General features: G+C 42.9%; 188 protein-coding genes, 1 tRNA gene, 1 other RNA gene and 2 pseudogenes (2 of these 192 only partly in view). 103 read left to right on the top strand and 89 right to left on the bottom strand.

The annotated features are described in order from the left end of the window. The 3 genes from AC0J5Y_RS07555 to AC0J5Y_RS07545 all read right to left on the bottom strand — a co-directional run. A protein-coding gene (locus AC0J5Y_RS07555; protein WP_475130144.1) for a tyrosine-type recombinase/integrase crosses the window boundary here: on the bottom strand, positions 1-202 show its beginning. It extends 1,160 nt beyond the left edge of the window; only the first 202 of its 1,362 coding nucleotides appear in the window; it begins with the start codon at positions 200-202; its stop codon lies off the left edge, out of view. Positions 203-364: 162 nt separating this feature from the next. Next, positions 365-451, bottom strand: a tRNA-Leu gene (locus tag AC0J5Y_RS07550). A gap of 139 nt (positions 452-590) precedes the next feature. Further along, entirely contained in the window at positions 591-1,364 is a 774-nt protein-coding gene (locus AC0J5Y_RS07545) for a ferredoxin--NADP reductase (RefSeq protein WP_475130143.1), read from the bottom strand. A gap of 398 nt (positions 1,365-1,762) precedes the next feature. On the opposite strand from AC0J5Y_RS07545, the gene tsaA reads away from it, so the two are divergent. From tsaA to gspK, 8 genes are all read left to right on the top strand, one after another. After that, positions 1,763-2,605 (top strand): tRNA (N6-threonylcarbamoyladenosine(37)-N6)-methyltransferase TrmO, encoded by an 843-nt coding sequence (gene tsaA, locus AC0J5Y_RS07540; RefSeq protein ID WP_475130142.1) that lies wholly within the window; start codon positions 1,763-1,765, stop codon positions 2,603-2,605. A gap of 56 nt (positions 2,606-2,661) precedes the next feature. Next, a complete protein-coding gene (gene tfpB, locus AC0J5Y_RS07535) occupies positions 2,662-4,449 on the top strand; it encodes a type IV pilus assembly ATPase TfpB (protein ID WP_475130141.1) in 1,788 nt (595 codons plus the stop codon). A 147-nt stretch (positions 4,450-4,596) separates the two neighbouring features. Next, a complete protein-coding gene (locus AC0J5Y_RS07530) occupies positions 4,597-5,385 on the top strand; it encodes a TatD family hydrolase (RefSeq protein ID WP_475130140.1) in 789 nt (262 codons plus the stop codon). Between the two features lie 234 nt (positions 5,386-5,619). Further along, positions 5,620-6,303 carry a TetR/AcrR family transcriptional regulator gene (locus tag AC0J5Y_RS07525; RefSeq protein WP_475130139.1) on the top strand — a complete coding sequence of 228 codons (684 nt, stop codon included), beginning with the start codon at positions 5,620-5,622 and terminating at the stop codon, positions 6,301-6,303. 177 nt (positions 6,304-6,480) lie between these two features. Further along, entirely contained in the window at positions 6,481-7,170 is a 690-nt protein-coding gene (locus tag AC0J5Y_RS07520; protein WP_475130138.1) for a prepilin-type N-terminal cleavage/methylation domain-containing protein, read from the top strand. A gap of 6 nt (positions 7,171-7,176) precedes the next feature. Further along, entirely contained in the window at positions 7,177-7,656 is a 480-nt protein-coding gene (gspI, locus tag AC0J5Y_RS07515; protein WP_475130137.1) for a type II secretion system minor pseudopilin GspI, read from the top strand. Then, a complete protein-coding gene (gene gspJ, locus AC0J5Y_RS07510; RefSeq protein WP_475130136.1) occupies positions 7,653-8,516 on the top strand; it encodes a type II secretion system minor pseudopilin GspJ in 864 nt (287 codons plus the stop codon). Before gspI ends, gspJ begins: the two co-directional genes overlap by 4 nt. Positions 8,517-8,519: 3 nt before the next feature. Beyond that, positions 8,520-9,593, top strand: a complete 1,074-nt coding sequence (gspK, locus tag AC0J5Y_RS07505) for a type II secretion system minor pseudopilin GspK (RefSeq protein WP_475130135.1) — start codon at positions 8,520-8,522, stop codon at positions 9,591-9,593. Positions 9,594-9,642: 49 nt separating this feature from the next. Here the strand turns inward: gspK and AC0J5Y_RS07500 are convergent, their stop codons facing one another. The 4 genes from AC0J5Y_RS07500 to ychF form a co-directional block, all read right to left on the bottom strand. Beyond that, the gene (locus AC0J5Y_RS07500) at positions 9,643-10,323 is read right to left on the bottom strand and encodes a TetR family transcriptional regulator (protein ID WP_475130133.1); all 681 of its coding nucleotides are present in this window, start codon (positions 10,321-10,323) and stop codon (positions 9,643-9,645) included. 82 nt (positions 10,324-10,405) lie between these two features. Next, complete coding sequence (locus AC0J5Y_RS07495) at positions 10,406-11,812, bottom strand: deoxyguanosinetriphosphate triphosphohydrolase (protein WP_475130132.1); 1,407 nt, start codon at positions 11,810-11,812, stop codon at positions 10,406-10,408. Positions 11,813-12,078: 266 nt separating this feature from the next. Further along, positions 12,079-12,645, bottom strand: a complete 567-nt coding sequence (locus AC0J5Y_RS07490) for a hypothetical protein (RefSeq protein WP_475130131.1) — start codon at positions 12,643-12,645, stop codon at positions 12,079-12,081. Positions 12,646-12,780: 135 nt separating this feature from the next. Continuing rightward, the gene (ychF, locus tag AC0J5Y_RS07485; RefSeq protein WP_475130130.1) at positions 12,781-13,872 is read right to left on the bottom strand and encodes a redox-regulated ATPase YchF; all 1,092 of its coding nucleotides are present in this window, start codon (positions 13,870-13,872) and stop codon (positions 12,781-12,783) included. A 330-nt stretch (positions 13,873-14,202) separates the two neighbouring features. Here ychF and AC0J5Y_RS07480 point away from each other — a divergent pair, with 330 nt between their 5' ends. Continuing rightward, the gene (locus AC0J5Y_RS07480) at positions 14,203-14,751 is read left to right on the top strand and encodes an Rrf2 family transcriptional regulator (protein WP_475130128.1); all 549 of its coding nucleotides are present in this window, start codon (positions 14,203-14,205) and stop codon (positions 14,749-14,751) included. Between the two features lie 171 nt (positions 14,752-14,922). Further along, positions 14,923-15,072 (top strand): hypothetical protein, encoded by a 150-nt coding sequence (locus AC0J5Y_RS07475; protein WP_475130127.1) that lies wholly within the window; start codon positions 14,923-14,925, stop codon positions 15,070-15,072. A 28-nt stretch (positions 15,073-15,100) separates the two neighbouring features. Here the strand turns inward: AC0J5Y_RS07475 and AC0J5Y_RS07470 are convergent, their stop codons facing one another. Then, positions 15,101-15,847, bottom strand: coding sequence for a hypothetical protein (locus tag AC0J5Y_RS07470; RefSeq protein ID WP_475130126.1), 747 nt, complete (start codon positions 15,845-15,847; stop codon positions 15,101-15,103). A gap of 199 nt (positions 15,848-16,046) precedes the next feature. Beyond that, positions 16,047-16,469 carry a tetratricopeptide repeat protein gene (locus AC0J5Y_RS07465; RefSeq protein WP_475130125.1) on the bottom strand — a complete coding sequence of 141 codons (423 nt, stop codon included), beginning with the start codon at positions 16,467-16,469 and terminating at the stop codon, positions 16,047-16,049. Between the two features lie 793 nt (positions 16,470-17,262). Here AC0J5Y_RS07465 and AC0J5Y_RS07460 point away from each other — a divergent pair. The 8 genes from AC0J5Y_RS07460 to mmsB all read left to right on the top strand — a co-directional run bounded on the left by AC0J5Y_RS07460 (position 17,263) and on the right by mmsB (position 28,781). After that, a complete protein-coding gene (locus AC0J5Y_RS07460) occupies positions 17,263-18,387 on the top strand; it encodes an MFS transporter (RefSeq protein WP_475132123.1) in 1,125 nt (374 codons plus the stop codon). A gap of 244 nt (positions 18,388-18,631) precedes the next feature. Beyond that, positions 18,632-20,302, top strand: coding sequence for a fatty acid--CoA ligase (locus AC0J5Y_RS07455; RefSeq protein WP_475130124.1), 1,671 nt, complete (start codon positions 18,632-18,634; stop codon positions 20,300-20,302). A 214-nt stretch (positions 20,303-20,516) separates the two neighbouring features. After that, positions 20,517-22,562, top strand: coding sequence for a propionate--CoA ligase (locus AC0J5Y_RS07450; RefSeq protein ID WP_475130123.1), 2,046 nt, complete (start codon positions 20,517-20,519; stop codon positions 22,560-22,562). Between the two features lie 299 nt (positions 22,563-22,861). Next, the gene (locus AC0J5Y_RS07445; protein ID WP_475130122.1) at positions 22,862-24,346 is read left to right on the top strand and encodes a CoA-acylating methylmalonate-semialdehyde dehydrogenase; all 1,485 of its coding nucleotides are present in this window, start codon (positions 22,862-22,864) and stop codon (positions 24,344-24,346) included. Positions 24,347-24,409: 63 nt separating this feature from the next. Then, positions 24,410-25,570 (top strand): acyl-CoA dehydrogenase family protein, encoded by a 1,161-nt coding sequence (locus tag AC0J5Y_RS07440; RefSeq protein ID WP_475130121.1) that lies wholly within the window; start codon positions 24,410-24,412, stop codon positions 25,568-25,570. Positions 25,571-25,615: 45 nt separating this feature from the next. Then, on the top strand, positions 25,616-26,398 hold the full coding sequence (locus tag AC0J5Y_RS07435) for an enoyl-CoA hydratase (RefSeq protein WP_475130119.1): 783 nt from the start codon (positions 25,616-25,618) through the stop codon (positions 26,396-26,398). An 81-nt stretch (positions 26,399-26,479) separates the two neighbouring features. Next, positions 26,480-27,724, top strand: a complete 1,245-nt coding sequence (locus tag AC0J5Y_RS07430; protein ID WP_475130118.1) for an enoyl-CoA hydratase/isomerase family protein — start codon at positions 26,480-26,482, stop codon at positions 27,722-27,724. A gap of 187 nt (positions 27,725-27,911) precedes the next feature. Further along, entirely contained in the window at positions 27,912-28,781 is an 870-nt protein-coding gene (gene mmsB / locus AC0J5Y_RS07425; RefSeq protein WP_475132122.1) for a 3-hydroxyisobutyrate dehydrogenase, read from the top strand. Between the two features lie 85 nt (positions 28,782-28,866). Here mmsB and AC0J5Y_RS07420 read toward each other — a convergent pair whose 3' ends face one another. Continuing rightward, on the bottom strand, positions 28,867-29,625 hold the full coding sequence (locus AC0J5Y_RS07420) for an IclR family transcriptional regulator (protein ID WP_475130117.1): 759 nt from the start codon (positions 29,623-29,625) through the stop codon (positions 28,867-28,869). A 644-nt stretch (positions 29,626-30,269) separates the two neighbouring features. On the opposite strand from AC0J5Y_RS07420, the gene AC0J5Y_RS07415 reads away from it, so the two are divergent. Beyond that, positions 30,270-31,127, top strand: a complete 858-nt coding sequence (locus AC0J5Y_RS07415; RefSeq protein WP_475130115.1) for a hypothetical protein — start codon at positions 30,270-30,272, stop codon at positions 31,125-31,127. A gap of 126 nt (positions 31,128-31,253) precedes the next feature. On the opposite strand, the gene AC0J5Y_RS07410 is transcribed toward AC0J5Y_RS07415, so the two are convergent. Both AC0J5Y_RS07410 and pal read right to left on the bottom strand, forming a co-directional pair. After that, on the bottom strand, positions 31,254-31,961 hold the full coding sequence (locus AC0J5Y_RS07410; protein WP_475130114.1) for a 4'-phosphopantetheinyl transferase superfamily protein: 708 nt from the start codon (positions 31,959-31,961) through the stop codon (positions 31,254-31,256). A 114-nt stretch (positions 31,962-32,075) separates the two neighbouring features. Further along, complete coding sequence (gene pal, locus AC0J5Y_RS07405; RefSeq protein WP_475130112.1) at positions 32,076-32,594, bottom strand: peptidoglycan-associated lipoprotein Pal; 519 nt, start codon at positions 32,592-32,594, stop codon at positions 32,076-32,078. 404 nt (positions 32,595-32,998) lie between these two features. Between pal and pepN the strand changes: the two genes are divergently transcribed. Next, entirely contained in the window at positions 32,999-35,599 is a 2,601-nt protein-coding gene (gene pepN, locus AC0J5Y_RS07400) for an aminopeptidase N (protein WP_475132121.1), read from the top strand. A gap of 109 nt (positions 35,600-35,708) precedes the next feature. Here the strand turns inward: pepN and AC0J5Y_RS07395 are convergent, their stop codons facing one another. After that, the gene (locus AC0J5Y_RS07395; RefSeq protein ID WP_475130111.1) at positions 35,709-36,791 is read right to left on the bottom strand and encodes a 3-deoxy-7-phosphoheptulonate synthase; all 1,083 of its coding nucleotides are present in this window, start codon (positions 36,789-36,791) and stop codon (positions 35,709-35,711) included. 364 nt (positions 36,792-37,155) lie between these two features. Here AC0J5Y_RS07395 and lpxB point away from each other — a divergent pair, with 364 nt between their 5' ends. The 3 genes from lpxB to AC0J5Y_RS07380 all read left to right on the top strand — a co-directional run bounded on the left by lpxB (position 37,156) and on the right by AC0J5Y_RS07380 (position 40,878). Further along, positions 37,156-38,460, top strand: a complete 1,305-nt coding sequence (gene lpxB / locus AC0J5Y_RS07390; protein WP_475130110.1) for a lipid-A-disaccharide synthase — start codon at positions 37,156-37,158, stop codon at positions 38,458-38,460. A gap of 207 nt (positions 38,461-38,667) precedes the next feature. Beyond that, complete coding sequence (locus AC0J5Y_RS07385) at positions 38,668-39,519, top strand: ribonuclease HII (RefSeq protein WP_475130108.1); 852 nt, start codon at positions 38,668-38,670, stop codon at positions 39,517-39,519. 168 nt (positions 39,520-39,687) lie between these two features. Further along, entirely contained in the window at positions 39,688-40,878 is a 1,191-nt protein-coding gene (locus AC0J5Y_RS07380; protein WP_475130107.1) for a CAP domain-containing protein, read from the top strand. Between the two features lie 115 nt (positions 40,879-40,993). Here the strand turns inward: AC0J5Y_RS07380 and AC0J5Y_RS07375 are convergent, their stop codons facing one another. Further along, entirely contained in the window at positions 40,994-41,659 is a 666-nt protein-coding gene (locus AC0J5Y_RS07375; protein ID WP_475130106.1) for a DUF924 family protein, read from the bottom strand. Positions 41,660-41,749: 90 nt separating this feature from the next. Here AC0J5Y_RS07375 and AC0J5Y_RS07370 point away from each other — a divergent pair, with 90 nt between their 5' ends. Together AC0J5Y_RS07370 and AC0J5Y_RS07365 are read left to right on the top strand one after the other, a co-directional pair. Then, positions 41,750-42,994 (top strand): carboxynorspermidine decarboxylase, encoded by a 1,245-nt coding sequence (locus AC0J5Y_RS07370; RefSeq protein WP_475130105.1) that lies wholly within the window; start codon positions 41,750-41,752, stop codon positions 42,992-42,994. Positions 42,995-43,270: 276 nt separating this feature from the next. Beyond that, positions 43,271-44,545: a saccharopine dehydrogenase family protein gene (locus tag AC0J5Y_RS07365; RefSeq protein WP_475130103.1), complete on the top strand. Its 1,275-nt coding sequence runs from the start codon at positions 43,271-43,273 to the stop codon at positions 44,543-44,545. 98 nt (positions 44,546-44,643) lie between these two features. Here the strand turns inward: AC0J5Y_RS07365 and htpX are convergent, their stop codons facing one another. After that, the gene (htpX, locus tag AC0J5Y_RS07360) at positions 44,644-45,558 is read right to left on the bottom strand and encodes a protease HtpX (RefSeq protein WP_475130102.1); all 915 of its coding nucleotides are present in this window, start codon (positions 45,556-45,558) and stop codon (positions 44,644-44,646) included. A gap of 282 nt (positions 45,559-45,840) precedes the next feature. Here htpX and AC0J5Y_RS07355 point away from each other — a divergent pair, with 282 nt between their 5' ends. Both AC0J5Y_RS07355 and AC0J5Y_RS07350 read left to right on the top strand, forming a co-directional pair. Beyond that, the gene (locus tag AC0J5Y_RS07355; RefSeq protein ID WP_475130101.1) at positions 45,841-46,653 is read left to right on the top strand and encodes a PhzF family phenazine biosynthesis protein; all 813 of its coding nucleotides are present in this window, start codon (positions 45,841-45,843) and stop codon (positions 46,651-46,653) included. Between the two features lie 5 nt (positions 46,654-46,658). Beyond that, on the top strand, positions 46,659-46,991 hold the full coding sequence (locus AC0J5Y_RS07350; protein ID WP_475130099.1) for a YnfA family protein: 333 nt from the start codon (positions 46,659-46,661) through the stop codon (positions 46,989-46,991). A gap of 69 nt (positions 46,992-47,060) precedes the next feature. On the opposite strand, the gene AC0J5Y_RS07345 is transcribed toward AC0J5Y_RS07350, so the two are convergent. Beyond that, positions 47,061-47,183 carry a hypothetical protein gene (locus AC0J5Y_RS07345; RefSeq protein ID WP_021815223.1) on the bottom strand — a complete coding sequence of 41 codons (123 nt, stop codon included), beginning with the start codon at positions 47,181-47,183 and terminating at the stop codon, positions 47,061-47,063. A 330-nt stretch (positions 47,184-47,513) separates the two neighbouring features. On the opposite strand from AC0J5Y_RS07345, the gene AC0J5Y_RS07340 reads away from it, so the two are divergent. The 11 genes from AC0J5Y_RS07340 (at position 47,514) to radA (ending at position 58,512) form a co-directional block, all read left to right on the top strand. Further along, positions 47,514-48,113, top strand: a complete 600-nt coding sequence (locus tag AC0J5Y_RS07340; protein ID WP_475130098.1) for a 6-pyruvoyl trahydropterin synthase family protein — start codon at positions 47,514-47,516, stop codon at positions 48,111-48,113. 5 nt (positions 48,114-48,118) lie between these two features. Further along, complete coding sequence (gene tsaE / locus AC0J5Y_RS07335; RefSeq protein ID WP_475130097.1) at positions 48,119-48,661, top strand: tRNA (adenosine(37)-N6)-threonylcarbamoyltransferase complex ATPase subunit type 1 TsaE; 543 nt, start codon at positions 48,119-48,121, stop codon at positions 48,659-48,661. Between the two features lie 71 nt (positions 48,662-48,732). After that, positions 48,733-50,472: a DNA mismatch repair endonuclease MutL gene (mutL, locus tag AC0J5Y_RS07330; protein WP_475130096.1), complete on the top strand. Its 1,740-nt coding sequence runs from the start codon at positions 48,733-48,735 to the stop codon at positions 50,470-50,472. Positions 50,473-50,560: 88 nt separating this feature from the next. Further along, positions 50,561-51,787, top strand: coding sequence for a tRNA (adenosine(37)-N6)-dimethylallyltransferase MiaA (miaA, locus tag AC0J5Y_RS07325; RefSeq protein WP_475130095.1), 1,227 nt, complete (start codon positions 50,561-50,563; stop codon positions 51,785-51,787). Positions 51,788-52,239: 452 nt separating this feature from the next. Next, a complete protein-coding gene (gene hfq / locus AC0J5Y_RS07320; protein WP_475130094.1) occupies positions 52,240-52,791 on the top strand; it encodes an RNA chaperone Hfq in 552 nt (183 codons plus the stop codon). A gap of 271 nt (positions 52,792-53,062) precedes the next feature. Next, on the top strand, positions 53,063-54,055 hold the full coding sequence (locus AC0J5Y_RS07315) for a KpsF/GutQ family sugar-phosphate isomerase (RefSeq protein WP_475130093.1): 993 nt from the start codon (positions 53,063-53,065) through the stop codon (positions 54,053-54,055). Positions 54,056-54,094: 39 nt separating this feature from the next. Then, positions 54,095-54,661 carry a KdsC family phosphatase gene (locus AC0J5Y_RS07310; RefSeq protein WP_475130092.1) on the top strand — a complete coding sequence of 189 codons (567 nt, stop codon included), beginning with the start codon at positions 54,095-54,097 and terminating at the stop codon, positions 54,659-54,661. Further along, entirely contained in the window at positions 54,658-55,242 is a 585-nt protein-coding gene (lptC, locus tag AC0J5Y_RS07305) for an LPS export ABC transporter periplasmic protein LptC (protein ID WP_475130091.1), read from the top strand. The genes AC0J5Y_RS07310 and lptC overlap by 4 nt, the downstream gene beginning before the upstream one ends. Before the next feature lie 75 nt (positions 55,243-55,317). Beyond that, the gene (gene lptA, locus AC0J5Y_RS07300; protein WP_475130090.1) at positions 55,318-55,887 is read left to right on the top strand and encodes a lipopolysaccharide transport periplasmic protein LptA; all 570 of its coding nucleotides are present in this window, start codon (positions 55,318-55,320) and stop codon (positions 55,885-55,887) included. A gap of 105 nt (positions 55,888-55,992) precedes the next feature. Next, entirely contained in the window at positions 55,993-56,790 is a 798-nt protein-coding gene (lptB, locus tag AC0J5Y_RS07295; protein WP_475130089.1) for an LPS export ABC transporter ATP-binding protein, read from the top strand. Between the two features lie 276 nt (positions 56,791-57,066). Next, positions 57,067-58,512: a DNA repair protein RadA gene (gene radA, locus AC0J5Y_RS07290; RefSeq protein ID WP_475130088.1), complete on the top strand. Its 1,446-nt coding sequence runs from the start codon at positions 57,067-57,069 to the stop codon at positions 58,510-58,512. 166 nt (positions 58,513-58,678) lie between these two features. On the opposite strand, the pseudogene AC0J5Y_RS07285 reads toward radA, so the two are convergent. Both AC0J5Y_RS07285 and rodA read right to left on the bottom strand, forming a co-directional pair. Beyond that, positions 58,679-59,026, bottom strand: a pseudogene (locus AC0J5Y_RS07285) (septal ring lytic transglycosylase RlpA family protein); the annotation flags it as partial. Between the two features lie 1,290 nt (positions 59,027-60,316). Next, positions 60,317-61,459 (bottom strand): rod shape-determining protein RodA, encoded by a 1,143-nt coding sequence (gene rodA, locus AC0J5Y_RS07280; protein ID WP_475130087.1) that lies wholly within the window; start codon positions 61,457-61,459, stop codon positions 60,317-60,319. Positions 61,460-61,717: 258 nt separating this feature from the next. On the opposite strand from rodA, the gene AC0J5Y_RS07275 reads away from it, so the two are divergent. Further along, positions 61,718-62,656 carry a D-Ala-D-Ala carboxypeptidase family metallohydrolase gene (locus AC0J5Y_RS07275; RefSeq protein WP_475130086.1) on the top strand — a complete coding sequence of 313 codons (939 nt, stop codon included), beginning with the start codon at positions 61,718-61,720 and terminating at the stop codon, positions 62,654-62,656. Positions 62,657-62,738: 82 nt separating this feature from the next. On the opposite strand, the gene AC0J5Y_RS07270 is transcribed toward AC0J5Y_RS07275, so the two are convergent. The 3 genes from AC0J5Y_RS07270 to AC0J5Y_RS07260 all read right to left on the bottom strand — a co-directional run bounded on the left by AC0J5Y_RS07270 (position 62,739) and on the right by AC0J5Y_RS07260 (position 66,105). Next, on the bottom strand, positions 62,739-64,286 hold the full coding sequence (locus AC0J5Y_RS07270; RefSeq protein ID WP_475130085.1) for a M16 family metallopeptidase: 1,548 nt from the start codon (positions 64,284-64,286) through the stop codon (positions 62,739-62,741). Between the two features lie 84 nt (positions 64,287-64,370). Continuing rightward, the gene (locus AC0J5Y_RS07265; RefSeq protein WP_475130084.1) at positions 64,371-65,852 is read right to left on the bottom strand and encodes a M16 family metallopeptidase; all 1,482 of its coding nucleotides are present in this window, start codon (positions 65,850-65,852) and stop codon (positions 64,371-64,373) included. 100 nt (positions 65,853-65,952) lie between these two features. Continuing rightward, positions 65,953-66,105 (bottom strand): hypothetical protein, encoded by a 153-nt coding sequence (locus AC0J5Y_RS07260; RefSeq protein WP_475130083.1) that lies wholly within the window; start codon positions 66,103-66,105, stop codon positions 65,953-65,955. 900 nt (positions 66,106-67,005) lie between these two features. Here AC0J5Y_RS07260 and ftsY point away from each other — a divergent pair. Continuing rightward, a complete protein-coding gene (ftsY, locus tag AC0J5Y_RS07255; protein WP_223145334.1) occupies positions 67,006-67,917 on the top strand; it encodes a signal recognition particle-docking protein FtsY in 912 nt (303 codons plus the stop codon). Positions 67,918-67,982: 65 nt separating this feature from the next. Then, a complete protein-coding gene (locus AC0J5Y_RS07250) occupies positions 67,983-68,555 on the top strand; it encodes a methylated-DNA--[protein]-cysteine S-methyltransferase (protein WP_475130082.1) in 573 nt (190 codons plus the stop codon). 86 nt (positions 68,556-68,641) lie between these two features. Here the strand turns inward: AC0J5Y_RS07250 and AC0J5Y_RS07245 are convergent, their stop codons facing one another. Beyond that, complete coding sequence (locus tag AC0J5Y_RS07245) at positions 68,642-69,391, bottom strand: YebC/PmpR family DNA-binding transcriptional regulator (RefSeq protein WP_475130081.1); 750 nt, start codon at positions 69,389-69,391, stop codon at positions 68,642-68,644. 354 nt (positions 69,392-69,745) lie between these two features. On the opposite strand from AC0J5Y_RS07245, the gene AC0J5Y_RS07240 reads away from it, so the two are divergent. Beyond that, entirely contained in the window at positions 69,746-70,576 is an 831-nt protein-coding gene (locus AC0J5Y_RS07240) for an ion transporter (protein ID WP_475130080.1), read from the top strand. A gap of 44 nt (positions 70,577-70,620) precedes the next feature. Here AC0J5Y_RS07240 and AC0J5Y_RS07235 read toward each other — a convergent pair whose 3' ends face one another. After that, the gene (locus AC0J5Y_RS07235; RefSeq protein ID WP_475130079.1) at positions 70,621-71,922 is read right to left on the bottom strand and encodes an ABC1 kinase family protein; all 1,302 of its coding nucleotides are present in this window, start codon (positions 71,920-71,922) and stop codon (positions 70,621-70,623) included. A 190-nt stretch (positions 71,923-72,112) separates the two neighbouring features. Next, positions 72,113-72,649, bottom strand: coding sequence for a type II 3-dehydroquinate dehydratase (gene aroQ, locus AC0J5Y_RS07230; RefSeq protein ID WP_475130078.1), 537 nt, complete (start codon positions 72,647-72,649; stop codon positions 72,113-72,115). Positions 72,650-73,137: 488 nt separating this feature from the next. On the opposite strand from aroQ, the gene AC0J5Y_RS07225 reads away from it, so the two are divergent. Both AC0J5Y_RS07225 and AC0J5Y_RS07220 read left to right on the top strand, forming a co-directional pair. After that, positions 73,138-73,353, top strand: a complete 216-nt coding sequence (locus tag AC0J5Y_RS07225) for a cold-shock protein (protein WP_011513806.1) — start codon at positions 73,138-73,140, stop codon at positions 73,351-73,353. A gap of 278 nt (positions 73,354-73,631) precedes the next feature. Continuing rightward, entirely contained in the window at positions 73,632-74,789 is a 1,158-nt protein-coding gene (locus AC0J5Y_RS07220; RefSeq protein WP_475130077.1) for a DEAD/DEAH box helicase, read from the top strand. Between the two features lie 122 nt (positions 74,790-74,911). Here AC0J5Y_RS07220 and AC0J5Y_RS07215 read toward each other — a convergent pair whose 3' ends face one another. The 10 genes and pseudogenes from AC0J5Y_RS07215 to AC0J5Y_RS07170 form a co-directional block, all read right to left on the bottom strand. Next, the gene (locus AC0J5Y_RS07215) at positions 74,912-75,745 is read right to left on the bottom strand and encodes a sulfite exporter TauE/SafE family protein (protein WP_475130076.1); all 834 of its coding nucleotides are present in this window, start codon (positions 75,743-75,745) and stop codon (positions 74,912-74,914) included. Positions 75,746-75,842: 97 nt separating this feature from the next. Further along, positions 75,843-76,145 (bottom strand): cbb3-type cytochrome oxidase assembly protein CcoS, encoded by a 303-nt coding sequence (gene ccoS / locus AC0J5Y_RS07210; RefSeq protein ID WP_475130075.1) that lies wholly within the window; start codon positions 76,143-76,145, stop codon positions 75,843-75,845. Positions 76,146-76,275: 130 nt separating this feature from the next. Next, the gene (locus tag AC0J5Y_RS07205; RefSeq protein WP_475130074.1) at positions 76,276-77,073 is read right to left on the bottom strand and encodes a YdcF family protein; all 798 of its coding nucleotides are present in this window, start codon (positions 77,071-77,073) and stop codon (positions 76,276-76,278) included. Continuing rightward, the gene (murB, locus tag AC0J5Y_RS07200) at positions 77,039-78,160 is read right to left on the bottom strand and encodes a UDP-N-acetylmuramate dehydrogenase (RefSeq protein ID WP_475130073.1); all 1,122 of its coding nucleotides are present in this window, start codon (positions 78,158-78,160) and stop codon (positions 77,039-77,041) included. The genes AC0J5Y_RS07205 and murB overlap by 35 nt, the downstream gene beginning before the upstream one ends. A gap of 97 nt (positions 78,161-78,257) precedes the next feature. Next, a complete protein-coding gene (locus AC0J5Y_RS07195; protein ID WP_475130072.1) occupies positions 78,258-78,752 on the bottom strand; it encodes a low molecular weight protein-tyrosine-phosphatase in 495 nt (164 codons plus the stop codon). A 221-nt stretch (positions 78,753-78,973) separates the two neighbouring features. Beyond that, on the bottom strand, positions 78,974-79,414 hold the full coding sequence (locus AC0J5Y_RS07190; RefSeq protein WP_475130071.1) for an RNA-binding S4 domain-containing protein: 441 nt from the start codon (positions 79,412-79,414) through the stop codon (positions 78,974-78,976). 97 nt (positions 79,415-79,511) lie between these two features. After that, the gene (locus AC0J5Y_RS07185) at positions 79,512-79,586 is read right to left on the bottom strand and encodes an excalibur calcium-binding domain-containing protein (RefSeq protein WP_475132120.1); all 75 of its coding nucleotides are present in this window, start codon (positions 79,584-79,586) and stop codon (positions 79,512-79,514) included. An 80-nt stretch (positions 79,587-79,666) separates the two neighbouring features. Beyond that, positions 79,667-81,220: a threonine ammonia-lyase, biosynthetic gene (gene ilvA, locus AC0J5Y_RS07180; RefSeq protein WP_475130070.1), complete on the bottom strand. Its 1,554-nt coding sequence runs from the start codon at positions 81,218-81,220 to the stop codon at positions 79,667-79,669. Between the two features lie 152 nt (positions 81,221-81,372). Next, positions 81,373-81,756 (bottom strand): annotated as a pseudogene (locus AC0J5Y_RS07175) (transposase family protein); the annotation flags it as partial. Between the two features lie 8 nt (positions 81,757-81,764). Further along, positions 81,765-82,205 carry a transposase family protein gene (locus tag AC0J5Y_RS07170; RefSeq protein ID WP_475130068.1) on the bottom strand — a complete coding sequence of 147 codons (441 nt, stop codon included), beginning with the start codon at positions 82,203-82,205 and terminating at the stop codon, positions 81,765-81,767. 131 nt (positions 82,206-82,336) lie between these two features. Between AC0J5Y_RS07170 and AC0J5Y_RS07165 the strand changes: the two genes are divergently transcribed. From AC0J5Y_RS07165 to rpiA, 5 genes are all read left to right on the top strand, one after another. Next, the gene (locus tag AC0J5Y_RS07165; RefSeq protein ID WP_475130067.1) at positions 82,337-82,705 is read left to right on the top strand and encodes an ArsR/SmtB family transcription factor; all 369 of its coding nucleotides are present in this window, start codon (positions 82,337-82,339) and stop codon (positions 82,703-82,705) included. 193 nt (positions 82,706-82,898) lie between these two features. Then, complete coding sequence (gene arsC / locus AC0J5Y_RS07160) at positions 82,899-83,306, top strand: arsenate reductase (glutaredoxin) (RefSeq protein ID WP_475130065.1); 408 nt, start codon at positions 82,899-82,901, stop codon at positions 83,304-83,306. A gap of 61 nt (positions 83,307-83,367) precedes the next feature. Further along, entirely contained in the window at positions 83,368-84,084 is a 717-nt protein-coding gene (arsH, locus tag AC0J5Y_RS07155; RefSeq protein ID WP_475132118.1) for an arsenical resistance protein ArsH, read from the top strand. Positions 84,085-84,201: 117 nt separating this feature from the next. Next, positions 84,202-85,512: an arsenic transporter gene (locus AC0J5Y_RS07150; RefSeq protein ID WP_475130064.1), complete on the top strand. Its 1,311-nt coding sequence runs from the start codon at positions 84,202-84,204 to the stop codon at positions 85,510-85,512. A 133-nt stretch (positions 85,513-85,645) separates the two neighbouring features. After that, a complete protein-coding gene (rpiA, locus tag AC0J5Y_RS07145; RefSeq protein WP_475130062.1) occupies positions 85,646-86,305 on the top strand; it encodes a ribose-5-phosphate isomerase RpiA in 660 nt (219 codons plus the stop codon). A gap of 77 nt (positions 86,306-86,382) precedes the next feature. On the opposite strand, the gene AC0J5Y_RS07140 is transcribed toward rpiA, so the two are convergent. The 5 genes from AC0J5Y_RS07140 to dnaB all read right to left on the bottom strand — a co-directional run bounded on the left by AC0J5Y_RS07140 (position 86,383) and on the right by dnaB (position 91,043). Further along, complete coding sequence (locus tag AC0J5Y_RS07140; protein ID WP_475130061.1) at positions 86,383-86,919, bottom strand: IS630 family transposase; 537 nt, start codon at positions 86,917-86,919, stop codon at positions 86,383-86,385. Then, positions 86,900-87,220, bottom strand: coding sequence for an IS630 transposase-related protein (locus tag AC0J5Y_RS07135; protein ID WP_475130059.1), 321 nt, complete (start codon positions 87,218-87,220; stop codon positions 86,900-86,902). Before AC0J5Y_RS07135 ends, AC0J5Y_RS07140 begins: the two co-directional genes overlap by 20 nt. Before the next feature lie 74 nt (positions 87,221-87,294). Beyond that, entirely contained in the window at positions 87,295-88,212 is a 918-nt protein-coding gene (argF, locus tag AC0J5Y_RS07130; RefSeq protein WP_475130058.1) for an ornithine carbamoyltransferase, read from the bottom strand. Between the two features lie 200 nt (positions 88,213-88,412). Continuing rightward, positions 88,413-89,513: an alanine racemase gene (alr, locus tag AC0J5Y_RS07125; protein ID WP_475130057.1), complete on the bottom strand. Its 1,101-nt coding sequence runs from the start codon at positions 89,511-89,513 to the stop codon at positions 88,413-88,415. Between the two features lie 126 nt (positions 89,514-89,639). Next, positions 89,640-91,043, bottom strand: a complete 1,404-nt coding sequence (dnaB, locus tag AC0J5Y_RS07120; RefSeq protein WP_475130055.1) for a replicative DNA helicase — start codon at positions 91,041-91,043, stop codon at positions 89,640-89,642. Positions 91,044-91,366: 323 nt separating this feature from the next. Here dnaB and pdxA point away from each other — a divergent pair, with 323 nt between their 5' ends. Both pdxA and AC0J5Y_RS07110 read left to right on the top strand, forming a co-directional pair. Further along, the gene (gene pdxA / locus AC0J5Y_RS07115; RefSeq protein ID WP_475130054.1) at positions 91,367-92,476 is read left to right on the top strand and encodes a 4-hydroxythreonine-4-phosphate dehydrogenase PdxA; all 1,110 of its coding nucleotides are present in this window, start codon (positions 91,367-91,369) and stop codon (positions 92,474-92,476) included. A 163-nt stretch (positions 92,477-92,639) separates the two neighbouring features. Beyond that, a protein-coding gene (locus AC0J5Y_RS07110) for an IS3 family transposase (RefSeq protein WP_475130053.1) occupies positions 92,640-93,805 on the top strand; the annotation gives its coding sequence in 2 pieces (ribosomal slippage) (positions 92,640-92,895 and positions 92,895-93,805; 1,167 coding nt in all). A 235-nt stretch (positions 93,806-94,040) separates the two neighbouring features. Here AC0J5Y_RS07110 and AC0J5Y_RS07105 read toward each other — a convergent pair. Then, positions 94,041-94,322 (bottom strand): addiction module antidote protein, encoded by a 282-nt coding sequence (locus AC0J5Y_RS07105; protein ID WP_475130052.1) that lies wholly within the window; start codon positions 94,320-94,322, stop codon positions 94,041-94,043. Then, positions 94,323-94,625, bottom strand: coding sequence for a type II toxin-antitoxin system RelE/ParE family toxin (locus AC0J5Y_RS07100; RefSeq protein WP_475130050.1), 303 nt, complete (start codon positions 94,623-94,625; stop codon positions 94,323-94,325). Between the two features lie 173 nt (positions 94,626-94,798). Between AC0J5Y_RS07100 and AC0J5Y_RS07095 the strand changes: the two genes are divergently transcribed. The 3 genes from AC0J5Y_RS07095 (at position 94,799) to AC0J5Y_RS07085 (ending at position 97,384) form a co-directional block, all read left to right on the top strand. Then, the gene (locus AC0J5Y_RS07095) at positions 94,799-95,179 is read left to right on the top strand and encodes a hypothetical protein (RefSeq protein WP_475130049.1); all 381 of its coding nucleotides are present in this window, start codon (positions 94,799-94,801) and stop codon (positions 95,177-95,179) included. Between the two features lie 418 nt (positions 95,180-95,597). Beyond that, a complete protein-coding gene (rsmA, locus tag AC0J5Y_RS07090; RefSeq protein ID WP_475130048.1) occupies positions 95,598-96,461 on the top strand; it encodes a 16S rRNA (adenine(1518)-N(6)/adenine(1519)-N(6))-dimethyltransferase RsmA in 864 nt (287 codons plus the stop codon). A gap of 80 nt (positions 96,462-96,541) precedes the next feature. Further along, positions 96,542-97,384, top strand: coding sequence for a symmetrical bis(5'-nucleosyl)-tetraphosphatase (locus AC0J5Y_RS07085; RefSeq protein ID WP_475130047.1), 843 nt, complete (start codon positions 96,542-96,544; stop codon positions 97,382-97,384). Between the two features lie 45 nt (positions 97,385-97,429). Here the strand turns inward: AC0J5Y_RS07085 and AC0J5Y_RS07080 are convergent, their stop codons facing one another. The 8 genes from AC0J5Y_RS07080 to AC0J5Y_RS07045 form a co-directional block, all read right to left on the bottom strand. Then, complete coding sequence (locus AC0J5Y_RS07080; RefSeq protein ID WP_475130046.1) at positions 97,430-99,910, bottom strand: site-specific recombinase; 2,481 nt, start codon at positions 99,908-99,910, stop codon at positions 97,430-97,432. A gap of 266 nt (positions 99,911-100,176) precedes the next feature. Continuing rightward, positions 100,177-101,961, bottom strand: coding sequence for an acyl-CoA dehydrogenase C-terminal domain-containing protein (locus tag AC0J5Y_RS07075; RefSeq protein WP_475130045.1), 1,785 nt, complete (start codon positions 101,959-101,961; stop codon positions 100,177-100,179). 293 nt (positions 101,962-102,254) lie between these two features. Continuing rightward, positions 102,255-104,048, bottom strand: coding sequence for an acyl-CoA dehydrogenase C-terminal domain-containing protein (locus tag AC0J5Y_RS07070; protein WP_475130044.1), 1,794 nt, complete (start codon positions 104,046-104,048; stop codon positions 102,255-102,257). Positions 104,049-104,378: 330 nt separating this feature from the next. Beyond that, positions 104,379-106,103 carry a putative bifunctional diguanylate cyclase/phosphodiesterase gene (locus AC0J5Y_RS07065; RefSeq protein ID WP_475130043.1) on the bottom strand — a complete coding sequence of 575 codons (1,725 nt, stop codon included), beginning with the start codon at positions 106,101-106,103 and terminating at the stop codon, positions 104,379-104,381. 233 nt (positions 106,104-106,336) lie between these two features. Next, entirely contained in the window at positions 106,337-107,236 is a 900-nt protein-coding gene (locus tag AC0J5Y_RS07060; RefSeq protein ID WP_475130042.1) for a 16S rRNA (uracil(1498)-N(3))-methyltransferase, read from the bottom strand. 174 nt (positions 107,237-107,410) lie between these two features. Continuing rightward, positions 107,411-108,259: a methylenetetrahydrofolate reductase gene (locus tag AC0J5Y_RS07055; RefSeq protein ID WP_475130041.1), complete on the bottom strand. Its 849-nt coding sequence runs from the start codon at positions 108,257-108,259 to the stop codon at positions 107,411-107,413. A gap of 13 nt (positions 108,260-108,272) precedes the next feature. Further along, positions 108,273-109,697, bottom strand: a complete 1,425-nt coding sequence (gene ahcY, locus AC0J5Y_RS07050) for an adenosylhomocysteinase (protein ID WP_475130040.1) — start codon at positions 109,695-109,697, stop codon at positions 108,273-108,275. 317 nt (positions 109,698-110,014) lie between these two features. Next, a complete protein-coding gene (locus tag AC0J5Y_RS07045) occupies positions 110,015-111,874 on the bottom strand; it encodes a TonB-dependent receptor domain-containing protein (RefSeq protein WP_475130038.1) in 1,860 nt (619 codons plus the stop codon). 311 nt (positions 111,875-112,185) lie between these two features. Here AC0J5Y_RS07045 and AC0J5Y_RS07040 point away from each other — a divergent pair, with 311 nt between their 5' ends. Then, entirely contained in the window at positions 112,186-114,204 is a 2,019-nt protein-coding gene (locus tag AC0J5Y_RS07040) for a mechanosensitive ion channel family protein (RefSeq protein WP_475130037.1), read from the top strand. 197 nt (positions 114,205-114,401) lie between these two features. On the opposite strand, the gene AC0J5Y_RS07035 is transcribed toward AC0J5Y_RS07040, so the two are convergent. The 4 genes from AC0J5Y_RS07035 to AC0J5Y_RS07020 all read right to left on the bottom strand — a co-directional run bounded on the left by AC0J5Y_RS07035 (position 114,402) and on the right by AC0J5Y_RS07020 (position 118,061). Further along, positions 114,402-115,133, bottom strand: a complete 732-nt coding sequence (locus tag AC0J5Y_RS07035; RefSeq protein ID WP_475130036.1) for a Smr/MutS family protein — start codon at positions 115,131-115,133, stop codon at positions 114,402-114,404. A gap of 103 nt (positions 115,134-115,236) precedes the next feature. After that, the gene (trpC, locus tag AC0J5Y_RS07030) at positions 115,237-116,124 is read right to left on the bottom strand and encodes an indole-3-glycerol phosphate synthase TrpC (RefSeq protein WP_475130035.1); all 888 of its coding nucleotides are present in this window, start codon (positions 116,122-116,124) and stop codon (positions 115,237-115,239) included. 128 nt (positions 116,125-116,252) lie between these two features. Continuing rightward, complete coding sequence (gene trpD, locus AC0J5Y_RS07025; RefSeq protein ID WP_475130034.1) at positions 116,253-117,392, bottom strand: anthranilate phosphoribosyltransferase; 1,140 nt, start codon at positions 117,390-117,392, stop codon at positions 116,253-116,255. A gap of 45 nt (positions 117,393-117,437) precedes the next feature. Beyond that, positions 117,438-118,061 (bottom strand): anthranilate synthase component II, encoded by a 624-nt coding sequence (locus AC0J5Y_RS07020; protein WP_475130033.1) that lies wholly within the window; start codon positions 118,059-118,061, stop codon positions 117,438-117,440. A 749-nt stretch (positions 118,062-118,810) separates the two neighbouring features. Between AC0J5Y_RS07020 and glnA the strand changes: the two genes are divergently transcribed. Then, positions 118,811-120,220, top strand: coding sequence for a type I glutamate--ammonia ligase (gene glnA, locus AC0J5Y_RS07015; protein WP_475130032.1), 1,410 nt, complete (start codon positions 118,811-118,813; stop codon positions 120,218-120,220). Between the two features lie 195 nt (positions 120,221-120,415). Next, positions 120,416-121,234 (top strand): DUF4124 domain-containing protein, encoded by an 819-nt coding sequence (locus tag AC0J5Y_RS07010; protein WP_475130031.1) that lies wholly within the window; start codon positions 120,416-120,418, stop codon positions 121,232-121,234. A 99-nt stretch (positions 121,235-121,333) separates the two neighbouring features. On the opposite strand, the gene AC0J5Y_RS07005 is transcribed toward AC0J5Y_RS07010, so the two are convergent. Beyond that, positions 121,334-122,050 (bottom strand): SIMPL domain-containing protein, encoded by a 717-nt coding sequence (locus tag AC0J5Y_RS07005; RefSeq protein WP_475130030.1) that lies wholly within the window; start codon positions 122,048-122,050, stop codon positions 121,334-121,336. A 244-nt stretch (positions 122,051-122,294) separates the two neighbouring features. On the opposite strand from AC0J5Y_RS07005, the gene ffs reads away from it, so the two are divergent. The 12 genes from ffs (at position 122,295) to msrA (ending at position 138,452) form a co-directional block, all read left to right on the top strand. Beyond that, positions 122,295-122,391, top strand: an RNA gene (ffs, locus tag AC0J5Y_RS07000) — signal recognition particle sRNA small type. A gap of 181 nt (positions 122,392-122,572) precedes the next feature. Next, positions 122,573-123,169, top strand: coding sequence for a LemA family protein (locus AC0J5Y_RS06995; protein ID WP_475130029.1), 597 nt, complete (start codon positions 122,573-122,575; stop codon positions 123,167-123,169). Between the two features lie 58 nt (positions 123,170-123,227). After that, positions 123,228-126,200, top strand: coding sequence for a M48 family metalloprotease (locus AC0J5Y_RS06990; RefSeq protein ID WP_475130028.1), 2,973 nt, complete (start codon positions 123,228-123,230; stop codon positions 126,198-126,200). Between the two features lie 105 nt (positions 126,201-126,305). Then, positions 126,306-127,166 (top strand): hypothetical protein, encoded by an 861-nt coding sequence (locus tag AC0J5Y_RS06985; protein ID WP_475130026.1) that lies wholly within the window; start codon positions 126,306-126,308, stop codon positions 127,164-127,166. 151 nt (positions 127,167-127,317) lie between these two features. Then, positions 127,318-128,427 carry a 3-phosphoserine/phosphohydroxythreonine transaminase gene (gene serC, locus AC0J5Y_RS06980; RefSeq protein ID WP_475130025.1) on the top strand — a complete coding sequence of 370 codons (1,110 nt, stop codon included), beginning with the start codon at positions 127,318-127,320 and terminating at the stop codon, positions 128,425-128,427. Between the two features lie 247 nt (positions 128,428-128,674). Then, positions 128,675-130,507, top strand: a complete 1,833-nt coding sequence (locus tag AC0J5Y_RS06975; RefSeq protein WP_475130024.1) for an extracellular solute-binding protein — start codon at positions 128,675-128,677, stop codon at positions 130,505-130,507. A gap of 132 nt (positions 130,508-130,639) precedes the next feature. Beyond that, positions 130,640-131,419, top strand: a complete 780-nt coding sequence (gloB, locus tag AC0J5Y_RS06970; protein ID WP_475130022.1) for a hydroxyacylglutathione hydrolase — start codon at positions 130,640-130,642, stop codon at positions 131,417-131,419. Positions 131,420-131,510: 91 nt separating this feature from the next. Further along, positions 131,511-132,578, top strand: coding sequence for a microcin C ABC transporter permease YejB (gene yejB / locus AC0J5Y_RS06965; protein ID WP_475130021.1), 1,068 nt, complete (start codon positions 131,511-131,513; stop codon positions 132,576-132,578). Positions 132,579-132,601: 23 nt separating this feature from the next. Continuing rightward, the gene (locus AC0J5Y_RS06960) at positions 132,602-133,660 is read left to right on the top strand and encodes an ABC transporter permease (protein ID WP_475132117.1); all 1,059 of its coding nucleotides are present in this window, start codon (positions 132,602-132,604) and stop codon (positions 133,658-133,660) included. A 1-nt stretch (position 133,661) separates the two neighbouring features. Further along, positions 133,662-135,329: an ABC transporter ATP-binding protein gene (locus AC0J5Y_RS06955; RefSeq protein ID WP_475130020.1), complete on the top strand. Its 1,668-nt coding sequence runs from the start codon at positions 133,662-133,664 to the stop codon at positions 135,327-135,329. A gap of 209 nt (positions 135,330-135,538) precedes the next feature. Further along, complete coding sequence (locus AC0J5Y_RS06950; RefSeq protein WP_475130019.1) at positions 135,539-136,879, top strand: iron-containing alcohol dehydrogenase; 1,341 nt, start codon at positions 135,539-135,541, stop codon at positions 136,877-136,879. A gap of 322 nt (positions 136,880-137,201) precedes the next feature. Further along, entirely contained in the window at positions 137,202-138,452 is a 1,251-nt protein-coding gene (msrA, locus tag AC0J5Y_RS06945) for a peptide-methionine (S)-S-oxide reductase MsrA (protein ID WP_475130018.1), read from the top strand. Positions 138,453-138,575: 123 nt separating this feature from the next. Here msrA and folE read toward each other — a convergent pair whose 3' ends face one another. Then, positions 138,576-139,172, bottom strand: coding sequence for a GTP cyclohydrolase I FolE (gene folE, locus AC0J5Y_RS06940; protein ID WP_227673164.1), 597 nt, complete (start codon positions 139,170-139,172; stop codon positions 138,576-138,578). A gap of 362 nt (positions 139,173-139,534) precedes the next feature. Between folE and AC0J5Y_RS06935 the strand changes: the two genes are divergently transcribed. Then, positions 139,535-140,341 carry an enoyl-ACP reductase FabI gene (locus tag AC0J5Y_RS06935; protein WP_475130017.1) on the top strand — a complete coding sequence of 269 codons (807 nt, stop codon included), beginning with the start codon at positions 139,535-139,537 and terminating at the stop codon, positions 140,339-140,341. A gap of 111 nt (positions 140,342-140,452) precedes the next feature. Next, entirely contained in the window at positions 140,453-141,148 is a 696-nt protein-coding gene (locus tag AC0J5Y_RS06930; RefSeq protein ID WP_475130016.1) for a YoaK family protein, read from the top strand. 48 nt (positions 141,149-141,196) lie between these two features. Here the strand turns inward: AC0J5Y_RS06930 and AC0J5Y_RS06925 are convergent, their stop codons facing one another. Beyond that, complete coding sequence (locus AC0J5Y_RS06925) at positions 141,197-141,358, bottom strand: hypothetical protein (protein WP_475130014.1); 162 nt, start codon at positions 141,356-141,358, stop codon at positions 141,197-141,199. Between the two features lie 360 nt (positions 141,359-141,718). Between AC0J5Y_RS06925 and AC0J5Y_RS06920 the strand changes: the two genes are divergently transcribed. From AC0J5Y_RS06920 to AC0J5Y_RS06905, 4 genes are all read left to right on the top strand, one after another. Then, the gene (locus tag AC0J5Y_RS06920) at positions 141,719-143,140 is read left to right on the top strand and encodes an SLC13 family permease (protein WP_475130013.1); all 1,422 of its coding nucleotides are present in this window, start codon (positions 141,719-141,721) and stop codon (positions 143,138-143,140) included. A 138-nt stretch (positions 143,141-143,278) separates the two neighbouring features. Continuing rightward, a complete protein-coding gene (locus tag AC0J5Y_RS06915) occupies positions 143,279-143,476 on the top strand; it encodes a DUF1543 domain-containing protein (protein ID WP_475130012.1) in 198 nt (65 codons plus the stop codon). 277 nt (positions 143,477-143,753) lie between these two features. After that, a complete protein-coding gene (gene hrpA, locus AC0J5Y_RS06910; RefSeq protein ID WP_475130011.1) occupies positions 143,754-148,019 on the top strand; it encodes an ATP-dependent RNA helicase HrpA in 4,266 nt (1,421 codons plus the stop codon). Positions 148,020-148,554: 535 nt separating this feature from the next. Continuing rightward, on the top strand, positions 148,555-149,010 hold the full coding sequence (locus tag AC0J5Y_RS06905) for a GlcG/HbpS family heme-binding protein (protein ID WP_475130009.1): 456 nt from the start codon (positions 148,555-148,557) through the stop codon (positions 149,008-149,010). A gap of 675 nt (positions 149,011-149,685) precedes the next feature. Here the strand turns inward: AC0J5Y_RS06905 and AC0J5Y_RS06900 are convergent. Continuing rightward, entirely contained in the window at positions 149,686-150,600 is a 915-nt protein-coding gene (locus tag AC0J5Y_RS06900; RefSeq protein WP_475130008.1) for a DMT family transporter, read from the bottom strand. Positions 150,601-150,703: 103 nt separating this feature from the next. Here AC0J5Y_RS06900 and AC0J5Y_RS06895 point away from each other — a divergent pair, with 103 nt between their 5' ends. Beyond that, complete coding sequence (locus AC0J5Y_RS06895) at positions 150,704-151,387, top strand: DUF421 domain-containing protein (protein WP_475130007.1); 684 nt, start codon at positions 150,704-150,706, stop codon at positions 151,385-151,387. A gap of 110 nt (positions 151,388-151,497) precedes the next feature. Here AC0J5Y_RS06895 and AC0J5Y_RS06890 read toward each other — a convergent pair whose 3' ends face one another. Genes AC0J5Y_RS06890 through pnuC form a run of 3 tightly spaced genes read right to left on the bottom strand, consistent with a single transcriptional unit; the run spans position 151,498 to position 153,378 of the window. Further along, the gene (locus tag AC0J5Y_RS06890) at positions 151,498-152,022 is read right to left on the bottom strand and encodes a TIGR00645 family protein (protein ID WP_475130006.1); all 525 of its coding nucleotides are present in this window, start codon (positions 152,020-152,022) and stop codon (positions 151,498-151,500) included. A 41-nt stretch (positions 152,023-152,063) separates the two neighbouring features. Further along, on the bottom strand, positions 152,064-152,675 hold the full coding sequence (locus AC0J5Y_RS06885) for an AAA family ATPase (RefSeq protein WP_475130005.1): 612 nt from the start codon (positions 152,673-152,675) through the stop codon (positions 152,064-152,066). Next, positions 152,626-153,378, bottom strand: a complete 753-nt coding sequence (pnuC, locus tag AC0J5Y_RS06880) for a nicotinamide riboside transporter PnuC (RefSeq protein ID WP_475130004.1) — start codon at positions 153,376-153,378, stop codon at positions 152,626-152,628. The genes AC0J5Y_RS06885 and pnuC overlap by 50 nt, the downstream gene beginning before the upstream one ends. Before the next feature lie 320 nt (positions 153,379-153,698). Here pnuC and AC0J5Y_RS06875 point away from each other — a divergent pair, with 320 nt between their 5' ends. The 5 genes from AC0J5Y_RS06875 (at position 153,699) to AC0J5Y_RS06855 (ending at position 161,265) form a co-directional block, all read left to right on the top strand. Next, positions 153,699-154,844: a beta-ketoacyl-ACP synthase III gene (locus tag AC0J5Y_RS06875; RefSeq protein WP_475130003.1), complete on the top strand. Its 1,146-nt coding sequence runs from the start codon at positions 153,699-153,701 to the stop codon at positions 154,842-154,844. A gap of 258 nt (positions 154,845-155,102) precedes the next feature. Continuing rightward, positions 155,103-156,191 (top strand): peptide chain release factor 1, encoded by a 1,089-nt coding sequence (gene prfA / locus AC0J5Y_RS06870; RefSeq protein ID WP_475130002.1) that lies wholly within the window; start codon positions 155,103-155,105, stop codon positions 156,189-156,191. A 298-nt stretch (positions 156,192-156,489) separates the two neighbouring features. Continuing rightward, positions 156,490-158,031 (top strand): lysine--tRNA ligase, encoded by a 1,542-nt coding sequence (gene lysS / locus AC0J5Y_RS06865; RefSeq protein WP_475130001.1) that lies wholly within the window; start codon positions 156,490-156,492, stop codon positions 158,029-158,031. 159 nt (positions 158,032-158,190) lie between these two features. Then, the gene (gene dnaX / locus AC0J5Y_RS06860) at positions 158,191-160,131 is read left to right on the top strand and encodes a DNA polymerase III subunit gamma/tau (protein WP_475130000.1); all 1,941 of its coding nucleotides are present in this window, start codon (positions 158,191-158,193) and stop codon (positions 160,129-160,131) included. Between the two features lie 234 nt (positions 160,132-160,365). Beyond that, positions 160,366-161,265, top strand: a complete 900-nt coding sequence (locus tag AC0J5Y_RS06855) for a LysR family transcriptional regulator (protein ID WP_011513737.1) — start codon at positions 160,366-160,368, stop codon at positions 161,263-161,265. 98 nt (positions 161,266-161,363) lie between these two features. Here AC0J5Y_RS06855 and AC0J5Y_RS06850 read toward each other — a convergent pair whose 3' ends face one another. Both AC0J5Y_RS06850 and AC0J5Y_RS06845 read right to left on the bottom strand, forming a co-directional pair. Beyond that, complete coding sequence (locus AC0J5Y_RS06850) at positions 161,364-162,545, bottom strand: acetylornithine transaminase (protein WP_475129999.1); 1,182 nt, start codon at positions 162,543-162,545, stop codon at positions 161,364-161,366. Positions 162,546-162,601: 56 nt separating this feature from the next. Further along, complete coding sequence (locus tag AC0J5Y_RS06845; RefSeq protein ID WP_475129998.1) at positions 162,602-162,799, bottom strand: DNA gyrase inhibitor YacG; 198 nt, start codon at positions 162,797-162,799, stop codon at positions 162,602-162,604. A gap of 203 nt (positions 162,800-163,002) precedes the next feature. Between AC0J5Y_RS06845 and AC0J5Y_RS06840 the strand changes: the two genes are divergently transcribed. Then, on the top strand, positions 163,003-163,668 hold the full coding sequence (locus AC0J5Y_RS06840) for a methyltransferase domain-containing protein (protein WP_475129997.1): 666 nt from the start codon (positions 163,003-163,005) through the stop codon (positions 163,666-163,668). A 160-nt stretch (positions 163,669-163,828) separates the two neighbouring features. On the opposite strand, the gene AC0J5Y_RS06835 is transcribed toward AC0J5Y_RS06840, so the two are convergent. Together AC0J5Y_RS06835 and purD are read right to left on the bottom strand one after the other, a co-directional pair. Then, on the bottom strand, positions 163,829-165,223 hold the full coding sequence (locus AC0J5Y_RS06835; protein WP_475129996.1) for an ABC1 kinase family protein: 1,395 nt from the start codon (positions 165,221-165,223) through the stop codon (positions 163,829-163,831). A gap of 320 nt (positions 165,224-165,543) precedes the next feature. Further along, positions 165,544-166,869 (bottom strand): phosphoribosylamine--glycine ligase, encoded by a 1,326-nt coding sequence (purD, locus tag AC0J5Y_RS06830; protein WP_475132116.1) that lies wholly within the window; start codon positions 166,867-166,869, stop codon positions 165,544-165,546. A gap of 446 nt (positions 166,870-167,315) precedes the next feature. Between purD and AC0J5Y_RS06825 the strand changes: the two genes are divergently transcribed. Further along, positions 167,316-172,175 (top strand): NAD-glutamate dehydrogenase, encoded by a 4,860-nt coding sequence (locus AC0J5Y_RS06825; RefSeq protein WP_475129995.1) that lies wholly within the window; start codon positions 167,316-167,318, stop codon positions 172,173-172,175. Between the two features lie 72 nt (positions 172,176-172,247). Here the strand turns inward: AC0J5Y_RS06825 and AC0J5Y_RS06820 are convergent, their stop codons facing one another. From AC0J5Y_RS06820 to AC0J5Y_RS06790, 7 genes are all read right to left on the bottom strand, one after another. Next, positions 172,248-173,357, bottom strand: coding sequence for a WG repeat-containing protein (locus AC0J5Y_RS06820; protein ID WP_475129994.1), 1,110 nt, complete (start codon positions 173,355-173,357; stop codon positions 172,248-172,250). Positions 173,358-173,411: 54 nt separating this feature from the next. Beyond that, on the bottom strand, positions 173,412-177,323 hold the full coding sequence (locus tag AC0J5Y_RS06815) for an AAA family ATPase (RefSeq protein ID WP_475129993.1): 3,912 nt from the start codon (positions 177,321-177,323) through the stop codon (positions 173,412-173,414). Between the two features lie 71 nt (positions 177,324-177,394). Further along, positions 177,395-178,948 (bottom strand): exonuclease SbcCD subunit D C-terminal domain-containing protein, encoded by a 1,554-nt coding sequence (locus AC0J5Y_RS06810; protein ID WP_475129992.1) that lies wholly within the window; start codon positions 178,946-178,948, stop codon positions 177,395-177,397. 137 nt (positions 178,949-179,085) lie between these two features. Further along, the gene (gene cysG, locus AC0J5Y_RS06805; RefSeq protein ID WP_475129991.1) at positions 179,086-180,675 is read right to left on the bottom strand and encodes a siroheme synthase CysG; all 1,590 of its coding nucleotides are present in this window, start codon (positions 180,673-180,675) and stop codon (positions 179,086-179,088) included. Between the two features lie 240 nt (positions 180,676-180,915). Then, positions 180,916-181,554, bottom strand: coding sequence for a phosphoadenosine phosphosulfate reductase domain-containing protein (locus AC0J5Y_RS06800; protein WP_475129990.1), 639 nt, complete (start codon positions 181,552-181,554; stop codon positions 180,916-180,918). An 82-nt stretch (positions 181,555-181,636) separates the two neighbouring features. Next, a complete protein-coding gene (locus AC0J5Y_RS06795; protein ID WP_475129989.1) occupies positions 181,637-182,233 on the bottom strand; it encodes a DUF934 domain-containing protein in 597 nt (198 codons plus the stop codon). Next, the gene (locus tag AC0J5Y_RS06790; RefSeq protein ID WP_475129988.1) at positions 182,226-183,911 is read right to left on the bottom strand and encodes a nitrite/sulfite reductase; all 1,686 of its coding nucleotides are present in this window, start codon (positions 183,909-183,911) and stop codon (positions 182,226-182,228) included. Before AC0J5Y_RS06790 ends, AC0J5Y_RS06795 begins: the two co-directional genes overlap by 8 nt. Before the next feature lie 364 nt (positions 183,912-184,275). On the opposite strand from AC0J5Y_RS06790, the gene sat reads away from it, so the two are divergent. Further along, positions 184,276-185,529 (top strand): sulfate adenylyltransferase, encoded by a 1,254-nt coding sequence (gene sat, locus AC0J5Y_RS06785; protein ID WP_475129987.1) that lies wholly within the window; start codon positions 184,276-184,278, stop codon positions 185,527-185,529. Between the two features lie 96 nt (positions 185,530-185,625). Here sat and AC0J5Y_RS06780 read toward each other — a convergent pair whose 3' ends face one another. Continuing rightward, complete coding sequence (locus AC0J5Y_RS06780; protein ID WP_475129986.1) at positions 185,626-186,144, bottom strand: hypothetical protein; 519 nt, start codon at positions 186,142-186,144, stop codon at positions 185,626-185,628. Between the two features lie 410 nt (positions 186,145-186,554). Between AC0J5Y_RS06780 and AC0J5Y_RS06775 the strand changes: the two genes are divergently transcribed. The 5 genes from AC0J5Y_RS06775 to AC0J5Y_RS06755 all read left to right on the top strand — a co-directional run bounded on the left by AC0J5Y_RS06775 (position 186,555) and on the right by AC0J5Y_RS06755 (position 192,003). Beyond that, positions 186,555-187,733, top strand: a complete 1,179-nt coding sequence (locus AC0J5Y_RS06775; protein WP_475129985.1) for a sulfate ABC transporter substrate-binding protein — start codon at positions 186,555-186,557, stop codon at positions 187,731-187,733. A 287-nt stretch (positions 187,734-188,020) separates the two neighbouring features. After that, positions 188,021-189,118 carry a sulfate ABC transporter substrate-binding protein gene (locus tag AC0J5Y_RS06770; RefSeq protein ID WP_475129984.1) on the top strand — a complete coding sequence of 366 codons (1,098 nt, stop codon included), beginning with the start codon at positions 188,021-188,023 and terminating at the stop codon, positions 189,116-189,118. 253 nt (positions 189,119-189,371) lie between these two features. Then, on the top strand, positions 189,372-190,256 hold the full coding sequence (cysT, locus tag AC0J5Y_RS06765; RefSeq protein WP_475129983.1) for a sulfate ABC transporter permease subunit CysT: 885 nt from the start codon (positions 189,372-189,374) through the stop codon (positions 190,254-190,256). After that, positions 190,256-191,188, top strand: a complete 933-nt coding sequence (gene cysW / locus AC0J5Y_RS06760) for a sulfate ABC transporter permease subunit CysW (RefSeq protein ID WP_475129982.1) — start codon at positions 190,256-190,258, stop codon at positions 191,186-191,188. Before cysT ends, cysW begins: the two co-directional genes overlap by 1 nt. Before the next feature lie 92 nt (positions 191,189-191,280). Continuing rightward, the gene (locus tag AC0J5Y_RS06755; protein WP_475129981.1) at positions 191,281-192,003 is read left to right on the top strand and encodes a sulfate/molybdate ABC transporter ATP-binding protein; all 723 of its coding nucleotides are present in this window, start codon (positions 191,281-191,283) and stop codon (positions 192,001-192,003) included. 115 nt (positions 192,004-192,118) lie between these two features. Here AC0J5Y_RS06755 and AC0J5Y_RS06750 read toward each other — a convergent pair whose 3' ends face one another. After that, complete coding sequence (locus AC0J5Y_RS06750) at positions 192,119-192,442, bottom strand: ArsR/SmtB family transcription factor (RefSeq protein ID WP_475129980.1); 324 nt, start codon at positions 192,440-192,442, stop codon at positions 192,119-192,121. A 288-nt stretch (positions 192,443-192,730) separates the two neighbouring features. Between AC0J5Y_RS06750 and AC0J5Y_RS06745 the strand changes: the two genes are divergently transcribed. The 3 genes from AC0J5Y_RS06745 to bfr (AC0J5Y_RS06735) all read left to right on the top strand — a co-directional run bounded on the left by AC0J5Y_RS06745 (position 192,731) and on the right by bfr (AC0J5Y_RS06735) (position 194,369). Further along, entirely contained in the window at positions 192,731-192,922 is a 192-nt protein-coding gene (locus tag AC0J5Y_RS06745; protein ID WP_475129979.1) for a (2Fe-2S)-binding protein, read from the top strand. A 422-nt stretch (positions 192,923-193,344) separates the two neighbouring features. Next, on the top strand, positions 193,345-193,833 hold the full coding sequence (gene bfr / locus AC0J5Y_RS06740) for a bacterioferritin (protein ID WP_475129978.1): 489 nt from the start codon (positions 193,345-193,347) through the stop codon (positions 193,831-193,833). 62 nt (positions 193,834-193,895) lie between these two features. Continuing rightward, positions 193,896-194,369, top strand: a complete 474-nt coding sequence (gene bfr / locus AC0J5Y_RS06735) for a bacterioferritin (RefSeq protein ID WP_475129977.1) — start codon at positions 193,896-193,898, stop codon at positions 194,367-194,369. A 275-nt stretch (positions 194,370-194,644) separates the two neighbouring features. On the opposite strand, the gene AC0J5Y_RS06730 is transcribed toward bfr (AC0J5Y_RS06735), so the two are convergent. Beyond that, positions 194,645-196,021, bottom strand: coding sequence for a DHA2 family efflux MFS transporter permease subunit (locus AC0J5Y_RS06730; RefSeq protein ID WP_475129976.1), 1,377 nt, complete (start codon positions 196,019-196,021; stop codon positions 194,645-194,647). Positions 196,022-196,405: 384 nt separating this feature from the next. Between AC0J5Y_RS06730 and yghU the strand changes: the two genes are divergently transcribed. The 4 genes from yghU to AC0J5Y_RS06710 all read left to right on the top strand — a co-directional run bounded on the left by yghU (position 196,406) and on the right by AC0J5Y_RS06710 (position 202,638). Beyond that, positions 196,406-197,248: a glutathione-dependent disulfide-bond oxidoreductase gene (gene yghU / locus AC0J5Y_RS06725; RefSeq protein WP_475129975.1), complete on the top strand. Its 843-nt coding sequence runs from the start codon at positions 196,406-196,408 to the stop codon at positions 197,246-197,248. A gap of 463 nt (positions 197,249-197,711) precedes the next feature. After that, on the top strand, positions 197,712-198,791 hold the full coding sequence (locus AC0J5Y_RS06720; protein ID WP_475129974.1) for a DUF1176 domain-containing protein: 1,080 nt from the start codon (positions 197,712-197,714) through the stop codon (positions 198,789-198,791). A gap of 656 nt (positions 198,792-199,447) precedes the next feature. Further along, positions 199,448-201,112, top strand: coding sequence for a DEAD/DEAH box helicase CsdA (gene csdA, locus AC0J5Y_RS06715; protein ID WP_475129973.1), 1,665 nt, complete (start codon positions 199,448-199,450; stop codon positions 201,110-201,112). 281 nt (positions 201,113-201,393) lie between these two features. Then, the gene (locus AC0J5Y_RS06710; protein ID WP_475129972.1) at positions 201,394-202,638 is read left to right on the top strand and encodes a DUF819 family protein; all 1,245 of its coding nucleotides are present in this window, start codon (positions 201,394-201,396) and stop codon (positions 202,636-202,638) included. Positions 202,639-202,649: 11 nt separating this feature from the next. Here the strand turns inward: AC0J5Y_RS06710 and AC0J5Y_RS06705 are convergent, their stop codons facing one another. Then, a complete protein-coding gene (locus tag AC0J5Y_RS06705; protein WP_475129971.1) occupies positions 202,650-203,246 on the bottom strand; it encodes an aminotransferase class I/II-fold pyridoxal phosphate-dependent enzyme in 597 nt (198 codons plus the stop codon). Next, entirely contained in the window at positions 203,227-204,060 is an 834-nt protein-coding gene (locus AC0J5Y_RS06700) for an aminotransferase-like domain-containing protein (protein ID WP_475129970.1), read from the bottom strand. The genes AC0J5Y_RS06705 and AC0J5Y_RS06700 overlap by 20 nt, the downstream gene beginning before the upstream one ends. Positions 204,061-204,242: 182 nt before the next feature. On the opposite strand from AC0J5Y_RS06700, the gene AC0J5Y_RS06695 reads away from it, so the two are divergent. Together AC0J5Y_RS06695 and AC0J5Y_RS06690 are read left to right on the top strand one after the other, a co-directional pair. Next, positions 204,243-205,193: an EamA family transporter gene (locus AC0J5Y_RS06695; RefSeq protein WP_475129969.1), complete on the top strand. Its 951-nt coding sequence runs from the start codon at positions 204,243-204,245 to the stop codon at positions 205,191-205,193. Between the two features lie 226 nt (positions 205,194-205,419). Further along, a complete protein-coding gene (locus AC0J5Y_RS06690) occupies positions 205,420-206,163 on the top strand; it encodes a M90 family metallopeptidase (protein WP_475129968.1) in 744 nt (247 codons plus the stop codon). A gap of 146 nt (positions 206,164-206,309) precedes the next feature. On the opposite strand, the gene AC0J5Y_RS06685 is transcribed toward AC0J5Y_RS06690, so the two are convergent. Then, positions 206,310-206,984 (bottom strand): hypothetical protein, encoded by a 675-nt coding sequence (locus AC0J5Y_RS06685; RefSeq protein ID WP_475129967.1) that lies wholly within the window; start codon positions 206,982-206,984, stop codon positions 206,310-206,312. 224 nt (positions 206,985-207,208) lie between these two features. Between AC0J5Y_RS06685 and AC0J5Y_RS06680 the strand changes: the two genes are divergently transcribed. After that, complete coding sequence (locus AC0J5Y_RS06680) at positions 207,209-207,682, top strand: hypothetical protein (protein WP_475129966.1); 474 nt, start codon at positions 207,209-207,211, stop codon at positions 207,680-207,682. Positions 207,683-208,092: 410 nt separating this feature from the next. On the opposite strand, the gene AC0J5Y_RS06675 is transcribed toward AC0J5Y_RS06680, so the two are convergent. Further along, complete coding sequence (locus AC0J5Y_RS06675; RefSeq protein ID WP_475129965.1) at positions 208,093-209,232, bottom strand: alkene reductase; 1,140 nt, start codon at positions 209,230-209,232, stop codon at positions 208,093-208,095. Between the two features lie 161 nt (positions 209,233-209,393). On the opposite strand from AC0J5Y_RS06675, the gene AC0J5Y_RS06670 reads away from it, so the two are divergent. Continuing rightward, a complete protein-coding gene (locus tag AC0J5Y_RS06670) occupies positions 209,394-210,278 on the top strand; it encodes a LysR family transcriptional regulator (protein ID WP_475129964.1) in 885 nt (294 codons plus the stop codon). Positions 210,279-210,382: 104 nt separating this feature from the next. On the opposite strand, the gene AC0J5Y_RS06665 is transcribed toward AC0J5Y_RS06670, so the two are convergent. The 3 genes from AC0J5Y_RS06665 to AC0J5Y_RS06655 form a co-directional block, all read right to left on the bottom strand. Next, complete coding sequence (locus AC0J5Y_RS06665; RefSeq protein ID WP_475129963.1) at positions 210,383-211,807, bottom strand: aspartate ammonia-lyase; 1,425 nt, start codon at positions 211,805-211,807, stop codon at positions 210,383-210,385. 283 nt (positions 211,808-212,090) lie between these two features. Then, entirely contained in the window at positions 212,091-212,954 is an 864-nt protein-coding gene (locus AC0J5Y_RS06660; protein ID WP_475129962.1) for a LysR substrate-binding domain-containing protein, read from the bottom strand. A gap of 326 nt (positions 212,955-213,280) precedes the next feature. Beyond that, positions 213,281-214,345, bottom strand: coding sequence for a 2,3-butanediol dehydrogenase (locus AC0J5Y_RS06655; protein WP_475129961.1), 1,065 nt, complete (start codon positions 214,343-214,345; stop codon positions 213,281-213,283). A 500-nt stretch (positions 214,346-214,845) separates the two neighbouring features. Between AC0J5Y_RS06655 and AC0J5Y_RS06650 the strand changes: the two genes are divergently transcribed. Together AC0J5Y_RS06650 and AC0J5Y_RS06645 are read left to right on the top strand one after the other, a co-directional pair. Further along, positions 214,846-215,772 carry a homocysteine S-methyltransferase family protein gene (locus AC0J5Y_RS06650; protein ID WP_475132115.1) on the top strand — a complete coding sequence of 309 codons (927 nt, stop codon included), beginning with the start codon at positions 214,846-214,848 and terminating at the stop codon, positions 215,770-215,772. A 10-nt stretch (positions 215,773-215,782) separates the two neighbouring features. Then, positions 215,783-217,120: a basic amino acid/polyamine antiporter gene (locus AC0J5Y_RS06645; protein ID WP_475129960.1), complete on the top strand. Its 1,338-nt coding sequence runs from the start codon at positions 215,783-215,785 to the stop codon at positions 217,118-217,120. Between the two features lie 193 nt (positions 217,121-217,313). On the opposite strand, the gene AC0J5Y_RS06640 is transcribed toward AC0J5Y_RS06645, so the two are convergent. The 5 genes from AC0J5Y_RS06640 to AC0J5Y_RS06620 form a co-directional block, all read right to left on the bottom strand. Further along, positions 217,314-218,777 (bottom strand): ABC transporter ATP-binding protein, encoded by a 1,464-nt coding sequence (locus AC0J5Y_RS06640; RefSeq protein WP_475129959.1) that lies wholly within the window; start codon positions 218,775-218,777, stop codon positions 217,314-217,316. Continuing rightward, positions 218,774-219,577, bottom strand: a complete 804-nt coding sequence (locus AC0J5Y_RS06635; protein ID WP_475129958.1) for an ABC transporter permease — start codon at positions 219,575-219,577, stop codon at positions 218,774-218,776. Before AC0J5Y_RS06635 ends, AC0J5Y_RS06640 begins: the two co-directional genes overlap by 4 nt. Positions 219,578-219,624: 47 nt before the next feature. Further along, complete coding sequence (locus tag AC0J5Y_RS06630) at positions 219,625-220,563, bottom strand: ABC transporter permease (RefSeq protein WP_475129957.1); 939 nt, start codon at positions 220,561-220,563, stop codon at positions 219,625-219,627. A 226-nt stretch (positions 220,564-220,789) separates the two neighbouring features. Next, positions 220,790-222,358: an ABC transporter substrate-binding protein gene (locus AC0J5Y_RS06625; protein WP_475129956.1), complete on the bottom strand. Its 1,569-nt coding sequence runs from the start codon at positions 222,356-222,358 to the stop codon at positions 220,790-220,792. Between the two features lie 196 nt (positions 222,359-222,554). Continuing rightward, positions 222,555-223,448: a LysR family transcriptional regulator gene (locus tag AC0J5Y_RS06620; protein WP_475129955.1), complete on the bottom strand. Its 894-nt coding sequence runs from the start codon at positions 223,446-223,448 to the stop codon at positions 222,555-222,557. A 146-nt stretch (positions 223,449-223,594) separates the two neighbouring features. On the opposite strand from AC0J5Y_RS06620, the gene AC0J5Y_RS06615 reads away from it, so the two are divergent. After that, complete coding sequence (locus tag AC0J5Y_RS06615; protein ID WP_475129954.1) at positions 223,595-224,470, top strand: MBL fold metallo-hydrolase; 876 nt, start codon at positions 223,595-223,597, stop codon at positions 224,468-224,470. 121 nt (positions 224,471-224,591) lie between these two features. Here AC0J5Y_RS06615 and AC0J5Y_RS06610 read toward each other — a convergent pair whose 3' ends face one another. The 3 genes from AC0J5Y_RS06610 to AC0J5Y_RS06600 form a co-directional block, all read right to left on the bottom strand. Continuing rightward, positions 224,592-226,946, bottom strand: a complete 2,355-nt coding sequence (locus AC0J5Y_RS06610; RefSeq protein ID WP_475129953.1) for a FepA family TonB-dependent siderophore receptor — start codon at positions 226,944-226,946, stop codon at positions 224,592-224,594. A gap of 110 nt (positions 226,947-227,056) precedes the next feature. Next, positions 227,057-229,420, bottom strand: a complete 2,364-nt coding sequence (locus AC0J5Y_RS06605) for a TonB-dependent receptor (RefSeq protein ID WP_475129952.1) — start codon at positions 229,418-229,420, stop codon at positions 227,057-227,059. A gap of 313 nt (positions 229,421-229,733) precedes the next feature. Next, a protein-coding gene (locus AC0J5Y_RS06600) for an MFS transporter (RefSeq protein WP_475129951.1) crosses the window boundary here: on the bottom strand, positions 229,734-230,686 show its 3' portion. It continues 466 nt past the right edge of the window; only the last 953 of its 1,419 coding nucleotides appear in the window; its start codon lies off the right edge, out of view — the gene reads right to left on this strand; it ends in the stop codon at positions 229,734-229,736.

Below are 230,686 nucleotides of genomic sequence, written 5' to 3'. Positions count from 1 at the left end.
CGTTTGGATATACACCAAGCGATATACGTTTGTTTTTTGAATGAGTAGGGGACAGGTAGCGATAAACCCAAGACTTAGTACCATTAGGTCTGACCATGAGATAAAGCATCGGATGGTTTTTGACAGAGACCAGATATTCTTTCTCATCAGCTTTGTGACTACTGATGCTGCGATCAGAACTGATTGGCTTGCGTGCTTCCATGACTGACACCCCAATGTACATTTAAAAACCAGTGTACATAGTAGTGTACATCAGATGCATGGATTAGGATAGATTCATAAGACAGTATGGAACACTAGATACAACAAAGCCCCTGATATCAGGGGCTTTGTCGGCTCTATAAGTAACTATAGAACTATATATTGGTACCAGTGGTCGGACTCGAACCGACACGCTTTTAAAGGCAACGGATTTTGAATCCGTCATGTCTACCAATTCCATCACACTGGCATGTTAGGTGATAAAGTTTAGATACTTCAAACATTATCGAATTGGGCTACAGGGTTATCTCTGTATAGGCTGCGTATTATAGCAGCCTAAATTTACCCGTCAAGAATTATTTATTATATTTTGAATAAAAATTCAGGTTTTAACCAACGAAGGCGCGTTCAACCGCATAATCCGCTTGCACACCCATGCGCGGAGAGACCGTTAGACCAAAATCATTCAAAATAGCTGAGACTTCAGCATTAAATGGCATACTACCACAGATTAGGACGCGATCATCTTCCTTGTTCATTGGAGGTAAGCCGATATCTTCAAAAAATTTGCCAGATTTCATCAAGTCGGTAATACGACCAGTGTTTCTAAATTCTTCGCGAGTAACCGTTGGATAGTAGATGAATTTTTTACGGAAGTCTTCACCAAAAATTTCATCATTCGGCAGCTCGTTTTCGAACATGTCACGATAAGCCAAGTCACTAATACCGCGCACACCATGCACTAATATGACCTTTTCGAAACGCTCGTAGACTTCGGGGTCACGTGCTAATGCTAAAAATGGCGCCACACCTGTACCGGTTGACAGCATATAAAGGTTCTTGCCCGGCAATAGATCATCTAGTACGAGAGTGCCCGTTGGTTTTTTACTGACCAATAGCTCATCACCAACTTTGATATGTTGCAAGCGTGAGGTTAATGGGCCATCTGGAACTTTAATAGAGAAAAACTCCAAATGTTCTTCATAGTTAGGACTGGCAATCGAGTAAGCGCGCAGCAACGGCTTGCCATCAACGACCAAACCAATCATTGCAAACTCGCCATTGCGAAAGCGCAAGCCGTCGTCGCGTGTGGTTTTGATGCTAAATAGTGCATCATTCCAATGATGAACCTCTGTAACCGTTTCGGTGCGGAGTTTTGACATAAATTCCTCGTTAGTAAGTGGTAATCTGTATCAATCTAAATAAATGCTGAATACCCATTTTTCATGATAAAGTCAAAATGGTGCAAGATTTTAATAGAAGACGAATGCTATCAATGCTAATTAAGCCATCACTCTGTTATTTTAACATTATTATTCGGCGTTATAGAGTAACGCGGCGCGCATGACCGTGGTTTTTAAGCCGTTAATGATGAATGCAAGCTATTCTCAATAAATTTCTCGCTCATCATAACAAACTTTAAAATAAAAATCCGTCAAGCGGCTTTGGTCTGACATGATAAAATGGAATATCGTTAGTGAGTTATTATCTATAATTAGTCGCAGATGGCTTGTATAGCGTTTATGTGGAACTACAAAACCCTGTTTTTTGGATTTAATTTATGTCTTTTCAGACTGCTTCTTCATTGAGTAATCATACAGCACCGATTATCGGCTACCATCGTGCGCCGCTTTCACAGAAATTTGGCGTACCAAGACAGCCAAATCTGGTTGCATTGACCAGTATTATTGAGATGATTGCGCCTTATGATACGCCAGCTGCGTTTGTTGGTTTGGAAGATTTTAGCCATATTTGGGTCAGCTGGCAGTTTCATCACAATTATCTGTATAAAGATAAACAGGCTAGTAAAGCGGTTAGCAGCTTTCGCGCACAAGTGCGACCGCCACGTTTGGGCGGCAATCAGAAGATAGGCGTGTTTGCCAGTCGTAGTATGTACCGTCCATCAGCGCTTGGGTTGTCTGTGGTTAAGCTTGAACGTCTTGAGGTTGTAGAGGGTCGCGTGTTACTTATCATTAGCGGTGCTGATATGATAGATGGTACACCAATCATCGATATCAAGCCTTATGTAGCTTATAGTGATTCGCTACCTGAGGCACAAAGCGGTTTTGCCCCCTTTGCGCCGCATTTGTTGGATGTGACTATCACTGAATTTGCCTATGAGCAGTTTGTGCAAATTATAGACAATCAATATGTTCAAAATGAAGTAGAAGAAATCTCTAAGAATGAAAAAGCAAGGGTAAAAGCGGTCATTGATAAAATACAGAAACAGTTACTTATATCTGATCTCGATAATATAAAAGCCTTGATAGCACAAGACCCGCGCCCAGCTTATCGTCGTAAAGAGACGCATGCACCATTTATCATGCGTTATAAATCTGTTGATGTGAGTTTTCATTTGATAGATTCAGGTGAGCTACAGATAATGAATATCGATATAATATAGTTAAGATAAATATCGCCGCTGAACAAATGGTCTAAACCATATAAAGAAGAAGAAATATGCCTGCTCAACAGTATTCGATAGTGATTGATTTGCGTTGGTGCCTTGATGAGTTGCTGGCAGATCGAGTGATAGACCAACGGGGTTATAATCTCGTCATTACCAGTCGCCGCAGTAAGGGTCAGCATCCGCTATTGACTATAAGTGAGTTTGGTCTGCCTAATAGTCATGCACTTGATAATAATACTGAAAATAAATTAACTTTGGCATGGCTCAATCAATGGTTGGCTGCCAAAGCAGATATGCCGCTTGTCCGTATTGACCCATTAAAAGTCGATGTACCGGCAGTGACGCAGTTGATGTCGTTTGAGTATGCACGCTCGCAGCATATTTTGCCGATTGAAGTAACGCTTAATGAAGTGGTTATAGGGACCGATCAGCCGTTTTATACCGATTGGCATGGCAATATTCAAAAGCTTATTAAGTCAAAAAGCTATCGCACAGTATTTATTAATCCTGAACAAATCAATCGCTATCGGCAAGAATTTTACCAGGTCACGCAAGCGATTGCAGGGGCGAACTCACTACATAAGCGTGCAGCGGCGGACGTCACCAATGTCGAAGCTTTATTGCAGCTGGGCGATAACACCAATCCCGATGCCAATGACCAACATATTGTCAAAGTGGTCGATTGGCTGTTGCAATATGCCTTTGAGCAGCGCGCCAGTGATATTCATTTAGAGCCACGTCGTGAGACGGGCAAGGTGCGTTTTCGCATTGATGGGGTGCTGCATAGTGTTTATGAGATGCCACTCGCTATTATAGTGGCAGTAACGGCACGTATTAAAATTTTGGGACGACTCAATGTTGCAGAAAAACGCAAGCCGCAAGATGGACGGTTGAAAACGCGCACACCAAAAGGCTTAGAGACTGAGCTGCGTTTATCCACGATGCCGACTGCCTTTGGTGAAAAGCTCGTCATGCGGGTATTTGACCCTGAAGTTCTGGTACGCTCCTTTGCCCAGCTTGGCTTATCGGGCAAACAGTTAGAGACTTGGCATGAGCTGACTGCGCATCCAAATGGTATTATTCTGGTGACAGGTCCAACAGGTTCGGGTAAAACCACCACTTTATATAGTACGCTCAAGCAATTAGCTACTGAACAGGTCAATGTCTGTACCATTGAAGATCCGATTGAGATGATTGAGCCCGCCTTTAATCAAATGCAGGTTAATCCAGGAGTTGATTTATATTTCGCTGATGGTATTCGCTCTTTGATGCGCCAAGACCCTGATATTATTATGGTTGGTGAGATTCGTGATGCTGAAACGGCCAATATGGCAGTACAAGCGTCTTTGACGGGACATTTGGTGCTCTCAACCTTGCATACCAATGATGCGCCAAGCTCAATTACTCGGCTGCACGATTTGGGAATTCAGCCTTTTTTGACGTCAGCGACTATCTTGGGCATCATGGCACAGCGTCTGTTACGGACATTATGTCCACATTGTAAACAAGCTGTGGATGTGATCTTAGATAGTGAGATTGCCATTCAATGGCAAGAATTAGTACAGCCATGGCGTGCGTCCGTGCCAGCGCAGATTTATAAGGCACAGGGTTGCGAGCACTGCCGCCATACTGGTTATCAAGGTCGTATTGGTCTTTATGAGATTATGCCATTATCAAATGAGTTGAAAAAACTGGTCGCTGCTGATGCCAATCTGGATGCGCTCAAACAACAAGCATACCGTGAAGGTGTGCAGCCATTACGCCTATCGGGTGCGAAGCGTATTAGTGAAGGGGTAACGACCATGGAAGAGGTGATGCGTGTGGTGCCTTTGCATTAGGGGTTCTGCTATATTAAAAAATGCTATTGCATTAAAAGTAAGTTTGCTAAGCAGTGCTTGAAAAGTGCATGCTTCAAAACAATAAATACAACACAAATTGAATTTTTATCCTAATAATTTTTAAAAATGACTATAACGAGATTGTTTATGTTTACCGATAGCCACTGCCATCTCAACCGTTTAGATTTGACCAAATACGATGGCCAATTGTCTGGCGCTATTGCCGCGATGAAAGAAGCCAATGTCAGCCGTGCCATGGCGATTATGTGTGATTTTTCTGAATATGATGAGATTGCCAATATTGTCAGCACCTACGGCGATGAAACGCTTCATCTTGGCATGAGCGTTGGTATTCACCCTTGTGAAGATATCAGCGTTTTACAATCTGCAACCGTTGAACGTTTGATAGAAACGGCTAGCGCTGACCATGTGTGGGCAATAGGGGAGACGGGATTAGATTATTACTGGTCAACGGAAAACAAAAAAGCGCAACAAGCCAGCCTTGCCCGTCATATTCATGCCAGCCGAAGTCTAAAAAAACCGCTTGTCATCCATATGCGGGATGCCAAAGAAGATACGATTGATATTCTAAAAGCAGAAGGTGCTGAGCACGGCATTATTCATTGTTTCACCGAAGATTGGGAAACCGCAAAACGTGCCTTAGACTTAGGGTTTTACATCTCATTTTCAGGCATTGTCAGCTTTAAAAGCGCCCAAAATATCAAAGATGCGGCAAAAAATATGCCAAGAGATAGAGTGTTGATTGAAACGGATAGCCCTTATCTAGCGCCTGTTCCCAAACGTGGTCGCCCTAATGAACCTGCCTATGTACCTTATGTCGCCAGTTGTATTGCAGAGATGTATGGCTGCAGTAGCGAAGAGGTTGGTACACTGACTGCAAAAAACTTTGAGAATTTACTAGCACAGTATCATTAAAATGGTTATGCTATGACCAATCAGTCATTTCTTGCACGTAGCAGATATTTTCTGCGCATTTTCTTGTAGCGTTAAATATAAGTGCATGATTACAAATGATTATTTAGCAAGCATACGCATATTTCTTTATTGTGTTCGTCAGGCAGTCTCTGTAGTATCCAATACATATAGATGTCGATATACAAATGCAAACTTTGGTCATATGCATGATATTGTCAAGTTTTAGGAGAGGTTATGAGTCGTCAGCATCAATTCAAGATACGAGAAGAGAATATCTTAGCAATGGCAGAGCAATTGCTACTTGAGTCAGGCGATGGCGACATCACTTTAGACAGCTTGGCAGACCAGCTTGATTTAGCTAAAGGCACATTGTATAAGCATTTCTCTAGTAAAGATGAGCTATATCTGCGTATTATCATTCGTTATGAAGAGCAATTGTTTGAAATTAATCGCATTGATGACTGCCCATCGGCAGGCGTGGCTCGTATGATTTTCCAGCAATTATTTAATCCACAAAAAGCCATGCTACTCAATCAAATCGAAGAGCGATTGGCGGCGTCAGTGACGGGTCTTAATCGCCTATTTGGTGAACTGTATGATATTCGCCGTCAGCGTATGAAGCGTTTGATTGATATTATCAGTGCTTATCTGAAGGATGAACACAGTAGCTTGAGTACGCGTGATTATCTATCGTCTATTTGGGCGATGGGTCAGGGCGGTGCAGGGCTGTTGAACTCAAGCTTTTATCAGCGTTATTTGGGACGCCGCGATACCTTACGCTATGCCTTTGTCCAGCAAATGCTAGAGCTGCCAAGTCATTACCCGGCGGCTGAGGATGAAGTAATGGATGAGGATATGCAGGAATTGGTCGAACAAATTGATACTGAGTCAGAAGAACATCGCAATACCAATTATTAGATTTTTACTGTAACTTGAAAACCATGATTGGTTATTTTATAAAATAATCTGTGTTGTTATATGCTATATAACAACACATTAATCTTTATCTGATACAGTCAATCCTTTCTCTGTCTTATATCTGACTCAATATAAAGTCATTTTTAACAGAATGACGCCATTCAAGATGACTTTTGTATGTCAAAACTCTCATCACCAATGAAACATCATCATACCCAAGCTGGCTTTACACTGGTTGAAATCATCGTCGTCGTGGTTATTTTGTCTATATTCGCTGGCATGATGAGCTTATCAGTAGGTAGTAGTGAATCGCGTAAAAATCGTGCTTTTTATGAGCATCTGCTGGATTCATTGAGTTATGTTCGACTGTTATCAGCTGAACGTATGCAGCCGATGGGTTTGAGACTACAAGCGGATAAGCAGGGTCAAATCACTCCTGTGATTGTTACTCTATCTAATCCTTATGTGGCTTATCAAACTGAAACCTCGGTGTCTTCTAGAGGAGACAGTACGCCTAAAAATTCAATGGAGCTATCTGCCGATTTATCCAATATGTCTAGTGGGATTGAAGACAAGTTACCAACACCGAGCTGGGATATGGAGTCCGAAGTTACTTTGCCTGAGTTGCCTACTGGGGTGAGTTTAGCCATACAAAGTCTAGATGCTGGTAATATGTCAAATAGAGGACAATCACAAGCACTGCAACCTTGGTTTACAGATCAAACAGTGCCGCAAGTATTATGGTTTGGCACAGGGCAAGCAGCACCGGTGACCATTGAAGTGCGCCATAATTCGCGTCTGGTAGGTGAGGTCATTACGATTATGCCAGATGGCAACATATCGATAGGGTCGATAGGTCAAGGGTAATAACCGATGATAAATAATGACAGAGCCAAACCTAATAATATGAACCGAAAGCCAATCCTGTCAGAGCATGAGAACGGATTTACCTTGATTGAGGTGATGGTTGCCTTAGCGATTTTGGCGGTCGTGGCTGTTGCTGCAAGCCGTGCTAGTAGCGCTTATTTGAGCTCGGTAGATGTATTACGGACACGTACGCTTGCGCATTTTGTTGCCCAGAATGCTGCTGCTGATTTGCGTATTCAAGGCACATGGCTGACGGCTAATAGTACCCAGACAATCACTGCTCAAGGTCGCGACTGGCAGATTACGATGACTGTGAGTGAGGGTATAACGCCGGTATTAAAAGAGGTGAATATCGCCGTTGCACCTATCATAGATGGACAAACGCGTACCGCAGTCAATGATATCGATGTGATACTGAGCAACTCAAAGCAAGATATAAGTAATTTGGACTTGACCGGCTCAAACCCAAATGGAGGTAGTCTGTGAAATCGCAGCATGGGTTTACCTTACTTGAGCTGATGGTCGCCATGGCAATATTTGCGATGCTAGCAGTGGCAGGCTGGCAGGTGTTTGATAGCGTCAATCGTGCTCGAGAACGTGCCCAATTTCATGCAGATAATTTAGCCGTTTTGCAATATGCTTATCTACAGCTACAACAAGATATGGGGCAAATTATTCCTTATCAAGCAGTAAATACTCAAAGTGCCAGTGCTTCAAATATTGATAATGCAAATAATAGCAATCAAGAAAATGCCCTACAGCCGATGCCTGAACCTTTTATGAGTTTGGATAGTGCGCGTATTAGCTTTGTCCGCTTTGCTGATCCTGATCCTCGATATCAAATCAGTCCTAGTAGGCAGCATGTCGAATATATTTTTGTCGATGAGCGTTTGATTCGTCGTCAATATGCCAGTATAGGTGGAGGTAGTGATAGCATCAGTTTGGATAGTGTCTTGCTTGAAGGCGTGACAGCAGGGCAATGGCAAGCATATTTGCCAGAAATGAGTACAAAGTTTCCCAGTGAAGGTAGTAATAGTAACGATGTCAGCTTGAACAGCCAATTTGGACAAGGGACGGTGTCAACTACTGCTCAGTCTGAGAGTGTGTTGCTACCAAAAGGAGTTGCCATCACTTTCACTTATCAAGATATGCCGATCACTTGGCAATGGGCACTTGCTCTGCAGCCGATACCAAATAATAGTGCCAATAAAAATAATAATTCTGATAATTCTAACGGCAACGGCAACGGCAACGGCAACGGCAACGGCAACGGCAACGGCAACGGCGCAAGTAACAATGATGCAGCTAATGGCAATGTAGATAATAATTCAGGGAATGGAATTTAATATATGCCAAGCATGCCAATTATGCCCATGAAATCCGACTCTCAGCGTGGTGTCGCGCTGCTTACTATTTTGTTATTAGTGGTTAGTATTACAGTGGTTGCAGGGGCGATGCTTGCCAGCCAAAAAATTGCGATTAGACGCAGCGGTTTGTTGTTTGATCAAAACCAGCTCTTACAAGATATCGATGCCGGTCAGCAACTAGCGGTTACGATGATTCGTGCCGATGCCAATCTCAATGACACTGATAGTACGCAAGATATCTGGGCAAAGCCTGTACCCCCTTATACCTTGGGCACACATAGTATTGGCATTGAAATACGTGAAGAAGCCAGTCGCTTTAATATCAATAATTTATATCAAAATGGTGCAGTCGATAGTAATGCTTTGGCAGTATTGCAACGGCTATTAACTCAATTAAATTTGGCGCCAGATATTGCTATTGCTATTCTTGACTATCAAGATGCAGACAGTGAGGTTTATCAAGATGGCGGCGATGAAAGTACGGTTTATAACCAGCAGTCTAATAGCTCAGCGGATAGCGATTTACCCAATCAACGATTGGTCAATATCGATCAGCTGCAAAATGTGAAAGGCATCAATGCGGAAGTATTGGCAGTGCTACGACCTTATATCGCAGTAGTGCCGCACTATTTACCTATTAATATCAATACAGCCAGTCCGGTGATACTTGCTGCTCTGATCGACAGCGCGACTAGCCAGCAGATGCAAACCATCGTTGACCTGCGGGAAAATCAAGTATTCGAGTCTATTGATGAGATATGGCAGCTGCCAATATTAGGTAGTTTAACTGAGAAGCAACGAAAAGCACTGGCGCCACTCCTAGCGGTTGATAGCCAAGCTTTTACGGCACTGATCACTGCTACGGATAATGCAAATGTGGGTCAGGCAAGAGAACGCTATGCAACCATCATGATTAGCAAGACTGCTATTAATGTTACGGAAAATAGCAGTAGCAATACTAACGATAGTGTCAATAATACCAATATCAATAATAAAAAGCCCAAAGAAGTTCGCGTGGTGACGCAACGACTTTGGGCATTTCGACCGAATTTTTGATTGTTATCATTAAACGATAATCATCAAAAACAATCAAATAGATGTCTTATTAATCACTTAAATGAGTTTCTTCAGTAGATTTCCAATTATAAGCGCCATAAAACAACATCTGTGCTTGGCGCGTACAATTATGTAGCATCAGTTGCTTTCGCTGTTCAATTTCAGCCAAGTCGACTTCATCATCATGATCTTCAGTATAAGTCAGCTCTAGCCAATCAATAATCCAAGAAAAAAACATATTGACCCCAGCTTCAGCCAGCAGTCTACGATCATAAGTATTAATGTGTGTAAAAGCAGGCTGCAGAGCCAAATCGTCTGCTAAGCTTCCCCCATGCTGTTTGATAAGCTCATTGATGGCTTTACGGACGGCGTCCGAGCCACCATAGCGCTCACTGACCAAAAACTGCCAATAGTAGGGTTGCTCACTGACCATATGCAAGAATAGCTGAATACTTTTGGCGATTTGACGCTCAAAGCTGCGTTTACGTCCAATATGCAAACTCTCACTCAAAGCGGCTAAGGTACCACCTAACTCTTCAATCACCAAAGCACGACCGAGCGATTCCATATCATCAAAATGGCGATAAAATGCGGTCGGCACAACCCCTACCTCACGCGTAACTTGTCTGAGGCTAATAGAGCTAAAAGACTGTCCTGTCATACATAAATCGAGCACTGCATTAAAAAAGGCGTGCCGAGTTTGAAGTTTTTTTTGTTCGCGACTGCTCATAATATTTCAAAATTAACTGATAGATGTCTATCATACTCATTTCATTGCAAAAATACGAATGAAATACGCTTAAATGTCGCTTTTAAACAACAGTCCCCCAATGTCCTTGTAGCTCTTGAGCCAGTCGATAAGCTTCATGGTCGTTCATGCCCGTTATAAAGTCTAAGACATTGAGCATATTTTGATAAATATTATCTGTTAAAACACGATGATGCTCATCAAGATGTGGCTTTAGCAACATGAGCAAACGCTGTTGTTCAAAGCACATCGGTGTGCTTGTCTGATTTGTCCAAGCTAACGGCATAAAAGCATCCAACAGGCGATGCAGACATTGATTGGCCATTAGCTCCATGCGCACTTTACTTGGGTGATTGAATATCTGCTCACGTGCCAGCTGTTTGGCTTGATGGATGCCATTTTGCACGCTTGCTTCACAATGATCGAACAAACTGCCGTGCAGCTTGCCAGCCAGCAAAGCATTATTATTATCGACAAAGGCATCGGTCACGGTATTGACCAGACGCATCATGGCACGTGCACGTAATGAAGCCAAACTTTGTCTGACCGACATATGGGCGGGTAGTTGAATACTGCTCAGACGTTCGCCGATTAACTCATAAAAAATGCTGGCCACATCGGTATAGGTGAGCATATTCAAATTGATGCCATCTTCTAAATCAATCAAGGCGTAACAAATATCATCAGCCGCTTCTAGCAAATACGCCAGCGGATGACGGGCAAAGCCGTCGTGCTGCTCTGAGCGAGGTAAGTGTAGCGTTGCTGCCAAGACTTCTAACTGTGCTGACTCGCTATTAAAACAGCCGAATTTTTGCACGTTACTGGCCATGTTGGGGTTATGGACATCGTTACTGTGAGTGGCAAGCCAAGGGTACTTCATAAAAGCGCCCAGTGTGGCACAAGTCAGCCGCATGCCATCTTTATCAGGATGATGCTCGTTGCGCACCAAGAGGCGAAATCCTTGTGCATTGCCTTCGTATGCCAACAGATCCAATTGCTCATTTGTGCTTAGGTTTTGCAAAATGGCATGAGGACTAGGTTGCCGAAACCAATCACGAATGGCATATTCTCCCGCATGACCAAAGGGCGGGTTGCCGATATCGTGAGCAAGACAGGCTGCTTGTACAATGACGCCAACGTCAGCAGGCGAGACGCCGGCAGGAAGACCGCTGCTTAATTGGTCATGCAGTTTTTCTGCCGCCATCATACCTAAAGAGCGTCCGATACAAGAGACTTCAAGTGAATGGGTCAAACGGGTATGAATGCCGAGCTGATTGGTCAATGGGTGAACTTGGGTCTTTTGATTGAGCTGGCGAAAAGAGTGAGAAAAAACCAGTCTGTCGTAATCTTTATGAAAATGTGAGCGGGTGGTTTCGCCCGCTTTGGGTTTTTTGGTTGAACCAAGTCGCTGGGCGCTAAGCAGGTGCGACCATTGTGTTGTGGCAGATGAAAATGAGTGATGGTTAGACATTATTATAATTATCCCAATGATGAGCTGACAGTATTCGTTATGTTGCTTCTTAGCATAACAAAATAGTCGCGTCGGTTCATCTGTTGTCGTTGGCTGTTTTTTGGTCAGTCAACGAAACCTTTTGATGGTTTAATTATATAAATTTAAACGCGCTACCAGCACAAATTTTACTTGCTGTGCCTGCGCAGATAAAGGCTACGTAAAATTCATGCTGGTAGCACGGTATTTATTTTATAGTGGCTTTACCATGTGTTTATTAGTAAGTCTTATTTTGCTGCTTTTTGGCAATCAAACAACACGGTTTCCGCCTCTGCAGCGACACTGCCATTCAACGTTTTATGACTCAATACGGCTTTGGTGGCGTCAGCATTTAACTGCCATCTCATACCGGCATCATTCGAGATACCAATATCGGTCTCATATACAGTGCCAGCACTGTTATTTTGAGAAAGACTCATTGCGGTCAAATCGTACTCAACCCCATCGATCAATAAATGGGCGCTGGTGGCAGGCTCTGCACTATCTTCAGGGTCGTAGTGAGCTTCAATGGTTTGTTCAGGCTGGCAAGTATAAGTGGTTATGTCTGCCGCATCATGATGATGTCCTGCATGATCATGCTCGTCATCATGCCCTTTTTCATGTATTTCGTGCTCATGTCCTTCTTCATGTGTTTCATGATCGTGACCTTCATGCTCAGTATGGGCTTCATCTATCGTTGCGGCTTCGTTAGGCGTTTGCGAAGACTCGGATTTTTGTTCGCAGCCTGCGCCTGCCAATAGAACAGCAATGCAAAGTAGAGCAATTTTAGAGTGAGTAGAGGTAAGCGCTATCATGGGAAATGCCTTTACAGATATAAAAGTAGGTGAATAGAAGTTGCTAATTTGTTACGTTATAATATAACATATAAACCATAAAAAAAACCAACATAGATTGCGCTACATTGGTTTTTACATTTGAGACAAAATATATTATACGTTGAATCTAAAGTGCATCACATCGCCATCTTGTACGATATAAGTCTTGCCTTCTAAGCGTGATTTACCGGCAGCAGCAGCACCTTTTTCGCCGTTATGTTCGATAAAGTCGTCATAAGCAATCACTTCAGCACGAATAAAGCCGCGCTCAAAATCTGTATGAATCACACCAGCGGCTTGAGGGGCGGTAGCACCAACAGCGACGGTCCAAGCACGTACTTCTTTGACACCAGCGGTAAAGTAAGTCTGCATATCAAGCAAATCATAACCACCACGAATCACTTGGTCAAGACCGGCCTCGAGCATGTCCATTTCAGCCAAGAAGTCTTTTTTATCATCTTCATCAAGCTGGGCAATTTCAGATTCGATTTGGTTACACAATGCAATAACGATAGAATCTTCGCTAGTGGCATAGTTGCGTACGGCATCTAAGTAAGGATTATTCTCAAAGCCGTCCTCAGAGACGTTAGCGATATACATGGTAGGCTTTAGAGTAATCAAACCATAGCTTCTAATGAGTTTTTTCTCATCAGCATCAAGATTGGCAGCGCGTGCGGCTTGACCTTCTGCCAATAGTGGCTCGATTTTTTTGAAGATATCAAGCATGGCGCCAGCGTCTTTATCACCGCCCTTGGCTTTTTTGGTTAAGTTAAAAATAGCACGCTCAACGGCTTCTAAATCGGCCAATGCCAATTCAGTATTAATGGTTTCAATATCATCAATCGGGCTAACGCGACCATCAACGTGTACGACGTTGTCATCATCAAAACAGCGTACCACGTGCGCAATCGCATCGGTCTCACGAATATTGGCTAAGAATTGATTGCCCATGCCTTCGCCTTTTGACGCGCCAGCGACCAAACCTGCGATATCAACAAATTCCATCGTCGTTGGTAGCACGCGCTCAGGGTTAACGATATCAGCCAGTTTCTTTAGGCGTGGGTCAGGCACTGGAACGATACCCGTATTGGGATCTTTGGTACAAAATGGAAAGTTTTCAGCGGCGATACCCGCTTTGGTCAAGGCGTTAAACAGGGTAGATTTACCCACGTTTGGTAGACCGACGATGCCACAATTAAAACCCATAACATGCTCTCAATATATTGATAAAATCAGTTGATATAAGACTTAGTAAAATAGTAAATTAAAATTGGGCGTATTGTAGCAAATTTCACCGAATATGGGTGAGGTTGTTATAATGGTTAAGTGAATTTTCATAAATCAATAGTCTAAGTCGTTAAAAACAGTAGATTTTTACTGTTTTTGCCAAAACGAATAATAACTGATTCGATAAGCTTAGGGCGTTATTTCATATTCAATCCATTTCTTTTTATAAAGCGGTTCTAGGTCACTTTACTTATCTGGCACAGCCCTTAGAATAAATGAATAAACCATTAAAAATAGGAGCACTTTAAGGTGCGATTGACCAATTACAGTGATTATGCACTGCGCTCGTTAATATATTTGGCGACTAAGCCCGAGCCGACGCTGTTGGCAAATATCAGTGATATTGCCAATAGCTATCATATATCTAAAAGTCATTTGACCAAGATTATCCAGCAGCTCGGACAGCTTGGTTATATCGATAGTGTGCGCGGTAAGAATGGCGGTATTCGCTTAGCGCACGCGCCGAAAGACATTAATTTGGGTGAGTTGATTAAACAAATAGAGCCGGATTTTGCTTTGGTTGAGTGCTTTTCTACAAACTCATTGGAGAGCTCAATCGCTGATATTAATAGTGCTGTAATAAGTGATAAAGACAAGAACGCTAGCGCCAATGATATGTCGTTAAAACTGATTGATGAAACTGTAAGTCACATAGCTTCAGGCTGTATTATCAGTCCGGTCTGTCAGCTAAAACAGGTGCTTGCTGAAGCGTTGAGAGCATTTATTGCCGTGCTTGAACGTTATACATTGGCAGACATTATCGAGAATAAGGATGAGCTTGCAGCATTGTTATCATAATTGTCATAACATATTTCCTCGCTTTTGAGAGGCAATTTAAACAAGACAGGATGTTGTCATCTACTTAGCAATCATTGTGAAATTATTATTAATGTTATGTCATTCTAGTGAGAATTATCTAAATTAACTTCAAAATTATTAAAGAGTCATATCATAAAATGCGTTTGCAAAATGAGCGCGTCAGCTGTTATGGCAGTTATGTTATTAACAGGTTGCTCAAGTTTAGATACGGTTAGCAACGCCACTCAAGACAGTGCCATACAAGTTATCCCGACGTTAGAAACAGGGTTTCGCGATAAAAAAGAATTCCCATTTTGGTAGCCTTTCTTATCGTTTATACAATCAACAATTACGCGTTTTCAAGCTTAGGTCGTGCTTTTGCAATCGCTTTTAATAATGCTTTTTCAAACTCATCATCTTTAAATTTGACCAAATAAGAATGTGCTGCGCAAAAATTGCGTACATCACGCCACTCATGTGCCAAGTTGCTTGCCCAATCACAATACTCTTTGCCGGCATTTGGCTCATTTTTCAGTGCTTTTTTGGTCGTTGGATGTAGCAATAATTCAGGTAACACCGCTTCTAATAGCTTTGTCGGCGGACTCATAAAAGTATCATCGACGTGTAAGCTTTTACTAGCAGGATGGAATGCCAGCAGCGAGCCTGCATGAATCATCTCATTAGGTGCAATATAGTAAACTCCTTGTGACAATGAAAAATTCAACTCAGGATAACGCTCAGCGACGGCATCACTTTCGACCAAATCTTCTGCCCACTTTACTTCAGGCACTTTTTTATGATGCCGACTACTGCCATAAAAAGTCGCTTGCGGAAAGTCTGTTGCCATTTGCGCGCAATGGACAGTGTGAAAGGGATGCAAATTAAGTACCGCTTCGACATCTTGTCCATTATTAGTCAGTGCCATCACTTGCGCTCGCATGTCATCATTCAAGGTGTAGCTGTCTAAAAAAACAAATCGTCCAGAGGCAAGCTTAACCAATGAGCACTGTGTACCGATATTCAGTACACCGCCTAAACGAAAAGTACCACGAATGTTCCAAAATCCTGCGCCCAAATCTATGATTTTATCGCTCATTAATACTGGTCCTTATGGTTTATTTTCTTAACTATTTTAGTGGTTATAAGGCTGCTGATATATAAAAGCTTATGCCTATACCTATGTATAGATATACAAAATTTGCCATAAAAAAGATAGCAGGATGTGTATCAATATACGAATGTAGAAATGTATTGATTTGATATTGTGTTGGCACCGGATCGAAAGTTGGAGTTGTTTATTCTGCTAACAATTTGGTAAGTAATTCATCTATTTCCACTTTAAACTCTTTATCTTCGATTTTATTGGCAGTAATTTTTGCGTTCTGCAGGCTGGTAATTGCAGCTTCTTTTTGCTCCAATTCAACTTGGATAACTGCCATAGAAAACGCAATGGATGACAGATGGTCTTTTGAATTGATGGCTTTGGCTTTTTCAAGCGCCTTATCATAAATGACCAACGCTTCATCTAACTCTGCAGTGAAGTCCGCTAGCGTTTCCCATTGCTCTGGATGGTCTTTATCGGTATTTTCATTATCGACACAAATCGCTTTTAACTCGCTATATAGCCAATTAAAGGCTTCTTGATGTCCTTTTCTATCGGCCTCTAGTAGCTTTTCAGCCAAGGTATAAACGGACTTGTATATTTTGGTGTTAATCATGACTTACATCCTTTTTAAAATTAAGCATAGTGTCTTAGGTAAAGTAGTGGTAGGCAACATATGGCTGAAATTACGGGCAATACTGTAGGTAAAATACGGACAAATCGTCATTTTAACATCATTTGTGTTACTGCTGAACGCCATACATTGCAAGGGACTGTAAAATAGCACCCTACCTGCGCTGACTCAAGAGACGATTGAGTTTATCCACGGTTTATTATTGAGCACTTTATAAGCCGTTTTTATATAGTTGAAATACTTTAAAGTCGCTACAGTATTGCTGGTGTAAATTTTTTGCAGCCTCTGTCTGCGTAGGCACAGCAAGCAAGAAAAATTTGCACCAGCAGTACGTGTTGTATCGATATTACTTTTCACCGACTATAGTTATAGGCTTATATTTGCAGGCTACTGCCATTATGGTGTTGAATGTTGTTTTGTAACATAGCGCAACCTGTGTTTGTTAGGTGCTGTGATAAAATGCAACTTAACCTCTTTGAGAATTATTGGCTTTGGAACTCAGCTGCTTTAGTGAATAAGACTTTCATGGAACATACTGTGATTAAAATTGCCTTCATTAATTTTTTTTGATGTTAGGTCATGATTCTTACAGTTATTAGAGTAGATATTTTGTGTACTATTGCCGTATTTCTATTATCCACGCCCAATTAGCCTAAGCTAAATGAGCCTTTTTATAGTCAGTACTCTTTTGAATAATCATATAAATAATAACACGACAAAGATACCTTTTGATTCGCCTTCATGGGTGCTGAAGTTAACTATTGGTCTGATTGGGATGTTCGCCTTTTTGCAGGTGTATTCTATTCAAGCGGTATTGCCAGTATTGATGGTAGATTTTTCAGCGACTGAAGTGCAGGTAGGGATGGTTGTTGGCGCAACAGTGATGGCGATTGCCATTATGTCACCGTTTTTAGGGATGCTGTCTGATGCGCTTGGGCGCAAGTCTTTTATCGTTGGGGCATTGTTGTTTTTAGCGATACCTACTGCTTTAATCGCTCAAAGTCCTAGTATTGGCTGGCTCGGTATGTGGCGCTTTATGCAAGGATTGTCTGTCCCAGGCATTACGGTTGTGACCATTGCCTATATCGGTGAGGAGTTCGAGGGGCGAGCTGTCACAGAGCTGATGTCATTCTATGTCTCAGGCTCGGTACTTGGCGGCTTTATGGGGCGGTTCTTACTGGGGCATTTGCATGAATATATTGGCTGGCGTGCAGGCTATTATGTGATGGCAGCGATGACGCTTATCGGTGCACTATGGGTTGGCAAGATGTTGCCATCGTCGCGGCATTTTGTGGCCAATCCAAATTTTCGCTCAGCGATGCAGACGCTTGGTGAGCATTTGACCAATCGTTATGTGGTAACCGCATGTTTGCTCGGTGCTTGTGTGCTTTTTTCGCTCGTTGGTTGCTTTACTTTTATCAATCTACATCTTGCTGGGACGCCTTATGAGCTTAGCACTGGCGCGCTTGCCAATATTTTTGCGGTGTATTTAATCGGAGTGATTATCACGCCATTATCGACGACATTATTACGACGATTTGGGGCAGCACGCACCGTTCGAGTGGCAGTGATTTTTTCGATGCTTGGTGTGTTATTAACGCTGGTCACGCCATTATGGGGCATTATTATTGGGCTTGTCATTATGTCGTCAGGCGTTTTTGTTACCCAAGCGGCAACCATTAGCTATGTCGCCGTCAATGTTAAAAAAGGTCGTTCATTAGCCTCAGGTTTATATTATATGGCTTATTATGCGGGCGGCACGATGGGCGCATGGCTGTGCGGTATCGTTTATGCACGTGGACAATGGTCATTAACCGTTTGGCTATTATTATTTGTACAAGTATTGGCACTTTTGGTCGCAAGTTTTGGCATGATAAAAACAAAACCGCGTCCTGCTTAATGCCAGACAAGCTAACACGAGACAAACCAACATAAGAGATAAAATAAGCTATCACAAGCTAAGCAGTTGAGAAACGATTATTTTAGAACAATGAGTATTATGCCACTTACGTGTCATGCCTTTACATAGGGGTGGTTTTTTCTTACTATCGATGGGTGATTAATAAAAATATAAGCATGATAAGTAAACAGTCAGTCGATATTTATCTGCATTCAAAAACACTATAAACAAGGACGTCAGACCTATGTCAAATATATACCACAGTGCGCCATCTGCCTATGATTTTCCGCTATTGGTTAAGCAGTTGTTAAACCGTGCCAAAACCGTATCACAAGATCAAGAAATCGTTTATGCAGATAAAAAACGTTTTACTTATAAAGACTTGTTTAACCGTATCAATCGTTTGGCGAATGTTTTAGACGGCTTAAACCTTGATGCTGGTGATGTGGTTGCTGTGATGGATTGGGACAGTCATCGCTATCTTGAATCCTACTTTGCGGTGCCGATGTCAGAGTATATTTTGCAGACTGTCAATATCCGTCTGTCACCTGACAAAATCCTTTATACCATCAATCATGCTAAGCCAAAAGTCCTACTACTCAACTCTGAATTTGCACCGTTGGTCAAAGATTATCAGTTTGAAAACTCCAGCATTGAGCATATTATCTGGCTAGATGATAATGGCGTGACATTTGAAGGCGTATTTGGTGGCAATCAAGACCGCGTCAAAGGTGAATATGAGGCGCTACTTGATGCCGCTGATGACCATTTTGATTTTCCAGATTTTGATGAAAATACCATTGCCACGACTTTTTATACCTCAGGTACGACAGGCGATCCAAAAGGGGTGTTTTTTAGCCATCGTCAGTTGGTACTGCATACGCTGACCGAAGCGGCGTCCATTGGTATGTTGCCAAACAAGCAAGGCGTCAGCTACGGTGATGTCTATATGCCAATGACCCCGATGTTCCACGTTCATGCATGGGGTTTTCCGTTTACAGCTACTATGACAGGTCTAAAACAAGTTTATCCGGGACGTTATGTGCCCGATTTGTTGATGGATTTGATTATCAATGAAAAGGTCAGCATCACCCACTGTGTACCGACTATTTTGCAAATGATACTCAAAGAAGCGCAAGACCGTGGTGCCAGTTTCAATGGTCTAAAAATGATTATTGGTGGCTCACGATTGACGGAAGGCTTAGCAAAAGCGGCAATGGCGCAAGGTATCGAAGTCTATACCGGTTATGGTATGTCGGAGACAGCGCCTTTGATTAGTTTGACGGATTTTAGTCTTAATGAGCCGCAGCTGAGTGAAGAAGAGGATATCGCCCGCCGCTGTATGACTGGTAAACCTGTGCTTATGGTAGATGCTCAAGTGTGGGATCAGAACAATCAGCCAGTCGGTAGGGGTCAGGATAATACTGGCGAGCTGGTATTGCGCGCCCCTTGGCTCACCCAAAGCTATTTAAAAAATGATGACGCTGGCAAGGAGTTATGGGAAAACGGCTATTTGCATACCCAAGATATTGCCTATATACGCCCTGATGGCTATATTAAAATCACCGATCGCTTAAAAGATGTTATTAAGTCAGGCGGTGAGTGGATATCCTCACTAGAGATTGAGACGATTTTATCTCTGCATCCTGCCGTGGCGGATGTGTCCGTGATTGGGGTGCGTGATCAGCAATGGGGCGAGCGTCCACTTGCATTGGTGGTACTCAAGCCAAACTGCCAAGATACCAAAGCTGAAGATATCAAAGCACTGGCAGAGCAGGCAGTGGCACGCGGCATCATCCCGAAATACGGTGTGCCTAATCAGTTTAAGTTTGTCGATGAACTACCAAAAACCTCTGTTGGTAAACACGATAAAAAAGTGATGCGTGAGATGTATGCCAATCAGACTGAAGTATAGATTTTTTAAAGTGGTGCAACTATTAAGCAGATAACAGGCTTAATAGTTGACCTTTATGATTGGCTCTGCTACATTTTAAACCGATACACACTAAATCGATACGTAGTGTATCGGTTTTTTCGATTTATTAAGGATAGCTGGCCGGGATAGCCAGTCTTATATTATCGGAAAAATTATATCGCATTACCCATCATTTATGCTAAGGACAGCTATTATGAGCGTGCAAACCGCCACTGCAGTGACCAATCAAACGTCAGCCCCAACATTTCAAGCACTCAATACGAATCAAACCTTTGCTGAGATTTATCAGTCTTCTATTGAAAATAAAGAAGAGTTTTGGGCTGAGCAAGCCAAGCGTATCTATTGGCATAAAGAGCCTGAGCAAATCCTTGATGACAGCAATCTACCATTTGCTAAATGGTATGTCGGCGGCGAAACCAATCTTTGCTATAACTGTGTCGATCGTCATCTTGAAGAACGTGCAGAGCAGGATGCTTTTATTTGGCTGTCATCAGAGATTAATCAAGAACTGATAGAGACCTATCCTGCTGTGGTCGATGCTTTTAAAAACTTGGGTAATAACGTTGAGTTTTATACCGATTACACCAAGCGCCGTTTGACTTATAACGACCTTTATAAAGAAGTGAATTATTTTGCCGATGTATTGAAGCGTCACGGTATTGAGAAGGGCGATCGAGTCATCATTTATATGCCGATGATTTTAGAGGCAGCTTATGCAATGCTCGCATGTGCGCGTATCGGTGCGGTGCATTCAGTGGTATTTGGCGGCTTTGCTGCCCATAACTTAGCCATTCGTATGGATGATGCAGAAGCAAAAATGGTCATCACGGTAGATGCAGGTTTGCGCGGTGGTAAAGTCGTAAATTATAAGAGTCTTGTCAATCAAGGTATTGAGCAGGCGACCATAAAACCTGAGAATGTATTGGTGGTCAATCGTGGTATCTTGCCGTTTGACGTAAAAGAGTTGGATGTGGACTATGCTACTGAACGCCGGATCAGCTGTGAAGCCAATGCTATCGTTGAGCCTGTGTGGCTCGAGTCTAATACGCCATCGTATCTGCTTTATACTTCTGGTACGACGGGCACACCAAAAGGCGTGCAGCGTGATACTGGCGGTCATGCGGTAGCACTGACCACATCGATGGACTATATCTATGATGGTAAGGCAGGCGAGACATTTTGGGCGATATCTGATATCGGTTGGGCTGTTGGGCATTCTTATACCATCTATGCGCCATTGCTTGCTGGCATGACCAGTGTTATGTATGAAGGCTTACCGCATCTACCAAACCCTGGTATCTGGTGGCGAATTGTGGAAGCCAACAAGGTCAATATTTTGTTCACCGCGCCGACCGGTGTGCGTATGCTCAAAAAACAAGATGAGACATGGATGACGCGCTATGATGTCTCAAGCGTCAAATCCTTCTTTTTGGCAGGTGAGCCACTAGATGAATCGACTGCCAGTTGGCTGACCAAGCATTTAGGCGTACCGATTTTAGACCACTATTGGCAGACAGAATCGGGTTGGCCTATTTTGAGTAACACGCCCAAATTTACTGATAAACCGCACAAACAAGGCTCACCTGGCTATCCTATGTATGGCTACGATGCACAGGTTATCCATGAAGAAACCGGTGAGCCGTGTAAAGCAGGCGAAAAAGGCTTACTGGCAATTCGCGCGCCTCTACCGCCAGGTTGTTTGACCACGGTTTGGGGTAATGATAAGCGCTTTATTGACAGCTACTTTAGCTTAGCGGATAGCAATCAATATTCGACATCAGACTATGCCGTCGTTGACGAAGATGGTTATTTTCATATCCTTGGTCGAACCGATGATGTCATCAACGTTGCCGGTCACAGACTGGGCACCCAAGAGATTGAAGAGGCGATCAGTACGCATGCAGAGGTCGCAGAGTGTGCGGTCGTGGGTATTCAAGATGAGCTAAAAGGCGAGCTGCCGATTGCTTTTTGTGTGTTAAAAGATCATGAACTGGTGGCAACGACTGAAAACCGTTTTCGCCTTGAGCAGCAAGTGATAGGCGCGGTGGTAAAATCCTTGGGCGGTATCGCGCGTCCTGCCGCGATTTATTTCCCGCAATCATTGCCAAAGACGCGATCTGGTAAGATATTGCGCCGTGCCATTCGGGCGTTAGCAGAGGATAAACCAACCGGCGATATGTCTACTCTCGATAATCCAACTGCTATAGATGCGGTCAAGCAATCTATGAAAGATTACTAGGACGTGTCCTCATTTTAAAATTGTCTTTGTCTAAAAAAGCTCATGAATTTTCATGGGCTTTTTTAATTGTTGCTGATAGGTTATGGATAATGATAGATAAATCGGGCATTAACTTTACTAAAAGCAGCATAAAGAGCTTGACCCTAAAATTGTTTTATTGTTATAGTCAATAACGATACAAAATAAATCATTTTAAAATTATATAACAGAATGGTGAATTCTAAGTTTTTAAATTTAAAGTCTTCAAAATTCTAAGACGTCAGCTAATGACAGTCTTACAAACAAGATAAGGATATCTTATGCACCACGTTCAGCAGCTCATCAACGGTCAATTCGTTCAATCAACCACTGACGAATGGATTGATATTACTGATCCTGCCACTCAAGAAGTTATCGCCAAAGTCCCACAAACCACTGATGATGAAATAAACCAAGCAGTCGCTGCCGCTCAAAAAGCTTTTCAAACATGGCGCAAAACGCCAATTACCACACGTGCGCGTATCTTTTTGAAGTATCAAGCATTGATTCGCGATCATATGGATGAACTGGCAGAGATTTTGACTGCAGAGCAGGGCAAGACTATTGCTGATGCGCGCGGTGATGTGTTCCGTGGTTTGGAAGTGGTTGAGCATGCTGCTGGGATTGCAAACCTGCAGATTGGCGACTTTGTTGAAAACGTTGCGTCTGGGGTTGATACTTATAGTATTTGGCAGCCACTGGGCGTCTGTGCAGGTATCACACCGTTTAACTTCCCAGCGATGATTCCACTGTGGATGTTCCCAATGGCGATTGCCACGGGTAATACTTTTATCCTAAAACCTTCTGAGCAAGACCCAATGGTGACTATGCGTTTGGTTGAGCTTGCTGTTGAAGCGGGCGTACCTGAAGGGGTGTTAAACGTCGTACATGGCGGCAAAGCTACTGTCGACGCTATTTGTGACCATCCTGATATCAAAGCAGTTTCTTTTGTTGGTTCGACCAACGTTGGTAAACATGTTTATGAGCGTGCCAGTCAATCAGGTAAACGCGCTCAGTGTATGATGGGTGCAAAAAATCATGGCGTTATCCTACCAGATGCCAATAAAGAGCAGACTCTTAATCAGCTAGCAGGTGCCGCATTTGGCGCTGCTGGTCAGCGTTGTATGGCGCTGTCTGTCGTTGTCCTCGTCGGTGCCGCTGGTGAGTGGATTGATGACATCAAAGCCAAAGCAGAGGGTTTGATTGTCTCAGCCGGTAAACATGATAAAGATTTGGGACCACTAATATCTCCTGCAGCAAAAGCACGTGTTGAGCATTTGATTGGCACAGGAGTGGAAGAAGGGGCGAGCTTGATACTTGATGGTCGTGGCATTACGGTTGAGGGTTATGAGAACGGTAACTTCGTTGGTCCAACTATCTTTGATAACGTCACTAGCGACATGCAAATTTATAAAGAAGAAATCTTTGGACCCGTCCTGTGTATCATGCGTGCCAATAGCTTAGATGAAGCGATAGAGCTGCTGAATGCCAATCCGCATGGTAATGGTACGGCTATTTTTACTCAGTCAGGGGCTGCCGCGCATAAGTTCCAACAAGATATCCAAGTCGGTCAAATCGGTATTAACTTGCCGATTCCTGTGCCACTACCAATGTTCTCGTTTTCAGGCTCACGTGCTAGTAAGCTTGGTGATTTGGGTCCTTATGGTAAGCAAGCGGTGCAGTTTTATACCCAAACCAAGACCGTTACAGCACGCTGGTTTGATGATGAAGCAAGTCGCGGCGTCAATACGACTATTTCAATTTAATGCTGAATCACCTATATTTGCACTGACGATTTAACATACCCTATTCAGCACAAGGATGACCCCATGGATTTTTCATTAACCGATGACCAAATTGCCTTTCGCCAAACCGCCAGACAGTTTGCCCAAAAAGAGCTTAAGCCCAATGCCGCTGAATGGGATCGCACCTCGCATTTCCCAATAGATGTCATCAAAAAATCAGGCGAGCTTGGATTTTTAGGGTTATATACCAACCCTGAGTATGAGGGCTTGGGTCTACCGCGTTTAGATTCTGCCATGGTTTTTGAAGAGCTAGCATGGGGTGATACTGCGGTGGCTGCTTATATGAGTATTCATAATATGGCAGGCTGGATGATCGGTGAGTTTGGTAGCGATGCGTTGTGCAAGAAATATTTGCCCAACATGGTCAGCGGCGAATGGCTGGGCAGTTATTGTTTGACGGAACCTAATGCCGGTTCTGATGCGGCATCATTACGTACCAAAGCCGATAAGCAAGGCGAGTATTATGTCCTTAACGGCGAAAAAACCTTTATTTCAGGGGCAGGCTCAACGGATGTGTTGGTCGTTATGGCACGTACGGGCGGCGCAGGACCAAAGGGGATTTCAGCATTCGTGGTTGATGCAGACAGCGCTGGTATCGAATATGGCAAAAACGAGCATAAAATGGGCTGGAAAGCGCAGCCAACACGAACGATTAGCTTTAAAGATGTCAAAGTGCCAGTAGAAAATTTGATAGGCGAAGAAGGTCAAGGCTTTCGTATCGCAATGAAAGGGCTTGATGGCGGCCGGATTAATATCGGTATCTGTGCAGTAGGAACAGCGCAAGCGGCGCTTGAGACAGCGACCAATTACGTACAAGAGCGCAGCCAGTTTGGCAGCGCGATTGCAAGCTTACAGTCAGTACAATTTAAGCTTGCTGATATGCTGACTCAAACCATCACTGCACGACAAATGCTGTATTTAGCAGCCAGTAAAGTCGATAATAAGGATGCGCAAGCCTCTACTTATTGCGCAATGGCAAAGCGTTTGTCGACGGATCTTTGTTTTGATGTCGCTAACGAAGCTCTGCAGCTGCATGGTGGCTATGGCTACCTCAATGAGTATCCGCTTGAGCGTCATGTGCGAGATTTGCGCGTGCATCAGATTTTGGAAGGTACTAATGAGATTATGCGCGTGATTGTTTCGCGCCAGCTATTACAAGATGATGCATTGAGCCAACTGCGTTAACCTATTTATATGAATAAAACGATTTTATGATAAGGATGTTTGATCATGACGGATTATACCAACCTAAAACTATCGATTGATGGTCATATTGCAACGCTAACATTGAACAACCCACCTGCTCATACATGGACGATGGACAGTCTCAGGGCGCTTAAGCAGCTGGTCACTGATCTTAACGCCAATGATGAGGTATATGCGTTAATCGTTCATGGCGATGGCGAAAAGTTCTTTTCAGCGGGCGCTGATCTAAATAATTTTGCAGATGGTGATAAAGGTCGCGCGATCAGTATGGCGATAGCCTTTGGTGAAGCGTTTGAGGCATTGTCAGCTTATCGCGGTGTGAGTATAGCGGTTATCAACGGTTACGCGATGGGCGGTGGTCTTGAGTGTGCGCTGGCTTGTGATATCCGTATCGCAGAAGAGCATGCCCAAATGGCATTACCTGAGACAGGCGTTGGTTTGTTGCCGTGTGCCGGCGGTACGCAAAATCTAACGGCTTTAGTAGGCGAGGGCTGGGCAAAGCGTATGATATTGTGCGGCGAGCGCGTCGATGCTCAGATTGCACTACGCATTGGTTTAGTAGAAGAGATCGCTGCGAAAGGTGAGGGATTGCAAGCAGCTCAGGCGTTGGCGCAGAAAGTCGCTAAGCAATCACCGGTTGCCGTCAGTTATTCTAAAGTGCTTATCCAAGCGGCAAGAGACACACCGCCTGCGCAAAACCTTATCCATGAGCGTGAAGCCTTTGTTAAATTATTCGATACCAAAGATCAGCGCGAGGGTGTACAAGCTTTCTTAGAGAAGCGTAAGCCTGTTTGGCAAAATAAGTAAACGATACTTCAATTATTTTAACCAAAAGTTATTTTAACCAAAATAATACTTTCTCACTTTTTCATTTTTTAGGTCACTTTTATGACAACAGCTATAGAAGGCGCATTAGAAAAAAGCACAGCAGACGCGCCGGTAGTATTCAGCACCGAACCGACAGATTGTGGTCACCTGATTGGGATAATGACGTTAAATATGCCCAAATCTCTTAATGCTCTTAGCGTTGAGATGTGTCAGTTGTTATCGCAACAACTAGAGCAGTGGCAAGGTGATGAGCAAATAGTAGCATTGCTATTAAAAGGCGCAGGCGACAAAGCATTTTGTGCAGGCGGTGATATTCGCAAGCTTTATGACAGTATGTCAGCAACAGCGCCTATGCCAAATCCTTATGCGACAGATTTTTTTGGTCATGAGTATAGCCTTTATCGAAAAATGCACTTTTACCCTAAGCCGCTCATTCTTTGGGGTGACGGCATCATTATGGGCGGCGGTATGGGTTTGATGGCAGGCTGTAGTCATCGACTGGTCACTGAGCGTACCCGTTTTGCCATGCCTGAAATTACCATTGGCTTATTTCCTGATGCCTCTGGTAGTTGGTTCTTGCAGCGTATGCCAGCCAAAACAGGCTTGTTTTTAGGGCTAACGGGTGCAATGTGTAATAGTAGCGATGCATTATTGACCAACTTAGCAGAGTATGCGGTTGCCAGTAATGACTACGATGCCATCATGCAGCGCTTAACACAGAGTGATTGGCAATCGGCAGCTGATGCGAACAATAAAGAAAACAATAACAGTGCTCATAGCATCGTGAGTCGGGCATTAGCAGCGCAGCCTGTTGCTGAATTGCCTGCTAGTAAGCTTGCACAGCATTGGCGCGCTATCCAGCAGCTGATGAACAGTGGCGGTTTGGGTGATATTGATGCGCTATTACAAAGTGATGAGGCGCTTACACAACTTGATGCAGATTTTGCTGCCGACAGTTGGGCACAGCGAGCCGTAGCAACCTATCGACATGGCTGCCCAGTGACTACAGCATTAACCTATGCGCTATATCATAAGGTGACGGATTTATCGCTAGAGCAAGTCTTGTATCTAGAGACCAATGTCGCTGTACATTGTGCGGCTAATCCTGATTTTAAGGAAGGCGTACGAGCGTTATTGATTGATAAGGATCGGACACCAAGCTGGTCACGCACGTTAGCTGAGTGTTTGAGCACTGAGGGACAAGCTTATATCCAGCACCATTTTACCAATCCATATGCCAAAGGCGAGCATCCTTTAGACGATTGGCTTAGCGCTGCTGCATTGGGTAATGAGGCTGTTCGCTAATCAGATATTTAGTATCTGATTTGAGACAACTTAGCTAGATTGAATAAAAAATTAAAACCAATTGCATAATCAATCATCAAGGAGTGATGAGATGGCTACAAAGGATACAGGTTCAAGTAATAACGCTACCACTGATAGTAATGACAATACAGCAAAGCCAAATGTCGCCTTTATCGGACTAGGTAATATGGGCGGTCCAATGGCAGAAAACTTGCTAAAGGCAGGTTATACGCTATCGGTTTATGACTTGTCTACCGAGGCAACCGCGCGCTTACAACAAGCAGGCGCTAGCGTGGCTGATAGCCCAAAAGATGCGGCAAATAATGCCCAAGTGATTATCAGTATGTTACCTGCTGGCAAGCACGTCCATTCTGTCTATCTAGGAGAAGGTGGCTCTGACGGTCTACTTGCAGACTTACCAAAAGGTACCTTGGTGATTGATAGCAGTACCATAGCAGCAGCTGATGCAAGGGCAGTGGCAGAAGCTGCAACTAAGCTTGGTATTGACTTTTTAGATGCACCAGTCTCTGGCGGTACAGGTGGCGCTATCGCGGGCACACTGACCTTTATCGTTGGGGGAGACGATGCAGCCTTTGCCAAAGCTGAACCGATACTGGCCGTAATGGGCAAAAACATCTTTCATGCCGGCGAGCATGGTGCAGGACAAGTAGCAAAAATCTGTAATAACATGCTGCTTGGAATTCTGATGGCAGGAACGGCAGAGGCAATTAATCTGGGCGTCAAAAACGGTCTCGACCCAAAAGTGCTATCAGATATCATGCTACAAAGCTCCGGTCGTAACTGGACGCTAGAAGTCTACAACCCATACCCGCAAGTGATGGAAAATGTCCCATCGAGCAATGGCTATCAAGGCGGCTTTATGAGTAAGCTGATGCAAAAGGATCTTAACCTTGCCATGCAAACCGCTCAGGATACGCATGTAGAGACACCAATGGGTGCTAAAGCAACTGAGCTTTATGCCGCGCATACCATCGAGAATGGTGATAGAGATTTTTCTAGCATTATGGCGCGTCACGACAGCTCTGTATTGTCTTAAATTATCAAGAATACCAAAAAAAGGTCTGCATTATGGTAATAGTGCAGACCTTTTTTTGACTGATTTCTAGTTTATATCAAGGCATTTAACTTGGCAGCTCATAGACCAAAGACTGGATATCTTGCGCCGCTTTTTGTAGTCGTGGCACATGGGTTAAGAGGTCATCTAAAGACACTCGTATGGTCGGTGCATGCAGGTATAGCGAAGCAAGGTAGCGTGACTTCCTATCCCGTATCGGTACGGCGATTGCCACCATCTCAGAGATAAACTCTTCGTTATCGATACCTATGCCTGTTGCAGCGATACGATCAAGCTCAGCGTTTAATTTGTCGATATCAGTGATGGTGTTTTTGGTGAACTTATCTAGTGATAAATTTTGTAGTATTTTTTCGCGGCTTGCACTCGGCAATTGACTTAAATACAGTTTCCCCGTCGCTGTACACCACATTGGCGACTTGGCGCCCACTGGTAAATAAATCTGTATCGGCAAGGTCGTTTTTGCGCGGTTGGTATAGATCATATTCATGTGATAAGGGACACCGATACCGCAGGTTTCTTTTAGCTCATCGACCAGTTTTTGCAAAATCATTTGACGCTCATTAAAGAACAGTCGCTGCTGCCAAAGCTCGACACCCAAATTGCGTACGCGTTTGCCCGGTATAATACCGCCGCCAATATCAATTGTCACAAACCCTTCATCAACCAGATTTTGAATCAATCGATGGATGGTTGGCTTCGGAATATCAAGCTCTTGCGATAGCTCTAGTGGCGAAATCGGCTTTGAGGCATAAGATACCGCCTCAATAATCTCTAACACACGGGTAATCGACGATACTTTAGGCATATAAATGACTCAGTAAGAATGAAAAAACAAAGCAAGTAGCTATATCATAACGGATATACTCGCCTCTAAAAATAGAGCACAACAATCAAGGAGATAAGGCTAAATATGAATAAGCACAAAGGCATACAGTAATTGGCTTACTGACTCTAATTTAGCACAATATAACTCTTAGACAAGCCTACCTCTCATTATATAGTAACGTGTTTACATTGCGCAGATTTATAACAAAATTATCTGAGAATTTTTCGGTTCTTTTAGCAATACTAGATACGTTCAGTCACAAAGTACAACAATCTGTAGTAATTAACTCTATAACTGTTATTGCGTTATTTCATAAGATGCTTCATCATGCAGACATATTTTGTAATACCTTTACATGAGCGTTAAGCATTCCAATAATCATGTGTAGGCTGCGCGGTGGCTTTAAGAGCATTGTGTAACAAAAAGGCGAAGTATTGCGGGCTGGTGTAGTAATTATTACAATATCTATGCAATCTTTACATAATGGTAAATAAAAAGTGCGTCTTTAGGGGTGACTTTTTGAGCCAAAATTGTTTTAATCCTCGCATCAAAATGATTGTTTAAAAAAAGTTAGATTTTCATTTTTTTATGGGCGCGTTATTTCATACTTTAGGAGAGTAATTATGAAACTTATTCAATTAACAGCAATCACTGCTGCCGTTTTAGCCTCAACTGCTGCTCTTGCAGCTGAACCAGTTATCGTTGTTGACGGTAATGAAGCTGTTGTATACGAAGCTGAGCCAGTAGCGGTTGCTTATCAAGCAGATGCTGGTGTGTTACGTAACACCACTGGCGCAGTTGTTGGTGGTACTAAGACTTTTTTCCAAACTGTTACTCATCCAGCAGCGGTCAGTGCTGAAGTTGGTACTTTAGGTTATGGTGCTAACATCGCTTGGGGCTTAAACGATAAAACTGAAATCCAAGCTGGTTGGGCAGGCGGCGATGCTGCTGATCTATTCGGCGGTGACTTTGATGCAAACGACGTAAACTACGATGTAGATACTGATTTTAGCAACCCGTACCTAGGCGTACAATTACGTCCTATGGCGAACTGGTTCACTGTGGGCGCTGGTATTATCGTTCCTGATAATGATATTGATGTTCGCGCCAATGCTGAAGGTGAAGGCTTCTACAGAATTAATTCACAGAAGTTTTATACTGGTGCAGCTCCAGATAGAGTTGACGATGAAGACTTCGGTGGTCAGAATGTTGGTAATCTAGAAGGTACTATCGAGCATCGTAACAAGCTAGCTCCTTATGCTACTATTGGCTTCCGTCCTAATATCACCAATAACTTTGGTCTGTTTGGCGAGCTAGGTGCTGCATATATGGGTAAAGTTGATGCTACTATCAACCGTGTAGCTGGAAATACTAACCCTGCAGCTGATATCGCTGCAGACCAAGCTGAAAAAGATTTAGAAGATAAAAACTGGTTAGAGTGGATGCCAATCGTTAAAGTTGGTGCGACTTACCGCTTCTAATTTAACAACCGTTTAAAGACTGTTGTTAACAGAAGATAAGTACAAAGGAACGATCCTCTTGAGGATCGTTTTTTTATGTCTAAAATAAGACAAGCAGTCTCATGGACTAGCGGAGCTTTGTATCTTTTAATAGACGATGACCGTCTGTTGGGAAGCAATAGCGGCAATACGATAATCGCTTGTCCCATTAATTATCGTTGGTAAATGCAGAGTATCTGTCATTGGTTTGATTAACTCAGGAATGTAAGCGGAATAATCCATACCTAACCCTTGGGCGAGGGTATATTGATGTATCTTAATAAAGCTCTCTTTTATTTGCCACAGCCATCTTATGGCAGAGTTACGTTGTATCACTGGCACTGCTTGCAAGACAGTCAACTCCTTTGAATGATAGAACCGCTTTGCTACCAGCCATTTCACGGCATTGACTTCGATATCAATACCCGAGGCACGATGGCGACTGATAACGACAGCGACCTTAACGTATGGTATGTCTGATTTTTCTATATCACTTTTTATTCGAGTAGCATTTTTAATATTGCCATTGGTATGGCTAAAACACACATAATATTGGCTATGGGCGAGTCGATAAGGAAAATTTGATTCATCTAAACGATCGACGATATCCAGTCTTTTGAGCAATGCCTGCAATAATAGCCTTACGCCTGCACGTTGCTGCTGGCGTTGGTTATAAGCAATGTGAGGGGCAGCTAAACAAGTAGTGGTTTTTTTAATATCGCAATGTGAAGCACGCACTTTAGCAGTCGCACACCACGTCATTGTTATGGGATCGAGCTGAGTATAGAGAATATCGTGTAGCATTAAGTTTTGCATAGTCTTTGTATTATAGAAACTTATGGTTTATAGGCGATTTATCTTAGCCTAACAAAAAGCCCAACAATAGGCTTGTTGGGCTTTTAAATGCGTATAATGTCTTATGCTATATGCTTAGTAAGACAGTTCAGCACGGCGGTTTTGGGCATAGGCATCTTCGTTGGTACCGGCAGCCGCAGGACGCTCTTCGCCATAGCTGATGACACGGATGTTATTTGCTGCAACGCCTTGAGCGGCAAGATAATCACGTGCTGCTGCTGCACGGCGCTCACCTAATGCGATGTTATATTCACGGCTACCGCGCTCATCGGTATGACCCGCAATAACCACGCCTGCATTTGGATTAGATTTTAACAGACCAGCGTGTTGGTTTAAGACACCCGCAGATTGTGAAGTGATCGCACTGCTGTCAAAGGCAAAGTATACAACGGCTTGGATATTTTCAGCGCCAGTGATGACTGCGTTTGAGTTGTCTAAGATAACTGCACCATTGTAGCCAACTTGACCACCTGGGATGCCTAGTGGAGCCACGACCACTTCAGAGGTGGCGCGCTTGGTGGCACAACCTGATGCTAGAACAACAGCGCTTGATAATACAGCGAGGGCAGCGATTTTTGAAAAACTGGTTGACATAATAAGCTCCAAAAATTTTAATGAATTGCATTTGTTGTTGTAAACTGCTTACGATAAAACTTAGGCAATTGCTATCTATAATATACTAAATGTTACTTTATGTAAGTACTATTACTGTAAATAATGCTAGAGTTTACAAATAGATATAATGCGCATTACGCCAAGATTTAGGTCATTATATAGGGATTCTCATTGTCATCACTTTCTTATTTTAATTTATCAGTCACCTTGAAATTTGGCGCTTTAAGTCAATGTACATAGGTATCTTACATAAGTATTGCGACAGTATCAAAGTGTCGCTTAAGTCTTGCTATAAAGGCTTTTATAACTATAACCATCATAAAAAACCAATAGGAATCTATATGTCTACCGCTGAGAACGATGCGCAAATCATCAATGCTGAAATGCCAGATGTACCGCTCCATGCGCCCAGTAAAGTCAATTTAAAAGACTATCAAAAGCCAAGCTTCGATGTTGAAACTGTCAGCTTAGATATCAGGTTATTTGAAGACCATGCAAAGGTACACAGTACTCTAAAGATGGTACGTCAAAGCGCAGGCGATATCGTTCTATTTGGTGAAGACTTAGAGCTGCTGGCTATTACGATGAATGGTGAGGCATTGAGTGCTGAGCGCTATGAGCTGTCAGCAGGTAAGCTTACGATTGGTGATGCTCCTGATGAGGTGGCATTGGCGCTACAAGTGCGTATCTGTCCACAGACCAATACTGCCTTAGAAGGGTTTTATATGGCGGGCAGTGGTGATGAGACGATGTTTGTCACTCAGTGCGAGCCGGAAGGTTTCCGTAAGATTACCTTTTATCCAGACCGCCCTGACGTACTCGCGATATTTACCACTCGCCTTGAAGCAGACAAGCGCTATCCGACGCTATTGGCCAATGGTAATTTGGTTGAATCGGGGGAGATGATCGATGCGCCAAACCGTCATTATGCGATTTGGCATGATCCAACCAATAAGCCAAGCTATCTGTTTGCTTGTGTGGTCGCTGACTTGGATGTATTAGCGGATAGCTATACGACCAGTGAAGGTCGAGAAGTCTTGCTTGAAGTGTATGCAAAGTCTTCCGATATCGATAAGTGTGATGTCGGTATGCAAGCACTCAAAGATTCGATGCAATGGGATGAAGTTAATTATGGTCGTGCTTATGACTTAGATCGTTATATGATCGTTGCAGTCAGTCAGTTCAATATGGGTGCGATGGAAAATAAAGGGTTAAATATCTTTAATACTGCCTGTGTATTATCGAGCCCCGAAACCACTACTGATACTCGTAGCTTTAGCGTTAAAGCCATTATCGCCCATGAGTATTTCCATAACTGGACGGGCAATCGCATCACTTGCCGTGATTGGTTCCAGTTGTGCTTAAAAGAGGGTTTTACGGTCTACCGTGATCAATCGTTTTCAGCGGATCAGCAGTCGAGTGCCGTGCAGCGTATCGATGATGTCGCGACTTTGCGTGCCCATCAGTTTGCAGAGGATGCCGGACCACTGGCGCATCCTGTACGTCCTGAGAGTTTTGTGGAGATCAATAATTTTTATACCACCACCGTCTATGAAAAAGGCGCTGAAATCGTCCGTATGATAGCCAATACGTTGGGAGCTGATGATTTCCGAAAAGGGACGGATGAGTATTTCCGTCGTTATGATGGACAGGCAGTGACCGTTGAAGATTTTTTATCGGCGCTTAGTATTACTAACAGTAAAATAGAAGACTTTATCGATTGGTATCGCCAGCCAGGTACGCCAGTGGTATCCGGTCATCAAGACTATGATATTACCACGCAAACATTAACGATTACGCTGAGTCAGAAAACCCGTCATGTTAGCGGCTTTGATGCGCCAAAACCGTTACCAATTACAGTCGCGACGGCATTATTCGATAAAGAAAGCGGCAAAATTATCGCTGAGCGTATGTTGCTATTAGACCAAGCCACACAAACCTTTACTTTTGAAGGTGTAAGTGCTGAGCCTGTGGTGTCTTTGCTGCGTGATTTTAGTGCACCCGTGCAGTTGAATTATGACTATCAAGATGAAGATTTGGCATTTTTGCTTAAACATGAAACCAATGGCTTCAATCGCTGGCAAGTCACGCAGATGCTGGTCAACCGTATTTTATTGCCTACCCAAGGCACAAAAAGCAATCCTGATGTCTACCTAGCGGCATTGGCGCAGACATTGCCAGTGCTTGCAGGTGAAGATGCAATGTTGGCAGCGCGCTTGCTTGATATCCCATCAGCGCAGGAGCTAGCGGCTGCTATTCCTGAAGATTATGATCCAGAAGTGGTCAAAGCGCAGCGGGATGCGTTGTATCAACAGGTCGCAGAGGCGTTAAAAGATCAGTGGGCAGGGCTTTATAAGCAGCTACCAATGCAGTCTTATGAGGATAGTGCCGAGGCTCGCGGTACACGCGCCTTGCGTAATGTAGTGCTGGACATGGCATTGACTGCCAATGTCGATGGTGCGGTAACATGGGCTAAGCAGCAGTATGACAATGCCAGCTGTATGACTGAACGTTTTGGCGCATTAAAAGCCATGGTCAATTATCAGGTGACGAATGCTAACGAGTATTTGACCGATTTTTATGAGCGCTTTCAAACAAATGATCTGGTCATTGACCTGTGGTTCAGTGTGCAAGCGTCTGCTGATCATGTCACTGCCGATGTTATTCAATCGTTACTGGTGCATGAGGACTTTGATTGGAATACGCCCAATCGTGTACGCTCAGTCATTAGTGCCTTTAGCTCACAGCCAACTGTTTTATGGACACAAGAGGGTTTGGATATCTATATAGGCGTCATTAAAAAGCTGGATGATGCCAATCCGGTATTGGCCTCACGTTTATTACAAGTGCTAGCAAGATGGAATACATTGGCCGCGCCACGTCGTCAAATGGCTCATTTGCAGCTACTCGATGTGCAGCAGCAAGTATCCTCCAAGCATGTGCATGAGAGTCTAAGCAGTGTGCTGGGTACAGCGACTGCATAGAGCTGTCTTAAAAATCTAAAATTATAATCTTAAACATAAAAAAAGCCCGTCTGACAACTTAGTGTCAGACGGGCTTTTTAATAAGCAGCTATTATTGGATAAGCAGTTATTAACGGTTAGGCAATACGTCTTTTACCATATCGCGTAGACTGCGCAGTGCCGTAACCGTGCTGTCCCAATCTAAGCAACCATCAGTAATTGACATGCCGTATTCGAGCGCATCCAAATCAGCAGTCAGCTCTTGGCGACCGCCTTTTAAGTGACTCTCAATCATCATACCGATGATTGACTTGTTGCCGTTTCTGATTTGCTCTGCGACGTTTTGGATCACCATCGGTTGTAAATAAGGATCTTTACCAGAGTTGGCATGACTTGAGTCAATCATAATCTTGCTACTGGTTTTACCTTTAGCGAGTGCGTCTTCTACTTGAGCAACCGCTGTTTCATCATAGTTAGGCTTACCATTGCCACCGCGTAATACCACATGAGCATAAGGGTTGCCTTTAGATTTGATGATAGACACTTTGCCATCTGATGACAGACCTAAAAAGCTATGACCCGCTTTTACCGCTTGCATGGCATTAACCGCGACCGTCATACCACCATCAGTACCATTCTTAAAACCGACTGGGCATGATAAGCCTGAGCTCATCTCACGGTGCGTTTGGCTCTCGGTCGTACGTGCGCCAATCGCTGACCAGCTGATCAAGTCCTGCATGTACTGCGGTGTATTCGGATCAAGCGCTTCAGTAGCACAAGGTAGTCCTTTTTCATTGAGATCAAGCAGTAGCTTACGGGCTGTACGCAGACCTTTTTCGATATCAAAGCTGTCATTCATATCGGGATCATTAATCATGCCTTTCCAGCCAACGGTCGTACGCGGCTTCTCAAAATAGACACGCATCACGACGAATACGCTGTCTTCAATCTCTTTCGCCAATATGGCTAAGCGATCAGCATATTCATGAGCGGCTTTGATGTCATGAATAGAGCATGGACCAATCACCACAAACAAACGCTTGTCTTTGCCATCCAAGATATTTTGGATAGTGTGACGACCATTTAAAACGGTTTTATAGGCTTCGTTTGATAAAGGAAGTTCGGTTTTTAGCTCATTGGGTGTGATTAATGGAATAAATTTTTCAATATTCACGTCGTCAATTTCTGCATTATGGGTAGCGGTTGTTATCATGATTATATATCGTCTAGCTGATTTATAGGGACTTTCATTATGCGCACAAAAGTACCGGTTGACAAGGGCAGTCGAGCAGTTAATTGACTGATAACTGGAATGCGGATGCGAAAACTTGGTTATACTTGATGATTATAGGTAGGATAAAGAGACGTTTATGCCACTGGATTTCTTCGGGCAGCTTCGCTATTTTTATCATCGTCACGTATGATGGCAGTATAAATAGCTGAATTTGAGCACCAAAAACGCCGCTGATTATGATGGTGCGTATCCTAGAATAGATACCCCCTGTTATATTTTATAATATCCATGTTTTCTCCCTTATACGACTTTCACTGTAACACTTTATTATTAAGAGCTTTTCATGACCGATAACCATACGCTTCATCCTGATTTAACTGCGCCATTTGATACTTACGAGTTGGCTACTATAACGCGTGAGCCGCTCGTTATCGGTATCGTCGCTGGTGAAGTATCAGGAGACAGTCTGGGTGCAGATTTTATGCAGCAGATGAACAATCTACGTGATGACATCGTTTGGATTGGTGTTGGCGGTACCAAGATGCAGGCACAAGGGCTTAAGAGTATTTTTCCACTGTCTCGTTTGGCAGTTATGGGTCTGGTAGAAGTCATGGGGCAGTTGCCTGATTTGCTTAAAGCACGCCGTGAGTTGCTGGCTGCTTTTAAAACGGCGAATATTGATTGGTTTATTGGCATAGATGCCCCAGATTTTAATCTGCGAGTGTCTAAGAAATTAAAGCCTCAAGGCGTGTTTTGTGTGCAGTATGTCAGTCCCTCTATCTGGGCTTGGCGCGAGTCACGTATTCATAATATTAAAGCGGCAACCCACTTGGTATTGTGCCTGTTTCCGTTTGAGCTGCCTGTTTACGAGCGTTATAAGCATCCGGCGATATGCGTTGGGCATCCACTGATGCATACCATTGAGCAGTCACTGCTCGATATACCAATCAATCAGCGCCGTAGTGAGCTGGTCTGGCACAACGATGGCTTACAGCAGTTTTTTATCGAACGCTTTGATGAGGTCAGTCAGCTTATTTGTGTGATGCCGGGCTCACGCCGCGGTGAGATAACGGCTATTTTGCCTTTGATGCTCGATGGTATCCAAAAGCTGCTTTTATTGGATCCAAAGCTTTGCTTCATCATCCCAACTGTCGATCAAAACCATCAATATATCGTCCAAGACATAATTGATCAGCGCTCAGAGCAGCTGCGCGCCGCCATCGTGGTGGTCTATGATGATAGCCAGCCAACCTTTAGTCAGCAGGCGATGGCAGCATCAGATATTGTGATGTTAGCCTCAGGTACCGCAACGCTTGAGGCGATGCTACTTGAGCGTCCAATGGTCGTCGTTTATCAGCTTAATCAGCTGACTTATCAGATTGCTAAACGTCTGGTCAAAGTGCCCTATGTGGGCTTGCCAAATATTTTGGCAGCTACAGCTATTGTACCGGAGCTGATTCAGGAGCAGGCAAGTGGTGATAATATTTGCCGTACCGTCATGCGCCTTTTGCAGCCACGTGCTTATGCCGAGCAATTAAAAGCACTCATTGATACCAAGTACTTGTTGCAGCAGCAAAGCAATCATGAGTCTGCTAATAGCGTGATTGAGCAATGGTATCTGCAAGATCATTTGCCAAAAACGCTGTAAATCTAGTCGGCGCATCTATAGTCGATTCAATTTAAAAAGAATACAGTGCTGCTGGGATAAATTTTGCGAAGCCTCTGGAGTGCGAAGTGCACAGCAAGCGAGGAAAATTTATCCCAGCATAACGCTATTTTTAACATGCCTCTTTTATATCGAATTGACTATACCTCATTAATTAATACACATAAGATCGTACAATCAATGAATAACATGCCACATACAGAAAGCAATATTTTACAAATTGAACGCCGTATCGAGCAGATTGATATCAAGGGACAATATATTAATTTGGCCTCTGCCATTTATTTATCTGGCCAACTTAACATCACTGAATTACTCACTCAATATTCAAAAAATATCGCACAGAATGATACGGAGTCAGTATTACAAATCGGGGTTGATGAAGCGGGGCGTGGACCTTTGCTAGGCAGTGTGAATGTCGCGGCGGCGATATTACCTGCTGCTTGGTCAGGACTGATTGAAGGGCAGCCTCTCAAAGATACGCCCTTATCGATACTGACGGACTCCAAGCAGTTGAGCGAAAAAAAGCGCGATATGCTGTATCCATTGGTTAAGCAACAAGCCATTGGTTATGTCATTGCTGATATTCCAGCCGCAGTGATTGACCAAGTGAATATTTTACAAGCCACCATGCTTGGGATGCGTTTATGTACTGAGATAATGTTAGAGGTCATTGCTTATCATTTGAATGACATGGCACAAGACATACATCAGCTGCATACTGAGGTTTTATTCGATGGGAATCGCTGTCCAGATTTAAATTATGCAAGGCTTGTAGAACTTGGTGTCGAAGAAGTAGTTGACTGTCAAGCGTGGGTCAAGGGTGATGCTCGTCATACCAGTATTGCCGCTGCCAGTATTTTGGCAAAAGTTAGCCGTGACAAAACCATGTACGCGCTTGACGCTAAGTATCCTGAATATGGCATTGCCAAGCATAAAGGTTATCCAACACGCGCACATATGGAGGCAATCGAAACTTATGGCGTATTAGCGGCGCACAGACGCAGCTTTGCACCCGTTAGAAAAGCGTTAGAGCGTTAAGAGTGGGTAGAGATCGGCTGATTTATTTAAATAAATAGCCTAAGCAAAATACTTGTTAGTTTCTCAATATACTTTTTATTAAATGACATCTGACTAAGTATTCGATAATATCTGTTATACCCGAATTATTGTTCATAATAATCACGCCACTATCTTATAGGATAAGAGATGACTCTTAAATTGCCAGAAAAAAAACTCGCTGCAATCATATTTTTAACGGCTTTTTTAACGGCTTGTGGCGGTGGTGGAGACTCAGATAATAGCGCTAATGACGTTACGCCAAAGCCCAAAGCACCTGCTGCTAGTCCTGATAATACCTCGACTGATAAGCCTAATGACCAAACTGATAATGTGGCAAGCGACAATGAGACACAAGCAGCATTAATCGCAAGTAATACCTTTAGTCTAGCGCGAACCAGTTGTGGTCTTGGTGGCTTGTCTGCTGATACGGCCTTAGAAAATATTGCCATCCAGCATGCCAAATACATCAAGCACGTATTTGCTAACAGCACACCGACTGCTTTTAGTCCACATTATGAGAATGAGATTACGGATATCGCAAACGTCACAGGTGATAATAACCCGTTCTTTAGGGGCGTTAGCTTCGAAGACCGGTTACTACAGGCAAAGTATGGCAACGCCCGATATGGTGTGACTGAGAATATTGCCCAATCGGTTTACTATAGCTCGGTAGGTAATATTATAGGCTCTGATATAGTGGCAGGCTCAATGGCTAAGTCGTTATTGGCAGCGCCTTATCATCTGCGCTCTTTGATGCTACCAGGTTCAAGTTTGACAGGGACGGGCATGGTCACCTATAAGCCTTTTGGTAGGGACACGGCTAATAATCAAGGTTATGTATTAGTCAACCATGCCTCAGCGACGCAGGCAACCAAAGATAATACGGTGGCAGGAATATTCACTTATCCATGCCAAGGGGTCAGCGGTACCGTCACTGCGTTGTATAACGAAACGCCAAGTCCGGTCAAAGGAACGGGTCGTGACTTACGAACTGATCCTATCGGACAGCCTATTTATGTTAGCATGCCGTCTGCTCAAACGATGGATATCAGCAATGTTAAATTCCATGATATACAGCGTAATATGGATGTGCCCATCGAGCTATTAGACTATCGCCAAGATCCCCATAAAAATACCATATATGAGCTACCAGCGAACGAAGCGTTCATCTTGCCCATTACGGACAATCTGAAAAGCTGTACAAGCACCAATAAAAAAGACGAAAATTGTGGTTTACATGGCAATAGTGATTATCGTGTCAGCTTTGATATCTTAGTCGATAGCAAAGCCATAGAGCGTAAGAGCTTCACCTTTAAAACTGGTGCTGTGAACCATTAATTGTGTGAACTAAAAGACTGATTATAGAACAAGTTATAAAACAAGAGCTGAACCAGTTATCTGATTCAGCTCTTGTTTTATATAATGGTCAATCCACTATGAAAGCGTTATCGTATCAAAACGACGAGTTCCACTGCTGCAAAAAGGCTTCTTCATCATTCGTTGACTTGCGATCTAACGTGTTATTGCGATGTGGATAACGCCCAAACTGCTCGATAATCTCTTTGTGCTGCTGCTCAAAATCTAAAGTAACGGCATCATCGAGCTGTTCAAACAACGGTAGATAACGACTATGAATCCTTAAAGATTCTGAATGCATAAAAGGTATAATCATAAATTTACGCCATGCCGTCGGTAGCGTATCAAAATGCGGCTGCTGAACAGCCTCTTGAGCCAGCACCAGCGCCATCCCATCTTGCGCAAACGCCTCTGCTTGATTGCGGCATAAATTGCGTGAAAATTGATCTAAAACGATGATCTCTGCCAGACGCCCAGCCAAAGTGGTAATGGAGCTATTGCAGTCGGTTACTGCTTCTGAAATGCGCCAAGTGACGCATTCTCCTTGCTTTGCTGCTTGCCAAATTTTACCAAACCGCTCTTTTATTTGCTGATCAAATTTATGGCTTTGCTCGAACCAATGCTGTTCATTGTCCTTATCAAACCAAAAATCCAATACGGCACGCGCATCCAGATCGAGATACTCTAAACTTATGTTTTTTGGATCAAGTGACGATAGATTAGCATGGCTTTTTGAGGTGGAATAATCGGTTGAGAGAGACATAAGCTATTCTAATTATGATAGATTTAGTCTACTATAGCGCAAATATTTATATCTGTCACAATGCCAATAGCAGCTATTAGGTTACTTTTTATGAATACAAGAAATTCGCCACAAAACACTCAGTCATTATTGCCACCAACGCCATATTACTTGCTTGATGAAGCCGCAATCGTCGCCAATATGCATATTATCGCGCGCCTGTGCGAGTTGTCTGGCGCAAAAGCATTGCTTGCGCTCAAATGTTTTGCGACTTGGGGCGTGTTCGATATCATGCAGCCTTATCTACATGGTACGACGTCATCTTCGCTCAATGAGGTCAGATTGGGTTATGAGACTTTTGGTAATAATAGCGATGCCAGTAGTAAAGATAAAAAAGAAACTCATGCCTACAGCGTCGCTTATAGTGCAGATGAAATCGACGAAGTACTAAGCTATGCGGATAAAATTATCTTTAACTCAATCTCACAGTTAAATGCCTTTAAAGATCAAGCAGCAGCAAAAAACATCCCAGTCGGGCTACGTTTAAACCCAAAGACCAGTAATTCGTCATTTATTATTGCCGATCCTGCACGTCCGTTTAGTCGTCTTGGTGAGCATGATAAAGATAAAATTGCAGCCGTGTTGAGTGATATTAGCGGTGTCATGATTCATAACAATTGTGAAAATGACAGCTTTGAGGCATTTAGTGACAGCTTAGCTGATATCGAAGCTCGATTTGGCGATGTTTTGCAGCAGCTTGAATGGGTCAGTTTGGGCGGTGGCATTCATTTTATCGCGTCTGATTATCCACTAGAGAAATTGGCTGATAGGTTAAAAGCCTTCAGCGAAAAATATGGCGTACAAGTCTACCTTGAGCCGGGCGAGGCGAGTATTCATGGTGCTGGCTCACTGGTGACGACGGTATTAGATACCATGCACAATGAGAAAAATCTCGCGGTAGTAGATTCATCTATCGAAGCACATATGCTGGATTTGCTGATTTACCGTGAGTCAGCGCCGATAGCAGCTGTTAATAGTGATTTAATTAATATCGCCTCTCTTGACATTGACCCTACCAATATCGCACCCATAACCGAGAACACTGAATCAGCTGATCATACGATCATTTATGGTCGATCTTGCTTGGCGGGCGATATCTTTGGTGAGTATGCCTTGCCAAACAAGCTAAAAATAGGTGACACCGTTACCTTTGGCAATGCCGCAGGTTATACCATGGTCAAGAAAAACTGGTTTAACGGTGTCAATATGCCAGCGATTGTGATTCGTCGTCTGGATGGTAGTATCGATATTCAGCGTGAGTTCGATTATCAGGACTACAAAGCAAGCTTGTCTTAATTTTATATCAGTCCTACTGCCGCTCTGTTATGTTGACCTAATGATACTAAGATGTTTAGTATATAAAACTATCGGTTATCTTATTTATTAATTATTGCCGAAAAGCATGCAAAAATTGTTATAATCGCGTCGGGCAAATACGAGGGTATTATTTGCCTGACGGGTGCGTGGGTTTTCCTCGGTCTTCCTTTTTAATTCACGCATATCATTCACTCGTTTCTGTTTTGCATAGCCGCGATCAATGGTATCGACAGGGACACAAAGGAGGATTGTTCATTGAACACAAACCAACAAGCTAAGCCTAGTAAAAAAGATGTACTTATCATTGGGGCAGGCGGCGTCGCTCAAGTGGTCGCGCATAAATGTGCCATGCATAATGACGTACTTGGCGAGATTCATATCGCCTCGCGTACTTTAGACAAGTGCAACGCTATCGCTCAAAGCGTCATAGATAAAGACAGCTTTAAAACGCATGCGGTATTGCACACGCATCAAGTCGATGCCATGGATACCCAAGCATTGATAGATCTCATACAAGCCACTGGTGTGCAGATTATCATTAACGTCGGCTCAGCATTTGTCAATATGACGGTGCTCGAAGCTTGTATTGAGACAGGTGTAGCGTATATCGATACTGCTATCCATGAAGATCCCAGCAAGATTTGTGAGACGCCGCCATGGTATGACAACTATGAATGGAAGCGTAAGCAACGCTGTGCGGACAATAATGTCACCGCGATTTTAGGCGCAGGGTTTGATCCTGGTATGGTCAATGCTTATGCACGTCTTGGCTACGACATGATGGATGCAGGCTCGGTTACTGACATTGATATCATCGATATTAATGCAGGCAGCCACGGCAAATATTTTGCTACTAACTTTGATCCTGAGATTAATTTCCGTGAATTTACTGGGACGGTTTACTCTTGGCAGGATAGTAAGTGGCAATCGAATAAGATGTTTGAAGTGAAGCGTACCGATGATTTGCCAGTCGTTGGTGTGCAAAACAGCTATTTAAGCGGTCATGACGAAGTTCACTCGTTATCTGCTAATTTAGATGTGCCCAATATCCGCTTTTGGATGGGTTTTGGTGAGCACTATATGAATGTCTTTACTGTGCTGCAAAACCTAGGTCTGCTGTCTGAGCAGCCTGTGATGACCGCCGAAGGCCAAGAAGTGATTCCGTTAAAAGTCGTCAAAGCCGTGCTACCAGATCCAAGCTCGCTGGCACCGAACTATACTGGCAAAACCTGTATTGGTGACAAGGTCAAAGGTAAGATCGATGGCGTTGAGACTGAGGTATTTATCTATAATATCTCCGACCATAAAGAAGCCTATAACGAAGTTGGCAGCCAAGGTATTTCTTATACCGCAGGCGTACCACCTGTTGCGGCTGCCATGCTAGTCGCGACTGGTGAATGGGATGCTGGCAAGATGGTCAACGTCGAAGAGCTGGATGCCAAGCCATTTATCAATCTATTGAATAAGATTGGTTTGCCAACGCGTATCAAAGACAGCGAATGCGATAGAGCGCTTGAGTTTGATATTTAGTTAGCAAATTTGATTCAATCAAAAGCCTATCTGTTATAGATAGGCTTTTTTTGGGCTAATATAATTGAATGTCACACTCTAAAGAAGAGATCTTTTTATCACGCTTCACTAGGATTGTATTTTCTCAACGCCGCAATACGGTCATCAAGCGTTGGGTGTGAGCGGAAAAGATTGGCGATGCTAAAGCCTTGCGTTTGTCCCGATGAGATAGCAAATGCTTTCATGCTCTCTGGCATTTGATCTGGGCGCTGTGCAGAAGGACGCAGTGCATCAAGCGCACTAATCATTTTGTCTTTGCTGGCAAGTTTTGCCCCCATTTCATCAGCTCGGAATTCGCGTAGACGTGAGAACCACATTACGATGGCAGACGCCAAAAACCCAAGCAAAATATCCATCACAATACTGGTCACAAAGTATCCAATCCCCGGACTATCGCTGGTATTTTTGAACACAGTACGGTCTACGAAACTACCAATAATACGCGCAAAGAACATCACAAAGGCGTTCACTACCCCTTGAATGAGCGCAAGTGTGACCATATCGCCGTTTGCTACGTGACCGATCTCATGCGCGAGTACCGCCTCTACTTCATCTTGGTTCATGTTTTGTAGTAAGCCAGATGAAACCGCCACCAGTGCTTTATTTTTGTTCCAGCCAGTAGCAAAGGCATTTGGCTGTGAGTTATTAAAAATACCCACTTCAGGCATACCGATATTTACCGCTCGCGCTTGTTTGGCCACGGTATCTACAAGCCATTGCTCAGTGGCATTGCTGGGTGTTTCAATGACCACTGTTCCCGTTGATCTTTTGGCCATCCATTTCGAGATAAAGAGTGATACCATCGAACCAACCATGCCGTATATGCCGCACATAATGGCCAGACTGGTGTAATTTAGTCCACCCGCGCCATGGACGCCACCAATCCCAAAAAATCTGGATAAAATACCAAACACGATGCTAAATACCACAATCACCGCTAAGTTGGTTAATAAAAACAAGCCAATACGCATCATGACGCTAATTTCCTAATTAAAATGTAAGTGCAACTTTAGGATAGAACCTTTTAGTAAGCAGTTATTCATATATTTTGATTCTATGTAAATGGCGTTATTTTGATAAATAACAATACCTTTGGTGGTTTAAATGCAGCGATATCACAAGCTAGACGTTACTATTCAAGCTAGCAGCACTGGGATGTTTTTGCTACTATCGGTCGTTATATAGTCAGGTCAATATAAAAGAAAATCTAGACGTGTCATCAATAGTCATTCGTATAACTAAAAAGAGAATATCAAATGCAATTAGAAATTAATGTGATCGATGCATTTACTGACACTGTGTTTAAAGGCAATTCCGCTGCGGTGATTATCACAGAGAAGTGGTTAAGTGATGATTTGATGCAATCTATTGCTTTTGAAAACAATTTGTCTGAGACGGCTTTTATCGTGGTTGATGATGAAGGTGTTTATCATATTCGCTGGTTTTCACCACTTACTGAGATTGATTTTTGTGGGCATGCGACCTTGGCATCTGCTTTTGTTTTATTTAACAAAAACCCGACGGTTAGTGTTATTAAGTTTTCGGCCAAAGCGGTTGGGATTTTGACAGTGGTACAAACCGATGCTGGACAAATACAAATGGATTTCCCCAATAGAATGCCTGAAAAAATTGATGATATTCCTGATGGTTTGTTGGCAGGTTTGTCTATTGCCCCTATAGAAGTCTATAAGAATTCACAGGCATATTTTGTGATTTATGATTCAGAATCTGAGGTATTAAATGTAGCGCGTGATAATGACGCGTTAAAACAGCTTGCTCCTTTAGACGTAGTGGTGACGTGTCAGGCCAAATCTGCTGAGTACAAAGATTATGATTTCATCTCACGTTATTTTTGGCCAGCTAATGGCGGTGATGAAGATCCTGTAACGGGTTCGGCACACACTGGTTTAGCGCCTTTATGGGCTAAGCGTCTGAATAAAGATGAATTGATTGCCTATCAAGCGTCTGCGAGAGGCGGCGTGCTGAATTGTACTGTGGCAGATAATCGAGTGCTTGTTTCTGGTAATGCCGTGCAGTATTTGACGGGCTTTATCACAGTTGAGGGGTAATATTTTTGACAGAATTAAAAACGGTGGGGCTTTTTGCATTGACAGCCCTTGCAGAGATTGTTGGATGTTATTTGCCTTATCTTTGGCTGCGAGAAGGCAAGTCTATTTGGTTGCTTGTCCCTGCGGCACTTAGTTTGGCGGCTTTTGTGTGGTTGCTGACACTACATCCAACGGCGGTAGGCCGCGTATATGCCGCTTATGGTGGCGTGTATGTCGTTATGGCAATCCTTTGGCTGTGGACGGTGGATGGTATTCGGCCAACTACATGGGACATATTAGGTTCTGCGGTAGCACTATTGGGAATGGCGATTATTATGTTTGCGCCGCGCAGTACATGACATAAAAATGCCAATCAAACGGTGAGGTTGATTGGCATAGATCCAATTAGCTGTTTGAGACACACAGTATTAATGTTTGCCTAAGATACTGCCATTGTCATCTTTTTTTGCTTGTTTGGCAGCTTTCTTCTCTTTCGCTGTCAAAAGCGGTTTCTTTTTGACGTTTTTTTTACTGTCTTGACCTTTGCTCATGGTTCTATCCTTTTGGGTTAATAAATATACGGTTTTCTAAGTGAAAGTAAACTGACTTAATAATGACACCACGACAGTTAAGACAAACACTATACTTTGACTTGAGTATAAGCGTAAGAATGAGCAATTGATAGCGCTTGCACAATTCCACTACGATTTAACACTATTTTTGGCACGCTTAGATGCAATTGATTCGCTCAATCAATACGAGTATTGATAAGTGCTTACTTACGGATACATGGCAATTTGCTATAATGAGTGACAAGCCGATGACCAGATGCGGCAAACTCCTATTTAGCACAAAGATGCTTACTGTTTTGGTTGACTATCATGCGTATCCGTAAACTGTTTAAATTTGAAAACGCTCATATTGTTCGCAATTGTAGCTCTGAGCGTTGTAAACATTCTATCCATGGTCATAGCTATCAGATTGAATTGATTCTTGAAGCCAAACGCTTGGATCATGGACAGATGGTCTATGATTTTGGTCTACTAAAATCTTCGATCAAAGACATCATTGACAGTTTTGATCATGCCATTTGTTTTTGGAATAAAGACGATCCGGAATATATTGCTGCTTGCAAAAAATTTAGTGCGCGTTGGATAAGCTTGCCAGTATCACCATCGGCAGAGCAGTTCTCGCGCGTGATATTTTTTTGGGCGCAAGAGATTTTAAAGCAAACCCAAATGCAAAACGGTGAGACAGATGTCAGCGTGTACTCGGTGATTGCCCACGAGACAGCCACAGGTTACGCACAGTGTTTTGCTGATGATGTGGCCAATGAGCAAATGGGCAAACTTGATTTAGATGCGTTTGAATTTAGCGAGCAAGTTCGTGCTGAGTGGCATGACCCTGAGCTGTATACCAAGTTGATATGTGGTGAGCGTTTCGTTAATCCAGCAGTCACAATGCAAGTACAGGTGGATTGAGTTTAATGAATAATAATCAAACGATTGAAAACGCAGCTATAAGTGGTGATAAGAACTTGCAGATTTTGACGCTGCATTCAGAAGCCGAGGCGCAAGCACTGGCTCAGAAATTGGCGGACTTGCCGCTGACAGGTAGTGTATGGCTGGCAGGAGATTTGGGTGCAGGTAAAACGACACTAACTCGCTATTGGTTGCAAGCATTGGGTCATCAAGGTGCAGTTAAAAGTCCGACTTATACCTTGGTTGAGCCTTATAGTATTACCCAAGATGACGGCTCAATCAAACCTGTTTATCATGCTGATTTATATCGTTTGCAAGATCCAGAAGAGCTGTCTTTTATTGGCTTTGATGAATATTTGGATGAGCCAAATGCGTTGGTTATCATTGAATGGCCGAGCCGTGCGGACAGCTATTTGCCGCTGCCTAGTATGTTTATTGATATGACTCAAAGTAATAGTAATAATGATAAAGAATCTCGCAAAGTTGCAATACGATTGTCAGAGGCAGGACAAGCACAAGGTTTGGACTTATCCGGTCTAAATCTTTAGTCCAAATCGTGCTACAGACGTTTAAAGCCTTAAAATCTACCTCTATTATTTTCAATATATGATACCCATCAATGCTACATAGTCATACCAATACTCGTATCAAAAAACTATCACCGCTGCTTATTAATCAATTAGCAGCGGGTGAGGTCGTGACGCGTCCAGCAGCAGTGGTCAAAGAGCTACTTGAAAATGCGATTGATGCGCATGCCACAGATATCGAGGTGCGTATTACCCAAGGTGGCATGGGTATGATTGAGGTGATTGATAACGGCGTAGGTATTCATCCTGATGATATAGTCATGGCGATCACGCGTCATGCCACTAGCAAAGTCGCTGATGTGGCACGCTTGCATGGTATTACAACGTTGGGTTTTCGCGGGGAAGCACTGGCAGCGACGGCTGCTGTCTCGCGTCTGACATTGACCAGCAGTCATGACGATAGTGGTATAGGTCGCCAGTTGCAAGTTGCCGGTATATTGGGCGATACGCCAAAGTTGATACCGGTTGTGCATCATCACGGTACTACTATTACAGTCAAAGATTTATATTTTAATGTGCCTGCTCGCCGAGGTAATTTGAAATCTATCGCAACTGAGTTTAGTCATATCGAAACGATTGTTCGTGAAGTGGCTTTAGCACGCGCTGATGTGGCGCTGACGCTTTTTCATGATAATAAAAAAAGGCTGTCATTGTCGGTAAACACCATAAGTGAAGACACTGAAAAATATTTGCCGCTATCACGTTTGGAGCAAGCGACTGGATTGGCACTTACAGAGCAGGCCATTGAAGTCGAGGTTGATTTATCTAGCCTAACGCAGCAGCAACCTAGTATATCTCCTGTTACTCATGGTGGATACGCGGATAATGCAAATGCTATGCAACCGGCGAGTATTGGCGGTTGGTTGTGGGCAAGTCAAGATGCCAACCATAGTTTACCAAAGCTCATTTATGTAAATGGCAGGTTGATAAAAGAGGCATTAATTAGCAATCAGCTTCGTCAAATGGTTCAAAGTGTACAGCTAGCAGGTATGGGTTATGCGCTTTATTTTGAATTACCGACTCAGTGGCTCAATGTTAATGTTCATCCTTCCAAACAGCGCATCAAAATCAGTCCGCTAAACAATATCATGGCACATTTGAACCATGCGGTTCGTGCAAAGCTAAGAACGATGAATACCGCGAAAATTGTTCGCTCTAAAGAGGGAGCACCAAATGATAACATCTCTACAAGAAAGTCGTTTAATGCGTTAGACTCAACAACATTATCTACCAATAATGCAACGGTAATTCAGAAAGTGCAAGCTCCTAAGCAACCATATCAGCTGTCAGAAAATGAGTCATTATCCGAAAGTATTAAACACTTTCATATTGATGAGCCTGTAGAAGACAGTCGTTATGCTGTTAATAGTTACCCTGTAAACACACCACCTTTACCAGTTTGCTTAGAAGTTATAGGTAGTGTTACTGGTTTGGTAGATTCTTCAGTTATACATAGCAATGACGCTAAAGCGCTGCCTTGGTTGCTATTTTATTATCAAGGGCAGTGTGCGCTAATTAGTGCTGAAAGATGGCAGTTAAGATTAAGAGTATTGTTTGAAGCCACTGTCTTTAGCAACACTATGTATAACAACATCAAAGTATTAAATAGTACTACTATCAATCAGCAATTGGCGGAGATAAGCATGCAAATGTCTGTACAAGATGCACGAGCTTTTGTAGCAGATATGGAAGCCATACTGAGCAAATATGCTATTCACTCTATTGATAGTCATCAATTAGTCACATTGATGTTATCATCTGCGCTTAAATAGCGGTATTATGAAAATATTGCATTTTCTATAATTGATACATACTGCTTGTCTTTTTATTCTTCAAAAAATGACCATCACAGGCAAATATATGCGACTTTCGTCTGATAGCCTATCTTCTTACTTAATTCCCAATTTGGCGGACAATAGCGTGGTGTGCTTGATGGCACCAACCGCGAGTGGCAAAACAGCGCTGGCTTATGAGCTTCATGATAGCGGTCGTTATGAGCTGATTTCGGTAGATTCAGCATTGGTGTATCGTGACATGACGGTGGGTACAGCAAAGCCAAATGCTGCTGAGCTGGCACGATATCCCCATCATCTGGTCGATATCATTGATCCCATGCAAAGCTATAGTGTCGCTGAGTTTGTCAATGATGTGTCAAGATTGATTGATAGCTGTCATCAGAATGGCAAAATACCCTTGTTGGTCGGCGGTACGATGATGTATTACATGGCATTACTTGATGGACTCTCACCAGTGCCTGATAGTGATGACAGTGTTCGCGCGCGCGTTGAGCAGTGGCGCCAAGATGAGGGTATCAGTGCGCTATATGATTATCTTGGTAAAGTTGATGCTATCAGCCATGAGCGTCTTAATGCAACTGATACCCAGCGTATTACCCGTGCTGTTGAAGTATATTTGCAAACTGATATTCCTATCAGTGAGTGGCAGCGTCAGCCCAAGCAGGCATTGGCACATAGTCCTAATCAGCAGTGGCATGCATTAGCGGTTATGCCAGACCGTCCATGGTTACATACGCGTATTGAACAGCGATTAGATATCATGTGGAATGAGGGATTGGTAGCGGAGGTTATCAGTTTGCTTGAGCATTATCCTCTGATCCCAAGTTTACCTTCGATGCGCTGCGTTGGTTATCGACAAGTATTAGAGTATCTAGTACAGACTAATCACCCTGTATTTGAACAGCCCCATTTGGATAAAGCGCAGTTTTATGATGCCTTTGCTCAATCGGAACCCTCAAGTAATGAAAGTAAAGAGCAAGATACCACGGTTCAAGGTAGCATAACTCAGACACATCTACCGATGGCAATTGACCAAACCGAAGCGCTTGCTTGTCAGCAAATGCAAAATAAGGCATTATATGCTACAAGGCAGTTAGCAAAGCGCCAATACACGTGGCTGCGAAAAGTGATGCAACTGTCTGATACAGCAGCAGTGCCTGCAACAGAATCAATAACAGCGCCGTCGACATCCATTGTTGGCTCTAATGATGTGACAGGTCTTCAAAAAAATAAGTTAATTTTGCACTCATTTAGCACTATGGAGCAGGCGAGAGCATATTTGGTTCAATGAATGATATCAGTCGTTTGCCTATATCTAGATTTGTCAGACCATTGGTATTCTGTACTATTAATGGTGGAGCTGCAGTAATAAAGACATAGCATGACCGTATAACATCATATAAAGATACGAAAGTAATGACAATTAGTTTCAAAGTATAATGTATATAACTGTTATAATTTGATTATATGAAAGTGTTAACTGTTGCAAGCGTTAACTGCTTTTTAGTGATTATTCATCAACATTTGGTGATAGAGGTCATCCATGTAACACTTGGTTACTTAATTTATGAAAATAGTGACATATTCACGATAAAGTAGAATGACTTAACAAGCTTTAGCACTAATTTATATATGTTTTATAAATAAAACTTATTATTGTATCTACCCTTAGCCATTATAATTGCAGTAACCCTTAAAATAATTAGCGCTAACAATAATTATATAATATTTAGGAGAGATTTCATGTCAAAAGGACAAACTTTACAAGATCCGTTCTTGAACTCACTGCGCAAAGATCGCATTCCTGTGTCTATTTTTTTAGTGAACGGTATTAAGCTGCAAGGTCAAATAGAATCATTCGATCAGTATGTGGTTTTGCTGAAAAATACCGTCAGTCAGATGGTATATAAGCATGCTATCTCAACAGTCGTCCCAGCACGTAATCCTCGTAGCAGCACAACGCCAAGCGCGACTACTCAAAGCCAAGGCGCAGCACCAATGGGCTATCCGAGTCAAAGTGGCGGTGTGAGCGGTGGTTTTGAGCGTGGCAGTAGCGCAAATCCAGCTACTGGTGGCGGCTTTGAAGAACGCGGTTTTGCCAATCGTAGTGGCTTTAATCGTGGAGGCTTTAGTCAAGGCCAAGAGCGCGGTTTTGAGCGAGGTAGCTTTGGTCAAGGTCAAGAGCGCGGTTTTGAGCGTGGTGGTTTTGGTCAAGATCGTGGTTTTGAAGCGCCGTCAGAGAATGTCGGTTATGACAACAAACCTAATGACGAGTCTGATGATAGCAACTCTTAGAGCCTTCTACTAAGACATGAGATATCCTATTGAGACCTACTATTATAGTGGGTTTTTTTGTATGGATATTCTTATAAGCAATAACATTTTAATGTATCTACGATAGCCTTATGACTGTATTCCTACAGCATCATATTAATATTGACCATAATTATTAATATGGTTCATAGTATTATAAAATGTATAGTAAAATGATTCATCAAATTATAAGAATATACAGCCAAAAACATAGAGTCATTGCAAAAAAACTAATAAAATATAGAGTCACTGTATGAATAGTCCTGAACGCAATCTAACCCATGAGCAATTTATTAGTACCGCTATTGATGCCATCAATACTGAAAAGGCGGCACTAGCATTACTGACCGAGCAAATAGATGATAGGTTCGCTCAGGCTTGTGACATCATTTTGGCATGTCAGGGTCGCGTGGTTGTAACGGGTATGGGTAAGTCGGGATTAATCGGACGTAAAATAGCGGCGACATTTGCTTCTACTGGTACGCCGGCATTTTTTATGCATCCTGGTGAAGCAGGACATGGTGACCTCGGAATGTTGGTCAAAGGGGATGTTTTGCTTGCCATTTCTAACTCTGGTGAGTCAGATGAGATAAAAATGCTCTTGCCAGTGGTCAAGCATTTAAATATTCCGCTGATTAGTATCAGCCGAGACAAACGCGGTATGTTACCTCATGCAGCGGATATTGTATTAACTCTTGGTAAGTCTCAAGAAGCTTGTCCACTTAATCTGGCTCCTACTTCAAGTACCACAGCAACTCTAGCACTCGGTGATGCATTGGCAGTTGCCTTGGTGCATGCCCGCAATTTTACCTCAGAAGATTTTGCGTTATCGCATCCTGCAGGTGCATTGGGTCGTCAATTACTGACCCGTGTAGAAGATTTGATGCATACCCAAACAGAGGACTTGCCACTCATTAATCAGCAAGCACCGTTACAAAAAGCACTATTTATCATGTCAGCTGGGCGATTGGGCATGACGGTGGTCACGGATGATGAGAAAAAAGTAGTCGGTATATTTACCGATGGTGACTTAAGGCGAGGATTGGAAAAAGGCATTGATTTGCAGACCCCGATGCGTGAGCTGATGGTGAGTAGCCCTCGTCGTATCAGTAAATCCATGCGAGCATCAGATGCGCTTAGCGTGATGAATGAAAATGCTATCAGTCAATTGCTTATTATCGATGATGACCAGCGCCTAGAAGCCATTATTACGGTACATGATTTACTACAAGCTGGTGTAAAATAAGCGTTATATTAGAATATCTATTAATAAAAGAGATGACTGATGCAAGACTTAATCAAAAAAGCCGGACAAGTGAAGTTATTGGTCATGGATGTTGATGGTATTTTATCAAATGGTCAAATTATCTATGATGCCAATGGTGCTGAGACTAAAGCGTTTTCTGTCTATGATGGTGTAGGCGTTAAATCATTAGCCCGTTATGGTATTTTGACTGCGATTATTACCGGTCGTAGCAGTCCTATGGTCGATAAACGCGCCACTGAAATTGGCGTAGATTATATTGTTCAAGGACGTGATGATAAGTTAGTAGCATTAAACGAGCTGCTTGCAAGCCTTGATCCGGCGCTTAATATCACAGCCGCTGATTGCGCTTATATGGGTGATGATTTGCCAGATATCAAAGCCATGCAAACAGTAGGATTTGCTGCTACTGTGCCAAATGCCCAAGCGGAGGTTATCAATCGCAGTGATATGGTGACCACGCGAGTCGGCGGTACAGGCGCCGTACGTGAAGTATGTGATCTCATTTTAAAGGGTCATGGACATTACCAAGACTTTATCGCGCACTATACGCTTGATGAAGTAAAGAATCAGGATGACTTATCGTGAATACTCGTGTTTTAATAGTCATTACCTTGATCATAGCTGGTCTTGCTGGTTGGTTTTTTAAGCAGCAAGGGGAAATCACGCCGCCAGTCAATATTGAAACCTCTGATGTCGATTATGAAGCAACAGATATTAAAGCGGTACAAACGAATGAGCAAGGTGAGACCGAGTATGAGCTGAGCGCTGAGTCATTGACGCACAATCCGGTGACCAATAAAGATGAGATGAAAGGCATTACCATGAACTGGGAACCTTCAGATGATCAGCGTTATCGTATCGAAGCGGGTACAGCGGCTATCAGTCAGCAGACGGGCGAGCTGAGCTTATCGGGCGGTTTCTCTTTAATCAGTGAGGGTAAGACGGCCAATGCCAATGTTGAACCTATTAAAGTCACTGGTGCCACATTGAAAGGCAATACCAAGTCAGGGCAAGTGTATAGTAATGAGCCAGTTAAGGTTGAACAAGGCATGAACCGTTTTGAGGCATCGAGTATGAAAGCCAATCTTGAAACGGGCGACTATGAATTTGGTCAAGTGGCTGTCTCTTTTACTCCCGCTGATCGTCAAGACAAAGCCTTGTTTTAATTAGCATATTATTCAGTGAAGCATCTAGCAGGAAGTTTGCAAATTCTACTACCCATTATAAAACGAGTAATTTTCATGAAATCTAATTCTTTGCCTACTTTACGCTTACTATCGACACGCTCTATTCAAGTGTCGCATAGATTGCGTGCACTGCCAGTGGTTATGTTGTTGGCGCTCCCATTATATAGCCATGCTCTGCCATCAGATGCCAATCAGCCTATTAAATTATTGGCAGACAAAGCCACTTATAGTGAGCGTAGCGGTATTACAAGTTATTCTGGTACAGTAGTTATTACTCAAGGTACGTTTAAGATGACCGCTGATAATATCACGGTTAATTTATCACAAGGTCGAAGTATCAATTCTGCAGTAGCAACAGGGCGTCCAGCGACGATGCAGCAAGTTGTGACGCAAGAAAAAGGTCTGGCAAAAGGTCAGGCAAATAAGATTGACTATAACGCTGTGACGGGTATCGTGACGCTAACGGGCAATGCAAAATTGGTACAAAATGGTGCAAGCTTCGCGGGTAATGTCATTCGTTATAGCCTAAAAGCTGGTGATGTGGAAGCGACTGCGGGCGGCAATCAGCGCGTCGAATTGGTATTCCCGCCTAATAATGGTACCAGCCAGAGCGGTATACGTTAGACTATGTGACGACTTAAGTCATAATACTTGCGATAAATATAAACGAACGATTAAACATTTCAGTGGTTGCTATCTATTTAAATGCGACCACCTTATGAGTAAGTTATGAATGATAATAAAAATAATGCCATTTTAGCAGAAAATCAAACCATAACAGCGAATGATGCTGTTGAGCCGGTCGCTCGTTTGTCGATGCAAAATTTGGGTAAGCGCTATGGTAAGCGTTGGGTCGTTAAAGATGTCTCATTCTCTGTTGATCAAGGACAAGTTGTTGGATTGTTAGGTCCAAATGGAGCAGGTAAAACGACCAGTTTTTATATGGTAGTCGGACTGGTCAATATGGATAAAGGTCGTGTCACCTTGGGAAATATGGACTTATCTAAATATGCTATGCATGAACGTGCGCGTGCCGGTATTGGTTATTTACCGCAAGAAGCCTCTATTTTTCGTAAGCTATCTATTGAAGACAATATTTTGGCGATTTTACAAACTCGTAAAGATTTGAATGGTAGCCAGCAGCGTCAAGAGCTTGAAAAGCTCATTAGTGATTTTCACTTAGAACATGTACGAAAATCTCTAGGTATGAGCGTATCAGGCGGTGAACGTCGTCGTTGTGAGATTGCTCGCGCTCTAGCAGCTGATCCCAAGTTTATCTTATTAGATGAGCCTTTTGCTGGGGTAGATCCTATCTCTGTTGGTGATATCAAAGATGTCATTTTAGCGCTCAAACGACGTGGTATCGGTGTGTTAATCACTGATCACAATGTTCGTGAGACTTTGGCGATTTGTGAAAAAGCCTATATCGTCTCAGAAGGCGCTATCATTGCTGAGGGTACCTCAGAAGAAGTTCTCGAAAATGAGCTGGTGAAATCTGTGTATCTTGGTAAAGACTTTCAGGTATAGATTGGCTAACTTATTATTTGATTGATTCCTTATCTAACCATGCTGACATAAGATTTGTTGCTGTATATTCTATTCTTAGTCAGTAATCGCTATGTGTTCTGTGTATTTTGCTTTTCTCAAAATTCCTTCTATAAAACATTGCTCTTGATCAGCAGCTGCTTGTTTATCTTAATATTTATACTTTAGTTCTTATCTTCAAAAATACGCTTATAAGCGTCATTCCCTTTCATATACTCTCTCTTTTAGACTTGAAAACCTGCATAAGGCTTCTACATTATGGCAAAAAATAAAACCAGTTATGTCTGTCAAGCTTGCGGTGCTCATTTTGGTAAGTGGGCAGGGCAATGCAGTGATTGCGGCGAATGGAATACCTTGACTGAAGCGCCTAACGTCAGTATGCCACATCATAATAAAAACGTAGCAAAGCCCAATGCTGGTCGCGCTATACCTCGTAATGCAAATGGTGCTGGTACACCGGCAGGCAATTATGCAGGAACGCATAGTGCTGTGATGCCACTCAATGCGGTGAGCATAGGTTTAGATACTAGGTTGCCGACTGGTATTAGTGAATTTGATCGTGTGTTGGGCGGTGGATTGGTTGCAGGTTCTGTGGTACTGATTGGCGGAGACCCCGGTATCGGAAAATCGACCATTCTATTACAAACTGCGACCAATATGGCAAAAGCGGATTCACTGGCAGGAAGCGCTCTGTATGTGACGGGTGAGGAATCATTGGCACAGGTTGCTATGCGGGCAAAGCGCTTGGATTTGCCTGCGGATAGACTTCGTGTACTTGCTGAAACCAATGTTGAGACTATTTGTGCCGCTTTGACTCAAGAGCAGCCAGCGATTGCTATTATTGATTCCATTCAGACCATTTATACTGATGCGATTAACTCTGCACCAGGCGGGGTCAGTCAAATTCGAGAGTCAGCGGCTATTTTGACACGCTATGCTAAGCAAACAGGTACAGCGCTGTTTCTAGTGGGACATGTCACCAAAGAAGGCACGCTTGCTGGTCCGCGCGTGCTTGAGCATATGGTCGATACGGTATTGTACTTTGAGGGGCAGTCTGATTCACGTTTTCGTATGATTCGTGCCGTCAAAAACCGTTTTGGCGCGGTCAATGAGCTAGGCATTTTTGGCATGACTGATATGGGGCTAAAAGAAGTCGCCAATCCATCAGCGATATTTTTGAGCCGCTATGATAAGCCCGTGGCGGGCTCTGTGGTTATGGTCAGCCGAGAAGGCACAAGACCGCTATTGGTAGAGGTACAAGCTTTGGTTGATGACTCTCAAGGCTCACCAAGACGTATGGCATTAGGATTAGACTTTCAGCGCTTGTCTATGCTGTTAGCAGTGATGCATCGCCATGGTGGTATCCATACCAGCGGGCAAGATGTCTATGTCAATGTCGTTGGCGGTGTCAAAGTCATAGAAACAGGGTCAGACTTGGCAGTATTATTAGCCTGTGCATCCAGCATTAGGGAAAAAGCCTTGCCATCGTCATTGGCGGTCTTTGGTGAAGTGGGGTTATCAGGAGAAATTCGTCCTGTACCCAATGGACAAGAACGTTTAAAGGAAGCGATGAAGCATGGTTTTAAGCATGCTATTATCCCTAAAGCCAATGCGCCTGCAAAAGATGCGCCGCAATTCAAAGGCATTAATGTCATTGCAGTTGAACGTCTTGATGATGCCATCGCCAGTGCGTTCGAGTTATAGTTTGCTGTATTTTGTTAAGCTAATATTTAGAAAAATAAATCCTATAAATTTAAGACACGAAAAAGCGTCTAACTATCAATTAGTTAGACGCTTTTAGTTAAATCTAAAAATGTTTTTACAAAACCGTTAAAGGCTTAAACCGCGAATGGTCTAGAACGTTAATGGTTTAAGAAGAAGGTCCTGAAACGCGCTCAATAGCGACGTTGCCGACACCTTTAGCAGTAATACCAAGTTTTTTGGCAGCACCATAAGATAAATCCATCACACGATTACCATGGAACGGACCACGATCATTTACTTTAACGATGACGCTTTTACCATTGGTTTTGTTGGTCACTCTAACATAACAGTTTAATGGCAATGAGCGATGTGCAGCGGTTAAACCATTCATATCAAAAGTTTCACCACTGGCGGTTTTGCGACCATGAAACTGGCGACCATACCAAGAAGCTAAACCGGTTTGCTTGAATTTACTGACAGAGTTAGAGGCAACAGCTGTTAAGCGCTCTAACACATCTTCATCATTACTGACTTGGGCGGTATCACTGGCTAACAGTGAGCTGCTAAGCGCTAATGAGGCAGGTTGGCGTGCAGACTTGACTAAGCTTGATGCGCCGTCATGTTGACGACTAAGTTCACTAAGTACACGGTCGATATGGGAGGCGTTATCTTTCGAGATCATAGCAAGAGAGGTTCTTGATTCTACAGCATTTGCATTAGAAGCGACTGCAGAGCCAGCAAATAGTACCGCTGACATTGTAAGAAAACCAGATAAACGCTTATTCATAAATACCTCTATGACTTATACCTTAGAACCTAACTCTAAAAACATCTTAGATTGAGCGAGATAGTGTTAGACCAATCTAACATTAGCGCAAACTCCAAAACCGATATCAATCTATCTTCTTTATAATGACTGACTTTATCATTCGGTTTTTATAAGTTCTAACGTATGGTAATTTTTAATTCATGAGCATAACTGGATTGGTGATTATGAATAATCCACTTATGACACGCTCAAATGATAGTTAACAATTTTAATTAAAACATTCATCAACAACTAAAATCAGATACTAATATTCGCCCAACAGCCTTTTTTAACATTGCTAAGTTAGTAAAGGATTTCGAGAGTTTTACGTATAATTTTGTTATTAAACCGTTAATTAAGTAGTGACTTTGAAAGTCTAAAATCTACAAGTTGCTAACTATACGGATGAGCTACAACGACAATATAATTAAATGCTAACTTTCTTAGTAGGTCTGTATGGGTTATGTATAAATGCCACTAAGACGAGATTAACGCAATTAATTGTAAAAGACAAGGAATAAAACAGACTGATATTCAATCCTAAATATTGAATATTAGGTATAATTTGTAAGGATTATATTTGGATTTATTGTTAATTAAATCATGGTCTTATGAATTAATAAGGAGTAATGAAATTGTAGTTTTTATGACAGTTCATGTGTAATTGATTACAAATAAGATGGGCAAACATGAACTCATTTACTAAGATTTTTACACATTTTATCTTTACGCATAGTTACTTAGTAACTAGATTTTAAGTCAAATTTGTGCGGTTATTTGTTAATCCATTCAATTTTGAAACTTGCTGGGTGATGTTTTCTTTATGTATTCAGCCATCTATGTATTAGCGCCATTTTTACTATTTTAGATATTAACATAAGCTATTGAATACTTGATTCCTAAAATTCACTGCACCTTGATAACGCTTACAAAAGCTATAAAAAAAGAGACCATATTATTAAAATATTGTCTCTTTAGGTATAAGAAAGGAGATACTTAGTCTGACTTATGCGTATGAATGGACATCAGTAAGCCAAAACCTGCCATTAAAGTAACAATGGCAGTACCCCCATAACTGATAAAAGGCAGAGGTACGCCAACGACAGGTAAAATACCGCCGACCATTCCAACATTGACAAAGACATACACAAAGAACGACATCGCAATCGCACCTGCTAATAGTCTGCTATAAGTATCAGGATGAGAAAAGGCGATATATAAGGCGCGGGTCAATAAGCAGGCATAAATAAACATCAATAATATGACGCCAAGCAAGCCAAACTCTTCAGAGAAAGCCGCGATAATAAAGTCGGTATGACCTTCTGGTAAGAAATGTAAATGCGACTGCGTACCCTCTAAATAGCCTTTACCCGTTAGGCCGCCGGAGCCGATAGCAGTTTTGGACTGAATGATATTCCAGCCAGCACCTTGCATATCTGCTTCAGGATTCAATAAAGTAAGTACACGGGTACGCTGATAATCGTATAACAAAAAATTCCAAGCGAAGGCAACAAAAGGAATGGCTAGAGCCACCGCGCCTGCAATCAGACGCCACGAAAGCCCAGCCAAGAACAATACAAACAGCCCGCTGGCAGCAACCAATAATGAGGTTCCAAGGTCAGGCTGCATGGCAACCAATAATACTGGCACCACAATTAACGCCAAGGTAATAGCGATACTGGAGAATGAAGGCGGCAGGTCACGCTTAGACAAAAACCACGCACACATCATCGGCATACCAAGCTTCATAAACTCTGAGGGCTGCACACTGCCAAATCCTGGTAGATTAATCCAGCGCTGCGCCCCCATGCGTACTTCCCCGATAATATCAACCAATGCCAGTAGTATCAGACCCAATACATAAAAGATGGGCGTAAAGGTACGATAAAGGCTCGGTGGTATCTGCGCCATGATAAACATAACTGTAAAAGCGACACCATAGCTGACCATTTGTCGTAGCACCATACTCGTATCTTGGGCGGCTGCACTATATAAAATCGTTAGCCCAATACAACAAACGGTCAATAATAAAAGGGTCAACCAAGGATCAATGTGACTACGTTGCCAAAAGGTCGGTGTCTGACCTTGACCGAAATGGTGGCTCTGTCGGGAAAAACGATATTGCGGGTTAGAAGACATAGGCAAAGTGTGACTGGCAGTTGGCGTGGAAGAAGGGTTATATTTAGCAGAAGACTTAAAAAATCGATAATTATAGAGCGTTTAACCGATCAGACGATAAAAAAAAGTAACTTATCGGTAAGAAAGTAACGTCAATATAAAAATAATAAGGATAAGTGTTAATAACGAATAAGTCGCTGCCAATTGGTGACGATAGTTTAGCTTGCTTGCTTAAAATTTGATAGTATCGATAAAACGTTTTTAGTGGTGTTTGTTGCAATGATCGAAATAACAAAACAAGTTTATAGGCAAATCCACAAGCCTATTATTGCACTCTGTATTTGTGCCAGCACTATGAGTGCCCATGCTGCTATTATTAGTGATAACAGTGAGCGCCGTATCCAAGTACGTCAGGGCAATAGTATCAATAATAGCGCCAATGCCTATATCACGCCGTCTACGCAAGCGACGCCTTATAATGCGGGTGTCACTATCTTAAGTGGGTCAGGCGGCGATAGTATGCAAGGACTGATTCAGCAAAAGCAGCGTGAGTTTGAATTTGATGCCAGCTTATCGATAGAAGAGAACAAACGGGTCATTACCAATAGAAGCACGCCGCGTTATAACACCACCTATAGCACGGGTAATAACAATTACAATGATTTTATCAGCATGGATTTTAATACTTGGCTCAACAGTAGTAGCTATCGCGCAAGCCAAGTAGCAAACTATCAGCGCTATTTAAGCGCGCGTGTCGGCGCTCGAAACGTACCGCCTTTGTCACAGCTACTGACCACCGCTCGCAGTTGGGAAAAATGTGGCTATGAGCCGTATCAGTTGCCACCGCAAGAGTTGTGGGCAAACATTGTACCGACATTGCAGCTATATAGTCAGCTGAAAAGCCAAGGAATTCTGCCAGCAAACAGTGAGATACGCTCAGTATATCGTAGTCCCGGATTAAATGACTGTGCAGGCGGAGCTAGTAGCAGTAAACATATGACAGCTGGCGCGATTGATATTTGGGTGCCAGATTATGAAAATAGTCCATGGCAGCTGAGCCGAATGCAAGACAGCTTATGTGAGTTTTGGCAATATCAGGGTCAGTCGCACAATTTTGGTCTAGGGTTGTATTCTACGGGTGCTATACATTTAGATACCGATGGTTATCGTAAATGGGGCTTTAATCATGCCAGTAGCAGCTCTGCCTGCCGCTACTAACGATCATTCTAAGATATAAAAAAGCTCAGCCTGTATATATAATGGGCTGAGCTTTTTTATAACACCATGAAAAATAAATTAACTATTTAGACGATTTCTTATCCCAAGGATTTACCTCACCAACGGTCACAATTAAGAAGTCATCAGGCTTTAAGGTATCACGCAGGATCTGATTGACCTCTGCTAATTTGACTTGTTCGATACGATTGACATAGTTACTAAGATAGCTTGTTGGTAGCTGATAAAAATTCATCATACTAAGCAAACCATTAATACCAGCGTTACTGGCAAAACCCATTGGGAAGCTGTTTTTTAAGTTGTCCGTGGTCAGCTTCATCTCAGTACTATTAATGCCATTTTTTAACGTGTCATTAATAACGTCTAAGCTAGCATCAATCGCGGCACGAGCCTTATCATTGCGAGTTGAAAAACCTATCTGATAAGGTCCGCGTGTCAGCATCGGACTCATCGAGCCTGAAATGCCATAAGTATAACCAAGGTTTTGTCTAATTTCCGTCATCAGTCGTGCATTAAAATCGCCCCCTGCAAGCACCTCGTTGCCAACGGCAAAACTGGTTTGCTTTTGCTGAGCTTGCGGATCTGTTGCACGCTTATCACCCAGTTGCCCCATCAGTACTGTCGTTTGAGTGCTAGTAAAGGGAATATGAATATGCTGAGACTTCGTCAATGGTTTTGGTTCAGGCAGAATAGGCGCTGCTTGACCAGTAGGTAAACCTGCTGTGATGTTTTCTGCCAGTTTTTTGGCTTGCGCTAAAGTGAGGTTACCTGTCATAGAAAGGCTAGCGTTGGCGGCAACCAGATAGCGATTTTTAAAATCTATCAGCTGTTGTCTTGTTATATTAGGTACTGTCTCAAGTGTACCAACAGAAGGATGAGCATAAGGATGGCTGCCATAGAGTGCTTTATCAAAAGCAAGGCTGGCAAGGCTGTTTGGGTCTTGTTTTTGCTGCTGCAAGCCGACCAATAAACGGGCTTTATTACGGGCTAAAATTTGCTCATCGAAACTTGGTTCGATGAGCATTTGAGTCATCAAATCGATGGCAGGTAATAAATGTTTATCGTCAGATAAACTGCGTAATGAGACCGTAAACATATCTTTATAGGCACTGCTGCCTAGATTGATGCCTAAGGTTTCAACCGCGCGAGTAAATTCGTTTTCATCTAAACGTTTGGAGCCTTGTTCGAGCATGGTCGCTGTCATATTGGCGATACCAAAGCCTGTACTACTGATACTGCCGTCGCGCGCGCTACCAGCATTAAAACGTAAATCGATGTCGACAATGGGTAATGCCGTCGTCGGTACAAAAAGGACTGGCACACCCGCTTCGGTCTTAAATTGTTGAATCTTTGGAACGGTGACTTTTAAAGGCTTGGCATTATCAAGGCTAGTCAACTTAGACAAGGCAGCAATAGGTGCATTGACATCGACTGCAGATGCCTGAGTACGATAATCCTCACCAGTAATGGCATCAGCCTGCACGGTCATGGCCAAAGTAGTCAGCCCCAAAAATAATCCCATACTTAAATAGGGTAGTCGCTTAAATGTCGGCTTTATTGATGACACCCGAGCAGTATTCTTTTTAGCATGGAGAGTAGGAGTTTGAGTCATATCTTTCTTCTTATTAATAGCGTTCTTAGTCATTGGTATTTTGAGTCGTAATATTGGATAACATCATCTGATATTACTTTAACCTTATTTTTTCTTAACGACCTTTTTAACCAGTTCTTTAGGTGGAATAATATGCATGACCGTCAAATTGTCTTTGACCAAATACTTTTTACTAGCTGCTTGTATGTCTGCAACCGTTACGGTATCCATTTTGGTGGGTAGCTGAGCAAGTAACCTATCATCGAGACCGATAGATTGTAATGAGCCAATCATACGCGCTTGACCTTCCATGCTGTCTTGCGCGTATACCAGACCAGTGACCGTATTGGTTTTGGCGCGCTCAATTTCATCGGTGGCAATCGCATCGGTTTTAAGCTTTTCTATTTCAGAGAGGATAGCTTGCTGCGCTTGCGCTAAGCTGACGCCTTCACGCGGAGTCGCTTGTATCAAAAATAGCCCGTCGCCGCGATCTAATAGATCGTAAGACGTACCCACCGTGGTCAGAAGCCCTTGCTCACGTACCAATCGACTCTCAAGGCGCGCTGACAAACCGCCATCTAATACGTCTTGCGCAAGGGATAGTGCATACGCTTGCTTTTCATTGCTGGCATCTATTGTCACAAGGCTTGGTACGTTATAGCCCATCAGCAATACAGGCACTTGTACTGCTTGCTCAGATTCTACTTGCTGATAACCACGAAAACCTTTTTGACTCACTTCAGGACGTTTTGGCAGCTTGCTTGGTTTTAGCTCACCAAAGTATCGCTTTACTTGTGTTAGGACTTCAGTGGGCTCAACGTCGCCAACAATAACCAAGGTTGCATTATTTGGTGCATACCATGTTTTATACCAGTTTTTTAAGTCTGAGAGCGTAATCGATTCAAGCTCACTCATGGGTCCGATGACTGATTCGCCCTTAGGGCTATTTGGCAAGGCGAGCAAACGAAATGATTCGTAAGCTTTGGCAAGTGGATTGTCATCGGTACGCTGACGGCGCTCTTCCATGACAACTTGATGCTCCTTGACAAACTCTTTTTCATTAAATACTAAATTTTTCATCCGGTCTGCTTCAAGCTCAAGTGCTAAAGGAAAACGGTTGGCAGGGAAAAGCTCGTAATAACCCGTATAATCATAGCTAGTAAAGGCATTATTGACGCCGCCAAACTTAGCAATTAGGCGTTCATAATCAACGCTTGAAACGTTACTAGTGCCTTTAAACATCATATGCTCAAGCACATGCGAGATACCGCCTTTATTGACTGGCTCATCTGCTGAGCCAACCCGATACCAAATCTGAGTCATCACCACAGGCGCACGATGATCTTCTTTAACGATTATCTTTAGACCGTTTTCCAGCTGATATTCATGGCGACCAGACATATCCATAGTCAGCGCTGACGATGGCTGAGCATCCTTGGTAACTATGTTTTTAGGCACTGGATTTTTGACCGCAGTCACGGGATTGGCGTTAATGGTAGTGGTTTGACAAGCGGCAAGTGTGGTCGCCATGGCTAAGGCAGATGCAAGACGTAGAGAAAGTGTGGTTCGGGATAAAGGGATAGACATGGTATGTTCTACTTATATAAAAGAGAGACTTTTAAACGGGCAGCTTGTAAATGGATGAGAGCGTATATCTATTTTCATCATGGTGCTTATAATTAGCTTATTATAAAGATTTGTGTGTCCCAACCATTACGCTCGCAGTTGGCTTGAATTCTTGAGTCGTGTTACAACCCGTCGCTGATAGTGCCATCGTCGCCAGTAAAAAAGCAGCAGTGATATGGGTGATGTTTTTATAATGATTGGATGAAGACAACATAAAACATTCCTAATATAAGTAAGAAGCATAGAAATAAAGGGTGTAAACAGGTATGTAATTAGCCTTGCTAAAAGTAGGCGGAGTTTGGCATGACAAAGGTCAGATTTATGTGTCCAAACCTTAAGCAAAACTTGCTCGATGAACAATCTAATTTATCCTCTTTTTCATGTGAGAGATTTAATACTGCTCTTGAATCACTGGATAATTTTTACCGTTTACGAGCAATCTAGGATGCGAAAGGCTGAGCTCAACTTGAATTATGCTAAACTAGGCTAAAAATAATCTCTGCATTGAATCATCGAAAACGGACAATACAACGATATACAGATCCGGTTTTACCATAAACATATTACTGATACTGATAAACTTTAGGGCAAACTTATGAATAACCCCAATAATAGCAATCGTGTGGTCATTAATCTTGACAGCGGACTTGATGAATTAGATGACGATGATATTACCTTACCCAGTCTGCCAGTGCAATCTGTCCCCATTATCGATGCGCCTGAAAGAAATGAGCTAAGTAATAGCGATGAGCCAGTAACGCCTGCTGTCAACAAGCAAGTATCAAGCACCGATGCAGCCGAAAGTATCGCCCTAGGCGCGCCTATCCTCATGCCGCAAAAGCAGCATCATGCAGATAATACCTCAGATAGCTTTGCAAATACTAATGAAACGGAGAATAAGACACCAGCTGTCTCTGCCTCAAAAATCCCTACTATGCCCTTACAAGCTCAATTAGGAGATCTGCCAAGCGTTACTTCTAGCAGTGCAAGTAGCATTAACAGTAGTAATCAAGTGTCTTCTAAGTCACAGCAAACGATTCCAGTAGAGTCGCAAGCAAATAAAGCGTTGCAAGAGGAACAAGAAAGCAGCAAAAAAGGCAGCTGGTTTAATCGGATGAAAACCGGCTTAAGTAAGTCACGTAAGAACCTAGCCGAAGGGATGGTCAGTATCCTTATTGGTGGCAAAGAGATTGATGATGAGCTATTAGAAGAGGTTGAAGACCAATTGCTGGTGGCTGATATCGGTGTCAATGCGACCAATCGTATTATCAAAAGCCTTACTGAGCAGACAGATCGCGGTGACTTAATCTACGCGCATTCATTATACAAGGCATTGCAGACTGAATTGGTCGATATCTTAACGCCGAAAGTTGCGCCGCTTATTATTGATAGCAGTAAAAAACCATTTGTTATCCTAGTCGTAGGCGTGAATGGCGTAGGTAAAACGACGACTATCGGTAAACTTGCCAAGCGCTTACAAGGTGAGGGTAAGTCTGTGATGTTAGCAGCAGGGGACACTTTCCGCGCAGCAGCTACTGAACAACTGCAAATCTGGGGTGAGCGTAATCATATTCCAGTTGTGGCGCAAGGTCACGGCTCTGATAGTGCATCAGTTATCTTTGATGCCATGCAATCTGCTAAAGCAAAAAATATTGATGTGTTAATTGCTGATACGGCTGGACGTTTACAGAATAAAACCCATCTAATGGCAGAGCTCGAAAAAGTCGTACGTGTGATGCGCAAGGCGGATCCAAGCGCGCCACATGAAGGCATGATTGTGCTTGATGCTGGCACGGGTCAAAATGCCATTAATCAAGTGGAATTATTTAATAAAGTGGTGCCATTAACTGGTATTACGATTACCAAACTAGACGGGACTGCCAAAGGCGGTGTGGTCTTTAATATTGCCGAAACGACAGATGTACCTATTCGTTATATTGGCGTAGGCGAGTCAATTGATGATCTGCGTGCCTTTAGTCCAAAACAATTTGTCGCCGCATTGTTTGAAACTGATGACAAAGAATAGCGCTCAACAGTTTGTTTTAGCCAATACTCAAGCCTTGAAAATATAACGATTTGAAAGGAGTAGTTATGATAGTCACCACAGCCGCTTTTGGATCTAATCAGTTAACATTAATTGCGAGTGTCAATGAGCATAGCAGTCCTAAGCTGGTTGAGGTCAATTGGCTGCTGGTAGGTGACTCTTGGCACAGCTCAAAATCTATTCCTAAACTTAAAAAGTATTATGGTCTTGTCGATCAGAATTTTACGTTCATAGATAAAGACAGCCTAAGCAAACATGAACCTACTCAAGCATTATTAATAGAGGCTATAGCACAACTAACGGAGTATTTTAAAGGTGATCGTCAGGTATTCGATTTGCCATTAGATATTAGTTTAGGAACTAAGTTTCAGCAGCGAGTTTGGCAAGCACTACAAGATATTGGGTATGGCGAGACGATTAGCTATGCAACGCTGGCACAAAACGTCGATAGTCCCAAAGGCTTTCGTGCGGTTGCGAATGCCAATAGTAAAAACCCTTTTAGTATTGTCGTTCCGTGTCATCGTGTTATTGCAAGCGACGGCAGACTTGGTGGTTATACAGGTGGCTTAGATAAGAAAATACACTTGTTAGCACTTGAAGGCGTCACGTGCAAAGCTTAGTTTGAAGTAATTGCTCGTCACGTATTTTTGTATTAAAAAAGCCAAACGTTTTTAGCGTTTGGCTTTTTTAATACAAAATACAAAAATTATTGCTCAAGCTGTGCCATGACTTCGGCTGAAAAATTGACGTTGCTATAAACTTCTTGCACATCATCGATATCTTCTAACATATCAATCATCTTCATGACTTTTTCGGCATCTGCAACGTTGTCTATTTCGGCGCTAGTTGATGGCGACATGGTTACTTCAGCATTGTCAGAAACTAAACCAGCAGCATTAAGAGCGTCTTTAACCTGGCCGAAATTTTCCCACTCAGTGATGACAAGCAAGCTTTCGCCATCATTTTCGATATCAAGCGCACCTGCATCTAATGCCACCAACATAACTTCATCTTCTAAACTTGTGTCATTAAAGCTTATTTCACCGCGCTTATTAAATAGGTAAGCCACAGAGCCAGTAGTACCCAGATTACCCTCATTTTTGGTAAAAGCATGGCGTACTTCACTGACGGTTCGATTGAGATTGTCAGTCATGGTTTCGACTAATACTGCGACGCCGCCGATGCCATAACCTTCATAACTGACTTCATCCATATTGTCATTGTCATCACCGCCTGTACCACGAGCTACCGCACGATTGATGGTGTCTCTTGTCATATTGACGGACAGGGCTTTTTCAATGACCGCACGTAGGCGCGGATTCTTATCAGGGTCAGGATCACCTTGCTTGGCAGCAGAAACAATTTCACGAATAATTTTGGTAAATATTTTACCTTTTACCGCATCCTGACGGGCTTTACGGTGTTTGATATTTGCCCATTTTGAATGGCCTGCCATATGACGTCCTTAAGTATTACGAATGATGTATTGTACAGCTAAAACATTTATTGGTAAAAAATTTTTATAGCTACTGCATTTTTTATTACCTGATTGCGCTGTTAATCTCAGGTAAGCGATCTGTCGCTAAGTTAACGATTTGTATGTTGTTAATAGCGCTTTTTTGCTACACTGCTATGTTCTGGCTTTTGACCCGCTATCGATTATATTCGTAGTGACGAATAGCAGCCGATAACCACATTGCTTTCAATATTATAAACCACTTTCACGTATTTTGACCAATCTTAGCTTACGCATATACGCCTAAGTTGTCCGGTTTTAGATATCCATTGATCCTATGATTTGATTGACTTTATGAAGCAGCCGAATACCGAAGCCGTTACTCATTTGCGTAACCGCATTCATATTATTATTGAAGGTACAGATACTCGTTTGGGTAAGCTGTTTGATATTGTATTGTTGATCACGATTTTGGCCAGTGTGGCGGTTGTGATGCTTGATAGTGTGCTCTATATGCGCTTGCAGTATGGCACGCTGTTTTTGTATGCAGAATGGTTTTTTACTATCTTGTTTACGATTGAGTATATGCTCAGGTTGTTCTCAGCACCCAATCGCTTTCGTTACGCGTTTAGTTTTTTTGGGATAGTGGATTTATTGTCCGTATTGCCAAGCTACTTAAGTTTAATGTTCGTGGGCGTACAGTACTTGCTCGTTATTCGTATCTTACGTATTTTGCGTATCTTTCGGGTACTTAAACTTGAAGCCTATATGCAACAAGCAGGGTTTCTGGCGTCTGCGCTTAGAACCAGTCAGCAAAAAATCACGGTATTTTTCTTATCACTGGTGTTACTGGTCACCATTTTTGGCTCGATTGTTTATGTCGTAGAAGGGCCAGAAAACGGCTTTACCAGTATTCCTCAGTCTATCTACTGGGCAGTTGTCACTCTGACGACGGTCGGCTACGGAGACATGTCACCAAAAACACCATTGGGGCAAGCCATTGCAACCATGGTTATGATTACAGGTTACTCAATCATTGCTGTACCGACAGGAATTTTCACCTCAGAACTTGCCCGTAATATGCGCCCGCAGCTTAATCCTGTCACGTGTCCAAACTGTGGTAAATTTGGTCACGCAGTAGGTGCGGATTTTTGTGACCGCTGTGGACATGCCTTGCATGTATAACCAATACTAAAACTTGTCCTATATATTTATAGCCATTTAACGCTCTAAAAACTTATATATTCATGTACCAATGGCGACAAATCTATCGTCACTCCTAGATTGACTAGGTTCCAGTATTGCCCTGATATAGTACGGTCGAGCATCATCGTAGAGGCTGATGGTTGAAACTGTCCAAAGTATTTCAAAGAAGTGCGCATTTGGGCGATGGCTTCATGATGGGTTTGACTGCTTGCAAAATCAAAATCACCGTCTTGATAGGGTTTGATAGATAAGGGTTTCAGCCCAATCTCTAACCATTTTCCATAAAACTCGCCCGGTACGATTTTATCGTCTTCACGGCGTATATCAAGAGCAACCAAATCTTGCTCAAGGGCAGTGACATCACCTTTTAAGGCATGCTTAGCAAATCGGCGAAATAATTGAACTTCGCTGTCACTATAGCTACGAATTCCGCCAAAATCATAGGCAATCACACTGCCATCAGCACGAAACGCAAAGTTGCCCGGATGAGGGTCGCAGTGCATTCGATATAACCCAAACAGCTGCCCTGCGGTAAAATGAAACAAGCGCACTGCGATTTTCTGTTTAATATCATTATCCCACGTTGCTGCCACTGTCAAGGTTTCGCCACTCTCTTCTGTCAAGGTCAATATTCTTTTAGAAGAGTGACTGCTAATCACTTTTGGGATAATGAGACCCGTATCTTCGGCATGAAAAGCGCCGAATACCCGCAGATTATGCGCCTCTTTAATATAATCAAGCTCATCATGTAAGCTTTGGCGAATTTCGCGAAATAACTGCTCTTGCAATTGCTTACTCATATTGAGCACGCCAGCGATTTTTAGTGCCATACGAACTTGTTTTAGGTCGCTATCACAATTTTTGTCGACATCAGGGTATTGCACCTTAACCACAACCCTTTGTCCAGATGGCAAAATTGCGCGATGTACCTGTCCGATGGAAGCCGCAGCAAAAGGTATTTCCTCGAATTTAGTAAACAATTCATGTATAGGCGCTTTGAGCTCACGTTCAACTTGTGTGCGTATCTGCGCATAGGGCATCGCCGGTGCATCTTTTTGTAGCTTTTCAAGGGCGGTTGCAACTTCAGGTGGAAACACATCTTTATACTGCGAGGCAATTTGACCTACCTTCATAACCGCACCTTTCATCTCACCTAAAGTTTCAGCGATTTGAATACCGACATCTTGCATCAATTCTGAGCGCGCTTGTAGGCGTTTTTCTTCGTCACTTGAGAGATGCTTTAAGGAGTTTTTAGCTGCTTTTCCAGCAATACTTGCTGTCATACCAGCAAGTTTCATAAAGCGCGTTCCAGACGATTTTGCCATGCCTATCACCATATAGTGGGGTATTTAGTGGGTTATTATCTAACCCCTAATATTATTATTTTAATCGAATGAATGCTGTTTAACTACTGTGCTAAAAGTATCGCAATAACGGTTTGTGTAGTACTTGTTGCAGTAATTTTTGTCATGCGTTCGGCAGTATTATTTAGATAGAAACCTTAACGCGATTAAACTACTTATTCAGTGTTATTGCATAAGTATGGGTCAGCCAATAATCCAATGCCATATCATAGCCCAAATGCCCCAAACCACAAATCACGCCAACCGCCACATCACATAAATAAGAATGCTCGCGAAACGATTCACGTGCGTGGACGTTAGATAAATGTACTTCTATAAATGGCTTTTGGGTAGCAAGTAGCGCATCACGTATCGCAACCGAGGTATGAGTAAAGGCAGCAGGGTTAATGATAATGGCATCGACCTGTGCACTTGCTTCTGCCAATAAACCATAATGCTGAATGTCATCGACCAGTTTGCCTTCGTGATTCGACTGACTGCAAATCAGCTCAATACCGTGGGCGGCGGCGCGCTTGATTAAGGCACTCTCAATATCAGCAAGTGTCATATGACCATAAATATCAGGCTCACGTTTGCCGAGTAGATTTAGATTGACACCATTAATCAATAATAGCTTATGAGTAAGGGTTTTATTGGCTTTTTTATAGGAAGCAGTGCTGGTCGTTGCTGATTGAGATGAGGCGGTCATAATGGTCTCTATGAATAGCAATGAGTAGGTCTAGATAACTTACTGGTGAGTATAAGCGTACTACAATAACAGGTGCTAGGAAACATAGCGCTATCTATCCTTTTATACTAACAGCTTGCAAGCTGTTAGTATAAAAAATAATTCTAGAAAATAGATCGAGTTGTAAAAATCATCTTAAAAACCTTTGTGTTGCTAAAAACCCGTGTTATGATATTTTTTACACAATAAACATTACATGTTTGTTGCTAATTCTGGTTTGGCAGATGATTAACACTTTTTTTGATAAAGTAATTTTAGTTTCTATCAAAGACTAGAGGCAGTAAAATGACTATATGCTAAATACTAAAAGTAAGTATAAGGTTTTCATATTTCGCTCATACTGTATTAGATAGTCACTGTTAAGTTTTGATTTCATCATCTTGGTACCCGTTTATATGCAATGATGCAAAGGAATTTGGGGCTAAGTAAAATTTTTAGGAAGTAATATTATGTCAGCTCGCGAGCAAGGTATCGTTAAGTGGTTTAATGACTCAAAAGGCTTTGGTTTCATTCAACGTGATAGCGGAGAAGATATTTTTGTCCATTTCCGCGCGATCCAAGGTGATGGTTATCGCTCTCTAAAAGACGGCGAAAAAGTTGAGTTCAGTGTGGTAGAAGGTGATAAGGGTCTACAAGCTGAAGAAGTCAGAAAAGTAGAAGAGTAATCGTAACAGTCATTCGTGCAGTTTAGCTATAATGTCTGTACAAACTACTGATATACTACTGAGTCAAGCCTGTCCTGTCTTACTTATGCTGATTTTAACGCAGTATACTTGGTAAGCATCGACATAGGGCTTGGCTTTTTTATGCTTATCAGTTCTATAGGGCTTGCCTGCTGGTTAATAGATAAAATAGACCATTTATAAACCCTGCCGTTGCTTACTTATTTTTAATCTCTCATTGATAAATGATACACAAACGATTTATATAAAAGGATATTTTTTTGAGTAACTTTACGACGTTTACGGATTTGCCACTTTCAGCAGTGACCTTGCGTGCAGTAAGTGAATTAGGTTTTACTGAATTGACGCCGATTCAAGCAAAAATACTGCCGCATACGCTGGCAAATCAAGATGCGATCGGACAGGCGCAGACGGGTACGGGCAAGACGGCTACATTTTTATTGACCATTATGGAGGCGTTACTTAAGCGTCCATTTGCTGCTGATGAAGAACGTCATTTAGGTGAGCCCCGTGCTGTCGTCATGGCACCCACCCGTGAGCTTGCTCAGCAAATATTCGATGATTGTATCGCTTTGACCAAATATACTTCTTTGCATAGCGTCTGTATTATGGGTGGTACCAATTATGAAACCCAGCAGCATGAGCTTGAGCGTCAATACGTCGATATCTTGATTGCCACACCTGGACGTTTGATTGATTTGATGCACAAAGGTATGGTTTATTTAGACCGCGTAGAGGTGCTAGTATTAGACGAAGCAGACCGCATGCTCGATATGGGTTTTATCCCTGACATCAAGCGTTTGGTCAGTCGTATGCCGCCCAATACCGACCGTCAAAGTTTACTCTTTTCAGCTACCTTTAATCAAGATGTAATGGGTTTGGCTTATCGCTGGTTACATGAGCCAGAGTTTGTCGAGATCGAGCCTGAGCATAAGACCAGTGAGCTGGTAGAGCAGCATTTTTATCTCTTAACCGAAGATCAGAAGCTAGAAGCGGTTGAGCGTATTATCACGGATAGTATGGTAGAGAAGGTAATTGTTTTTGCCAATCGTAAAGACCAAGTAAAGCGCCTATATCATAAGCTGCGTCAGGGACATAAAATTGTTATGTTATCCGGCGATGTGATTCAGCAAAAACGTGAAAAGTATCTGCAGCGCTTTAAAGATGGTCATGCATCTGTGTTGGTTGCAACCGATGTCGCAGGGCGCGGTATTCATGTGGATGATGTCAGTCATGTGATTAACTACACCTTACCAGATCAGCCGGACGATTACGTGCACCGTATCGGTCGTACGGGTCGCGCTGGACAAACCGGTATCAGTATTAGCTTTGTCAGTGAAGATGATGCTTTTAATATACCTGCTTTAGAGAAGCATCTGGATACAAAGTTTAAACTTGAGCAGTGGCAGCCTGAATAAGATTTTTTAATCAAGCTCTAATGTCTTTAAACAGTAAAAAGCCCTTAATCATTGATTAAGGGCTTTTTTATATGTCTGTTTTTAGATAACATTTATTTGAAAGGATAGGCAACAGCAATGAGTTAGTGCGGATGTTCCATATTTGCTGAGTCGTTATCCATATTATGCATACTATGGTCCATCTGACTCATATCGTGGTGAGTGGTATTATCCGTATCACTCATCATCATAGTATGGTCACCGTGATCCATGCCCATGCTATGACCGCCACTATGTTCACCATGCATACTGGACATGGCGATAGGAACGAAGACCACCGCCAAACCTGATAATACCATTACAGCACCATTAAGCTGTCTTAGGCGAAAACGTCCAATTTTATCTCGTAACCAGCCGACGGTCTCATGAGTAGCGACTAGCATCGGCACAGTTCCTAAGCCAAAGACGAACATCAAGGCAGCCCCGCTAAGTGGGTTGTGCGCGACCACAGCGATAAGTAGGGCGCCATAGACTAAGCCACAAGGTAAGAATCCCCATAGAAGACCGGCAGACAATGCTCGCGGAAAAGTATTGAGTGGAAATACTTTTTGACGAATAGGGCTTAAGTATTGCCAAAATCGCATACCAAAACGCTCAAGTCTCTTTAAGAATGGTGCACCAAACATGGTCATGCCGACGAACACCAATACCAAACCGAGCAAAATACGCGGTGCACTATTGCCTTGCATCAACGGTTGTAATACGGCAGTACCTAACAGTCCTGCGATCAAACCCAAAAATGCGTAGCTGGTTAAGCGACCGAAATGATAGGTCGCCACCAATGCACGGCGCTTGGCGGGGCTGACATCCTTCATCGACAGACCAAAGGCAGTCACTAAGCCGCCACACATACCTAAGCAATGCGGTGAACCAAAAAAACCCATTAATAATGCCGCAACGAGTAAAGCTGTGGTCATGGGAAGGTACTCCTAAAAATGGTAAAAAGCGTACCGACTTATCACTCTCTTATGCAGATAGAATAAGTGGGTAACGCATTAGTAAGATAGCCTAAGGCTATGTTTTTGAGTTCTTGTCTGTATCAGAGAGAGAAGTTGCAGTAATATCCGCATTATTTAGCTTATTGGATTCTTTTTCAATCGAAGTAGTAGCGCTCACTTCTTTTACTTCTTGAACAGGCGTTACATTTTCTTGAGTTTGTATGACTTGTCGACGTTCTTGGCGATCTTCTAAAATAATGCGCTGGGAGGCGTTATCCAAATCCTCAAATTGATTGGATTTGACCGCATAACGTACTGCCCAAATCGCGACCACAAACAGCATGAGACTTAATGGAATTAATAAAAATATACTGAGCATGGTCCCTCTCTTTAATCGCAGTTTCTTTTACTATTATACACCGGTTCTCAGAGTGATGGTTGAGCTGTAAGGACAAAGGTAAAGGGTAGATACAGATACCAGAATATTTGCCAAAATGTGCTCATAAATCCTAGTCATTAGCCGTTTTGGCTACCTTGCCTCTTGGGGTCAATAGCTGCTGCGATGTTACTTCTTTAGCTTGGCGGCAATTTGCTTGAGGGCGTATTACATCGCGTAGGTAGGCAGCAACCTCATAAACCGCCCGCCGAGAATGGCTTAAATTTTGTGCTGGTTCCCTCCAGTCACGTCTGGCAGGTAAAGGGGCATTGATTGCTGTGCTGTTGATACCGTTTAACGCAAACTGTCTGCGAGCACGCGCCATATGATAGCTGTCGGTGATAAGATAGACATGATGCAGAGGGATACGTTTTGCCGTAAATCGCGCATTCTCGCAAGTATTCATACTGGCGTTTTCGCTGATTAACCCATCAATACCATGCTCAATCAGCCATTGACCAAGCCAAGGCGCTTCAGCACCGCTGAGTACAATGGGCAGAGGAAGGTCATGGTAAGCGGTGGCGGCAGCACGGGCACGATTAAGGCTGTAGCGATTGAGGATAATTTGATTATTGTTATCATTGGTCAGACCGCCACCCAATACCACATAAGCGGTAGGCGGCGAACTCATCGCAACAGGTGGTATTTTTGGTAGCGGTAAATGAGCCAATATATAGACTACTGCTTGAGAAAATAGCGGCGTGAATAAACTGATGAGGACTAAGATAACAGTCGTGGCACCCAGCAAAAACGTGGCATTGATAATACGAAACAGCTTGATCATACGCTCAGCTGAATGTAAATAATGTCTCCATAGGCGATTAGACCATGACTGCTTAGACCACATGCTCATCGTATCCAATGGAGCCATCGGCATTTACCCATACTGGCTCACGCGATAGTTGAATCGCAAATTTCTCATAGACGGTATCTATAATATATTTTTGAGCCGCGGCGACATCTTGTTTGGTAGCAATATACGGCGCGTGATTGGTCAATACTAGCGCTTGCTGCTGATGGGTAAAAATAGGCTCTATACCGCCGCCTTTTAGACCCGCTTGTTCGATAAGCCAACCAGCTGCCACTTTAGTCATTGCGTCAGGCATTGGGTAGCCAACGATAGTAGGATAGGAGGATTGTAGCGTAGCAAATTGATCTTGAGGGATAATAGGATTTTGAAAAAAGCTGCCGCAATTTGGTAATTGCTTCGGGTCAGGCAGCTTTTGCTGACGAATATCAATGATGGCATGCATGACATCAGCGGGCGTCGGCTTGGTGCGACCTTGCTGTGTGGCATAACTCTGTGCGACGGTCTGTACATCGCCATAGCTTGCCAGTACCTTTGTCGCATCAGTATGCAATCTAAAACTCACACGGCTGATTAGCCACGTATTCGACTGACGTTTAAACATACTATCACGATAGCCGAAATCGCAGTCGACTGCGGTCAAATCATGCCACGTTTGACTTGGCAGATGGTAAGCACGTACAGACTGTAAGCAGTCTTCTAGCTGAACACCATAAGCGCCGATATTTTGTATGGGAGCGGCACCAGTAAGACCAGGTATTAGAGCAAGGTTTTCAAGACCATACCAGCCTTGAGTGACCGTATGTACCACCAAGTCATGCCAGTTTTCACCTGCCATTACCTCGATATCGACATGAGAATCTGTTTGCGCTGTCACCTGTATACCACGCATTTGTGGTCGTAAAATAATCGCATTGAGCTTTGCTGGTAGTAGCACATTGCTACCGCCGGACAAGACAAACAATGGCTTTCTATGCTGAGTATCTTGCTCATAATATGCCATAAACTCATCAAGCTGTACCTCATCCATTAAGGTAATTACAGAGTCAGCCATACACGCCAAAGCCATGGTGTTGCTATGAGACAAATCAGCTACGTTATCAGGTAAAGTATGTGGTGCAATGGGTTTAGAGCATAAAGCTGAAGTCATAACATAGCCTATGGGGCAAGTAAACAAAAAGTCATATGGTATTTATTATAAAGGATGCTAGGTATAAAGGTAGCAAAAATATGGCGCCTTATGATTGCTATATCTTCCAGCTTTCAATCCAAGCTTGTGCACTTGATTCGATACGCTCGATTACCTCTTCAAAAGCATCGCCATCACCAGTGTATGGGTCTGGCACATCATCACCGCCGTAAGTGGGATCTTCCTCACTAAATAAAGCCAATTTGGCTAATTTTGTATCGGTATTTGTTATACCATTTTTAATACTTTGCAAGTCTGCTAAATTTTGTGCATCCATCGCCAAGATTAAATCAAAATCGCGAAAGTCATCAGCACTGACTTGGCGCGCGACCAATTTATTGATGTTGTAACCATGAGCTTTAGCGTGACGCTGCGCGCGCTCATCAGGTGCATGCCCAATATGCCAATCACCAGTGCCTGCCGAATCTACCTTCATCGACAGCCCTGCAATCGCTGCTTGCTGACGAAAAATCTCTTCAGCAGTTGGTGAACGGCAGATATTCCCCAAACAGACCAATAATACAGATGACGGAGTAGACGCTTTGATGGGCATATAATGACCTTTTGTCGCAATAAAAAACATGCTATCAAAATCAACACTAGAAATGTGATTTATAAGCATGCCATAGAGTGTAAGTTAATGGGTGATAGCGTAACGGTTAATACCTTGAATGGCAAGGGCAGAGAGTAAACAATAGGGTCAGCAATTCATGCATACCTGCTAGCCGTATTATCACTTAAGATGAGGCGGTGTTATTGCGGATACCAACAGAGCTAATCTTGATTGCTTTTAAAACGATGTAAATCGCGGCGCTCTTTTTTATTGGGTTTGTTGTCTGGACGAGCAAGGTTGGCAAGTTTACGCTGCTCGGCATAATAGTCACGGCGAGCAATGCTTTCTTCAGTTTCTGAATACAATACTTCAGCTGCTGTTGCATTACCGCGTTGCGCCGTTAGTGCTTCAACAATGACTGTCTTTTCAGTCATGGCAGTGGCTGAGCCTTGACGAATCTGCAATTCATCGCCAACAGTAATCTCTTTACTGGTCTTTGCGCGGCTACCTGCGTAATGCACGCGCCCGCTTTCGATGGCTTCTTTGGCAAGAGTGCGAGTGCGGTAAAATCGTGCAGCCCATAACCATTTATCAAGACGCATACGAACAGCATCAGGATTGCTATGATTGGGCTGATTGTGGTTTTTATTATGTTTACTCATCAAAACCTCATAGATATCAATAACGTAAGATTATAATGGTGGTATTTTTAATAATTAAAAGAGCATTAACCGATTAACATCGTTTTTGTCATTGAAGTTATTGACACCACTGCTGTTCACAAGGTATGCCATCATTATTGCCGTCCATTTTCGTATTAGGGCAATGTTGTATAAGGTAAGTGGCTTCTGTGCATTATGTCATTTGGGAGCAATGCTTTCTGCCACTGATGAATTGATAGTCTACATTTATTTTTATTTTAAAAACAACTGATAACCAACATTATCATTAAGCATGGTGCAGTCGTAACCGATATCGAGCAGCGCATCTTGTAGCTGGCGAGAATTACCCTCAGAAGCTTGTAGACCGACTAATACTCGACCTTCAGCAGCGCCATGATTGCGATAATGGAACAGGGTAATATTAAAATCGTCACCTAATTTTTCTAAAAAGGTCAATAACGCACCTGGACGCTCTGGAAAAGTGACTTGTAATAACTGCTCGTTTTCGATATGAGCATGACCACCAATCAAATGACGGATATGTGATTTGGCAATATCGTCATCGGTTAAGTCGTGTGCTGTATAGCCGTCAGCTTCCAATTGCGTACGGATGGTTTGACGCTCTTTATCGCCTTCTTTTAATGCAATACCGACGAAGATTGCCGCAGGTTCCATAGAGTCAGGTGATTTTTTACTATCAGCGCGGTAATTAAACTCAGTGATATTACGACCATGTAAGCTACGGCAGAAGTTTAAGAAAGCGCCAGTCTGCTCAGGGATCGTCACGCCAAAGATGGCTTCTTTTTTCTCACCAATCTCAGTACGTTCAGCGATATAGCGCAAACGGTCAAAGTTCATATTGGCACCGCAGATAATGCCAACGCAGTTTTTGCCTTGTAGATTATGAGCATCGATGTATTTTTTCATCCCAGCAACCGACAGCGCGCCTGCAGGCTCAACGATACTGCGGTTCTCTTCAAAGATATCTTTGACAGCGGCACAGACTTCATCATTGGTACAAGTAACGACTTCAGGCTCGACCACAGGGCCTGATTTATCGCTTTTTTGCATACGCACCACGTCAAACGGCAGCTCGCCAATCTGTGCTACTGCCACACCATCTACGAATAATCCGACTTGCTCAAGCTTAACGCGTTCGCCTGTTTCAAGTGCTGCCTTTAAGCAGGCAGATTGGTCAGCTTCTACAGCGATGACTTTGACATGCGGGGCAACTTCGCCCAAAAACGCAGCGACGCCAGAAATCAGACCGCCACCACCAACTGCCACAAAAACATAATCCATATTTCGCCATTGCTGGGTGAGCTCAAGCCCGATGGTACCTTGTCCGGCAATCACCAGCTCGTCATCGTATGGCGGGATAAAAGTCAGACCTTCACGCTCAGCGCGATTGATTGCATAGCGGTTCGCTTCATCAAAGCTATCGCCATATAAGTCTACATTGCCACCTAGTGCTCTAACCGCGTCGACTTTGATATCAGGGGTGGTGGTTGGCATAACGATGATGTTGTTAAGCGATAATTTGCGAGCAGAATAAGCAACGCCTTGTGCGTGGTTGCCAGCTGAGGCACAAATCACCCCTCGTGCTTTTTGCTCATCACTCAATTGGCTAATACGGTTATAAGCACCGCGTAACTTAAAGGATTTGACCGGCTGCAAATCTTCGCGTTTGAAGCGAATGTCATTGGCAAAACGTTGGGTCAACTTGGGTGCCGCTTCAAGTGGTGTTTGAATAGCAACGTCATAGACAGTGGCTTGCAGAATGGCTCGTACCCAGTGTGACAGCATAGTGTTTCCTAAACAAATTATGAATATAAAAAGTGAAATAGATTAGCCTATGCTGATTTTGATTGTCTTGCAAGACACAATTACAGTTTTTGTGGTGATTGGCTGTTTTGATGAGTGTCAACGAGTCTGGTATAAAAAACCTCTTGCGAAAGTCATAGGTTAAGCTCGGAATTAACGATACCAGCAAACAGCTTCATTCTAAGATCATAGCGCTGACGACGGTTGCGATATTTATGAGCCACGATTTTGAACAATTTGATTAAGCCTATTTTGTGCTCAACCATAATACGGAACTTTGCCAGATAATGATTCGCCTGTTTGCATATCTCTAATAACTGACCACCACGAGGTTTTTTAAATGGCGTGAAGGTTTGGTTATGTAGTTTTGCTATACCTTGATAACCACTATCTGCTAGATAGTTAGTATTTTCAGGTAACCAGTCAGGACAAGTATCTTTATAGAGCTTAAAATCGTGGATTGACCCTTTGCAGGTTTGCACATCAAGTATCAAGCCTGTTTGCCAATGAACGATAACCTGCGCTTTTAATGTGTGCTGTTTTTTCTTACCGCTGTAGTAGTCGCTTTGGTTTTTTTTGGACGCTCAATTGGGGTTTCGGTCGCATCAACGATGACTACCCGCCAATTGATATCGTCATCGACGCGACATGGCAGCTTTTTGGGCAGTTCAAACTTGCCTGAATCAACCAGTACGTCTTCTACTTTACGAATAATGCGGCTGGCAGAAGACTCATGAATACCAAAGTCCATACTGATGTGGTATAGCGTTCGGTATTCACGCCAATAAGTAAGGGCCAGTAATATTTGTTCCTCAAGACTAAGCGCACTGGGTCTGCCTGATTTGGTCTTAGATAATTCATGCTCTTGCATAGCATCCAGCATTTCATGAAAGGTGGCTTTATGGATGCCAGTATAGCGTTTAAAACCAGCGTCACTTTGTTTGAGTAGCTTATCTATGTTTGGCATGGTTCCTAGCCAGTTATGAATGTATTAGTTATTTTAATTCCCTCTGCTACTTTTGCAAGAGGTCTAAACTTTTTATAAAAGTTTTGTCTAAAAATCTTGAGTTATTTCCATATGTCTGTATTATTGGACATATGGAAATAACTACTGCTATCGCAAGCTTTGCTGCGCTCTCTCAAGATACTCGTCTAAAAGCCTTTCGGTTGCTTGTCAGTCAAGAACCTGATGGCCTGCCTGCGGGTGAAATCGCTCGTCAACTGTCCGTGCCGCATAACACGATGTCAGTGCATTTGTCTGTATTGGCACGCGCAGGGTGGGTGGTCTCAAAAAGACACAGCCGGCAGATCATCTATCGCGCGTCGCTATCTCATATGGAGGCTGTGGTTCAGTTTTTATTGCAAGACTGCTGTGCAGGACATCCAGAATTACGTGCGTCGTTGCTGGAGAGTTTGAGCGGATGCGAAAGCATGTCATCCAATTGCAATATAGTTAGGTCAACATAACTATTATATTTCAACGCTGAACTGGTATAAATTTTTCTTGCTTGCTGTGCCTTCGCAGACAGAGGCTGCGAAAAATTCATCCCAGTCCCACTGGCTCATTTCTATACTGAACTCACTATAGTTAGGTCAACATAACTATATTTATAAAACAGACGAAATATATAAACCAAACCGATAAAACAAAGAGGTCGCGATGAAGCCATTAATTTTTCACAATCCTAACTGCGGTACGTCTCGTAATGTCTTAGCCATAATGAAAGCGTCAGGTGAGCACCCAGAAGTGGTGGAATATCTTAAAACCCCACCAGCTCGTGACTACTTGGTTGAGCTATTGGCAAAAATGGCAATCTCACCAAGAGAGCTATTACGCAGCAAAGAGCCGATCAATAATGAGCTGGGTTTGGATGATCCTAATCTTTCTGATGATCAAATCATTGACGCGATGATTGCGCATCCGATTTTAATCAACCGTCCTATCGTACTCACTGATAAAGGCGCTGCATTATGCCGTCCCTCAGAGCGTGTGTTTGAGTTATTAGAAAACCCTGTCAGCAGCTTTACGAAAGAAGATGGAGAGGTTGTTCATCCTAATAAAGGCTAAAGACAACCAAGTGACCCTAGCATTTAAATCTAACAAACTACAGACCACAGAGTTAGAAAATATGAATATTGATGACTTACCCAATATTGATCCGGACTATATACAGCCGATTGATATTGAATCCTTGATTGGTAAAAATGACCCGCGTCATCCTCCTAAGATATTGGTCTTGTACGGCTCTTTACGCACGCGCTCTTTTTCTAAGCTGGCGGCGCAAGAGGCAAGCCGGTTACTGCGCTGGTATGGCTGCGAGGTAGAAATGTTTGATCCGTCAGGCCTACCGCTGCCTGATGACGCAGACGCCGAGCATCCCAAAGTACAAGAGCTGCGTGAATTGGCGATGTGGTCAGAGGGCATGCTTTGGGTCAGTCCGGAACGTCATGGCAGTATGACCAGTATCATGAAAGCACAAATTGACTGGATACCGTTGTCATCTGGTGCTGTGCGCCCGACCCAAGGAAAAACGCTCGCTGTGATGCAAGTTAGTGGAGGCAGTCAGAGCTTTAATACAGTCAATCAACTGCGTATTCTCGGTCGTTGGATGCGCATGATTACCATACCCAATCAATCGTCTATTCCAAAGGCTTTTTTAGAGTTCAACGATGATGATCGTATGGATATGTCTCCCTTATATCTGCGTATTGTTGATGTCTGTGAAGAGCTGGTAAAGTTCACTTGGCTCACACGTGGACGCTCTGCCTATCTGACTGACCGTTATTCAGAACGCGTAGAAAGCGCCGAAGCACTCTCGCACCGCGTCAATCAAAAATCGATTTAGTCTCTTTGCCATATTTAAAGGTTAAAATTGGCTAGGACGCATCCTCATTTTTATTACTATTTTTAAAATGAGGGCACGCCCTGAACTACATTGAGTCTGCTTAAATAAAGGTGTTCAATGCTTGCATTTATTATTTTTATCATAACGTTGGTTCTGGTCATATGGCAGCCCAAAGGTTTGGGTATTGGCTGGAGTGCGCTTGGCGGCGCATTGGTCGCTTTGGCTTTTGGTGTGGTGCAATGGGCTGATGTGAGCGTTGTTTGGGATATTGTTTGGGACGCGACCTTTACCTTTGTAGGACTTATTATCATCTCACTCATTTTAGACAAAGCAGGGTTTTTTGGGTGGTCAGCGCTGCATGTGGCGAGGCTGGGTAATGGGCAAGGGCGCTTACTGTTTCCTATGATTGTGATTTTGGGGGCGTTTATCTCGGCATTTTTTGCCAATGATGGCGCGGCTTTATTACTAACACCCATTGTCATTGCCATTTTACTGCGCCTTAAATTCTCCCCACCATCGGCGCTGGCTTTTATTATAGCCACTGGATTCATTGCTGATACGGCAAGCTTGCCGCTGGTGACGTCGAATTTGGTCAATATCGTCAGTGCCAACTATTTTGATATTGGCTTTGGGCGTTATGCAGCGGTCATGGTGCCCGTTAATATCGTCTCTGTTATCGCGACGTTGGCAGTGTTATGGGTGGTATATGCCCGCCACATTCCAAAGCACTATTCAATGGATAATCTGAGTGCGCCAGCATCGGCTATCGAAGATCCGTTGGTTTTTAAGGCGGCGTTTCCATTATTGGGCTTATTGCTTATTGCTTATTTTTCTACCGAGTCGTTAGGGATACCTATTTCTTTGGTCACTGGCGCTGCGGCGTTGCTACTCATGGCAATCGCTGGTCGCTGGTGGCAAGGTGGACGCGGGGCGGTTGTTTCCGTACGTGATGTCGTGCGTAATGCACCTTGGCAAATTGTCCTGTTTTCAATCGGTATGTACTTAGTCGTGTATGGTTTGGGCAATGCTGGCTTGACCGATTATGGCGCACAAGTCTTGAACTGGCTGGGACAGCAAGGCATTGTTATTGCAACTGTAGGGACAGGGTTTTTGTCTGCTATCGTGGCTTCTATTATGAATAATATGCCGTCGACACTAGTAGGCGCACTCGCTATCGATAGCGCACAGGTGCCTGAGGCGACTCGAGAGCTGATGATCTATGCCAATGTGATTGGTAATGATTTGGGGCCAAAGTTTACGCCTATTGGTAGTCTTGCAACCCTGCTATGGTTACATGTATTGGCCGAAAAGGACTACAAAATCAGCTGGGGGCAGTATATGAAAATTGGTCTGCTCATTACGCCACCAGTATTGCTCGCCACACTGCTTACCTTGGTATTTTGGTTGCCGTATCTATCTGGCTTTTAACAAATTGATAAGAGGAAGGGCTATTAGAATAAGGATTACGCTGACATCCAATGAAGTCATCGGTTATAATAGCCGCGCATTTTAGCCTTTTACTTTTTTTAAGGCGATACATTTATTTTACCAAGGATTTATGATGAGTGATCAGCAAGCCCAAAAGCAAGCCGCCGCCAATGCTGCGTTAAACTATATCGAAGATGATATGATACTTGGCGTAGGAACGGGTAGTACGGTCAACTGTTTGATTGAGTTGTTGCCGACACTCAAGCTTGCTGGCGCGGTTGCAAGCTCACAAGTGACAGAAGATAGACTACGGGCGCTGGGTATTGAGATAGTGGATTTAAACTTTGCAGGTACGCTTGATGTTTATATCGATGGTGCTGATGAAGTCAATGAGCACCTACAATTGATAAAAGGCGGCGGCGGTGCACTCACTCGCGAGAAAATCGTGGCAGCAGCCTCAAATAAATTTGTGTGCATGGTAGATGCCAGTAAAAGTGTTGAGATATTAGGGCGCGCGTTTCCAGTGCCGATAGAAGTATTGCCACAGGCACGTTCTTATGTGGCGCGGCAATTGGCGCAATTGGGCGGTGAGCCAGTCTACCGTGAAGACTTTGTCACCGATTATGGCAATGTGATTTTGGATACGTATGATTTGGATGTCAGTGATCCAATAGCGCTTGAAAAAACACTCAACAATATCGTGGGTGTGGTATGTAATGGTATCTTTGCTGCCAATCAAGCCGATGTGTTGTTAAAAGCCAGTAGTAATGGGGTAGAGACATTGCTCCGTTAATCGATGGCCAATGCTTGGATATAAAAAAAGGCAAAGCACATTTATAGTGTTTTGCCTTTTTAATATAGTCAAAGAACTCATAAATCGCCACACAGCCATAAGAAATAGAAGAACAAAGTATCAACACAATCTAACCGCCACTCTTTACGTTTTTGTTTGACCCAAGCCCACATCTGCTCGATAGGATTTAAGTCAGGACTATAAGGTGGTAACCATAAAATAGCGTGACCAGCACTTTCTATGAGTTCAGTTATGTCTTTTCGCTTATGGAATGTTGCGTTATCCATAATGATCACGCTGTCTTTCGGTAGGCTTGGTAGCAGCAGTTGTTCAATCCAACTATGGAATACATCACTATTGACACTGCGATCATAGAGTCCAACAGCGAACAGCTGGTTATTGTAAATAGCACCTATTGCATTGGTTTGGTTTTTAAGCTGCCAGTTGTATTGTCCAAAGCATTTTTTACCTCTCTCAGAGTAACCATGAGGTCTGTTCTCATGAGACTTAAAGCCACTTTCATCAAGGTAGATGACGGGTCTGCCCTCAAGCTCAAACTGTCTTAAGTGTTCAAGAAATATAAGACGTTTTTCATCATCCGCTTTTGGATGCATTAAGCTCTTTTTTTTGAGTGATGCTGATGCGCTTCAAGGCGATGCCTATCGCTCTTTGAGTGCAGTTAAAACGCCGAGCTCGCTCGTGCTGATAGTCATCAGGATGAGCGGCTACATCGGCTCTCAGTAACTCATCGTTTATCTTAGTTGGGGTAAATTGACGTTTTTTACGCTCAGGATATGTTTTCCAACGCTGGATGGTGTTGGTGCTAATTTGATACGCCTCTGCAAGTTGTCGAATGCTATAGCCTTCTTCAAGCTTGCACAGTATCAGTTGTCGGTAGTCTTTTGAGTATGCCATATTATATACTGTAGCGGATTTATGTTTCTTTTACTATATCTATGACTGTATAAACAGCTTTTGAAAAATGGTACCTATATTTTGATTTTGTCTTTTAGCAAAAACTCCATCAAGGCTTTTTGCGCATGTAAGCGGTTTTCTGCTTCGTCCCACACCACTGAACGTGGATCGTCAAGCATATCATGAGAGATCTCTTCACCACGATGCGCAGGTAAGCAGTGCATAAACACCACTTCAGAATCGGCTTTATCTAGCAGTGATGGTGTCACTTGATAAGAGGAAAAACGACGCGCACGCGTGTTTTGTTCAGACTCTTGTCCCATGCTTGCCCACACATCAGTCACAATTAAGTGAGCGTCTTTTGCAGCTTCTTGTACGTTTTCAACGATACTCACGCAATGTGAGAAGCGTTTCATCAGCTCAGGGTCAGGCTCAAAGCCATAAGGCGCTGCTACTCGTAGCTCAAAGTCAAACTGATTGGCAGCTTGCATATAGGATGCACACATATTGTTGCCATCACCGACCCAAGTGACGATTTTATTTTCGATACTACCGCGATGCTCGTAGTAAGTTTGCATATCAGCCAACAACTGGCAGGGATGAAATTCATCCGTTAAGGCATTAATGATTGGTACGCTTGAGTATTTTGCAAAGGTTTCGACTTTTTCGTGACCAAAGGTGCGAATCATAATGATATCGACCATGCTAGAGATAACGCGCGCTGAATCCTCAATTGGCTCACCACGTCCAAGTTGGGTATCATTTGGCGATAAGAAGATAGCGCTACCACCAAACTGTCCCATGCCAGTTTCAAACGAGATACGCGTGCGGGTGGATGACTTCTCAAATATCATACCGAGCGTACGACCAACAAAGGGCTGGTATATCTCGCCTACATGTTGCATATGACGCAATTCGCTGGCGCGTTTGATGAGATTTTCTAGCTCTTGTTTGGTTAAATCAGATAGGGTCAAAAAATGGCGCAAACTCATAGCAATCCTAGCAGTCGAACAAAGTCAATGGAAATGATACGTTATCAACCGGCAATGATATCGCGTCAATGCGTATACTGGAATGACAACAAACTTTTAGTATAGCGCAATTACTCTCAATGTAAATGTCCAATTTGCCATGATTTATCAGTCATGCAAACCTGCATTCAATGAAATATTATATGATTTGATGATTATATCTATATACGATTTGGGCGTACGCTTAGACGACATAGTAGCTCATAGCCAATCGTATCAGCATGGGTGGCAACTTCATCAACGTGCGGTGTATCACCCCATAATACGACCTTGCTATTTAAAGCGCTGCTCTCTGGTACAGCGCTCACATCGATGACAATCATATCCATGGCGACGCGCCCAATCACTGCACATGCGTAGCGTTGCTGATTTATGGCGTCAATGACTGAAACATAAGCATCCTCATTGACAACGCGGGGATATCCATCACCATAACCAATACTAACAAGAGCCGTTTTAACGTCTTGCTGAGCTATCCAACGGCTGCCATAACCGATGGCGTCGCCAGCTTGTACGGTCTGCAAGGCAATAATTTGTGCGCTAAATTCCATGGCTGGCTGCAAATTTAGCGTATATGCGCTTTGGTCGATAACAGGCGCACTGCCATATAGCATAATGCCTGGACGTACCCAATCATGATGATGCTCTGGGAAATTAACGATACCAGCAGAGTTGCACAACGATCCTTTAATATTAGTACTGATTGTTTGTCGTAAAGTACTTAGCATGTCATTAAAACGCTGGATTTGTATGGCATTTAATGGGTGATCTTGATTGTCAGCATTGGCAAAATGGGTGGTCAAAATCAGCTGATAGCCAGCATCATGCAGAGATTTTGCGGCTGAAATAAGCGTTTGGTTATTAAAACCTAAACGATTCATACCCGTATTGTACTTTATCCAAACCACTCGAGTGGCGCTATTAACAGGTGGTATTTGCTCTAATGCCCACTCCAATTGCGGCGCATGATGAATCACGCAACTGATATCATGCTCAATTGCTTGTCGCCATTCATCAACAGTAAAGGCCCCTTCAACAAGACCAATGATTTTATCCCAGCCCAATTGCCGTGCTTCTAACGCTTCTCTTAAAGTAGCGACGCCGATACCGTCTGCTTGCTGTAACGCTGGTAGGACGGCGGCGACGCCATGTCCATAGGCATTGGCTTTTACCATAGCAAGGACGTTAGATTTTGGTGCTAACGCTTTTACTTGATTAAGATTATGAGTAATAGCGTCAGGATTAATAGTGATTGTGCGCATAATCGTCTTCTTTTTAGCAAAGTGATGAAGGGATAAATTTATAAAGCCAGTAATTCATCAATTGAGTTGATGTGTCACTGGCCATTTTTACGAGCAATTTTGATGAGTAATTATCTGCCAGTTTTATTATTCGTCGTTCTCGAAACTGACATTTTGATAGTATTCTGGCGTCAAATTGATAAAGCGGGTAAATTGTCCTTCAAAACCCAAACGTATGGTGCCGATAGGGCCATTACGCTGTTTACCGATGATGACTTCAGCCACCCCTTTGTGGTCTGAGTTTTCATTATAAACCTCATCACGATAGATGAACATAATCAAATCGGCATCCTGTTCAATCGCACCAGATTCACGCAGATCCGACATGATAGGACGTTTGTTAGGGCGATTTTCTAGACTACGGTTAAGCTGCGACAAGGCGATAACTGGACATTCAAGCTCACGTGCTAGTGCTTTTAAACTACGAGAAATCTCAGAGATTTCCCCAACACGGTTACCATCTAGACCGGGTACTTTCATTAATTGTAGATAATCGACAATGATAGCGCCAAGCTTGCCATCATGATTTTTGGCAATACGGCGGCAGCGTGAGCGCAGCTCAGAGGGTGGCAGGGCAGTACTGTCATCAATATATAGATGCTTTGACTGTAAATGCTGAATGGCGTTCATCATTTTTGCCCATTCATCTTCATTCATTTGCCCTGACCGCAGATGTGTCTGGTTGATTGCGCCCCAAGATGATAGCAAACGCATCACGATAGATTCTGCGGGCATCTCCATCGAAAATACCACTACAGGCAAATCTTCATTAAATAAAATCCCTTCTGCTAAGTTCATCGCAAAGGTGGTTTTACCCATCGATGGACGCGCAGCCACAATGACTAAATCGCCTGCTTGCAAGCCTTGGGTTTTATTATTGAGCTCAACAAATGGTGTTTGTAGTCCGATCATGCCATCTGGATTTGATTTGAGCTCTTGGATTTTATCAATGACATTGGTCAATACGGCAGTAATACCGACAGGTCCACGCTGCTCTGCACGTTTATTATGCTGCTCATTGATGCTAAATATCTTCGCTTCTACGTTATCTAAAATATCGCTGACGGTTTGGTCTTTGGGGTTATAGGCTAGGGTTAACATATCATTGCCGGTAGTAATCAGCTGACGTAGTGTAGATAGCTCGCGTACACGCTGAGCGTAAGCGGTCAGGTTAAATAAAGTTGCTGGGCTTTGGCTCAAGATATCCGCCAAATAACTGTCGCCGCCCGCACTTTTTAGCAGCTTTTGCGCCTCTAACCAATCGTGTACCATAACCGTGTCATAAGGCTCATTGACTGCAGCTAAATGCGCAATAGCATCAAAAATATACTGATGTCGCCCAGCATAAAAATCGTCTTTGGTAACGATATCTGCAATCTTATCGTATGCCTCTTCGATACTCATCAAAGACGCCAGCAGCGCCTTTTCAATATCGATATTGTGCGGCGGTGTTTGATTGAGTAAGTCGTCGGTTTTTTCAGTATCTGCCATGAGTGCCTAATATTTCAAAAGTCGGTATAGATGGGTATTGTTGTAAATATTTATTTTAGTCATGATACAGCAAAGCAAGTGCAATGCACCTCGATGAGAGAAGTACCAAAATGTCATCTCACGCTTGCCAGTAAATGCTACAATCAAAAGTGAAAGTTTAACACATTATGTGATTTTTTCAGCTCACATAGGTAATTATCTATAAAAATGCCTGCTTCTATGAAATGAAGTTTATGGCATATAACACAGCTTCAAATACGCTCATTTACCATAAAAAATACAATAGAATCAGCTTCTTAATATAAGAATAGGGTGTTAGTGCTATGCAAGAAAAATTGCCATTATTAATCACGACTGGTGAACCTGCGGGTATTGGTATGGATATCGTATTGCTGCTAGCGGCTGAGGGTCAGTTACAGGGTTTTAATCGTCAAGTTTGGGTCACGGCAGATGGCAATGCAATGCAAAAACGTGCCGATGAGCTCATTGCTGCGGGCATACTAAAAAGCTGCCCACCTTGGAAAACAATTAATACTAATGAAGCAATTGTAGAAGACGATGATTTTTTAAATCAAATGTCTCAGCAGAGTGTTAACAGTGGCGCTGTTAATAATGATAATGCTTTTATATTATTAAATATTCCCTGTGCTGCACCCGTCACTTTTGGGAAAATTGATATCAATAACTCCGCAATGGTGGTAAAGCAGTTGGAAATAGCGCATAAATTGGCAGCCAATAAAACAGTCGCCGCTATCGTCACCGGACCACTACAAAAATCAGCATTGATAGAGGCTGGTATTAAACTGTTAGATGGCACGATGTTTAGTGGGCATACGGAGTTTTTTATGCAGCAAAGTGGCTGTGATAAAGTCGTCATGATGCTTGCTAATGAAGCCATGAAGGTGGCGCTTGTTACAACACACTTGGCATTAAAAGATATCCCTACAGCCATCACTGCCGATAATGTACGCCAAACAGTGCAAATTGTTATCGATGATATGTGTGAGAAATTTGGCTTGACGCAGCCGCGTATCTTAGTTTGCGGTCTAAATCCGCATGCGGGCGAGGGCGGGCATTTGGGCGTTGAAGAGATTGAGATTATCAATCCGGTGTTGCGAGAGTTTATCGATGCGGGGGTGAATATATCGGAGGCGATGCCTGCTGATACTTTGTTTACGTCCAGACATTTGGCGAATTGTGATGCAGTTATTGCTATGTATCATGACCAAGGCCTGCCAGTATTAAAATCGCACGGCTTTGGTGATACCGTTAATTTAACGTTGGGGCTGCCCTATATTCGTACTTCTGTCGATCACGGTACCGCGCTTGATTTAGCGGGACGAGGCGGTGCCAGTGCCACAAGTCTATATCAGGCACTCCTCATGGCAAATGAGATGGCGGATAAATCGCTCATAAATAGACCTCTTGCATAAGTCGATGCCTTAGCGAGGTTTATCACGCAATATTGGGCAACTTTTACATCAACCATGCCTATTTATGAATCATCAAACACTCCCTAATATAAGTGGTTTGAGCTATGCTGAAGAAACCGTACACCTAAACTTGGTAAACTAAGCACAACAACAGGAGTTTACCATGATCAAGAAAATCAGAACTTATAGCCCAGAATTCAAAGCCGAAGCCGTCAAGAAGATAGCGGATAACGATGGCAATATTTCAGCGACCGCAAAGCAGCTTGGTATCGCCATGCAAACGCTATCGAACTGGCATAACAAAGCCAATCAAGGCAAGCTTATCGGCACTGAGCAGTACGATCCACAGCTTATGGCCGTGATGGAAGAAAACAAGCGACTGAAGCGACAACTTAAAGTGGCTGAAGAGGAACGAGAGATCTTAAAAAAGGCGACGGCGTACTTCGCGAAAAACAGTTAGTCAGGTACGCCTTCATCAAAGATAACCAGCACTTCTTTAGCATCACCACTATGTGCCGCGTGCTAAGGGTAAAGCCCTCAAGCTACTACGATTGGCTAAGCCGCGATATCAGCGACCAACAGATACATCGCAACCAGTCTGAGCTATTGGTTAGAGCCGCTCACAGTGAAACGAAAGAACGTTATGGCGTAGATCGACTGCATGCTCATCTAAGTGAGCAAGGGCATTATATTAGCCAGTATATGGTCAGAAGCATCAAAGAAGAACATAGCATCAAATGCCGTCGCCATAAGCGCTTTAAAGTCACCACCGACTCCAATCACAACAAACTGGTCTATCCGAACGTGCTGGATCAGCAATTTGATGCCAGTCGCCCTAACCAAGCGTGGGTCAGTGATATTACCTATATCTGGACAAACGAGGGCTGGTTGTATTTAGCGGGAGTCAAAGACTTATACACCAAAGAGCTGGTCGGCTATGCCATTAACAAACGTATGACCGCTGATCTAGTATGCCGTGCACTCAATATGGCAATCAAGAATAAACGTCCAAGCAAAGGGCTAATCGTTCATTCAGACAGAGGCAGCCAGTATTGTAGCCATGCGTACCACAAGATTATCAAGCAGCATCACTTTACAGGCTCTATGAGTGGCAAAGGCAATTGTTATGACAATGCGCCAATAGAAAGCTTCTGGGGCATATTAAAGAATGAGCTGGTATATCATAAGGACTATAAAACAAGGTTTGCAGCCATCAACGATATCATTAGATATATTGAGCTGTATTACAATCAGACGAGGATTCAAAAGGGCTTGGGCTATAAATCGCCAAGACAGGTCTGGTTTGACTTTTACACTCAGGCTGCGTAACTAAAATCTCCCAAGTTTAGTTCTACGGGATTGACAGCAGGGGTCAGTTCCATTATAGCGGTCTGTTATAAGTGGTCTGTTAATAGGTTTAGAGAGTAAGATAACTGGTTCCCTTGGGGTATGCCTATGGGGGACTAATCAGGCACTCTCACTGGTTTGGTTCCCTATACAGGCATCGAACTGCTAACTATAGGACTAAAAACATAAGTCAGTTTGGGATAGGCTCCACTATCCCTTAAATTGCCAGACGTAAATTTAAAGCTTTAACGACCTTAATAACCGTATCAAAACTTGGACTGACCTCACCAGAGAGCGCTTTATACAAGCTCTCTCGACCTAAGCCTGTATCTTTTGATAATTGTGCCATTCCCTTGGCTCTAGCGATATTTCCTAGAGCTTTTGCTATGAATGCTGCATCATTGTTAGATTCTTCAATACAGGCTTGTAGATAAGCTTGCATATCTTCCTCAGTTTTAAGATGCTCAGCACTATCCCATTTTCGAATTTTGATAGTCATTTATAACTCCTCCTCTAACTCTTTTGCCAATTGAAGGGCAAGTTTTATATCTTTACTTTGGGTAGATTTATCTCCACCCGCTAATAGAATAACCACTCTTTGCCCTTGCTTACAGTAATAGACTCGATAGCCGGAACCAAAGAAGAAACGTAGTTCAGAAACACCTTCACCGATAGGCTCAGAATCTCCAAAGTTCCCATCTTCGACCCGATCAATTCGGACTTGTATACGTTTTTTTGCCTGTTGGTCTTTTAGTTTACTAAACCATTTATCAAAAATTTCGGTGGTATATATTGAGTACATGGAATCATTGTATCCTACAAGATACAGATAAACAAGATTTATATCTATCTCAGTCTGTCTTGAGGTCTGACATAAAAAGGGCTGATTAAGGAGTCAAAAAGGCTCCTATTTTCTGAAGTGTGACTCTAATACTAAAGTATAAACTATACTTTAAAATTCAAGGAGATAGATTTATGCAGTCAGTAAGTTATACAGATATTAGACATAGTGTACTTGATAGTTTTTACTCAAACTTAGTTTCTAAGCCAGAAACAGATCTAACTTATGATAAGGCGCTAGACTACGTTACTTACGGTTTTGAAGTTGGATTTTCAGACGTGGAAATGTTTGTTATAGATTTTGTGGTTTATGTGCTTTGTAGTGACTTCAAAGTGTCCGAAGAGCTTTCATTAATTCTTGAAAGAAAATTATTAACTATTATTAAATCTAAATATTTTGATTGTTTGATATTTCAAATTAAGCAAGGAGAGGATGATAGAACAGATCTTCTTGCGGATATGTGTATAAAGGGTCTAATATCTCAAGAAAAAATGCATAGTTTGCTTGAAAAATAAAGAATTTTGGTTTGTGCCAAGTACCTATTATCATTAACCTGTGGGCTGAAAACTTCATTTAAGCTACTTGCTAAAAACTAACGTAGCTATAGCTATCTAACTCTAGTTCGATGCCTGTATAGCGCAACGATCACAAATAAAATATGTATGGTGAGTACACCGTGACTATTTCAGTGAGTTAAAACACTGATACCAGTAGCCCTCAGCAAAAGTTTCAAGTCCTCACTAGGGAACCGTATTATATCAAATGGTTTAGAACAAAAAGCTACTGTGTCGATTGCGCTAAGGTATGAGTGGTTAATCGATAAAATATCTCAAAAACACAGTCAAATAATAAGCTGTGATATAATTCATCCCAATAAAACACTCATTTTATCGTCATTGCTCACTTTTACCTCTTACTCATTAAGACTATTCTATGTCAAAAACTACATTTGATGCTCAATCTATTACCAACAGCCTACGTGCTGCCAAACACCAACCGCGTAAACGCTTTGGTCAAAACTTCTTACATGACCGTAGTGTTATCCGTGAGATTGTTGAGAGCATTCGCTTAGAGCGTGATGATAATTTGATTGAGATTGGGCCAGGGATGGGCGCACTGACTGAGCCGTTATTGGCAGAAGTAGATGCGATGACTGTGGTCGAGCTAGATCGTGATTTGGCAGATAGCTTGCGTATCCGTATTGGGGCTAATAGTCATCCAAATTTTGAGATTATCAAAAACAATGCCATGCATGTGGATTATCGGGAGCTTTATAGCGATGAGCGCGGCAAATTACGCGTGGTGGGTAATCTACCATATAACATCTCAACGCCCATACTTTTTCACTTACTCAGCTATGCCGATGTGATTCAAGACATGCACTTTATGCTGCAAAAAGAAGTGGTTGAACGTATCACCGCTGACGTCGATAGCAAAACCTATGGTCGCCTATCGGTCATTATGCAGTATCACTGCCATACGGATTATTTGCTCACCGTACCACGTGGTGCTTTTAATCCGCCGCCAAAAGTGACCAGTGCCGTATTTCGTCTGACGCCGCATATTATTAAGCCAGTCGTGGCAGAAGATGAAGAGTATTTTGCATTGGTAGTGCGCGAAACCTTTAATCATCGCCGTAAAACGTTGCGCGCTATATTCAAAAAATCAACGTTATTGCCGACGTTGAGCGAAGACGATTTTGCAGCTTGCGCCATTGATCCACAAGCCCGTCCTGAAACCTTAAGCGTGAAAGATTTTGTCAATTTGAGCAATCAAGCACGTAAAGTAGAAGGTTGATTTATCAGTGCTATTCATACCGCAGATATCATTGATTGCTAAGTAGTATTCAGAATATCCACAAGAAAGATTGAGAGCTTATGAGTTATCGTCATCAGTATGTCATCGGTGATTTGCAAGGCTGCTATGCTGCGTATCTTCAGCTACTTGAAACGTTGGATTTTGATCCTGAGCAAGATAAATTATGGTTTGCAGGCGATCTAGTGGCACGCGGCGAGGACTCTTTAAATACCTTGCGTCATGTCAAAGCTTTGTGTGAGCAAGGGGCAGCCGCGACCGTACTTGGCAATCATGATATCAATTTGCTAGCCGTTTGGCGTGGGGCGACGAAAATTAAGAAAAAAGACAAAACGGCACCGATTTTTGCAGCCGATGATTGTGATGAGTTGCTAGAGTGGCTACGTCATCAGCCATTATTGGTGTATCCTGATAAGCATACGGTGCTGGTGCATGCCGGTATTCCGCCGCATTGGAGTATTGAAGACGCTGAAAAGTATGCCCATCAGTTAGAGTCGCAGTTGCGCAGTCATGTAAAACAGCTCGATAGATTGTTGCCAAATCTTTATAGCAAGACGGCAGATAATTGGCATGCAGACATTCATGGATTTACAAAAATGCGAGCGATTGCCAATTATTTTACTCGCATGCGCTTATGTCAGCAGGATGGGCTGCTTGAATTTAGCTTTACCTCAGGGCTAGATGAGCGCATGCCAGAGGATTTTTTGCCTTGGTTTGAATGGCAAGTGCCGCGCACGCGTAAGGTTTTATTCGGTCATTGGGCCGCGCTCAAAGGTGAGATTGATCTGCCTTATGCTCGTGCACTAGATGGTGGTTGTGTTTGGGGCAATCATTTGCTGGCTTATCGCTTAAGTGATGGCAAGACCATCACGTCAAGTGCGCAGTGCTTGCCGATATCTTCTTAATTTTTTAGCGATTCCAAAAATCAATCAAGCCATCAAATTAACCCATTAACTGGGTAGATTTGGTGGCTTTTTTGGTTTAGGTAGTGGCGTTTTGGCGTCGCCTGCAATTTTGCTATCAGCAGTGCTGTCTTGACTAATCGCATCAGATACCGTCTGATTGTTCTCATCAAACGCAGCATGTGTCTTATCATATTGAATATCCTGACTATAAGAGACGCTGCTAAGTGCTTCCTCTGTCAGACCATCATCAAGCTCAATGGTTGTATTCATAGCTGATTTATTGACACTAATATGAGCTTCGCGGTTGTTTAGTTCAGGACTCAGCTCATGCTCTGCTGGTGGATTGGCATAATGTATATCAGTGACCGTCTGCTGTCCTTCCGTCTTCTTCTGCAAGGCTTTTGGTAGCACTTTGACATCGGATAAGCGCCTTACCACATAGTTTTTAGGAAGTGGCTGATTGCTGTTTTGTGGTGCAGTATCATCGAAAATCATCTGACCTTGGCTATCAATACGGGCATACTTCATCGGTTTGTCGCGTGGCCAGAAAAAGTCAGAAGGATGCGTCATTAAGTGGCTGAAGAGTTGCTTAGTTAAGCGACTCCAATCAACGAATTTCACCTCTTTTGAGCGTAAAGCGACAAAAAGTGCCAGTGAGAAACTGACGATCAAGTTGACCATACCGATAAGTAAGACGCCAAAGACAGAAAGCAGCACCACTTGCCACTCTAGCTGATTGGACGATATATTAAATAAGCCATGAGCCAAATTCGCTGAAGCAAAGGCAATATGACGAATATCAATTGGTAAGCCAAATAAGAAACCAATCGTTGCAGTACTTCCTAGGAAAACCCCAAAGATAAAGTTGCCCATGATGGCACCCAGATTGGCTTCTATAAAGCCGCCTAAACGTTGTAGCCATGCTTTGGGTAGTAAATATTGCAATAACTTATGCCGCTGGATACGGGCGCCTATCTGGTTGTAGACCGCCAAATTATCATAATAGCCAGCAATCAGACCCGATAAGAATAAATATACCCCAGCAATGGCAGCATGTGGCAAAGCTAGTGAACGAAAAGGGTCGAGATCATGAAGTAGGTGAGCGGCCTTATCGGTATCAATCATCGGCGCGCCAGTATATTGCAACCAAGCAAAAGAGATAATCAAGGCGACTGGTATCGCCATCATAACATTACCCATAATGGCAATGAACTGGGTGCGTAAAATATCGACCACCAATTCAGATAGCTTATTTAACTGATGGGACTTTTTACCCGAGCTTTCGGATATGGTTGAGGCGATAGCTGCCGCTGTCATGGCAGGCTGTTTGGTAGCGACTGTACCATGGACGATGTGGATGAAAACAAAGCCCAAACCATAAATCATACTATTGACAAAGGCTCGACCCATTGGTGCAAGAGCTAAGTGGTATGCCAATATTTTAGTCGTCGCCATAAAAGCAATGATAAAGCCTCCGATAGAGGCTTTTTTAAACATCTTCTGATAACCGGATTTATCGGTACTAATATAATGTTCGCCAACGCGGCTGGCGTTTTCAGTGACTTTTCGCGAGAGCAGTTTGGTATTATTATCGATCAGATAGCCGATGCTATAGAGACGATTGGCAGTGGTAATCAGCGTTTGTATCAGCTCAATAATTGCATGATCACGTTTTCGAGCATCATCTGTCACCAGCTCCGTTAAAATACGTAGGCGTTGTAAGCTTTGATCCAAACGCAGCAACATATTGGTCAAGCGAATTGAGATACCTGTTTTATAAATACGTTTGCGTACAGTGGCAACGATATCCTCGCATTGCTCAATCATGACCAATAGAGGTGCTGGATCCACAGCTTTTTCAGGAATGATATCAGTTAAGGTGTCGAGCTCATGTGCTTCTCGGTACTGATTAACATACAAGACTGCTTCTTGATTTTGTGCCACAAACGACGCTGAATAATTCAGCATTTGCGGGTAAGATTCCATCAAATCGGGATGCAGACCAATACCGCTAATGCGATAAGATAAGATGATAATCGCGTTCAAAATGCTGTTTTTTGCAGTAGCGACTAAGTCTAAGTGTTTCTCTTGTACTTTAAGTAGCGCAACCAGCTCGTCCCATTTTTCTTTTTCGATATTGGCAAGCCAGCGTTCATCAGAGCGTTTACTAAACAAATAACCGACCAGCTCAACGACTGAATCTTCTTGAGGCAACAGCGGTAAAAACCGATGACCGACCAAACGGCGTAAACTGTTGAAAAACCCCTGATCTGACATGATACCAGTATCGGTATAAAGAGAGATTTGACGATATTGAATAATCAGTCTTAAGACAAAGCTAGATAGCCCATCTCCGTATTCTGGATGCTGACCAAGAATATTAATCAGTGCTTGAATTTTTTCGTTGGCTAATTCAGGCTCTTTTTCGCCTGCTCGTAGCTCATCTATCAAGCGTTTAAGTACCGCAGCGTCGGGCACATCACTCAGAGCAGTAATCTGCTGTAAAATGCGTTTTAATTCTGACACATCGCATCCTTTATTATGGTTATTTCAAGCGTTTTTATTATCCAGTAATAGCTATGTTGCAATTGGCTGCAATGATTAACATTGTTAAAGACTTGATAATATATAATGTTTTAACTTGATTAGAGGGTACTCTATCTCGTGCTATTTTAGTCGTAACTATGCGTCGATAGTTAATTATTTTGTTAGCAGTTATTTTCGCAAAAAAAGGACAGTTAGGTTATCTGTCCTTTTTATTAAAGTAGCTGTAGTATTATCGTAGTGACGGCTTAACTAGCAGGCACATCAAAGTAGTCAAGATCAAAGTTCATCATCGGATCACTACCAGCTTGAACCATCTGAGCATGGGCATCGATACGTGGCAAGATACGACCAACAAAATAATCAGCAAGCTTGGCTTTATTGGTGTAAAAATCACCTTCTTTACCATTCGCGGCTTCAACCATCAACGCAAACATATACGAGTAGGCTAGGTAACCAAAGGCATGCATATAATCAACCGCACAGCCGTTAATTTCATTCTTACGCTCACCAATATTATTTAGCACCGTTTTGGTTAGTGCTTCAATTGTATCAGCAGCATCTAGCGTCGCTTGCTTGATACCGTGATCTGCTTGCATATTATTGACAAAATCACGAATCTCACCTAAGAAATGGGTAACGTATTTGCCGTTATTTTTCGCCACTTTACGACCTAGTAAATCAAGCGCTTGAATACCATTGGTGCCTTCATAAATCTGGGCAATACGCGTATCACGAACGATTTGCTCCATACCCCATTCGCGGATATAACCATGACCGCCAAATACTTGCTGGCAATCAATAGTAGCTTCTAACGCTTTATCCGTCAAGAATGCTTTAGCCACGGGCGTCAATAATGCAACACGCGCGGCAGCTGCTTGAACGGCCTCTGGATCAGTACTAAACTTCTCTTCATCAAGATTTTTGGCAACGTACATCGCAAAGCAACGTGACGCCTCAGTATTGGCTTTGGCATTCAACAGCATACGGCGTACATCAGCATGATGAATGATGGCATCTGCTGGTTTTTCTGGGCTTTGTAGCTGAGTATCACTACGACCTTGACCGCGGTCATTGGCGTATAGCGCTGCGTTTTGATAAGCAAGCTCAGAACCACCAAGGCCTTGCAGACCCATGGTGACACGCTCATAGTTCATCATAATGAACATTGATGACAAACCTGTATTTTCGGCACCAACCATCCAGCCTTTGGCGTTGTCAAAGTTCATCACACAAGTGGCTGAGGCTTTGATGCCCATTTTATGCTCGATAGAGCCGACTGCTAAGGTGTTACGCTCGCCTAAGCTACCATCGGCGTTGACCAAAAATTTTGGTACGACAAATAGCGAAATACCTTTTGAGCCTTCTGGTGCATTCGGTGTTTTTGCCAGTACCAGATGAATGATATTGTCAGTTAGGTCATGCTCACCACCAGTGATAAAGATTTTGGTACCAGAGATATCATAGCTGCCATCATCATTAGGAATAGCTTTGGTTTTGATGATACCTAAGTCAGTACCAGCATGTGGCTCTGTCAAGCACATGGTACCCGACCATTCGCCGTTGTACATTTTCTCTAAGTAAGTTTGCTTTTGTTCTTCAGAAGCCGCTGCGTTTAGGCACAGTGTCGCGCCAACAGTTAGGTTAGGGTAGAGGGCAAAGGATTGGTTGGCAGTGAATACCATCTCTTCAGTCAGCATGGTCACCATTTTTGGGAAACCTTGACCACCGTATTCAGCATTACCACTTAAGCCAACCCAGCCTGATTCAGCATACTGTTTATACGCTTCTTTAAATCCAGTAGGAGTCGTGACGACGCCATTACCTTCAAAGGTTGCGCCTTCTTCATCGCCGCTGCGGTTGATAGGTAACAAAACGTTTTTTGTCAGTTTTGCCATTTCTTCCAAAATCATATCGACCGTTTCCATATCGACATGAGCGAGATTCTCGTTATTTTGCCAAAATTTAGGCGCGTTAAACACATCATTTAAGATAAAGCGCATGTCATTAAGAGGGGCATTATAAACAGCCATAAACATTCCTTTGGTTCAAATAAATAAAAGTGAGTTGAACAAATTTATAAGAGATCTTTTGAGTTGGGCTTAATATTCATTATTAAAGTTTAGCAAATTAGCTTGCGCACGGGTGTATTTGTTCGTGAATTATGCGTACACCAAAAGTGTGGATCATTTTATTTAAAAAATGACTATGGCAGATTTTAAATGGTAGTAAATAAAATCGGCAACACACCTGAGTATGTTGCCGATAAAAAATACATTATTTAGCGCTACAAAAAAAATGCTCGATCAAAATTTTTTGGTGTTAATTAAAACGCAAATTGATCAACATCCATGCTCATATACGGCTCAACACCAGTACTAATACGCTGTACGTGAGTGGTGGTACGTGGCAATAGCTTAGCAAAGTAGAACTGCGCAGTTTTTACTTTGGCGTCGTAGAATGCTTGTTCGCTACTACCGTTAGCAAGTTCAGTTTGTGCCACTAATGCCATGCGTGCCCATAAGTAGGCTAGCGTCACATAGCCGCTGAAATACATATAATCAACAGCAGCGCCGCCAACTGCATCTGGGTTTTCAGTCGCTTGCATACTGATACGTGCAGTCAAATCGCCCCATTCTTTTAGATGTTTGGCAAGTGGGCGAATAAATTGACCCATCTCATCATTATCTTGGTTTTCTTCACAGAATGTCTGAATGATTTTTACGAAGTTCGCAAGCAGCTTGCCTTGTGAACCCAATACTTTACGACCTAGCAGATCAAGCGCTTGAATTTCAGTTGTACCTTCGTATAAGCAAGCAATACGCGTATCACGCACGTTTTGCTCCATACCCCATTCGCTGATAAAGCCATGACCACCATAAACCTGTACGCCATGGTTGGCTGCTTCTAGACCAGTTTCTGTCAAGAACGCTTTAGCAATAGGCGTCAATAGTGACAACATTTGGTCAGCAAATTTAAGCGCGTCGCCTTCGCCTTTTGCGACAGTATCTGCAAAATGTGAGAGGTAATAGACCAAAGCACGGCCACCTTCAGCAAAGGCTTTTTCAGTCAACAGCATGTTACGAACCGCTGGATGTACAATGATAGGATCAGCGACTTTTTCAGGGGCTTTGACACCAGATAATGAACGCATTGCTAAGCGATCTTTGGCATAAGTCAATGAGCCTTGGAACGCATATTCTGCTGCTGTTAAACCTTGCACTGCGGTACCAATACGTGCCACGTTCATAAAGGTAAACATGCACTGTAGACCACGGTTTTCAGGGCCAATCAGATAACCTGTTGCGCCATCAAAGTTCATCACGCAGGTGGCTGAAGCTTTGATGCCCATTTTATGTTCAATAGAGCCACAAACGACGTTATTGTTTTCACCTAGGCTACCGTCTCCGTTGACCGTTACCTTAGGAACGATAAACAGTGAGATGCCTTTTGTACCAGCAGGCGCGCCTGGTAGACGAGCCAAGACGATATGAATGATGTTGTCCGTTAAGTCATGCTCACCAGCTGAAATGAAGATTTTTTGACCAGTGATGCTATAACTGCCATCTTCTTTAGGCTCAGCTTTGGTACGGATGATACCCAAATCAGAACCTGCATGTGCTTCAGTCAAGCACATGGTGCCTGACCATTCGCCGCTGACCATTTTTTCTAGGTAGATTTGCTTTTGCTCGTCCGTACCGTGATGCTCGATGGTTTGAATGGCACCATGAGATAAACCAGGGTACATAGAGAATGACCAGTTAGCTGTACCAACCATTTCATTAATGACAGTCGATAATGAAAACGGCATGTTTTGACCACCAAAGTCTTCTTCAGCAGATAAGGCTGGGAATCCAAGCTCACAATACGCTTTGTATGCTTCTTTAAAGCCTTTTGGCGTGGTGACTTGACCATTGTTAAATTGGCAGCCTTCAGCGTCACCACTTTGATTCAGTGGTGATAGCTCATTTTCAGCAAAGCTTGCGGCCATCTCAAATAGACTGTCCATTAGCTCGCGGTCAGCTTCTTGGAATGCTGGTAAGGTTTTATAATGGCTTTCGCTGTCAAGTAACTCATGCATCACGAATTGGATATCACGTAAGGGTGCTTTGTATTGCATAACTTCCTGTCCTTTTTTTGGTGTATGACCGACAGCGATGGGGCGACTGTTGTTGTAAGTCTGAGTTGCTAGTCTCTTGCTGGCATGGAGTGTGTCTGCATTATTAACAAACAACGATACCGATCATATGAAATAGATTGAGATAAGAATTAAGACCTTATCTGTAAATTCTTAGTAAAAGATAGGCTTTCACTGGAAAATATACAAGTTTGGAGACAATACTGATAAGTCATCAACCTATCTTGCATCCTATGTATAATATAGCCTACAAGCTAAGCGTGCTTATCGATATGGTAGAGGAACGGTATGAGGACGTTTTATACTCGCTCTCTAGTCATTGTTATTTTTGGACAAATGTTGTTGCACTAACATGTTGGTTGTAACTTCAGCAGACATAGGTTTGCCAAACCAATAGCCTTGACCATACTGGCAACCCATAGCCAAGAGCAAATCGCGCTGTTTCTCGTTTTCGATACCTTCTGCGATGACCTGCATATCCAGTGCTTCTGCTAATGCCAAAATAGCGTTAACGATGGCACGTTGAGTTTTGTCTGCGGTAATCTTAGAGATGAAACTTTTATCGATTTTAATGAAGTCAAAGGGATATTCTTGCAGATAACTCAAAGAAGCGTAGCCGGTACCAAAGTCATCTAAAGCCAAGCAAACCCCTAGCGCTTTTAACGAATTTAGCTGTTCTTTAACATTAGAATGGCGCTTCATCAAAGAAGATTCTGTTACCTCAATATGTAACTGGTGCGCTGAAATTTGATGCTGTGTCAATAAATTACTGACCACATCAAAAAATTCTGGATTGCTGAATTCAGCGGCATCGGCATTGATACAGATATGTTGGTCAAAGCCCAAACCTTGCCAAATCTTTAGTTGCTCAGCGATTTGGGTTGCTACTTGAGAGAATAACTCAAGCGATAATTTGTGAGAGATAATGGCATCAATAAAATCAATAGGTTGCAGCAATCCGCGAATGGGATGCTGCCAGCGTACCAATGCTTCAAAGCCTGAAATATCGCCTGTATCTAGGGCGAATTTGGGTTGATAATAGGCGACAAACTGACCTTCGTTAGTGGCTCTTTTAAGCTCATATTCTAATTGTAAATGATCAGCATTGAGCTCAATAAGGGATTTATTATACCAACAGACATCGTCGCCACCTTGCTGCTTGACATAATTTAATGCCCTTTCAGCTTTGGTTAATAAGCCGATAAACTCATTATCATTTTCAGGATAGTAACTGACCCCAACAGAGACATGACAATAGACCTTGGTATTTGTGGCGCCATTATCACTAACAAAGAAAGGACGCTCACACATTTGCATTAAAATATCTAGCTGATGGCGCACCATATTGGCGTCACTGCACTCAAACAGTAAAGCAAAGTCATCACCGCCGAAATGAGAGAAACAGCGCAAACAACCGAGTTTTAGGTCTTTGATGCGTGTCACAAATTTTTTTATTAAGCTATTGATACCATCGGGACCCAGTAAGCTTGCAAGGCTGCGATAACGATCAAGATTTAAACGTACAACGATAACTTCTTGATAGCTATCCAGTAACAAATCGCTAGTTTGGCTCAAAAATACTTTGCGGTTAGGCAGTTCGGTTAATTGGTCGTAGTTTAACAAGTGTGCCACTTGTTTTTTATTTTTTACCACGGCAGACATATCTCTAACCATACCAACGTAATACACAGTGTGACCTATTTTTATTTTTCGATAGCTCATATAACAATCTAGAAGCTCTCCGTAGCGATTTGGCATTGAAAAGTCATTTTCATAAAAACCTTGACTGTCTAAGTGTTCAGCGATATCTACTAGAATAGATCTTTCTTCTTCTGCTAAAAATTCAGCTGCGTATATACCAAGCGGACGCCCAAGTAAAAAATCTTCCGTATAACCGATCATGCGCTCATAAGTTGCATTGACCGATAAATAATACAAATTTGCATCCAATATAAAGATAGCATCTTCATATTGTTCACAAAGTTTGACCAATAATTGCTGTTTATCCGCCAGTGGCATTGGTGTAAAAGCAGTCATAAATGAACTCATAAAATAGAGGTAAATCGATAAAGAGAGCTTTTTGTATTGGCAATTAGCGCTGTTTTAATGTAGTCAGTGCAGTTTACAAAGATACAGTGCTACTAGGACAAATTTTTGAAGAATCTGGTACTCATACGCATAGTGCACAGCAATCGAAATTTGTCTCAGTAAAACACTATTTCATTTGTATCTTTTATTGTGAACTGACTATATGACGCTTTGTACTGCTACTAAGGGTTGACACGTGGCAACAGCGCTTGCAAGGTTGCCAAGGCGACCACTGGGGCAGTTTCTGTTCGTAATACCCTCGCGCCAATTTGCCAAGGCTCAAAACCAACGTCTGCTGCTTGAGCGCATTCATTAGCACTTAGGCCACCTTCAGGACCAATCAACAACTCAATATAAGGCACTGGTTGTTGTAATACTGTTAGTAGCGAATCAGGCATAGCAGGTTGTCCTGCCGCTGGTACACTAAGCTGTAGGCGCAAATCAGCGGGTTGTTGTAGTACTTGATAATAAGCATCCTGACTAAGGGTGGTAACCATAGAGCTGATAGTGGATTCTATTTTTACAGGCGTGGTCGTTGTGATAGGCTTAAGCCAATCGTTAATGGGAATAGGCGCAATAATAAGCGGTGGACGGTTAAGACCGCATTGCTCACACGCGGCAATGGCAACTTGCTGCCAATGTGCCAGTTTTTTTTCGATTTGGGCAGGTTTTAGATTGACCTCGCCATGCTGACTGCTTAGCAATTGGATGGCAGTGACGCCAAGTTCTGCAGATTTTTGAATCGCATAATCCATCCGTTCGCCACGACTCATTACCAGTCCGATTTTGGTAAATATCGGTGCACTATTATCCTTATTTGTGTGAGAAAGCAGGGTCACAGTAGCGTTTTTTTTACTGATGGTCAGTAGCTGTACCTGATAATCACCGCCAAAGCCATCAAACAAGACCCCTTTATCACCAATATTTGCTCGTAATACACGGCACCAATGATGGACGATACTTTCGGTTAATTCGACGCTGGAACCGATAGGCAAGGTGCTAAGCTGAGGGTATGTCATAGCCTTTTCATTGGTAACGTCGTTACTAATGTTGCTATTAGTGGCATAAAAGAAACGTCGCAAAATTACTTATTCCTATAATGGGGGGTAATGATATTTTTCAATATCTTAGCAGAATATCATTTGATTGGGTAAAGGGATTGTCAATAATGAAATTTGCATAACTGCAATTCCCATACCAAAAAAGACTGGCACTCCTAGGAGCGCCAGTCTTTAAGCAATACATTCGGTAAATATTTAAGCAATCAAGCCTAAGGCTTCGACTAAGCGCTTGTTTGGCTCAACCTTATTCATGCTATAAAAATGCATGGCAGGTACGCCCTCGCTAATTAAACGCTCGCACAGACGATAAACGACGTCAAAACCAAACTCACGAATGGCCTTACTGTCATCACCAAAGTCAAATAACTGCTTACGCACATAACGTGGAATATCAGCGCCACAGCTATCGGCAAAACGCACCAAATTGCTAGAATTGGTAATTGGCATAATACCAGCGATCAGAGGCTGAGCCACAGTATCGATACCGCGTTTTTCTAAAGTGTCGCGCAAATACAGATAGCTATCGGCATTATAAAAAAACTGCGTAATCGAAGCATTCGCTCCAGCTTGATACTTATTGACCAAGTTATCAACATCAAACGCAAAGCTACGCGCTTGTGGATGCATCTCGGGATACGCAGCCACTTCGATGTGAAAATGATCGCCTGAGTGTTCACGAATAAACTTAACCAAGTCTAGCGCAAACGGTAGCTCACCCATGCCAACCTGACCTGAGGGTAAGTCACCACGCAGTGCTACCAAACGCTTAATGCCCAAACCCTTATAAAGGTCGAGCAATTCGGCGATTTCACTTTTGTCATCACCAATACAAGACATGTGCGGCGCGATATCAGTATCACCGCGCTTGCATAATGCTTGTACGATGTCTAACGTGCGGCTACGGGTTGAGCCACCAGCACCATAGGTCACCGAAAAATAGGCTGGTGAGAGCTTATTCAACGCATCATAAGTGCTGAGTAATTTATCGTGCCCTTGCTCGGTTTTTGCAGGAAAAAACTCAAAGGAGAAAGCCGGCTTAGTCACAGTCTGACTCCTTTTAGTATTTATAAGCGTCAGGTTTGAATGGCCCTTCGACAGGGACACCTAAGTACTCGGCTTGCTTGCTAGTTAGCTTGGTCAACGTACCGTTAAAGCCTGCAACCATGGCGGCAGCAACTTCTTCGTCTAGCTTTTTCGGTAATACTTTGACGTATAAGTTATCAGTGCGCTTGTCTGCTGGTAATTCAGCGAATTTTTCTTCGAACAGATACATTTGCGCCAATACTTGGTTGGCAAATGAGCCGTCCATCACGCGCGATGGGTGACCAGTGGCGTTACCTAGATTGACCAAACGACCTTCAGCAAGCAAAATCAGGTAATCGTTTTCATCGTCTGAGCGGAAAATTTGATGAACTTGCGGCTTGATCTCAACCCAGCGCCAGTTATCACGCATAAATTGGGTGTCAATTTCGGTGTCGAAGTGACCGATATTACAAACCACAGCACCAGGTTTAAGTGCTGCTAGCATATGTCTGTCACATACATGGTAGTTACCAGTGGTCGTGACAATCATGTCGGTATCTTCAAGCAGACGGGTATTGATGTTTTCTGCGCCGCCAGTGTTATCGCCATTGATGTAAGGAGATAATACTTCAAAGCCATCCATACATGCCTGCATGGCACAGATAGGATCAACTTCTGAGACACGTACGATCATGCCTTCTTGACGTAGGCTTTGCGTAGAGCCTTTACCCACATCACCATAACCGATGACTAAAGCGCGGCGACCTGCAAGGAACATGTCAGTGGCACGCTTGATGGCATCATTTAAGCTATGACGGCAGCCATATTTATTGTCATTTTTAGACTTAGTAACCGCGTCATTAACGTTGATCGCTGGTACTTTTAGCGTGCCTTTATTTAGCATTTCAACTAAGCGATGTACACCAGTGGTGGTTTCTTCAGAGATACCATGGATGCTATCAAGAAGCTCGGCATAATCGTTATGAATCAATGCGGTCAAATCACCGCCATCATCTAAGATTAAGTTGGCATCCCAAAGCTGACCTGATGCTTCACCGCCAACGTGTACTTGCTGGCGTAGACACCATTCATACTCTTCTTCGGTTTCGCCTTTCCAAGCATAAACAGAGATACCGGCAGCAGCAATAGCCGCAGCAGCATGGTCTTGAGTTGAGAAGATATTACATGAGGTCCAGCGCACTTCAGCGCCTAACGCAACAAGCGTCTCAATCAGGACCGCAGTCTGAATCGTCATGTGGATACAGCCAGCGATTTTCGCGCCTTTGAGCGGTTGCTCGGCTTCGTAGCGACGACGCAAACCCATAAGGGCAGGCATTTCGGCTTCGGCAAGGGTGATTTCACGGCGGCCGTAATCAGCAAGGCTGATGTCAGCGACTTTATAGTCAGTGAAAGAGGGGTCGATCGTATGGGCAGATGGGGTGTTAGACACTGCGTCCATAATATGCTCCTATCAGTGGTTAAATTATGATAAAAAGAATAAAAACGCAGGTGCCGTTATTTGCGCTGTTGATGACCTAAAAGGGCAGCTAACAGTTAACCGAGCCTAACATAAGGGTTGAATAGTGGAATTTTGAATAAACAATCCATGATTCACAATTATGGCGCAACACCTCTCGGAGGTCGTTATTGTAATAGATGAGGCTGAACTTGTCACCTATTGACTGATATAAATGGTAAGTGGACAAGTCATAAAAAAGGCCATCGATTGATGACCTTGATTATGGATATGCAAGTTCTGATTTTTACTAGATAGGCTTAAAACCAATTATAGGTAAGTGAGGTGAAATAACTTGTACCTTCTGTGGCGTACTCATTACCGAATTGGCTTGCAAGGGTATAATCTTCATCAGTAATATTATCTACACGCAAGTTAGCACGTAGATTGGGTGTGATATAGGCGCTTCCACTTAAGTTAAGCAGCGTATAGCTATCAAGCTCATTGTTTTCAGTTGTAAGTCTATCATCACTATATTTTGCCTCGAGGCGCATATCGAACGTAGGCTGCTGATATCCGATATAAACTAAACCACTATTTTTAGGACGGTAAGGAAGTTGTTGATCAAAGTTTGCATTAGTTCTAGTTGTGTTCTTCGCGTCTAAGTAGTCATATGCTAGACCAAATATAAAGGCGTTCATATTCCAATCTGAGGTTAAACTCAAGCCTTTGATTTTTGCTTCACTAATGTTTGTACCACTTGCAATGAGGTCTTCTGCGTCTGTGTGATAGCCTGTCAATCGTGAAGTTTGCATATCATTAGCGTATTCAACGAATACTTCAGTATTTTCAGTTCTTTCAGGCTTTAGGTTTGGATTGTTGTCACCTGGGTAGTATAGGTCGTTAAAGGTTGGTGCGCGAAAGCCTGTGGCATAATTTGCACCGATGCGTATACCAGCTAGAGGACGTATGGCTGCCCCTAAATTGTATGTACTTTCATTACCATATTGTGAGTTGTCATCTACACGATAGTTGGCTTGCAAATCATAATAAGTGTCCGCTAATTGATAACCTACAAAAGCGCTCTTAACATCTCTGTCGTCAGGGTCATAAGCGGTTGCAGTAAAATCAGAAAAATCAGCATTAAATACTTTGACGTTTGAGGCATCTAGTTTTTGTGATAACCATTCTGCACCAACAATAACCGTACCAGGTTGTGCGTTAATACTAGTCTCTAAGCGTGCCTGCTCTTGAGTGGTATCAAACTGGCTACCATTGTCATAACTGATAGAGTTGTTATCATGAGAGGTTGATTTATCAATACTCTGACCGTAACTAAGTTTAGTAAGAGTCAGTGGGGTTTTATATTGCAAATAGGCGTTAGCGCTACCGTTTTTTTGATCAGAGTAAGCATAAGGAATGACTTTTCCAGCTGAGTCAAACTCAGTCGTAGAGTCTGAATATAAGCCGCTAATTCCTGCACTTATTGCATTTGTGAACTTGTGCTGCAGTGCCAAACTAGCATTGGTAGATTCAAAGCCATCATCATCAGCGTTATAATCAAAAGAATTACGATTAGCAATAGCATTAAAACCATCAGTTTCGTTGCGACTGACACCTAAGCTCAATGATGAAGTATCATTTTTAAGTTGACCTGTCACGCCGACTTGGTAGTGATTATTGCTGCCGTAACCGACTGTAGTGGAAACATTAGATTGTTCTACGCTATTGCCCTTAGTGAAAATTTGAATGACACCGCCCATAGCATCTGAGCCATAAAGACTAGATCCTGAAGCGCCATATAAAATTTCAATGCGATCAATTTGATCCGCTGACAATAAATTCAGCGATGGGCTACCTAAAGATATTGAGCTGTAGCGAATACCATCGATAAGCACCAATACCTGCTTGCTATCAAAGCCACGCATATAAAAATTACTGGCTGTGCCCATACCACCACTTTGCGTGATATTGATACCAGGCTGATTCTTCAGTACATCCGTGACGGTCTGACCCTGATAACGCTGCAATTCTTCGCTATTGATTACTCGAGTCTGAGCAATGACATTGCTAGTTTTAGTGGGTGTACGAGTGGCGGTGACTACAATTTTATCAAGCTCAACTTGTGGTAGCTCGCTATTACTGATGACATTGACATCAGTAGCGGCGTTAGCGCTCATAGCAAATGCGCCAAATGTGCTTAGAATACACAACCGAAGATAAGTGGTCGAAGATGAACGTGATAAAACCATATTGAATTCCAAATTGATCAAATAAAAAGTTACAGAAGTGAAATCTGAGCAGCTAAAAATTACAAAAAGTAATAAATAACATACATGGAGTTATTATCTATAAAAGCACCTGATTTATAAACCACTTTCACCTAATTTTTATTCATCATAGGGTGAATATTATTCACTATTGGCTATCTTTGATTGTTTTAGGCAAGGGATAAGTTATTTATCATTTTTTTTGTTCATTGGTGATATTTTTGATCATCATAATTGTTATTATAGGGCAGATTTTCCCCGTTTTTCGTTATGCCATTCATAAAGCCATGAGGTTTGTTTTGTTTATTAAACATCGTCTGAATACCACTGCAGTGCCATCTTCATTGATGAAATTGATGAAATTACCATTAATTGTGATAACAATACTGTTTGCTATGGCACTTAGTGTCCTCTCACAGCCTAGTGCGTTAGCAGCTGAGACGAACATACTGGGTGTGGGTGGTACTAAGACTGAGGAAGGAGATGGCAAATCGATACCTGATTCATTCGGACGCGATACGCCTCGGCATACGGTGCAAGGGTTTCTTAAAGCATTAGGGGAAAATGATTACTTGCTGGCGAGTAATTACTTAAATCTATCTAAATCCGATAATCCCACAACCATTGTAAGACAGTTCAAGCAAGCTCTCGATGCAGGTGGTCGTTTTCAGACTGATTTGCAGATTAATAATACGCCTGAAGGCAATTTGACTGATCAGCTACCGCCAAGCCAAGAAAATGTAGGTGTCATCAAAGTCAGTGATGCAAGCATTCCTCTATTACTTGAAAGAGTGGTGTCAAAAGAAGGTGAACAATATTGGCAATTTTCTACCGATACACTCAGCTCAATACCAGAGGCGATAGAGAACTATGAGCCGACTTTGGTTTCTCGTTATACCATTGACTCGTTAGAAGGCAAAAAACTTTTTGGTTATCAGTTGGCTGATTTGGTAGCCGCTTTAATGATGACTATTAGTAGTTTTTTGTTCACCTACATCGCAGTATGGCTACTGTATCATTTATTAGAAATCACTTACCCTCGTGTCCGTGATATACCGCTACCATTGCCCGATAAAGTGATATTGCCGCTAGCGGTGGTGATTATGGCGCTGATTTTATCTGAGGTGATGGTTTATGCAGGCGTGTCAGTGACCTTACGCGAGCCTGTCAACCGTTTCGCTGAGATTGCTTCGTGGGTGGCGATAACGTGGCTGTTATTACGCATTATCGATGCATTATTTACCCGTGCAGTGAACTTAAGCTATAAGAAAAACTATACTGAACGGGTCTCAATTTTGGGGCTACTACGCAAAGTCGTCAAAGCACTGTTATTGATATTTGCAGTAATCGTCACTTTTGGTAATTTGGGATTTGACTTAACGACGGGTATTGCGGCATTAGGTGTCGGTGGTTTAGCGTTAGCATTAGGTGCGCAAAAGACCATCGAAAACTTAGTTGGCAGTGTGGTGGTGGTGGCAGATTCGCCCGTACGTATCGGCGATTATTGCAAGTTTGGTACCTATGAAGGCACCGTCATCGATATTGGTATTCGCTCATCCCGCGTGCGTACTCTGACTCGCACTATTGTCACAGTACCTAATGGTGATTTTTCATCGATGCAAATTGAAAACTTTACCTCGCGTGATATGTTCCGCTTTTTGCATCAGCTATATATCAAGCGTACCGCTGATATTGATGTTGTGTTTAAAATGGTAAAGCATTTGGATACGTTCTTGGATGAGCACGAGTTGACCAATCAAGAATGGAACCAAGTTAACATCTTAGAGTTGCGTCAAGATTGTTATATTATTCAGCTACAAGCCTATATCAATGCTACTGGTATCATCGAATTTTATGAAAAACAAGACGTGTTATTTGTTGATCTGTTAGTGCAAGTTAGGAAGTATAATGTAGAGCATGCCCTGCCAACACAGCAGCTGATTGTTAAGCAACCAGAGCTTCAAGCTGAATTAGATCATGAAAATAAAGAAGGCGAAACGGCTGACACGAAAACTGACAAAAAAAATACTGCTGATGGTAAGCCTGAAGCCGTTAATTTAAGCAAAGATAGGGGTGCTGTTAATGATGAGCAGACCGAAGATAAACCCAAAGATGGCTTAAAAAAGGATATGATCGACAATAAATACAAACGCATCCATAAAAATCGTGGTTATAATTTAGCAAAACTAAAGTTCAAGCAGGTTAAAAAGAGCTTTAGATTTCCAAGAGCAAAAAAATAAGGTAGTAAATAACTATCAATCCGGTGATGTGTTGTATGAGGCTATGAGTATTTTCAATAGCAGTTAGTGTCATAAAATGCTTTAACGACACTAATGAAAATAGCTGTCTGACAATAGCTATTAAACACATAGACGATTTTTTGACATAAAAAAGGACTGCTTATTTGCAGTCCTTTTTTGTTCCTAAACCAAAGAGCTTATTCGCTATCAGGTTTATTCTTTTTTAATAATACCAATACAGCGCCATTGCCACCATCTTTTGGCGGGGCTGAGCAAAATGCCAACACTTCTGGTAATTGGCGTAACCAACCGTTGACGCAGGTTTTTAGAATCGCTTCACTACCTTTACCATGGACGATTTTTACCGATGTCTCATTGTTTTGCTTTGCTTGGCTGAGTAATTGAGTCATCGCTACACGCGCTTCTTCAATAGTGCAGCCATGAATATCTACAGCATCGTACCAACGCAATTTACCTTGTTTGAGCTGGGTAAAAATTTTGTTTTGTAAGGTAGGGTTTTTATAAGATAAATAGGCTTCACCGGCAACAGGGTTCAATAAAGCCTGCATATCTGATAAACCAGCGCCCAAGTCGCTTGCTTCGCCACCTTGAGCGGCTGCACGTTTAGACAGTGTCGCTGCATCAGGCTTTTTGGCTTTTGCTGCATTGGCAGGTGAGCGAAGGTTTTTATCTTCTAGTTGATTAACACCATGCATTGCTTGCATAAACAGCACTTTATCATCATCGATATGTTCAGAGTCCATCTGCTTAACGGTTTTTTTAACTTGCTTTTGAGTCAATAGCGAGACAGGCTCCGTCGGCTTACCATCGTCGCCATCAGGTGAGACAGTATCACGACCTTTACTCAATTGACCTTTAAGCTCTTTGAGCTGATCTTGCATTTCTTTTGAAAATAGAGAGTTTGACATAATAATTAATGTATCGTTGGTTAGTGAATGAATGATTAATTGAATAAGTAATAAAGATAATGACTATTTTAATAGTGGCTTTATTTAAACTATCTCACTTACTTTACGCCTGTGCTGCGACGCTCGCAAGTAAGGATTGTAATGCTTGTCCAGGATGATCGGTTTTCATAAATTGCTCACCGATTAAAAAGTGCTGAATATTGTGGCTTAACATCAGGCGGATATCATCGCTGCTATGGATACCACTTTCGGTCACGATAAGCGGATGTTGTAGGCTATCATTAGGATTAGCAGAAAATGCATCATCAATAGCAAGCTCGCGTAATAGGGCGTTCTTTAAATCAAGTGTCGTCTGCAAATCCACATCAAAGGTGTTTAAGTCACGGTTATTGATACCGTAGATATTGTGCTCTGAATGTGGCAGCTGTAGGGCACGCTCAAGCTCTTCTGCCGTATGCACTTCGATCAACACATCCATACCAAGCTCGATGCTTAGCGCATGTAGCTCTTGCGCCTGTGCGTCATCAAGGCATGCCATAATCAGTAATATACAATCTGCGCCAAGTAGATATGACTGATAAATTTGATAGACATCAATCATAAAGTCTTTACGTAATATCGGCAGATCACAAGTTTCACGTGCTTGGATTAAATAGCTATCATCACCTTGGAAGTAGTCACGATCAGTCAATACAGACAGACAGCTTGCACCTGCTTGCTCATACTGCTTGGCAAATTCGGCCGGCATAAAGTTGTGATTGATGATACCTTTAGAAGGTGATGCTTTTTTTATCTCAGCAATAATACCGATATTAGCGGCGCGCAAAGCACTGGCAAAACCGCGACGAGGTTGTTTATCTGCCGCGACTTTTACTTGTAAGTCTTCAAGTGATAACAGATTACGAGCAGCAGCAACCTCTTCATGTTTGGTAGCAACGATACGTTGTAATACTGAAGGAATATGTGAGCCAACTGTTTTGTTAGTAGTCATGGCGGTATCCAAATATGGTTAACTATAAATAGGCAATAATAGCGTGAACTGTGTACTGATAAATTTAAAGTATCAGCACAGATAAAGCGACATCAAGAACAATGTAATATCATAAAAAGTAAGCGTCGTTAATTTTGCACTGCGAGCTGCTGCGTATAGTGCGCTAAAGACTCAAGCTTCACTAAAGCCTCGCCATTTTGGATAATTTTTTGTGCTCGGCTCACACCGTTTGGATAGTTGCTTGCAAGTCCTGCGGTATATATCGCGGCACCGGCATTTAACGCAATCATATCGCGCGCTTTAAGCACTGATCGTTCATGTGTCTCTGTGCCTGATAAAGCGGCACGTATTAGCTCAAGGCTTTGCGCTGGCGAGTCCACATCAAGCCCAATCAAGGTCTGTGAATCAATACCTGCATCCTCTGGCATCATATCATAGACAGAAATTTCACCATCTTTTAATTCAGCCACTGTAGTCGAGGTTGCGAGACTTATTTCATCCAAACCATCTTTTGCACCGACGACCATTACATGGCGCGCGCCTAGATTTTTCATGACCTTTGCTAAAGGTTCACATAATTGCGCGGTAAAAACGCCAATCACCAAATTGGGCGTACCAGCAGGGTTGGTGAGTGGACCTAAAATATTAAAAATCGTTCTTGATTTTAGCTCACGGCGTACTGGATTGGCATAACGCATGGCGCTATGATGGTTTGGCGCAAATAAAAAACCAATACCTTGGTCTTCGATACAGGCTTGCGCTTGCTCAGGCGTCAGAGATAGACTAATACCAGCTTGCTCAAGCAAGTCCGAGCTACCAGATTTGCTTGAAACACCGCGGTTACCATGTTTGGCAACTTGTGCACCTGCTGCTGCTGCTACCAACGCTGCTGCTGTAGAGACATTAAACAAGTTGGCACCATCACCCCCTGTACCAACGATATCGACCATATAGTCGCAGTTTTTTGGGGCGATATTTGACGCTAATGCACGCATAGCACTTGCTGAGGCAGTAATCTCATCGATTGATTCGCCTTTCATGCGCAGACCGGTCAAGATAGCACCCATCATGGCATCACTACATCTGCCTTGCATGATGATTAGCATCACTTGATACATCTCATCAAAGGTCAGATCAATGTGTTGAAAAATCCTACCTAATGCAGTGGTTAGTAGCTTATGGATACTGTCATCTGAAAGCTGGTGGATATCTTCTGGCGCATGGGTTACGTTTGAAAGTACATCCTGCAAAGGAGCAGTGGTCATCATATTCTCACTTGTTATTATTTTAAATTTTTAGATAATTTCTAGCGGCTAGCCCACCTTTGGCAAGTTATCGGTGTCTATAACAGCCAAATGATGCGCTCGTAAAAAGTTATTAAGCAGCTGATAGCCGGCCTCGCTTAAAATAGATTCAGGATGAAACTGTACCCCTTCAATGGCAAAGTCACGGTGACGAATACCCATGATTTCTTCTATGCTGCCATCGATATTTTGTGTCCAAGCAGTGACCTCAAAGCCATCAGGTAAGCTTGATTTATCGATAACCAATGAATGATAGCGGGTAAACTGTGCAGGATTGGGTAACTCCATAAACACACCCTGTCCATTATGGTAAATAGCGGATAAGCGTCCGTGCATCACTTCGCTTGCTTTGACTATGCTACCGCCAAACGCCTGTCCAATAGCCTGATGACCCAAGCAGATACCCAGTATTGGTATCATGCCTCTAAAGGTATCAATCAATTCAAGTGAGACGCCAGCGCTGTCAGGAGTGCAAGGTCCAGGACCGATAACGATGACGTCAGGCGCGAGCGCTTTTATTTGCTCAATGCTAATCTCATCATTACGACAAACGGTGATGTCCTGCTGCAATTCACCGAAGTACTGTACAATATTGTACGTAAAGCTGTCATAGTTATCGATCATCAGAATCATGAAGGCTTCAACTTATTAAGATGTTTACTATTGGTGTTGATTGATAAATTTGTATGACAGTTTGCTATGTCACTTAATGTTAAAGGTTTTATGGCGCTATTATATTAACATTATTTTGTCGTCTATCAAATGTGACGATTCTGTAGATTGAATGTCGATAGATAAAAGTATGTTTAATCGTCAATGGAAAAGCAAATTGACACCACTACCGCTACTAAAAAAATTATATTTCCAAAAAATATTTATAAATGTTTTATTATGGTGCAAATGCACTAAATATATTCTTATTGACGCACTATTATGATGCTAATATTATGATATTGAATCATCGATATTCATTGTTAGAAATAAATGTGAGACAATATTTTTTATGGAAAATTAGACTGTATTTTATTTAACTGACTGTATTTGTTGGTAATAAATTAAAATTCTGATGATCTAGAGCACTCAAATCAGCTAGGTTGGCATGGCTGTTGCATATTCCTAGCATACAAGTATCTTGTATTGCCTTGCAGCACAGAGTATTTGTCAATTGGCGTCTGAAGAGTGCAACATTGTTAGCGAGATATTGCTAATATAGCAATTGCATTTGTCTGATTGATAAAAATGTGTCATTAATAATAAAGACAGATACTGGCTATTAGTATGAATAACGAGTAAAAACCGTTATCTTCAACCTCAGCACTGTTTAGTAATACAAAGCCATTACCATAATTTCAGTACCATGATAATCACTAGGGAAACTATCTATGTCAAATAAACTACTTGATCTGATCAAATCATCCAACGCTAAATGGGTTGATTTCCGCTTCACTGATACCCGCGGTAAAGAGCATCATATGAGCTTTCCAGCTCATAGCGTTGATGAAGAATCGATGGAAGATGGCAAAATGTTCGATGGCTCATCGATTGCTGGCTGGAAAGGGATTGAAGCATCAGACATGATTTTGCGTCCTGATCCTGATACGGCGTTTATTGACCCATTCTTTGATGCGGTTACGGTTGTTGTGACTTGTGACATCATTGAGCCATCAACCCTACAAGGTTATGACCGTGATCCACGCTCTATTGCCCGCCGTGCTGAAGAATATTTAAAATCTACTGGTATTGGTGATACGGCTTATTTTGGTCCTGAGCCTGAATTCTTTGTGTTTGATGAAGTAAAATGGTCTGTAGGTATGTCCGGTGTCAGTCATGAAATCGTCGCTGAAGAAGCCGCTTGGTCAACCAACAAAGACTACGAGTGGGGCAACATGGGTCATCGCCCACGTGTCAAAGGCGGTTATGTACCCGTGCCACCTGTTGATAGCGCACAAGATATGCGTACCGTCATGTGCGATCGTATCGAAGATATGATTGGTGAAGGCTGTATCGAAGTCCATCACCATGAAGTTGCGCCTTGTCAGTTAGAGATTGGCGTTGCTTTTAACACCCTAGTACGCAAAGCAGATGAAGTGCAAAAACTCAAATACGCTGTACATAACGTTGCGCATCAGTTTGGAAAAACAGCAACCTTTATGCCTAAGCCTATCGTCGGTGATAATGGTTCTGGTATGCACGTCCATATGTCAATCTCAAAAGATGGTGTCAATACTTTCTCTGGCGATGAATATGCAGGCTTGTCTGAAACGGCACTATATTTTGTTGGTGGTATCATTAAACACGCTCGTGCACTTAATGCAATTACCAATCCATCGACCAACAGCTACAAGCGTTTAGTGCCTCATTATGAAGCACCTATTAAACTTGCTTACTCAGCATCTAACCGCTCAGCGTCTATCCGTATTCCGCACGTTAGTAGCCCAAAAGCAGTGCGTGTTGAAGCACGTTTCCCTGATCCAGCAGCCAACCCATACTTAGCGTTTGCGGCGTTGTTGATGGCTGGTATTGACGGTATTCAAAACAAAATACATCCAGGTGAAGCGGCTGATAAAAATTTATATGATTTGCCACCCGAAGAAGAAGCACTCATTCCAACAGTCGCTGAAAACTTAGACGTGGCGCTACAAGCACTAAAAGATGATCATGAGTTCTTATTAAAAGGCGATGTATTTACCAAAGAGATGTTAGAGGCTTATATTGCTCTAAAACAAGAAGAAGCACAGCGCGTCAACATTACTGTACATCCAGTTGAATTTGACTTGTATTACAGCTGCTAATCTATAGCTAGTACGCTCAATCATTTTAATAAAAAACCAGTTAAGTAGGTCTTAGCTGGTTTTTTTTGCTCTTGAATATTCGTGTTGACTGAGTTGACAAAATTTCTGTGCAGACGATACTGCTTTAATAGGAAAAGTAACGCATAATAGTTTCATCTGTATATTCATAATAAGTATCTATTAGGCTGACTGACTATGACTCCATTATCAAAAAGCAGTTTTTTAAATAAAAATCTGACGCTAAGCCTGCTGACAGGTTCTGTGATGAGCATAGTCAGTCTTTACGCGCCTATAGCGAATGCTGCGCCTATTTATAAAGTCATTGATGAAAAAACGGGTCAATTCACCTTTACCGATCGCCCGCAAAACTACGAGAATAAATCGGGCAAGCAAATTAGTGAAACTTCTGTTATTACAGATACTCGCTCTACGTCCAACAGTACTACTAACAGCACTGCAGTAAATAGCAATCCTACTGTACCTGCTAAGCCAATGGTCGCTAGCAATGTTACACCGCCAGCGATGGCAAATGCCTCGAACACAACTCAAGCACCACGTGTCAATTATCAATTCACCATGATTGAGCCTAGCGAAGCGCGTGCCTATCGTCGTCCGGCGCAAAGTATCATGGTTACTCTACAAATCAAACCTGCATTGCAAACAGGCGATAGTGTGAGTATTACGCTTGATGGTAATGAGGTAGCTCAAGGTTTAAGCGCTTCGATTTCTACCGTTGATATTTTACCGGGTGCTCATGTAATCAATGCTGTAGTCAAAAACGCGAAAGGGCAGACGTTAAAGCAAGTCTCAAGAACAGTATATGTGATTCAAAATACGCAGACATTGCAAAATAATAAAAAAATTGCTGCGCAGCTTTTGGCTTATCAGCGCTTGCCTTGGCACCAAAAGGTGTTGTTAAAACTGCGTCAAGATGGCAAACAGCCTAATATGCAATCATTTACTAAGCCAGTAGTTGATAAACCTATGACACTTGAACAGCCAGCTATTAAGTAGCTAATACATAAATAAGGTTATCTAAGAAATAAAGGCAATCTCTGATATCAGCGATTGCCTTTATTCATACTCATCTTTTCATATAACTTTGACTGTATTTTATTTAGTCAATTCAATCGTGCCATTGGCAGTGACTGAGATGGTGCTGTTACCAGATTCAAAGTTTTGGCTTGGTACAGACGCATCAGCACTCTCAGCTTTCATGCTCATTGCATTATACATCGGGCGCGGATAATTGCTGCCCGTGTTTAGATTGACATTGACGACACGATAGCCACGTGCATCCCAAGCACGGGTCATATTTTTAGCTTGCTGCTGAAAAGCGCGTGAAGCCTCAGTCATTAGCTTTTGCTCTAGCGTATTCTTTTTGATATCTGAAACACCAAAGCTAAGATTTTCCATTACTAAGGTTTCTTGTAAATCAGCAATCAGCTGGCTAGTTGCGGTAAAATCGGTACTTTTTAGATCGATATTTGCCTGTCCTGTCCAGCCAATGATTTTATTGCTTTTATCATAGCGAGGGTAGGTACGCTGTTGCCCTGTACTGACAGTGACAGTCGGATAGCGTTTAGCGATTTTCAAAGCATTGTTAATCGAGGTGTTTAATGTGGTTGCTAATGCTTTTGCATCGGTTGCCTGGGCTTTTTTATATAAGCTGGCAGTGACCTCATCGTTTTGAATCTCTTCTTTTACTTCTGCCTGAAAAGTAAGTTGGTCGTAGCCCGTTGGTGCCGCATAAGCGCTTCCCATCACCGCTGTTAATAAAAGTGCTGTACCAGTGCTGAGAGCAGCTTTACCAGTTAATATGTTTTTCATCATAATCTCCTGAATGACGTAATTGTGTTTGAAGAAGTTAATTTGAAAGCCATAAAAATGCATTTTATTTATTTGGCATTTTTTATAGCATTTAAGCTTCTTAGCTAAAATAGCAAAATTTAAAAGTATCGCTGTGAGAATTTTGTCACTTAAGTTACAGGTGCATGTAGTATAAAAAGCGAACAGTTTTACAATTGGGGTTGTAATAATAAAAAATTCTTGTATAATCTGCAGCTGGTGGCCCCATTGGTAGCCTCGCAACATTGTTCTATGAATCCCGCCAGGACCGGAAGGTAGCAACGGTAATAGTTATAATGTGTGCCGAGGATGTGCTTTTGGGGTCGCTTTTTTTTGCCTAAAATTTGATAATAAAATATATAAATAAGTCCTTCATTATAAAGGGCTTTTTTTTCGCCTGTCTTTTGTCTTATTTTGAACTTTTAGTAAACCATATAAGTTAAAATACAATCCAGTAACTTTTATTAACAATAAGATTGGTAAAAAGCGTATCGGAGTCTAACGATGAAAGTGTTTGTTTGGTCATTCATTGTAATGGTTGTATTGGCAGTAATTTTTGGTACATTAATATTCAATAAGTTGGTACGCGCCCGTAATCAAGCAAACAATGGTTTTGCGCAGATAGATATACAGCTAAAACGTCGTCATGATCTGATTCCAAACCTAGTCGAAACTGTAAGACGTTACTTGTCTCACGAGGAAGAGACGCTGATACGTGTTATTAGTGCGCGCAACCATGCTCAGAGTCTACAGGATTCTAGCAAGCATCAGCCAGACTCGCTTGAACACATGGCGCTATTTGCCAAGGCTGAGAGTATGTTGACCAAAGCATTAGGACAGTTCTCAGCTGTCGTAGAAGCGTATCCTGAGCTAAAAGCAGACAGTATGATTAAAGAGCTGATGGATGAGCTGACCAATACTGAGAACCGTATCAGCTTTGCTCGTCAGCACTATAATGACAGCGTGATGTTCTACAACAATGACCGCGAGGTATTCCCCAACAATCTGATTAGCACGACTTTTGGCTTACGCCCGTTAAGTCCGCTAGTATTTGAAGACAGAAAGGTGATTGCACAAGCACCTGTCGTTAATATGGGCTGATGTTTCATTACGTTCGTATGCTTAAATGCGTTTAGCTATTTTTAAGTCAGGCAACTAGATGGATTTTTTTGGTGAACAGCGCACTCGTACTCGGCGCAGCCTATTGCTGTATGGGTTGTTTTTTCTCATTATACTTGTCCATATTGCGGTGGCGCTCGGTATTATGTCGCTGCTGCTGACGATATTTACTGGTGGCATTTATTATTGGGCTTTAGTACTGGTTATAGTTTGGATAATCGGTAGCTTTGTCATTGGCAGTTTTTTGGAGTATAGACGGCTAAAAGCAGGTGGGCGTGCTATCGCTCAGCGCGTGGGCGGGGTTCGGCTGTTTATCGACCATAGCCAAGATGCTTGGCAGCATAGTCAAGGCGTTGCTCATCAACCTGAGCCTGTACAAAAGGTTCGTTTTAGCGCCCGTCATATCGCGGTACGTGATGAGCGTGATTTTCCGCCTGTTTATCGTCGCTATTATGAAATTGCCCAGCAGCTAGCGATTGCTTCGGGTTTGAGTATGCCGATATTATATGTATTGCCTAACGAGCAAGGCATCAATGGATTCGTTGCGGGTCGTCATAGTCAAGATATGGCGCTTGTAGTTACCCAAGGCGCGCTTGATAAACTGTCTGATGAGGGGCTATATGGTCTGATAGGGCACGAATATGGTCATCTCTTACATGGTGATGCCAAGTTTAATCTACAACTAATGGTTGTGCTGGCAGGCTTACAATTACTCTATGACTGGAGTGATTCTATTAATAATCTTGGTGCTGACAATCAAATCGGATATAAAAGCAGTCAGTACAAGTATTTTGATAAGGCAGTCAATCAAAGCAACCCACTGTCACAAAGAGCCATTGATAGTCATGCGCGTAGTACTGAAGCGCGAACAGCAATTTTTACCACCCATAGTGAATGGGTCAATTATTGGCAAGCTCAGTCAAAAAATCAGCAAAATTTAACGAAAGGACGGTTTATTGGACTCCAAAACAGCGTTGCTGTTGATCGACAAGCACCACGTAATATCTGGACATTACTAGTACATGGGTTGAGCTTCTCTAGCATGGCAAGTGCCCAACTGATCAAGCACAGCTTTAACCGCGAGCGTGAATTGCTAGCCGATGCGACCAGTATACAGCTCACACGCTCGCCAGCAATTATGGAAACCTTGCAATCCATTCACCAAGATTCCTTGGGTTCGCGCTTGACAGGTATTGCCGATATTAATGGGTTAAGTCATTTCTTCTTTGCCAGTAGCGGCGCCGACCTAGGTGATGTCTCATGGTTTGCCACTCATCCAAGTTTGAGTGAGCGTATGAGCGCCATTAATGCCAATGCTTATCACGACTTTGCCATAAAAGTTGCCAAAGAAAAACGTATTAATCAGAAGAAAGTACAAGAAGTTTATGAGCAGCGCCGGCTGGGTGATTGGGGAGTAATAACAGCAAATAGCCTAAAAAGAAAAAATAATAGCCTAAGTACAGAATCGCCAGAAAAAATCACACTTCAATCTCAGTCATCACCTAGTATTTATAAGAACAATGATACAAAAATAAGTAGTGAGTTAGACACGGACTCAGGTCTTGAGTTTGCTGTAGAGAAGGACGTAATAGTTGATGGGCGTTTACAAGTAAAAGCAAAGTCGATTGATAAACGTCAGCTGATAAAGCCATGGCAAGCAAAGCATGATAGCGACCTGCTGGCAAAAAATTCAATCAGTACTGCTGATATAAACAAGGTATCACTGCCACAATATGTGCTTAATCACAGTTATCATCCGCGAGGTGCGCAGGCTTTGATTGAAGCGGTGATGCTATGCCATCAAGGTTGCATATTATCCACAATTGCCACTTATCATTTATCAGATATCTGGAGTGGTATTCCTAAAGATAGGATAGTGACTACGACTGATAGTAGCAATAGCTCTACGTCTAATATAAAACCTCAAATTGATACAATGAGTGATAAGAAAATATTGCCGCATACCCTAGACCAGCAGTTACTAGAGGGAGTTGCTAGTATTGATCGGCGGTTAGATAGTGCTCTAATAATTTTTGCTATAAAACAACTATCTCAGCATGACTTATCCGAAAGCGTGATAAATGAATTACGCCTAAAAAGTGAAAGTAGCCATCAAAGCCAGCTATATTATAGACAGCAAAAAAAATCGCGTACCATGCTGATGCGCTATCAGCAAGGCATCATTCAGCTGTTTAAAAGCCAGTTAACCATCGATTTGAGCAGAAATTTTGCTGATGAAATAGCCAATGATGACGTTTACATGGGTGAGCCTAAACCAGTATTCACGCGCTCAGAGGATGCAATCTCTCGATCACCATCAATTTTGTCGTTATGGCAGGCACTACACTTACAGCAACTACTGCCTATACTGTCTGGTGTTTTAAACCATAATTTAGCAAATGCTAATGAATCATGGCAACTGGAGTTACGAGCTGGTCTAGAGGATATTTATGCCCAGCTTGATCCATCAGGTCAGGTTTTTAACAGCCTTGGCAACGCTGAAAAAACAATATTAACGCTATTGGCCTACCGATTATCAAAAGATGTCAAAGGTCAGGTAGCATCAGCTCTGAGTGATAGAAGTTTTAATGTGTCCAATTATGTTGTATATGTGCGCCGTCATGCACGTCTGATTGATATTGATTTAACAGCAGTGAGCAATGCAAATTTGCAATGGCTACTATTGACTGCACAAAATTTAAATAGTGTGCAATTATTGGCACTGATAGAAGCAGTGCCTGTTTTTATATCACCAAGCACAGACAGTGAAGAGGCTGGTGATAATTATCAACACAGGCAGCAGAGTGATGGTCAAATAGAGTATAATAGCGCTATAAAAAACAGCCATATTGATGATGTCACTACTGATAATCTATATATAGTTAGCAATTATCGTCAATGGCTAAGTACATTGCATACAGTGATGTTACACGATACGATAATCAGCCAAGATGAATATGATTGCTTAACGATACTAGCAGACCACTGGCTTGGTGTTAGACAGCTTTTTTAGGCAGATTAGACGATTTTATAGTTAATGCGTTAAGTAATGGTTAGCATCGTTTTTGACAGTAAAAGCCTGTAAACCCATTTGAGATAAGTAGGATAGTAGAGTCGTATGAGTGATATCCAAGACCCGCAGCTGGTATTACAGCACCGTGTACAGCAGCGTCAGATTTTAGCGATGATGGGTATCAATCAGTGGGTGCAGCCAAGCTCAGAAACTCTTAATATTAGTGATATTGCAGCATCTACTGTCATGCCCAGTATGGCTCAGTCTGATTCTATTATTAGCAATATCAAGACACAGCCAAATAATGAACAGCCAGTTGTCAGCATCGTAAATCCAGATGAAGAAAACGTTAAAATATTAGATAGCAGTGTTGAACATAATGTCTCTGCTTATCCATATAATAAAGCAGGCATTGACGATCTGCAAAATATAAGCGCGCATACCTTTAACAAGCAAAGCCCAGTTACTTATAGTTTTGACGCAGTCAGCCCTGATACCGCAGTTGGTTCTAAGATAAATACGGTCGTTCAACAAGACGTTACCCTGTTTGATGAGCCGGTATTTTCTAACGACAGTCATTATGACCATATCCTTAAGGTAGCACCGTTCGACTTACAAGGTGGTCGTTATGGCGATTGGGTAATCATTGCTGATATTCAAGCGCTTAATAATGACAGCCAAAAACTGTGGAAAAATATCACACAAGCGTTATCAATTTCTTGTGAGACAACATCATTCCCTATCTGTGAGGGCATGGATACTGTTGAGCTTGCCAATGCCAGTTTTGCTGGACACGTCTTTAAAATTGGACGCTGCGAAGAAGAAATAAAGGTGTTGGCATTGACTGCGTTACCTGAAGGGCTTGAGCATCCTGATTTGAATGCTGCACCAACGTTAGATGAAATGCTTACTGATAGTCGCTTAAAGCGCACGCTTTGGGAGATGATTTCTGGTTCAGCTGATTAACAGTGAAAGTTTTGATTATTTTTTATAAGCAACATAGTCGTTAGCCAATAAAATAAAAACGTAAGAAGTATTTCAATGGTTAACTTTTAAATCCCATAAGTTTTAAATCCCAACTAACAACGATGATTTTATCATATTTAGGATAATGATTATGACTACCAAAGCCGCTCCTAACCGTGTACCTAATTTTTCAGCAGGACCTGCTACTATACCGACCGCCGTGTTATCACGTGCTCAAGAAGAGTTGTTAGATTGGCAAGGACGTGGCGTATCGGTGATGGAAATCAGCCATCGTAGTAAAGAATACATCGCGATTACTGAAAAAGCTGAAGCCAAACTGCGCTCATTGATGGATATTCCATACAATTATAAAGTACTATTTTTGCAAGGTGGCGCAAGCTTACAGTTTTCAGCCATTCCATTAAATCTGTTAAATGGTGGACGCGGTGACTACCTTGCTACTGGTGCTTGGTCAGGAAAAGCCATTAAAGAAGCGCAGCGTTATGCTAATTTAGGCCTTGGTGAAGTTAATCTGGTGGCAACAGGCAAAGACAGTAACTTTACGGACGTGCCAGCCCAAAGTGACTGGAACCTGAGCGAAGATGCGGCGTATTTCCACTACTGTGCCAATGAGACCATTCATGGTTTGCAAGTATTTGAGCCACCGAAAGTTGATGCGCCTATTATCGTTGATATGTCATCTTGCATTTTGTCACAACCGATTGATGTGTCTAAATTTGGGATGATTTATGCTGGTGCGCAAAAGAATATTGGTCCAGCAGGACTGACTATTGTCATCATTCGAGAAGACTTACTAGGGCAGGCAAGTGAGTGGTGCCCGCTACTCATGGATTATGAACACCAAGCCGAAAAAGAGTCTATGTCGAATACGCCAGCGACGTACTCTTGGTATTTGGCAGGGCTGGTCTTTGATTGGTTAGAAGAGCAAGGCGGCGTTGCTGCTATCGGCAAAATCAATCAACAAAAAGCGGATTTGCTCTATAAAACGATTGATGATAGTAGCTTTTATAGCAATTCAGTCGACACTAAGTATCGTTCTATCATGAACGTCCCGTTTACGTTGGCTGATAGCAGTCTTGATAAAGTTTTTTTAGAAGAGTCAGAAGCCGCGGGTTTACTATATCTAAAAGGTCACCGTGATGTTGGCGGTATGCGTGCTAGCATTTACAATGCGGTGTCGCTAGACTGGGTACAGCAACTGGTCGACTTTATGATTGCGTTTGAAAAGAAATACGCTTAAGTCAGTACAGTTTTTGGAAAAAAGACGCACTTTTATGAGTTGCGTCTTTTTTTATGAGCATTGATGCTTATCATTAGTGAATAATGTGTTATAGAGTCACTTTCACGCTGCAAACCATTAGGTTAAAAAATCTAAGTTTGTTATGATAAAATTTTGCGGTACTTACTACTTCCCATTATAGAGCCGCACTTCAGTCAATTATCATCATATTCATTGGGCTAGCACAGGGGGTTGTTATAACTTTATTATGATAAAAAATACCATGCTAAAAACTGTCCTATTAGTGACCATGGCGAGCTGGATACCAGCCAGTATCGCGGTGCCGATTACTACTACTGCGCTTGGTCATAATAGTCCTACTGTATATATCGACGCCCCATTTATGCCGTATGCCAATCCAAATGCGCCTACCGGTGGCACGTTGTCGCTTGATGCGCGCGGTACTTTTAATGCAGCTAATAAATGGATGAATACAGGGGTAGCAATGGCTGGCACCGACTATCTATATGATACCTTGATGACTGGCTCATTAGATGAAGCTTTTACCATGTATCCGCAGCTGGCAAGTAAGGTCACTTATGACCCTGATGATACCAGCTGGATTATTTATCATATCAATCCTGCCGCACGCTTTTGGGATGGATCACCAGTGACCAGTCACGATGTAAAAGCCACTTATGATGCGATACTGAACAAAGGGCCGATGTATATTCGCAGTTATTTGGGGGATGTTAAAGACATTCAGATTATTAATAAACAGCAAGTAAAGTTTGTTTTTGCCTCTGATGACAATAAAGAGATTTTATTAACGGTTGGTCAATTTCCTATTTTTGCCAAGTCTTCTATCGAGGCTGATTTTGAAAAAATTAGCTTAACGCCATTGATGGGTAGCGGTCCTTACAAATTAGGGCGCGTTGATGCAGGACGGGCGGTCAGTTATGTGCGTGATCCCAATTATTGGGGTCGTGATTTGATGGTCAATCGCGGTCGTTATAATTTTGATATGATTAAGTTTGTCTACTATCAAAGTGATGAGATTGCTTTTGAAGGTTTTAAATCGGGTCAATATCGTTTTCGCCCAGAGAATAAGGCGTCTAACTGGGCAACGGGTTATAATTTCCCCGCGGTAAAAGCAGGTCTTATTAATAAGGAATCAATAAGCAGTAAAAATCCAGTGCCGATGCAAGCACTTGTCATGAATATGCGTCGGCCCATCTTTCAAGATATTCGTGTCCGTCAAGCCTTAGCCGCAGTTTATGATTTTGAATGGATGAATAAAACCTTATTTCATGGGCAGTATGAGCGTTTGCAAAGCTTCTTTCATGGCTCAGAGCTTGCTGCCACTGGCACGCCAACAGATTCAGAGATGCAGGTGCTAAGTCCATTATTACCTAAACTTGAGCCAATGCAGCGCAAAGCAGTATTAATGGAGTGGCAGCTGCCCACCAGTGACGGTAATGGCTTTAATCGCGAAGAGTTGTTAAAAGCGCGGCAGCTGTTGCTAGATGCTGGATTTTATTATGAAGATATGAAGCTGTATCAGTCGGATGGCAAGCTTGCTCAGATTGAAATTTTAATGACAGGCGATACCATGGGTCGAGTATTGTTGCCTTATATTCGCAATTTAAAGCGCTTGGGCTTTGATGCCACTTTACGTCAAGTCGATGGTGCACAATATTATGAGCGGGTACGCCGTTTTGATTATGATATGGTGGTCGATGTATTCGCCCAGAGCTTATCGCCTGGTGCTGAGCAAGCGGCATTTTGGGGCAGTGCGGCGGCTGATGAGCCTGGCAATCATAATACGGCTGGCATAAAAAATACTGCTATCGATACAGTAACAGCGTTGCTTGCCAATGCTAAAACTCGCGACGATACTGTATTATATGCTCAGGTGCTCGATCGCCTGTTGCGTGCAGGTCATTATTTAGTGCCCTTATACGGTAAGTCTAGTACCAATGTCGCGTATTGGAATCAATACCGTCATACTGAAAAGCTACCATCTAATGCCATCGGTATTGATTACTGGTGGACGGATAAAAAAGCAGAAGCACGCGTTAATCAATATTTAAAACAGTAAGTGACAGTGACAGTGACAGTAAGTGACAGTGATAGTAAGTGACAGTGATAGTAAGTGACAATGACATCAAAAGTAATTTGAAAGAATTTAATAGACATTGGCAACAAAGATAACCACTGGTAAGGATTTAGCATGAGTATTCGTATTCACCCAATTAAAGCGTTCAATGACAACTATATTTGGACATTAATCAATGAGAGTAACAAGCAAGCCATTGTTATTGATCCGGGTCAAGCGGCACCAGTCGTTGCTTATTTAGAGAAAAATGGATTAGAGCTGACGTCTATTTGGACGACTCATCATCATCATGACCATATCGGCGGCGTTGCAGAGTTACAAGAGTCGTATCCGATGACGCATCTGGTTGCGCATACTGAGCATAATGTCGGTGAAGATCAGACCATAAAGGATGGTAGTACAGTAAGCGCGTGGGGCTGCTCTGCGCAGGTATGGGATGTGTCCGGTCATACTGCCAGCCATATGGCTTATATATTAGATATCGATGGCCTTAAGCACTGCTTTTGTGGCGATACCTTATTTAGTGCTGGTTGCGGACGCGTATTTACAGGAACGATTGAGCAGTTGCATGACAGCTTTAAGCGTCTAAATGGACTGCCAGCTGAGACATTGTTATATCCTGCACATGAATATACCGCTAACAATCTACGTTTTGGGTGGTCGATTGAGCCTGATAATAAAGCGATGCAGCAAGCTTTGGCACAGGCAGAAGACAAAACCGCACAAGGCATTCCGACGCTCCCCGTTACTTTAGAACATGAGCGTGCGATTAATGTGTTTTTACGGACGCAAGAGCCGAGTGTGATTGAAGGTGTAAAGGCTCAGTTTAATATCGATGATGATAAATCTTTGACTGTATTTGCAGCTCTACGTGAGCTTAAAAATAACTTTTAAATTCTAATCAATGCTTCGACTGACGTTTTGAGAGTTATTAGCTACGCATTCTTTCTATTGCCATATTTCTTATTATTAGGAAGCCGCCATTATGGGTCGTTATATCTTAAAGAGATTATTATTGATATTACCGACGCTATTTTTGATATTGCTGGCGAATTTTGTCATTGTACAAGCAGCGCCCGGCGGTCCTGTTGAGCAGCAATTCGCCATGATTGAGCAAGGTGCAAAAGACAATGCCTTAGGTGGTAATATTGGTGCAGGTAGTTCAGGTAACAATAGTACGTATCAAGGCACACGAGGCTTGTCAGAGGAGATGGTAGCAGCCATTAATGTACAATATGGCTTCGATAAATCCGCGCCTGAGCGCTTTTGGCTAATGCTAAAAAATTATGCCCAGCTGGATTTTGGGGAGTCGTTTTTTAAAGGGCAATCGGTCACTGACTTGATTATCGAGAAGCTACCCGTTTCAATCTCGCTTGGGCTTTGGAGCACACTGCTGATTTATATAATAGCGATTCCACTGGGGGTCTATAAAGCCATGCATCATGGCTCAGGGATTGATAAAGTCACAGCCATGCTACTAGCTATCGGCCATGCAATACCCGTTTTTGTGTTTGCCGTTATATTACTGGTGTTTTTTGCAGGTGGCAGCTACTGGAATATCTTTCCACTGCAAGGCTTGACCTCTGAGAATTTTGATCAATTGAGCGTGCTGGGTAAAATCAAAGATTACTTTTGGCATTTGGCGCTACCGCTGCTAGCAAGTACGGTTGGTGGTTTCGCTGGCTTGACCTATTTGACCAAGTTTAGCTTTTTAGAAGAGCTCGGCAAGCAATATGTGCTTACTGCTCGTGCCAAAGGCTTGGCTGAGCGTCAAGTGCTATACGGACATGTGTTTCGTAATGCCATGCTGATTATTATCGCGGGTATTCCAGCGGCTATCGTGGGTATTTTCTTTGCCGGTAATTTCCTTATTGAGATTATCTTTAAGCTTGATGGTTTGGGCTTGTTAGGTTTCGAAGCCATTCAGCAGCGTGATTATCCCGTGATATTTGGCACGCTGTTTATTTTTACCTTGGTCGGACTGTTATTACAGTTAATCAGTGATTTAAGTTATCACTTAATTGATCCCCGTATCGATTTTGAGGGGCGCTAATGTCAAGTCATCCATTACCTTCAATGCACTCAAGCGCATCTGCTATTGCTATAGAAAAAAAACGTCGCCTAAATCCTATCTGGCAGGCGCGAATTAATCGCTTTCGTCAAAATCGTCTTGGTGTCATATCGCTGTTCATTTTTGCCTTGATATTTGTCATCTGTATGGCAGCCAATGTGATTGCCAATGATAAGCCGCTACTTGTACAGTATCAAGGCGATTACTACTTTCCCATACTAAAAGCCTATCCTGAGACGACTTTTGGCGGGGTATTTGAGACCGAGACCAATTACAAAGACCCTGCAGTACAAACACTGATTAATGATCAGGGTTATTATGTGATGCCGATCATTCCGTTTGCTGATCAGACGCCAAACGTTGAGCTGGGCATTCCATATCCAGCGGCACCCAATAGCCAGAATTGGCTTGGTACGGATGACTTGGGTCGCGATGTGCTGGCGCGTATACTATACGGCATGCGAGTGTCATTATTATTTGGTCTGGCATTGACACTAGCAGGAGCAGTGATTGGTATTATCGTTGGTGCAATACAAGGTTATTACGGTGGCTGGATAGATTTGGCAGGGCAGCGCTTCATGGAGGTTTGGGGCGGTATGCCGCAGCTTTTTATGATTATCATTTTGGTCAGCTTATTTAGCCCTAGTATTTTTATGCTGTTTGCGATGATGTTATTGTTCGGCTGGATGGGATTGGTTGGTTTGGTACGGGCAGAGTTTTTGCGCGCGCGCAACTTTGACTATGTGCGTGCGGCGCGTAATCTGGGGGCTTCCGACAGCCAAATCATGGTAAGGCACATCTTGCCCAATGCCTTAGCATCAAGCTTGTCACAGCTACCGTTCATTTTAACGGCCAATATTATTGCGTTAACAGCGCTAGATTTCTTAGGTTATGGTTTACCGCCTGGGTCACCGTCTCTGGGTGAGCTGATGGTACAAGGGAAAAACAACCTTGATGCGCCTTGGCTGGCCTTATCGGGATTTTTTAGTTTAACCTTTATTTTGTCGTTGCTCATCTTCGTTGGCGAAGCACTGCGTGATGCCTTTGATCCGAGGCGCTCTTAATATGACAACTGCTACTGAGCAAAATAGTCTTTTAAATGACAATCATATCAATATATCAAATAAGCTCATGCTGACAGTGGATAAGCTTAGCATTGCAACCACTTCGGGTACTGTTTTAGTCGATAAGCTAACGTATGAGCTCAGGCAAGGTCAAACACTAGCCATCGTTGGTGAATCAGGCTCTGGTAAATCGATCGCAAGTCTCGCGCTATTAGGCTTGCTCCCAGATAGCTTGACCGTTACTGGTAAAGTGCAGTTAGCAGATACATTGGGAATGATTACATTACCGATAGCCAACGATAAAGCACGTAATGCAGCTCTACGTGATGTACGTGGGCAGCGCATTGGCATGGTGTTCCAAGAGCCAATGACAGCGCTTAATCCATTGCATACAGTTGCCAAACAAATTGCAGAATCGCTCCGCCTAATCGGAGTATCCAAAAATCAATGGCACGAAAAAAGTATAGCTTTGTTAAATGATGTCAATATCACCGATCCTACTGATAAGCTAAATCGTTATCCGCATGAGTTATCGGGTGGTCAGCGTCAGCGGGTGATGATTGCCATGGCATTAGCGCAGCAACCTGACATCTTAATCGCTGATGAGCCAACCACCGCGCTTGATGTGACCTTGCAACATGAGATTCTCGCTCTATTAGATAATCTTAAACGTCAGCATAATATGGCAATGATATTGATTAGCCATGACCTCAATCTGGTCAGGCGCTACAGCGATGAAGTCATCGTTATGCGTCAAGGGCAGACAATCGAGCAGGGTAGAACTGCAGCGGTATTTAGTCAGCCTAAAGCAGAATATACCCGCTCGCTTATCAAACAGGAATTTGGACAAGCATTAGATTTATTTGATGCTGAGAGTCAGCAACCAACTGTATTGAAAGTAAATAACTTGCAAGTACAGTTTCCAATTGAAAAAAGTCTGTTTGGTGGTACCAAACGCTGGTTCGAGGCTGTTAAAGATGTTGATATGAGCCTGCAAAAAGGTCAGGCATTGGGCATCGTTGGTGAGTCAGGCTCGGGTAAAACAACAATTGCCCTTGCGCTAAGTCAGTTACTTAGCAATCAAGCGCGCGTCAGTGGTCAGGTAGTGGTGAATAATCAAGATATTGTAGCGTTATCAAAACGTGATTTGCGCACCTTCCGCTCACAGATTCAAATGGTTTTTCAAGATCCATTTGCCAGTATTAACCCTCGTATGACTGTCATGGAAATCGTTGAAGAAGGGCTGTTAGTACAAGGCGTTGTTAAAGTGGCACGTCAGCAGGCAGTAATGAACAGTCTTGCTACCGTGCATTTACCGTTAGAGTTTGCGCAGCGTTATCCGCACGAGCTATCAGGTGGTCAGCGTCAACGGGTGGCGCTTGCGCGCGCCCTTATTATGCAGCCAAGACTCTTAATATTGGATGAGCCAACGTCTGCGCTTGATAGCACTACGCAAGTCACTGTAGTGAATTTGCTACGTGAGATTCAAGAAAAAATGCAAATCAGCTATGTGTTTATCAGTCATGATCTAAAAGTAGTTCGTGCCTTGTGTCAGCAAATTATAGTGTTAAAAGAAGGCAAGTGCATTGAGTTTGGGCGTACCGAAGACGTGTTTAATAATCCTCAACATCCGTATGCAAAGCAATTATTTCAGGCGAGTGTGATATAGCCTAAGTAAATGATATTAAATATTCAGAACATAGCAGTTCATACTAATAGCGACATACCAAAAATTGCAATGGTACAATAATTTTGGACAGTAGTTTACTTTATATAGAACCTGGTCTTATGTATATTATTTGAACCTTGATTTATTCGGTTAGTTAAAACGGTCATTATTGCCATTAAAAGCATCATTAGAAAAGGATTTTTATACCCATGAAAAAACAAAATAGTATTGCTAAATTAGTAAGTAATAAGTTAGCAAGTGGCAAGTTAGTAAGTACCGATGGATTACAGCATGCTGGCTATTTAGCCATTGCCAAGACACGCGCCAAAGTACTAAAAGCCTTCGCTTATGTTATCCCCATTAGAAGACCGATGTTATTCGTCGGCGAAAGCTCTTGTGATGAGCTATGCGACATGCTGATTAATGAAGGTAGCACCAATGTCTTTATCGTCACTGATGCGGTATTGAATAAGCTTGGTATACCTGCAAAAGTCACTGATTATCTAGATAGCAAAAATATCCGCTATAAAGTCTATGACGGTATTACGCCAGACCCTACTTTTAAAGTGGTTGAAGAAGGGCTACGCATCTCCATTGATGCTAAATGCGATTCTATTATTGCTATCGGCGGTGGCTCTGTGATTGATGCAGCTAAAATGATTGCTATGTCACAAGGCAATGACTGCAAGCCGCAGCAACTTATCGGTATCCTTAAAGCACGAAAGCCTTCTGTACCGCTGTACTGTGTGCCTACAACTGCGGGTACTGGTTCAGAAGCGACACTTGGTGCAGTTGTATCAGATGATAAAACCCATCAAAAAGCACTATCTATCGACCCAAGAATGGTGCCATTAGCAGCCGCTATTGACCCAGTGATTATGAAAGGGATGCCGGCTCATATCACAGCGGATACGGGTATCGATGTGTTGACCCACGCCTTAGAAGCTTGGATGAGTGCTAATGCGAGCGTCGAGACCGACTATTATGCGGCTTCTGCGGTGAAGTCAGTTATGCAGAATTTGCCAGTGGTATATAAAGACGGTGGTAATCTCAAAGCCAGAGAAGCAATGGGCATTGCCGCTCACTACGGCGGTATTGCCTTTAATAAAGCGGGTCTTGGCTATGTCCATGCCATCGCTCATCAGCTTGGTGCGTACTATAGTATTCCTCATGGTCGCGCCAATGCCATCGTGTTGCCTTATGTACTTGATGTCAATCGTCAAGCAAGCAAAAAGAGACTAGCAGATCTGGCTAGAAAAACGGGTATGGTTAAGGATGGCCAAGCCGGCAAGAGTGATGCTGTGATTGCAGATCATCTGATTGCACAAGCTCGCGAATTGATTGCTATTTTAAATATCGATCCAACGGTTAAAGGTATGAAAACCACTGACTTTGATAGCATTGCTAAAGCCGCAGCTAAAGAAGTCAGCGATACTTATGCGGTGCCAACGTATCTGTCAGCCTCTGAAATCAAGAGCATTTTAACGAAGATTCAGCAAGCCAGTGAAAAGCATGCTGATACTGATGTTAAGAGCGATAAAGTTGCATAGATGATTTGCTAAATGAATAACCTAGTCATGAATTGAAAAAAAGCTTATTACCAAAGGGTAATAAGCTTTTTTTATGATCATTCATTAAACATGGTGTATATAGTTGAAATACTTTAAAGTCGCTACAGTGCTACTGGGATAAATTTTTCGAAGCCTCTGGAGTGCAAGGCGCACAGCAAGCGAGAAAAATTGATACCAGTAGTACAGGACTATTGATGTATCGATTTTACTTTTCATTGACTATATAAACAACACTTTAGGAATATTTCTGTGAGACCTAAGGGTTACGATGGTTACATGATATTACCCTTAGGAGCCTTTCATGACATATCGATTATTAGTGAACCATAAATTACCAGCTAAAGTCGTGGGCATGGCGATAGTAGCGAGCAGTGTCTTTTATGTCGGTTGCGCTTCCACTGAAAAACCGCCTACCGTAAAAAATGTTTCCATTGACAATCCTTATGCGCCTACTGACCCTAATTTAGCAGTAGCGACGGTTGCTGGTGGTTGCTTTTGGTGTGTCGAGGCGGGTTATGAAAAGATTCCTGGTGTGGTAGAGGTAGTGTCAGGTTATACAGGTGGCGACTCTAAAAATCCAACTTATAGTACTGTTTCAGCTGGTGGTACAGGGCATACTGAAGCAGCCCAAGTTTATTATGATCCGACCAAGATTACCTACAATGGTATAGTCCAAGCACTATGGCGAATCGCTGATCCTACTGATGATAAAGGTCAGTTTGTAGATAGAGGCACCCAGTATCGCCCAGCTATTTTTTATAATAGTGAGCAAGAAAAACAGATAGCCGAAGCTGCTAAGCAATCGCTGCAAGCCTCTGGTGTCTATAAGAAACCAGTCGTAATTGAGATTGTTCCTGTTAGCGAGTTTTATCCAGCAGAAGAATATCATCAGGATTATTACAAAAAGAATCCACTACGTTATAAAGCTTATACGTTTAACTCTGGTCGCTACCAGTTCATTGAAAGTGTCTATGGTAAAAACTATGAGTTAGATTTCAACCAATTCAAACCGACTGTAACCAGTGTGAAGTCAGGAATGTTGAATACCTCGTCAGCTGCAATAAAGCCGTCGACAGTTAAGACAAGTGCAGGCTTTGACCCAGATACCTTTGTAAAACCGACAAAAGCCGATCTTAAAAAATCACTAAGTGACATTCAATATAAAGTCTCTCAGAAAGATAGTACTGAGCGCGCTTTTGATAACGAATATTGGGATAATAAAGAACCTGGACTGTATGTCGATGTAGTATCAGGTGAGCCCTTATATTCCTCTCGGGATCAATACGATTCTGGCACCGGTTGGCCAAGTTTTACGCGTCCATTGAATGCTAGCTTTGTCGTGGAAAAGGCAGATCGAGGAATATTTGGCACCCGTACTGAGATTCGTAGCCGTTATGCAGATTCGCACGTCGGCCATGTATTTGACGATGGTCCGGCACCGACGGGTAAACGCTATTGCATGAACTCAGCAGCAATGCGTTTTATTCCACTGGCGCAGATGGAAGCGGCTGGTTATGGTAAATGGATCAATGACGTAAAATCAGCTAGCTAGGCATTGTGTGATAACCTTTAATAGCTTTTCAATATTGTTTAATGACTGAAAATCGTGAATAGCTTGTATTAAAAAAGGATACCTAATTAGCTATCCTTTTTTTAATTTAACGTTTTTAATCTATTAAAAAGCAGGTTTACGCTTTGGCACAGCATCTAAAAACTCATTGCGCGCTTGATTGTCATGTACATACTCACCTAGCATCGACATTGTGCGCGTAGTAGAGTGTTGCTTATTGACACCGCGCATCATCATACACATGTGAGCTGCATCCATCACTACTGCCACACCGCGGCAGCCCGTCACATCCATAATCGTTTGCGCTATTTGTTCGCTTAAATTTTCTTGAACTTGCAAGCGACGAGCGAACATATCGACGATACGAGCAAATTTAGAAAGCCCTAACACTTGACCGTTTGGTAAATAACCAATGTGTGCAACACCGTGAAAAGGCAACATATGGTGCTCGCACAATGAATAAAACTCAATATTTTGTACCAATACCAGCTCACGGTTGGTCGATGGAAACAAAGCGTCATTAACGACTTCATCTAAGCTTTGATGATAGCCTTTGGTCAAATGCGCAAAGGCCTTGGCAGCACGTGTTGGGGTGTCTTCAAGTCCTGGACGATGCAAGTCCTCACCTGTTGAGGCGATGAGCTGACGATAGGATTCGATGCTTTCTTGGTAGTCTGATGCTATTGTTGCGGTATTGCTCATAAGTTTGGCAGCCATCCAAAATGTGGGTGTAGCTTAACGCTAAATCCTTAGTTACAAACAATGGTTGTAAAGGATTATTATAAAAATTGTGCAAGCTGGGAGGGCTGTGATTATACTCGAAATCTACTTAACTTCATACTGCTGTAGCCAGTAGTTCACCGTTTTATCAATATTAAATGGTATCATTGAGCGAGATTAGGGATTGATACAGTGTAAGCAAATACAGTTTACGACTGTTTACTTAAATCAATTCGTGTATAATAACTCATCTTTCAATTGGTACTTCCACTCGCTATTTGTTAGCCAACTATTAAAAATAATCGATCATTTAAATGACCTAAATTGACTTAAAAGGAAATATTATGCTATTACAAGGACAGCGTTTTGTTGTTACAGGCATCGCTAGCAAACTATCTATCGCTTGGGCAATCGCTGAAGCACTACATCGTGAAGGCGCGTCGTTAATCCTGACTTATCCTAATGATAAAATAAAAAAACGGGTAGATATGGCGGCTGAAGCATTTGAGGCTGACTTAGTCCTTGAGTGTGACGTGGCATCAGATGAGTCTATTGCGGCTTGTTTTGAGCAAGTCACTGCCCATTGGGGCGATGGTATCAATGGTGTGGTACATGCGATTGGCTTTGCACCGATGGATCAGCTTGATGGTGATTTTGTCAATGCGACAACTCGTGAAGGCAGTCATATCGCCCATGATATCTCAAGCTATAGCTTTGTGGCATTGGCAAAAGCATCGCGTGAGCTACTTGCGATGCGTCACGGCTCAATGTTGACGTTGACTTATGAAGGCAGTATTTCGGTATTGCCAAACTACAACGTCATGGGTATGGCAAAGGCGAGTCTCGAAGCCAGCGTACGCTACTTAGCGACCTCTATGGGCGGAGAAGGTATTCGTGTGAATGCGATTTCGGCCGGTCCTATTCGTACGCTTGCCGCCAGTGGCATCAAGTCATTTCGTAAAATGCTTGATATCAGTGAAAAGATCGCACCTCTACAGCGTAATATTACTCAAGCTGAAGTCGGTAATGCTGCGCTATTTTTATTATCGCCTTGGGCATCTGGTATCACTGGAGAGATTATGTTTGTTGATGCAGGCTTCAATACGGTTGCGATCAGCGAGCAGCTAATGATGCTTGATGAGCCAAAATAGTTAAAAGACAATTCTCAACGATATATAATGAGAAGTAGAGAAGGCAGCCAATCGGCTGTCTTTTTTGATTATACTATGGGTTTTTTGCTGATAAGCCATTAAGCGACGAATATGATAACCAAATTACCAAGATGGATATTGTGGGGTGGCGCCGTATTGGCATTCAGTGCAGGCTGTGTGAATACGGCAGCATTAATGGGTTTTACCAATTTATCTGTCTCGCATGTGACAGGTAACGTAAGCTTGTTTGCCGCTGCTGTCGCTTATTTAGATATTCAAAGCCTTTTATTTATCGGCGCGTTACTGCTGTCTTTTTTGGCAGGGGCTGTATTAAGTGGTTTTATTATCGGTCAGACGTCATTGAAGCTTGGTCGACGTTATGGCAATGCGCTTTATATTGAAGCGGCACTATTGTTAATAAGCTATTGGTTATACCAGCAGCATGATTATCTAGGACAGCTTGCCGCTGCTATGGCATGTGGCTTACAGAATGCAATGGTCGCAACTTATAGCGGTGCAGTGATTCGTACCACGCATTTAACAGGACTAACCTCAGATATGGGCGCTGCTATTGGTAATTGGCTGGCGGGTCGTCGCATTAGTAAGCCAACATTAGGCTTTCAGGCGATTATTTGGTACTGTTTTTGCGCTGGCAGTGCCGTAGGTGCTTTTTTATATGCCAGAGTCGGCTATGGTGCATTATTTTTGCCTATTATTATTGTTTTGAGCGCAGCCTTCGTATACAACTATGTATCAGACAATCTACCAGAAAAAAGACAGCCGAGAAAAAAGCGCCCATCAGTTTGATAAGCACTTCTTCATTTTTAAATTTTATTTTAATCGAATCCATACAGACTACTTATCGTCTTCTTTATGATCTTCATGTTCGTGCAACCCTTGCATCATATCTAACGCAGAATCGTCAGTACGCTGTTGATCTTCTTTAGCCAATCCATCTTGGTTGATGTCTTTTGGTGCCATTTTGGTGGTTGCATCAGTTTTATTCGCGTCTGTCATAAAGCGCTCCTGTTTGTTTTTATTGATGATTTTCTATTTAACCCTCTGATTATGTGACATCAGTTTTTGCTTGTATAGTCCCAAATGATGAATGTTTAGAGGCTTTATGTAATTTTTATTAATTAGGATCGTCATATAAAGCAGTGAGATAGCCACTGTTGAATCCAAGAAACCAAACCAAGTCGATAGTTGATTTTTTTTAATGAATCAAACAGATATTTTAAAAATTCATATAGATGTATTCATATATAAGTTATTCTGATATGATATTTTCGCGCGTAATGTTCACTATATGAATATCATGATGTCTTGCAATAATTTTCGACTTAGTACTCATTCTGGATGCGATAAGGATAATTTATGTCAGAGAAAAAACTGGATAGCCATCTGCCTGATGATGGTAACGAGTATTTATTTACCGATACGTTCCCAAAGGGAACGGGAAAAGGATTGATTGTTGTCGCCATTGCAGCAATTATTAGTTTTATTATTTATAGCGTATTACCATTTGAGGTCGGTGCCAATAAAGGGCTTGCATTGTTATTCTTCATTGGTGTGCTATGGCTCACTGAAGCGATACACGTCACTATCACTGCGATCTTAGTGGTTGTGGTTGGGACATTAATTGCTATTCCTGATTTCAATGCCGAAACTGGTTTACAGAGCTTTGCTAGTCCCATTATTTATCTTTTCTTTGGTGGTTTTGCTTTGGCTGCAGCGTTACATATGCAGAAATTGGACAAAAAAATTGCGCTAAAGATTTTGTCGATGTCAGGTGGCAAGCTAAATACGGCTGTGTTTTTGATATTTGGTGTCACTGCGTTTTTGTCAATGTGGATATCGAATACCGCGACGACAGCGATGATGTTGCCACTGGCACTCGGTATTCTGACGCAAGTTGACCGCGAAAAAGATCGTAGTACGTTAGTCTTTGTGCTGTTGGGTATTGCATATTCAGCAAGTATCGGTGGTTTGGGTACTATTGTTGGTTCACCGCCCAATGCTATTGCTGCAAAAGAGCTTGATGTTAGTTTTGTTGAATGGATGAAGTTTGGCATACCAATGATGCTTGTGTTACTGCCAGTATTATTGGGTGCGATGTATGTGTATCTGAAGCCGAACTTGAATCGTAAGATTGTACTGATTGACGATGATCCTATTCCTTGGACCAAACCACGTGTGGTGACCATTATTATCTTTATCGTCACTGCATTGAGCTGGATATTTTCCACACAAATCGGTGAGGGACTGGGTATCGAAGACACCGATGCCATTGTTGCCTTGCTTGCAGCAGTGGCGGTCGTGAGTTTGGGTCTAGTATCTTGGAAAGAAGTGTCGGACAACACGGACTGGGGTGTATTGATGTTATTCGGTGGCGGTATTGCGCTATCGAATATCCTAAAAGTATCAGGTGCGTCATTAGTACTGGGTGAAACGGTCGCGAATGCGCTGTCTTCTGCACCGCTTATCGTTGTCATGCTTGCGATCTCCGCTTTTATTATTTTCTTGACAGAGTTTGCATCAAACACGGCTTCAGCAGCGCTTTTAGTACCTGTGTTTGTGGCAATTGCCGAACACATGGGTATACCGAGCGAGGTCTTAGTACTTATTATCGGTATCGGTGCTTCTTGTGCCTTTATGCTACCCGTTGCCACGCCGCCAAACGCTATTGTGTTTGGTACTGGACTGATCAAACAAAATGAGATGATACGTGTTGGTATGATTCTTAATATCATTTCCATTTTTATCGTGGGGCTATGGGCTTACTTTTTCTTATTGTAAGCAAGTTGTTTATTAGAATTTTATGGTTAAATAAAAACCCGATTCCTCACGACTGTGAGAGATCGGGTTTTTTATTTGCTTTTATTCTTAGGCGGTGTATAAGATAACTATAATGGTTTTTAATAAGGACTGCGTAACATGCTAACCCTATATATGGTTCAATTAGGCGGTCGTCCCAAAGGACGGTTGATTGAACAACACGATATTTTCTTTGGCGTAGCAGGTCAGCTAAATGAGTTGATTGCAGATATCAATAACCATTGGCCTGAAGTGAAAAATAAGTGGCATATTGATTCATACCGCGCTACTTATCGAGCCTTTTGCCAGAGCACTTGATAAAAGTTATAGAAGATAAAGAATACGTAGGATATTTAAGTATTAAAAATCTTAAAAAATTAGCACTGTGATAATATTAATTGTCGATTATGTCTTTATGACTTCTAAGAGATACGTCTAATCACTCCTTATCTCTGTGAGATTTTTAGTTATTTTATAAATTTGCTACGTTCTAGAAGCGACAACTCAAGTCTAGGTCATACACGAGTAACTTGAATCACAGCTCAATTATCCCCATAATCTAATTACTCCTAAATAATAAATAGCCTAAGTAAATATGCCTGATACTTCAAAAGAAAATCAAGAAAAAAGCCAGCCTGTACAAGCGGAAAATCTGAACACCGAGACAAAAAATACGCAAAAAGAAAGTATAGATACGCAACACGTTATTTCTGTTGCTAATTTACCCGTGCTCGCGAAGGACGAGTATTATCTCAGTCGCCTTGAGCGTGAGCTGGCACGTGCAAAATCGTCTGCTAATAAAAACAGCACTACGGATGACAAACACAACGTTAAAAATAGCAATGATTTGGATAAAAAACGCGCCCAATATGAGCAATTAAAAGCTCGCTCGCAACAAGCGGTACAAGCGCGTATAGAGAGCATTCCAGATGGGTTGGCAGAAAAACTGAATCAGGATTTGCCTGTTAGCCAACGTGGTGATGATTTGATTCAGGCAATCATCGATAACCAAGTGATTATCGTTGCAGGTGAGACAGGCTCAGGTAAAACTACGCAGCTGCCTAAGTTAGCAATGTTAGCAGGGCGCGGTATACGTGGGCAAATAGGACATACACAGCCTCGACGACTGGCGGCACGCAGTGTGGCAAACCGTATCGCTGAAGAATTGGGCGAGCAGCTGGGTAATACGGTCAGCTTCAAGATTCGCTTTAACGAGCAGGGCACGGCGCAATCTGTCGTTAAGCTCATGACTGATGGTATTTTGCTTGCTGAACTTGGTCATGATCGTTTTTTGAGTAAATATGATACTATTATTATTGATGAAGCCCATGAGCGTAGTTTAAACATTGACTTTATTATGGGTTATTTAAAAAAACTGCTGCCCAAGCGCCCTGATTTAAAAGTCATTATTACCTCAGCGACGCTGGACACTAAACGCTTTAGTGAATACTTTAGTCGCTACGATAATAAGCTTAAACGGCAAATTCCTGCGCCTATTTTTAATGTCGAAGGACGAAGCTTCCCGGTCGAAGTGCGTTATCGTCCGCTAACAGATGAGCCAGTAACCAGCTCAGACGATGATAGCTATGACGACTTTGAGGAAAATCTGCCACGTGCGGTGGTTGCTGCAGTGGAAGAATGCTTTAGCGATGCACAAAATAAAGGTCATGCTGATCAAGCAGATATCTTGGTATTTGCAGCCACTGAAGCTGAGATTCGTGAGCTTCAGGAAGTACTTGAGCGTCATGGACCTAAACATACAGAAGTGTTGCCACTATTTGCACGGCAGACTTATGAAGAGCAGCAGCGTATTTTTCAACCGTCAGGTCGCGGTCGGCGTATTGTTATCGCGACTAACGTCGCTGAGACGGCATTGACCGTACCGGGTATCCGCTATGTGATTGATTTGGGTTTTGCGCGTATATCGCGCTATTCGTATCGCTCACGCGTGCAGCGCCTGCCAATTGAAGCCATCTCGCAAGCTGCTGCCAATCAGCGTAAAGGGCGTTGTGGTCGTGTTGCGCCGGGTGTTTGTATTCGTTTATATAGCGAAGAGGACTTTACTGGTCGTCCTGAATTTACGGAACCTGAGATTTTACGCACTAACTTAGCATCCGTTATTTTACAAATGGCAAATCTGCGCTTAGGTAGTGTCGATGATTTTGCCTTTATTGAGCCACCTGACAGTCGCTTAGTTACTGATGGGCATAAATTGCTTGATGAATTGGGTGCGATTACTGCTAAAAACGACGTACCTTCAGCCAAACAAACTAACAAACCAAAATCAAAACAGGGTCTGGATCATCTGGTTCTGACACCGACTGGTCAAAAGATGGCACGTATGCCAATCGATCCAAGGCTGGCACGTATGCTGGTAGCTGGTAGCGATTTTGATTGTATCCGAGAAATGCTTATTGTCGTTGCGGCGCTTGCTGTCCAAGATCCACGCGAGCGTCCGGCGAATAAGCGCCAGCAAGCGGATCAGAAGCATGCTGAATTTCGCCAAGATGACTCTGATTTTTTATTCTATTTAAGTCTGTGGAAAGCCCTGTTTGAGAAAGACGAAGATGGCAATAAGTTGTCTGGCAATCAGCGCAAACAGTTTACGAAGAAAAACTATCTAAGCTTCCCGCGTGTACGGGAGTGGAGTCAAACCCATCGTCAGTTAGTACAAATGGTCACTGAGCTTAAGCTGACTGATGCTAATGAGGCAAAAACTGCTGACAAAAATGCCTCGAAGGAAGTGACTCACAGTGACCCTACCGCGATTGAAGATGAAGCACTCAAAGCTGTTAAATACGCAAATTTACATCGAGCATTGTTAACGGGTTTGTTGTCTACGATTGCTCACAAAACTGAAAATCGCGGTGAATACTTAGCGGCTCGCCAGCAGAAAGCCAAAATATTCCCAGCCAGTACGGTTTTTAAGCAAATGCCACCTTGGGTCATGGCTTTTGAAGTGGTTGAGACATCGCAAGTCTTTATGCGTACCGTTGCCAAGATTGAACCAGAATGGATTATCTCAGCCGCCGGTAACTTATTAAAGTATCACTACTTTGAGCCACATTGGTCGAAAAAAACTGGTCGCGTCAAAGCTTATGCGCAGATCAGTTTGTTCGGTCTGATTATTATCAGTAAGCAGCTGACCAACTATGAGCAAGTTAATCTAAGCGAGTCGCGCGAGATATTTATCCGAGATGGTCTGGTTACTGGAAATTTAGGCAGACAAGCGCCTTTCTTACAGCATAATATGGATAAAATTGCAGACATTGAACGCATCGAGGATAAATTACGCCGCCGTGATTTATTGGTCGATGAAGAGTCCTTGTATCAGTTTTATGATAAAAAAATCCCCGATCATATTGCGAGCCGCAAAACATTTGAAGACTGGCGTGCCGAAGTTGAAAAAACCGATACTAAGTATCTGTTTTTTACCGATGAAGACGTGCTTAATAGCCAAGCACCGACCACAGGCGATTTTCCAGAAGTGTGGAAGCTTGGTGATTTAAAGCTGCCACTACGCTATATCTTTGATCCAGCGAGCGATGATGATGGGGTGACCATTCGTGTGCCGCTTGTCGCGCTACCGCAGCTTGATGCGATTGAGCTGTTATGGGGTGTACCCGGTTGGCGTTTTGAGCTGGTATTACAGTTATTAAAGTCATTACCAAAAGACATTCGTCGTCAGATTGTACCTATTCCTGATACTGCTGATAGTTTGTTTGATGAGTTGCAGCCTGCGGGTGGACAAGGATTGCTAAAGCAGCTTTGCCAAGCGCTTAACCGCCGTGGCATTATGTCAGTCACCGCTGAGCATTTTAATCCGTCTAGTATTGATCGTTATTTGCAGCCACAAATCTGCGTGGTCGATGATAAGAACCGTATCATCGAAAAAGGACGCGATCTGCAAACGCTACAGATTCGCCACGCTTCTCAGACGCGCCAAGCGGTGAATGAGCAGCAAGGCGCGCATACAGAATTTCCCGAGCACTTTGCCTTTAGTAAAAACCATCATAGCGCAGGCGTGGTTATGAAGCAGTTTGCTGCTTTGGTTGCTGATGAGGCAGGTGAAGCGGTATCTATCCATCAATATACCGATGTTAATGCAGCACTGCAGGCGCACCGTATTGGGGTCTTAACCTTGATAAAAGGTAAACTTGGTTCTAAGAAAAAACAGCTGACCAGTCAAGTCGACAACATATTTAAACTGGCATTCGCACCGCTTGGTGATATGGAAAAGCTTAAGACTATCATTATTGATGCGACTTTAGATGCAACACTCGAAGAGCACTATGTATTGTTTGATCATACGGCAGACCTACCTGAGAGTGCAGATGATGTTGCGGTAGGGCTTAGCGAGGAGCTACCCTTTACTCCTGAAGAGTATAGCCAAACGCTCGATGTGATACTAAGTAACTTTTTATTGGTTGGTCAAGCGGTCATAAAAACCCTCAAAAATGTCTATACCCGCTGGCAACGTATTCGCCAAAGTATGCTAATGCTTGATCGAGAGATATTTGGCGAGTCTATTGAAGATATTGAAGATCAGTTAGCAGATTTGCATTTGGCAGATTTTGTTTATCGTATGGATTATAGCCACTGGCAGCAGTATCCACGCTATCTGGAGGCGCTAGAGATTCGTATCGACCGCCTTGAGCACAATGTCGAAGCCGACCTTGATGGCGTCTATGCCCTTGACTTACATATGGAAAGACTTGCAGGACGTGCTAATGATAAAGCCATCAACGATTATCGCTGGATGGTCGAAGAGTACCGCATTCAACTGTTTGCTCAGCCGATGAAAACCCGTATGGCGGTATCGCCTAAGCGTCTCAGTAAGATATGGGATAAAATGAGTTAGTATAAAAGTAAGTACTTCAGTAACCGTTCGCAAATTTTTATGGTTATGCTTTTAGTTGCCATTTGCTAAAAGCATGACACTCTTGCCCGTATTATCAAAAATATTATTCAACCGCTTATATAGATATCTTAGATATTATCATGACACTGGCTGCTAAGCTCATATCTTACAAGCCTTTCTAGAGGAGTAAGTATTCAAGCATTCGTCCTGCACCGATTGCTAACCTCTACAGTGTTTCAGTTATCATTTTTATAAAATTAATGCATCCCTTTCACGTTAACAGTCGTATTTGAATCTCTGTCATCTCCTACATTGGCTGGTGTTGTGACCGCATTTGTACAAGGTATTAGTTTGTTATTACCGCAATTATTCCGTACTTTGCCGGATTTTTGCGTGAGTGGTCAGGTAGCTTTCAAGCCGTTTGGCTGATGCTACTTATCACATTGGTGAGCATGCTGATTATTACTATGAAGCTTGCGCCTGAGAGTTATGCAAAGACAATGAATTATTCATAAAATCAAATCAAGGATTGAAGATGAGAATTACAGCTATGGATAGCGTCTCTTGTACTGAGACACAAGATACAAAAATCTCGTTACTCACGGGCGAGATGGCACAAGATATGGTGAATGCTGCATTTATAGAGTCTAAAAGGCATGGTCTAATGGTATCGGTGACGGTGGTTGATCGTTCTGGGCAAATACTGGCCTTTTTAAAGGATCACCGAGCGGGTGTGCACACTATTCGCTCAAGTTATAAAAAAGCCTATACAGCCAATTCGCAAAAAAGAGAAACAGCGGTTATCGCAAGAGGCGTTGCGGACGGTAGCATTGCTGCCGACATCAGGTACCTTGATGAAAACATACTGATAATGCCGGGTGGTATTCCTGTATATATTGATGGTATTGTGGCTGGTGGTATTGGTGTGGGCGGCGCACATGGCAATGAAGACGTAAGTATTGCTCGCGCAGGCTTAAGCGTTTTAGAGTAAATATATAGGGGGAGTTTCACGCACTAATTTTTAATTTTCACAATCTTTAGGCAGTGCGTAGATATAGCTTATAGATTTTCCCTAAATAATACAGGTATGAATAAAATAAAAAAAGGCTGGATTAGCAATCGCTAACTCAGCCTTTTTACGTTAAAAAAGAAAAACTAATATACTCATACCGGTAAATAAGTTGAAAGCAATGACTGGCTCAAAGACATTGAGTTGTAGCTGAGCGTTCTCTGATGCCATAACGATAGCGGTATCAATACCCATTACCTGAAAACACGCTTGATTGAGCTACCAAGATGCATCTTAAGCAAGCGATACTATGCCAAGCCTGCATGAGGCCCCTAGGATTGCAAGCGTAAGTCATGAGCAATCTTTGATAGACGAGCAGCAAATAAGTGATGTAAGCGCACACCGCCGACAGTGAAGTTTTCAAAAGCACGTAAGGTTTGGATGCCGTATTAAGCGTCAGCCGGCATATCGCGATGATCAAGTAAGTCGTATTCTTGGCGAGTAGTGGTTGCTATTTAATGGAATTCCTTCAATAAAAATTCCTGACAAAAACGTCCATTGTCTGCGATATTTATAATAACCCTGTTATTACTATGGCGATGTCGTCTCAAATGAGCATTATAGACAACATTTCAATATAAGTGCCTTATATTGTGACTAATATGGCTGTTTATTTAAAGTAAAGACCAAGACTGCGCTCAAGATGACAGTACTTGCTATCATAAAAGTTAAAGTGATCGGCTCGGACAAAATCACCACGCCGAGTAAAGCTGCAAGCACCGGCACACAAAGCTGTATAACGGCAGCCTGCGTATTTTTTAATAAAGGCATAGCCATATACCAGATGCTGTAGCCGATGCCAGAGGCAATTGCCCCTGATGCACACGCTAACCATATCCCATCCATGGTGATACTGTCGATATGAATGAGTTGCACATCCATAATGTTTTGATATATAAAACCAGCGACTAATAATATTGGTATCGCTAGCAAACTTCTGATGAAATTAAAACCTGTGGCTCGCAGCGGTGAGAGACAGGTCTTACCGCGTATGCTATAGATACCCCATGCCACACCACTGATTGCCATGAGCATGGCAGCGAGTAATGAAGGCATTGAGGCTGATGGTAGCATCAAATATACAAATCCTGTGATGGCAATAATAAAGGCAATCCATTGCAAATGACTCAACGTCTCTTTTTTATAAATCCCCCAACCAATCATAGTGAGTTGAACCGCTGAAAATAAAATCAGCGCCCCAGTGCCAGTCTCAAGCTCTACATAGGCAATCGAAAAACACAGCGCATAAATAACTAAGCTTATGCTACTCAGCCAATTCCCTCTTTCACTTAACATCTCTTCATTGAAAGAATGACTGAGTCTCAGTTTGCGATGTCTTAAGTAGTAGGACTGAGTTGCCATGATCATACTCAAGCAGACAGCAGCGCTTAATAGGCGAACAATGGTAAAGCTCCAAGCATCTATATAACCCTCTGCTAAGGCCATCCTACAAAACAGAGAGTTTGCAGCAAAGGCTATTAACGCAATCAGCGTATACAATGTGACTTTCAAAAATAATTCCTACAATTAGTAAGTGAGTTTTTGCATAAAATAGAGCAGCTTTAAATAGAGTGGTTTTGATGCCATCATTAACAATAATAACAAAGGAAACCCTATGGATTGGGCAAGTATTTTTATTCATGATACAACATGGACATTTGCTGCTGAGATACTGATACGTGTCATTGTCATGTTTGTGCTGATCATTTCATTCTTGCGCTTTACCGGTAAGCGCGGCGTTCGTCAGTTATCCATCTTTGAGCTGACCATTATTTTGTCACTGGGCTCTATCGCAGGTGACCCGATGTTTACCGAGGATTTACCGATTATTCAAGCGGTACTAATCATGAGTACGGTAATACTGCTTTACCGGCTCTGTACATGGTGCATGATGAAATATCAGCCTTTTGAAGATTTGTTAGAAGGTAAATCCTTATATGTCGTCGAAGATGGCATGCTGGTACACGACAAAATAGCAGAAGGGAAGATGTCACATGATGAGTTTTTCGCGGAAATGCGCCAACAGGGGGTCGAGCATTTAGGTCAGGTTCGTACCGGTTTGCTTGAAACCGATGGCAATTTTAGCCTGTTGTTATACCCACCTGATGACATCGGCTATGGTCTGCCACTTTTCCCGAAACAGTATCAGGCGGTTGAGCAGGTGGAATCAGGAATATATTATGCGTGTATGCATTGCGGCTATGTGGATCATATCTCTGATCCTGATCAGCTTTGTGAACGTTGTGAGAATGACTGCAAAAAATGGGCGAAGGCATTGAATTGCCAAATTGTGAGATAACAGATATCCAAAGAGCACTAAGATATGTCCTCATTTTCAAACCATTTAGGTGATGAACAATTGAATTGAGGACATGCTCTAAGCAAACGGATTATAAAAGATAAGTAGCGCTAGTGTTTTTTGGTATCGCCAATCACTTTATCCATCACCGCGAACAACAAGCCAGATAACACAAAAGTCATATGAATAATGACCTTCCACATGAGTTTATCCGCTTCTGCCTCACTTAATTCATTAGGAATATCCATAAATGATTTTAAGAGATCAATAGCAGAAATAGCGACGATGGCACCAATAACTTTTAGTTTTAGCCCAGAAAAATCTACTTTGCCCATCCAACTAGGCCTATCAACGTGATCACCTGTGTCAATTTTTGAGACAAAAATCTCATAGCCACTAAATATAATGATTAATAATAAACTGGCTACTAGGGCGAGATCGACTAACACCAATATATTCACAATGACGTCTGATACAGAAGCGCTAAAAATAGTATTGAACATCATGAGGGTTTTTTGAATGAATTTTATAAATAATAAAATAATCCCCAACACCAGCCCTAAATAAAAAGGTGCTAATATCCAGCGGCTGTTAAAAATGGTTCTTTCTAAATAGCGTTCAAGGTCTTTTAGCATGGATATCTCTTAAAATTTTTCAAAATAAAAGGATAAATAGTCTACTTCACGGATGATATTTTAGTCATTTCAGCAAGCCATTCAATCACTTGTTGTACTCGCTCAACTCGTCCACCGCTAATACGTCTAAACGGTTTTTGATGCCTATTTAGCTGACTGGCAAAATACTGACTGATCTCTTCACGCTGGTGCGGACTGTCACGTAGATTATCAGCGACCCATGGGACATCAACGTCAGTCAATAGTATCAGATCATAATGATGAGCTAATGCTGCATGAGTTAACGGTTTTGGGCAGTCGCCATAATACCAGTTGGCATAAACCATCAACTCAAACAGACTGGTATCACAAAACAGATAATGTTTATTATCAGCTGTTTGCAAGGCTTGCTCAGCGAGTTTATTTTCTAACTTAATCTGACCTTGGGCAATAGGTAGCAAATCCTCCCACGTACAGGTCAGTTGCTCGTCATCCCATTTCGCTTGCAGATAAGTACGCATGTATTCTGACACCCAAGGACAGTCAAAATGCGCGGCCAAATCACGGCATAGGGTGGTTTTACCCGTACTTTCTGCGCCTAATATCGCCACATTGATGACAGAGTTAGGCGTATGCTGCGTGAGATTGAAGGCGGTAGCGTTGTTGCCATTCATAATAAGCCCAAATTGCGATGAAGGTAAAAACGACGTATTGTAACGCGGTAAAGGTGAGACCTTTGTAAAAATAAAGCGGTACTGAGATAGCATCAGCGACAATCCAGAGTATCCAATGCTCAATCTTACGCCGTGCCATCAGCCACATCGCCATCAAAAACAGCGCAGTGGTCAGCATGTCAGTATAGTCAACCCACGTAAATAGATGCATGCCAAGCTCAGCACCATCGAAGCTGAAGTTGTTATTGATGACAGGTCTAAAATAATAAACGCCCGCGACAAAAGCTATAGTTGCCGTGGCTAATAATGCCAATATAGGTACGTCATTTTTATCTAAACGTTCTACTTGGATAAGGTTTGGCGCATCAGTAGTTTTAAGCTCTTGGTGATGCTGTTGAGCGGTGGGGTTTATATGGTCTCGATGCTGTGTAAGTTCTTTATTTTTTGACCAATTTATCCAGCCATACATACTCATAACGGTATAATAAGCATTGATAAACATATCGCCAAACAATTGCCATTTCCACAGTAGGTAGACAAATATGGCAGTGCTGACCAAGCCGATAGGGAATACCAAAATATTGGTTTTGCTGGCGAGTAGTACACTGGCTACCCCAAAGACAACCGCAATCAATTCTAACCCGATAAATAAGGTCGAATAGTCGGCATACTGACCAAACAACCAATTCAAAAGTTCCACCATTGTCATTCCAAAACAGATAATAAGTTTGATATTTCTTAATAGAGATGTAGACAGTCAAAATGCAGATCAATTATTTATACAAATAACGTGAGTCAGCAAGGCGGATTATAACGCAGCTACTGCAAAATGAAGTCAATCTTTGCTTAATCTTAGCAAGAAGCTGATTATTTGTAACAAAGTATTAGAAAAATTATATTATTCAGGCATAATAAAGGCACTTATTTTAAGTTTACAGTCATTCACCCAAAATTAGACGACTGTTGTTTTACTTCACCTTATGCTTATTTCAAGCACCATAGCAGTAGACAAGGAAGCGTATCATGACGACTTGTATCACAGGCACCGGCCTATACATCCCGCCTTTTAGCATCAGTAATGAAGAACTGGTAGAGTCCTTTAATCAGTATGTTGAAAACTATAATACAAAACACGTGGCTGACATTGAAGCAGGCACACTCACGGCTCTTCAGCCATCATCAGCGGCTTTTATCGAAAAAGTATCTGGTATCAAATCACGTTATGTGATGGAAAAAGACGGCATTTTAAATCCTGAGATTATGGCACCCGTTATTGCCTACCGTAACTTGGGCGAAGAGCTGTCTGTCATGGCAGAAATGGGTGCGGCAGCATTGAGAGATGCACTGGCTGACGCAGGTTTAGAAGCCAATGATTTAGATGGGATTATTCTTGCTTGTTCAAGCTTTCAGCGCACTTATCCTGCTGTTGCCATCGAAATTCAAAATGAGATTGGTATGGTTGGTGGTTTTGCGTATGATATGAATGTTGCCTGTAGTGCGGCAACTTTTGGTCTATCACAAGCACATGGTTCTATTGTTTCTGGTCTCGCCAAACGTGTCGCTGTGGTCAATGTTGAGATTACCTCAGCGCATCTGAACTGGCGTAATCGTGACAGTCACTTTATTTTTGGTGATGCAGCGACAGCTTCTATTGTTGAAGAACTGGACACGCCGAAAGGTTATGAAATCCTTAATGCTAAGCTATTTACAGAATTTTCGACAAATATCACCAATGAATATGGGTTTATGGATCGATCAGAGTATTTGGCCGCGCAAACGGAAATGTATGCTGATATCAATGAACCTGTTACACCTAAGCTATTTTTACAAAATGGCCGTAAAGTATTCCGCGAAGTCTGTCCAAAAGTATCAGAGATTATCACCGAGCATTTGCATGAAAATGAACTGAAAGCCAGTGATGTGAAGATGATGTGGCTACACCAAGCCAATGCCAATATGCTAGATTTGATTCTACGTACCGTTATCGGTAAAGAAGCAGATAAAGCCATAGTGCCGAGTGTCATTGCTGAATTCGCCAATACCAGCTCAGCCAGCCCGATGATTGTTTTCCACCGCTATAAAGATGAGTTAGCATCAGGTGATTTGGGTGTTATTTGCTCATTTGGCGCTGGTTACTCAATCGGCTCGGTACTGGTTCGTAAAGTTTAGTTTTTATCCTGAATTTTTTGTCATAAAAAAATAGCTAAGAGCAGTCTTAGCTATTTTTTTATGCATCTCTTTTGAAGATTTGCGTGTTATAAGTATAAGATGTTAGGGATGACAATGTGTCGGCACCAAGAGAGCTGAGGGGCTTATGTTAGCCTGATTGCTCACAATAACGACAAGATTGCTCAGAGGTTTTAATTTACCTCAAAAAATTTGCTATAATCACGGTCTTATTTCAATTATTCAATTAAAAGTCCTTTTATGAAAGAATCCTTACGCCTGCGTTTAGACCAAATGGTAGACCGTTATGAAGAGGTCACTGCCTTATTATCAGACCCGAGTGTCATCAGTGATAACAACAAATTCCGTGAACTGTCTGTCGAGCATAGTGACTTGATGGATATCACCACTTTATGGCAGAACTATGTTGGTGCAGAAAAGGATCAAGCTGATGCAGAAGTGATGCTAAAAGAAGCCTCAGATCCTGATATGAAAGAGATGATGCAAGAAGAGATTGATAACGCCAGTGACACCATCGTAGAGATGGAAGAAGCACTCAACCTCATGATGTTGCCAAAAGACCCCAATGATAAAGTGCCTGCGTTCTTGGAGATTCGTGCGGGTACAGGCGGTGACGAAGCCGCAATTTTCTCCGGCGATTTATTCCGTATGTACCAAAAGTTTGCACAGAATCAGGGCTGGACAATGGAAGTGCTGTCGGCCAGTGAGGGCGAGCACGGTGGTTATAAAGAAATTATTACTCGCGTCTCAGGCAATAGTGTCTATGGTCGTCTCAAGTTTGAATCTGGCGTACACCGTGTGCAGCGTGTCCCTGAAACGGAAAGCCAAGGCCGTGTCCATACGTCAGCCTGTACCGTCGCCGTCATGCCTGAAGTTGAGATTGATGACACCGTTGATCTGAATCCAGCAGACATCCGTTTTGATACGTTTCGTTCAAGCGGTGCCGGTGGTCAGCATGTCAACACTACAGATTCAGCTGTACGTTTGACGCACATTCCAACGGGTACCGTGGTAGAGTGTCAACAAGAACGTAGTCAACATAAAAACCGTGCGCAAGCGATGAAAATGCTGATTTCAAAAATTCAGCAAGTCAAAGTCCAAGCACAGGTCGATGCCGCTGATACGATACGTCGAGATTTGGTTGGTAGCGGTGATCGTTCAGAGCGTATCCGTACTTATAATTTCCCGCAAGGGCGTATGACAGATCATCGAATTAACCTCACGTTGTACAAGCTCGATGCTATTATGGAAGGTGACTTGGATGAAATCCTTGATGCGCTATTGCGTGAGCATCAAGCGGACTTGATGGCAAGTATTGGTGGTGTTTGATAACGGATTTACACGCCTAAGTTGAAAAGCCTGATTCGTTTTTAGCAAGTCTTTGTTTATCGGTTGAGGAGAGGTAAAAGCGTGTACAGCAAAAAGTGGCACGTTTTGTTCTCAAGGTTTGATTGGCTGTTATCAACGGTTAAAAAAGACATGGCACCGCCTGCTATGTGTTAATTGATCATTGTGTTTCATATCAAAAACGCATAATGATTGTGCCACTGCTTTATTTATAATTTTTTAATCCCTTACTTATAGTTTGTATTTATTCCTTTAATTATCTAATAATTTTGAGAGTGTTATGTCAAAGCCTAATAATCAAAATCAGCAAAGTAATCAAGAGCAAGCTCCAGAAGACGCTAACGAGCTGATTGCTCAATTGCAAGCCAAGCTAGACGATATCGTCGCTTCAGGTAAACAGCCTTACCCGAATACGTTTAAGCGCACGGATTATGCCCAAGACTTGCAGGCAGCTTTTGAAGGTATCTCAAAACAAGAAATTGCTGACAATGATGCTAAAGGCGAAAAAACACAGGTTAATGTTGCCGGTCGCGTCATGCTGAACCGTGGGGCGTTTATTGTTATCCAAGATATGACAGGTCGTATCCAGCTATATGTGGCACGCAAAGAATTAGATGAGCAGACGTTAGCAGACATCAAATCGCTAGATTTGGGTGATATCGTTGGTGTATCAGGTTATATCGGTCGTTCAGGCAAAGGCGATTTGTACGTACATATTGAAGAAATTGAGTTATTGACCAAAGCATTACGCCCAATGCCAAATAAATTTCATGGTCTAGCAGATGTGGAAGCACGCTATCGCAACCGTCATCTTGATTTGATGACCAATGAGACAACCCGTGATACCTTTATGGTTCGCAGTCAGGTTATCAGCGGTATTCGCAAATTTATGCTAAATGAGCGTTTTATGGAAGTTGAAACGCCTATGATGCATTCGATCCCAGGTGGTGCAGTGGCACGTCCGTTTGTGACTCATCATAATGCGTTAGACATGCCATTATATCTGCGTATTGCTCCTGAGCTTTATCTTAAACGCTTGGTCGTCGGTGGCTTTGAGAAAGTGTTCGAGATCAACCGTAGCTTCCGTAATGAAGGTGTTTCAACCCGTCATAATCCTGAATTTACTATGATTGAGTTTTATCAAGCGTATGCGGATTATCATGATTTGATGGATTTGACTGAGCGCTTATTTAACGAGTTGGCGATGGATATCTTAGGTACCACCGAGATTACCTATCAAGAAGAAGCCATTAGCCTAAAAGCGCCTTTCGAGCGTCTGTCTATGTCTGATGCGATTGCCAAATATGCAGAAAACTTTGATATGACCCGTATCAATGATCGTGAGTATCTAGCAGAGTACGCATCGATAACGCTTAAGCAGCAAGTAAAAGATGTCTTTGGTGTGGGTAAGTTGCAGACCATTATCTTTGAAGAAACTGCTGAGCATCAATTACGTCAGCCAACATTTATCACTGAATATCCCGCTGAAACTTCTCCACTTGCGCGTCGCAGTGATGACAACCCTGAGATTACTGACCGCTTTGAGCTGTTTGTTGGTGGTCGTGAGTTGGCAAATGGCTTTAGTGAGCTCAATGATCCTGCGGATCAGGCTGAGCGCTTCCTTGGTCAAGTGGCTGAAAAAGATGCAGGCGATGATGAAGCGATGCACTTCGATGCAGAATATATTGAAGCTCTGTCTTATGGTTTACCGCCAACAGCAGGTGAGGGTATCGGTATTGATCGCTTAGTGATGCTATTGACCGACTCTGCCAGTATTCGTGATGTTATTTTATTCCCACACATGCGCCGTAAACATGACTGATAATTAATCAGTCTTTAATCAAAATGGCTTGTTGTGTGTGAGATAAGCTATTATAGAATCAGTAAGAAGCCAGACGAATGCGCTGGCTTTTTGCTATAATAAGCATTCGAAAAATATACTTAAAATAAGCACTTTAACTACTTGGCACAATGGATCGCTATGTCGCAGCAATATCAGGTTTTGGCTCGCAAATACCGTCCCAAAAACTTTCATGAGTTGATTGGGCAAACGCATGTCTCGCAAGCGTTGATTAATGCGATTGACTATAATCGTTTGCATCATGCCTACCTCTTTACTGGCACGCGCGGTGTGGGAAAGACGACGATTGCGCGTATCTTATCTAAATGTTTGAATTGTGATACTGGTATCACCAGCACGCCATGTGGCGTATGTGATAACTGTGTAGCGATTGATCAAGGGCGTTTTATTGATCTGATTGAGATTGATGCCGCCTCTCGTACCAAAGTTGAAGACACGCGAGAACTACTTGATAACGTCCCTTATGCGCCAAGTCAAGGTCGCTATAAAGTGTACTTGATTGATGAAGTGCATATGCTGTCGACACACAGTTTTAATGCGCTTCTTAAAACCTTGGAAGAGCCACCTGAGCATGTTAAGTTCCTACTAGCAACTACTGATCCACAAAAGCTACCCATCACTATTATCTCTCGCTGCTTACAGTTTGTGCTACGTCCTTTACCACAAAGCTTGCTCAGTGAACATTTAGCCAATATTCTAACCCAAGAACAAGTAGGCTATACACAGCCTGCACTTTGGCAATTGGCTAGTGCGGCAAAAGGTTCGGTACGTGATGCTTTGTCATTGACCGATCAAGCCATTGCTTTTGGCCAAGGTGCGCTTGATGACGTGACCGTTAATTCGATGCTCGGCTTGATTGATGCGGCCGACTTAGTGAGCTTAATTACAGATATCTATAATCATGACAAATCTGCTGTCGCTGCCCATATTGAGCAGATGCGTGCGCAAATGGTCGATGCTAGCAGTATGTTTGACGGACTCGCTGAACTATTACATCAATTGTCATTGACCCAGTTATTACCTGAAGTTGCGCTTAATGTAAATGAAGCACAGGCACAAGATATCAATGCGCTTGCACAGCATATCAGCCCTGACGTGTTACAGCTTTATTATGAAATCGTGGTACAAGCGCGTGAAGGAGTCAAACTTGCTAGCACACCGATGCAAGCGCTTGAGATGTGTATTTTACGTCTCTTAGCTTTTCGTCCTTTGCCAGTCGATGAGATATTAGCGAATATACCTGATAATATGGCAACGGCTGTAGAAAAACCTACTAGCTTTGTCTCTAGCACGGCATTAATCACTGAGCCAGTGTCATCATCATCATTAGAATTACAAACTCAATCTGATAATATCGTTTATGAGAATATTGATACAAGTGTCAATGATAAACAGGATGTTGGCGCTGATAATAGTATTACTCAACATGAGCAATATTACTCAAATGACGAGGCTAGCCATTTAAGCCAGTACGACAATTCTAGCATTTATGACACGCTAGAATTGTCTAATAATCAGCCTGAACCCGTTGTTGAACCCGTTGTTGAACCCGTTGTTGAACCCGTTGTTGAACCCGTTGTTGAACCTGAGGTAAATGATTCTCAATTATTCAGTCAATCTGAAGACCCTCGTGCGCTTCTGCGTTGTCAGCCACAAGAGTTGATAGGTGAGTGGACACCAGAAAAATGGGACTATTGGCTACAAACTGCTCGTGAAGCCGCTAGTTTGGCTCAAGATGAATTGGCGCTTGCCCGTCAAGGTATGATGACAGGCAGCTGTAATGCCGAAGCTATTTTTGTCACAGCAGTCGATAGTAAGCATTTGCAGGCAACCTTTGAGCAGCTAGCGACAAAGATGCAGGTACAGTTCCCTGATGCCGCCATCAGCTTACGAATTGATAGCAGTATCGCGCAAGCCGATGATAAAACCCCAGAGCGTCGTCAACAAAAGCGTCTCGTTGAAGCTAAAACAGTGGCAGAGTCAAGATTGTTTAATACGCCAGTGATGCAGTATTTAACCGAGCGTGGCGAAGGCAAAATGGGCAAAGTTCAGTTATATTAAACAGTCATACATTTATTAATTGGTGGTTTATAAAAATTAGTACTTTATTAAAAATATTGTATCTATTAAAAAATCAAGGCGATATGGATCTATTGCCTTGATTTTTTTACTTTTATTGATTAATGAATACTCATATCTTACTCTGAGTTTAATATTAAAAGACTGTAAGATTTATCATTATCCGCTATAATGGTTAAGTTATATTAACAACTAAAAAGAAGCTTGGATGAGAATATGTTAGATAATTTACGTGGTATGGCAGTGTTTGCTAGTGTGGTCGGACACGGCTCCTTTAGTGGTTCAGCCCGTGAGCTTGGTATTACCACCAGCGCCGTCAGTCAGCAAATACGTTCTTTAGAGAACGAGCTTGGTGTGGTGTTATTACATCGCTCAACCCGTAAGCTCAGCTTAACAGAAGCGGGTGCTAGCTTTTATGAAGCGGCAAAAGATGTGGTAAGTGCGGCAGAGCAAGGTCGAATTAAAGTCAATCAATTACGTGATGAATTGGCAGGTAGTTTGCGTATTGCAACGACCCCAGAGCTTGGTGTCAATCATATTTTGCCAGCACTATCGACTTGGATGTCAGCGCACGATGATCTTAGTATCACCTATTTTGCAGATAATAATTATATTGATATGATTGATGAGCGAATCGATATTGCGATACGTATGAGCCCCAATATCAACGACTCAACTGTGAGCAATCATCCGTTATCTGATGTGCGTCAAATGTTGGTCGCTTCACCACAATATTTACGTCAGCATAAGAAAATCGAAACGCCGAAAGATTTGGCAGATCATCATCTTATCTGTATTGATATTATGAAGGATACAAATAATGTTGAACTTACTCAGACTGAGACTGGTAAAAAAACACGTATCAAAATGACGTCACGTATCCATACCAATAATGTCTTTATGGCAATGACCATCGCCAAAGAAGGTCATGGTATTCTTAGAATGATGGAAATGGATGTCAAAAAGGAGCTAGAATCTGGCAATTTGGTCGAAGTTTTGACCGGCTACCAGATGCCAAGTTTTGTACTATATGCTGTAACTTTAAACCGTGAGCAACAACCTGCAAAAATCACGCGTTGCTTAGAGGTATTAAAAAAATACTTTCATGCAAACTAAGGTTTAGTTTATCTAAATGCTAATAAATCTGATTAATAAAGAAAAAAGCCTATAGATAATTTGTCTATAGGCTTTTTTATGTTTTGGTTAAATAGACGTTAAAACGAGGGTTTTAGTAAATTAACCAAGCGTTCAACCACTTGTGAGCTTTCATCACGGCTCATATTAAGTGGTGGTAACAAACGAATCACATGAGCACCTGTGACATTGATGATAAGTTTCTGCTCATCACGAGCACGATCGATAAGCTTGCTACAGTCCATATCTTCAGGTAGAGCAATGCCAATCATCATCCCAGCGCCGCGACTGCTGACGCCATATTGTCCAAATGCGTCAACCATGCTATCACGAATAAACTGTCCCTCGTTGACGGCATTTTGCATGATATCACTGTTGGATAGTACATCATACACGCTATGTACCACTCGACTGGCTAATGGTGTACCGCCATAGGTTGAGCCATGACTACCAGCTCCAAATAAGCCATTAGCGCGACCACGTACCATACAGGCACCGACAGGGAAGCCATTACCTAAGCCTTTAGCCGTCGTTAATACATCAGGGCGTGCGCTGCTATGCTGATAAGCAAAATACTTACCTGTTCGTCCATTGCCGGTCTGCACTTCATCAAGCATGAACAGCCAATTATGTGTGTCGCATATGGCTTGTATCTGCTCAAGGTAAGTAAAGCCGTTAGCTGCCGTATTAAGACCACCTTCACCTTGAATAGGCTCTACGAATACCGCGCAAATATCCTCGTAGTCATGAGCTGCTTGTTCAATGGCGGCAATATCCCCAAATGGCACACGGATAAAATCATTATCTAAAGTGTAAAAGCCTTCGCGCGCTTTGGGGTTGGCAGTTGCTGATAATGATAATAAGGTACGACCATGGAAAGATTGCTCCATCACAATGACTTTTGGTCGCTTAAAACCCTGTTGATGTGCGTATAGACGCGCCAATTTTAGTGCGGCTTCATTTGCTTCAGCGCCACTATTGGCAAAAAATACACTGTCCATTTGCGCGGCATTACATAACACTTCACCAGCACGCTCTTGCCAGTCTATACCAAATAAATTACTGGTATGAACCAATGTTGCTGCCTGCTGTTGAATAGCGTCGGTTACTTGTGGGTGGCAATGCCCTAAACCACATACCGCGATACCAGTCAATGCGTCTAGATAAGGCGTCTCATCTTGGGTATAAAGCCAGCTTCCTGAGCCGCGGGTAAAACTGATGGGTTGACGAAGATAAGTGGGCATCAGGTAAGTAGCAGACATGTACAGCATCCTTAGAATCATAAAGTGATAAAAGTAAGAGGGTAAAGCGCTTAATGCTATAGCTCATCAGAAAACGGCGTGGACTCAGCAGGCAATGTATAGTCTTCGTTTGCCCATGCGCCAAGATCGATCAGCTTACAGTGATGACTACAAAATGGCTTATATTTATTATCTTGCCATATGGTTTGCTTACCGCATTCTGGACAAGGATACGTTTTAGGTAAAGGGCTGGCGTTAGAAGTAGATTCGGTCATAATAAGAGTAGAGAGATCCTTGGTTCTATCAACAAAGTATCCTCAAAAAGTAAGCAATAATTGATTTTCAAATCATTGCTCTATTAATCTGATTGAGAAAGCTATTTGTCGATGAGTAATCGATATCGTGATATTACTATTGGGTTGCATTGACTATATAATAGCATGCAGCCGAATAATGACAAATACTTTAAGGACAGCAAATGACTGACAACCTTGAGATTTCACATCAGCAAGAGCGAGCATTTCAACCCCAACGACTCTCAGCACCACGTGATTTTGTGATGCCAGATGCAGCACTTAAACCTAAATCATCACTCGTTTTGGAAATTGGCGCAGGGAAGGGTAAGCATGCCTTAAGCTTCGCCATGCAAAATCCTGATAAGCATCTGATTGCGATTGAGCGTACTCGCAATAAGTTTGAGGCATTTAAAAAATTGGCAGCGAAGCAGAATTCTGTCAATTTGACCGCTATTCATGCTGATGCAATTGCATGGATCGTACATGCAATTGCGCCAAACAGTATCGATAGTATCTATATCTTATATCCCAATCCTGAACAGCATAATCCTAATCAACAATGGCTTAATATGCCGTTTTTTGAGTTTTTACTGTCACGCTTACAGGTAGGCGGGGAGATAATATTGGCAACCAACATCGAAACATATATAGACAATGCTGAGCAGCAAGCGAATAAAGTTTGGTGTCTACCCAACACGCGTAGTCAGGTTGCAAGCAGCAGTCAGCGTACACATTTTGAAGTTAAATACTTAGCACGGCAAGAAACCTGTTGGGAGTTGAGCATGAAGAAACCTGAAGGTTATCAAACCAGATTCGATAAGTGGATGATAGCTGATGTGAGTATTTAAGATAATAGCCTAAGTAAAAAACAAAAGAATTACATTTCCTATCAAGCGCTAAGGTTAAATTAAAACCATAAAATAGCCTAAGCAAATAAAATCATAACATATAAAACCGCCCCTAAAAAGGCGGTTCAAAAATCCGTTGAGTACTTACGTTAAAGTAAATTTATAAAAACGGTTTTACCAAGTTATTAGAATCAGTACGAGCATCAAGCACGGTCAAAAAAGTATAAGCACCGATAAATTTCCGACTGATAAACATGAACTCTTTAGGTGGCAGATTGAACTCGAAAGACTGCATCGCTTGTGTCGCCTCATTTGAGAGGCGAGTATGCAGCTTACTATTAGCCCAAATATAACGCTGTTGGTCATCTAGACAATTAGCAGGCATATCGGTATTTATCAGAGGATCACTAAAAGGTTCAGTTGCCAACAAAAACAATGAGGCGATATCTGAACGTACTTTATCACTCATGGCATCAAAAAAGTTATAACCAGTCATGGCACTCATCATAGATTGATGATCATGATAATAACCGGCACGTAATAAATTATGAGCAATTATCAGTAAGTTGTTATCGAACTGCCGAATCGCGCCAAAATCTAATAAGACCAGTTTATCAATTTTAGTTTCGTCGCGTGCGACACGGACAAGGTAATTACCAAAGTTTGGATCCGTTTGCATCTCACCCCAAACGAAAATCTCTTGTATCATGATTTCGATAGCCGCCTGACCGATGGCATTTCGACGCTCAAGAGGGAGTAGTTGCAATGCGTCAGAAACCACACTGATACCCGGCTCATAAGACATACAAAGTAAGCGTTTGGTGGAATAATGGCGGTTAATTTTAGGTACAACATAACGTGTATCGTCAATCAAACGGTTATAGAACCGCTCTGTTGTGTCAGCTTCCGCCTCATAGTCGACTTCATGATGCAATAAGTCACGTATCTCTTCAAACCATGCATCGAGTGAACGGGTTTGTGGAACTATATTACTAACCTTTAATAGGCTCTTAAATAGAGCCAAATCAGAGTTGATTGCATCAGCCACACCCGGATATTGAATCTTTAATACCACTTGTTCACCCGTAGCTATGACGGTTGCACGGTGAACTTGGGCGAGGGATGCCGTACCAATAGGGATAGGGTCAACTTGAAGCTCATGCAGTTTATTACCCAATAAATCCTGTAAATTCTGCTCGATTTTTGGCCATGCAAGTGTCGCTGTATCATCATTAAGTGTTTGTAAGGCACGAGTAATTTCGGGTGGCAAGATATGCTCACCATAAATCGCCAGCATTTGACCAATTTTCACGACAGAGCCTTTTAATTTACCAAGCTCTTCTGCCAAATAATGTGCCTGTTCTTCCATAAAAATCTGGTTACGTGCTGTACGTGTTTCTTTATTAAGAAACATACCAGACACACTATTACCTGCCCAACGACGACCGATGTTCAACGAGGTTTTGGCAATCGACATACGACGATCAAACCCCGAGGTTTTTAAATTATCGATAGACTGCTTATTATTAGAAGACCTAGAGGTATTGTTTGTCATAGATATCGTCATTTCATCGAGTTGGTATTGATTTGTGGGTGATGTACCTACAATACAAGGGAGATGTGCTATGAGTGTACAGAATTGTATCATATAAAGAAGGCAGGTTTCGTAGCTTAGGCAAGCGACTTAGCTAAGCGGAGTTATTTACTTTGTAATTTAGGCTATCATGCTAAAATTCGTAAGCACTTTTTACCTGTTAGTTTTAGCAGCCTTTAAAAACTATAACCCATCAGAAAATTCAACCCAGCATCACGCTAGGTTGAATTTGTAAAAATTGCTACTACTACTTATAACAGATTAATTTTAAATAGGTTTTTTTAGATGTTTTCGCGAGCAATCGCATGATGACCGATATCACGGCGATAATGAGCACCATCAAAACTGATCGCTGCCGTCACAGCCAATGCTGCTTGCTGAGCATCTGAGATGCTATCTGCTAATGCAGTCACACATAATACGCGTCCGCCGTTGGTGACCACTTCTTTCTCATTGCTAAGGGCATCTTCATTGGAAAAAGCCGTACCCGCATGAAAGACTTTTACCAAATTCTGATTGTCATTATTTAATTCTGGCAAGCCTGCAATCACATCACCTTTCGATGAAGTTTCAGGGTAGCCTTTTGAGGCGATGACAATACCAAGGGCCGGGCGCTCATCCCAGTTGGCTTCGCTCGGTAATTTACCTTCGAGTCCTTGTGCAACTAAATCAACCATCGATGATTGCAGGCGCATCAAAATAGGCTGTGTCTCCGGATCGCCAAAACGGCAGTTAAACTCAATCACATACGGGTCGCCCGCATCATCAATCATGAGTCCAGCATATAAAAATCCGGTATAAGGATGACCGGCAACTTTCATCGCATCTACAACAGGCTGAATCACTTGTGCCATGACTTTATCATGAACCTCTTGAGTGACAACTGGCGCAGGAGAATATGCACCCATGCCGCCGGTATTTGGCCCAGTATCACCTTCGAAGGCACGCTTATGGTCTTGGCTGGTTGCCATTGGCAGGATATTCTCACCATCGATCATACAGATAAAGCTGGCTTCCTCGCCTTGCAAAAACTGCTCAATCACCACGCGGCTACCAGCATCGCCAAACTTGTTATCCGCTAACATATCGTCAATCGCTTCATGCGCCTGTTCGATCGTCTCAGCAACAATGACGCCTTTACCAGCAGCAAGACCATCGGCTTTAATGACAATAGGTGCGCCTTGCTCATCGATATAAGCCTTTGCCGCTACTGCATCGGTAAAGCCCTGATAAGCCGCCGTTGGAATATTGTTTTGTTCCATGAATTCTTTGGCAAAAGTCTTTGAGCCTTCTAACTGCGCGCAATACGCGGTTGGACCCCAAGCTTTGATGCCATTAGCACGACAAGCATCGACAATGCCTGTTACCAACGGTGCTTCTGGACCAACAATGACCATGTCGATAGCGTTATTCTGACAAAATTTGATAACAGCGCTGTGCTCGCCTGCATCAGTGGCGTCTTCCAAAATGACGTTTTGGCATTTGGGTTCGAGGGCAGTGCCAGCATTACCGGGCGCGATATAGATATTTTTTACATTATTATCTTTTGCACACTGCCATGCTAGTGCGTGTTCACGACCACCTGAACCAATCACCAAAATATTCATCATACCTCTTGCCCTTAGCATTAAAATTCATAATAAGTGAGTTAATAGCGAGCCAGCAAAATACTGTCCAATATTCTACGCTATTCTAACAAAAAAACGCCGCCATTGTCATGACTATGTGTCATAGCTCAGCGCCTGTCCGTCTATATTCAGCCGTATCAGATCACAATCGTCTCATTAGTAAATGTTATCGACATCTTACTGATTCATGAAATGATGTTGTACGCTTTAGCTATGCCAGCAGGTGCGTTACAATTCCACCTGAGAGATAACCTTGAGTGAATTATTTACTCATAGACTTGTTAAATCTCACAAAATAATTCGTATAGCAGGAGTCAGACAAACCATGATTGCTAATGTTCAATAAGTTCAAACTTAATTATTCACTATACATAAGACATAACACCTAAATAAGAAGCTTATAAAAAAGCGCAAGGACAAAGGATATGCCAAACTCTCTAAATATCGCAAAAGAGCGGATCAGCCAGATAAGCGATATTGCCACCAGTTATGTACAAGCGGACAAATCATTATTTGACCACTTTATTCATAGCTACTATCAGCCATTACATCAAGAGACTGCAAAGAACATCAGTAATGCTGATTTGGCTGGGATGGCGCTGCATCATTTTACGCTATTAAAAGCCTATGATCGTAGCCATCCGCAGCTTGCCATATTAAACCCCATTGCAGAAGAGCAGCATTTTCACAGCTCACATACCGTTATCCAAATCGTTGCTTATGACCGACCATTTTTGGTCGACACGCTATTGATGAGTCTTGAAGAGCAAGGCATCGATGTGCATCGTACTTATCATATCATCGTCAATGTCGAACGCGATGACAATGGCGCGATCACTAAAGTTGAAAGCGCTCAAGAAAGTGGCACCTCACACATGTCTTTGATTCATTGTGAAATCTCTTATCAAGACAATGATAAATTGGCGGCATTAAAACAGATGCTGCTGGCAAAAGTAGACACACTTGATGTCGTCGTTGATGACTGGCAGCAGATACGTGCCAAGCTAACCGATATAAAAGCGGAGCTTGCGACAAAAACATTACCGGCGGTATTTTACTCTCAACAAGAGATTCAAGCATTTTTAGATTGGGTCTTAGACGATCATTTTATCTTTTTGGGATATCGAGAGTACCGCTTAGAAGACGGGCACAGAATCGAAGTTAATAGTGTTGGCAATACAGCCAACTCAGACAACCGTAGTGATTTGGATTTATTTTCTATTGGTAATAGTGGGCTTGGGCTATTACGTGGCGGTAGTGAAGACCAGCTTTCAAAAAGCTTTGACGAGTTGCCAAGCAATCTAAAAAGACTGCTAACAGCGCCGCAAGTATTGGTATTGTCAAAATCAAGCCGAGTATCGCCAGTACACCGCCCAGTGTATATGGATTTTTTGGGCATTCATAAGTTTGATGATAATGGCAAGCTCATCGGTGAGCATCGTTTTATTGGTCTTTTTACAGCGCAAGCTTATCAACTAAGCGTGCAACAAATTCCTTTATTACGCGAAAAATCTAATAAAATCATGGCGATGGCAAAACTACCACGTGATGGTCATGCGTATCATAAAATGATGCATATCATTAATACCTTGCCGCGCGATGACTTGTTTCAAGCCAGCATTGAAGATCTTTATCCAACAGTACTAGGAATTAGCCAACTACAGGACAAAAAAAGCCTACGCTTATTTTGCCGTATCGATCATTACCAGCGTTTTGTTTCCTGCTTGGTCTATATTCCGCGTGATAAATTCAATACCGAACTTCGCATTAAGGTACAGAACGTCCTAAAAGAGGCCTATGGTGGTACATCTTCAGGCTTTACAACAGAGTTTAACGAATCTGAACATGCTCGCGTCCATGTGCATGTCCGTACAGTGCCAGGTCAAGTGCATGAGGTGGATACCGCTGCGCTCCAAGCAAAGCTGTCCTTTTTGATGCAGTCGTGGAGTGATAACTATCAAAAAATGCTGCTGGATAATGTCGGTGAGCAGCATGCCAATGCCTTGACACGCAGATTTTTAAGTTATATCCCTGCCGCTTACCAAGAGCGATTCGATGCACGTACTGCCGTTGAAGATACCAAGCGTTTGGCTGTACTCAACGATGAGCAGCCGATGATTTGGCACTTATATCAATCGACAGGTGACGCAAGCAATCAGTTGCATTTAAAGCTATATGGTCGTCAAAAAGCAGTTATCTTGTCCAAAGTCTTACCTGTACTAGAGAACTTTGGGGTATCAGTTATTTCAGCGCAGACCTATGAGTTTGATTTACCTGAGCAACCTATCTGGATGCAGGAGTATGAGCTGGTCTTAGAGCACGTTGATACCATTGATATGCAAGTGGTGCGTGCACAGTTTGAAGACAGCTTAAAGCAAATTTGGGCAGGACAGGTTGAGAGTGATGCACTTAACGAGCTGGTATTAACCACCAAATTAGATACTTATGATGTGGTGGTACTGCGCGCCTTGTCACGCTATATGATGCAAGCGAAAGCACCGTTCTCGAACGTCTATATTCAACAAACTATGGTCAAAAACAGTGACATCAGTGTCGCATTAGGCCGTTTATTTGATGCACGAATGAATCCTAGCTATAGTGAGGAGGAACGTGCCAGCAAAACCAGTCAGATTCGAGCACAGATTACCACCGCATTAGCCGGTGTCAGTAGCTTGGATGAAGACCGTATCTTCCGCTGGTACTTGGATTTAATTAACGCCATGGTCCGGACCAACTTTTATCAAAGAGAGGCGGATGGATCGCGTAAAGATCGTTTGTCCTTTAAGTTTTTGGCAGCAGATATTCCTAACCTGCCAAAACCTAAACCAATGTTTGAGATCTTTGTCTATTCGCCACGCGTTGAAGCAGTGCATTTACGTGGCGGTAAAGTCGCTCGCGGCGGTCTGCGTTGGTCTGATCGTATGGAAGATTTCCGTACTGAAGTACTTGGTCTGGTTAAAGCACAAATGGTCAAAAACGCCGTTATCGTACCGGTTGGCTCAAAAGGCGGCTTTATCGTTAAAACCAAAACGATGGCGGATGGTCGTGATGTGTTCCAAGCTGAGGGTATTGCCTGCTATCAGACATTCCTTCGCGGTATGCTTGATGTGACCGACAATATCGTCGATGGTGCGATTGTCCCGCCAGCCAATACCGTACGTCATGATGAAGATGACCCGTATTTGGTGGTCGCTGCCGATAAAGGTACGGCAACCTTTTCTGATATCGCCAATGCTTTGTCTTCTGAATATAACTTTTGGCTAGATGATGCCTTTGCTTCTGGTGGCTCGGTTGGTTATGACCACAAAGCGATGGGTATCACCGCCCGCGGTGGTTGGGAGTCAGTCAAGCGCCACTTCCGTATGCGCGGCATGGACATTCAAAATCGCGATGATTTTACCGTCGTGGCGATTGGCGACATGAGTGGTGACGTCTTTGGTAACGGTATGCTCAGATCAACCCATACCAAACTGGTTGCTGCCTTTAACCATCTGCATATTTTTATTGACCCAAATCCAGATACAGCGGCGTCTTTTGCAGAACGCGAGCGTTTATTTAACTTACCTCGCTCGTCGTGGGAGGATTATAACCAGTCTCTCATTAGCCAAGGCGGTGGTATCTTCTCACGTCAAGACAAGACCATTGCTATCAGCCCTGAGATGAAAGCGGTTTTTGACATATCAGATGATAGCTTGGCACCCAATGACTTTATCAGCGCATTGCTAAAATCGCCAGTAGATCTCATTTGGAATGGTGGTATTGGTACTTATGTGAAAAGTAGGGAGGAGAGTCATGCTGATGTAGGTGATCGTGCCAATGATGCCGTACGTGTCAACGGTGGCGAATTACGTGCGGCTATCGTCGGTGAAGGGGGTAACCTAGGCCTCACGCAGCGAGGTCGTATCGAGTATGCCCAAACTGGCGGACGCATTTATACTGATGCCATCGATAACTCAGGCGGCGTCAACTGCTCAGATCATGAAGTCAATATCAAAATCTTACTTGGCAAAGTGGTTGAGCAAGGTGATATGACGTTGAAGCAGCGTAATGAGCTTCTTGAAAGCATGACCGAGACCATTAGCGAATTGGTGCTGCGTCAAAATTATCTGCAACCGCAAGCCATTGAGCTGAGTCAAATCCAGGCGGCTGCAAACTTAAGCGATCATCAGCGCTTTATACAGATGTTAGAAGCTGAGGGGCGTCTGGACCGGGCGATTGAGTATTTGCCATCAGATGAAGAGATTGCTAAACGCCAAAAATCTGGCACAGGTCTGACCAATCCTGAGCTAGCAGTTGTAATGGCTTACGGAAAAATTTGGGTTTATGACAACTTACTGCTCTCGGATTTACCGGATGCGCCGTATTTCGTTAATGAATTACGCAAATATTTCCCCGATGAGTTGTCATCGCGCTTCTTTGATGAGATGACTGAGCACCGTTTACACCGTGAAATCATTAGTACGTATATGACCAATAGTGTGGTCAACCGTCTGGGTATCGAAGCATTATTCCGTCTGCATGAAGAAACAGGACAAACGCTTGCCACTATCGTGCGTGGCTATGCCATTGCGCGTGATGTGTTCCATGTCTCAAAAGCATGGGAGCTGCTTGAAGCACTCGATAACCAAGTCGATGCTACCTTGCTGCTTAAGCTTGAGCTGCGTCTGCGCGATGCACTCGAAAGCGGCGTAGTCTGGTTTATCAATGCCTTTGGACAAGATTTGCAAGTGGCCGATATGATTAACCGTTTTGAAGACAGTGTCGAAAAGCTAACCAAATCAGGCGGATTTATTGAGCAGCAGTTCTCCCAATACTTGCAAGCCGATACCACAAGCTTGATAGAAGATGGTCTTTCTATCAATGATGCATTGATGTTTGCGATGTTGCCATACCATGTTGATGCTCTTGATGCGGCACTCTTAGCAGAGCAGTACGAACGTCCAGTTGATGAGATTGCCACTTTATACTTTGAGGCCTATCACGTTTTGCAGCTTGATTGGATGATTGATAATATTGCTATCTTGCCGCAGCAAGACCACTGGGATCGCCGTGCCCGTCATGCGCTTGCCAATGACGTATCGCGCAGCTTACGTATGCTGATGGAGACGTTATTGACTCAACCTGATGCCATTCAAGCCTTCAGTGATTGGAAATCGCGTCATGCCAGCCAGCTTGCCGGCGTTACTGCTGAGATGGACAAACTTGATAGCAATAATGATAGCCAAATCAGTCTCTCAACGTTATCCGTCTTGATGAGTGAGTTAAGTGGTTTAGTGACCAAATAATTCATCAAGCAGTTAAGAGATATAAAAAACCACTCTTAAATTAAGGGTGGTTTTTTATTGGCTGACGATTACCTAATCTAATTCAAGCAAGGAATTTAGCAACACCATCTCTCGTTGCTTTTCTACCCATACATTATAACCGTCATCATGATAACTTTTAAACTGCGGTTTAAGTATGACATCGCCTTTATCATTGATAATCCCATACTTGCCATCCTGCTTAAAAGTATAAAGTTGATGATATAAAAGCTTTCTGATTGGTGACTCTGAAGCAAGAATTACTTTACCATTAGCATCAATAATGTCAGCACTAACAATATACTCTTGGATATCTTCACTCATAGCAGTAATTATGCCAGCATCAACTCCATCAGATAAGCTGCTACGCAAAAACAGTAGCAGGCTGACATTATTATTGAAAGATTCGATATGCTGATTGGCTAAAAAAGGAATGATGATATTGTTACTTTGGTCAATAAGCGCGGTCTTATTTTGCAAACTTACCTGTAAGTATAAAGGCTGACCAGTACAAGGATTTAGCGGATTGATGACCTCATACTGCGGCATAATTGCCCAATAACCTCTATCGTCCAGCAGTCCTGTCAGACTTTTATTGTTGGTCGCTAAATTTTCCGTTACTAAAAAATAATCTTGGTCGTAATCTGCATCATAATGAGTATGCTGAATACGCACATCTGCCAATGGATGAATCCAGTCGCCATAACGATTGATAATGCCTTGTTTGGTGTTAGCGGCAGATGACCCAACACTGACGATAAAACTGGTGGAAATATCAGGCTCAGTCTGAATGTCGTCATACTTAAAAGCCACAATTATCTTACCAGCTGCGTTTACAACACCATATTTATTATTTTTCTGAGCTAACACATACTTATCCATCAATATATAAGCATTGTTAAGATTGTCTATGACGACGTTACCATCTAAATCTGTTAGCTGCTGCCTACCATTAGCTTGTTCAACAAGCTTGCCCGTAAATGATGGGTTGTTTTTGATACGCTCAAAATAGCTACTGGGTAAAAAGCCTGCACAGTTAATAGTTGCATAGCTTGGAGTAATAGCACCACCAAATAAAACAAATAACAATGCTAATCTGGCAGGATTGAGCGTTTTTTTTAGACTGTGTTGTCTCACACAAAGGCGTTTTTTTTGATTGATCATAGCGATATTCTTATCCTTTATTACTCATACGTCGTCATCAACCACTTTAACTTATCATGCTTTATCATTCACAACCCGTCGACATCCTTGACCACTGATTTGACTAAAGCCGCCAGAGATTTTTTCAACCTTGATTTGGGTCAAAATGCGATCTTTTAACGCCTGCACGTGGGAGATAATACCAATCAGCTTTCCTTCTTGTTGCAAGCCAGTCAAGGTATCTAGAGCAATATCAAGAGACTCTTCATCAAGCGTGCCAAACCCTTCATCCAAAAATAGCGAATCCACACGGATATTGTGACTGGCCATCTGTGACAATCCAAGAGCGAGCGCCAGACTGATGATAAAGCCTTCACCGCCAGATAAATTCTTAGTGCTGCGAATATCGCCGCCTTGATAGTCATCAATGACATTCAGCTCAAGCGGATTTTTGTCATCGTGTATGAGCAAGTAGCGATTACTCATCTTTTGTAATTGACTATTGGCATGGCTAATCATCACTTCAAAGGTTAAGCCTTGAGCAAAGGTACGATATTTCTTACCATCGGCTGAACCAATTAAAGTATGCAGCTGCTGCCAAACCTGTAACTTCTCTTTTTGAGTATTAATGGCTATAAGCTGCGTTGCTTGTTGACCTTTTTGGTTCTCATTGTCTTTGAGCTTTTGAACAATAGCGCCAATTTGCTGGCTGAGCTGATCAATCTCCATCTGAATGTGCTGATGCTGAGCGGCAATCGTTTCTTGGCTGATATCCGTCATAGCAAGAGACAGGTTCTGCTCTAATGATTGTTGGGTGCTATCTAATTGTGACTTTGCCTGCTGCAAGGCGCTATCAATCGTAAGTTTACGGAGATGTAGCGCCTCACGCTCTTCTTTAGGCAAGCGCGCATGGATAAAAGCATCTTCATCCACAAATTGCGCCGCTGTTAGATGCTCCATAAATACAGCTTGCTGCGTATTTAGCGCTGTCGTAGCAGACTGCAATTCTGCCAATAGCTGTCGTTGTCTGCTTTGCAATTGCGCTAATACTTGCTGCGTGCTGTCTAGCTGTCTTTGAGCATTTGCTTGTTTGGCTTTTGCGTCATCGACTGTGCGGCGCAGTAGAGTGTCTTCTGACTCTGGGTTTTTGTCTGCAAAAACCTCTAACCTTTCTTTCTTTAGCTGCTCAAGTTCAGTGTTTTTGTCCATTATCAAGTGTTCAAGGTTTTTTAAAGCGCTTTCATCCGTGCAGAGCTGAGCTTGCTTAGTGTCAATTTGAGCGTTCACAGCACTCAAGGTATTGGTTAGCTGTTGCTGGCTGTTTTTTTGCTCGTTAAAGTACTTTTTTAGCTGACTTAGCATGCTGCGCTGTTGACGTAATCTATCAATATGATGCTCATAATCCTTGCTATCTAGTATGGTTTGCTCATCAATACTAGCATCCAATTGCTTAAGTGCGCTTTGAATGTCTGCTTTTTTAAAATCAATAGTCAAATGTTCTGCATAGTTATCCGCTGGATACTTATCGGCCAAAGAGAAAATGCTGCTCGTAAGAGGAATTAATGCCGAAAAGTTGGTGGCTATCTTATCCTGAGTGGTGTCTATTTTCTGCGAGTGTAGCTTGATATCCATTGTCAGGTTATTGATCTTGCTCATCAGTGCCTGATGCTGCTTTTCATCACTTTCTATAGCAATACTTAGCGTTGATATGCTTTGTGTCAAGTCATCATATTGAATCAATACAGCTTTAAGAGACTGTTTTTGCTCGAGCAGCTTTTGTTTGACGCTGTCTACTAAAGATAAAGGGCGTTCAATATCAATATCAGGTTTATTTATATCTTTACTCAATTGATAAAGCGGCTGGACACTCCCTGCAATCGCTTTTGAATGATTTTTATTGACGTTAAAAAGTGAGAGCAAGCTTGCTTGAATGTCTTTGCCCAATATCTCGCATTGCTGCTGTAACGGGGCTAATTGCTGCTGTTGGTGGTTAATGGCTTCGTTCTTAGTAGCATGGTCAATATGATATTTGGATAACGTTTGCTCTAGACTCTCAATGAGTATCTCAAGCTCAGATAATTGCTGCTGGGTCTGCTGCGTCAGCGACAACGCTTGTTTATTGTCAATCTGACTGTCTAATAGGGGATGATGCTTACCATAAGGGTGCTCATGCGCACCGCACAGCGGGCAAGGCATACCGTCTTTGAGCTCTACGATATAATCTTCAAGCCTTGCGACTTTTTGTAGTAGATGAAGGTGCGTTTGCTTATCTTGCTTTTTAAGTTTAGTATTTTGAATGTCTGCGCGATGAGTGGCAATTAAGTCGTCTAAGACCGTCAGCTCTTGATTCAATATCGGTAAGTCGAGATTGATTTTCTTGATTTGATTGGTCAGCTCAGACCGCTGTGTAATCTTAAGTTTGATTTGCTCAATTTGTGTGATAACTTGATCGATTTGCTCTTGCTCACCGCGCATAATAGCAAGTGACTGGTTTTGAGTGATGACTGCTTGCTGCTGCTGCAGCTTTAGCAGTTGCTCGCGCCGCTGCGCTACCAATGAGATATCAGTATCTTGCTGTTTGGATAACATCTCAAAATCAGCTTGTAGCTGGCGGGCATGGTTATACTGGCTCATTCTAGCGGCTGAAAGCTCAGAGTTCTCTGCTAGTAGCGCCCTTAATCGCTGACAGCTACTATCAAAGATTGTCATATCAGTATCAAGGTCGATCAGCTCTGGGTGGTCGCTAAAGTACTGGTCGATATTATTTAGCTGAGTTTTGGTGCTATCGGCGGTTTGCTGATGACTTTGTATTGCTTGGCGTAATATCTGTGCATTGCCTGCCAATAGTTCTTTGTGCTGGTTGTATTCCCCTAAGGATTGAGACTGCTGCCTTAGACTGCTGTCTAATTCGCGTACCTGTGCGATGACAGGCAAATTTATTTGAAGGTTGTCTGAGGCTTGCTTTTCTAGCGTATTGGCATTGTCTAAATGGCGAGCAGCTTGCGTCAGCGCTTCTTGCTGGGCAGGGATTTGACTCAGCAAACTCTGTTGTTCAACATCTAGCTTCTGAACCGTATCACGGCTATAGCTAAGCGCACGAAACTGGCTATCAATCTCTAATGCCTTGTTGGCAATATCTAGACGCTTGGCTTCTGGAATAAAACCTTGCTGCGCTTGCTGGGCAGTTGCAAACTCACTCTGATAAATAGACAGGTTGCTCTGTAGCTGTTGTATGTTATTGAGCCATTGCAGCTGCTCACTTAATGTCTTAAAGGTTTGTCGCTGTGTGCTTTGCTGCTGATTTAGCACTTTTAGCTCGGCGGCTAGCAGGTTTTCGTCTTCAACACTTAGTAAAGACAAGCCATCAACGCCTGCCTGCAACTTACTGAGCACCTCTTCTTCCAAGCGTTTTTTCTCATGAACGTTGAGTGAGATTTTGGCATAGATGGCTGTACCGGTTATTTTCTCCAAAATCGCCGCTCTATCACCAATATCGGATTTTAAAAATGCAGCAAAACTGCCTTGTGCCAGCATGATGGAGCGGGTAAATTGGCTAAAATCCATGCCAATGAGCGCTTGAATATAAGCTGAGGTTTTGGATTTTTTCTCTTCTAAAATCTTGCCAGACTTGACCTCGCTAATCTCGTGCTTAATCGGTAATAAGTTACCTTTGGCTTTTTTGTGGGCACGATGTTGATACCATGAACACTGATATCGCTTGGCGTCAATCTCAATGATGACTTCTGCGGAACACTCTCCTGTACCTTGAGTCATAATCTCATTTGTAGAGCCAGTAATGTCACCGAGTCGTGGCGTTTGGCTGTAGAGCGCCAAGCAAATAGCATCCAAAATAGTGGTCTTGCCAGCGCCCGTTTGCCCGGTAATGGCAAAGATACCTTCGTTCAAAAAAGCGGCGTCACTAAAATCAATGTGCCATTCGCCTTTTAAGGAGTTGAGGTTTTTAAGTCTTAGTTCAATTAGGCGCATGGCAGGTCTTATTTTTATAGATATCAATGAGAATTTGCGGTTAGTGGTATCAGGTTTATAAGTTTTAGCGATTATTCAGCTTGAGTATCTGCATGATGCAGGTCATAAACGATCTGACCATAAGCCTCTCGCAATGTTAGTCTTTGTTCATTGGGGATGTTATGAGTGGCTAAACAACGCTCAAATACTTCTTGCTCATTTAAATCCTGCAATGTCTCAGAGATTTGTTGTTGATGAAGTACTTTGTTATAAGTGCGGGTATTTTTTATTTTTAACACCTCACAGGGTAAGCCCTCTACCATGGATTGAATACTTTCACGCAATTCGCTAACCACCTCATCACCAGTGTAGATAATCTCTAACCAGACCGATTCTGTATCAGACAGAGCCTCAATAACCTTATCAACTTTTTGATTAATAGTTTCCAAATCACCCGATACTTGTGCCAATTTTTGGAACTTTGGAATAGGGAGTGAGGTGATTTGCATCTGACGTGAAGTGTCATGATGCAGTGGCGTGGCGATTAAAGTAGAATGAGTGCTTGGAAGAATCTTTGTTGGTTTAGAGATTTCTTCAATACTCATTTCACTACGCTGATCGCTTTCTATAGGCTCTACATCAGCAAACAGGTCATCCATAAAACTTGCCGCCTGATTGACTGCTTTTTTAGCGGTTTTTTCTATGGTCTTATCAGTGTTAATAAGGGTGTTATTCAGCTGATGAGGGCTGCTCTCAGAAGCATTTTCCAGTGTTAACTCTTTCTTTTTTAGCACCGTGCCAAACTGTATGAGCAATACTTGCTTTTGCTGGCGCGCCTCACCGAAGCCCATTGCAATGGGTGAGCCTGAATATCGAATGGTTTCACGCCCACCGACACGCTGCGGTACATGTAAATGCCCAAGCGCCACATAATCAAAGCAGTCATCGAACATATCAGCGGAGACTTTACCAAGCGAGCCAACATATAGCTCACGAACACCATCATCCTCGGTAGTACTGCCGCCGGCAGCAAACAGATGCCCTGTGGCAATGATAGGGATATGTCGTTTGTGTGCTTTAGCTAATTCAGCTTGTTTGGTTTTGGCAATATCTGCGACTTCATCATAGTGTGCGCAGATACCTTTGATAACATTGGCGTCTTTGCTTTGAGCTGACTCGCCAGCCTGACTGCCACGTACATCACGATCACGCAGATAAGGCACGGCGGCGATAATACAATGTGGTGTACCGTCTACATCATCTAACACCATCACTTCATCGTTTAAGTCTTCACAAGCGGTACCAACGACATGGACATTTAAAAACTTCAGTACATTACTTGGGGCATCCAAAAATGTCGGTGAATCATGGTTGCCTGCGACGATGACGACATGCTGACAGGATGATGTTGAAACCTTGCCTAAAAATTCATAATACAGCGCTTGGGCTTTATTACTTGGCGTCATAGTATCGAAGATATCACCAGCGACGATCAATACGTCCACGTGCTGCGAGCTAATAGTGTCTTGTAGCCAATTTAAAAACGCGGCAAATTCATCATAGCGCAGTCGCCCATAAAGCCTGCGTCCTAAATGCCAGTCAGAGGTGTGCAGGATAGTAAGAGGAGTAACAGCAGATAAAGGCATAATGAGGCTTAGTGGTGAATAAAAAGACAGCCATTATTCTAGCAAGGATTGGAGAATTTTGCTCTGTTGCAATCAGAAAAAAGCCCTACCAGTAAATTGGCAGGGCTTTAAATTAAAAAAGTTTTTTAGGGAGTTTTTTAACCAATCACTAACTGCTCAAGACCACCATCTTCTGTTGCCAGATTAGCAATCATAGATAGCGCATGCGCTTGTTGGTTAGGATTTGGTGTTGGTGTTGTAGCAGTACCGCCGCGTAACCAGTTATTGTCAGTTTCTGATATGTTTTCATTATGCTGCTGATTGTGTAAGTTATACCAAGCCAAATCATGATGTAAGCTTACGACATCACCCATGATGAGTAGAGCAGGTGTGGGCAGCTGGTTCTTTTCTTGTAATTCAACGATGCTGGCAAGCGTACCCGTTAATACTTGCTGATTGGGCATACTGGCGTTAGAGACGATGGCAATCGGGGTATCCGCACTACGCCCGGCATCAATCAAACCTTGAGTCAAGCGCGGTAGCGAATGCAGACCCATATAGAATACGACTGTTTCATCAGTATTCAAAAAACTTTTGAAGTTATTATTAGGCGAGCCTGCCTTTAAAAAACCTGTCACAAAACGCACTGACTGCGAATGATCACGATGGGTAAGCGGAATTCCTGCATAGCTGGCAGCGGCATTGGCAGCAGTGATGCCGGGTACGACTTGATAAGGAACGCCATGTGCGCGCAGACTTTCAATCTCTTCACCGCCACGCCCAAAGATAAATGGGTCACCGCCTTTTAGACGTACCACACGCCGACCTTCTTTGGCGCTATTGACCAACAGCTCATTGATGCCCAATTGTGCTACGGCATGATTACTGCGTTTTTTGCCGACAAAGACTTTATCAGCATCGCGGCGACACAAATCCAATACTTGCGGTGATACCAGTGCATCATAATAGACGATATCCGCTTGCTGCATCAGACGCAGCGCTTTAAAGGTTAAGAGTTCTGGGTCACCAGGACCGGCACCAACGATGTAGACTTCGCCCATCATGTTTTGGGCTTCTGTTGATTCATCCGTGGCGTCTTTTGTAGTGATACCTGCCGCTGTGTTATCCAAATCAGCTTGCAGCTGGGCGATAGCTTCATTTTCATTACCGGAAAACATCAATTGACTGACTTTACCTTCAAATGCCCGCTCCCAAAACTGCCGACGCCCAGTCAATGACGGTATTTTGGCTTTAACGTCACCTCGAAACTCGCCAGCAAGCTTGGCCAGTTTGCCATAACCTTGAGGAATCAAGGTTTCAAGGCGTGCGCGTAGTAAACGTGCCAACACTGGTGCTTTACCATTTGATGAGATGCCAATCACAATAGGATTACGATCGACAATCGCAGGGAAGATAAAATCGCACAAATGCGGCGTATCGACGACGTTTACAGGGATGTTTAATGCAGTTGCATCGGCGTGGATTTGATGGTTGAGCGTCTCCTCATCAGTGGCGGCGATAATAACGCGCGAGTCTGTCATATAGGTTTTATTATAATTCTCATAAATCAGCCTGTGCTTGCTATCACTTAGCAAGGCTTGTATCTCGTGGCTAATGCTTGGCGCAAGGACAGTGATACATGCGCCAGCACGGCTGAGCAAATCCGCTTTGCGTAATGCCACATCACCGCCGCCAACAATCAGTACTTTACGATCTTCTAATTTAAAAAATAGGGGAAAGGTATTCATAGTATGACCAGTCATTCAATTGAATATATAGCACTATTATGAGTTATCAGCTGCGCAGGCTCACCTAGTGAATTGGCATTAGCATAGTCATTTTTGAGATATTAAAAGTAATTTTTTCTGAGAAAGAGAATAGCAGTATAAAGTCATGATACTAAAAAATCCCGCTTAACTCGGTATAAACCGGTTAAACGGGATTTTTTAGTATTGCAGTTTATTGAATCACAATTCTGTATTTAGTGATTACAACTGCGTATGCAAACCACATTCGCGATGCTCTTCTACTTTAGTTGGATCAAAGTAATCAAATTCATTTGGCAAGTTGTGCTCTTCAAGATAAACATCCAAATCAGCGTCTGTTTTTTCAAACAGTGGTGCTACTTTTAAGACACCATCTTTTGACAAGCTTAGGACATCAAGACCCTGACGGAATTCGGTTTGATCTTTACGAATAGCATTGAACCAAACATCAGGCTTTAACTCATCTAAAGCGCGGCGGAAAGGCTCAAGTTTTACCTGATCGGTGAACTCATCATGTAGTGCGTTATCAATACCAGGGATACCTTCCATCGTCACGTTACGATGGGCAGCGGTTTGCTTAGGAATATAGGTGATCACGTTTAAGTTCAAATCACGGATAACTTTATTAGCAAAACGATAAGTGGCGTCAGTGTTATAGCCAGAATCTACCCACAAAACAGTGATATCAGGGCGCAGCGACGCGACCAAATGCAATATCGCTGACTCGTAAGGGCGGAAGTTAGTCGTGATGATTGGGTTCTTGGCTTGGCTTAATGCCCATTCTACGATTTGTTCTGGCGTTTGACCTTGCAAGTCTTGGTTGGCTTGATCGATATCTAGATTTGGGTGTAATTGGCTCATGGTAGATTCCTTGATGAAAGTTCATGTAAAAATGATTAGAGTGAAAAGCAACTAATATAAGTGCTTATGATTTATTCTAAAACTAAGTGCCTGCAAACATCGGCAATGCACTAGCATCGCGTCCATCGTAGCTGCTGGCAAGCGCTTTAAATGCTTGACTGATATCGGAGATAGAGTGCATGTCATGCTCACTGAGCACAAAGCTATCGACACCCGCGCGCAGCAGATAGGCAATTTGATCACGGCCAAACTTGCCTGCCATGCGAATCTCCCCTTGATAGCCGATTTGACGTAGCGTTTGGGCATAACTAAAGCCGCGACCATCAGTAAAGGCGGGGACATGAATGACGATCAAATCTTGCTGTAATAAAAACTCAGGCAAGCCAGCCAATACATCGGCATCGCTATCAGATGTCACCCAAACGCCGACTCGGCTGGCATGTTGGCTAACCAGTTCACGTACTTGTTGTATTAGCCCGCCAGCTATTTTTCCTTCATTATCGAGCAAATCAGCAAACGGCAAAACAATCTCAAGCTTTTCTTGTTTTTGCAGCAGCTCAAGTAATGATACATGTGTCAGGGCAATACCATCGGGCAGCTCATTGGTGCTCAGTGCCAACCATGTGTCGTCTTGACTGATATCGATACCTTCACTATTTAGAACATGATGATTACCCATAAACCTTCTCCTTAAATGGGGCGATACCAACACGATCGACCAAATCACCAAAGCGTTCTACGTCGTTATCATTGCTTACGCGCTGCTCTAAATAGACGTCTAATATTTTTTGTAGGGTAACGGCTACATCAGTCGCTGGCACCGCTTTACCCAATATCTTACCGATTTTTGCATCGTTACTGGAGTTGCCACCAAGGCTGATTTGATACCAATGCTCACCCTTTTTATCGACACCAAGGATACCGATATCACCCGTATGGTGATGCGCACAGGCGTTCATGCAGCCTGACATATTCAGGCGAATCTCACCCAAGTCATAAAGATAATCGAGATCATCAAACTGTTTTTCGATTTGCTCAGCGATATTGTGGGTGGTGGCGTTGGCCAGTGAACAATAGTCCCAACCTGGGCAGACGATCATGTCTGTCAGCGTATTGACATTCGGACGCGCCAGATGCAGATCAGACAATTGCTGCCATAACTCATATAACTGCTTGGTTTGCACATCAGCAAAGACCAAATTCTGCTGATAAGTACCGCGCAGCTCCCCAAAACTGTATTTATCAGCCAGATCGGCTAAGGCATCCATTTGCGATTCGCTAACATCACCTGAAGGCACGTAGCGACCTTCCACTAAGCCTGCTTTTAAGGAAATCACCACCGCACGATAGCCGGCGATTTTATGCGCCACTGTATTTTGGTGGTACCAATTGGCAAAGTCTTTATCCGCATTCAGTTGCTGTTGCAATTCAGACTGCGTTTGTAGCGCATCAAAGGCCACATAATCAGGTTCAGTAAAGAAACTGCTGGCAGTCGCAAAATTTGCATCGGTTAAGGTAAGCGGGCCATCTTTGGTATGCGCTTGCCATTCGGCATCGACCAATTTGGCAAAGGCTGGGCCGCCCATGCTCTCAACCAATATCTTAATACGAGCTTTATACTTATTATCGCGGCGACCGTGTAGATTATAGACGCGTAAAATAGCATCCAAATAGCTTAGCAAATGCTGGCGCGGCAAAAACTCATTGATGACCTTACCAATGACTGGTGTACGCCCAAGTCCACCACCCACCAACACCTCAAAACCAAGCTCGCCTTCGTCATTGGTTTTTAGATGTAGGCCGACATCATGGACTTGAGTCGCGGCGCGGTCATTGGCAGTGCCAACGACGGCAATCTTAAATTTACGTGGCAAAAAAGCAAATTCAGGATGAAAGGTTGACCACTGGCGAATAATCTCGCAATAGGGGCGCGGATCAGCAATTTCTTCTTGATGAATCCCTGCATAAGGATCAGTCGTGGTATTACGAATACAGTTGCCCGACGTCTGAATCGCATGCATCTGTACTGTCGCCAGTTCTGCCAAAATATCTGGCACTTCTTCAAGCTTTGGCCAGTTTAGTTGGATATTGGTACGAGTGGTAAAGTGCCCGTAGCCTTTGTCATATTTGCGGGTAATTTCTGCCAATTTGCGCAATTGGTAACTGGCCAGCAGTCCATAAGGAATGGCAATACGCAACATCGGCGCATAACGCTGGATATAAAGACCGTTCTGCAAGCGCAGCGGTAAAAACTGTTCTTCTGGCAACTCACCTGCCAAAAACCGTTCAGTTTGGTCGCGAAACTGGGCAACCCGTTCCTCTACCAAGGTTTGGTCAGCGTAGTTATATTGATACATGACGTAATCTCAATTTTGTTTTTTAGCTTAAAGGCAGCATTGATATTGATTTGCGTGTGTAATAGGTTTTATTGCCAATCGCATTATGAATAATTCAGCTTACCATGATATAAGCTTGGCTCTATAAACATAAATTCCTTTAAGACATATCTATATCCAAACACAGCATAAATTTTCATAACGAAAATTAGGTAGCCTATGCTCATCGAATTCAATACCTGATGTTAATGAGCAGTTTTTAATCATTTAATAAATAGCTTTAACTTAACGTACTGCTATTATCCCTTTATTCGCCCAATTGCTTCTCTACTACCTTTATCTACCGTTACTCATCTTTCTCTCATCTTAAGGCTGTAAAATTACTATGACATCTATTATCCATAATCAAACACCCTCAAAGCTTGTTCCTCCGCACGGTAATGCTGAGCTTAAGCCGTTACTATTGAATGGTGAGGCTCGCAACCAAGCACTACAACTTGCCAGCACTTTACCAACTATTACGCTCAGCTCACGTGAGCGCGGTGATTTAATTATGTTTGGTATTGGCGGTTTTACGCCGTTAAATGGTTTTATGAATCAAGCCAATTGGCAGGGCGTGGTTGATAATATGCGCTTGCAAAGTGGCGACAATGCAGGCTTGTTTTGGCCGATTCCTATTACTTTATCCGCACCGAAAGCGACAGCAGACAGCCTAAATCAAGGTGATAAAGTTGCTTTGGTGGCACAAGATGGCGAGATTATGGGTATTCTAACGGTGGAAGAAACCTATACCATTGATAAAGAGCATGAGTGCCAACAAGTATTTACCACCACAGATCCTGAGCATCCTGGTGTCCAACAAGTACTAGAGCAAGGTGAAGTCAACATTGCAGGTAGCGTTGAAGTCCTAAGCGAAGGTGAGTTTCCAACCTTATATCCTGAGATTTATAAAACACCAGCTGAAACCCGCGCAATTTTGGATAATAAAGGCTGGCAAACGGTCGCGGCTTTCCAAACCCGCAATCCTATGCACCGCTCGCACGAATATTTGGCCAAGATTGCGATCGAGATTTGTGATGGCGTACTGATACATTCATTATTGGGTGCGTTAAAGCCGGGCGATATCCCAGCAGATGTGCGTCAAGAAGCCATTAAAACTTTGATTGACAATTACTTTAGAGCTGACACCGTTATTCAAGCTGGTTATCCATTAGATATGCGTTATGCTGGTCCGCGTGAAGCATTATTACATGCCGTATTCCGCCAAAACTACGGCTGTAGCCATCTGATCGTTGGTCGTGACCATGCCGGTGTTGGCGATTATTATGGCGCATTTGATGCGCAAACCATCTTTGATCACGTCGGTAAAGATGATTTGATCACCCAACCATTAAAGATTGGCTGGACGTTCTGGTGTAATGCTTGTAACGCTATGGCCTCTGATAAAACCTGCCCACATGACGCATCTGAACATGTCAAAGTATCAGGGACAAAGCTGCGCAAAGCGCTGTCAGAAGATGAAGACGTGCCAGAGAACTTTAGCCGACCAGAGGTGTTAGAGATACTGCGTGCTTATTATGCTGGTATCGCTCGCGAGGAACGCGCTGAAGTCAAACTAACGGGCGCTTCTGCTGTATAAAAATTTATATTAAATGTGAACTATTAACAATAAAAAAAGGGTCAGAGAATAAGTCTGACCCTTTTTTATTATTTGAATGTTTTGAACATCTCGTGGTCAGCTGAGCTCTAAATCACTGGCCAACTTTTGATAGTCACCAACCAATGTGCCACCGCCAGAGCAAAAGTAATTAAGCGCGTATTTATCTTGGCTATCAATAGTCAATTTATCATCTTTAAATTGAAAAAAAGTCGTACTTTCATTGACCTTGCTCTGAAAAATAATGCCGTGTGCATCATCTTGACCCATCAATGTTGCCTTGCCATCGAAATGGCAGGTCGGTTGTTTGATATCGCTACGCGCACGTACCTTAATGTCAATCTGATTATCACCATCCGCTTTGATTATCACGCCTACCCAGTCATCGCCTTGCGTACGCTTAGCATAACCCTCAGAAGCATAGTCACCAACGATGACTTGTACAGCAGGTGAGAGTGTCGCTGCAGGTTGTGTGACGCTGTGATTATCCACATTGGCTTTTATCGTGTTATTACAGCCACTCAAAGTAAGCAGCGCTGCACTCGTTAAAGATAGAGCAGCAAAAAAACGCGAGTAACAAGAGAAAGAAGTAATCATTAAGTTGCCTTGGGTAAGTGAGTAAGTGATAAAAATGGATGTTTTTGATTGAATTAAACAGTTTTTTGCAGCGCTTACAATGCCAGCGAGAATACAGCTTACAAAAATATTCGTCTACTGATCAAGCAATACGGCAACTTACGCAAAAGTGACGGCTTATCTCTATATCGCAAAAACAGCTGTTGAAAATATCTACTACAGAATAACTCGCAATAGTGCTACTAATAATCGTGCTTATGCCAAGTTCACCACTCGATAAGCGTATTCGTCACTAAGCGTTTGTTATCTATGCTGCTAGCATATCTCTCATCAATAAAAAAACCAATGTATCTCCCAAAATTTTTACCATCACTGCCTTTGTTATCCTTATTTATAGAATCAATAAAATAATAGGGTCCACAAGTGGTAGCATGACATTATCGAGAGCGACTATGCAAACGACCAATACCGTTAAGAGCAACCTTTTGCGTTATATTTCAGCGACTGACAACCAAACCATTAAAGTCATCCAAAATAAATCATCACGCACCTTGATGATGGGCAGCGTACTGAGTATGGCGGTATTGATGACAGCCTGTAGTCCCACTGAAACCACTCAAAGTGAGAGCCAAGCGGACACGAAAAAGTCAGCTGATGCTGCGCAAGATATAGAGCTATTAAACGTCTCCTATGATGTCTCACGCGATTTTTATAAAGACTACAATACCTTATTTGCTAAAGGCTATCAAAAAGAGCATCCCAATAGCAAAGTAAATATCAATCAATCACATGGTGGCTCAAGCAAACAAGCACTGTCGGTTGCCAATGGTTTACAAGCGGATGTAGTGACCTTTAACCAAGAAAGCGATATGAATCTGCTGGTCGAAAAAGGCTTGGTTGCCACTGATTGGCAGCAAGCGCTACCAAACGGCGCGGTCCCTTATACCAGTACCATAGTGCTGTTGGTACGCAGCGGCAATCCAAAGGGCATTAAAGATTGGCAAGATTTGGTACGTAGTGACATTGATGTCGTGATACCGAACCCAAAAACCAGTGGTACCGCGCGTTATGCATTTTTGGGTGCCTATGGTTATGGTCTCCATCATTTTAAAGAAAAGAGTGACGCTTCTATCAACACCGATGCTTTTATCAAGAAGCTACTAGCAAACGTCGTCACTTATGACAATGGCGCACGTGCAGCAACGACCAGCTTTACCCAGCGCGGTTTAGGGGATGTACTCATCACGACTGAAAACGAAGCGCATCTGGTCGCCAAGCAATTTGCCAAAGGACAAGTCGATATCGTCTATCCAAGTTATTCAGTGTTGATCGCCAATCCTGTCGCGGTAGTGACTGCGGTAACTGACAAAGCAGGCAAAACAGAAGCGGCAAATACCTATCTTAAAGGTTTATGGGACACGCCAGCACAGGAGCTGATGGCACAGATGTATATGCGCCCTAGTAATGAGCAAGTGCTGGCTGCCCATAAAGACACTTTACTTGATATTGAGACGTTTGAGCCGGTGAATGTCTTTGGTCCTTGGACGCAGATTATGGAGACGTTTTTTGTTGATGGCGGGCGTTTTGATAAGCTGGCCGTCGTGCAGTAAAGACAACCAAAAAAGTTCATCAAGTTGTTCGGTTATAAGCCATTTAATTCAGACATTCATGCTTAGATGAAAGGCTGAATTAGATGGCTAAATTATTAGCGGATAGCCAATGATTATTAAAAATATTCAGATTATGCATTACTGATAATTTTAAGTTATTGATATTATTGTATTTCTAATTTCTTTATTCCGTTTTGGCAATAACATACACATATTCATCATTAAACATAATAAGATCACGCTGTTAGCATACTTACATTACTTATCAGACATTTTTTGAGGCAGCCATGACATCGTATACCGCAGGTTATAAAAATAAGGCGCTTAGCGCCCTAAGTATCGCCGGTGTGGCGCTCACTTTAGGTGTTGCAGGCTGTAGCAACAACGAAAAAACTGACCCAGCTGCCAATGCAGAGGGCACGCCTGCCGCGACAGAAGGGCAGGATATCGAAATATTGAACGTCTCCTACGATGTCGCCCGTGATTTTTATAAAGACTACAATCCATTATTTGTTGATCATTACAAAAGCGAACACCCAAACAGCAATATTCTTATCAAGCAGTCGCATGGCGGTTCGAGTAAACAAGCCCTGTCGGTTGCTAATGGTCTACAAGCCGATGTTGCAACCATGAACCAAGGCTCTGATATTGAGCTGCTTGAGAAAAAAGGCTTGGTTGAGTCAGATTGGGAAAGCAAATTCCCAGACAATGCTGTACCTTTTACCAGCACCATCGTCTTCTTGGTACGTAAAGACAATCCAAAAGGCATCAATGATTGGGCAGATTTGACCAAAGAGGGTGTTGAGATTGTCATGGCAAACCCAAAAGTGACGGGTAACGGTCGCTATGCCTTCTTAGGTGCTTATGGTTATGGCTTACATGCGTTTAATAAAGATGAAGCCCAAGCAGAAAACTATGTCAAAGACATGCTAAAAAACGTCAAAGTCTATGAGGGTGGCGGGCGCGCGGCGACGACGACATTTGTACAACGTGGTATCGGTGATGTCTTGGTGACCTTTGAAAATGAAGCCAACCTTGCCGCAAAAGACTTTGGTGTCGGTCAAGTCGATATCGTTTATCCAAAATACTCAATCAAATCTGAAAGCCCAGTTGCGGTTGTGAAAACAGTGACTGATAAAAAAGGCACCACAGATGCTGCAAAAGCCTATCTTGATTTCTTATGGAGCGATGCTGCTCAGCAATTGGCAGCTGACTTATATCTGCGCCCAAGCGTGAAGAGCGTGCTTGATAAAAACAGTGATAAATTACCACCTATCGAAACTTTCCGTCCGAATGATGCATTTGGTACATGGGATGAGATCATGAGCACGCATTTCAGCGATGGTGGTTTGTTTGATAAGTTAGCGGTTAATGCGCCTCAGTAACACCATTAATGTTGTCAGTAACCGAAGATAAAAGCCGTTACTTATTCAAGAATTTATTTGAGTACAGCGACTGCATTATCTGACTATTAATCAGTAACGCATGACATCATGAAATTATGTCAATCTCATAAAGGACATGGCCGTCAACGCTATGTCCTTTATACCATGAGCATAGTCATCATACCTTTTTCTTTATATCGTTACGATAGAGTGCTTACGATAAGTACCATCAGCTAGGCAATAGGACGCTATTATGAGTGCAACAACACCTTCTACCATCAAACCGATACCTAAAAAAGGTTGGTTAACACGCTTGCGTCAGCGCAATGTGCTACCAGGGTTTGGATTAAGTATGGGCATTACTGTCTTTAGCTTGTCGCTGTTAGTAGTACTGCCGTTTGCCATGATGGCCTATACCACAACCCAAATGGGCTGGACGGGATTTTGGGAGACTATTAGCCAACCACAAGTCACGGCAGCGATCAAACTCAGTTTATGGATGTCGTTTTTGGCGATGCTAACCAATATGGTGTTTGGCACATTGGTCGCATGGGTGCTCGTACGCTATGAATTTTGGGGCAAATCCTTAATAAATGCCTTGGTGGATTTACCCTTTGCACTACCGACAGCGGTTACTGGTATCTCTCTTGCGACTTTGTATGCGCCCAATGGTCTTATCGGGCAGTGGTTTGCCAAGTTTGATATTCAAGTAGCGTTTACACCAATTGGTATCTGGCTTGCTTTGGTGGTCGTCAGTTTCCCCTTTATTGTTCGGGCTGTACAACCTGTACTTGCAGAGTTATCGGTTGAGTTCGAAGAAGCATCCGCGGTATTGGGTGCCAATCGCTTGACGACATTTCGCAAGGTCATTTTACCGGAGCTATTGCCTGCGTTATTGATGGGTGCTGGCATGATGTTTGCCCGTGCCACTGGCGAGTACGGCTCAGTTATTTTTATCGCCGGTAACATTCCGATGCAGTCTGAGATTTTGCCATTAATCATTATCAGTAAGCTTGAGCAGTTTGATGTTCAAGGCGCCTCAGCCGTTGCCTTGTTTATGCTGCTTATCTCTTTTGTGATTTTATTAACCATTAATATCGTACAGTGGCAGCTGTCGCGCCGTGTAGGAGCTCGCTAATGCAAATCTCTAATAGCTACGATTACCAAAGCAATCCGGCGACCAAAGACACGCCATGGGTACGCAGCACTTTTATTGTCATTGCGGTTTTATTCATGGTCATTATGTTGGTGGTGCCACTGTTAGCCGTGTTCTACGAAGCCTTTAAGGGTGGTTGGCAGTTGTATATTGCCTCTCTTGTCGATCCTGAAGCCTTGCAGGCGATTAAGCTAACTTTGATTACCGCCGCGATTGTGTTGCCGATTAATATGGTGATGGGTATTGCCATTGCGTGGCTGGTGACCCGTTACCAGTTTAAAGGTAAGCAGCTGGTGACCACTTTGCTTGATCTGCCATTTTCGGTGTCGCCAGTGGTCGCAGGTTTGATGTTCGTTTTGCTGTTCGGGTTAAACTCTAGCATTGGCGGCTGGCTTGAGAGCATGGGATTTCAGGTAATCTATGCTGTACCGGGTATTATTTTAGCGACTTTGTTTGTCACCTTTCCCTTTGTGGCGCGTGAATTGATACCACTGATGCAAACTCAGGGTGACAGTGAGGAGCAAGCAGCATTAACGTTAGGCGCGACGGGTTGGCAGACGTTTTGGCATGTGACCTTACCCAATATTAAATGGGCGCTGCTATATGGTTTGATTTTGACCAATGCACGAGCGATGGGTGAGTTTGGGGCAGTGAGTGTGGTCTCAGGTCATATTCGCGGTGAAACCAATACCATGCCGCTACTGGTTGAGATTGCTTATAATGACTATAACTTTACCGCTGCATTTGCCTTATCGAGCTTACTTGCCGCACTTGCTTTAGTGACACTGCTTATTCAGCAAATTATGACCAAACTACAAGATCGCAAATTCGCCAAGTCTGAACGTTTGATGAGTGCGCCTGAACTACCAGTCAGTGCTAATGCTACTGTCAAAAAGTCGGCGGGCAAAGCATAGCGGTTCATGTCCATAGACGCCACTTTTGCTATTCGCCATACTATTAAACAATCTGCTACGCTACGATAAAAGAAATAATAAGAGACACCATTATGAGCATCGAGATTCGCAACGTTAATAAAAAATTCGGCAACTTCACCGCCTTAGATGATATCAACATCACGGTACCTACCGGTAAACTGACGACATTATTAGGTCCTTCCGGCTGCGGTAAGACTACTTTACTGCGTATCATCGCCGGTCTTGAATACTCGGACTCTGGACAGATATTGTTTGATGAGCTGGACGTCACCGATACACCGGTACAAAAGCGCCATATCGGTTTTATGTTTCAGCACTATGCCTTGTTTCGACATAAAAACGTGGCTGACAATGTAGCCTTTGGTCTGACCTTGCTACCAAAAAATGAGCGCCTAAGTAAAGCGGATATCGATAAGCGCGTGGCTGAGCTATTAGATTTGGTACAGCTGCCACAAGTGGCAAACGCTTACCCGCACCAACTATCAGGCGGTCAGCGGCAGCGTATTGCGCTGGCTCGTGCACTGGCGGTTAAGCCAAAACTACTGCTATTAGATGAGCCATTTGGGGCACTGGATGCCAAAGTACGTAAAGAGCTGCGAACTTGGCTAAAAGACATTCACCATGAGCTTGGTATTACCAGCATCATGGTTACCCATGACCAAGAAGAGGCAAGGGCGGTATCTGATGAAATCGTGGTGATGAATCATGGTCGTGTCGAGCAAGTAGGTACCTCAGAGGCGCTGATTCATCATCCAGCCAATGCCTTTGTCAGTGATTTCTTAGACTTGGTTTAAAGTTCAATCAAGAGTACTAGAAATAGCGCATAAAAAAGACCTCATTATGAGGTCTTTTTTATGCGGCTAATATAAGCCAAAGTTACTTAAGTAGAATTTTCACCACCTAGTAGCATTAGGCCATTTTTAGCATGGCTCTTTCTTTGATTGATACCTGCTTATAGGTAGTGTCCAAGATGTCTTGACACCATTCTGGCAAGTCATTTGCAACCTCGTACCACATCCAGGTTCCATCACGAACACAATTTAGGATACCCATTTTTTTTAAGTGGTTGAGATGACGAGATATCGTTGGCTGTGGTTGATCAAGTATCTCTACTAACTCACCGACGCAGCGTGATTCTTTATTATATAGGATTTGGAAAATCTTCAAGCGCGTAGGGTCAGATAATACTTTAAACAACTCAAGCGGTTGTATCATAGAATTATTATTAGACATGGGGCAATTCCAATGTATATTTAGTTAATAGGAGGACAATATAACAGCAGTTATCCTTAAAATCGATTAAAAAATGAGCAAATTTACAGTTCGTCGCCATTTTGCTACCTTTGATACCGTCGGTTTACATGGATTATTATATTCAGTTACATGGATTGATTAAGATTACCATAACCATAAATCTGTCATTAGCCTGACTGAAAAAGTCACCAAATACTATTGTAAATGCTAATAATTATCGTTATTATAGCGAATAATACGTTAGTCAATCACAGTAGGAACCCATTTATGTACGTCTGTATCTGTAATGATGTCAAAGAAAAGCAAATAAAAGCTGCTATCGCTTCTGGTATCGATACGTTAGATGGCTTAAAAGACACGTTAGATGTCGCCACCTGCTGCGGCTGCTGTGAGCCTATGATAAATGATTATCTCGAAGATCATCATGCTAAGCTCGAAGTATTGGCTTATGCTGTTTAAGCGCTAAATATTTATAAGGCTTTATGCTTTTGCTTGTGCATCCTAATCGTGTATAAGCCTTGATATAATAGGATTATATTCAATATTACGCATGTAATATTTTAACATTATACCTAAAGAGTGGGTTGCAATCGTCCATATAACTTCACTGATACTCCACATTAAAACTGGATATAGCTACTTCTATTGAGAATTTGCTATCGCACCTGTTGCTGATACGCTAATAAAAATAGTGGTTGGTTATGATTCTCAGTTCATATCGTTACAAGTGTTAAGCTCTCTTTATGCTACTATATCCTTCTTAATATGTGAGGGTCTTCGTTGATTTTAATCTTTGCTGATTGGTTTACGAATGCCGCTTTATGTACATGCAAAATTATGAATGTATATAACAAACAATGATACATACAGGAGTGTAGGCGATGATAGGCAACCCTAAAGTGATTGATTATTTAAACTTTTTGTTAGGTGGTGAGCTTGCAGCTCGTGATCAGTATTTTATTCACTCTGAGATGTATGCAGAATGGCATTACGGTAAATTGTACAACCGTATCAGCCATGAGATGGAAGATGAGACACTACATGCACAGGCGATTATTCGTCGTATTCTGATGCTAGGCGGCACGCCTAAAATGAGCGTCGACGCGATTCATATCGGCACGACCGTACCTGAGATGCTACAGCTTGACTTAGATCTAGAATATCAGGTACAAAAACATCTTAAAGACGGTATCGCAATGTGTGAAGAAGCGCATGACTATGTCACACGCGAGATGTTGGTCGTGCAGCTCAAAGACACGGAAGAGGATCATGCCCATTGGCTTGAGCAGCAGCTACGCTTGATTGATATGATTGGTCTGCCAAATTATTTGCAAAGTCAGATGGCTGAAGTATCTTCAAATCTTGTTTGATAGTAACGGATAATAATCGCTATATAGTTAAATCAAGTATCCAATAGATAGGGAGAGAAAATATGAATGGGGATAAAGACATTATCCGCGCGCTGAATAAAGTGCTGGGTCAGTCGTTGATAGCCATCAACCAGTATTTTTTGCATGCACGTATTGCTCGCCATTGGGGCTTAGAATCATTAAACGAAAATTTCTATAAACAGTCTATCGCAGAAATGAAGTGGTCTGATGATTTGATTGCACGGATTTTATTGCTAGGTGGTTTACCCAATTTGCAAGATTATGGCAAGATGTTTATCGCTGAAGATGTGCCTGAAATGATTGACTGCAATTTGCGCTTAGAAAAGCAGAAGTTTAGCATCATCACCGATGCGATTACTTTGTGTGAAACGCAGCAAGATTATGTATCACGTCAGCTATTGGTTACTCTAAAAGACGGTAATGAAGAGTATCAAGACTGGCTTGAGACGCAAGAAGACTTGATGAAAGATGTCGGTATTCAAAACTATATCCAATTGCAGATGAAAGACGATTAGATATCAGTAATTCTCATTAAATCACAATAAGCCAGCCTATGTTTTGCTCATAACCCAAGCATAGGCTGGCTTTTTTTTGGTCTATTTTTTATCAAATATTATTTTTTATATTTCAAATATCGTCAAAATACTCTAAAAACGCTACGGTGCTGCGGGTATAAATTTTTTGCAGCCTCTGGCAGCAACGGCACGGCAAGCAAGAAAAATTGATACCCGCAGTACATAATGTGTCGATATTACTTTTCACTGACTATACAACCTTTCAATACTCACTTTTAATATAAACCACGACCATCTTCAGGTTTTAAGCGTAAAAAATGCAATCCTGAGAGAATGGTAAAGACACCCAATATCCAATAGGTGGTTTGAAAAGCGGTCAATGTATCCATTTGTAGGCGCTCACGTAGCAGAGTGAGCAGCGCCGCCCCAAAGGCAATACCAAAGCTGATGGCGAGTTGTTGGTTGACAGCCATCAGACTATTGCCGCTACTGGTTTGAGTGCCATGCAGGTCGCCAATGGTAATAGTGTTCATTGCGCTGAACTGCATAGAGTTACAGGCGCCCATTACGGTCAAGATAGGGATAAACCACATCCACTGCGCTGCATCATTAAATTGCGCCAAGATAATAATCAAGATACCCATAAAAGTCGTATTATAGACTAATACCGTGCGATAGCTATAACGCTGGATAATCTTACTAACCCAAGGCTTGATGCCGATAGCCCCTACGGCGATAGGGGCAAGTAGCCAGCCAGCTTGCGAGGGAGAGTACTCGAACACCACCTGCAAAAGCAATGGCAGCAAAAAGGGCACAGCGCTAATGCCAAATCGGGTAAATAAATTACCTGTGATACCAATGCGAAAGGTACGGATATCAAACAAACTCAATGGAAATAGCGGAGCTGTACGACGTTTTGCGTGCCAAATATAAGCACCAAGCAACAGACTTGCTAGCAGTCCAAATATCAGCCCATAAAACCCACGCCCGACTTGTGCGCCAAACTCTACCGCCAAGGTAAAACCACAAGCGGCAGCGGCAAACAACAAAAACCCTCTCCAATCTAGACGCTTGGTGTCCTCAAACAATGCTGGCACCAGTTTTTTGCCTATCATAAAACCAAAAACACCCATAGGTATGTTGATTAAAAATATCCAATGCCAGCTGGTGTACTGTACGATATAACCACCCAATACTGGTCCAACCAATGGCGCAACCAAAGCAGGTATTACCGCAAAGTTCATCACCGTTAAGAGTTTATTGCGCGGATAAGACTTGACTAAAATTAAGCGTGCAACCGGCGTCATCATCGCGCCGCCGATAGCTTGTACAATACGTGAGCCTATTAAGAAGTCTAGTGCCGGAGAAGCGGCACATAATAGCGAGCCGATACAGAAGATGATAATGGCGGACAAGAACACGCGGCGTGTGCCATATTTATCAGCTAAAAATCCGCTGATAGGAATAAAAATAGCCAAAGTAAGCGCGTAGCTGATAACCGCCCATTGCATTTGTAGTGGCGATTCACCCAATGCTTCTGCCATCTGTGGTAGGGACGTGTTTAGAATAGTAGCGTCTAAAATTTGCATAAATAACGCTACCGCCAGTACATAAGGTAGGTATTTATCTTGCGTTGGAGTCAGGGCTACCATTTTGCTTTCACCATATCTTAAAACCGTGACTCGTTGAAACACATCTTAATCGACAGTAAATTTTCAACAAAGCCATTATATTATGCGTAGTATAAAAATAACTGCCGATTAGTTAAAGAGCAGCATAGTAACCATTCAAAAGGATCGATCGAAATAGTTGCTATTTACAAGATATGGTCTAGTTAAAAAAATGGTTTAATAAACTTTTAAAATGTCTGTCATCATCTTATATACTAAATACTATTTCACTTAAACATCTCTACCATATAAATTACAAGACATGACTTTAGTAGCAAGATCAATCCCCGTTATAGTGGAAGGTATATGGTAGAAACCATCATTTCTAAAATATAATAATCGATACAACAAAAAATGGGTCACATTATGAGTCAGGATAACAATTCTACGAACAGTCAGATAAAGAGCTATACACCGCCCAAAGTTTGGACACAAGATAAAGAAAACGGGGGCAAATTTTCGAGTATTAATAGCCCAACGGCTGGCACGCGCCATCAACAAAATCTGCCCGTTGGTGATGCGCCATTACAGCTGTATTCATTGAATACCCCAAATGGCGTTAAGGTAAATATTTTACTAGAAGAGTTTGCTGAGCTTGGTATCAAAGGTGCAGAATATGATGCTTATCTGATAGATATCTCTAAAGGCGATCAGTTTGGCTCAGGCTTCGTCGCTATTAACCCAAACTCAAAGATACCGGCTTTGGTCGACCATAGTCCTAGCGAGGCTGGCGAGCCGCTTGCTATCTTTGAGTCTGGCGCTATCTTAATGTACTTAGCGGAGAAATTTGGCAAATTCATTCCGATGCAGCAAGGTAGAGCACGGGTAGAATGCCTGTCTTGGCTAATGTGGCAGATGGGTAGTGCGCCTTTCTTAGGGGGCGGTTTTGGGCATTTTTACGCCTATGCCCCAGAGCCAATGGAGTATCCTATCAATCGCTATGCCATGGAGGTCAAACGCCAGCTTGACGTTCTTGACCGCCATCTAAAAGACCATACATATATGGGCGGAGACGAGGAGTCTGATTATAGTATTGCTGATATGATTATTTGGGCATGGTATGGTCAATTGGCACTTGGAAAGCTCTATGAGGCGGCAGAATTCTTACAAGTGGATGAGTATCAACATCTACAGCGCTGGGCGAAAAAAATTGCTGAACGTCCAGCCGTTAAACGCGCGGTGGACTTAGTTCTTGAGCCTATTGCTTAGACCAATTGTCACGATCATTCATCTAAATGATTCATTTATTTATCCGTAAATGTTTGATATAAAAAGTAAAAAATAAAACACTTCCGTATGTTAACAAACAAAAAGGTTAATAAGCACTTGTCTTATTAACCTTTTTTCTGTTTTGAATATTCATCATTATAAATATACATATAGATACCAGCATTTGAGCTATACTTTGTTAATTACATAATGGTACATTAGTACAACAGATAGAAACATGGATGCGTTAAGATAGCAGTCTCTGCCCAAAAAGAGTAGGCGCTTAAACCTTTTCTATTGATGAATGATGATTATGAAGGAGAATAATATGCTTAGGAACAGACCAACCCTCTTATCGAGTACAAATGGTCCTAGTAACCAGAGCGATGTTGTCAAACCTAAATACTCAAATAACTCTCATATCAAAGCGCCGTCTAAAAAAACAAAAAAGATAACAAAAACCATGTCAAAAAGAATTTTATTACCTATCCTTACTGCTATCAGTACCGCGTTATACAACGCTCCAGCTAATGCTGGTACGCCTATAGATTTTACCAGCCAAGATTGGCAAGTGGTCTGTGACAATACACGTACTTGCAGACTGGCGGGTTATCAAGCAGACAATGATATCGAATTGCCAGTGTCTTTATTGTTGATACGCCGTGCAGGTGCCAATGCCACGGTTGATGCTCGGGTCAAGCTTGGCGGTGCAAGAGAAAACTCTGCCAAAGCCTTGATGCAGTTGGGTAACCGTCACCGGATATCTTTATTTATTAACGATAAAGATTATGGCGAAGCTAAGCCTTTTTCAGGTGCTGCTGGTTATGCTGAGCTTACTTCACCGCAAGTCACAGCGCTGTTAGAGGCACTGACCAAATCGAGCAAGATAGAGCTGGTCGTCCGTAATACGCGCTGGCGCTTGTCCGATAAAGGGGCAAGTGCGGTCATGCTAAAAGCGGATGAAGCACAAGGTCGAGTGGGCACAGCCAGTGCTTTTGTTCATACAGAGGGCGCCAAAAAATCTAACAATAGTGTTTTATCGCCTAAATCAATACCCACGATACGAATGGTAATGCCCAATCCAAAAGCCACTTCTAGTAATAAGAAAAAATTCGTCATGCGCTCATCTCAGTTATCAGATCTAATGAGAGGCACCATAAAAGATATCAGTAGGGACTGCCCAAGCCTATATGACAAATCTTCATGGAACGTCAATCGTCTAAACAGCAAGCAGCTGTTGGTACAGCATAATTGCTGGACAGGTGCTTATAATGTAGGTAAGGGTGTGTGGGTAATCAATGACACCAAACCATACGAGCCAAAGCTGATCACAACCGACGCTACCGATTACGACAAAGGTCAGATCACTTCTGTCCAAAAAGGTCGGGGTCTTGGGGACTGTATCTCTAAAACCGAATGGTTATGGACTGGTGAGGATTTTGAGAAAAGTCATGAGAGTAGCACTGGTCTGTGCCGTATGATTGAAGCGGGCGGTGCTTGGCAGATGCCCCTATACGTCACTGATGTGAAACTATCACGTTAATATCAATGTCTACAATACCTCGTTTCTTGCTTTGCTTTTAAAGCAGTAATGATCATTTATTTGATATTCTTTAGCCTATATATATGCGGTGAGCACGATAAAAATATTTAATGCAAAAATACCTATATTATTAATCATGTATAGCTCGCCAACTCTTGTATTATAGCTGTTTTCTACAATAATCGTAAAAAACAGCTGTTGATTACGATTTTGTTGTGTTATACTGCGTCGCCACGTTAGCATAGTCTAATGTGAATTATGAGATTGATAACATCGCCTGCGATTTTGGGTCTAGGATGACCGAAAGTAATTGTTGCCGATGATTTTGTGTACTTAAATAATCCTATTATTTTTGACTCATATCTTATCTACGGACCCTTTGTAGGGGCTAGATTGGTTGTTATTTACCTTTATCTGCTTTGGAATAAGCATTGATATCGAGTTTTTAGCAGACAAAGATGAGACACTCGGCACTACCACCAAAATACGTCAGACAGCACGAACGCCTTTATATAATTTTGACAAGCCTTATGGGTTTGGCACGTAATTATCATAATTTTGATAATTAGATTATATGGGTAGCGTGGTGAACGGTTATCAGTGGTATGCATCAAGTTTGCTGAATTTACAGCAGCTTATACTTACCAAGGATACTCATGACTGACATCTTATCTGCAATCGCTGCTGAAAACGGCATTATCGAAAGCACTGACACCCCAAACACCAACACTAATAATGAAGCGGCTGCCACAGACGCTACTGACGAAAACAAAGTTACTTTTACTGACCTAAACATTGCCAAGCCGATTCTTACCGCGCTTGATCGCAGTGGTTATACCCATCCAACACCTATTCAAGAACAAGCGATTCCTTTTGCTCTAGCAGGTCGTGACTTATTATTGTCAGCGCAAACGGGTAGTGGTAAAACGGCAGCATTCGTTATCCCAGTACTTGATCGTTTAAGCCGCGCTACTAGCTTTGATAAATTAACCAAAGCACTTATTCTAACGCCAACGCGTGAACTTGCTCAGCAAGTACATGATAGTGTACGTACTTACTCTAAAGATATGCGTGGTCTATTCTGCGTACCATTAGTTGGCGGCGCACCGTACAACGGTCAGATTACTGCTTTGAAAAAAGGCGTTCAAGTTATCGTTGCGACTCCAGGTCGTTTACTTGACCATATCAATGCTGGTCGCGTTGACTTATCAAGCCTAGAAATCTTGGTACTTGATGAAGCCGACCGTATGCTAGACATGGGTTTTGCTGATGACATCAGTGATATCCTACGTGCCGCACCAACGGATCGCCAAACAATCATGTGTTCTGCAACTTGGGATGGCCCAGTAGGTAAAATTGCTGCCAGCTTCACTAAGAATCCTGAGCGTGTATCAATCAAAGTAGAATCTGCACACATTGAAGAAAAAGTGTACTACTGTGATGATTTTGATCATAAAAACCGTTTGCTTGATAAAGTCGTTTGCCAACAAGATATGGAACAGATCATTATCTTTGCTGCTACCAAACGCAGTACTGAAAAACTGGCCAAACAGCTACAAGAAGCGGGTCATAAAGCCAGCTTCCTACATGGTGATTTGCCACAAAGCAAGCGTAACCGTATCGTTCAAGACTTGCGTAATGGTAAAGTTAAAATCCTAGTAGCGACTGACGTTGCCGCTCGTGGTCTAGACATCCCAGCAATCTCGCACGTAATCAACTATGACTTACCGCGCCAAACTGAAGATTACGTCCATCGTATCGGTCGTTGTGGTCGTGCTGGTCGTACTGGTATCGCTATCAGCTTATGTAGCATGGATGACCGTCCACAGCTAAACGCAATCAACCGTTATTTAGATCGCAAAATGGAAGTATGTATCATCGAAGGCATGGAGCCTAAGAAGACTTATGTACCTAGCGAAAACAAAGGTAATGGTCGCGGTCGTGGTCGTGGTCGTTCAAACGGCGGCGGTACTGGTCAAGGTCGTGGTCGCGCGGGTGGTGGCTATCAAGGTAATCCTGCTAATGCACGTGGTCGTTCAAGCGACAGCGCTCCAACTGGTCAACGCGCAAGCAATGACAGCGGTTATCAAGGTAAGCCACGTGACGCGTCAGGCAAACCAAATGAGCGCTCAGGTGGCAAGCCGTATCAAGGCAAACGTACTGGTGCCCCTAGTCGCGGCGATAGCACTGGCGTTCCACGTGGCGAGCGTGCTGCAACGGGTCGTGGTCGTCCAAGTGGCAGCCAAGGTCGCCCAGCTAGTCGTTCAGACAGCCGTGGTCAAGGTCGTCCAACTGGCGGCAACCGTGGTAACAACTCGTAATAGTCTTGTTTTAAACGATTAATGACTTTTGATAATCATGCCTTAATCGTCTAAAGATATTGCAAAAAAAGCCAGATACTTGTTATCTGGCTTTTTTGTGGCCAATAGTTTGATATTAACCACCACGTAGAGATATAACCCAATTATATCCAGCTATTTAAAAACTGTGGCTTATTCAAATCTTTTAAAATTAAGCTTTGTACTTGATAGCCACTTGCGCGTATTTTTTGCCTTGTCTATACTGACAAAATTTTACTCATCGTGTGCTGTGGAGCCAGTTGATGCCAGATATTTCTTATTTAGCTATTGAAAGCTTGCCATTAGCGTTTGGCATCATTATGGCGATTATTGGTTTGGTATTTTATACTCAAGCATTGCCCGGTAGGTTTTGGCAACGGTTTTATGCGGTGCTACCGGGTATTGTGCTGTGCTGTTTTATCCCTGCGACGCTAAATAGTCTAGGTGTCTTCGCTGACGGTATTGGCTCACAGATTTATGGCTTTACCGCCACTTATCTGTTGCCAGCAAGTTTACTGTTGATGACCTTGTCGATGGATGTACCGAAGATATTGGGTCTAGGCTGGAAAGCCATTGCGATGTTCTTCGCTGCTAGTATCGCGATTATCATTAGTGGTCCAATAAGTTTAAGTGTTGCTAAATGGGTATCGCCTGAGATGTTTACCGATGACACCCTTTGGCGTGGGTTTTCGGCGGTGGCGGGTAGTTGGATCGGCGGTGCGGCAAACCAAGCGGCGATGAAGGAGCTGTTTGGCGTCAGTGATGATTTATTTGGGATGATGATTTTGGTCGATACCACCAATGCTTCACTATGGTTACTGGCTATTTTGGTCATGGCAAAACACAGTGAAAAGATAGATCGGCTGTTGAGGGCAGACACCAGTAGTATTGATAAAGTAATTAAGGCGGTTGAGAATTATGAGCGTGACAATGCTCGTCCTGCCACGCTCAATGATTTGATGGTGATGTTTGGTTTGTGCTTTGCCATGGTTGGTATCGCACATTTCGTTGGTGGTCAGATTGCGGGGTTCTTTGCGCCTTATAGTTGGGCAGTACAATATAGCTTTGCCAGCTCGTTTTTTTGGATGGTAGTGATCATTACGTTAATCGGCGTGGTATTCTCTTTTACCAAAATACGCAGACTTGATCATGTTGGTGCTTCAAAAATTGGTACCGTCTTTATCTTCATATTGATTGCCGCTATCGGTATGCAAATTAACCTAGCAGGCATCGTCTCACAATGGCGTCTGCTACTAATTGGTTTGCTTTGGATGAGCATCCATGTGATATTGATATTTATTTTTGCCAGAATCATCCGTGCGCCGTTTTTCTTTTTGGCGGTCGGCTCCAATGCCAATACTGGCGGCGCATCATCGGCACCCATTGTCGCAACGGCATTTCACCCGTCACTAGCGCCAGTTGGGGTGTTTTTGGGTATTTTAGGCTATGCCGTGGGTACTTTTGGCGGTTATATCAGTACGCAGATGATGCGGCTGGTGGTGGGGTGATAGAGTTTTTATCAGTATTGACAGCTTTTATCCAAATAATCCCCCAACCATCTCAAAAACTCATCTCCAGTTGTTGATACATTTAGGCGCAGATGGTTTGAGTCGTGGGCATCTGGATAAAATAATTGCCCCGGTGCGACCAGCCAACCTTCTTTATAGGCATCTAATGCCAGCTGGCTAGTATCTTGCCCCGTGTCTACCCAAACAAAGAGACCTGCTTGTGTATGCTCAGGGTAGATAAGTCCTATCTTTGGTAATGCTTGGCGCATTCTTTCATGAGCGCCATATAAATGCTGCTGCACTTTTTTAATCTGCCGGCGATACTCACCATGCGTCCATAAATGATGACAAACTCGTTCACCAAATTCTGGCGTATTTGAATTACTCAAGGTTTTCATACGTAATACATCATCAATATAGTTATCAGGACAGACCAACATGCCGACGCGCCAGCCGGACGCCATCGACTTTGAAAATCCTGTCGCATAAAATACCCGTTCAAACTGATCAAGACTGGCGTAACGCAATACTTGACCACCTGGTACGAATGCAGCGTATAAATCATCTTCAAAAATATAAGCGTCGTACTCATGAATAAGATTGAGCACTTGGTGCGCGCGCAGGATGCAGATTATAAGAAGTGGGATTATGTAGCACGCTATTGGTCAAATATAGCTTAGGACGATGCGTGGCAAACAGTTTTTGCATGTGCTCGATATTAGGCCCTTGATGGTCACGTTCTACAGAGACGACGTTTAAGCCCTGTTGTTGCAGGCAACTCGATAGCCAATACCAGCCCGGACCATCAACGACTACCGTATCCCCAGCTTGAGTAAGCAGCCGCGCAATCATGGTTACGGCTTGCGACACTCCTGCTGTAGTAATTACGTGGTCGGCATTAGTTTGCATGCCTAGCGTATGTAGGTGTTGAACCAGCTGTTGACGTAGCGGTAGATAGCCGTGAACATTGCCATAATCATAGATAAAGCTATCGGCTTGCTGGGTGACCTGCCGTATGGCCCATTCCATCTTATCATTACGTATCCAGTCTCTCGGTAATGTTCCCACCCCTGGCGAGCGACGATGTGGAATATCACTAAAGACCTGCTGTACCAGCCAGCGCGTGTCTATTACTGGGTGTTTAACGACCGCTCTTTTATCATCATTCGGCTGAACTAAATTTGCTTGCGTATTGACATAATAGCCCGAGCTGGGTTTGGCGGTTAATACGTTGGTAGCGACCAGCTGTTCGTAAGCTTGTACCACCGTAAAGCTTGATATATTTAATAGTTTCGCTAACTTTCGCACCGAAGGCACACGCTGATTGGGCAGGTAAATCTGCCAGTCAATACGCTGCTGTAACCATTCAGCGACGGCGGCAGTCTTAGTTAAATTCGGATTGAGCGTATAGGTTTCGACCATAATGAATGTGCTTATCTCTTCAATGTCATGATTAATTGTAACGTTAAGAGTAACTATACACTTTGTTCACCATTCGTAAAACTGTATCGGGTCTGTTATGGATATTTAAACTATAGTTGGTTCTTAAGATTCAAATATTAATAACAACTCAGAACTAATAATAGCTATTCTAGGATAAGCCTATGACCCTTCTACACATCACATTAGCTATATTGGTTGCCTTTATTTGGGGTGTAAACTTTACCTTTATTGCATGGGCGCTTGAAAGCTTTCCGCCACTAATGTTAACCGCGCTACGTTTTTTCTTTACTGCCGTGCCGTTGGTTTTGTTCCTTAAACCGCCCAAATTTAACCGTACGTTATTTATCTATGCCATTGGTACGTTTGTTATGCAGTATGCCTTTGTATTCACTGGCATGCATTTGGGTGCATCGGCAGGTTTGACGGCGCTGTTGTTGCAAGTTCAAATTTTCATCACCGTCTTGCTAGCGTATGTCATATTAGGTGAGTCTGTGAGTCGCATGCAGATTATTGGTATGTTAGTTGGTGTGCTGGGGCTTGGTGTGATTGCGCTAAATCTCGGCGGTGATATGCCCTTGGTTGGCTTTATCTGTATATTGATTGCGGCTATAGGTTGGAGTTTTGGCAATATTGCTTCAAAACAGGTCTCAACGCAGCAGAGTACCAGTAATATTTCTACTGCCTTGCCTGTTAATAGCAACAACAAAGCTTCAAATAGGACATCGGCACTGTCTGCACTATCACTAGTAGTATGGGGCGGTCTGATTGCTTGTGTAGTTTTGACACTATCTTCTCTGTTATTTGAAAATGAGGCATGGACGCTTGCAACATTTACGCAGGCATCCTTCAAGGCTTGGTTATCGCTTGGATTTATCGTCTATGTCTCAACCCTGATCGGCTTTGGACTATGGGCGCATTTACTTAGTCAAAATATCGCCTCTAAGATTGTGCCATTTGCCTTACTGGTGCCCGTATTCGGTATGGCGACTTCAGTGCTGCTCATAGGAGAGGTGGTTACATGGTGGAAGATGCTAGCAATGGTGCTCATCTTATCTGGACTGATATTGGCTAATGTGAAGATGGGTCTAGGCAGGAAATCTGCTCACGCATAATAGTAAATACCTTATAGCTTCCTATAGGTTAGTAAGAATAGACAGAAAGAGCAGTGCATCACATATAAGGCATTGCTCTTTTTTTATTCTGAACGCTTTATATCCCATTATGCTGTCGTTAGAATCTTGATAAATAGGTTTATTGTCAGCATCACTTAATCCCTTAAAACACATAACGGCAATAATGAAAAACACAGTCTAACGACAAAATTAAAGGAAATTCAATATGTTTAGTATGATAAAAGACTGGCGCGAGCAGCGCATATTGGACAACAGCGAGTTTACTCATGCTGACTGGCTGCAAGCTGCTCAGCGTATTGTGATACTTGATAGGCTAGATGAGGATGAGCTAATACGTCTGTTTGAGCTGGCGACGTTGTTTTTGGCGGATAAGTCGATTACTGGCGCGCAGGGTTTCGAGATTACCGATGCGGTCAAGCAATCTATCGCCTTACAAGCTTGCCTGCCTATTTTAAACCTAAGCCTTGAGTGGTACGCTGGCTGGTCGGCCATTATTATTTATCCGGGTTCTTACAAAAGCGAAACCACCACTGTTGATGAGTTGGGTATCGTACATGAGGGTAGTCAGCACCGTAGCGGCGAAGCGTGGTTGCGTGGTCCTGTCATTCTATCGTGGAAGGATGCCAAGCACTCAGGTGAGCGTGATGGTCACAATGTCGTCATTCATGAGTTTGTGCATAAACTTGATATGCTAAATGGTCGCGCCAATGGTTTTCCGCCGTTACAACCGGATATGGATCCGGCACGCTGGACGGAGATTATGACGCGAGACTTTGAGAATTTTCAAAGCCATCATAAATCAGGACTTGATCGCTACGGTGCGACCAATCCTGCGGAGTTTTTTGCGGTACTGAGTGAAGTGTTTTTTGAGACGCCGCAAAAGCTGATTGATGCTTATCCTGATATTTACGACATAATGGTGAAGTTTTTTCGCCAAACGCCGCTTTGATAAAATCATTAATAGTCACTATTAATGTTAGATAATGAATATATAGGTATAAAAAATCAATAAAAAAGGGCAGTGTGTTGATTTAAGCACACTGCCTCTTATTATCTTTTATAGGTGTAAATATCTGTTTTTGCAGATAAAAATATTTAAACTGTCCATTGTTCATTCACAATAGCGACCAAATAGCGTTTACCTTGGTACTCATCAAACACCAAGCGCATGATGCGCCAATCCATACCAGAGTATTCCTCCGAGCCTTTATGATAAAACTCAACAAACTCTGAATTGGGATAAATTGTCTCTAAGTTATTAATCATATTCCCACTGTGTTGGAACTCATTAACACTGATACTGGCGTTGTTAAATTTGCTAGCATCAATCCAAGTTCTTAAATATTCTGGTAGTGGTACTACCAATGCCTCGCCAGTACCATCTTTTTCGCCCCAAGTGAAACGAATTTTTGATTGTTGTAGATACTGAGCATACTGCTTGCGGCTAAAGATTTTATCTGTATCAGTCCTTACGTAAGCATACATTGAAAAACGTACGCCACGAGTTGGGTGAATATCATCTGTGATTCTAGAAAAATCATTATTGGCAAGAGCGCGCTGGATACGCAGTGCTTGCTGTTTGAGCGTTTGCTGGCTCATATCTGAGACTATAGGTACAGATGGGTTGCCGATTGATTGATTTGGAGTGCTGGCGTTGGATTCAGCAGAAGATTGGCACCCTGTGATTGCTAGCACTAAACCAAAACCTGCCGCGGTTGATAGCTTATAAAGATAAGACTGAAAAATATTAGAACGAGTAGATGGCATCATAACAATATCCTTATCGTGGCTTATTTAAGTTATTCCAAAACACATACTAGAGTCAATGTATATTTACCAATCAATAGTACTAATAACGCATCAAAGTTTATAATGGTGCTGTGTAAACAGTGTTTTTTAATAAACTTGATAGACACAATTAGGTAATAAAGTAGTGTTTTGTATGTTATTTAATGAATATAGCCCTTAAAACGTCATATTTCATGGAGGGTACCATGCAAAAAATGATATTTTCTATAGTGATGCTCACAATAGGGTTTTCTGCTATCACGGCTACTGCTAATCTAACGCAGCCGTTACAGACAGCTTTTGCCATGAAAATCGATACTGTCGCTAAGATGTACCAACAGGATGTGAACAATGAAGGAATGGATAACCCAGTGGTGTTACAACAATATGCCAATCCGGATCTAAAGGCTGCCATGCAGCGTGAGCAAGATTACTTTGCTAAAGCGCAAACATCCTGTCATGTGGGTTATGATGTATTGTGGAATTCTCAATATCCTGATTATGCACAAGACAAGCAATTTTCATTGACGACCAGAGGCTTGGTTCAAGTCAGCTTAGCGCATGGCCATGATATTTATTATGAATTGTCCTGTGATAATTCCGTGTGCCAAGTGGCGGATGTGATCTTGGATGAAGATGGAACATCTTTACGAGCGCATTTGCTTAAAAACTGTCCTTAATTAGAAACCAATATATCGACATCAAAATATGATGTGCCCAAATTCTAAAGCCGTTGGTTTGTTTTCGCATAATGTATATTATGTTAAACTAAGGCTACCGTACAATAAGTTCATGGGATTATAATTATATGATAAATCCTTATCAAGATTGGTTGATGATTGATTAATTCTCGTACGTATTATCTCTTCATAAAGTCATCTTCATCACTACTAATACTATTACTAGCTGAGCTGTCTCAAGGAATTAATGTACAGAGCTATCATTAATTCTATTGTATTTGCAATCGAGCTTAACGTACTAAACCATGTCACTAGTTAACTTGTAACTACGTTAGGTACAGAACAGAAGTATTCGCCCCCAAGTGACAGCCAGCTAAAAGTATAAGCAATAACATTTCTGGATGCTTAAACTATTCGCCGTAGCGAGGATAATCACTATAGCCGAGTTCAGTGCCACCATACATCGTGGCAGGATCGGCCTCATTGAGTGGCCAATTATTGGCAATGCGTTCAGGCAAATCGGGATTGGCAATAAAAGGACGACCAAAAGCAAATAAATCACCATAGCCCTTGGCTAAAACATTGACTGCTTTTTCTACTGTATATTTACCCGCATAAATAATACGACCTGAAAACTCAGCTCTGACTGCTTGATAAAAAGTCTCTGGCAAATCAGGCGCATTGTCCCAATCAGCCTCTGCAATGGATAAGTAAGCGATACCTGCTTGTTCGAGTACTTCAATCGCCTCAATATAGGTATGATGGGGATCTGACTCGACCAGTCCCAAGTACACACGAGTCTCATCCGTACTCGCAAACAACGGCGCAAAACGCACCCCTAGTCGATCCGCACCAACCACATCACTGACAGCCGCCACCACTTCCTTTAAGAAACGCAGACGATTGGTTAGTGAACCACCATATTGATCATCACGTGTGTTGCTATGCTCAGAGATAAACTGATTCACCAGATAGCCATTGGCACAATGCAGCTCTACCCCATCAAAACCCGCCTCCAATGCATTGCGCGCAGCTTGAGCATACATCGTCACCAGCTCGCCAACTTCATCAGTGCTGAGCGCACGTGGCTCACTGGGGTCGGCTAACGCGCCTTCGCCTGGGCCTGTTTCAATAAATACTTTGACATTGTCAGCAGTAATCGCTGATGGCCCAATAGGCTGAGCACCTTCTGGCTGCAAGCTGGTATGAGACACACGCCCAACATGCCATAGCTGAGCAAAAATAATACTACCTTTGGCATGGACTGCTTGGGTGACTTTTTTCCAGCCTGCAATTTGTGCTTGCGAATGGATGCCTGGCGTCCATGCATAACCTTGACCTCTTGGCTCAATTTGCGTACCCTCAGTGACCATAAAACCGGCGGTAGCACGCTGTGCATAATAACTTGCCATTAAATCATTAGGAATATTGTCAGGTTGCGTGCTACGAGATCGTGTCAACGGTGGCATTACGATACGGTTTTTTAGCGTATAAGGTCCAAGTTCTATAGAGGAAAATAATGTACTTGTATTTGAAATAGGTTGTGTCATAAATGTCTCTTTTAAAGCGAGTTGATGGCTTATGATTGAATGTATTTGACTTGTTTTGATGCTTATAGCTACTTAAGCAATGTTGGTCAGCATAGAGCTTTATGGGTACAATTAGAAACAACTACTTCTTGTTTAATATACAATTATTAATGGTATGCATAATGAATGGTATAAATCGACTCGATATTAAGCAACTCAGAGTTTTACAGGCGCTACTTGATCTAAAAAATCTCTCACAAGTCGCGCGCAAAATGGGTTTGACTCAACAAGCCATCAGCGAGCAATTGCGTAAGTTACGTGATTTGTTTGATGATCGCTTGTTTATTAGACAAGGCAATAGCATGGTGGCAACGCCAAAAGCGTTATCGATGCAACAATCTATTGACCATATATTGAAGCAGTTAGAAGTGCTGTTAGAGCCGGATATTTTTACGCCGCAAACCTATAAAGGCGTATTTACGATTAGCGCGACCGACTACGCAACGCAGGCATTATTGCCGCAGTTGTTTAATATAACGCGCCGCGCCGCGCCAGATTTGAAGTTGATCGTCCGCGATTTTGCCTCAGACAATATCAATCAACTGATTGCGGCAGGCGAGCTTGATTTGCTGATTACCTTTCCCGAGTTTATTCCTGATAACCTATCCTATGTTACTCTGTTTGAAGAGCAACATTTATGCGTCACTGGTTATGAAAATACGTTTGCAACAGAAATATTGACACTGGCACAAGTTGCCGCTTACCCGCAGCTGGTGGTATCGCCTTCGCGTGCTAATTTACGCGGCTCTCATGACCGGTGGTTTGCAGAAAAAGATCTAAAACGAAACATTGTTATGTCAGTTCCTAGCTTTTCAGCAGTACCAAATATTTTGCACACAACTGATATGATTGCTTTTTATCCTTCACGGTTGTTGCCAAGCGACAAGGTTAAAGAGCTTAGAATCGAGGCACTACCACCTACCTTTAAAGTCATAGCAGCATGGCACCCACGTACTAGTGACAGTGGTATACATCGTTGGTTAATTGAACAGTTACGAAATCTATGAATTACGAAACTTATGCTGGCTAGGCCGTGTTCTCCTTTTAAAAACAGTGATAAAAAAGAAGACACGCCCTAGAGCGTGTCTTCATACAACCGCATCGATCTGATCTAAACGTTATTCACCATGGTGTTTGGTGATAAAATCGCCGCCAGCTCTTCATCGCTGAGCAATTTTTCTTGTCTGACCAATTCGGAGACGCCCAAACCGCTCAATAAAGCGTGGCCTGCGATACGACTGGCATTGTCATAACCGATGTGTGGCACCAATGCCGTCACAATACCAATACTGTTTTCTACATGCTGCGCACAGCGTTCTTTGTTGGCTGTGATGCCCTGAATACATAGCTCATCCAACATACGAATGGATTTTTCTAACATACGCGCATTGTTAAGCAAGTTATAAACAATCAAGGGTTCCATGGCATTTAACTGCAATTGCCCTGCTTCTGCCGCCATGGTCACGGCCAAATCGGTACCCATGACTTGAAAGGCCGTTTGGTTCATCGCTTCAGGAATCACAGGGTTGACCTTACCCGGCATAATGGAGGAGCCCGGCTGCATAGCTGGTAGGTTGATTTCACCCAAACCCGTGCGCGGGCCGCTAGAGAGTAAGCGCAAATCATTGCTGAGTTTGGAGAGTTTGATTGCCAAACGCTTTAGTGACCCTGAAAAGGTAATAAAGGCACCCATATCGGCACTCGCTGCCACAAGATCATCTGCAAGCCTGACTGGCAAACCACTGACCGCTGCCAGCTCCTTTATGGCCAAATGCGCGTAGCCTCTAGGCGCATTGATGCCTGTACCAATCGCCGTACCGCCTAAATTCACTTCACATAACTGAAGACACGTGTGTTCTATACGAGCAGTCTCACCACCCAAGTCACTGGCAAAAGCATTAAATTCTTGTCCCAATGTCATCGGCACTGCATCTTGCAGCTGAGTACGTCCCATTTTTAACACATCACTGAACGCCTCACCTTTGGCGGCCAAGCTGTGCTGTAACTTAGTGATAGCAGCCATCAACGGCTGCGCGGCAAAGACAACCGCTAAGCGAGCGGCAGTGGGATACACATCGTTGGTCGACTGAGAGCGATTGACATCATTATTGGGATGTAAATGCTGATACTCACCATACTCAAAACCCATCTTAGCCAAACCAATATTGGCAATCACTTCGTTGGCATTCATATTGGTTGACGTGCCAGCCCCACCTTGAATAAGGTCAACGATAAAGGCTTCATGATGCTTGCCTTCAATCAGATCTGCGCAGGCATCGGTGATGACATTGACTTTATCATCACTAAGCAGGCCATGTTGGTAGTTGGCTTTGGCAGCAGCCTGTTTCACCATCGCCAATGCTTTGATCAAATCAGGAAAATGACTGATAGGCACGCCCGTAATATTAAAATTCTGATACGCTCGTTGCGTCTGAATACCATACAAGGCCGTAGTGGGAACAGCTTGTTCACCCAATAAATCTTTTTCAATACGCGTCAAAGTTGTGTCGTTGGTCAGGCTATCTGTGTGTGTCATAATTTTAGGGCTTCTTGAGAATGAGTAAAATAAGAGGGATAAAAGCGGCAAATATGTACAGTTACACTGGGCATTGCTGAAAAGCAGACCCATCGTAACCGAGAATAGTGCGCAAGAAAAACGTAAATATTCCGCTCTCAGACCCAAAAATTTTAGTGCTCAATCAAAAGTATCATAGATAAAATTGTGCTATAACTGCGTTGACCCTAGCCTCTCCAATCGTACCAATAAATGCCTATTCTCAGTAAAACATGGATGGCTTAAAATAAATACGCTGTAGAACTCACAGTCCCAACACTTGCTTTAAGGCATTGATCTGTGGCTGCTGGCGATCCGCATAACGATAAGCGAGCACAACCTCTCGAACCAAGCTGTTATCCCCCAAATGGTGGATTTGAACTGGCGCTGTACTTCTAATCCATAATCCTGCATAAGGAATCAAAGCCACCCCCAAACCCGATTCGACCATCCTAACGATGGCATCTAGATCATTAATTTCCATGATGGTATTGACCTTGATGTCTTGTTGCTTGAAGAATTTGCTTAACTTTGCGCCAGCTGAGGACTGTAGACTGTAATGAATAAAGGGATGTTGCTCGAGCGTTTGTCTGAGACTATAAAAAGGCCATTTTTTGGGACTAATCAGCACATAAGGTTCCGTCATAATAGACTGAGTGACGATATCTTTTGGCAACGCAAAAGCGGGCTGTATGGTTATGGCGGCGTCTATACTGCCCAATTCTAGCTTCTCGAACAGCTCTACAGCACGCCCAGGAACAATTTCTGTTTGCATTAACGGGGCTAACAAGGTGATGGCTTTTAGCGCCTCGGGCAAAATACCCACCTGCACTGAGTTGATAGCGCCAATTCTAAGCTGACCGTAGTAGCTAGCAATGTCAGTATCTGAAGGCAATTGCATGGTCGCATACAGCGCTAAAATTTCTTTGGCAATAGGCAGTATGCGAGAGCCTTGCGGATTGAGGGTGATGGCTCTAGCGGAGCGAGTAAATAGCGCCAAACCTAAATTGTCTTCTAAGGTTTTCATTTGCGCACTGACCGCAGATTGAGTAAGGTTAATATGGCGCGCCGCCGCAGCAAAACTGTCTAACTCGCAAACGGCTACAAAAGTTTTAAGTTCTCTTATCATTTATTTCATCACACTTATTATTAGGATCATGAGTTATAGTCGATTCTCAATATAGTCGATTCTAAATAAAACAGATACATTATATTTCAACGCTGAACTGGAATAAATTTTTCTTGCTTGCTGTGCCTTCGCAGACAGAGTCTGCAAAAAATTCATTCCAGTCCCGCTGTATTATTTTTATACTGAACTCACTATAAAACAAAACCATTATATTGCAACGCTGAACGGGTATAAATTTTTCTTGCTTGCTGTGCCTTCGCAGCTCGATGCTGCAAAAAATTTACACCAGCAATACTGTAGCGACTTTAAAACATTTCAACCATAGCTTACAAATTCGGATTCACAATGATTTTTACCGCGGATTCATTGTTGTGAATCAGCGTCTCGAACCCTTTAGAAATCAAATCATCCAAGGCTATGCGCTGGGTAATAAAAGGCTCAAGATTGACCAAACCGTCTTCTACCAACTTAATGGTGTCTTTGTGATTGTTGACATAGCCAATGGTGCCGCGAATATCCAATTCTTTCATCACCACGCTATGGACATTGACTGATGCTGGATGACTCCAGATAGACACAATCACGACCACGCCAGCAGGTTTGGTCAGCTCGACTAGCGAGTCGAGCACCGCATTGACACTGGTGCATTCAAACGCCACGTCCGCACCGCGATTATTGGTAATTTTCATCACCTCTGCGCTCAAATCCACTTCCGTAGGGTCTAAAATATAATCGGCAACGCCGCTTTCCTTGGCTTTTTCTTTGCGCTTGGCACTCAGTTCTGTCAGGATTACAGTCAAACCTTTGGCTTTTAAGACCGAGGACAATAATAAACCAATGGGGCCACCACCGCCGACCAGCGCGATATCGCCTGCCTGCGCGCCACTACGCACAAAAGCATGGTAGCCCACGGCTAACGGCTCAATCAAAGCCGCTTGATCTAATGGAATGTCACTGGATATGGGATGCACCCAGCGGCGTTTGACGGCGATTTTTTCAGACAATCCGCCACCGCGTCCGCCAAGACCGATAAAATTCATATTTTCTGATAAATGATAATTCTCTCCTTCAGCAGTGGAGACATTATCGTCAATGATATACGGCTCGACCACCACGTGCTGACCGACTTCGATGTCATCAACGCCCTCGCCGACTTCATATACCACACCTGAAAACTCATGCCCCATCGTGATAGGAGCGGACTCGCCTGAAATGGGATGCGGATGACCACAAGGCGGAATAAAAATAGGCCCTTCCATAAACTCATGCAAATCCGTGCCGCAAATACCGCACCATGCCACATCGATACCGACCGTACCTGCCGCTACCGTAGGCTCTGGAATGTCTTCAATACGAATATCACCTTTGTCATAAAAACGTGCTGCTTTCATAGTAGTCTCCTTCAAGTGTTGTGATAAAAACAATTACCGCGATGAAAGTAAGGATTACTTACTGACATCATGCCCAGATTAAAGTTGGCCTGTCAATCCTGCAACCATACGCAGTTGTTGGTTAACCGTAACGCCACTGCAAGCGCTTAGCCAAGCTACTGATATCAATCACTATCTGTCATTACATGAATTTCTCTATCAAATGATGACTATTTATAGTCCATAAAACTCTTATGAATATTCTAAGAGAAATAGTAAAACAGACATCTAATAGCGTCCATTACTGGGCTAATTCCTTATAGTGTTGGCTGATATTGACACGCAAATAATCGAATTAAACAATAAAAGTGATAAGTTGTCAGTGTTGCCAAACTTTTGGTTGCATCTGCCCCTCATTACGCCTAGTATTTCGCCCCTGCAATAACTCTACTTCTCAAAACAGAGCCTTAATAGAGACATTTATTCACGATAAAGAAGGACTTATTATGTCAACTGACAACATTACGATTATTGACGGCGGTATGGGCCGAGAATTAGCAAAACGCGGCGCGCCATTCCGTCAGCCTGAGTGGTCGGCGCTGGCGATGATAGAAGCGCCCGAGATCGTCCGTGACGTACACCGTGCTTTTATCCAAAGCGGTGCAGCCGTCATCACCACCAACAGCTACGCGTTAGTGCCGTTTCATATTGGTGCAGAACGCTTTGCTGAGCAAGCACAAGACTTGGCAGCATCAGCGGGCGAAATGGCGCGAGCAGCAGTCGAACTTGAGGGCACAAATACCAAGGTAGCTGGCTCTATCCCGCCGCTATTTGGCTCATATCGCGCTGACTTATTTGATGCTGAACACGTAGAAGATATCGCAACGCCACTTATCAAAGGTCTGAGTGCACATGTAGATTTTTGGCTGGCTGAAACCCAAAGCTTGATTGCTGAAGCAGTGGCTATTCGCGAATTGCTAACCACTTTAGACGCAGACAAAAAGCCGCTTTGGGTGTCTTTTACCTTAGAAGACAGCGAGCATCTCGACGTGCCACGCTTGCGCTCAGGCGAGACGGTACAAGAATCTGTTGCGACATTGGCAGATCTGAATGTCGAGGCGATACTGTTTAACTGCTGTCAGCCTGAGGTGATTGATCAAGCACTAGACGTCGCGCAAAGCACTTTGCAAGACAAGAATGCGACGCACATCAAGCTTGGCGCTTATGCCAACGCCTTTCCGCCACAGCCAAAAGACGCCACGGCAAATGATGGTCTCGATGAAGTGCGTGATGATCTCACGCCGCCTGCGTATTTGGTCTGGGCACAAAAATGGCAAGCCCAAGGCGCGTCACTAATCGGGGGCTGCTGCGGTATTGGCCCTGAACATATCGAGGCCTTGAGCCAGCATTTCACAAGTACTTTAACAACAGGTACGTCGACAAAATAGAGATAGCACCATGCAAAACGGACAAAAAATTGGGTTAACCATGCTCACCGCCATCGTGTTCAGCTCGATGGTCGGTGCAGGTATTTTTAGCTTGCCGCAAAACATGGCTGAAGTGGCAGGCGTGGACGCCATCATTACCGCATGGATCATCACAGGCGTGGGTATTTTGTTCCTCGCGGGCTGCTTTTTGCACTTATCGCGCCTCAAGCCTGAACTGGACGGCGGTATTTATACCTATGCTAAAACAGGGTTTGGCGATTTGGCGGGCTTCTTTTCGGCATGGGGTTATTGGCTGTGCGCCACCATCGGCGTGGTGGGCTATTTGGTGGTGGCTTTTGCCGCGCTGGGTAGCTTTGTCGATACGCCAAACAACATTATATTTGGTGAAGGCAACACAATTGGGGCACTGATTGGTGAGTCAATCATCTTATGGCTGGTACATTATTTGGTGCTGCGCGGCGTCAAACAAGCCGCCTTTATCAACTTATTAGCGACTTTGGCCAAAAGTCTACCGCTCATTGCCTTTATTGTGTTTGCCTATTATGCCTTTGATATGCAAACCTTTAACGCCGACCGCGCGGGCACCACGTTGGAAGCGCCCTTTATGGAGCAGGTCAAAGGGACGATGCTCATCACTTTATGGGTATTTACCGGTATAGAAGGTGCGATTGTGTTGTCACAGCGCGCCAAAAAACGCTCTGATATCGGACGCGCCACTTATATCGGCGTGATTTTGGCACTGGTGCTGTATGTCGCTATCACCCTACTCTCGCTTGGGGTAATGAGTCGTGTTGATGTGGCTGCCCTCAGTAACCCCTCCATGGCAGGCATCATGGCACAAATGACGGGTAGCGTAGGCAAATGGGTCATCAGCATTGGACTTATCATCTCGGTATTGGCGTCTTATCTGAGCTGGATTCTCTACTCTGCTGAAGTGCCGTATACCGCTGCCAAATACAATGCGTTTCCGCGCATTTTCACCAAGCAAAACGCACAAGGCACGCCAACTGCCTCGCTGTTGTTGACCAGTGCTACTGTTCAACTTTGCTTATTGATGATCTTTTTGACAGGTGAGGGTTATAACACCTTAGTGATTATCTCCACCTCGATGATTTTGATTCCTTACTTTTTGGTGGGTGCGTATTTGGTCAAGGTGTCATTTGCGCAGTCAGAACGCTGGAGCATCAAAGCCATCGGTCTGGGCGCGAGTGTCTATGGCATTTGGCTAATTTATGCCGCTGGTGTCGAGAACCTGCTATTGTCACTGCTTCTCTATATACCCGGCTTAGCGATTTATTATTATAGTCGCTATCAGGCACGGCAGCGCCTGCGAAACCAATCAAATTAATAGCAAAATGATTGTCATGAACAAAAAAAGAAGTCCAAGAAACGATTGTTTTTTTGGACTTCTTTTTTGTTCGTATATTTGGCTTAATAATGTCAATCCCAAAAATTTGAATAGCAAGGAAAACAAGTGCAAGAATTACGTCTGACGCAGCTAATCGTATTTTCTGGTTTGGCATTAGCCATCTTAACAGCAATTATGTGGCTAATGCCTCCAAATCAATCACTTGATGACAATAATGCCGCATTATGTGATGATCGTGACTGACCATAACCAAGGTGCAATCCTGCGCTTTACACTGCGCCACGAGCAAATCTAGCGTTTCTTTTTGGGTGATGGGATCGAGTCTAGAAGTGACTTCATCAGCAAACAGTAAGACAGGGTTAAAGAGTAGCGCGCGCAAAATCGCCACTCGTTGCAACTCGCCGCCCGACACGTTGAGCGCATTGCGAGTGAGAATTTGCTTATCTAGCTTTAGCTTTTCTAACAACTCAGGCACGCGGCTAGCATCTAAGTGGTGCTTTTTAATCACGTCATTTAGCAAAGTCTGTAGTGGCACATGCGAGGCAAAAGCGGCTGGTGGATCTTGATACAACTTAAGCACTTGATGACTTTTTGGTTTTTGTTGCCAAGTGATGACGCCGCTGGCAGGTTTCAATAAGCCGCATAACGCATCGCCCAATGAGCTTTTACCGATACCACTACCTCCAATCACACCAAGCACTTCGGCCTTTTGTAGACTGAAACTTAAGTCCTTAAACAAAATACGCTTGCCACGCGCCAGACTCAAGTCTTGGACAGTGAGTAATGGGCTGTCTTGAATGAGGCTTCTGTCTTGACTTTGCCAATTATATGGGGCAGCGGCAATCAATTGTTTGGCGTAGTCTGAGGTCGGCTGATTAAGTATTTGTTCGCCATTGCCTTGCTCTAATAGCTTACCTTTTTTCATAACCATGATACGGTCATTAGCACGACCACTTAAGGATTTTGCCACATCGATATCATGAGTGATCGTTAAAAGCGTACCGCCCTCTTTGGCGATGTTTTTTAATAGCGTAATGACTGCTTGCTTGTTGGCTTCATCCAAGCCCTTAGTCGGCTCATCGGCAATCACGATGTAAGCACCGCCTGAGGTCGCAATCGCAAATGAAGCGCGCTGTGCCATGCCGCCGGACAGCTCATGCGGATAATACTCTGCCGATTTTGCCAATCCTAAGCTATCGATTTTTTCTTTTGCTAACTGCTTACTGGTCTTATTGTCTCTTTTAGCGACAAAAAACAGGCTTTCCCACACCTGATCGAGCATGGTCATGGTGGGATTGAGCGAACGGCTTGGCTCTTGCGGTAGCATGGCCATACGGCGGCCCCAGTACTGGCGCAGTTGTGATTTGTTTAGCGCTTGATTTTCGATGAGGATATCACCTTGAGCCACCAACTCATCGGGCAATGCGCCCATGATGGCCTGCGCAAGTAAGCTTTTGCCCGAGCCTGTTTCGCCCAAAATAGTGACATTTTGCCCTTGATGCAGCGTCAAACTGATAGGCTCAACCAAACTTTGTCCCGACTTGGTAAACACCGCCACGTTGTTGGTTTGTACCAAGATGCTTTCTATCGATGATTTTTGTACCAATGAATGTTGTGTCGATGCATCTGCTCTCATTTTATTTTTCCTGAAATCAATTGTAAGCTTAAAACTAAAACGAAGACGGCAATAATAGGCTGTAGGAAAATGAAAGGCGCTTGATAATAATAAGGAAACAATTCGGTCATCATCAATCCAAGCTCAGCCGTGGGCGGACGCAAACCCACATTAATAAAGCCCAGTGTGGCAAGAGCCAGTACGGCATTACCAGCGGCAAAGGCACTGAGCGTCGCGATAACTGGCAAAATCTTCGGTAAAAAATGACGCTTGAAACAATAAAAAAAGTCCATACCCATCAAACGTGACGATTCGATTTCGCGGCTACTGGCAATCGTTTGCGTCATGGCGCGTACCATACGAAAAAACTCGACCCACAACACCAATGAAATCCCCAAATATAATGACCAAAAACTGTTAGGCGCAATAGCCGCAAACAACAATACAAATAGCAGTCCTGGTAGCGCCATGACAATGTCACACAAAAACCGACAGACAAAATCTATCCAGCCACCAAAATAACCGCTCAACACCCCCATAAGTAGCCCAAAAAACAACGCAAAACCCACTGACAACACAATCAGCGAAAACGATAAGCGAATGGCAGATGCCACCCTTGCCAGCATATCTCGGCCAAAATGATCGGTACCAAACCAATGGCTGACACTCGATGGCTGTAGCATGCCACTGAGATTTTGGGCATTGGCATCCATTGGATAATAAATAGGCTGTAAAAAGGCAAACACCAATAGTAAGAGTAGTAAAATACCCCCAAAAGCTTGTACGGGTTGCAGTTTGTTAAATAGTTTAAACACATTCATAAAATCAGCTTTCCTAGTGTTAATGGTGGATTTAGTGGTAATAAAAGTTAGCGCGCTAAATCAACGCGCGGATCAATCAGACCACTTAATAAATCCACCACCATATTTAGTACCACAAACATAGCGCCCATGATGAGCGCCGTGCCTTGTATCATTGGCACATCACGAGCAACAATCGCATGTACCAATGCATGACCGCTACCAGGCCACGCAAACAGACTCTCCACAATCACCACCCCTTCCACCAAATAAACCAGTTGTACTGAATGATAGGCCAAAATTGGAATGGCCACATTGCGCAGACCATGCCGACAGAACGCCGTCCATTTGCTCAAACCCTTTAACTCAGCAAAACGATAATATTCAGACGTTTGTACTTGCACCATCGCATGACGGCTGACTCGGATTGAGACCGCTGCCAGCCCAATCGCCAACGTCAACGCTGGCAAGATGTAATGTTGCGGCGTGCCATAACCTGCGGCTGGCAACCATTTGACTTGTACAGCAAGTAGCGTAATCAGGGCAATACCGATAATAAACACTGGGACGGAACGCAACACCGTACTCACCACCAAGGTCAAACGGTCAAATATCCCACTCGGTCTTTGCGCTGATAGCAAACCTAGAGGCGGCCCAATGACCAGCGATATCGCCAGTGCGACCAATGCCAGCGCCAAAGTATGTCCGAACTGATGCGCAATCTCCGACCATACCGACTCCCCGCTTACCAATGAATGCCCCAAATTGAACTGTGCCAAATCGAACAACCAATTAAAGTAGCTCTGCCACCACGGCTGATCCAATCCAAGCTCAGCTCGTACCAATGCAGCGGCGGCGGCATCCGTCTGATCGTAACCATAGCGACTGGCAGCGATGCGATAAGCCATGTCACCCGGTAAACTACGGGTCAAAATAAAGGTCAAGGTGCCGACCGACCAGACGACAAAAACCAGTTGTAATAAACGCTGGAAAATATATTTAAACATAGTTATCAATCACAATTTTTTTACGTGTATAAAGCAAATGACGGTAAAAACCAGGGCGTGTCTTCACTTTAAAAATGGTGATAAAAATGAGATAAATTGTAGTCAAACAAGAAAAATAGCGTAAATAATATCGAGATATTAACCAGCTATTTGACGCAGTTTGGCAAAATTTAGCCGTTTTTAGCCCATTTAGATGACCATCGATTGAATTGAAGACATGCCCTAATTACCAAGACAATTTATTCAAATAAAAATTTCGTTCTAAACCATCAATTTCCAAGCCCTTTAATGACTTATGCGCAGCGGCATTTTGTTGGTAATACACCACAGGTACGATAGGTCGCTCGTCATAGATGATTTTTGAGACCTTTTGTTTGGTGGCAATGTTATTGTCACTGTCATTGTCCTTAGTCGTCTCTAGCTTTGATAAACTGTCGGTCAGCTCAGAATCTTGCCAATTCATCACGCCCCAGTCGCTACCTTTTGGGTCAAAATCTTCGATCAGTGAACCCACGGGATCGGGCGTCATGCCATAGTTACGCGCATACAATGCCATCTCTAACGTACCATCTTGATGACCAGCAGGAATCTCTGAAAAATTACCCACGGACACCTCTACATCCACCCCGATTTTTTTCCACTGCGCTTGCAGCGCCGTGGCAATAATGGGCAATTCGGGACGGTCTGAAAAAGTGCGTAAGGTAAATTTGAACGGTTTGCCGTCTTTTTGTAGCATGCCATTGGCATCAGCCGTAAAGCCCAAATCCAGAAAACGTTGTTTGATTGCTTGCGAGTCTGGTGTTTGTGTCGCGGTTTTGATTTGCCAATCTTTAAAAATCGGTGGCAATATTTGGTTGGCCACGGCATTGTCTGCACGCATGACAGACTGAGCAATACCTTGTCTGTCGATTGCATCACTGAGCGCTTGGCGGACGTTGACATCACTAAATAAAGGATTTTTGGCATTGACTTTGTATTGAATGGTACGCGCCAGCGATTTTGATTTAACCTGCAAATTAGGGTCTTGTTGCAAGCGTTCAAGGCTCGCTGAATCTAGCGTAAATACCAGATAGTTGGGTTTGCTTTGCGCCAATAATGTGCGGGTTTCACTACGACTGTTGGCCAGATACGTGACGTCCTGAATTTTAGCTTTTTCGCCCCAGTAATCGGCAAAGGCTTTTTGTTCAATCTTTTGAGGCGGCTCAATTTTGGTCGCGTAATACGGACCCGTACCAATCAGCTCTTTCACCTCATTGTTAGCATCAAACGAAGAGGTTGCCAAAATAATACTGGTGGCATGTGCCAAATAAGCCGGAAAAGACATCAAGGGCTTTTCTAATCTAATCTCTACCGTCTTGCTGTCAATTGCCTTAATCTGTGAAATAGCAGCTGATTCCAAAGCGGTGGGTTTAGTGAGTGCCACTTCCAAACTTTTTACCACGTCAGCCGCCGTTAATGACGACCCATCATGGAACTTAACGCCATCACGTAAGATAAACGTCCAAATATCCCCTTTTTCGTTGCTAGACCAGCTTTGTGCAAGCATTGGCTGCAAATCGGCATTTTGCGCGGCATCAACGAGCGTTTCGGCAAGCTGTAAACGCTGAAAAATAAATCCTGACTTACTTGGATCAGTTGACGTTACTTCCCAAGGCGTAACCACGATTAAGTTTTGTTGATCATCACCCTGAGGCGTAGAGACTGTCTGACTGTCTGACGGCTTAGCGCCAGCAATGAAATACCATGCTAATCCTGCTAGGGCTAATAGCACAGAAATTAAGGCAATTTTTCTCATATATATTTCCGTTATAGTATAACATTCCAAAAAAAACGTTATGTTATAACGAAAGCCATTGAAGGTAAACCATTAATATGAAAATAATTCTCATTTGTCTCTGAATCAGTATCACGCCCCTATAAAATGAGAGACAGCACAAACTAAAAAATTACCTAAAAAAATAGACCAAGACAAATGCCTTGACCATGCAGCGTTACCAATAAGGGGAGCGCTGCATCTCTTCAGCGAGAAAATCCATAAACCATCTTTGTAATGGCGTGACCTGTTTTCGAGTGGCATAAATCACATAAACGCCCAAGGTTTTAGGCTGCCACTCAGGCAATAGCGCGATTAATCGGCCCGATTCAATCAAGGGCTGTACGGTTCCTAATGGCTGCAAGCTAATGCCATGCCCATTCAAGGTTGCATCAAGTAATACTTCAGGGATGTTGGCGCTGATATTACCCGAAATGGGGACAGATTCGGGGCCGTTTGGACCATCAAAAACCCATGCAGACCGACCAAAATAAGCAAAAGATAAGCAGTTGTGATGAATCAAAGACTGTGCATCCGTAGGCTTTCCTCTTTTTTGCAGATATTGAGGGGTAGCACAGACAATGGAGCGGCACTCTCCAATACGTCTGGCAACGACGTTTGGTTGCAAATCATTGGTAATACGAACAGCCAAATCGATACGGGAGTCAATCAAGTTGACTGAATCATCGGTTGCCAAAATATCAATCGCTGTCTGCGGCCAATGCGAGACAAAGTTACTAACCACCTTCATCAGAAAACTATCAATCAGTGAATAGCTGGCAGTAATTCGCAGCTGACCTTTCAACTCTACAGTGTTTTGGTTACGGATATCATCGAGCGTCTGGGTCAATCCAAGCAGCTGATGCGCAACCTCAAGCGTCTGCTCACCCGCTGCCGTAAGGCTTAAGCGTCTGGTGGTTCGATGTAATAAGCGCACATCCATCCAACTCTCAAGCTCTGTCAGATATCGTGATACTTTGGCGCGAGACATGTCTAAATTCTCTGCCGCTCGGCTCAAGCTACCTTGCTCAACAATAGTGACAAATACATGCATCGCAGTCAGTCTGTCCATTTTTTATCCTTATTTGCTCGAAATATGAAACAGTAAACACCGAATTATAGGGTATTTCAACGAAATATAATCAAATAGAATGACTTCTAACAATCAATACTCCACATAATGTGTCTTATTTACCCTACTACAAACAAAGGTGTCTTATGAACAAATGGATAGCATCTTCTGTGGCGGTCACCGCCCTACTACTTGCCGCACAAACCAACGCCGCTGACTTACAGCTTCAAGAATATAAAGCCAATAAAGACGCGATTTTCCCCGTGACCTCTGTACTTGCAAGCGGTGAAAAAGACGCCATTTTGTTTGATGCGCAGTTTAGTGTCAGCGATGGTAACGCCCTGGTTGATATGATCAAAAAGAGCAACAAAGATCTAAAAATGATTTATATCGCCGCAGGCGATCCAGATTACTATTTTGGTCTCCAGCCATTACTAAACGCCTTTCCTAATGTCAAAGTGATGGCCAGTCCTGCCACTGTTGAACACATCGAAGCCACCAAAGATGCAAAATTAGCGCATTGGGGCCCAATCCTTGGCAAAAACGCGCCGACGAAACTCACCGTACCGCAAGCGCTCAATCAATCAACATTGACGCTAGAAGGTCACCATATCGAAATTAAGGAAATGGGGACGCATCAAGCATATATGTGGGTGCCTGAGTCAAAAACCGTTTTTGGTGGCGTATCGGTGACATCGGGCCTACATGTTTGGACTGCTGATACTCAGACCAAAGCATCTCGCAGCGCTTGGATACAGTCGCTAGAACAAATGAAGTTGTTAGCGCCAAACGTGGTCATCCCAGGCCATTATTTAGGCAATCGCCTCAAAAAAGACCACGCGATTGACTTTACAATCAGCTATCTAAACACCTTTGAGCAAGCGCTTGATGAATCCCAAAAACAAGACGTGGAGCAATCAGAAAAAGTGATTGCAGTTATGAAAACAGCCTATCCGGCATTGTCTGGGGAGAGTAATTTAGAGTTGAGCAGTAAAGTCAATACAGGTGAGATGGCATGGTAAACACGAAGCATTAACACATAAAACCCCCATAAGTTGGATTCAACTTATGGGGGTTCGCTCATTTATGGCGCAGTGCAATTGCTCGGGCTTTTTAAATGGTGAGAAATGGCAATCTTAGTGCTTAAAAATTAACGCTGACATCGAAGATATAATAACGACCCGGTTCATTGAACGTACGGGCACCAGCATTGGTCGTCGTGCCTTCTCGTTTAATCTGCTTATCAAACAGATTCTTGATACCAGCGCCAATAGTGATGTCATCTGTTAGATTGTAGCGTGTGCTGACATTGGCAAGGGCGTATGGGTCACGATCCAGTTTCGGTGTGGTAAGTGCATCACCCGTAGTGACAGCGACTTCAGGCGCTTCAATAGTGCCATAGTAGCTAACACCAAAGTCCGTGTTCCAGCGAGGGGTGATATCCCAACTGACATTTGAATTCATGGTGAATTTAGGGATTAAGGATAACGGCTCACCCGTATCTTTGCGCTCTGAGCGGATATTCCCTGTCAGATTGGTAGACCACGAAACCGTATCAGTGACGGGTACTTTGACAAAACCTTCAATGCCTTCAATGATAGCATCCCCTTGGTTTTCCCATTGAAACACAGAACGGTCTGCAGCAAGGCCATCAGCCACCACACCGACGACGCCCACACGCTCTACACCAGCACCGATACGATTGTCATAATCATTGTGATAGTAAGTCAAACCTGCATTCAGCCCAGTGTCATCCTTATAAGTAAACGTCAGCTCTTTGTTCCAAGAGGTTTCGTGCTCTAGATCAGGATTACCCAAGACATAGCAGCCGCGCTGATCAAGCGGCACGTTAGATGGGCAACCGTTACTACGCGTATAGTAGATGTAGTTGGGATCAAGCTGGTAGAGGGACGGCGCTTTAAACGCGCGACTGGCACCCGCTTTCACCGACCAGTTTGGACTGAAGTTCCAAGTGGTGTTCAGACTGGGTGACCAATTGCTGCCAGCTTGATCGTGATAATCAAAACGCACGCCAGGCGTAATATACCAGTCCGGGGTCAATTGATAGTTGTCTTCTAGATACGCACCAATAAGGTAAGCCTCTGTCACTGAATCACGCTTGGCAGGATCAGCCTCGGTATCGCCAAAATCAAAGCCTTCGTCAAACGTTAAAGTCGAAACCAATGGATTGTCCAATCTTTCGCCGCGGAACTCTGCCCCAGCCGTCAAGGTGTGACGATCAAAGTAAACGTCCCACTCTGATTTTGCATTTAATGTGTCATAGGTCGCTTTTGTCCAATTATATTCAGCTTCTCCTTCAGGTTGTGAGATTTCACCTTCATAACGGCCAGCATTACCTTCATTAAGACGCTCATTAATGGTGCGCGTATATTCAAGATAGCTGTTACTGCTGGTATTGTCATACTCACCTCGGTGAGTGAAGGCAGCACCATAGCGCTCCATCTTATTGGTTTCTTGACCTGCCAGCGCATTGACCAAGTCATCATTGATCGTCTGGAACTGTGAATCACCTGCCCAGCGGTTGCTTTGATTGCTGTAATTGACCTCAAGGCCGACGGTATTCATCGCATCTATGACATATTCAAACAGCTGGCGCGCATCTATATTTTCGACGCCCTCACGACCAGCAGCAACATAGGCTACTGGTACACCGCTGTCATCAATGATTTGAGCATCTTCTTCATTGATATAAGGGTCATCGCCTTCGCTATCATGGTAGCCAAGCGTGGTACGAAAAGACAGCTTATCCGTCAATGGGCCTGCCATATTGATGTTCGTGCGCCAATTTTCGCCCTCAAGATCACTTTCTGGTAGCTCGTAATGACCTGTGACCGAAAACTCTTTTTTGGTTGGGGCTTTGCTGATGATATTGACCACGCCGCCCATACTACCAGAGCCATAACGCGCAGCCGCTGGACCACGCAGTACTTCGATGCGTTCGATAGCGCTTGGCGGTACCCATTGTGAGTCACCGCGCGTGTCCTGCTCACTGCCACGACCAGGACGTACCGCATTACGTGAGGTAACTGGACGACCATCGATTAAAATCAGGGTATTATTCGGCCCCATTCCGCGCAGATCAATTTGACGCTGGTTGCCACGCTGCCCTGACGTAGACGATCCCGAGAGATTCACACCCGGCATTTTACGCACGATTTCTGAGATGTCATTAGAAAGTGATGCTTTTTCAATCGCTTCTTCATTAATAATAGACAGACCAGGCGCTTGTACCAGCTCATCCCTTGCCGCAAGTACGACAATGGTATCTAACTCAGTACTTGGCATGTCTTGTTGGTTATCAGCTTCTTGAGCGGCTGTCTGTTGTACCGTGAGCTCACTGCTCTCAGCTGCCAATGCAGTGGTGCTAAAAATAGAAGCAATGGCAAGGCTCAACAAGGCTTGACGAGTCGCGAAATGTGGCGGTTTTTGTGATTGAGAATATTTTTTGGAGGCAGAAGAGGTGGATAACATGGGCATAAATAACAATCCTGATAGTTAAAACATTCATACAGTTCACCGCCTTATTGGGATGAACCGATAAAAAACATGTGAGGAGTGGTATGATTGACAAATATAACTGCTAATTTTTAATAATCAACCGTATAGCTTAGGCCATACGTCGTACCAGTTGCAGGTAGGCGGTTCGTGTTATCAAACGTGGTTTGATGGTAGACTGTTTGATAGTCTTTATTAAGTAAATTATAAACACCATAACCGACGCGGCCGACAGGCATGTTTACTTGACCTAATACATCTAAAGTCATATAACCTTTGACTGGTAGTGCACTAGAATTAGGATCATTTTTCTGATCCTTAAACGCTCTATCGTCGCCGCCAATCGCCAACGCTTGCAGGCGTATATTGCTGCCTTCATCAAAGTTATATTGCGCAAAGGCTGTGCCCTTAAGTGGCGTCAAACGTACTGCATCCAGCTCCAGCCAATCGCCTTCCTTCTTATACTGACCACGGGTATAAGCCACACTACCACCCACTTGCCAGTTATCACTGATATCTTGAGTAAGCGATCCCTCTACGCCGTAGATACGCTCATCCGTATCCACCACTTCTACGGTGTAATCATTGGTAAAACGAACGGTTTTGTCCGAGGTATTATAAAAGGTGCTTACTCTGGCTGACGTATCACCGCGTTTGCCTTCCCAGCCCAAATCATAGTTGTTGATTGAGATGGGTTGCACATTGTCTGAGTTGACCACATAGCCTGCACGCACGTCACGTAAAGCGCGCTGTATGTCAGCGGTGGTAAATCCTTGTGAAAAATTGGCAAATATTTGATCATTTGGTGTCAGCTGATAACTGCTACCGAGGTTAAATAACATTTTGTCGTGATCTGTCTTACCCTTGGCTACCTCACCTGCTTGGTAGTCAATACCATATTGCTGGCTGACACCGCTAATTTTCGGATCATTAAAATACTCTTCTAATAGTTGCTCGTAAATCGGGGTGAAAGCGTCTGTTTCTGCCTTAAGCTTTTGATAACGTACGCCAGCGCTAGCGTGCCATTTATCCGTGAGGTCTATATCCGCATTGACAAACGCGCCAATCTTATCAATAGTGGTGTCCGGCCCACCATTATAGGTTATACCATTTGTCTTCGAAACCAAACCATTACTGTCCTTGAACTGGGTGAAGTCTTGCCCATGGTAGGTTTGTTCGCTGTTCTCACGCTCAAAGTCAGCGCCATAGCTCAATAGCGTTTTTTTACCAGCAAGCTCTGTCTCAGTCTGCATCGCCGCGCGCAGACCCATCACTTCGATATCGGCTTCTGATTGCATAACAAATTTCGCATCGTCTGCCAGCTTTTTCGCTGTGGCTTTGTCGGCGCCGTTTGCTTGCAATACTTCACGGGCTTGTTTGATGGCCGTTTTACCAGAAGGATAAAAACGTCCCTGTTCATCGCGGTAGTAACCCGTAACGCTTAGGTTAGAACCAAAAACATCGTCATTGTTATAGTTGAGATTCACGGATTTTTTGGTGGTATAAGGCTGATTCTCTATACGAGCGCCATCGATTGCTTTTAAAGATGGCGGCGTACCCAGTAATAATACTCCTAACTCTTTACCATAATCTGGGCCGTAATCAGTATCTTGCTCATCGTTATAATAGGTCACCGCCAGATTCACGCTTTGACTGTCATCGATGTCCATTCCTAAATTAGCATTGACACTCAGTGAATCGGTATCTTGCTGATCGGTTTGCTTGACATCTGGGCCAATACGGTCGCCATGGCTATCAAACTTACCGCCTTTGCTGGCGTAATCTACATCCAGGCGACCGTAGACACGCTCGCCGCCATAACCCAAGCTCTGACCCACATGATAACCCAATGAATCTGATTCAAACTCACGGCTACTGTCAACACCCAAGCGGGTTTGACCGGTAAAGCCTGCGCCTGCTGCCGATTTGGTCACCAAATTAATAAGTCCACCTGCTGCGCCAGCGCCATAAATACTGGTTGCGCCAGAGAGCACCTCTACCCGCTCAAGCTGAGCTGGATCAATGCTGTTCAGCTCTCGTGATAAGCTGCGTGACCCTGACAACGGTACGCCATTTAGCAAGAATTGCACCGGACGACCGCGCATGGTCGTACCATAGTTACTGGTTGAGCCACTACTAGCACCCAAACTCGGAATCAGCTGTGCCAATATATCGCCTGTGGTACGGTTGCCTGTGGCCTGTTCTCGAATGTCTGCTTCTCCAATCACTTGGGTGACTGCTGGCATCTCACTGATCTTTTGTGCCAGTGCCGTACCTGTCTTTGCACGAGCCGTCACTGTGATGGTATCCAAAGTGACACTTGGTGTATCACTGGTCGCCGAGGTTACGGCTGTCTCTGTGGTGGAATTTGAAAGCGTAACATTCGTTTGCGCATATAATTGCTGGCTAATACAGAGTGTAAGAAGAGATAGAGCAACTTGATGGTGGCTTTTCATTGTCATTTCACTTATTTGAATAGTGGCTGGATAGTGGTCTGAGTTATGTTTAGCTCGTAATACAGAATGTACTAAGTTTGTGAATAATAGTGTAAATGATAATTATTAACATTTCCACACCTATTTACAAATCAAATAGCCTATTACCTCATGACAATAAATGGGCGCAATTACTTATCACATGTAAGAACACGTGTTGACTTTCTAATGCCTCATGCCAATTGGTTTATCGCTTAAACAACGAATCCAATTGGTTGTTTTGATAAGCTTTAAAAAACCGCTGGAATTTGGTTTCATCTTGCTGATGTTTTGTTTATGCCGTTTTTGGTAATTGCCGCGCTGAAAAGACCGTCAAAAACAAAATCACAGCCAACATGACAAAAATCTCTTGGATAGCGGTACTGACGCTTTGCGCGCTGCCAGCTTCTAACAACTGCGCGCCGCGTCCTGCCACATAGACCGTCATCAACGTGATAAAAATGGTAGAGACAATTCGGCGGCTGATATTGTTGAGTGCGGCGCCTTCCGTAACCACTTCTTTGGCCAAGCTACTAAAACCTACCGTGGTAGTTGGCAGATACGCCAGTCCCACGCCCACACCTTGTATACTCATGACCGTTATTAACAGCCAAATCTTCGGCTCATACAAGCACCATGCCAGCATCAGCATAGACAGCGTGCTAATCACAATACCCAAAATACCCATACTTCTAGCGCCATACTTATCTACTCGCTTGCCTGCAAAATGAGTCGTAACACTAGACACGAGTGTCGATATCATCAAAATAACGCCCGTCCATAGCGCACGTTCGCCCATCACCTCTTGTACCAATATAGGCAATAACAACAAACCTACCATCAGACCCAAAGTCTGAGTAATACTGATAATCGTACTGTGTAAATACACCTTGTTATGAAACAAACGCACGTTCAATAACGGCTGACTCTGACGGCGCTCATACACCCACCAACCTGCAAAGGACAAGAAAAACACAGCAGCCAATAAACTTGTTCCAACCATACTGGTTAGGCTGGCATGAAAATCTGCCTTAAGCGTACTCAGCCAAGTCATCAACGCCAGCAGCCAAACCAGCAAACTTATAAACCCAATGGCATCAAACGTGTTAGAAGCCTTAGGCGCATGGATATCAGGTAACAATAGCCACACCATGACTGTGACCAACGCGCTCAGCGGCAAAGTAATCGCGAACAATGTCCACCACGCAAATTGCTCCACCAAATAAGCCCCTATCAGCGGGCCAAATG

The organism is Psychrobacter sp. TS_SC_6, from assembly GCF_056156305.1.
This window is presented reverse-complemented; position numbering and strand designations above follow the sequence as displayed.

Bases quoted from the DNA above. Each gene is read 5' to 3' on its own strand.
- AC0J5Y_RS07545 (WP_475130143.1), bottom strand. From the start codon at position 1,364: ATGTCAAAACTCCGCACCGAAACGGTTACAGAGGTTCATCATTGGAAT.
- tsaA (WP_475130142.1), top strand. From the start codon at position 1,763: ATGTCTTTTCAGACTGCTTCTTCATTGAGTAATCATACAGCACCGATT.
- tfpB (WP_475130141.1), top strand. From the start codon at position 2,662: ATGCCTGCTCAACAGTATTCGATAGTGATTGATTTGCGTTGGTGCCTT.
- AC0J5Y_RS07530 (WP_475130140.1), top strand. From the start codon at position 4,597: ATGTTTACCGATAGCCACTGCCATCTCAACCGTTTAGATTTGACCAAA.
- AC0J5Y_RS07525 (WP_475130139.1), top strand. From the start codon at position 5,620: ATGAGTCGTCAGCATCAATTCAAGATACGAGAAGAGAATATCTTAGCA.
- AC0J5Y_RS07520 (WP_475130138.1), top strand. From the start codon at position 6,481: ATGTCAAAACTCTCATCACCAATGAAACATCATCATACCCAAGCTGGC.
- gspI (WP_475130137.1), top strand. From the start codon at position 7,177: ATGATAAATAATGACAGAGCCAAACCTAATAATATGAACCGAAAGCCA.
- gspK (WP_475130135.1), top strand. From the start codon at position 8,520: ATGCCAAGCATGCCAATTATGCCCATGAAATCCGACTCTCAGCGTGGT.
- AC0J5Y_RS07500 (WP_475130133.1), bottom strand. From the start codon at position 10,323: ATGAGCAGTCGCGAACAAAAAAAACTTCAAACTCGGCACGCCTTTTTT.
- AC0J5Y_RS07495 (WP_475130132.1), bottom strand. From the start codon at position 11,812: ATGTCTAACCATCACTCATTTTCATCTGCCACAACACAATGGTCGCAC.
- AC0J5Y_RS07490 (WP_475130131.1), bottom strand. From the start codon at position 12,645: ATGATAGCGCTTACCTCTACTCACTCTAAAATTGCTCTACTTTGCATT.
- ychF (WP_475130130.1), bottom strand. From the start codon at position 13,872: ATGGGTTTTAATTGTGGCATCGTCGGTCTACCAAACGTGGGTAAATCT.
- AC0J5Y_RS07475 (WP_475130127.1), top strand. From the start codon at position 14,923: ATGAGCGCGTCAGCTGTTATGGCAGTTATGTTATTAACAGGTTGCTCA.
- AC0J5Y_RS07470 (WP_475130126.1), bottom strand. From the start codon at position 15,847: ATGAGCGATAAAATCATAGATTTGGGCGCAGGATTTTGGAACATTCGT.
- AC0J5Y_RS07465 (WP_475130125.1), bottom strand. From the start codon at position 16,469: ATGATTAACACCAAAATATACAAGTCCGTTTATACCTTGGCTGAAAAG.
- AC0J5Y_RS07460 (WP_475132123.1), top strand. From the start codon at position 17,263: ATGTTCGCCTTTTTGCAGGTGTATTCTATTCAAGCGGTATTGCCAGTA.
- AC0J5Y_RS07455 (WP_475130124.1), top strand. From the start codon at position 18,632: ATGTCAAATATATACCACAGTGCGCCATCTGCCTATGATTTTCCGCTA.
- AC0J5Y_RS07450 (WP_475130123.1), top strand. From the start codon at position 20,517: ATGAGCGTGCAAACCGCCACTGCAGTGACCAATCAAACGTCAGCCCCA.
- AC0J5Y_RS07445 (WP_475130122.1), top strand. From the start codon at position 22,862: ATGCACCACGTTCAGCAGCTCATCAACGGTCAATTCGTTCAATCAACC.
- AC0J5Y_RS07440 (WP_475130121.1), top strand. From the start codon at position 24,410: ATGGATTTTTCATTAACCGATGACCAAATTGCCTTTCGCCAAACCGCC.
- AC0J5Y_RS07435 (WP_475130119.1), top strand. From the start codon at position 25,616: ATGACGGATTATACCAACCTAAAACTATCGATTGATGGTCATATTGCA.
- AC0J5Y_RS07430 (WP_475130118.1), top strand. From the start codon at position 26,480: ATGACAACAGCTATAGAAGGCGCATTAGAAAAAAGCACAGCAGACGCG.
- mmsB (WP_475132122.1), top strand. From the start codon at position 27,912: ATGGGCGGTCCAATGGCAGAAAACTTGCTAAAGGCAGGTTATACGCTA.
- AC0J5Y_RS07420 (WP_475130117.1), bottom strand. From the start codon at position 29,625: ATGCCTAAAGTATCGTCGATTACCCGTGTGTTAGAGATTATTGAGGCG.
- AC0J5Y_RS07415 (WP_475130115.1), top strand. From the start codon at position 30,270: ATGAAACTTATTCAATTAACAGCAATCACTGCTGCCGTTTTAGCCTCA.
- AC0J5Y_RS07410 (WP_475130114.1), bottom strand. From the start codon at position 31,961: ATGCAAAACTTAATGCTACACGATATTCTCTATACTCAGCTCGATCCC.
- pal (WP_475130112.1), bottom strand. From the start codon at position 32,594: ATGTCAACCAGTTTTTCAAAAATCGCTGCCCTCGCTGTATTATCAAGC.
- pepN (WP_475132121.1), top strand. From the start codon at position 32,999: ATGCCAGATGTACCGCTCCATGCGCCCAGTAAAGTCAATTTAAAAGAC.
- AC0J5Y_RS07395 (WP_475130111.1), bottom strand. From the start codon at position 36,791: ATGATAACAACCGCTACCCATAATGCAGAAATTGACGACGTGAATATT.
- lpxB (WP_475130110.1), top strand. From the start codon at position 37,156: ATGACCGATAACCATACGCTTCATCCTGATTTAACTGCGCCATTTGAT.
- AC0J5Y_RS07385 (WP_475130108.1), top strand. From the start codon at position 38,668: ATGCCACATACAGAAAGCAATATTTTACAAATTGAACGCCGTATCGAG.
- AC0J5Y_RS07380 (WP_475130107.1), top strand. From the start codon at position 39,688: ATGACTCTTAAATTGCCAGAAAAAAAACTCGCTGCAATCATATTTTTA.
- AC0J5Y_RS07375 (WP_475130106.1), bottom strand. From the start codon at position 41,659: ATGTCTCTCTCAACCGATTATTCCACCTCAAAAAGCCATGCTAATCTA.
- AC0J5Y_RS07370 (WP_475130105.1), top strand. From the start codon at position 41,750: ATGAATACAAGAAATTCGCCACAAAACACTCAGTCATTATTGCCACCA.
- htpX (WP_475130102.1), bottom strand. From the start codon at position 45,558: ATGATGCGTATTGGCTTGTTTTTATTAACCAACTTAGCGGTGATTGTG.
- AC0J5Y_RS07355 (WP_475130101.1), top strand. From the start codon at position 45,841: ATGCAATTAGAAATTAATGTGATCGATGCATTTACTGACACTGTGTTT.
- AC0J5Y_RS07345 (WP_021815223.1), bottom strand. From the start codon at position 47,183: ATGAGCAAAGGTCAAGACAGTAAAAAAAACGTCAAAAAGAAACCGCTT.
- AC0J5Y_RS07340 (WP_475130098.1), top strand. From the start codon at position 47,514: ATGCGTATCCGTAAACTGTTTAAATTTGAAAACGCTCATATTGTTCGC.
- tsaE (WP_475130097.1), top strand. From the start codon at position 48,119: ATGAATAATAATCAAACGATTGAAAACGCAGCTATAAGTGGTGATAAG.
- mutL (WP_475130096.1), top strand. From the start codon at position 48,733: ATGCTACATAGTCATACCAATACTCGTATCAAAAAACTATCACCGCTG.
- miaA (WP_475130095.1), top strand. From the start codon at position 50,561: ATGCGACTTTCGTCTGATAGCCTATCTTCTTACTTAATTCCCAATTTG.
- hfq (WP_475130094.1), top strand. From the start codon at position 52,240: ATGTCAAAAGGACAAACTTTACAAGATCCGTTCTTGAACTCACTGCGC.
- AC0J5Y_RS07315 (WP_475130093.1), top strand. From the start codon at position 53,063: ATGAATAGTCCTGAACGCAATCTAACCCATGAGCAATTTATTAGTACC.
- AC0J5Y_RS07310 (WP_475130092.1), top strand. From the start codon at position 54,095: ATGCAAGACTTAATCAAAAAAGCCGGACAAGTGAAGTTATTGGTCATG.
- lptA (WP_475130090.1), top strand. From the start codon at position 55,318: ATGAAATCTAATTCTTTGCCTACTTTACGCTTACTATCGACACGCTCT.
- lptB (WP_475130089.1), top strand. From the start codon at position 55,993: ATGAATGATAATAAAAATAATGCCATTTTAGCAGAAAATCAAACCATA.
- radA (WP_475130088.1), top strand. From the start codon at position 57,067: ATGGCAAAAAATAAAACCAGTTATGTCTGTCAAGCTTGCGGTGCTCAT.
- rodA (WP_475130087.1), bottom strand. From the start codon at position 61,459: ATGTCTTCTAACCCGCAATATCGTTTTTCCCGACAGAGCCACCATTTC.
- AC0J5Y_RS07275 (WP_475130086.1), top strand. From the start codon at position 61,718: ATGATCGAAATAACAAAACAAGTTTATAGGCAAATCCACAAGCCTATT.
- AC0J5Y_RS07270 (WP_475130085.1), bottom strand. From the start codon at position 64,286: ATGACTCAAACTCCTACTCTCCATGCTAAAAAGAATACTGCTCGGGTG.
- AC0J5Y_RS07265 (WP_475130084.1), bottom strand. From the start codon at position 65,852: ATGTCTATCCCTTTATCCCGAACCACACTTTCTCTACGTCTTGCATCT.
- AC0J5Y_RS07260 (WP_475130083.1), bottom strand. From the start codon at position 66,105: ATGTTGTCTTCATCCAATCATTATAAAAACATCACCCATATCACTGCT.
- ftsY (WP_223145334.1), top strand. From the start codon at position 67,006: ATGAAAACCGGCTTAAGTAAGTCACGTAAGAACCTAGCCGAAGGGATG.
- AC0J5Y_RS07250 (WP_475130082.1), top strand. From the start codon at position 67,983: ATGATAGTCACCACAGCCGCTTTTGGATCTAATCAGTTAACATTAATT.
- AC0J5Y_RS07245 (WP_475130081.1), bottom strand. From the start codon at position 69,391: ATGGCAGGCCATTCAAAATGGGCAAATATCAAACACCGTAAAGCCCGT.
- AC0J5Y_RS07240 (WP_475130080.1), top strand. From the start codon at position 69,746: ATGAAGCAGCCGAATACCGAAGCCGTTACTCATTTGCGTAACCGCATT.
- AC0J5Y_RS07235 (WP_475130079.1), bottom strand. From the start codon at position 71,922: ATGGCAAAATCGTCTGGAACGCGCTTTATGAAACTTGCTGGTATGACA.
- aroQ (WP_475130078.1), bottom strand. From the start codon at position 72,649: ATGACCGCCTCATCTCAATCAGCAACGACCAGCACTGCTTCCTATAAA.
- AC0J5Y_RS07225 (WP_011513806.1), top strand. From the start codon at position 73,138: ATGTCAGCTCGCGAGCAAGGTATCGTTAAGTGGTTTAATGACTCAAAA.
- AC0J5Y_RS07215 (WP_475130076.1), bottom strand. From the start codon at position 75,745: ATGACCACAGCTTTACTCGTTGCGGCATTATTAATGGGTTTTTTTGGT.
- ccoS (WP_475130075.1), bottom strand. From the start codon at position 76,145: ATGCTCAGTATATTTTTATTAATTCCATTAAGTCTCATGCTGTTTGTG.
- AC0J5Y_RS07205 (WP_475130074.1), bottom strand. From the start codon at position 77,073: ATGGCTCCATTGGATACGATGAGCATGTGGTCTAAGCAGTCATGGTCT.
- murB (WP_475130073.1), bottom strand. From the start codon at position 78,160: ATGACTTCAGCTTTATGCTCTAAACCCATTGCACCACATACTTTACCT.
- AC0J5Y_RS07195 (WP_475130072.1), bottom strand. From the start codon at position 78,752: ATGCCCATCAAAGCGTCTACTCCGTCATCTGTATTATTGGTCTGTTTG.
- AC0J5Y_RS07190 (WP_475130071.1), bottom strand. From the start codon at position 79,414: ATGAGTAAACATAATAAAAACCACAATCAGCCCAATCATAGCAATCCT.
- ilvA (WP_475130070.1), bottom strand. From the start codon at position 81,220: ATGCTGTCACACTGGGTACGAGCCATTCTGCAAGCCACTGTCTATGAC.
- AC0J5Y_RS07170 (WP_475130068.1), bottom strand. From the start codon at position 82,205: ATGCCAAACATAGATAAGCTACTCAAACAAAGTGACGCTGGTTTTAAA.
- AC0J5Y_RS07165 (WP_475130067.1), top strand. From the start codon at position 82,337: ATGGAAATAACTACTGCTATCGCAAGCTTTGCTGCGCTCTCTCAAGAT.
- arsC (WP_475130065.1), top strand. From the start codon at position 82,899: ATGAAGCCATTAATTTTTCACAATCCTAACTGCGGTACGTCTCGTAAT.
- arsH (WP_475132118.1), top strand. From the start codon at position 83,368: ATGAATATTGATGACTTACCCAATATTGATCCGGACTATATACAGCCG.
- AC0J5Y_RS07150 (WP_475130064.1), top strand. From the start codon at position 84,202: ATGCTTGCATTTATTATTTTTATCATAACGTTGGTTCTGGTCATATGG.
- rpiA (WP_475130062.1), top strand. From the start codon at position 85,646: ATGAGTGATCAGCAAGCCCAAAAGCAAGCCGCCGCCAATGCTGCGTTA.
- AC0J5Y_RS07140 (WP_475130061.1), bottom strand. From the start codon at position 86,919: ATGCATCCAAAAGCGGATGATGAAAAACGTCTTATATTTCTTGAACAC.
- AC0J5Y_RS07135 (WP_475130059.1), bottom strand. From the start codon at position 87,220: ATGGCATACTCAAAAGACTACCGACAACTGATACTGTGCAAGCTTGAA.
- argF (WP_475130058.1), bottom strand. From the start codon at position 88,212: ATGAGTTTGCGCCATTTTTTGACCCTATCTGATTTAACCAAACAAGAG.
- alr (WP_475130057.1), bottom strand. From the start codon at position 89,513: ATGCGCACAATCACTATTAATCCTGACGCTATTACTCATAATCTTAAT.
- dnaB (WP_475130055.1), bottom strand. From the start codon at position 91,043: ATGGCAGATACTGAAAAAACCGACGACTTACTCAATCAAACACCGCCG.
- pdxA (WP_475130054.1), top strand. From the start codon at position 91,367: ATGCAAGAAAAATTGCCATTATTAATCACGACTGGTGAACCTGCGGGT.
- AC0J5Y_RS07105 (WP_475130052.1), bottom strand. From the start codon at position 94,322: ATGACTATCAAAATTCGAAAATGGGATAGTGCTGAGCATCTTAAAACT.
- AC0J5Y_RS07100 (WP_475130050.1), bottom strand. From the start codon at position 94,625: ATGTACTCAATATATACCACCGAAATTTTTGATAAATGGTTTAGTAAA.
- AC0J5Y_RS07095 (WP_475130049.1), top strand. From the start codon at position 94,799: ATGCAGTCAGTAAGTTATACAGATATTAGACATAGTGTACTTGATAGT.
- rsmA (WP_475130048.1), top strand. From the start codon at position 95,598: ATGTCAAAAACTACATTTGATGCTCAATCTATTACCAACAGCCTACGT.
- AC0J5Y_RS07085 (WP_475130047.1), top strand. From the start codon at position 96,542: ATGAGTTATCGTCATCAGTATGTCATCGGTGATTTGCAAGGCTGCTAT.
- AC0J5Y_RS07075 (WP_475130045.1), bottom strand. From the start codon at position 101,961: ATGGCTGTTTATAATGCCCCTCTTAATGACATGCGCTTTATCTTAAAT.
- AC0J5Y_RS07070 (WP_475130044.1), bottom strand. From the start codon at position 104,048: ATGCAATACAAAGCACCCTTACGTGATATCCAATTCGTGATGCATGAG.
- AC0J5Y_RS07065 (WP_475130043.1), bottom strand. From the start codon at position 106,103: ATGACTGCTTTTACACCAATGCCACTGGCGGATAAACAGCAATTATTG.
- ahcY (WP_475130040.1), bottom strand. From the start codon at position 109,697: ATGGACGCAGTGTCTAACACCCCATCTGCCCATACGATCGACCCCTCT.
- AC0J5Y_RS07045 (WP_475130038.1), bottom strand. From the start codon at position 111,874: ATGAGCGCTAACGCCGCTACTGATGTCAATGTCATCAGTAATAGCGAG.
- AC0J5Y_RS07035 (WP_475130036.1), bottom strand. From the start codon at position 115,133: ATGTCAAACTCTCTATTTTCAAAAGAAATGCAAGATCAGCTCAAAGAG.
- trpC (WP_475130035.1), bottom strand. From the start codon at position 116,124: ATGACTACTAACAAAACAGTTGGCTCACATATTCCTTCAGTATTACAA.
- trpD (WP_475130034.1), bottom strand. From the start codon at position 117,392: ATGATGACCACTGCTCCTTTGCAGGATGTACTTTCAAACGTAACCCAT.
- AC0J5Y_RS07020 (WP_475130033.1), bottom strand. From the start codon at position 118,061: ATGATTCTGATGATCGATAACTATGACAGCTTTACGTACAATATTGTA.
- glnA (WP_475130032.1), top strand. From the start codon at position 118,811: ATGTCAAATAAACTACTTGATCTGATCAAATCATCCAACGCTAAATGG.
- AC0J5Y_RS07010 (WP_475130031.1), top strand. From the start codon at position 120,416: ATGACTCCATTATCAAAAAGCAGTTTTTTAAATAAAAATCTGACGCTA.
- AC0J5Y_RS07005 (WP_475130030.1), bottom strand. From the start codon at position 122,050: ATGAAAAACATATTAACTGGTAAAGCTGCTCTCAGCACTGGTACAGCA.
- AC0J5Y_RS06995 (WP_475130029.1), top strand. From the start codon at position 122,573: ATGAAAGTGTTTGTTTGGTCATTCATTGTAATGGTTGTATTGGCAGTA.
- AC0J5Y_RS06990 (WP_475130028.1), top strand. From the start codon at position 123,228: ATGGATTTTTTTGGTGAACAGCGCACTCGTACTCGGCGCAGCCTATTG.
- AC0J5Y_RS06985 (WP_475130026.1), top strand. From the start codon at position 126,306: ATGAGTGATATCCAAGACCCGCAGCTGGTATTACAGCACCGTGTACAG.
- serC (WP_475130025.1), top strand. From the start codon at position 127,318: ATGACTACCAAAGCCGCTCCTAACCGTGTACCTAATTTTTCAGCAGGA.
- AC0J5Y_RS06975 (WP_475130024.1), top strand. From the start codon at position 128,675: ATGATAAAAAATACCATGCTAAAAACTGTCCTATTAGTGACCATGGCG.
- gloB (WP_475130022.1), top strand. From the start codon at position 130,640: ATGAGTATTCGTATTCACCCAATTAAAGCGTTCAATGACAACTATATT.
- yejB (WP_475130021.1), top strand. From the start codon at position 131,511: ATGGGTCGTTATATCTTAAAGAGATTATTATTGATATTACCGACGCTA.
- AC0J5Y_RS06960 (WP_475132117.1), top strand. From the start codon at position 132,602: ATGCACTCAAGCGCATCTGCTATTGCTATAGAAAAAAAACGTCGCCTA.
- AC0J5Y_RS06955 (WP_475130020.1), top strand. From the start codon at position 133,662: ATGACAACTGCTACTGAGCAAAATAGTCTTTTAAATGACAATCATATC.
- AC0J5Y_RS06950 (WP_475130019.1), top strand. From the start codon at position 135,539: ATGAAAAAACAAAATAGTATTGCTAAATTAGTAAGTAATAAGTTAGCA.
- msrA (WP_475130018.1), top strand. From the start codon at position 137,202: ATGACATATCGATTATTAGTGAACCATAAATTACCAGCTAAAGTCGTG.
- folE (WP_227673164.1), bottom strand. From the start codon at position 139,172: ATGAGCAATACCGCAACAATAGCATCAGACTACCAAGAAAGCATCGAA.
- AC0J5Y_RS06935 (WP_475130017.1), top strand. From the start codon at position 139,535: ATGCTATTACAAGGACAGCGTTTTGTTGTTACAGGCATCGCTAGCAAA.
- AC0J5Y_RS06930 (WP_475130016.1), top strand. From the start codon at position 140,453: ATGATAACCAAATTACCAAGATGGATATTGTGGGGTGGCGCCGTATTG.
- AC0J5Y_RS06925 (WP_475130014.1), bottom strand. From the start codon at position 141,358: ATGACAGACGCGAATAAAACTGATGCAACCACCAAAATGGCACCAAAA.
- AC0J5Y_RS06920 (WP_475130013.1), top strand. From the start codon at position 141,719: ATGTCAGAGAAAAAACTGGATAGCCATCTGCCTGATGATGGTAACGAG.
- AC0J5Y_RS06915 (WP_475130012.1), top strand. From the start codon at position 143,279: ATGCTAACCCTATATATGGTTCAATTAGGCGGTCGTCCCAAAGGACGG.
- hrpA (WP_475130011.1), top strand. From the start codon at position 143,754: ATGCCTGATACTTCAAAAGAAAATCAAGAAAAAAGCCAGCCTGTACAA.
- AC0J5Y_RS06905 (WP_475130009.1), top strand. From the start codon at position 148,555: ATGAGAATTACAGCTATGGATAGCGTCTCTTGTACTGAGACACAAGAT.
- AC0J5Y_RS06895 (WP_475130007.1), top strand. From the start codon at position 150,704: ATGGATTGGGCAAGTATTTTTATTCATGATACAACATGGACATTTGCT.
- AC0J5Y_RS06890 (WP_475130006.1), bottom strand. From the start codon at position 152,022: ATGCTAAAAGACCTTGAACGCTATTTAGAAAGAACCATTTTTAACAGC.
- AC0J5Y_RS06885 (WP_475130005.1), bottom strand. From the start codon at position 152,675: ATGAATGGCAACAACGCTACCGCCTTCAATCTCACGCAGCATACGCCT.
- pnuC (WP_475130004.1), bottom strand. From the start codon at position 153,378: ATGGTGGAACTTTTGAATTGGTTGTTTGGTCAGTATGCCGACTATTCG.
- AC0J5Y_RS06875 (WP_475130003.1), top strand. From the start codon at position 153,699: ATGACGACTTGTATCACAGGCACCGGCCTATACATCCCGCCTTTTAGC.
- prfA (WP_475130002.1), top strand. From the start codon at position 155,103: ATGAAAGAATCCTTACGCCTGCGTTTAGACCAAATGGTAGACCGTTAT.
- lysS (WP_475130001.1), top strand. From the start codon at position 156,490: ATGTCAAAGCCTAATAATCAAAATCAGCAAAGTAATCAAGAGCAAGCT.
- dnaX (WP_475130000.1), top strand. From the start codon at position 158,191: ATGTCGCAGCAATATCAGGTTTTGGCTCGCAAATACCGTCCCAAAAAC.
- AC0J5Y_RS06855 (WP_011513737.1), top strand. From the start codon at position 160,366: ATGTTAGATAATTTACGTGGTATGGCAGTGTTTGCTAGTGTGGTCGGA.
- AC0J5Y_RS06850 (WP_475129999.1), bottom strand. From the start codon at position 162,545: ATGTCTGCTACTTACCTGATGCCCACTTATCTTCGTCAACCCATCAGT.
- AC0J5Y_RS06845 (WP_475129998.1), bottom strand. From the start codon at position 162,799: ATGACCGAATCTACTTCTAACGCCAGCCCTTTACCTAAAACGTATCCT.
- AC0J5Y_RS06840 (WP_475129997.1), top strand. From the start codon at position 163,003: ATGACTGACAACCTTGAGATTTCACATCAGCAAGAGCGAGCATTTCAA.
- AC0J5Y_RS06835 (WP_475129996.1), bottom strand. From the start codon at position 165,223: ATGACAAACAATACCTCTAGGTCTTCTAATAATAAGCAGTCTATCGAT.
- purD (WP_475132116.1), bottom strand. From the start codon at position 166,869: ATGAATATTTTGGTGATTGGTTCAGGTGGTCGTGAACACGCACTAGCA.
- AC0J5Y_RS06825 (WP_475129995.1), top strand. From the start codon at position 167,316: ATGCCAAACTCTCTAAATATCGCAAAAGAGCGGATCAGCCAGATAAGC.
- AC0J5Y_RS06820 (WP_475129994.1), bottom strand. From the start codon at position 173,357: ATGATCAATCAAAAAAAACGCCTTTGTGTGAGACAACACAGTCTAAAA.
- AC0J5Y_RS06815 (WP_475129993.1), bottom strand. From the start codon at position 177,323: ATGCGCCTAATTGAACTAAGACTTAAAAACCTCAACTCCTTAAAAGGC.
- AC0J5Y_RS06810 (WP_475129992.1), bottom strand. From the start codon at position 178,948: ATGCCTTTATCTGCTGTTACTCCTCTTACTATCCTGCACACCTCTGAC.
- cysG (WP_475129991.1), bottom strand. From the start codon at position 180,675: ATGAATACCTTTCCCCTATTTTTTAAATTAGAAGATCGTAAAGTACTG.
- AC0J5Y_RS06800 (WP_475129990.1), bottom strand. From the start codon at position 181,554: ATGAGCCAATTACACCCAAATCTAGATATCGATCAAGCCAACCAAGAC.
- AC0J5Y_RS06795 (WP_475129989.1), bottom strand. From the start codon at position 182,233: ATGGGTAATCATCATGTTCTAAATAGTGAAGGTATCGATATCAGTCAA.
- AC0J5Y_RS06790 (WP_475129988.1), bottom strand. From the start codon at position 183,911: ATGTATCAATATAACTACGCTGACCAAACCTTGGTAGAGGAACGGGTT.
- sat (WP_475129987.1), top strand. From the start codon at position 184,276: ATGACATCTATTATCCATAATCAAACACCCTCAAAGCTTGTTCCTCCG.
- AC0J5Y_RS06780 (WP_475129986.1), bottom strand. From the start codon at position 186,144: ATGATTACTTCTTTCTCTTGTTACTCGCGTTTTTTTGCTGCTCTATCT.
- AC0J5Y_RS06775 (WP_475129985.1), top strand. From the start codon at position 186,555: ATGACATTATCGAGAGCGACTATGCAAACGACCAATACCGTTAAGAGC.
- AC0J5Y_RS06770 (WP_475129984.1), top strand. From the start codon at position 188,021: ATGACATCGTATACCGCAGGTTATAAAAATAAGGCGCTTAGCGCCCTA.
- cysT (WP_475129983.1), top strand. From the start codon at position 189,372: ATGAGTGCAACAACACCTTCTACCATCAAACCGATACCTAAAAAAGGT.
- cysW (WP_475129982.1), top strand. From the start codon at position 190,256: ATGCAAATCTCTAATAGCTACGATTACCAAAGCAATCCGGCGACCAAA.
- AC0J5Y_RS06755 (WP_475129981.1), top strand. From the start codon at position 191,281: ATGAGCATCGAGATTCGCAACGTTAATAAAAAATTCGGCAACTTCACC.
- AC0J5Y_RS06750 (WP_475129980.1), bottom strand. From the start codon at position 192,442: ATGTCTAATAATAATTCTATGATACAACCGCTTGAGTTGTTTAAAGTA.
- AC0J5Y_RS06745 (WP_475129979.1), top strand. From the start codon at position 192,731: ATGTACGTCTGTATCTGTAATGATGTCAAAGAAAAGCAAATAAAAGCT.
- bfr (WP_475129978.1), top strand. From the start codon at position 193,345: ATGATAGGCAACCCTAAAGTGATTGATTATTTAAACTTTTTGTTAGGT.
- bfr (WP_475129977.1), top strand. From the start codon at position 193,896: ATGAATGGGGATAAAGACATTATCCGCGCGCTGAATAAAGTGCTGGGT.
- AC0J5Y_RS06730 (WP_475129976.1), bottom strand. From the start codon at position 196,021: ATGGTAGCCCTGACTCCAACGCAAGATAAATACCTACCTTATGTACTG.
- yghU (WP_475129975.1), top strand. From the start codon at position 196,406: ATGAGTCAGGATAACAATTCTACGAACAGTCAGATAAAGAGCTATACA.
- AC0J5Y_RS06720 (WP_475129974.1), top strand. From the start codon at position 197,712: ATGTCAAAAAGAATTTTATTACCTATCCTTACTGCTATCAGTACCGCG.
- csdA (WP_475129973.1), top strand. From the start codon at position 199,448: ATGACTGACATCTTATCTGCAATCGCTGCTGAAAACGGCATTATCGAA.
- AC0J5Y_RS06710 (WP_475129972.1), top strand. From the start codon at position 201,394: ATGCCAGATATTTCTTATTTAGCTATTGAAAGCTTGCCATTAGCGTTT.
- AC0J5Y_RS06700 (WP_475129970.1), bottom strand. From the start codon at position 204,060: ATGGTCGAAACCTATACGCTCAATCCGAATTTAACTAAGACTGCCGCC.
- AC0J5Y_RS06695 (WP_475129969.1), top strand. From the start codon at position 204,243: ATGACCCTTCTACACATCACATTAGCTATATTGGTTGCCTTTATTTGG.
- AC0J5Y_RS06690 (WP_475129968.1), top strand. From the start codon at position 205,420: ATGTTTAGTATGATAAAAGACTGGCGCGAGCAGCGCATATTGGACAAC.
- AC0J5Y_RS06685 (WP_475129967.1), bottom strand. From the start codon at position 206,984: ATGATGCCATCTACTCGTTCTAATATTTTTCAGTCTTATCTTTATAAG.
- AC0J5Y_RS06680 (WP_475129966.1), top strand. From the start codon at position 207,209: ATGCAAAAAATGATATTTTCTATAGTGATGCTCACAATAGGGTTTTCT.
- AC0J5Y_RS06675 (WP_475129965.1), bottom strand. From the start codon at position 209,232: ATGACACAACCTATTTCAAATACAAGTACATTATTTTCCTCTATAGAA.
- AC0J5Y_RS06670 (WP_475129964.1), top strand. From the start codon at position 209,394: ATGAATGGTATAAATCGACTCGATATTAAGCAACTCAGAGTTTTACAG.
- AC0J5Y_RS06665 (WP_475129963.1), bottom strand. From the start codon at position 211,807: ATGACACACACAGATAGCCTGACCAACGACACAACTTTGACGCGTATT.
- AC0J5Y_RS06660 (WP_475129962.1), bottom strand. From the start codon at position 212,954: ATGATAAGAGAACTTAAAACTTTTGTAGCCGTTTGCGAGTTAGACAGT.
- AC0J5Y_RS06655 (WP_475129961.1), bottom strand. From the start codon at position 214,345: ATGAAAGCAGCACGTTTTTATGACAAAGGTGATATTCGTATTGAAGAC.
- AC0J5Y_RS06645 (WP_475129960.1), top strand. From the start codon at position 215,783: ATGCAAAACGGACAAAAAATTGGGTTAACCATGCTCACCGCCATCGTG.
- AC0J5Y_RS06640 (WP_475129959.1), bottom strand. From the start codon at position 218,777: ATGAGAGCAGATGCATCGACACAACATTCATTGGTACAAAAATCATCG.
- AC0J5Y_RS06635 (WP_475129958.1), bottom strand. From the start codon at position 219,577: ATGAATGTGTTTAAACTATTTAACAAACTGCAACCCGTACAAGCTTTT.
- AC0J5Y_RS06630 (WP_475129957.1), bottom strand. From the start codon at position 220,563: ATGTTTAAATATATTTTCCAGCGTTTATTACAACTGGTTTTTGTCGTC.
- AC0J5Y_RS06625 (WP_475129956.1), bottom strand. From the start codon at position 222,358: ATGAGAAAAATTGCCTTAATTTCTGTGCTATTAGCCCTAGCAGGATTA.
- AC0J5Y_RS06620 (WP_475129955.1), bottom strand. From the start codon at position 223,448: ATGGACAGACTGACTGCGATGCATGTATTTGTCACTATTGTTGAGCAA.
- AC0J5Y_RS06615 (WP_475129954.1), top strand. From the start codon at position 223,595: ATGAACAAATGGATAGCATCTTCTGTGGCGGTCACCGCCCTACTACTT.
- AC0J5Y_RS06610 (WP_475129953.1), bottom strand. From the start codon at position 226,946: ATGCCCATGTTATCCACCTCTTCTGCCTCCAAAAAATATTCTCAATCA.
- AC0J5Y_RS06605 (WP_475129952.1), bottom strand. From the start codon at position 229,420: ATGAAAAGCCACCATCAAGTTGCTCTATCTCTTCTTACACTCTGTATT.